Raw genomic sequence first — 223,086 nt, forward strand, 5'->3', positions numbered from 1 at the left:
ATGAGCACCTTCGACCCGGACGCACTGGAGTGTCTGGCCGCCATCGTGGAAGAGGGCGGCTTTGAGCGAGCGGCACAACGCCTGTCGATCACGCAGTCTGCGGTGTCGCAGCGGCTGCGAGCGCTGGAGTCGCAGGTGGGCACAGTGCTGGTGGTGCGGAGCCGGCCGCTGCGCACCACGCCCGCGGGCCAACTGCTGCTCAAGCACGCCAAGATGATGCGCCTGCTCAGGGCCGATCTCGACCGCGACTTGCAAGAGCTTGCTCCTGCCCTGGCCGGCTCGCCGAGGGAGGATGAACGCATTGCGGTGGCGATCAATGCCGACAGCATCGCCACCTGGGCATTGCCTGCTCTGAGCGGGCTGGCCCGCGAAGGCCTGCCGATCGAAGTCATCACCGACGATCAGGAGGTGACCCATGAATGGCTGCGTCAGGGGCAGGTCCTTGGCTGCGTGACCTCGCTGGACCAGGCTTTGCGAGGGTGCCGCATGGAGCCGCTGGGTGTGATGGAGTATGTGGCGGTGGCGGCCCCTGAATACGCACGGTCACATTGCGCCCGGGGCATGACTGCGCACAATTTTCACCAGCTGCCCTTCGTGGCATTCAACCGCAAAGACCATTTGCAGGCCGCATTTGTGCAATCAGCCTTTGGCCTGGCCAGGGTCAGTCTTCGCCAGAACTACGTGCCTTCCACCGAGGGTCAGGTGCGCGCTGTGCTGGCCGGATGGGGTGTGAGTGTGGTGCCGCTGCTGTGTGTGGCCGGGCTGCTCGAGCAAGGCCAGCTGGTCAACATCGCTCCGCGTCACCGCTTGAAGGTGCCGCTGTACTGGCACTGCTGGAACTTGCAGTCGGACGTGCTGGCCAGCTTGTCCGAGACCATTCACGAAGCTGCTGAGCAGGCCTTGCAGTGAAGACCTGGTCAGCAGCGCTCACCCGTGTGAATGCAGATAACGGGTGAGCTGTTGAGAAAACGGCCGGTCGCTCAGTTGGGAATGATGACCTGGTCGATGACGTGGATGACGCCATTGTCGGCCGCAATATCGGTCTTGACGACGGTGGCCTGATCCACCTTCACGCCACCATCGGTGGTGATGGTCATGGTGCTGCCTTGCACCGTCTTGACTTCACCCGGCTTGACGTCTGCGGCCATGACCTTTCCTGGCACCACATGGTAGGTCAGCACGGCTGTGAGTTTCTCCTTGTCGGCGAGCAACGCATCCAGCTGGTCTTTGGGCACCTTGGCAAACGCTTCATCGGTTGGCGCAAAGACGGTGAAGGGACCCGGCCCCTTGAGCGTGTCCACCAGGCCCGCGACCGTCAGGGCCTTGGCCAGGGTGTTGAAGCTGCCGGCAGCTACGGCCGTCTCGACAATGTCTTTTGCCTGTGCCATGCCGATGGAGCTGATGACCAGGGCTGCAGCGATCAGAGTCTTTTTCATGTGAATCTCCGTGGAAGTGTGGGTGTAGGGGGGAAGCGCAGTGATGTGAAATCAGGCTGGCGGCAGAATGACCTTGTCGATCACGTGAATCACGCCATTGCTGGCCATGACGTCTGTGGCGACCAGCATGGCAGTTCGGCCTCGGCCGTCCGTGATGCTGAGGTCGGCATTGACGGTGAAGCTGCTGCCTTGCACGGTGTCGACGGTGGCCGGCTTGGGCAAGGCCTGGACGTCTGCGGCCACGACCTTGGCGCTGAGCACGTGGTAGGTCAGCACCGCGGTCAGCAGATCGGTGTCCGCCAGCAAGGCTTCCTTGGTTGTGCCAAGTTCGCCAAGCAGTGCCGCGAATGCGTCGTTGGTGGGTGCAAACACGGTGAAAGGGCCCGGGCCGCTGAGTGTTTCCACCAGACCAGCGGCTTGAACGGCCTCTACCAGGATTGAAAACTGCGGATCACCCGCAGCGACGTCCACCACCGTGTTGGCGGGTTCATGTGTGTCGTCATCACTGCCGCCGCAAGCGCTGAGCATCGGAACGGCCAAGCCCGCTGCCAGGGCTGCCAATAGATTGCGTCTGTCCATCTTCATCTCTCGGGTCCTTTCGGTTGTTGGTGCATGAGGCCTCTGATGGCGACCGTTTGATCGAAGCGCATGGATCAGTCGTATCAGTGCCGGATCGAATAATATCCTCTTTGGTATAAAAAGTGACTAAGCAGTCACAAAACAATCTTTAAAGTATGGATATGCACTTTAGGGTCAAATTGGTGCACAATCGGATAAGAGTCAAAGCGTCCACACGTCATGGAAACAGCCACCAAACCCGCCCCAGCCAAAACCCCCCGGACTTTTCGCCAGCGAATGCACGCTGCGCGGGAAGACGCCATCGTCGAAGCGGTGACGCAGCTGCTGGCAGAAAAGGGCTTTGAGTCCATGACCCTGGACGAAGTCGCAGCACAGGTCGGCATAGCGAAGGCCAGCCTGTACAAGCACTTTCCCAGCAAGGAGGATCTGGCGGCCGAGGCCATGGCGCGGCTGATGGGCAATGCGCAGCGTTATCTGGCCAAGGTGGCCGAGCAGGACATGAGTCCCATTGACCGCCTCAAAGCGGTGACGCGCTGGACCATGTCCCTCCAGCTGGCGGGCGAAATGCCCAAGTTGCCAAGCGAGAACTCCACACTGCGTGCGACTCTTGTCGGCCACAAGGTCTACATGAATGGCTTGCTGGAAGTGAGCGACCAGCTGGGCGAATGGATTGAAGCTGCTCAGGCCGATGGCAGCCTCAACGCGACATTGCCGCCAGTGGCCGTGCTCTACACCTTGTACGCACGGGCGTGCGACCCGGTGCTGGGCTTCTTGCGTCTGACCGAGCAATACTCAGACGAGCAAATCATCGACATGGTGATGAGCACCTGCTTCGACGGATTGCGCCAGCGCTGAACCGCCAGCTCAAACCAGCGACTGGGCCATCGTCAGCAGCTTCTGCACTGTGTTCCAGTTGCGGGCCGTGCATGGCTCGCCCAGTGCGCGCTCGATGCCGGCGGGCAGACGGGATGTGCCGAATCCACCGGGTGTGTGCAGGTACAGCCAGCTGCACTTGTCCCCGCAATGAAGCTCCCAGGCCTCCCCTTCACGCCTGAGCTTCTCCAGGCGGGGCCAGTCCGGCGCCCCGGGCTGATCCTGAAGAAAGAACGCATGCAGGGTCTTGCCGCCTGCCTCCGGGAACGGGTTGGCTGCCGCGCAAGCAAGCAGGTCATGCAGGGAGACGACCAGCACAGCTGGCCTGAAGCCGTGCGCCGCTTCGATGGCCTCAGTGATGCGCTCAGTGTCCTTCCGACCCAGAGCTTTGCCGCTTTGAAGCACCACATTCCCGCTCTGGATATAGGTGGCCACCGACTCATACCCCAGATCTTCCAGCAAGGCCTTGAGCGCCTTCATTGGCAGCTTGCCTTGGCCACCGACGTTGATGCCTCTGAGCAGGATGATGCTGACGGCTTTCCCGGCGGTCATGGGCGCTGCAACTCTGCCCAAAGTCGGTCGATGTTCTGTTCGTTGGCTGACCCCACGATGGGGCCCAGGCCTTCGGCGGTGCGCGGGTTGTCAAAGCGTTGGTCCCACTGCAGCCGGGTGCCCCCGTTGTCGTCGGGTGTCAGCGTGATGGTCAGGCGGTACAACGGAGCACACACATGGCGCACCACCCACCGATGCGGCGCCTCGAGCACCTCGAACTCGCTGCGGTTGGCGTAGCGCTTGCCATCGGGTCCGATCATGTCGAACACCCACTGGCCGCCTTCACGGAGATCGCAGGTCTCCACATCGTTGGAGAAACCCTCCGGCCCCCACCAGCGCGCCAGCCGTTCGGGTGTGGTCAGCGCAGACCAGATCTGCTCGGGAGAGGCAGACAGTGTGCGAGAAGTTGAAATGAAGTGCGCGGCTTCATCAGGCGTCTGATCATCCATGGTGCGGCTACCTCCGGCTGTGCTGAATTGATGGTGCGCAGGCAGGTCCTGATGTCGCAGCGGACCGCCAACAGGAACTGGCAGGCTTCATTGACGACGAACGGTGCGATTTTGCCTCGACACCGGTCGGCCTGCCTTCGATGAAGGACCCGTCCCGCGAAAGGTCAATGATCAAGGCCAGCGAGGCCAGTTGATCGAGCGCATGAGCTCCGAACACTTTTCTGACGCCGGTGTTCGTTGCAGCACCGGGGCCGTGCAACGCAGTTTGATGTACTTGTCTCCCTCGCGGAAGAGCATGAGTTCCGAGCACACGGGCTGCTGAACGCGAGCAAACCGCTCTCGGTAGCTTAGCGTGCCGCGTTTGCCCTTGCGTTCGCCGCTCGGCGTCGCGAAAGTGACCGCGCTGGTTTCAATCCATTCCGCACCCGGATGGGCTTGCTTGAGTCCGGCTGTTTCTGCGTCGAACTGCTCGTCCAGCGTTGCCTTCCACGGGGCTGCTTCCAGGTGATAAAGCGTGGCCACAACCTGAAGTTGAGGTTGCGAGAAGTGGTAGCCAATGGACAGGTCCTTGTCGCCTGGCCTGTAGCTGTGGGTGTGCCAACGCTGGAATCCGGCTGCCACAGGCGGATAGTGCTCGGTGGATGGCTGCCCGGTGATCTGTTTCGGGTAGCTCTCTTCTCGCGCAATGGGTTGGGCGATGCAGCCTGCGAGCCCCAACAGCGCGACGGCCAGCAAGCCTGCGCTCAGCCATTTGCTCGGGTTCCTTTCTTTGTTCACGGCGTCCTCCTTTGAATGCACTGACATGGCCGGCGAGATGACCGGCTTGCTTTTCGCTCAGCGACGGTAAGGAGCAGTGTACTCACCGGGCACATCCAGTGCGCCAAAGGCGCCGTTCATCCCGGCCACGAAGATGGCGCCCATCAGGGTGCCTGCTGCCATGGAGCCGAAGACCCACCGCTTGCGCGAAGCTTCCGGCGTGGCTTCGGGCAGGTTCCAGTAGATCGCGCAACCGATGTGTGTCAGCAGTGCCAGCACCGCCACGAAATAGTACGGGGCAAAAAACCAGGGCCACGGATCAACGTAGAAGCCTGCAGCGGCGAAATGGAGGTTGGTGTCCAGCCCGTCGGAGACTCGCCCGCTCAGCACCGCCACCACATGATTGACCAGAAACAGGGCCAGGTAAGCGCCAGAGAGCGCTTGCAACCAGGCGATCAGCCCCGAACGTGCGCGCCAGCCGCGGATGAGCATCCACGCACCAGAGCCGGCCTGGAATGCCACGCAGAACAGCAGCAGGCCCTCCACGACAGGCTGTCGGTAGAGCGCACGTGCCACATTCATGAAGCCGATGTGTGCGTCTGCGCCACCGATCATGGCGAGGTGGTTGAGCAGGTGCACCACGGCGAATGCACCGATCACGAAAGCCGAGCTGCGATGCAGCGAACGCCAGTTCATCCGCCTCTCCCTTATGAAGCATGTGATGGCTTCATGTTACGAGAGAGCGCCAGCGGCGAGGTGAAAGGTGCCGTGAATTGCGCCGAATCAGCCTTGAAAAAAATTCGTCGGCTGAACGAATGCTTCAGCGAACCAGCAGCACGGGCACCTTGCAGTGAGCCAGTACCTGGACAGCCACCGAACCCATCACCAGGTTGCCCAGCGAGCTGTGGCCGTGCGAGCCCATCATGACCAGATCGAACTTGCCTGCACTGGCCACCCGGGCAATCATCTCGCCGGCCGAACCGACCTTCTGGGTGACCTTGGGCTCGATCCCGTGGCGTGCGAGAAACTTGACCACCGGGCGCGTGACCTTGTCTGCCTCGTCGGCATAGTACTTCTTTGCCGCTTCAGCACCCACGGCAGCGCGCGCCCGCGGCGGCAGCGCGGACTGCACGTTGAGCAAGGTGAAGTCGTTGTCGGGGGAGAAGACCTCTTCATGTGTGGTCAGGTAGGCCAGCATCTTCTTGGTGTAGGCACTGCCGTCAACGGGAAGCAGAATCTTCATGGTTTGGTATCTCCAGGCGATGTTCTAGGGAAGGGTGGGCGCTCGCAATGAAAGTGAGCACCCATGCAAAGAGTGTATGCCTTTCTGCCGCGCTCGCCGATCCCAGTACCTGCTTCTTTTGCTGGGGAATGCCGGGGCAAACGCCCTCAGGTGCGCACGTTGCAATCGACGGTGAACAAGGGGTCGAACGTCGCCTGCTCGCCTTTGTCGGCATAGCCCAGTGGGTTGGCGACGATCCGGCAGCGGCCGATCTGTACATCGGTCGGACAATGCAGGTGTCCGTGCAGCCACAGGTCGGCCTTGGGCAGCAAATGGGGAAGCGCGTTACAGAAACCTGCGGTGCCAGGCGTGAGGCCATAGCGCGGATCGGCGCTGTCGAGCGTGGGGGCGAAATGGGTGACCACCACCACCGGGCGACCGTCCTGCGCATCGGCAGCCTCGTCGAGCGCCTGCTCCAGCCAATGCTGGCTTTGCAGTCCAAGCTCTCGCATGGCCTCAGCATCGAAGAGCTTGCCGTGGCGCTCGCCGGCCATCTTCTCCAGGTAGAAATTGGCCGCCCGAAATGCCTTCTCGCGCTGCTTGAGGCGTTGCGTCTCTGTGCCTTGAGCGTGCTGGTGAAGCGCGATGGCATCGTAGTCGGACCAAAGCGTGGACCCGATCAGCCGCACATCATTGAAGACGACGGACTCCTTCTCCAGCCAGCCAATGCCGAGGCGGTCGCAGGCATGGCGCAGTTGCGCGTGGGTGACGTCGATGTCCAGCGCATCGTACTCGTGGTTGCCCGGGACGAAGAACACCGGGACGGGCCAGGCGGCGAACTGGGGCAGGGGAGAGAATCGCTGCAACCCCCAGTCGGGTTCGTCCATGATGGAGCCGTCACGGCGCACCTGGTAAGACCCAATGTCACCTGCAAGGATGAGCGCATCGGCGTCGGGGGCGGGTTCGGCCCGGAAATCCGGGTTGGCCTCCAGGTGGAGATCGCTGAGCAATTGAAGCTTCATGCGTCGAGTTTATTAGGGCCGGTTCACACTCGTTCTCCCAGTGCGAAAGAGGAGTGAACAGCTCTTAGTCCAAGCCGGGGTTGAGCACAGTGTCCACGGGCAGCGTCTGCGAGTGCGCACGGATCACGGCGGCGCGCATCCAGCGGTGCGCAGCGTCGTGAGAGACCTGGTAGCGCCACAGGGCGTCGACATGGACGGCGGGGACGCTCAGCGGCAGGTCGGTCAGATGCAGTGCATGCTCCATGCCGGTGGCCCCCACGAAGTGGCGCGGCAGCACGGTGAGCAAGTCGGTGTTGGCGACCACTCGGCCGGCAGTGAAAAACTGGTTGACGGTGAGGACCACACGTCGCTGACGTGAGACGGCGGCCAGAGCCTCGTCGACAAAACCAAACGGCCGGCCTGAGAAGCTCACCAGCAGATGGCGCGCGGAGCAGTACGCATCTAGGTCCAGCGTGTGGCCCGACAGAGGGTGACCTTTGCGCATGACGACCACGTACTCGCCGTCGTAGAGGCGCTGGTGCTCGTACCTGGGCGTGTCTTGCTGAAGGTGTGACGAGGTCAGCTCAGCCAGGACGCCGGGAAAGTGGCCAATGGCCAGGTCCATGGCGCCCGAGTCCAGCAGCTCCCGGGGGTCGCGGGTGGTCAGAGGCAGGACACGCACGCTCACGTGGCGGGCTTCCTTCTCCAGAATGCGCTCGAGGGCGGGAATGATGCGGGCAGCGGTGGCGTCGGCCATGGCCATCACGAAGGACTGACGCGCGGTGGCCGGATCAAAATGATCGGGTGCGAGGGAGTCGCGCAGTTGTTGCAGTGCAACACGCACAGTCGGCCACAACGCTTCTGCCATGGGGGTGGGTTCGACCCCGTAACCCGATCGGCGGACCAGTTCGTCCCCCAGCGACTCTCGCAGGCGGCGCAGGGCATTGCTCACTGCCGGCTGCGTCATGGCGAGGTTTTTTGCGGCTTTCGTGAGGTTGCGCTCAGCCATGACCTCGTCGAACACCCGCAGGAGGTTGAGGTCGAGGTGCCGAAAATTCACATGGTTGAAGCGATCAATCATTTCCATGATGAATATAAGGCATCACAACAATAAAGTGGCATGACATGAGTGAAAACCCTAGGATTGAGTCCAGTCCACAAGACATTTCCTTTTTTTCAAGGAGCCTGCCATGAGCACCTACGCACCTGTCGCTGCTGCCAAACCATTGCCTGCCGCCGCTACCGAGCGCGGCGTCTACACCCCCAAGACCGCCTCCACCGAGGCCCGTGGCCTGGCCACACTGCTGCTCGCTGCGGTGGTCGCTGCTCTTGTCGTCGTAGCAGACCGCCTGATCGATACCTGGGCCGACGGCCATCTGTTGCTGGCCTGGGTCATGCTCTGGGCCGTGGTGTTTGCCGGCACCGCCCTTTTTGCCGGTACCGCTCGCCGCGTGGCGACTCGCACGCTCAAGGGTCTGGATGGCTGGTCGCAAAAAGTGGCCGAGTCTCGCGCCGAAGCCCGTCTGTGGGATCTGGCCAAGCGTGACCCGTCCCTGATGAACGACCTGCTGGCCGCCAAGGCACGCCAGAGCGACGAGCCGGAAGACTACAGTGCAGCGCTCGCGCCTTTGAGTGCCGATGTGCTGGGCCCCGTGGCTGCCGCCTCCAAGGGAGACCGCTGGGAGCGCTACCTGAACCAGCTGGCTGTCTCGCGCACCCGTCACATGCACCTCTACTACGTGTAAGCCAACACCAACGCCAAAACCAAAACCAGTCCGCTACCTGCTTGGGCAGGTCGCGGACAAAAAAAGCCACCGGATCACGGTGGCTTTTTTGATGCCCTGCCTGGGTCACAGGCAGGGTTTCTCTCACAGGCCTTGGGCTGGGGGTGATTCCCGTGGAATCACAGAGCGGCGACGCGCTCTTCCAGCTTGGCCTTGGTCTCCTCGAGTTGTTTGGGCAGCTTGTCCTTGAGTTTGTCGAAGTGCTCGCCGTGCGATTTGAGCTCTTGCTCCCAGGCAGCCTTGTCGATATTGGTCACGGTGGCGAACTGCTCGGCGTTGAAGTCCAGGCCGGTCCAGTTGATCTCGCCGTAGGTCGGTGCCACACCGAACATGGTCTGCTCGCCTTCGGCCTTGCCTTCGAGGCGGTCGATCATCCACTTGAGCACGCGCATGTTGTCGCCAAAACCAGGCCAGACGAACTTGCCTTCGGCGTTCTTGCGGAACCAGTTGACGCAGAAGATCGGGGGCAGGGTGTGGCCCTTGGCCTCGAGCTTGCCTTCCATGTCCAGCCAGTGCTGGAAGTAGTCGGCCATGTTATAGCCGCAGAAGGGCAGCATGGCGAACGGGTCACGGCGAACCACGCCTTGCGCGCCGAAGGCAGCAGCGGTGGTCTCGGAACCCATGGTGGCAGCCATGTACACGCCTTCGGTCCAGTCGCGGGCCTGGGTCACCAGAGGCACGGTGGTGGAGCGGCGGCCGCCAAAGATGAAGGCATCGATGGCCACGCCAGCGGCGTCGTCCCACTGGGCGTCCAGGGCGGGGTTGTTGGTGGCGCCGACGGTGAAGCGGGCGTTCGGATGAGCGGCCTTGGTGCCCTTTTCCTTGGCGATGGCCGGCGTCCAGTCGTTGCCGCGCCAGTCGATCAGGTGATCAGGTTTGACACCGTTGTTGTCCTGCTCCATGCCTTCCCACCAGACGTCACCGTCGTCGGTCAGCGCGACGTTGGTGAAGATGACGCCCTTGTTCAGGCTGGCCATGCAGTTGGGGTTGGAGTGGTAGTTGGTGCCGGGGGCCACACCGAAGTAGCCGGCTTCCGGGTTGATGGCGTAGAGCTTGCCGTCCTCGTGTGGCTTGACCCAGGCGATGTCGTCACCGATGGTGGTGACTTTCCAGCCTTCGAAGCCAGCTGGTGGCACCAGCATGGAGAAGTTGGTCTTGCCGCAGGCACTTGGGAAGGCAGCGGCCACGTGGTACTTCTTGCCTTCGGGGTTGGTCACGCCCAGGATGAGCATGTGCTCGGCCAGCCAGCCCTGATCGCGCCCCATGGTGGACGCGATGCGCAGTGCGAAGCATTTCTTGCCCAGCAGCGCGTTGCCGCCGTAGCCGGAACCGTAAGACCAGATTTCGCGGGTCTCGGGGTAGTGAACGATGTACTTGGTCTCGGGATTGCAAGGCCAGGTGGTCTCGTCCTTCTGACCTTCGGCCAGCGGCGCGCCCACGGTGTGCATGCAGGGAACGAAATCGCCGTCGGTGCCCAGCACGTCGTACACGGCCTTGCCCATGCGGGTCATCAGCTTCTGGTTCACCACCACGTAGGCGGAGTCGCTCAGCTCGATGCCGATGTGGGAGATGTGCGAACCCAGGGGACCCATGGAGAAGGGAATCACGTACATGGTGCGGCCCTTCATGCAACCGTCAAACAGCGGTTGCAGGGTCTTGCGCATCTCGGCCGGGGCCATCCAGTTGTTGGTGGGGCCGGCGTCTTCTTCTTTCTCTGAGCAGATGTAGGTGCGATCTTCCACTCGGGCCACGTCCGACGGGTCGGTGCGGGCCAGGAAGCTGCCGGGGCGCTTGGCTTCGTTGAGCTTCATGAAAGTGCCGGCGTCGACCAGTTCCTGGCACAGGCGGTCGTATTCTTCCTGGCTGCCATCGCACCAGACCACGTTGTCGGGCTTGCACAGGGCGGCCATGTCGGCGACCCAGGCCACCAGCTTGGCGTGTTTGACGTAAGAGGGAGTGTTCAGGTCCAGGCCCTGCATCACGGGTGAGTTCATGGAAGTCGCTCCAGGTAGTTTTGAAAAACGCCAGGCATCAGCTATCTCCAGCCGACCCGATGGACCGGTTGCGAGGCGTCGACGCCGTTGATTCGAGAGAGTTGGGTCTGGCCAGCGCCCGGGGAGGATTGCGTCGCGTGTAGCGGGGCAAAAATGGACGAAAAAGGGGTGGATGAACCCGGTTTTCGGTCCGCGTGCCGGCCAAAAGGGAAATTTTAGGTAAGGGTCAACCCGAGTTACACACCGGGTACATGCAAAACTTGCATAACGTGATGCTGACCCCGGTATGACTGCAGACACGTTCAAGGTATGGCGATTTCGGCGCTGATCGCCATTTGTGTGCCATTTGTGCCGCGTTAGGGGCAGTTGCTGAGATATTGGTGTACTCCGTGGGCCGCAGAACCTGTAACATGCGTACCAAAGCATGCACAGGGCCTGTCGTGGCGTTGTCTGTACGCGGGAGTACCTGGTGCTTGTCCGGCAAGCCTGCGCAGCTTGCTGATCTGTTCAAACTCACAAGGAGAGCGTTTTGGAAGCAATGGCATTGGGTGGCATCGGCTTGGTTGGCGGGCTGATCGTGATGGCGATAGGTATCGCCATTCAGGCAGTTTTCGTATTTTTCTCGGCCAAATGGATTGGTGCCGACAAGCGGACCTTTGGCGCCTGCTTCCTGGCGGTGCTGGTCTCAGCCATCATCAACTTCGTGATGTCCATCGTGGGTGCCTTCATCCTGCCAGGGCTCTTGTCCCTGCTGTTGTTGCCCATCATGCTGTTCGTCACGGGCTTCATCTTCTCCAAGATGCTGGTGACGTCCCTGGGCAAAGGCGTGCTGATTGCGCTGCTCTCCTGGGTGCTGGCCTTCATCGTGCTCTTTGTGCTGTCGCTGGTGTTTGGCGCCATCTTCGGCCTGGGCGCCATGGCCCTGGGCGGCGCGGCCTGATCACCACCATCGGGCGATCCGTCGCCTGAGACCAACCCCGGTAGCCGCTCGCCGCGGCCCCGGGGTTTTTTCATGTCTGCGCCATGGTGTCGCCCCCTGGACAGGTTTGCGTGCTTGCCCCATTGGCAGCCTCGCGCAGCACCGCCCAGAATGGGGCTTCAGCACGAGAGGAGACATTCGCCATGAGCAGCACCGTACGCGCCACCTTCACACGCATGGAAGACAGTACCCGTGAGGACTGGCAAGGCATCATGGGCGATGCCATCAAGATGGCCAAGGCGCTGCCCGATCGGGTGATCGATCACCTCCAGCTGCTCGACGGCGACTTTGGCGGCTTCCCGGTTGACCGCTACACCCATTCACTGCAAAGCGCAACGCTGGCCCTCAAGGACGGGCGGGACGACGAATACGTGGTGTGTGCGTTGCTGCATGACATCGGCGACACGCTGGGCAGCTACAACCACCCCGACATCGCGGCAGCGATTCTCAAACCGTTTGTGAGCGAAGCCAACCTGTGGATGGTGCAACACCACGGCATCTTCCAGGGCTACAACTTCTTCCACCACATCGGACTGGACCGGAACATGCGCGACCAGTTCCAGGGGCACGAGCACTATGACCGGACCCTGGAGTTTGTGGATCTGTACGACAACCGGGCGTTCGACCCCAAGGCAGAGACCTTGCCCATGACCGAGTTCGAACCCATCTTGCGCCGAGTGATGGCAGCGCCCAGGCAGTCGGTTTACAAGAAGGCCGTGGAGAACGCCTGAGCCGCGTCTTGGGCGTGCGCCAGGCGCTGGTGCCGGTCGCTCAGCCCCCGGAAGGCGCGCAGAACGCGCCCTGGCGGGTGTCTGGAAACGCAGGCGTGCGGATTTCGTACGGCACCAGGGCATCGCGCATCACCCCGGTTTCATCCATGATGGTCTTGTCGACCAGCGTGATGGCGCAGCGGCCATCTTCTTCGCTGGCGCGCCAGAACGCCTGGTAAATGCGGTTGGGCTCGGGCGTGAAGGTGGCGTACGACAGGCAGCGTCCCTGGCGCGGGCCCGCACTCATGAAACGACCACCGAAGGAGAATGGCTGCCCGGCGGGCAAGGCCCATTCCAGCACGTCACCGGCCGGCACGCCGTCGGTGCTGACGATTCCCTTGCATTCGGCGGCATCGGCGAAACGCACGACACCCATGCGGTAACGCGATGCATTGAAGATGATCAGCCGGATGCTGGCAGCAGGGTCAGTGGCCGGCGGCTGCAGGTCTGTACCCGGAAGCTCGACGCCCGGTGGCTGGCTGTCCGGCGTGGCTTCGACCTTCGCTTCGCTGGTGGAATCTGTAGCTGCTGGCTCGCCGGTGGGCAGAGGCTCTACAGTGTCTGTCTGCACGGGGCGGGGCGAAACAGGTGCCGCAATCTGCCTTGGCATCTCGGTGGCGCACCCGGCCAGGGTGGCTGCGATGATCAGCCCCAGGCAACTGGCGCTCCACGGATGACGATCGTTCGATCGTTGGTTCATTTGGCTGGTTCTCCCTTGCATGCCAGAGGGGCCATCCCGTTGGCCCGATGGTGCAAGTTTGCCAAACTCTGGGCGCGCGCCCAAACATCCCCCGATGTCCAGACGCGACAAAGCGTGATGCAATGCTTCAGATCGTGGCGCCGCCGTCGCAGACCATGGCTTGCCCGGTCATGAATCGGGAAGCAGGGGCAGCGAGGTAAACCGCCGCGCCAGCGATCTCGTCGGGATCGCCAATGCGTCGCAACGGCACGCCAGCGGTGGCCTTCTCCAGGGTCTTGGGGTCGTCCCACAGGGCTTTGGCGAAGTCGGTCTTGATCAGACCCGGGGCAATGCAGTTCACTCGCACGCCGTGAGGGCCGTACTCATGGGCGAGGTTGCGAGCGAGCTGGAAATCCGCCGCCTTGGAGATGTTGTAGGCGCCGATGGTGGTGTTGCCTCGCAGGCCGCCGATGGAACTGACGATGATGACGGAGCCTTCCTTGCGCTCGATCATCTGCGGCACACACATGTTGATCAACCAGTGGTTGCTGATGATGTTGTTGTCAAGGATCTTGCGGAATTGGTCGTCGCTGATGCCGCCCAAGGGGCCGTAGTACGGGTTGGACGCCGCGTTGCAGACCACGATGTCGATCTGGCCAAATGCCTGGTTGGTGGCAGCCACCAGTTGCTCCAGATCTTCCTTGCGCGAGATGCTGGCGGCCACCGCGATGGCGGTGCCTTTGCCGTGTTTGGCGTTGAGGGCATCGGCGACTTCATCGCAGGCATCCTGTTTGCGCGAAGAAATGACGACTTTGGCGCCATGCTCGGCCAGGCGCTCTGCAATGGCCTTGCCGATGCCGCGGGACGAGCCGGTGATGATGGCGACCTTGCCGGTCAGATCGAACAGTTCCATGGGTGTCTCCTGCTGGTGTCGGAATGGAAGAATAGGAAGAAGCTGAAGAAGTGCTTCTAAGGTCTGCAATGCAGTACAAAAGTCTGAAATTGCAAAAATCAGGAGCTTACACAGCGGTGGCGCAGACCGCGGGCACCAAAGAGACAGGATGGTGAGCCGCTACCGGCAACAAAAAAGCCGACGCGTAGGTCGGCTTTTGAGTCGAACGGGGTGTGTCCCCGTCTGGTGCGGCATCAGGCCATGAACACGGCGATGAAGGCCAGCAGGAAGATCAGGATGCCGCCGGCGATGGGCAGCACGACCGGCATCATGGGGGTGATGGCTTCGACCACGTCTTCAGGATGATCGCTGGCGTGGTTGTCATGAGCGGGCGCGGACATGGCTTGTTCTCCGTTGGAATCTTGGGGTCAGATGTTGTGCAGTGCAAGACCAGCCCTGCGAGGGCTCGGCCTTGAGATTTGTCAATTGTAGGCGCAGACGAGGCCTGCTGCCAAACCCGGCCGGGGGCGCCAGAGGCATTGCCATGAAAAAGGGCCTCCGAAGAGGCCCTTGGGGACGGGGCAAGGGGCCTTCAGGCCCTGGCCCGAACGGCGAGCTTCATCACTTCTTGATGAACTTGCTCAGCCAGTGGTCCATCAGCTTGCCGGCGGCTTCGCGTCCACCCAGACCGAAGGACAGGGCAACAGCGACTGCGATCGCACCCAGCGTCAGGCCAAAGGCGAGATTGACGATGTCATCGGCAATGCCCATGGCACGCAGGCCCATGGCCAGCACCAGCGCCAGGATGGCGTAGCGGGCGATGTTGGCGGCCGTGCTGCTGCCCTCGCTGCCAGCACTCTTGATGGCGTTGTAGGCCACGTTGGAGAGCCAGAAGCCGATGATCAGGATGGCCGAACCCAGCAGGATGTCGCCACCGAAGAGGATGAAGGTGGAGACGATGGCGCTGACCTGGACAAAGCCCAGCACATTGGCGGCCGAGACGGCGGCGAACAGCATGGCAAAGAAGAACACCACGCGACCCACCACGGTGGAGGCCGGCGTCTTCTCGAATGGCTTGGCCATGCCGATGCGCTCGGGGAAGGTGTCAAAGCCGATGGAGGCCAGCAAGGTGGCCAGCAGCTTGCTGACGAAGGAGGCGACGAACCAGGTCACCACCACGATGGCGGTGGCGCCGAAGATGTCCGGAATCGCGGACATGAACTCGTCCAGCATGTTCGTGGCAGGGCCCGAGATGGCTTCGATCTGCAGAGCATCCAGCGCAGAGATCAGTGAGGGCACGAACACCACAATGAAGGCCAGCAGGCCGGCAATGTTGGAGAACTTGACCTTGGGGTCTGCACCAGCCGTGGCGCCGAGCTTGTCGATACCGGCGGTGGCCGACAGATTGGTCACCACATTGCGCAGCACCGTGGCCACGATCCAGCCCACACCGCCAATGACAACAGCTGTCAGGATGTTGGGCAGGAAGCTCAACACTTTGTCGAGCATGGAGGTCAGCGGTGTCAGCAAACCATGCATGCCCAGTGCACCCAGGATGATGGGCAGGAACAGCAGGATGACCAGCCAGAACAAAGCATTCGACAGACCCTGACCCACTGGCTTCATGTCGGCTTCCTTGGCCAGCTTCTCGTCCAGCGAGGTGCTGTCCAGTGCCTTTTTGGAGACCGAGCGGACAATGCTGGCCACCACCCAGGCCACCACAGCCAGGATGAGGCCTGCGCCCAGCTTGGGAGCGTATTCCATGATCTCCGTCATCATGGCCGAGAACGGACCGGAGACCACGGTCAGGTTCAGCTGGTTGAATACCGCCATGAGCGTGAAGAGCAGGATCGCCCAGAAGGCCGCCAGCGCCACTGCACCAGAGATGTTGATCTTGGTACCGGTGATCTTCTCGAACTGTTCGTTGAGGCTGATGGCCCCCAGGCCCTTTCGCACGCCGGCCCGGACGACCACCGCGATGATCCATCCAATGACGAGGATGCCTAATGCGCCCAACAGCGCAGGGAAGTCACCCCCCAGGCTGTTTTGCAGTGAATTCCAAAGTGCGTTGTTGCTCATTTCTCTCTCCAAACTAGATGAGTCATCTGTTCATAATGCAATTGCGTACTTATGGCGTCAACCCGAAGCCGCAGCATTTCCATGTGATTGGAAATGCCTGAGCCACGACCGGCCGCATTTGCGGGACAATCGGGGCCACTCCTGATGTCCGGTTCAACCTTGCGGGTGGGTGAATCGGATTACTTCGCAAGTGTTCACTTCCATTTGGAAGCACGGCTTCGGCATGACACCGCCGAGGCCGGACTCTAGGGCGCATGTACCGCATCGAACCACTCTGTGGTGAGAAAACCGCTCAAGTTGCCGCCTGAACCTGCCGATCGTCGATTGGTTCACACCCTGTGGCAAAAAGCCCCTCAATTCGTGTTTGTTCTCGCCATCAAGCGCTTCCCTGTTCAGGCAAGCTGGGTTATGGTCCGCCCAAGAAGACAAGGGAAAGGCATCGCGGCAGATTTGAACGAATGAGTCAGTACCAGCGATAGCGTCTTCCCCGCCAAGTCTTCAACCACTTTCAGGGTCGCCGCAGGAGGTTCCTGTATGAGCAAACGTCTGACATCGTCCGATACCACCAGCTTGCGAGCTTCGGCCCGCCTGGTCATCGATGCGCGCGATGCCAAGGACGCCAAGGTCTTCATCCCGCCCGGCTTGCGTCAGGCGCCGGTGCTGGACCTGATGTGCTCGCATTTTGTGCTGACCCTTGCTGCACACCAGGGGCCGCGCTTCAATATCCGCCGCGACCTCAACACCTTGCTGGCATTGGCCGGCCGTCACCTCGTGTGGCCGCACACGGTGCTCTCGCGCCTGCGTGAGTTCCTCTCACGCCGCCTCAAGGACAACGAACTGTGGCAAGGCCACGAAAAGCTCAGCGTATCCGCTTTCATGGAACGCTACGGCGTCTGGCGTGGACCGTATGAAGAAGGCACGCTGTTCTTCTATCTGGACGAGTACGCCAAGGAGTCACCGCGCGACTTGCTCTCGGTGCTGGCCGTGACCGGTGAATGGTTGTCGCAGACGCTCAAGAAGCAATCCACGCTGGTGGAGAAGAACATCGACGCGCTGGCAGGGCTGCTCCAGCTCAACCGCGCCGAACGCGCGCTGCTGCTGTACGGCACCCTGGCCCGCTACCAGCGCGATCTGCGTTCCATTCTGGTGGAGTTCAAGGTCAACAACGCTCCGGAGGCCTATGCGGCAATCGCCGAAGTGGCCGGTGTGAAGGCCAGCGAAGTGGGCGAGGCGCTGCGTGCTGGCTCACGCCTGGAGCGCATCGGCATGGTGGAGAACCTGATCTCCGAGCACAACATCACCGACCTGGCCGATCTGATGAAGGTCAGCGAGAAGCTGCCACCGGTGCTCATGCGCGAGTACAGCAACGAAAGCGAGCTGATGGCGGTGTTCACCCGCCCGGCTGCCCGCTCCAAGCTGGCGACGGACGATTTCGAGTTCGTGGGCGACGATGTGCAACTGCTGTGTGGACTGCTGCGCGAAGCGGTGGCCCGCAAGGAGCCTGGCGTCAACATCTTGCTGTACGGCCCGCCCGGGACCGGCAAGACGGAACTGGCGCGCGTGGTCGCTCAGGCGGCAGGCCTGGAATTGTTTGAAGTGGAATACGCCGATCGCGACGGCAATGCGCTCTCGGGCCGCGACCGCTATCGTTCGCTGCAGATTGCCCAGGTGTTCCTCAAGGGCACGGCGCATTCGGCTTTGCTGTTCGACGAAGTAGAAGACGTCTTCCCGCCGATTTCCAGCGAAGCCGCACAGCTCATGGCGCGGGCCGAGCAGGTCAGCATGCCGCACAGTGGCAGCGTCAGCGGCAAGGCCTGGGTGAACCAGATTCTGGAATCGAACGCGGTGCCTACCATCTGGGTGACCAACCGGATCGAGCAGATTGACCCGGCCTTCCGCCGCCGGTTTGCCTACCATCTGGAGCTCAAGAGCCCGCCGCCCGGTGCGCGTGAGCAACTGGTGCGCAAGGCGCTTGAAGATGTGAACGTGACCGATGAGCTGGTGGCCAGGCTCACAGCCCGCAAAGGACTGACGCCTGCGCAGATTCGCACCGCAGTGCGATTCGCCCAGCTGGCCAGTGCGCCGCCAGCGAAATCGCGACGCAAGTCGAATTGCGCCAAGAAGCGAGGTCCGGTGCTGGATGATTTGATCGAGCGCCAGCTCAAGCACGCCGATCAGGCCCTCGGCCGTCGCCCCGATGCCGCGGAGCGGCCAGGCGTGACCGAATACAGCCTGGACATGCTCAACGTGAGCAGTCGCTATGAACTGCCGCGCATCATCGAGGCGCTCAAGGCGCGCGGGCACGGCACGCTGTGTTTTCACGGCGCGCCCGGCACAGGCAAGACAGCACTGGCCGAACACATGGCCAAGCAGCTGGATCGCCCGCTCATGATTCGCCGCGCCAGCGATCTGGTGAGCAAGTTCGTGGGCGAGACGGAGCAGCAGATGGCGGCCATGTTCCGCGAGGCCGAAGCCGAGAAGGCGGTGCTGTTGCTGGATGAAGCCGACAGCTTTTTGCAGGACCGCCGCGGTGCGCAGCGCAACTATGAAGTCACCGAAGTCAATGAGATGCTGCAGGGCATGGAGCGCTTTGCCGGCATTTTCATCTGCACGACCAACCTGCTGGGCAGCATCGATCAGGCGGCCTTGCGTCGCTTTACCTTCAAGATCGAGTTCAACCCGCTGACCAGGGAACAGCGCGAACGCATGTTTGTGGTGGAGGCGCTGGATGGAAAAGACAAGGCGCTGACAGACGAGATGCGCAACCGGCTGCGCAAGCTCGATCAGCTGTGCCCGGGCGACTTTGCCGCCGTCAAACGGCAGGTCGAAATTCTTGCCGAGTCGCTGGATCCGATGGACTTTCTCGATCAGCTCGAAGCCGAGCACCGCATCAAGCCAGAGGTGCGTGAACAGCGAGGCATGGGCTTCGTCTGAAGCACGCCACACAGGCCTGCGGTCTGGCGGTCGCTCCGTGCCAGAGCGACGCAGCAGACGCATAATCCGCACTTTCTCCACAGCGCGAGACCAGGCAGCGGTCTGTGCCTTGCACTGTCTTGCGCTCTTTCCTGCCAAAGGTGCCCCATGCGTCCCGTCGTCATTTCTCTGGCCCTGCTGACGCTGAGCAATGTCTTCATGACGTTCGCCTGGTATGCGCACCTCAAGGAGCTGAGCCACAAGCCATGGGTGGTGGCGGCACTGGTGAGCTGGGGGATTGCGCTGTTCGAGTACTTGCTGCAAGTGCCGGCCAACCGGATCGGTCATCAGGTGCTGTCGGTGCCGCAACTCAAGATTGCGCAGGAAGTCATCACGCTCACGGTGTTCGTGCCGTTCTCGGTGATGTACCTCAAGGAGCCTCTCAAGCTCGACTACCTCTGGGCCGGGCTTTGCCTTCTGGGAGCGGTGTACTTCATTTTTCGCAGCAAGTGGATCGGCGCCTGACCAGCACCGGGCGAAAAAAAGCCACCCTTGGGGTGGCTTCGGATGGTGTGCGTGACAGTCAGTGCAGAAGGGCCATGGGGCCGGATGGCAGGTCGTCGATGACGTATTCTGGGTGATGCTCGCAGAAGAAGCGCATCTTCTGGTCGAGCCTGGCAACACGCTGGTGCGCCTCGTATTCGCAGTGGTGCTTGGAGATCAGGCTGAAAATCTTGCTGCGCAGGAACCAAAGGTCTTTGGGCGTATTGCACACCACGAGGGCAGCGCGAAGGCGGTTGCGCATCGGATCCTCGATGTCGTCCATGGCTTCCTCGAACTCGCTCACGAGGAAATCCATCTCGAGCACTTGCGTGTCGTGGTATTGCGGGCCTTTGTCCTTGAACCAGGGCAACTTGAAAAACATATCGCACTCCAAACCGTCGAGAGCCGGGGGGAATTCCCCTGCGTCTTCCTTTGCTTCGGCGACGGGGAGTCAATATTGAGGGAATTCAATGACTTGCGGGTGACATTTCCGACCACCGGTTGACATATGTCACAGGTTTTTCAGGCCCTGCGCGCAAAGGTACTCATGCGTTTTGTACAAATGAAAACGTTTTACGCAAATCGTCGCACCACAGCCAAAACGTCCTCGCCGTACTCCAGTCGCTTTTTCTCTCCCATACCCGTGATGCCTTCAAGGTCTTGTGCCTGAGTGGGCTGTCGCTCAGCGATTTCCCGCAGGGTGCTGTCGTGGAAGATGACATAGGCGGGTCGGCCGTGGGCCTTGGCCACTTCGGCGCGCCAGGCGCGAAGAGCCTCGAAGCACTCCCGCTCGGCCAGTGTCATCGGCCGTCCATCGGTGTGCACATCGGCGGCGCTGCGGCGGCGACTGCTCTTGCCTCCGCTGCCAGCCGCCGGCTTGCGCAGTCGCACTGCACACTCGCCGCGCAGGATGGGACGCGCACCGTCGGCAAGGGCCAAGGTGTTGAATTGGTCGCTGTCCACGCGAATGGCTTCCCGGGCGATGAGCTGGCGTGTCAGGGCTCGCCATTGGGATTCGCTCAGCGCGTTTCCGATGCCGAAGGTGCTGAGTGCATCGTGGCCGTACTGGGCCACTTTGTCCGTTTGCTTGCCGCGCAACACGTCGATGATGTGGCCGGCGCCAAATGAGAGCCCGCAGGACTGGTGAATCCTGTAGATGCAGGAGAGCAGCATGCGGGCCGATTCGGTGGCGTCTTCCAGCTCGGGCGGGGCGATGCAGTTGTCGCAATTGGCGCAGGTGTAGGCGGTGGCGCCTTCAGATCGCTGCGCCGCAGTGGGTTCGAAACCCTGGCCGAAGTAGGCCAGCAGACGCACGCGCCGGCAATCGGTGGCCTCGGCCAGGCCGAGCAGTGCGTCGAGCTTGCCGCGCAGTACTTGTTTGAAGCTGTCGTCTGCCGGGCTTTCGTCGATCATGCGGCGTTGGTTCACCACATCTTGCAAGCCGTAGGCCATCCAGGCGTTGGCGGCCTCGCCGTCGCGCCCGGCGCGCCCCGTCTCCTGGTAGTAGCCTTCGATGTTTTTGGGCATGTCCAGGTGGGCGACAAAGCGAACATCGGGTTTGTCGATGCCCATGCCGAAGGCAATGGTGGCCACCATGATGACGCCTTCTTCGCGAAGAAACCGGTCCTGGTGACGCTGGCGCTGATCGGTGGGCAGGCCGGCGTGATAGGGCATGGCATCAAAGCCGTGTTCGCACAGCTGGCGCGCCACGTCTTCCACCCGCTTGCGCGACTGGCAGTAGACGATGCCGGCATCGTGCACGCCATCGCTGCTGGTGTGTTCGTCCCGGATGAAGCGCAGCAGGTGTTGGGTGCTGTCTTTCTTCTCGACGATGCGGTAGCGGATGTTGGGCCGGTCAAAGCTGCTGACGAAGGACTGCGCGTTCTGCAGCGCCAGGTGTTCGACCATATCCTGGCGGGTCAGGCGGTCAGCTGTGGCCGTGAGGGCGATGCGTGGCACGCCCGGGTAGCGCTCGTGCAGTTGTGCCAAAGCGCGGTATTCGGGTCGGAAGTCGTGGCCCCACTGGCTCACGCAGTGCGCCTCGTCGATGGCGACCATGCTGAGCAGGCCGCGCTCGTGCAGGGAGTCGAGCAAGGCCAGGAAGCGCGGCGTCATCAGGCGCTCCGGCGCTGCATAGAGCAGGGTGATCTCGCCGCGCAGCAGCTGGCGCTCGATCTGCTGGGCCTGCTCCAGGTCGAGGCTGGAGTTGAGGAAAGCGGCATCGACGCCGGCTTCGAGCAGGGCGCCGACCTGGTCGTGCATGAGCGCGATAAGGGGGGAGACCACAATGGTGACGCCGTGACCGGCGCGCTGGCGCACGATGGCCGGGACCTGGTAGCACAGGGATTTGCCGCCGCCGGTGGGCATGAGCACCAGGGCGTCGCCACCCTCGCTCACATGGGTGACGATTTGCGCCTGCTGGCCGCGAAAGGTGTCGTAGCCGAAGACCTCTTCGAGCACGGCGGCGCACGCTTCGAGCGTCTCGCCCTCGGCGGATATGTCGATCACATCTGTTCCCAGGGCAGACCGTCGAAGCGCCATCCGTTGACGGTGGAGCGTTTGAAGTCGTCGCTGAGCTCGCCTTCGAAGCCATGCACCACATGCTGGACATTGGTGAATCCGGCTGTCTCCAGTGCCTTGCCCGCGTCCAGGGTGCGCTTGCCACTGCGGCAGATCAGCAAGATGGCACGGGCCTTGTTGCCGGCTTCCTGTTCAACCAGTTCGGCGAAGCGTGAGGCGTTGGGGGTGAGATCAGGGTATTCGTACCAGGGGATGTTCTCCACCCCGGGTGGTCGGCCGACATAGAGGGATTCGATCTCCATGCGAACGTCGACGAACAGCGGCGGCTCGTCACCCCGCGACGCGCAGGCACTGTTTTCTGCCTGCAGCCAGGCCCAGGCTTCTTGGGGTGAAAGGTGCTTCATGGGGGTCTATTGTCGCCGATGACCCAGGCGGGCGTGATCACAGAAGGGCCATTGACAGGCGGGTGCGCCGGACAGGCTGCGGTTTTCCTACAATCGGGGCATGACTTCCAACGCCACTACCACCATTTCATCGTCCACCGAGCGCGGCTATACCCGTGGTCAGGCGCTGCCTGCCCTGCTGGCTCAGCGCATCATGATCCTGGACGGTGCCATGGGCACGATGGTGCAGCGCTTCAAACTCGACGAAGCGCAATTCCGTGGTGAGCGTTTCAAAGACCACCACAAGGACCTCAAGGGCAATAACGACCTGCTCAGCCTCACCCGCCCGGACGTGGTGCGTGACATCCACGAAGGCTATCTGGCCGCAGGTGCCGACATCGTCGAGACCAATACCTTCGGCGCGACGTCAGTGGCGCAGGACGACTACGATCTGGCCGAGCTGGCCTATGAGATGAATGTCGAGTCAGCCAGGCTGGCGCGCCAGGCCTGCGACAAGTTCAGCACGCCCGAGCGTCCCCGTTTTGCCGCCGGCGCACTTGGCCCGACCCCCAAGACAGCGAGCATCAGCCCGGACGTGAACGACCCGGGGGCGCGCAACGTGAATTTCGAGCAGCTGCGGGCGGCCTACTACGAGCAGGTCAAAGGCCTGGTCGATGGTGGCGTGGACTTGCTTTTGGTGGAGACAATATTCGACACGCTCAACGCCAAGGCTGCGCTGTTTGCGATTGAGCAGTACTTTGACGACACCGGCGAGTGCCTGCCCATCATCATCAGCGGCACCGTCACCGATGCATCCGGCCGCATTCTGAGCGGGCAGACCGTCTCCGCCTTCTGGGCCAGTGTGCGTCACGTGAAGCCGCTGGCCATCGGCCTGAACTGTGCGCTGGGGGCCACGCTGATGCGCCCTTACATCCAGGAACTGGCCAAGGTGGCGGGCGATACCTTCATCAGCTGCTACCCCAACGCCGGCCTGCCCAATCCGATGAGCGATACCGGTTTTGACGAAACGCCGGACGTGACCAGCCGCCTGGTCAAGGAATTTGCCGACGAAGGCTTGGTGAACATCGTGGGCGGCTGCTGCGGCACCACGCCCGGCCATATTGGCGCGATCCATGATGCGGTGGCACCCGTGGCCCCGCGCTTGCTGGCGCAGCCGGGACGGTTTTATCGGGAAGACGAGGCCCCGGAAGCGGCTGCGGCCTGAACGTGAACTGTCCGGGGCATGCGCGCAGTGGCTTCCGATGAAACACTGCCGCCTGTCGGGGTCATGACGCCGGACCGGGATGTCCTCGGACATTCCTGGGAGAGGGCCTGGGCCTCACTGGAGCTGGCCTCGCCGCCTGAGGCCGTGCGTGAGCAGGTGTTGGCCGCGTATGGCGAACCCCAGCGCGGCTATCACACCCTGCAGCATCTGCAGGAATGCCTGACGCATCTGGGCGATGCACGGAACCTGGCGAAACACCCGGGCGAAGTGGAGATCGCCCTTTGGTTCCATGATGCTGTTTACAACCCACGTGGCAGCGGCAATGAAAAGGCCAGCGCTGAGTGGGCAGCTCGCGTGCTGAACGACGCTGGCGCCTCAGCGACCACGCAGCAAAGCGTGCATGACCTGATCATGGCGACTTGCCATGACGCGCTGCCGACGGATGCTGACCAGCAGTTGCTGGTGGACATCGATCTCTCGATTCTGGGCGCAGCACCTGAGCGGTTTGCGCAGTACGAGCGGCAGGTCCGATTCGAGTATCAGTGGGTGCCGGGTCCGATCTACGGCTTGAAACGCCAGCAGGTGTTGCGCGGGTTCCTCAAACGTGAGCGGATATACGCGACGGACATCTTTCACTCCCGGTGGGAGGCGCAGGCCCGAATCAACCTGGGTCTGGCTGTAAGGGGCGGCTGACTTGTCGCCTGGTGGCGCCCCATTGACCCACTGTGTGACCCACTGTGACCAGAGAAAGCTGTGCTGAAAAGCCGCATGTGGTGGGGTTTGACTGCTACAGTGCCTGGAACAAGATCGACAGGGATGCGGCGCATGCCGTATCAGGCAAAGATGGCAGGCACAGGAGTGGACCATGGTGATGTCTCGCAAGACCCGCTCAAGCAGCAGTAGCAGAAGCAATCAGGCCAAGCTCGCTCAGCTCGGCATGGCCGTACCGCAGGTGATGGCGCACCGTTTGACCCGCATGGCCATGGCAGGGCCGCTGCTCTCTCCGCGTGACCGCAAGGAGTTCACCGGTATGGTGATGGAAAAGCAACTGGCTTTTTCTCAAGCCTGGATGGCGATGGCCATGGAGACCTGGCGCATGCAGCAGGCATGGGCTGCCGCATGGTTCACGGGGCAGGTGCCTTCGTTGACAGCGGCGGTGAATCGCATTGCGGCCAAGGGCTTGGCGCCTGTGCACCGCAAGGCGGTGAGCAATGCGAAGCGGTTGGCGAAGACGCGGATATGACGTTTGAGCAGCCAGTACAAAAAGGCAAACGATCCGGGTGGCAGTTCGCTAGCTGGGGATTGCTCGCTCTTCAGCTGGCACTGGCCATTGCGGCACTGTCGGTGACGGCGGCGTTCGAAGAAGTGTATGTCAACTTTGGGGCTTCGCTGCCGGCTGTGCAAGTTGCGTTGGTGAGCTATCCCCTGGTGTGGTGGTGCTTTCCGTTGGTCGGTCTGGCCCTGGCTGTATGGTGCTCGGTTGGCTTCAGCGCATCGCCTCAGGCAACTCGCAAGCCGATAGTGTGGCAACTGGTCTGGACGGCGCTGATGGTGGCGTCGATGGCCTTCGGATTGATGGCGCTGTACGTACCCATCATGGCATTGGGCCAGTAGGTTCTGTCTTGCCTGTGCCCGGGCGCCAGGCCTGGCCAGATCTGATCAAGGCTGATCCGGCGTGGTGTCACCATGTCGGGTAAACCCTCAATGGAACAAGAGTTGCACCACTAACAGGTTCTGTCTCATAGTTGAGCAACTTGTTATGGGCTTCGCGAATCTTTTGTTTTCCATCTGGCGGAAGGTGCTGGTGTGCCTGTGTCTGGGCCTTTTGGGCATCGGCACCACGGCCCAGGCCACGACCTTGACGCGGGAGGCGCTGGCTGCGTACTTCCCTGAGCCGTTGATCGTTGGAGAGCAAGACCCGGAGTTGCCGGTGTGGCCGCTCTTTCGCCAGGCCCGGACCGACAAAGGCTGGGACAACCCTGCGCCGGTGGGCTATGTGTTCGAGTCGCTCGACTTTGCGCCTGTGCCCGGCTTCTCCGGTACGCCGGTCAACCTGCTGATTGCGCTGGGGCCCAAAGGCGAATTCCTGGAAGTGAAAGTGCTCTCGCAGCGCGAACCGGTGTTCGTGGAAGGCCTGGGGCCGGAGCCGCTGAACAAGTTCGTTGACCAGTACAAGGGCCTGGGCATCACGCAGAACATCAAGATTGGCTCCAACCTGAACAAGGACAGCGAAGCCGGCAGCGCGAATGTGTATGTGGATGGCGTGGCCAAGGCGACCGCCTCGGTGCGCATCGTCAATCAGAGCATGTTGTCCGCTGCGTTGAAGGTGGCGCGGGCGCGCCTGGGTTTTGCGCTGGGCACGGACCCCGACATGGTGGGCCGCATCAAGGGCACCAAGTTTGAGCCCATGGACAATGTGGCCGCCCTGGAAGACGAAGGCCTGGTCACGCGCAGGACGATTCTGAACAAGGACGTGGAAGCCGCCTTCAAGGATACGGTGGGCGAGGGGCAGGACCCGGAGGCATTGGCCGATCCGGATGGCGTGTTCACCGAAATGCTGGTGATGCATCTGAATGTGCCCACGGTGGGGCGCAACGTGCTGCCCGAAAAAGGGTGGAAGCACTTGATGGGCTGGATTGAACCGGGCGACCATGCTTTTCTGGTGGCCACGCGGGGTCGCTACAGTTTCGTGGGCGACGACTACACCCCCGGCGCTGTACCAGACCGTCTCACATTGACACAGGCCGGCTTGCCGATCGAGCTGCGGGACTTTGTCACCGACACCACGCCGAAGCTGCCCGAGGGCTGGGATGTGTATGGCGACGATGTGCATTGGCGCGTTTTCAAGGTGATCAGCCAGGCCAGCCTGGACCCGGCGCAGCCACTGGATTTTGCGCTGAGCGTTACCCGCACCAAGGGGCAGATGTTTCCGGAGAAGGAGCGCAAGTCCTTTGACGTGAACGCGTCGATGCCGTCCGATTACTTTGACCTGCCCGACGGCAACAACAAGACCTGGCATTCGCTGTGGACCGATCGTGCCTGGGAGATCGGCGTATTGGGCGTTGGCTTGCTGGTGCTGTCGGTGCTACTGGCACGGCCGCGCTGGATCACGGTTTCGCCAACGCGCCTGAAGTGGGTTCGCCACGCCTACCTGCTGTACACACTGTTCTTCATCGGCTGGTTTGCGCAGGGGCAGTTGTCGATCGTGAACTTCACGGCGCTGATCCAGGCGCTGCTGGCGGGCCGAAGCCTGGACTTCTTCCTCTACGACCCGATGACGGTGCTGCTCTGGGCGTTCGTGGTGGTGACGCTGTTCGTGTGGGGGCGGGGCACGTTCTGCGGCTGGCTGTGTCCGTTTGGCGCTTTGCAGGAATTCGTGGGCACGGTGGCGCGCTGGGTGAAGCTGCCGCAACTGCGCTTGCATACGCGCACCGATGCGCAGCTCAAGAAGATCAAGTATGTGGTGCTGGCGGTGGTGCTGGCCATGCCGTTTGTCTCGGCGTCCTACACCGACAAGGCGGTGGAGGTGGAGCCCTTCAAGACAGCGATCACACTCGTGTTTGATCGGTCCTGGCCATTTGTTTTGTGGGCGGTGGGCTTGCTGGCGCTCAGCGCCTTTGTCTACAAGGGCTACTGCCGCTACATCTGTCCCTTGGGTGCGGGCGTGGCGGTGCTGGGCAAGGTACGGCTGTTCAAGTGGTTGCCGCGCCGTGCCGAATGTGGCCAGCCGTGCCAGACCTGCCGCCGCAGCTGCGAGTACCAGGCGATCGAGGCGCAAGGCGCCATCGACTACAACGAGTGTTTCCAGTGTCTGGACTGCGTGGTGATTTACGAGAGCAACGACTTGTGCACACCGCTGGTGGTGGAGAAGCGCAAGGGCAAGGTCATTCCTGTGCGTTCCCTGCCGGTGCAGGGCACGGCCAAGGCTTGATGGAGAGGTGGCAACGATGACAATGCAACGCAGACAAATCATTTTGGCCTCGCTGGGCGGGGCAGCCTTGGCAGCGCCATTGCCTTCGATGGTCACCGCCGCTCAGCCGCCTTTGGTCTGGCGCGAGCGGCATATGTTCGGCCTGGGTACGCAGCTGAGCTTGCGTGCGGCGCACACCGATGTGCAAGCAGTGGACGTGGGGCTGGACGCGGCGGTGGCGGCCATCCGGCGGGTGGAAGCCTCCATGAGCCTGTACCGCGAAGACAGCGAACTGGTGCGCCTGAACCAACAAGGATTTCTGGACCAGCCCAGTGCGGACTTTCTGGCGGTGTTGGGCACGGCGCAAATGGTGGCTGAGCGCAGCGGCGGGCAGTTCGATGCGACGGTGCAGCCGGTGTGGCAGGCCTGGGCGGATGCGACACGCCAGGGGCGCTTGCCCTCTGCCGCGGCCCTGGCCGAGGCACGGCAACGCACCGGGTGGCAGCATGTGGTCGTGAGCGACCAGCGTGTGGCCTTTCAGCGCCCTGGCATGGCGATGACTTTCAACGGCATCGCGCAAGGCTACGCGGCCGATGCGGCGCGAAAGGCTTTGCAAGACCATGGCGTGGCCCATGCGCTGATCGACACCGGGGAACACGCCAGCCTGGGGCAAAGCCCACGTGGCACCGCATGGACCTTGGGCGTGGAAGACCCGCGCGACGAACAGCGATTGCTCGCCGCCATTCGAAGCGACGGCCGGGCAGTGGCGACGTCGGCCGACAACCGCAGCAGCTTCAGCGCCGACCACCGCCATCACCACATCTTCGACCCCGCCACGGCGGATTCGCCCTCGGGGTTGAGCAGCGTGACCGTCCTGGCACCTTCGGCCATGCTGGCCGATGCGCTGACCAAGGTGATGTTCGTCAGCGGGCCAGAGCGCATTCCCGCATTGGCCAGGCAATGGCAGGTGGGTGTGCTGTGGGTGGACAAGAAGGGCCACTGGGCGGCGACAAGCGATGTGGCGCTTGTGTGAATGAGGCGCGGGAGCCGATCAGGTAATTGATGGCCTGACCGGCTGATCGCCTGGCCAGCGGGCCGTGGCGTGGTGTGGTCGCGCAGTGGTGAGGTGGCTTTCCTGGCTTTCCTTTTTTCGAGCGATAGCGTCAGCAATCCTCAGGAAAAACAGGAAGAACCTTCACATGGTGGGGAATGGCACTGGCTGGAGACAATCCACCTCAGCCGCAGGACTTTGTTCCTGCTTCGACTGCTTCCAGCCACACGCGCTTCTCTACCCGCCACTCGCCACCCGAGACTCACCATGGATACCATCGCACCTCTTTGGCTCTGGGCCGTCTTTGTGGTCTTTGTGGTGGCCGCCATCTGGGTGGACTTTGTCGTTCTGCGCAAGCAAGGGGCGCACGAAGTGGGCGTGCGCGAAGCGGTGCACTGGTCGTTGGCCTGGGTAGGGGTGAGCTTTGTCTTCAACGCTCTGCTGTGGTGGGGTGTGCGGGATGCGACCGGCTCCACCGCGCTGGCCAACGAAAAGGCTTTGGAGTTCCTCACCGGTTACCTGATCGAGAAGAGCCTGGCCGTCGACAACATCTTTGTCTTTCTGCTGATCTTCAGCTATTTCGCCGTGCCGGCCACTTACCAGAAGCGGGTGCTGATGTACGGCATCCTGGGGGCGATTGCGCTGCGGACGGTGATGATTCTGGTGGGGGGCTGGCTGCTGGCGCAGTTTCACTGGATCCTCTACGTTTTCGGGGCCTTCCTCGTGCTCACGGGCGTGAAGATGTGGTGGGCAGCGGGCAAGGAAGAAAGCCTGGATGACAACCCTGCGCTGACCCTGCTGCGGCGCTGGATGCCGGTGAGCCAGCGGTATGACGGCGAGCGCTTCTTCACGGTGGAGAATGGCCGCAAGATCGCCACGCCATTGCTGATGGTGATTGCCATGGTCGGCCTGACCGACGTCATCTTTGCCGTGGATTCGATTCCGGCCATTTTTGCCATCACACGCGACCCCTTCATCGTTCTGACCAGCAATGTGTTTGCCATCCTCGGCTTGAGGGCGATGTTCTTTCTGCTGCAGGCCGCAGCAGGCCGCTTCCACTTGCTCAACTACGGGCTGGCCGTGATCCTGGTGTTCATTGGCACCAAGATGATGTTGATCGATGTGTTCAAGATTCCGGTGGCGGTGTCGCTGGGGGTGGTGCTGGGGATATTGGCCATCACCATGCTCTGGAGTGCGAAGACGGCGCCCAACACCTGAAGGGTTGGAGAGAAAGGTTGGAGAGAAAGGTGGGAGAGAAAGGGTAGAGTTCGATGTGCTCTGGCATGAGCACTTGTAGATCTAACTCACCGGACGCCTCCCCATGCAAGCACCTGTCGTTTTTCGTTTTCCTGCCTGCTTCGATGAGGTTCGGTTTGACGACGAGCATGCTGGTAGGCTGGCGCTGAGCGTCGGCGGCGAACAGGCACTGCCGAAAGGGTGCGCCAACCTCTGGGCGGAGGTGATGCGGGCCGATCGGCTGGCCGGCGACGATGCCGTGCTGGGCGCCGAGTATGCCCAACGAGCGCGTCGCCTGTTCGAACGGGACAGGGATTCGGGCGATGCGATGGCGGCAACGGTAGGAGGGCGGCGCGTCTTTACCCACGCCTGGGACGACAAGGCGTTTTCTTTCCGCTACTTCTGGGTCGAGCTGCCCGAAGAACGCTGGCTGCAGGTGCTGTGTGTGTTCGACCCTGCGCATGCCGCCTTCTTCAAACGGCACGTGATGATGGCATTCTTCAACACGACGCTGGATGCGACGGCGTTGGTGGCGAAGGCACAGTCAGGGGCGAGTGCGGCTGGCCTGTTCGCCACGGAACCCCTGTCGACGGACGCAAAGTGGATAAACGACGCCTTGCAGTGCGCAGAGGATTTTCGCGCAGAACAGAAGGCCCCCAAGTCGCTCAACGTGGCGGATGAGTGCTTTGCAGAGCTGGCAGCGAAGGCCTTGAACGAGCAGGGTGAGGCGTTGGTCGATGGGGTGTTCTGCCAGGACTGGGCCACCCACTACACCTATGGCGCACACAACTTCTCCAACCCCGACAGCGATATCGAATGGCAGGACAACGATGGCTTGCTGCATGTGCATGAGCCACCCTGGAGCACCAGCGAAGTCGTCGAAGTGACGGCAGGAGATGGCAATGCCCAGGCAGTCGATGTTTCGTGGCTGCCGCATCTGGCTGCCCTCTCTGATTCCGTCGAGCGCCACTTGATCCAGGTGCTGGATCAGTTTGTGTTCGGCGAAGGCGCCGGCTATGCTGATTCCGCCTGCTTTGAATGGGTGAAGCTGGAAGCAGAGCGCCTGGCCGGACAGCCCATGACCCGCGAAGCGTTTCTCAAGCGCAACGTTGCAGTGGGGGACATACAGTTGCTGCCCGGCGCGCCAGCGGGAGATGCCAGCATCCGCGTATGGCTGCGCTGCAGCTGGGACGAGGAACACGGCATGGCGGTTCGCATCGATGCCCATGGCCGATGCTGGCGGGATGACGACGTTTGATCGGTCTGTTGTCGATATGCCGGGCTTTCAATCGTCGGATGTGTTGGAACCAACAGTGTCCGTCTGATCAACCGTGAAGAGGCCAATGCCTCAGGAGCTAGTCATTCATGAAAATTCGAATTGAGACCCGCATCGCAGCGCCCTTGGCAACGGTCTGGAAAGCTTATGTCACCCCTGACGACATCGTGAAGTGGAATGCGGCCTCGGACGATTGGCACACCACGCGCTCGACGGTTGATTTGAAGGTGGGCGGCAATTTCTCCTCCCGCATGGAAGCCAAGGACGGCAGCTTTGGCTTTGACATGGAGGGCACCTACACCGAGGTGGTGCCCGAGCAGCGCCTGGCCTTCGCCATGCCCGATGGTCGGCAGGTGGCAGTGGATTTTGTGCAGGACGGCGATGCGGTGGTGGTGACCACGGTGTTCGACGCCGAAGACCAGAACCCGGCCGAGATGCAGCAGCAAGGCTGGCAGGCGATTCTGGACAACTTTGGCCGGCATGTGTTGACCAAGGCGTGAGACCAGGCGCACAGGCTATCCCCATGGTTGTGGCTTTGTGCCGCCTTCTCCGCTTGAGGTGATGGTGAAAAACCTTGGGCGTGCCAAGGTGTGATTCCGGCGGCGACAATGGTGGCCTGTGGGCGCAAGAGCCCGGAATCAGTCAGCAGAAGCCAGAGCCATGTCGTCGCGAGTCAGAGTGTTTGTCTACGGAACCCTCAAGCAAGGGTTTCCGAATTTTGGCGTCAATGCCGGAGAGCGCATGGGTGATGAGTTCATCACCTGTGAAGCGTTGCCCTTGTACGTGGTGAGTTTGCCCACCGAAAACCGCGCGCCCTGGCTGATGAACCTGCCGGGCGAGGGCATGCGTGTTCGCGGGCAAGTTTACGAAGTCGACGCCGCAGCCCTGGACGCGATGGACACGCTCGAGCTGGTAGGCCACCCGAACGGTTATGTGCGCAGCGAGGTGGAACTGGTGGCGCATGAGGGTGGTGACGAGCGTTTCACGGCGTACGTTTACCTGAAACCACCGGAGCAGCTTGTTCGCTGTCTCACCCGTGAAGGGCCTTTCGAGGCCTATACAGAAGCCTTGGCAGTAGGCTACTGGCTCAATGAGTGAATGAGTCGCCTTTGCAGGGTTTGACGTGAATGTGACCACTCACGCAAACACATGTGGCTGTGGCGGGTAATCAATTTTGGGTTTGCAGTGCGTTCATGCGCTGCTACAACCAGGGCATTCTGTAGTACCAGCTAGTACCGGTCTGACACGTCTTCTGTTGCCTTGACCAAGGTTCTGGCGTCACTTGAAAGAAAGCCTGCGCCCCATGGCCGAGAAGACTCCTACGCCCATTCGCACCGAGCTGTTCAGCTTTGCCACCTTCAAAAGTCCTCAACTGATCGATGTCGAGCGTAAACGTGTGTTCTTCGTCGTGCACCCTGATCCGTCCAAGAGCCACTTCATCAAGGGGCTGGATGAACAGGATCTGCCAGTGGCGAGACAGATCTTGCGCCAGCGCCAGAAAGACTTCAAGGCCTTGCGCCGCCGAGACGACGTGGCGCATCTGAACTTCGCGATGTACCAGTTTTCCCAGCGCCTCTACGAGGAGCGAACGCGGGACTGGACGGTGGCAGAGCTCAACGCCATCCGTGGCAAGCTGGAACCCCTGCCCATGGGCGCGCTGGTGACCCTGTGGGACAACCTGTTCCGGGAAGCGCTTGGCGGAAAGAACGCACCCTTGAGGCAAGCCTGCATCCAGATGCTGGTGGCGGATCATTTTGTCCGGGTGTTCAGCTCCGAGGCGTTTGAGTCTCGTGCACTGGAACTGATCAAGGCGCCGAAAGGCCCGGACGAAACCAGTGACGATGCGCGTATCAGCACCTTTGCCAAGCGCGTCGCTCGCGCCAAAGTGGTCATGCCGCGCGCCTTCTCCATGGGGGCGATGCGAAAAGCCGATGAAGGAGAAGGTGGCAAGCAAGGCCAGCAGAAGAAAGGTGGCAGGGACATCAGCCAATATGAAGTTGAACGTGAGACCACACGTCGCCGTCGCCCGGACCCCGCAGCCATCGACCAGCTGCACCAGGACCACACCGCCGGTGTGACCGGCGAACGCATCAAGTCCTTGCAACGCACCAAGAAAGAACTCCAGGCGGTGAGCCGATCGGACGAAGTCACGCGCAGCGACGTCTCCAGTTTTGCCCGGTTGGAGGAAAAGGCGCCCGGCACCTTCTCCGCCACCACGCGGAAGCTGATCGCGCACCGAAAGGCCAGGGGTGTGAACCTGGGGCGTGTCCAGAACATGCTGGACCAGCGCATTGCCAAAGAGGAGCGTCGAAAGGCTCTGGCGGAGCAGCGGCAACGCCCTGGCGTTGGCGCATCGGCGCGCTCGCCTGTGGCTGTCGACACGTTCATCGTGACGCATGAGCTGGCAGTGGACGACGAGTCGCGCGACATGCACCTGACCTTGCAACTGGCAGACGAGGATGCGTTTGTCCGTAAAGCGGCGATCACGCTCACGACGGGCGACGGACAGGTCTACCAATCGTCAGAAGTGGAAGAGTTGCCGACCTTGCAGCGGCGCCAAGTCTCGGTGGACCTTTTCCCGGGGCAGGTGATCGACTTTGGCAGAGCGCGCAGCTATCAGATCGAAGGCACGCTCGAACTCGATGACGGTACCGAGCTGGAGTTATCGGCGGAGACGACACTGGCCAAAGACCGCGTGGGCGGCGTGGCGCTGCGCAAGGTGATGCCCGGTGGCAGGGACGTGCTGCCGGATCACGACATCCAGGTGTTTGACAAAGATCCGCAAACGGACGCGAAGGGCAGGCTCTTCGGCGTGAACAATGTGGGCGTGGCGGTGTTTCACAAAGTGGAGCAGGAAGTCTGCTGCTATGTGCCGGGCGAAGTCTCGCACATCGAGAACATCCTGGCGCGCGAGTACAAGGAGCGCCAGACGCGCAGCCTGACCAGCACGGAAACCACCACGGAAGACACGACCGCCTGGGAAGCCGAAAACCAGCGCGACACCAGCACAGCCATGCGCAACGAGCTTCAATCGGAAGTGGCCGCCGTGCTGAACCGCGAGACCAACGTGGGCACCAATGCCAGCACTGGCGTCACGGGATCGGTGGCGGGCCAGGAGTTTCGGGCCGATGCGGCATTCGATTTCGGCTACTCCAACGGCAGCACGGCGTCGAATACCGATGCACGGACATATGCGGAAGACGTGACGCGGGCCGCCACCGAACGTGTGCTGCAGAAGACCACTGTCAAGCGCACGTCCAAGATGCTCTCCGAATTCGAGGAGACCAACCGGCACGGCTTTGACAACCGTGAAGGTACCGAACATGTCACAGGTGTCTACCGTTGGCTTGACATCATCTACCGCAACCGGCTGATCAACTACGGCAAGCACCTGATGGTGGAGTTCCTGATCCCGGAGCCTGCCGTGTTCTACCTGAAGGCCCTGAACCGGGCCAACAAACCCACGGACGAAGGGCCGATAGACGAGACAAGCAAACCGCAACCACCGAAGACACTTGAAGCACAAGGCATCTACTCCTCCGCCGATATCCTTCGAGAGGAGAACCCGGAAGACAGCAAAACAGAGGGAAAGGACTACCGGACCTTGGAGGAGCAGTTCGACGCCGTGTTGGAAGACCCACCGTTTGCCGACTCGGAACTGAGCAGCGTGGACTTTGCTGCACCATCATTGCCCAACGGGAAGCCAGACGACAGTGGCAAACTGAAGTCGAAGACATTCTCCATTCAGGTGCCGCACGGCTTCCGTTTGAGCATAGCAGATCTGACCGTGAAGTTCCTGTATCACTACACGGGGTCAGAGCACAAGACCTTCATGCGGGCGAGCATGGGTGGCCGAGTCAAGCTGAGAGATAAGAACACCAAAGCATCGGTCGGCGGTCAGGGCCACCCCCTTCAGAAGACAGACTCTGACAACAGAGCTGACTGGGAATGGACCGACATGAACATGACCTGGGTGTACTCGGGACAACTCGAAGGGGAGGTGAAGCTCAAAGTCGAGATGAAGAATGTCCATGACTACAACATCTCGGGTGACCTGACGTTCGAAATGTTGGAAGCGGAATTCGTAGGTTGGCAAGAACGTTGCTACAGCACCTTGCGCACCGCCTACCAGCGCCAGCTTGAAAACTACGAGCGCGAGTTGGCTGCGTGGGAAGCCGCGCGGGCCCAGGAGGCCGCTGCTGCGGCCAATGAGGAAGAAGAGATTCAATACGGTGCCAGCCCGGCGCAGAACCGCCTGACGGAGCAGCAGGAGCTCAAGCGCATTGCCATCGACATGCTTACCCGGCCCTTCGGCATCGACTTCGGCGTGGATTTTGTGAAGCCCGGTCCATGCAAGGTGCCGATTGTTGATCAAAGCAAGGAATGGGAGGAGTACGCCTCACACGTCAAGTTCTTCGAGCAAGCCTTTCTCTGGCCTACCATGGCCTACCTGTTCTACCCATACTACTGGGGCGATCGGTGCGACTGGGAAGAGAAGATGCTGCTGGATGTGCCGTCCGACCCGCTGTTCGTGAAGTTCCTGCAAAGCGGCATGGCGCGTGTGGTGGTGCCGGTGCGGCGCGGCTTTGAAGACGCGGTGACCTACTTCCTGAACACGGGCGAGATCTGGAACGGTGGCGATCTGGTGCTCGATACCGATGACGACCTGTACCTGTCTGTGGCCGATGAGCTGCAAGAAACCAAGGGCATGGTCGAAGACGAATGGCCGACCCGATTGCCGACCACGCTGACCATTGTGCAGGGTGACTCGGTCTACTTGCGCGACGAAGGCCTGCCGTGTTGTGAACGCATCGGTGACAAAGACGTTCAGACGCTGCTCGAAGGCTCGCAGAACATTCTGGAACGCGACAAGAGCGCCTGAGGCACATGTTTCGTGATGCGCCGTTTCCGGCGCCGACCATCCAAAGCCCTTTGGCGCCCCGCGCCGGTTCCAAAGAAGGCGGCAGTCCGTTTGGCCTGGCGTTGTCAAGCCCGTTCGGCGCCAGTGGGCACGACATCTTCGATGCGCTGAACCAGGTGGGGCTGGCAGAGCACACGCGGCGCCATGGCATGCAGTTTCTGGCCCTGGACAAGCACGTGCAGCGCAGTCAGGCCCGGCTGTTGGGCATGCTCGCCAGCGTGGTCCTCCCCGGCGGACAGTATGCGGAGAATACCACTGGCGCATGGGTGGTACTCACGTCCGACGCTGATCTGGCCGAAGCGCTGCATGCGCAGTGCAAGCCACTTCCTTCCGAATGCTGTGTGTTTGTCGATTGCTCACAGGGAGAAGGTCAGGAGCGCTGCCATTTCAGCATAGGCACCGATTTGCGCCGGCTGGTGAGCGGCAGCGTGCTGTCCAACGCCACTTCGGCGCCGCTGAACGAAGGCTTCGCTCCGGTTCGAAAGAACGTGGCTCAACGCATCCTGTTCCAGATCAAGAGCGAAGGCAGTGCCACCGTCGAAAGCGAAACCGAGACAGCAGGTTTGTTTTCACTGGCCAGTGTGCAGCAAACGGTGTTCCGCGCACTGGACGACTGCCGGCGCATGTTGCCATCGGCGGCCGACTTGCGCAGCTACGAAACGCAATGGTTCGGCAAACTGCAGTCGGCGATGGAAGCGGCAGCCCGCAGCATTCTCGATGCCGGTGAGCAGCAACGCTTGGCCGACGACGATGGCAGCCTCTCTCGCGATGGCTTGCTGGACTTCAACGCACAGGCGTTTGATGTGGGTGCGTATGCCAGCGAGCTGTCCAGCGGCCTGCTTGGCAAGATCGACAAAGCCTTCAAGCTTTTGCCCGACGTGGGTTGGGTATTCGAGCATTTCATGGCCAAGCTGGCCCAATGGTATGCCAGCAGCGACCTGATCGCGCTCATGAAAGCCAATCAGATCTTCAAGCAGGAGGTGGCTGCGACGGTGTTGTCCAAGGACACTTTGGCGGATGTGTTCGGCAGCACCTACGCCACGTTCAACTGTAATCAACAGCAAATCGGTGACCTGGCCGTGGGCGGTGCGGTAGTGGGCGGTACGGCGTTCGTGGTGGGCACGGTCTACGGCATCATCTACGACATCGTCAGCACTTTTGTGATGATCATCAAGTACAGCTTTGCTGGCATCAAGTGGGTGTTCAAGCAAGGCTTGAATGCGGCATCCAGCGCGATGGCACCTCAGGACATGGCGCCGGTCAGCGATGAAACAGTGCAGTCCTGGTTCCCGAGCTTCGATCTCAAGACCTTCTTCCAGCAAGACCTGCCGGAGATGTGCAAGCTGCTGGTGGACCTGGCGCGCAAGGTCATTGACGATTTCAAACTGCACGCTGCCGAGTATGGACAACTGGTGGGGCAATACATGGGCAAGGCGATGGGTGGTGCGCTACAGGGCACGCTCAAGCTCATGTTCGATGCCTACGACGCCAGTGCCAGTTTGCTCGAACGCGTGTGGTACGTCATCAAACAATGGTTTCGCATTGGTTCGGTGCTGGGGCCTTTGGTGGTCGACATCATCCTCATGTTCTGTACAGCCGGTACGGGCACGGTGCTTTCGGCGGCGGCCAAGTTGTCCAAGGTGGAAAAGCTGGGTGACGCGATGCGGTTTCTCAAGCTCTCGCGCAAGGCGGTCGAATCGCTGGGCGTATACAAGCGCATGGCCACAATGATTCCGCAACGCCTGGTCAAATTGGTGCAGACGGTCATTCAGAAAGTGTGGAATGCGGTCGGTGCGGTGAAAGACCAGGTGAGCGACGCCTTGCGTCTGGCGTTTGGTTCAAAGGTGGATGCGCCGGATGGGGACGACGTTCGCTGGTTGCTCGAACTGGTGGACGTCTGGTATCAGCGCTGCTCCACGCTCAACTTCTTCATCGCCGTCATTTTGTTGATCACGGGCGGGAGCACTGTAGACCAGAAAGGGCAGGTCGTGCAACAGCCTTTGCCCTCGTCGCCATGAACCCGCTTGTCACTCAAGCCTTCGCTGACATCCGGCGCGGCTTCATGCTGCTGCTGCGAAATGCCAACGATGCAGCGGAACTGGTGCCGCAACTCAGTCAGATCGAGTTCATGCTCACGCATCACTTCAAGCGCCTGGGCCTGGATGTGGATCGTCTTGCCGCGTTTACTGCGATCATGACACGCAGAGGCTATCAGCGTGAGAACGCGGAGCTGGTGGCGGTCTTCATCAAAGACATGGTGATGTTCAAGGACGTGGCGTTTCGGCAATGGCAGAACAACGGCTACATCAAGACGGCTTCGGGCCTGGAGGTGGGTACCTTCTACCAAGGCTCCCTCAAGGAGATCATGCAAAACATCGCCACTGGCTTGAAGCAGCAGAAGGCAGTGGTGTTCAGGCGCTACGCGCACAACAACCACTTGTTGGCGCAGATTGTTCGCAGCCCTGAGAAGTTTGTGCCGAAGGTGATGCTGGATCTGCCGGTGACCGAGCCGATCAAGAAGGTTCGCGTGCTCATGGAAGAGGGCAGTACCAGCACCACCAGCATCACCGATGCGACGATCAACGTGTTTGTTCACCTGGGCATACGTACCGGCGGTGAGGTCAGGGCGCTGGGAACAGGGCCGTGGATACTGCCCGTCACCATAGACAGCAAAGTGGTGAAATTCGCCAAGAAAGCTGTTGATGAAGCTGCAGACGGTGCTGACGACATTCCAATTCAGCCCATTCGGCAGCCCTTGCGAGGCTACAAGACCCGCATGCAACAGTTCCAGGAGTTCGTGGCCGACCGGTTTTTGACCATGGGCAACATCCTGGCCGAAATCAATGCCATGCGCCCGCCGGTGTCTGCCGCGGAGAAGCGCGAGTTTCTGGAGCAGCTCATACCGGCCATGTTCAATCACCAGGTCTTTACCACCAAGGACTTTGTGGATCATGGAGGCTCGATTCAAGCCTATTACGCCAAGCACCTCAAGCATCTTATCGACGACTTTGGTGCGGTTCAGTACGAAGCGCACAAGAACATGCGCGACAGCGACTACGACTTGTGCATTGAGATTCTGTCGAGACACATTGACAAGCACTTTGGAGGCGGGGAGTTCATCAACCGTCACTCCGACATGAATTACTGGAGTGGTTTTTCAGAACCTTGAAAAGCCCATGCCAATAGCGCCGTCCGCCGATATGATTGGTGCCATGGCGAGCTCCCTTGATACCCGCATCCCTCCCCTGCTGCTGACCTTGCTGGTGGGCATGCTGATGGCCACCTGTGCATGGGCCTTTCCGTCCGCCGGATTCCACTTGCCAGCGCGCTGGTGGATCGGCATGGCGGTGGGGCTGGCAGGCGCCGGCGTCATGGTGGCTGCCGCCCTGCGCTTTCGGCGCCAGGGCACCACGCTGGACCCGCGTGACCCTGGCAAATCGCAGCTCATCGTGAGTGACGGCGTGTTCGCCTTCACGCGCAACCCCATGTATCTGGGCATGGCGCTCATCCTGCTGGGCTGGGCATTGGCTTTGTCGAGCGTGGTCGCGTTGGTGTGGGTGCCGCTGTTTGTGCTGTACATCGACCGCTGGCAGATACAGCCGGAAGAACGGATGTTGTCCGAACGCTTTGGCCAGCCCTACCTGGACTACCTGAGCCGCGTGCGGCGCTGGCTGTGAATCAGCCTGGCGCCGTCGTTCGCCTGTTGCCCATTGGCGAGGCGTCGCTGGCGGACATTGCGCGTTTGCACAACGACCCGCAGGTCAGAACCCACTTGCCTCTGGCGACCATGGCGTTTGACGAAGCCTTGGCGCTGGCGTGGCGAAATGAGAAGGCTCGACTGTGGAGCGAGCATGGCTACGGGCCGTGGGTGGTCGAGCTCAATGGTGCATTCGCTGGCTGGGGTGGCCCGCAGCCCGAGAACGGCGAGGCTGATCTGGCCTTGGTGTTGCTTCCCGAGGCATGGGGTCATGGACTAGCCATTTGCAAGGCGGTGCTCAAGCGCGCATTTGACGAGCTGAAGCTGCCATCGATGACTGCGCTTCTCCCGCCGAGCCGGGTGCGGCAGCGCGGCATGCAACGCATGGGCTTTGTGCCAGATGGCGAGTTTGTGATCGACGGGCAACGCTTTGTGCGTTACCGAATGTTTGCGCAGGCGGCGTGACGGCTCATCGTCACAAGTTGTCGGCACAATGTTCGCATGACCAGAGTCTTGTTGGCAGGTGCGACCGGGTATTTGGGCGGACATATCGCGCACGAGTTGCGTCGCCGTGGCTTGTGGGTGCGGGCGCTTGCGCGGCGACCCGAGGCGCTGGCGTCAGCGGGGGTGCCGGCAGATGACATTGTCAAGGCAGAGGTGACCGAACCGGCTTCCCTGGCCGGATGCTGCGACGGCATCGATGTGGTGATCACCACCGTGGGCATCACGCGGCAAAAGGATGGCTTGAGCTATATGGACGTGGACTATCAGGCCAACATGAACCTGCTGGCTGAAGCGCAACGTGCAGGCGTCAGACGTTTCGTCTACGTGTCTGTGCTGCAGGGTGAGCAGATGCGTGATCTGAAGATTTGCGACGCCAAGGAACGCTTTGTGGACGATTTGCGTGCTTCGGGTATGAATGCTTGCGTGATCCGGCCCAACGGGTTTTTCTCCGACATGGGCGAGATACTCGGCATGGCGCGCCAAGGGCGAGTCTGGCTGTTTGGCGACGGGCAATTGCGCAGCAACCCGATCGATGGCGCAGACCTGGCCGTGGTGTGCGCCGATGCGCTGACCAGCGATGACACCGAGGTGCTCGCGGGCGGGCCGCAGGTGATGACGCAGAACCAGATTGCGCAGGCTGCGTTTGATGTGCTGGGTCAGCGGGCGCGCATCACTCACCTGCCCGATGGCGTGCGTCGGTTGGTGCTGTGGGCAGTGCGGACGTTTGCGCCAGGCACCGTGTCGGGGCCGATCGAGTTCTTTTTGACCGTGATGGCGCGGGAAATGGTGGCGCCGTTATACGGTAGGCGTACCTTGCGCTCGCATTTCGAAGCGCTCAAACGCGATTCCAGCGCCAACTGAGTCATAGTCAGGAAGGCATTCTTCCTGGAGGCGACAGCAGCGTCCCGCAAGCGACCAGCTGGTGCCGTCTCAGGCGTGAACATGCTGCCCACGAGGAGACGTGTCAACCATGGCCATTGCACACATCAACGGGCTTTCCATCCACCATGAGCGAAGAGGTTCAGGCCCGCGCCTGTTGCTGATCAGCGGGACCGGAAGCGACTTGCGGCGCAAGCCCGGGGTGTTCGACATGCCGTTTGTTCATCACTTTGATTTGCTGTCGTATGACCATCGGGGCATGGGACAGTCTGGCCTGCCGGCCGCAGCCGGCAGCATGGCCGATTTTGCGAAGGATGCAGCAGGCTTGCTCGATGCTGTGGGCTGGGACACCTGCAGTGTGGTCGGCATTTCATTTGGTGGCATGGTGGCACAGGAACTGGCCTTGCGACACCCAGCGCGTGTGGAGCGCCTGGTGCTGGCCTGCACCAGCAGTGGTGGTCAGGGCGGGGCGTCCTTTCCTTTGCATGAGTGGCATGGATTGCCTCTGGAGGCGTATGCGCAGCGCATGCTTCGCCAGAGCGATCTTCGCCGGGATGATGACTGGGTGGCAGCGCATCCGGCCGCATGGAACGCGCTGATGAAGCAGACGCTCGACGCCTATCAGGTCGGCGCCGATGAGCCGGGGCGTGAAGAAGGCGCGCGCCAGCAGCTCGAAGCGAGGCGGCAGCACAATACCTATGAACGTTTGCCGCAGCTCGGCATGCCAGTGCTGATTGCAGGGGGACAGTTCGATGGCATTGCGCCGCCACCACGGCTGGAAGCACTGCACGCCCGGATTCCGGATTCGACGCTGCGCATGTACGAGGGCGGACACTTGTTCTTCTACCAGGACAGGCAGGCGTTTCCGGACATGATCGATTTTCTGCAGGCTGTAAGGGAGTGAGGCCGCTTGCTTGGTTCAGAACGAATGGCACAACATGACGGTCGGCCAGCGTTGCTGACAACACAGCGGGTTCGCCTGCGGCAGTGGCGCCAGGCGGACAGGCCACTGTTTGCAGCGATGAACGCGGATGCGGAGGTCATGGCCCATTTCCCTGCACCACTCACGCGTGCGGAGAGCGATACCCTGGTGGATCGGTGCGCCGCAGAAATCGAGGCGCAGGGCTGGGGGTTCTGGGCGGCCGAACACGCCGATTCTGGTGTGTTCATGGGCATGGTGGGCCTGCATGCCGTGCACGCATCGCTGCCGTTTGCGCCCTGCGTGGAAGTGGGCTGGCGCCTGGCCCGACCCTGGTGGGGGCAGGGACTGGCGACCGAAGCGGCCAGTGCGGCGCTGACCTGGGGTTTCGATGCACTGGGTTTGCCGGAAGTGGTGGCCTTCACGGCGCAGTCCAATCAGCGTTCCCGCGGGGTGATGCTTCGGCTGGGTATGCAGGCAGCAGGGACGTTTGAGCATCCGCTGCTGCCGGCAGACAGCCGCTTGCGAGAGCATGTGCTGTTTCGCTTGCCGGCTGCTGCGTGGCGGGAGAGGGCGGAAACCACGCCCCACCCACGCAAAGCTTAGCTTCGATCCATCAGGCGCTGGTGTGAGGCCCGCGTGATCGGGTAGCGCCACAGCAGCGGCAGAGCCAGGCAGAAGCACAGCACAGGTAGAACTGAGGCATTCCAGCGGATGCCTTCAAGGGCGTGCTCTGTCTGGGCGGTGTTGGCCACGTAGCCGGTGCCCGCGAGCACCCAGGGAACGATGGCGGTGCCGATGGTGCGGGCGATCTTGTCAATGAGCCCGTACACGCCGAAATAAATGCCCGTGATGTTGCTCTTGTCGCGGATGTTGCCGTGGTCCACTGCGTCCGGCACCATGGCGTAGGGGGCGATCCAGTGAGCCCCCATGCCAATGCCGAACAGGACCAGGACGGCATACAGGCGCAGCGTGGCGCCTTCGGTGGTGCCGTAGAGCAGCATCAGGCCCGCCGCACTGCAGCACAGGCCGACAACATAGGCCAGGTTTTTCTCCCAGCGCTGCACGACGATCTTCCAGATGGGCAAGGAGATGGCCACCACGAGCAACATGATGCCGAGGTAGCGCGGCATGTCGGCTTTGGTGCCTTGCATCTGGTAGACGACGAAATAGGCCAGCGCGGTCTGGACCAGGGTCAGGCCCAGTCGCACCAGACCCGCGCCAAAGCTGAGCAGCAGAAACGGGCGGTTGCGCGCGACAAGGCGCATGCTTTGCAGAACAGGTGTGTCGGCAGCGCTCTCGCGGTCGGCCGTTTTGCTCTCGGGCGTGTCTTTTGGTCGCTCGCGAATGCGCCATGCCACCACGCCGATGGACAGCCCAGCCACCAGGCCCGCCAGACTGCCGGCCACAATGAAGCCGGTGCGCTCGTCGGTGAACTGTGCAGCCACCTTAGGCAGCAGCACACTGCCCAGCACATAGCCCACCAATGCGCCTGCAGAGGAGTAGCTCACCAGCCGGGTTCGCTCGTCGTAGTCGCTTGTGAGTTCGGCCGACAGCGCGGTGTAGGGCAGTTGCACCACGGTGAGCATGGTGTCGTAGAGCGCGTAACTGAGCATGATCCAGACAAAAGCCCAGAGCGGACTCATGCCGGCGGGCATCCACCAGATGGCCGCGGCCGCCAGCGCCAGAGGCACGGCACCGTAGATGAGGTAGACGCGTCTGCGCCCATGGCGCGATTGCGTGCGGTCTGCGAGCCAGCCAAAAAGTGGGTCGTTGATGGTGTCCCAGATCTTGCCCACCAGCAGCGCAGCGCCGGCAATGGCCGGTGGCACCAGCGCCACATCGGTGTAGAAGATCATGAGGAAAAAGCTCATGCCTGCCACGAGGAACTGAAGGCCGATGTTGCCGGCACCGTATGAAATGCGGGTGCCAACACTCAGGGATTCAGAGGAATGCTGTGTCACGGATGGAGTCAGTCGTTAGAGGAAGAAGGGAAAGAGGAAAAAGAGGCCCGGCACGACTGGCGCACCGGACCCGAGGGGAAGAGACTCAGGTCAGGACAGTGCGCAGTACGGTGGTCTGATCCTGATGGTGGGTGTTGTTGCTGCTACCACTGCTATTCCTGCTGCTGCTGTTTTCATTGTCATGAACGACAGGCGAGAGCATCATGCGCACCTCGCGGCGCAACATCTTGTTAAGGAAGCTGCGCGGGATTTCCGGCACGACTTCGATGTCGTCCGGCACGGCAGATGGCTCAAGTGTGTCGCGCAACTGCTGCATGAGTGCCTGAGCCACTGCCGGAGCGTCTTTCATTTGCCAGTCGCGGCGCAAGCTCACCACCAGCACTGCACGGTCATCGACCTGTACGAAACAGGTCTCCTTGACGGCAGGATGGCCGTGCGCTGCCTCTTCGGTCTGGCGAGGAGCGACGCTCAGGCCATTGCGGGTGATGAGGTCTGCCATGCGGCCCTGCACATGGAGGCGCCCGGCCATGTCGATGTATCCGATGTCGCCCATGACGACCCAGCCATCACGCAAGGTTTCGGCCGTCTTGGCCGTCATGCCGGACCGGCTGGGCCAGTAGCCATTGAACTGGACCGGTGTGCGAACAGTGATCTGACCTTGCTGCCCCGCCGGCAAAGGGTTCCAGTTTGCATCGCGCACCACGACATCCACGCCTGGCGTGATGGAGCCGACAGATGACAGCACTTCATGACTGGCGGGCTTGCCCTGGCTGTCGACATGGTCGGCAGGCATCAGCCAGGTGATGGGCGGCAATGCCTCAAAGCAGCCATAGCCCTGCTGCAGTATGGGGCCCAGCAACTCGATGGCCTCGTGCAGCTTGGGCGCGGGCATCATCTCCGAGCCGTAGGCGATCAGCCGCAGTGATGACAGGTCGTAGTCGCGGACGCCCGGCATGTCGACCAGATCAACCAGACCGGAAGGCGAGAAATAGGCGCGCGTGACCCGATGGGTCTCGATCAGCTGCAGAAGGGTTTCGGCGCGGAAGTCCTCCGGCATGACCATGGCGGCGCCTGCCAGCAAGGTGGGCAAGACCATGCCGGAACCAGGGCCGGTCATGGGCAGGCCGATCATGTTCACGTCGGCACCTTTGGCGGGTTTGCTGAAGTCGAGCGAACGCGCCATCAGGCGGATGCTGTCCAGGTACTTTCGGTGGCTGTAACCGATGGTCTTGGGCAGGCCAGTGGTGCCAGAGGTCATGTGCAGCGAGAACACGTCGTCTTCATTGACGGGCGTTGTGCCCTGGCGCGGCTTGTGCCTTGCCAGGGCCGCTTCGTATTCCTGGCCGATGGCCAGCAAACGCATGTCGGGGAAGCGCTCAATGATGGTCGGAAGAATGTTCGCCGTCAGCGCGGGATCGTGAATGAACACGCCAGGCCGGAGCTCTTCCAGCATGGCGAGCACACCCTGGGCGCTGAGAAACTGGTGGAACATGGCCAGTTTGGCGCCGTTTTCGTAGGTGGCCAGTCGCACTTCGTACTGCTCGCCTGTTTCGGGCAGCCAGGTGAACACAATGTCCCCATGCCGGACGCCCGCCTCGGTTTCCATCCAGGCGTTCAGGCGCAGCACGCGGTCTTGCAGCTGGCGATAGGTCCAGGCGCCCCGGCGGTCTATGAGCGCAGTCCGCTTGCCGTACAGCCGGTAGGCCAGCCGAGCCACCGTTCTGGCAGTGCGCAGCTGGTCGAGCACCCAGCGCAGAATCCGGTTTTGGATGCCTCCAGTGGCCATCACGTCTCCCTTCAGGCCTTCCGGCCTTATGTTTGCCTTCCGATCACACCATCATGGCCCCTTGTGCCTTGGCATGGCTGGGCCGGACTGACCAGCATCCAGTGTGATGGATATCACGCCTTGTACAGGCGCGCCACCCCGCTCGTGCGGCGACTGACGGCCGGAATCGCGGGGTGAGTGGTGGTGGGAGTGTTGCGGCCAGACGACCCTCGGGTCTGGCCAGGGCCGGCCCGGAGGTTTACTCCGGGAGTGCCTTGTCGATCTCGCCCTGCATGGTGTTGACCAGTTGGGCATAGAGGCGCAGCTTCTCGCTGCTGTCGCGCAGCCGTTCGGCCATGCGCTGGGAGAGGGCTGTCATGAGCTTGGCCGCGGCCACTGGGGACTCGCTGATCATTTTCTCCAGCGCGGTGCGGGACAAAGCGGCGCATATGACCCGGCTGGTGGCGAGGCAGGACGCTGAGCGGGCGGCACCGTCGAGCAAGGCCATTTCTCCGATGATGCTGCCCGGTCCGAGCACGGTCACGGTGCGGGCGGCCCTGCGGCTGACCGTGAGTGTTTCCACCGTGACCTCACCTGTGAGGATGAGGAGCATGAAGCCTGTATCGCGCTTCTCGCCTTCGGCGATGAGCGTGTCACCCCGCCGGAAAATCTGGGGCACCATGTAGCTCACGACGGTCAGCGCCTCGTTTTCACCGAGCTGGCCCAGGGCCGACGGGGCACACAGCAGCCGGGCAGCCTCGTGTGCGGCGGATGAATTGCCGACCTGATCCTCGCGCGCACTCGCACTCAGCGCCTCGGGAGGCGGAGAGCCGGTGTGCTTGAAAACGCGGTCGAAGAGGGACATGGGGCGTGCATTGCGCGACCAGAGATTGACCCATTGTTTCCCAGACCAGTGGAAATGTCACGCCACAACCGGGGGACGATGTGGCGTGACCGCCATGCAGCAAGACACTCGTTGGCATTGCCGGGTCTTCTTGGACTCAGGTGTCTGCACGACGTGGCTATGCCAGGAGCTGACCGGCGATGGCGGCGGCTGCGGAGCGCGTTTCAACGCCCAGCTTCTCGAAAATGTGTTCAAGGTGCTTGTTCACGGTCCGTGGACTCATGCCGAGAATATCGGCGATGTCGCGATTGGTTTTGCCCTTGGCCAGCCAGGACAGCACCTCTGACTCGCGCGGCGTCAGCCGCACGTTCTGCAGCCGCTGAAGGCTGGCGTTGGTGGGTGCCATGGTCAGCAGGACGAGGGATTCGCCCGGCCCGCTCTCCCCCAGATATCGCCCCGCGAGCACACCTGCGCCGGGACAAGGGGTGCTCGCTTCTCCCGAACGCAAGACCTCGAGCAGCCAGGGGTGGGCCTGCACGGTGACCGACTCTCTCGGAGCAGCCAGGGCTTGCAACCATTCTTGAGCTTTTGGTGAGCACCATGAAACCCGTCTGTGCGCATCGAGCAGTACCGTGCCGAGCCCGGCCACGTCGACGGCTTGCTGGGCGAGTCGGGCCACACGGGCATTTCGCAAATGTGTGGCAATGCGGGCCATGACTTCCGGCAGCCGCAATGGTTTGACCACATAATCCACGCCGCCGGCACCAAACCCGCGAACCACCTGCTCGGTTTCTGACAGGCCAGTCATGAAGACCACTGGTATGTGGGTCCAGGCGGGCGTCGATTTGATCTGTTCGCACAGAGAGAATCCGTCCCTGCCGGGCATCACGGCATCCAGCAATATGCCGTCTGGCACATTGATCTCGAGCCGCTGGAGCGCTTCTTCACAGTCGCGTGCAGCCAGTACCTCGTAGCCCTCAGCCAGCAAGGCATCGCACAGCAGGCGCAGCGTGTCGAGATCGTCGTCGACCACCAGCAACGTCAGACGTTGCTCGTGAAGCGGGGCGAAGGAATGGGAAGTATTGGGCATTTCAGTCATCGGCGAACTCGGAGGGTTGCAGGCGTTTGACCAGGGTGTCGAAATCGAAGCGTTCTGCATACAGCTGAAGCTCGGCCAGCGTTGCCGACAGTGCAGGAGAGTGGCCCTGCGCCTGCCAAAGTCGTTGACGAAGCGCTGTGGCGCGGCCTTGCCGCGCCAGGCGAAGCAGCTCTTCGCGCATGGCTTCAGGCAAGGGGGCCTGCACAGCGGCCCGGCCAGTCGGATGTGCTGGTTTCAGGACCTCTTCGCCATCGCCTGATCGCAGCCACTGGATGCCCAGCGCCCGCTCGAGAGCCAGATGAAGTTCCGACTCCATGACCGGTTTGGCGACGAAGCCCTGCGCACCCACAGATCCAATGGCATCCGGCTGGTTGTCAAACAGGTTGGCTGAAACAAAAACGATGGGGAGTTGCTCCGGCGTGAGCCGCATGCGCACTGCCCGAGCCGTTTGCCACCCGTCCAGTCCGTCCATCGTGATATCCAGCAACAGCAGGTCGGGGCCGCCCTGCTCAAGGATCTCGAGACACTCTTCGCCGCTGGCGGCTTCCTGGATGTTGAAGCCGAGGGGAACAAGCAGACCAGCCAGCAGCTGTCGGTGCAATGGCTGGTCGTCGACGATGAGCAGATTGAGCCTGCGCCCCCCGTAGCCCGTCACCGGAGAGAGCCGGTCTGGCCGCTGCACGGCCTGATCGGGGATTTCGTCCAGAATTCTGGGCAGGTAAAGCCGCAAGCTGAACGTGCTGCCTTTGCAGGGCACACTGCTCAACGAAAGGTCGCCGCCCATCATGTCGGTCAACAGGTGAACAATGGTCAGGCCCAGACCTGTCCCGGGTTCGGACGATCGGCGGCCTGCGCTGCCCCGCTCGAAGGGCAGGAAGATGCGCTGCTGGTCCTGCTCCGCAATGCCGATGCCGGTGTCGATCACGTCGATGCGGGTGACCTGCTGGCGGAAATTGAGCTTGAGCGTGACGCTGCCATCGGAGGTGAACCGAACGGCATTGCTCAGCAGGTTGATCAGGATCTGGCGAAGGCGCTTCGCGTCTGCCCTGATCCATCCAGGCACGTCGCCGACGACCTCGACAGAGAAATGCAGGCCTTTGGCTTCTGCCTGAGGCCTCACCATGCGTTCGACGTCATCCAGCAGCGTGGGCAGGGGCAGTGGAGCGACATCGAGTTTGAGACGACTGGCTTCGATGCGTGCCAGATCCAGAGAACCATCGATCAGCACATTCATGTGCTGGCTGGCGCGCTGCATGGTCGCCACCTTCTCGCGAACCCAGGGTGTTGGTTCCTCGCTGTTGAGCAAGACCTGTGCGTAGCCCATGATGCTCGTCAGAGGGGTGCGCAACTCGTGCGTCATGCCTGCCACATAGCGGGTCTTGGCCAGACTGGCCGATTCGGCCCGGTCTCGCGCTGTCTGCAACTCCTGGTCGGTGCGGCGGTGGGCATCAATCTCCTGCAGCAGTCTTTGCGTCTGGCGCTCGGACTCGTCTTGCGCCACGCGTCGGCTGTCGGTGGTGAGCACCACCCACCAGGCGGCGACAGCTGCCACCAGAACCAGCAATGAGAAGACCTTGATAAAAGGCAGTTGCAGCGCGAAGTCCTGCCCGGCGTAGAGGCTTTCCTGCACGAACACCACGCCGAACATGAAAGCCATGACGAAGACCATGGAGGCAAAGACCAGGATGTACTGCCCCACCCGGAAGTTCATCTTGGCGGCGACAGACTCCGGCAGCAGCAGCCCCATCCAATGCCGCATCTGATCGGACGCGCGCGCCTGGGTTTTGCAGCGGTCGTGGCACCGGGACTCGAGTGAGCAGCACAGCGAGCAAATGGGCGCCTGATAGGCCGGGCACATGGCCATGTCTTCGGACTCGAACTCGTTTTCGCACACGGCGCACTTCACGTGTGTCGCGGGTGCCCAGGCATGTTGCGGCTGTCGTGCAATGTAGTAGCGCCCTTTGGTGATACAGGCGAGCAAAGGCGAGAGCAACAGCGACAAACCCAAGGCGATGAAGGGCGAGAAGGCGGCGGCCATTTCGCCAAGCAAGCCCACATGGGCGACGACCGCGCATCCGGCACCCACGATCATGGAGACCATGCCCACCGGGTTGAAGTCGTAAAGGTAGGCGCGGCGGAACTCAATGCCCTTGGGACTCAAACCCAGTGGCTTGTTGATGACAAGGTCCGCCACCAATGCGCCCACCCAGGCAATGGCCACGTTGCTGTAGAGGCCCAGCACTTTCTCCAGTGCACCAAACACGCCGAGCAGCATCAGCAGTGTGGCGATGGCCACGTTGAACACCAGCCACACCACGCGGCCAGGGTGGCTGCGGGTGAGGCGCGCAAAGAAGTTGGACCAGGCCAGCGAGCCGGCGTAGGCGTTGGTCACATTGATCTTGACCTGCGAAATGATGACGAACACCACCGTCATGAACACAGCCACACCCGGCACGCCGACCGCCTGGGAGAAGCCGGCGAGGAACATCTGCGTGGGTTCGGCGGTGCGCTCGGGCGGCACTTCGAATTGCATGGCGGCAAAGGCCAGGAACGCGCCGCCGATCATCTTGAGCATGCCCATGAAGATCCAGCCCGGGCCGGCCACCAGCACCGCGCCCCACCAGCGCCAGCGGTTCTCCTGCGTGCGCTCAGGCAGAAAGCGCAGAAAGTCGACCTGTTCGCCGATCTGGACGACAAGAGAAAAGATGACGGTGCAGGCGGCGCCGAACATCAGCGGATGCCACTCACTGCTGCCCGAACGCAGACCTGACAAGCCCGTGAACTGACGGTAGAGGTGGGGCTGGTCCAGCGCGATCCACACAAAAGGCAGGAACAGCAGGAACAGCCACAGCGGTTGGGTCCAGGCCTGCAGGCGTGAGATCAGGGTGATGCCGCGAATGGCCAGTGGCAGCACCACCAGAGACGACAGCAGGTAGCAAATGGGTGTGGACCAGCCGGTGGCGAGCTCCAGCGCCAAGGCCATGATGACCGCCTCCAGCGCGAAGAAGATGAAGGTGAAGATCGCGTAGATGAGCGACGTGATGGTGGAGCCCAGATAGCCAAAGCCGGCGCCGCGCGTGAGCAGATCCATGTCCAGCCCGTGCCGTGCGGCGTAGTAGGCGATGGGCAGGCCTGTGAAAAAGATGATGAGGCCAACGACCAGGATCGCCCATACCGTGTTGGCAAAGCCATAGTTGACCGCAATGGCACCACCGATCGCTTCCAGTGCCAGGAACGAGAGCGAGCCGAAAGCCGTGTTCGCTACCCGCCATTCACTCCACTTGCGAAAGCTGCGCGGCGTGTATCGCAGTGCGTAGTCCTCCATGGTCTCGTCGGCTACCCAGGTGTTGTAGCGGCGACGTGATCCAAAGATCTGCTGCGGCGTGATCGGAATGGTGCGTGCTTCGCTCATGCGCGGGGTCCTGGTGCCTTGCCATGCCCGCGGAAGCTTGTCCACGGGCGAAACAAGGCTCTAGCAAGAAGCGTTCTCACGTGGTCGGCTGTGATGCTTTCCCACGTGCGCCTTCATGGTGCATGCGATCCCACGGCCGGTCCCTACGTTATTTGACGTATGTGATGCGAAGCGGGATTTCCCTAATCTGAGACCCAGTCGGCTCAACGCCGGTCTTCTCCTCTCACCTCTCCCTACCGGAATCGTCCCTTCAGTTCCTTCCCCTTTCGTCTCAGGAGTTCCCCATGAAGAATGTCAATGATCCGAACCACATCCAGATCGAAACCCCTGACGCAGCCCGCCGGCGCGTGTTGCAGATGCTGGGTGTTGCCTCGGTGGCGGGCGCCCTGCCCGCGTTCAGCTTTGCCCAGCCCACCGCCAAGGTGAACACCACCAACCTGGCGATCACCGACACGGAAGTCACGGTGGGCCAGCTGCACTCGTCCACCGGCACCATGGCGATTTCGGAGACGGGTTCCATCCAGGCCGAGCAGCTGGCCATTGACCAGATCAATGCCATGGGCGGCATACTGGGCCGCAAGATCAAGGTGATCAAGGAAGACGGCGCTTCCGACTGGCCAACATTTGCAGAGAAGTCCAAGAAGCTGCTGATCAACGACCGCTGCGCCGCCGTGTTTGGCTGCTGGACCTCTGCTTCCCGCAAAGCCGTGCTGCCGGTGTTCGAGAAAGAGAACGGCTTGTTGTACTACCCCACCTTCTACGAAGGCCTGGAGCAGTCCAAGAACGTGATCTACACCGGACAGGAAGCCACGCAGCAGATTCTGTACAGCCTGGACTGGGCTAAGAAGGAAAAGGGTGCCAAGAGCTTCTTCCTCATCGGCTCCGACTACATCTGGCCACGCACCTCGATGAAGATTGCGCGCAAGCACATCGAGAACTTCCAGAAGGGAAGCGTGGTCGGCGAAGAGTACTACCCGCTGGGCAGCACCAACTTCGGCTCGCTGATGAACAAGATCAAGCTCAAGAAGCCTGATTGCATCTTCGCCGCCGTCGTGGGTGGCTCCAACGTGGCTTTCTACAAGGCGCTCAAGGCCGCCGGCATCATCGGCTCCAAGCAGCTGCTGGTGACCCTGTCGGTGACAGAAGATGAGATGACCGGTGTGGGTGGCGAGAACTTCGCCGGCTTCTACTCGTCGATGAAGTACTTCCAGACCCTGGACAACCCCAACAACAAAAAGTTTGTTGAGGCTTTCAAGGCCAAGTACGGCAAAGACGCCGTGATCGGCGACGTGACGCAGGCGGGTTACCTGGGGCCATGGCTGTGGAAGGCGGCGGTGGAAAAGGCAGGCAGCTTCGACGTGGACAAGGTCGTGGCCGCTTCCGAGACGGGCATCGAGCTGACCACGGCACCGGAAGGCTACGTGAAGCTGGACAAGAACCACCATTTGTGGAGCAAGTCGCGCATTGCCATGGGCATGCCGGACGGCACCTTCAAGGTGGTGTCCGAATCGCCGGAGCTGATCAAACCGGATCCGTTCCCCAAGGGGTATCAGTGATCACCCCCGTGGACTTGGTCCACCCCTGCCACGGCGCGGTAGCGCCGTGACCCCCTCAAGGGGGCGATGCGTGCGGACCGGGGAACCCGGATCCGCCGCATCCTCGGCTTGATGGCGGCTCTTGTTCTCGTTGCACCTCTTCCTGCCTGGAGATTCCCATGGATCTGACCTTTAACGACATGCTCAACATCGGTGTGATGCAGGGCTTTGCGGGCTTGAGCCTGTTTGCCGTTTTGCTGCTCATGGGTCTCGGCCTGGCCATCATCTTTGGCCAGATGGGTGTGATCAACATGGCGCATGGCGAGTTCATGACGATCGGCGCCTACACCATTTACATGGGCTCCCTCTTCGCGGAGCAACTGGGCGGCACCGCGACGTCCTACTACTTTCCGGTCGCGATCATCGCGGCCTTCATCTTTGCGTTCATTGCCGGCTGGTTGCTGGAGTGGGGATTGATTCGCCATCTCTACAAGCGGCCACTGGACACGCTGCTGGCCACCTGGGGTGTCAGCCTGGGCTTGCAGCAAGTCTTCCGTACCTTCATCGGCCCCAAGGAAGTCAGTCCCACCTTGCCCGACTGGTTGATGGGTTCGTGGGCACCTTCCGAAGGCCTGGACATTCCCATCAACGGCATGTTCGTGTTGGCGCTCACCGCAGTGGTCACCATCGTGGTCCTGATTGCGCTGAACAAGAGCCGCTGGGGGTTGCGGGTGCGTGCCACGGTGAGCAATCGCGTGATGGCCAACGCCATCGGCATCGACACCAAGAAGACCGACCGGCTGACTTTCGCCATTGGTTGCGGCATTGCCGGTGTCGCTGGTGCTGCGTTCACCACCATCGGCTCCACCGGCCCGACCTCCGGCTCGCTCTACATCGTCGACTCCTTCCTCGTGGTGACGTTTGGCGGCGCAGCCAGCTTGCTGGGCACGGTGGTCTCTGCCTTCGGCATTGCACAGACCCAGTCCATCACCGAGTTCTTCCTGGCCGGCTCCATGGCCAAGGTGCTCACGCTCTCGCTCATCGTGCTGATCCTGATGGTGCGGCCCCAAGGCCTGTTCGCCAGCAAGGTTCGCCGTTGAGGGCATGCATGAACCCGAGTCGAATTCACATTCTTTGATCTCTCTGGAGCCCTCTCATGAACGCACTCAAGCAATGGATCACCCGCTACCAGCTGGCCAGCTTGTTTCTGCTGACCCTGCTGCTGGCTGTGGTGTTGCCCATGTCCATGGACATCTTCCGCCTCAACCTGGTGGGCAAGTACCTGACTTACGCCTTCGTGGCCATCGGCCTGGTGATGCTGTGGGGCTACGGCGGTGTCCTCAGTCTGGGGCAGGGTGTGTTCTTTGGCCTGGGCGGCTACGCCATGGCCATGTTCCTCAAGCTCGAGGCTTCTGATCCGGAAAGCACCAAGATCCAGTCCACCCCCGGCATCCCCGACTTCATGGACTGGAACCAGATCACGGAGCTGCCCACCTTCTGGCTGCCGTTCAAAAGCTTGCCGTTCTCATTGATTGCCGTGGTGGCGGTGCCCATGCTGCTGGCCTGGATCGTGAGCTTTGCCATGTTCAAGCGTCGGGTGGGCGGTGTGTATTTCGCCATCATCACCCAGGCGGTGGCGCTGATCCTCACGGTGCTCATCATCGGCCAGCAGGGTTACACCGGCGGCGTCAACGGCATCACCGACTTGAAGACCTTGCTCGGCTGGGACACCCGCACCGACAGCGCCAAGTACATCCTGTACTACGTGTGCGTGGCCTTGCTGATCGGCTCCATCGTGCTGTGCCGCTGGATCCAGACCTCCAAGCTGGGCACCCTGCTGCTGGCCATGCGTGACAAGGAAGATCGCGTGCGCTTCTCGGGCTACGACGTCGCCAACTTCCGCACCTTTGCCTTCTGTCTGGCCGCTGCGCTCTCGGGCATTGGCGGCGCCATGTTCACCCTGCAGGTGGGCTTCATGTCGCCCTCCTTCGTTGGCATCGTGCCCTCCATCGAGATGGTGATCTTTGCTGCTGTCGGCGGCCGCATGAGTCTGGTCGGTGCGGTGTACGGCACCTTGCTGGTCAATGCCGGCAAGACGCTGTTCTCCGAGACTTTCCCTGATGCCTGGCTGTTCCTGATGGCGGCGCTGTTCATAGGCGTGACCATGGCTTTCCCGATGGGCCTGGCCGGTCTGTGGGAGAGCAAGGTGGTGCCATGGTGGCGCGGCCGCCAGGTGGCCCTCAAGGAAGCAGCCGAGCGCGATCGTCGGCGCAAGGAGCAAGAGGCGATGCCATTGCCACCTGCGGACGAAGCGGCGAAGAAGCCCGGTGGCGACATGCCCAAAGGCCTGCATGGTCAGGGTGCCTGAACCACTCGCCCTGACGAAGACCCCGCTCGCCACATTGCACCGCCAAAGGACACACCACCATGAGCAACACCGACTTTGCCCTCTCGGTTGAAGACCTGACCGTCAGCTTCGACGGCTTCAAGGCCATCGACGACCTCACGCTCTATGTCGACAAGAACGAGTTGCGCGTGATCATCGGCCCCAACGGCGCTGGCAAGACCACCCTGCTGGATCTGATCTGCGGCAAGACCCGCGCCAGCAAGGGCAGCATCAAGTTCCAGAACGAGGAAATCATCGGCCTGGCCGAACACAAGCGGGTGCGTAAAGGCATCGGGCGCAAGTTTCAGACGCCGTCCATTTACGAGAACCTGTCGGTGTTCCAGAACCTGGAAGTGTCGTATCCGTCAGGCCGGTCGGTGTTTGGTGCCCTGGCCTTCAAGTGCACCGAAGAAGTCAAGACCACGGTGCAGTCGGTGGCGGAGGAAATCGGGCTGGCCGACAAGCTGGAGACGGAAGCAGGCTTGCTCTCGCATGGCCAGAAGCAATGGCTGGAGATCGGCATGTTGCTCATGCAGGAGCCAGAGCTGCTGATGCTTGACGAGCCCATTGCCGGCATGAGCGCCAAGGAGCGCGACCTCACCGCCGAGCTGCTGCACCGCATCTGCAACAACCGTGCAGTGATCGTGATCGAGCACGACATGGAATTCGTCAAGAAGATCGCCCACAAGGTCACCGTCATGCACCAGGGAAAGATCCTTGCCGAGGGTCCCATGGAACAGGTGCAGGCAGACCCCAAAGTGATTGATGTGTATCTCGGCCATTGAAGGAAATCATCATGCTGCAAGTGAAAGATCTGTTTGTCGCCTATGGCCAGAGCGAGGCGCTGCACGGCATTTCGTTCGAAGGCAACAAGAACGAAACCGTGGCCATCATGGGCCGCAACGGCATGGGCAAGACCACGCTGTTCAAGAGCCTGATGGGCATCCTGCCCACCAAGAGCGGTGAGGTCACTGTGGCCGGGCAGGATGTCTCGGGCGACGAGAGCTTTCGTCGTGTGGCCAAGGGCATTGCCTACGTGCCGCAGGGCCGAATGATCTTCCCGACGCTCACCGTGGAAGAAAACATCCAGACCGGCCTGGAGAACGCCAAAGTGCGCAGTGTGCCCGAGGAGATTTACGCACTGTTCCCGGTGTTGTGGGACATGCGTCGGCGCAAGGGCGGCAACCTGTCTGGTGGCCAGCAGCAGCAACTGGCCATCGCCCGAGCGTTGGTCACGGACCCCAAGGTCTTGCTGCTCGATGAGCCTACCGAGGGCATTCAGCCTTCGATCATCAAGGACATCGCCAAGGCGCTCAACGAGATTCGCAAGATGCGCGAGCTGACCATCGTCGTTTCCGAGCAGGTGCTGTCGTTTGCGATGGATGTGGCTGATCGCCTGTTCGTGATCGAAGGTGGCCGCCTCGTGCACGAAACCGCTCGCGAGAACACCGACGAAGCGCGCATCAAGAGCTATCTGTCGGTGTGACGCACCGCTGATCGCCGTCCTGCATCCCTACCACTTCTTCACTCTTTCCACCCGTGCCCTCACAAGGAGAACGTCATGCCTGAAACCCTCATCAAGGTCGACCTGAACCAACCCGCCCCTTCCAATGAAATGGTGCACAACCGCTGGCACCCGGACATCCCCATGGCCTGCTGGGTCAACCCGGGCGATGACTTCGTGCTGGAGACCTACGACTGGACGGGTGGCTTCATCAAGAACAACGACAGTGCCGATGATGTGCGTGACATCGACTTGACGACGGTGCACTACCTCTCTGGCCCGGTGGGTGTCAAAGGTGCCGAGCCTGGTGACCTGCTGGTGGTCGACCTGCTGGACATTGGCGCCAAGGACGACAGCCTCTGGGGCTTCAACGGCTTCTTCAGCAAGCAAAACGGTGGCGGCTTCCTGACCGAGCACTTTCCGCTGGCACAAAAATCCATCTGGGATTTCCATGGCATGTTCACCACCTCGCGCCACGTGCCCGGTGTGAAGTACGCCGGTCTCATCCACCCCGGCCTGATCGGTTGCCTGCCCGACCCCAAGATGCTGGAGATGTGGAACACGCGCGAACAGGCGCTCATCGACTCCGACCCGGCTACCAGTGGCCTGGCCAACCCGCCGTTCGCCGGCACCGCCCACATGGGCAAACTCACGGGTGATGCGAAAGACAAGGCCGCGGCCACTGGCGCCCGCACCGTGCCACCACGCGAGCACGGCGGCAACTGCGACATCAAGGATCTCTCGCGCGGCTCCAAGATCTTCTTCCCGGTCTATGTGGAAGGCGCCGGCCTCTCGGTGGGCGATCTGCACTTCAGCCAGGGCGACGGCGAGATCACCTTCTGCGGCGCCATCGAAATGGCCGGCTGGGTGCACATGAAGGTGCAGCTGATCAAGGGCGGCATGGCCAAGTACGGCATCAAGAACCCGATCTTCAAGCCCAGCCCGATCAAGCCCACGTATGACGACTACGTCATCTTTGAAGGCATCAGCGTTGACGAAAGCGGCAAACAGTACTACCTGGACGTGAACGTGGCCTACCGCCAGGCCTGCCTGAACGCCATCGAGTACCTGAAGAAGTTCGGCTATTCGGGCGCGCAGGCGTATTCCATCCTGGGCACTGCGCCGGTGCAAGGCCACATCAGCGGCGTGGTGGACGTGCCGAACGCCTGCGCGACGCTGTGGTTGCCGACGGCCATCTTCGACTTCGACATCAACCCGAGCGCAGCAGGCCCGGTCAAGCATCTGGACGGCAGCATCGACATGCCGATCTCGCCGGATGTTTGAGGTCCCCCGCAAGAGGGCCACACCGACGGCCCGGCGAAGCCGGCTCCGAGGTGTGTGCTGATGCTCACACCTCGCTCACGCCAAGGGGCGGCTATCGAGCCAAGGCAGACCCCCTTCTTTCAGGAGCTCTCTCATGCCCACCTATGACTACGACTGCCCAAGCTGCGGCGGTTTCGAAGCCATCCGCTCTCTGGCCGACCGCAATGAGCCCTGCCACTGCCCGGCGTGTGGCACAGCAGCGACCCGCGTGTTCGTGAGCGCGCCACGACTGGCGCTCATGAGCGGATCGACGCGCAACGCCATCGCCACCAACGAGCGCGCCAGCCACGAACCGAAGTCGTCGCGCGATTACCAGCGCTTGCGGCACCCGGCGGGATGCGGTTGCTGCAGCGGTGCGGGGCGAAGCGGCAGCAAGAGCACCACGGTGACGGCGGCGAATGGGGCGAAGTCGTTTCCTTCGAAGCGGCCCTGGATGATTTCACATTGACGCCCCCTGCGCCGCTGCGCGGCTTCCCCCACTGGGGGACGGCGCGTGGCGGGCCGGGGGACCCGGACCCGCGGCGCCCTGGGATTTGTCTGCGCCGACTCACTTGAGTCGGCTTTGGGCGAGTGTCTCGGGCTGGCGATATTGAGAAGTTTCTTTTACCGGAGGTGTATCCGGTGGATTCAATAGGAGCATTGCCATGATGCATGGTGACATTTCCAGCAGCGCTGACACCGTGGGTGTGGCGGTCGTCAATTACAAGATGCCGCGCTTGCACACCAAGGCGGAGGTGCTGGACAACGCGCGCAAGATTGCCGACATGGTGGTGGGCATGAAGTCGGGTTTGCCGGGCATGGACCTGGTGATTTTTCCGGAGTACAGCACCCACGGCATCATGTACGACAGCCAGGAGATGTACGACACGGCCTCGACCATTCCCGGTGATGAGACCGATATCTTTGCCGAGGCCTGTCGCAAGGCCAAGGTGTGGGGCGTGTTCTCGCTCACTGGTGAGCGTCACGAGGAACACCCCTACAAGGCACCGTACAACACACTCATCCTGATGAACGACCAGGGCGAGATTGTTCAGAAGTACCGCAAGATCATGCCCTGGGTGCCCATTGAGGGCTGGTATCCCGGCGATTGCACCTATGTGAGCGACGGGCCCAAGGGGCTGAAGATCAGCCTCATCATTTGCGACGACGGCAACTACCCCGAGATCTGGCGCGACTGCGCGATGAAGGGCGCCGAGCTCATTGTGCGTTGCCAGGGCTACATGTACCCGGCCAAGGACCAGCAGGTGCTGATGGCCAAGGCCATGGCCTGGGCCAACAACAGCTATGTGGCGGTGGCCAATGCCTCGGGCTTTGATGGTGTCTACAGCTACTTCGGCCACAGCGCGCTCATCGGCTTCGATGGCCGCACGCTGGGTGAGTGCGGTGAAGAAGACAACGGGGTGCAATACGCCGCCTTGTCCAAAAGCCTGATCCGCGACTTCCGCAAGAACGCGCAGAGTGAGAACCACTTGTTCAAGCTGCTGCACCGCGGTTACACCGGCATGATCAACTCGCGCGATGGCGACAAGGGCGCCGCTGCCTGCCCGTACGAGTTCTATGGCAAATGGGTCAACGACCCTGAGGGCACACAAAAGGCGGTCGAAGCGATCACCCGGCCGATGGTGGGCACAGAAGAGTGTCCGATCGAGGGCATCCCGAATCCGTCAACGGCAGGGTACAAGTAGGATGCGCCGCCGCACTTTTGCCTTGTGCTTTCCGAAAGAACGCTACAGCGGCTGCGTGAGCGCACTCTCATGGTGCGCGCTGGCATGGGCCGGTTGGCGTATTCCTTGCATTGTCTGCATGGGCCATGCTTGGTCCGGCACATTCAATTGTTTGATCAGCTTCGGAGGAGTACACCGTGAACCGTCTGGATGTGACAGAGAAAATCATCAGCGTCAAAGTCGCCAAGGGTATTCAGTGGGCTGATGTGGCCAAGAAGGTCAAGCAGTCGAAAGAGTGGACCACTGCACTGTGCCTGGGTCAGATGACGGCAACAGCTGCACAGGCCAAGGTGGTCGGGAAGATCTTTGGCCTCAATGCTGAAGAGCAGAAGTGGCTGCAGGTGGTGCCGTCCAAAGGTGCGGCTTCTCCCACGCAGCCGGTTGACCCGCTCATCTACCGCTTCTACGAACTGGTCAACGTCTACGGACCTACCATCAAGGAGCTGATTCACGAGGAGTTTGGCGACGGCATCATGAGCGCCATCGACTTCTCCATGGACATCACGCGCGAACCCGACCCCAAAGGTGACCGAGTGCATGTGGTGATGTCAGGCAAGTTCCTGCCCTACAAGACCTACTGATCGAAGGTCTCGCCTTCCCGCTGCTCGTTCGAGGGTCAGCCGGGAGGTGCTTCGGCCGCATGTATCCTGCCCACCATGTCGGCGTTGCGCGGTGCATGGTCGTTCGTCGAACTCGCCAGTGCAACCACGGCGCCACACAGCGCATCGATCTCTGTGCGTCGTCCTGCGGCCAGATCATCGGCCATGCTCGAGCGCGCGTGTTCGTCGATGCGCAGCATGCGCGCTGCGACCAGTCGGAACAGCCAGTTGGGTAGCCGAAGCACCTGCACCAGCCGCCGCCAGGGCAAGGGCGTGAGCTGAGCAGGTGCAATACCGGCCCTGGTCAGCACATCGAGCGCTTCTTCCATCAGGCCGGCGAAGACGAGGCGGTGCTCTCTTTGCAGCAATTGGGCGCGCAGAGGCAAGCCAGAGAGGGCATTGACCGGGTTGTTCAGGTTGAGCAGCAGCTTGCCCCATTGCACAGGTGCCAGATCGGAATGCAAGTCCAGCCCCAGACCCGAACGCTCAAAAATGGGCTGCCATGGCTTCAGCCCTGCCGCGGATTCGGCTGCCAGCCGACCAGTGGTGCCACGATGAAAGTGCGTCGCTGACAAAGCGGCGATGTTGAAGGGAACCATGGCCGGAATCACATGAAGTGAAGGTGCTGCAAGCTGAGCGCGGTCCGCGTTGTCGATACCGTTCTGCAAACTGAGCACGGGTGTCTGCGCGGGCAAGGCATCGGCCAGCTGGCGTGCTGCCTCTTGCGTGGCACCGCTCTTGACGCACAACAGCACCAAATCAAAACGGATGTCCTTTGGCACCTGAGTGTGCAGTACGAGCTCGGACGGTTTCAGGCCAGCGTCCCGCCCGTCCATGTCTGTGATGCGCAAGCCTTGCTCTTGCAGCGCGCGAACCACACGCGGGCGACCCACCCATTGCACGCGAGCACCAGCGGTTTGCAGACAAGCGCCCACATAACAACCCACGCTGCCCGCGCCCATGATGAGGACGGAGGGGGACGACTTGTGGGTGTGGTCGGTTGAGGCCTGCATGCAAATCGAAATGGGGTTGCCGATCGGTGCCACATGGTACCAATGAAGCCGGCGCTTCGGGTGCCTGAGCTCCAGTAATAACTGAAGGCTGCTCCTTAGCCACATTGTGCGAAATCTGACGGGGGTGCGGTTGACCGGCGGTAGTCAATTTGCTAACGCCAGGCCTCAAGCTTTCGGGACTCTCCGCCGATAAGTTTCAGACCGGTGAGTCGGCGCAAAGCCGCAGCCGGACTGGCTTTCAGCTCAATGAGTACCTCTGGCGACCGAGGTGAACTGCTTGGTATGAAAGTCGAATGACCTTCACCTGAATATCGAGCACTTTGGTATGAGTCTGCTACACAACGCAAACGAAAGTCTGGCAAGTCGGCTACCCGCCGGCCTGGCCTCCTGGCTGATGCATCCGCTGGACCGGATGCGGTCTGGTCAGTCACCCGCAGCGGGCGACGACCAGATGCGGGAACTGGCCGAGCGCGTGTCTGAAGCCACTGGCTTGTGGGCCATGCACATTGGTACGGCGCAGGATCAGATGCGTGACGCCACTGAAAGCTTGCTCGCAGGTTTTGCCGGCATTCTGGAAGAGCTGGATCACATTGTGTCGCCCGGCATGGGTGGTACCGATGAGCTGACGTCAGAAGAGGTCGATCAGCGGGCATCGATGCTGGCCCGTTGTGAAAAGCAGTTGCGCACCTTGCTCGACAACTTCGGCAGCTTTGTCGAGTCGCGCGACGGCATGATGAATTCGGTGCGTTCGCTCTCCACCGCATCCGAGAGTCTGGCCAACATGGCCGAAGACGTGAGCAAGCTGGCTCGCCAGACCAATTTGTTGTCCATCAACGCCGCCATTGAAGCTGCGCGTGCCGGAGAAAGTGGCCGAGGCTTCTCGGTTGTGGCGGCAGAGGTGCGCAGGCTGTCGGGCGAATCCGGGTCTACCGGCAAGAGCATCGCCGATCAGGTCACCAAGTTCAGCTCACGCATGGAAAAAGTCATTGGCGACGCCGATGAACATGCGCGCCGTGACGCGGAGGCCGTGCAGTCCTCCGGACAGATCGTCAATGACGTCATCTCGCAGGTCGATGGTGCCGTGTCGGACCTGAATGCGCGTGCGTCCGATCTGCGCGAGCGTGGCTTGAACGTGCGCGCCCAGGTCGAGCAGATGATGATCAATTTCCAGTTTCAGGATCGCGTCCAGCAGATCCTCGATCAGGTACGCAGCTCCATGGAAGAGGCAGCACGTGTACTGATCGCATCGGTCGAGCAGGGTGATGTGCCCGATCCGCAAGTCTGGACCGCCATGCTCAGCGCTGGCTACACCACCGACGAGCAGCGCAATGCATCCACTGGCGCCACAGGCGGAGCCACCGGCTCGACCAGCGAAACCACGTTCTTCTGAAAGGCCCTTGCAGGGAGTTCCCCATGTCCAAAACCATACTGATTGTCGACGACTCAAGCTCATTGCGCACTGTCGTCAAGCTTGCCCTGACGCGATCGGGCTACACAGTGATTGAAGCCGGCGACGGCAAGGAAGGACTTGCCCAGCTTGAGAAGGCCGGCAAGGTCAACCTCATCGTCAGCGACGTGAACATGCCCAACATGGACGGCATCACCTTCGTGACCGAGGTGAAGAAGCACCCAAGGCACAAGTTCACGCCCGTGGTGATGCTCACCACCGAAGGACAGGACGCGAAGAAAGAGCAGGGCCGGGCTGCGGGTGCCAAGGCTTGGATTTGCAAACCGTTCAATCCGCCACAACTGCTCGACGCCGTCTCCAAGCTCATCCTGCCCTGAAAGGCCTGACATGGAAATGCCAAGAACGCTTCCTGATGAAGTGACGATCTACACGGTCGGCGAGCTCAAGCCCTTGTGCCAGGGCTGGCTGACCCAGACCGCCGATGAACCCGGTTCGCAAGATGCGACCTGGGCGCTGGACGCCCATGCGGTGGGTCAGGCCGACGCTGCCGGTGTGCAACTGATGCTGGCGCTGGACAAATCACTGGCCGGCATGCAGCGACGCTTGCAGTTGCTCAATCCCTCAAACGTCCTGTCCGAGGCATGTGCCTCGCTGGGGCTGGCCGACTGGCTGGCCGAGCGAACCGTGAAAGGAGACCCGGCATGAGCCAGGAAGATGCCGATCGCAGCTTCATTCTTGAAGCCTTGCCAGCCTTCATCAGCGAAGCGGGCGAGCAGCTCGAGAGCATTGAACAGCTGTTGCTGGAGCTGGAAGATGACCCGAAAAACAGCGACCTGCTAGGCGCCCTGTTCCGTTGCGCGCACACGGTCAAGGGTTCGGCAGGCATCTTCGGGCTGGACGAGGTGGTGGCTTTCACCCACCACGTCGAGACCTTGCTCGATCGCCTGCGCGACGGGCTGGTCAGCCTCTCCCCGGACATGAGCACCTTGCTGCTGCAATGCAACGACCAGATCCGGGCACTGATCGATCAGGCGCAGAGTGGTAAAGGGCCCAGCGACGATGCCCATGCGCATCGCACGAAGCTGGAACAAAGCCTCATGCGTTTCAGTGGAGACCAAGGCGGCGGGGCAGATGCCGGCACCGATGAGGGGCAGGAAGCCTCTGCAGCGACGACGGCCGAGGCGGTTACCGAAGGGCATGGTCGCTGGCACATCGATGTGCGGTTCCATGCCGACACCTTCCGCAACGGTATGGACCCGATGGCCATCCTCAACTATGTGCGCGGCCTTGGCATCGTGAGCAACATGGTTTGCCGCGTGGACGATGTGCCGGCACTGGAACCGATGGACCCCGAGAGCTGCCACCTGGGCTTCCAGTTTGATCTGGACACCGATGCTGACCAGGCCGCCATCGAATCTGCCTTCACCTTTGTGCAGGAAGACTGCACGCTGGAGATCCAGCCGCCACAGAAGAGCAGCGCACCTGCTGCCACGGCCAACGCCGAGCCTTCTGCGAGTGCCGCTGCTTCAGCAGCAGAAATCTCTGGCGGGGCGACAAAGGCTGCCACGGCGGTCAAGGGCGAGTCAAAGGCCAACCCACCTGCCCAGGCAACAGCGGCCCGCGGCGACGCCAAAGCCTCGTCCCCCGCAGTGGGCGAGCAGCGCTTCATCCGTGTGCAGGCCGACCGGCTTGATGACGTCATCAACCTGCTCGGTGAGCTGGTGATCGCCGGCGCCGGCGCCCAGATGCTGGCGCGTCAGTCGGGCATGGGTACCCTGGTTGAAGCCAATGACCAGATCAACTCGCTGATCGAAGAGATCCGCAATGGCACCTTGCAACTGCGCATGGTTCCGATCGGCGAGACCTTCTCTCGCTTTCGGCGAGTGGTGCGCGACACGGCAGCCGAGCTGGGCAAGGACGTGCAGCTGGAGATTGTCGGCGGCGACACCGAACTCGACAAATCGGTGGTCGAGCGCATCGCCGATCCGCTCATGCACCTGGTGCGCAACGCGCTGGACCATGGGCTGGAAAGCCCGGCACAACGCGAGGCTGTTGGCAAGCCGGCGCAAGGCAAGCTGACCCTGAGTGCCTGCCATGAGTCAGGCAGCATCCATATCCGCATTGTGGATGACGGGCGTGGCATTTCGCGTGAGAAAGTGCTGGCCCGGGCGTGGGATCGAGGGATCGTCGACCGCAATGTCACGCCTGCCGACGCCGACATCCTCAAGCTGATTTTCGAGCCCGGCTTCTCAACCGCCGAACAGGTGACCAACCTCTCTGGCCGTGGTGTGGGCATGGACGTGGTCCGTCGCAACATCGAAGCGCTGCGCGGTCAGGTCCAGATTTCCAGCGTTGAAGGCAAAGGCTCGACCATCGAGATCCGGCTGCCGTTGACGCTGGCGATCATCGACGGCTTCCTCGTTGGCGTGGGTGACTCACGCTTCATCTTCCCGCTCGATGCGGTGGTGGAAGTGATCGAGAACCGTCCGACCACCAGTGAGCTCGACCACCGCGGGCGCGGCGTGGCCGAGCTGCGAGGCCAGGTGCTGCCGCTGGTTTGCCTGCGCTCGCTCTACGGCCTGGAATCCCCGCCGCCGGCGCGAGCGAGTGTGGTCGTCATCCGATCGGGCATGGAGCGCTATGGCGTTCTGGTCGATCAACTCATGGGGCAGCACCAGACGGTCATCAAACCGCTGGGGCGCCTGTTCCAAAGTCTGCGCGGCGTATCCGGTTCGTCCATTCTGGGCAACGGCGATGTGGCGCTCATCTGTGACGTGGCTTCCCTTTGGCAACTGACCACCCACCCGCCGGGTTCAGGTGCCACCGGTGCCCCGCCACCGAAGGCGAGAGCCGCCCAATCCAAGTCCCCAACCATTGCTGAAACCCCTACCTTCTCTTGAGGAGAAACCACATGACAACCCCACAATACTCCTGGACCGCACGCCTCTTCGCTGGAGAAGAACTCAAGCAGCTCGGTGCGCAGCTGGACGAACAGAGCGGCAAGCTCGAAGCGGCCAAGGCCAAGCTGGCCAAGACCGAGCAAGCGCACGAGGAACTGAGCAATCAGGCCACAGGCGTTCTCTCCGCCATTGACACGAGCTATGCTTTCATCGAGTTCGAGCCCGATGGCACCATCATTTCGGCCAACCGGAACTTCTGCAAGACAGTGGGCTACGAGCTCAGCGAGATCAAGGGCAAGCATCACCGCATGTTCGTCGAAAAGGCATACGGTGAGTCGCGTGAGTACAGCGCATTCTGGGAAGCGCTCAATGCCGGTCAGAACCAGGTCGACGAGTTCAAGCGCATCACCAAGAGCGGTAAACCGATCTGGATCCAGGCCACCTATGCGGCCGTCAAGGATGACAGTGGCGCAGTGGTGAAGGTGGTCAAGATTGCCACCGACGTGACGGCGCAGCGCCTGCGCTCAGCCGACTGGGAGGGCCAGCTCAGTGCCATCGGCAAGGCACAGGCCGTGATCGAGTTCGATCTCAAGGGCAACATCCTCACCGCCAACGAGAACTTTTGCCAGGCGCTGGGCTACGCGCTGGAAGAAATCAAGGGCAAGCACCACAGCCTGTTTGTCGATGCTGCCTACCGCGCCAGCCCGGAGTACACCGCTTTCTGGGAAAAGCTGGGCCGTGGTCAGTTCGATGCTGGCCAGTACCGTCGCTTTGGCAAGGGTGGCAAGGAGATCTGGATTCAGGCGAGCTACAACCCGATCTTCGATCTTGACGGCAAGCCGTTCAAAGTCGTCAAGTACGCGTCCGACATCACTGCCCAGAAACTGCAGAGTGCTGACTACGAGGGTCAGCTTGCGGCCATCAGCAAGGCGCAGGCCGTGATCGAGTTCGATCTCAAGGGCAACATCCTGACCGCCAACGAGAATTTCCTGGCCACGCTGGGCTACCGCCTGGAAGAGATCAAGGGCAAGCACCACAGCCTGTTTGTGGACCCGGCGGAGCGCTCGCAACCGGCTTATCGCGAGTTCTGGGAGCGACTGGCACAGGGTACGTTCGATTCGGGTCGCTATCGCCGCATCGACAAGTTCGGCAAAGACATCTGGATCCAGGCCAGCTACAACCCCATCATGGACATGAACGGCAAGCCGTTCAAAGTGGTCAAGTACGCCACCAACGTGACCGAGCAGGTCAAGGCGGCCGACATGCTGGCCCTGGTGGTGGAGCAGGCACAAGCCGTCACCGGTGCGGCCAAGGACGGCGATCTGGATCAGCGCATTCCGCTGGACGGAAAGTCCGGTGCGCCGCGCGAGCTGTGCGTGGGCATCAACTCTTTGCTGGAGACCACCAGCGAAATTTTTGGCGACGTCGGCCGTGTGTTCAGCGGGTTGTCCAACGGCGATCTGAGCCAGCGCATCGAGCGTGATTGCTCAGGCGTGTTCGAAGTTCTCAAGAACGATGCCAATGCCAGCAGCGAGAAGCTGTCCGAGATCATTGAGGAAGTGCGCGGCGCAGCGGATGCGCTCAATGGCGCAGCCAACCAGGTCAGTGCCACGGCTCAAAGCCTGTCGCAGGCAGCGAGTGAGCAGGCTTCGTCAGTGGAAGAAACCACATCGTCGGTGGACCTGATGTCGGCCTCCATCTCCCAGAACAGCGATAACGCCCGCGTCACCGACGGCATGGCCACCAAGGCCAGCAAGGAAGCCAGTGACGGTGGCAAGGCCGTGACCCTGACGGTCGACGCCATGAAGCAGATTGCAGCGAAGATCAGCATCGTCGACGACATTGCCTACCAGACCAACCTGCTGGCCCTGAACGCTGCGATCGAAGCGGCGCGTGCGGGCGAACATGGCAAGGGCTTTGCCGTGGTGGCTGCCGAGGTGCGCAAGCTGGCTGAGCGCAGCCAGGAAGCGGCCAAGGAAATCGGCAATCTGGCTGACAAGAGTGTCTCCACCGCCGAAGGGGCGGGCAAGCTGCTCGACGAAATCGTGCCGTCCATTCAGAAGACCAGCGAGCTGGTGCAGGAAATTGCCGCCGCATCGACCGAGCAGAGTCAGTCGGTCACGCAGATTGGTGGTGCGATGGGTCAGTTGTCCAAGGCCACCCAACAAAACGCCTCGGCTTCGGAAGAGCTGGCAGCCACATCGGAAGAACTCTCCGGTCAGGCCGGGCAGCTGTTGCAGGCGGTCTCCTTCTTCGGCAACGGGCAGGGCAGTGGCCACGCCCGGGACGATGGTCACGGAAGTGCCAAAGGCCGTGGCGCAGCGCCTGCGCGTGCAGCCAAGCGTCTCAACGGCATGGGCACTGCGCCTGCGCCAGAGCTCGCCGCCTCCGGCAACTTCCGCCCTTACTGAAACCAGATCCGGCCCTTCAACAGCCAGAACGGGAGGCTCATTCATGAGCACAGACCAAGTGACCCTGCCTGACGAGCAGGAAACCGACACCACCCAGGTGCTGACCTTTCACCTGGGCCAGGAGACTTTCGCCATGAACATCGGGTCGGTGCGCGAGATCATTCAGTACGGCTCCATCACCTCGGTGCCGCTGATGCCGGAGTTTGTCCGCGGAGTGATCAACCTGCGCGGAGCCGTGGTGCCGGTGATCGACCTGCACTCTCGCTTTGGCCGTTCGCTGGGCCAGGTGGGCAAGAAGACCTGCGTGGTGATCTTCGATGCCTCCCGAAACGGAGAGCGGGCAGAGATCGGCTTGCTGGTCGACTCGGTGAGCGAGGTTGTGGATGTGCCCACCGACAGCATCGAGCCAGCCCCGGGTTTCGGAACGACCGTGCGACGGGACTTCATCTTCGGCATCGGAAAGATCGATGGCGAGTTCGTCACGATTCTGGATCCGGAGAAAGCATTTGATGTGGACGACATGGCGCGGCTTTGCGAAAGCGCGCAGGAAGCGGTGGCCGCATGACCCCGTTGCGTGACACCACCTTCCGCAAGATCGTCAACCTCATGCACGAGATCTGCGGCCTGTCCTTCCCGGACAGCAAAAAGCCATTGATCGCTTCACGCCTGGCCCCGCGCATCCAGCGCCTGGGCATGGAAGACTACGATGAGTACGTGAGCCTGATCGATTCGCCCCAGGCGGGCGGCGAGCTGCAGATGGCCATCGATCTGCTGACCACGAACGAGACCTACTTCTTTCGCGAGCAGCCTCATTTCGACCTGATGGAGCGCGACCTGATCGAGCGCAAGCTGCGCAATGTCTCGGTCTGGAGTGCCGCGTCCTCCTTTGGCGACGAGGCCTACAGCATTGCCATGCTCCTGGGCGACCTGCAACGCAAGGGCACGATCGATCCTCACTGGTCGATTCTGGGCACAGACATCAGCGACCGCGTCTTGCGCGCCGCCACGCAGGCGGTGTTTCCGGAAGACCGCATGCGCGAGGTATCTGACGAAAGGCTCAAGCGCTATTGTCTCAAGGGCGAGGGCGAATCCGAAGGCCTGGTGCAGATCAAGCCCACCTTGCGGGAGAACGTGCACTTCGGGCGCCTGAACCTGACCGAGCCGATTGAGGATCTGGGTCCGTTCGATGTGGTTTTTCTTCGCAATGTGCTCATCTACTTCGATGGGCCGACAAAAGTGGAAGTGGTCGAACGGGTCACGTCCAGGCTCAAGCCGGGAGGGCTGTTCTTCATCGGAACGGCTGAAGGCCGCGTCAAGACAAAAACACGTCTCACCCCGCTCGGCCCCGGCGCGTTCCGCAAAGAGGCCGACGAATGAACGCGCTCGTCTCGAGCTATCGCCGGCGCACTGATCAGGCCATACTGCAGCAGGAGTCGCTTGGCCGGGTGTACGTGGTGCACCCGGGACAGGTGGCCACGGCCATGGCGGGTGAGCGCCTGGAGACTTTGCTGGGCTCTTGTGTGTCGGTCATTCTCACCGACCCTCGCCGCACCATTGGTGCGATGTGCCATATCGTCCATGTGGGCGTGCGAGGGGGCTCCGGCCACCTCAACGCTGCACACGGTTCGGTGGCGCTGCAGACCATGGAAGACATGTTGATGTCCGTGGGTGTCAACCCCGGCATGTGCCATGCCTACGTCTACGGTGGAGGAAACCAGTTTCCTACCTTGTACCGCCGCACCCATGTGGGCGCAAACAATGTTGCATGGGTGATGCACGCCTTGCAGCGCAAGCACATTCACATCGTGCATGCCGACGTCGGCGGTGAAGTCTACCGCCGGGTCCGCTGGATGGTCGGGCACGGTGCGCCTGACGTCAGTGCCACACCCATTCAGGGAGAAGAATGATGAGCATTCAGGTCTATGTGGTGGATGATTCCGCCGTGGTGCGGCAGACCATCATGCACTTGCTCGAGGGCGACCCCGAGCTGGAGCTGATCGGCAGTGCTCCCAACCCGCTGCTGGCCAAGCCAGCCATCGAGAAGCGGCCGCCTGACGTATTGCTGCTCGACATCGAGATGCCTGGCATGGACGGCTTGACGTTCCTGCGGCAGATCATGGACAGCAGCCCGATCCCGACGGTCATCTGCTCAACTCTGACGACCGATGGCAGCCGAATGGCGCTCGATGCGCTCGCTGCCGGTGCGGTGGCCGTGGTGGCAAAGCCCCGAATCGGCCTCAAACAGTTCCTCGAGGAATCCCGGCGCGAGCTGACCCAGACACTCAAGTCCGCCGCGCGGGCACGCCCCAGGCGGGTGAGTGCGCCTGTGGCAGGGCCGGCCAGCACGGCCGCCGCTGCCAAAGCGCCCGCTGCGGTGCTCCACGCGCTGTCGGTGAACAAACCGGTGGTCATCGGAGCATCCACCGGAGGCACCCAGGCCATCGAATCGGTGCTGACGGGATTGCCGGCCGACTGCCCGGGCATGGCCGTTGTGCTCCACATGCCGGAGAAATTCACCGCCATGTATGCCCAGCGCCTGGACACCTTGTGCGCCATGCGGGTCAAGGAGGCGAGAGACGGCGACCGGCTCGAGCGTGGACAGGTGCTCATTGCACCGGGTGGGCGGCACATGCAGCTGCGCAAGGCGGCGGGCCAGTATTTTGTGGCCATCGCTGACGGGCCTCCCGTCAATCGCCACAAGCCTTCGGTGGATGTGCTGTTCCGCTCCGCGGCGGATTGTGCCGGCAGGGATGCGCTGGCCATCATCCTCACCGGCATGGGCGACGACGGCGCACGTGGCATGAAGGCGATGCACGACCTTGGCGCCCGCACCGTGGCGCAGGATGAAACCACCTGTGTGGTGTACGGCATGCCCAAGGAGGCGGTAGCGCTCGGGGCGGTGGACCGCGTGGTGCCGCTGCACCATGTGGCCGAGAACATCGTCGCTTTTGACGCACGCGGCTGAGCGGGTGGTCATTGCCACGCAAGCCGGCTAAAATCATGGTCCCTCAAGGAGCGCTGCAGCGCCCGGCCTGCATGGCCAGGCGTCAGGCTTGAGTGAAGTGGCCTGCCGTTCAGGCGTCAGGCCCGCCGCAACACCCATGGGTGTCATGCGGTTGACCAACGGCGCTCACCAGCTATTGCCGTTCCGTTACTGGTGAGCCCCATGTCCGTTGATCCTGTCGATTCCACCTCTTCTGCCTCTGCGCCTGTCCCGCCGGTCGTCGTGCGCCCCATGCTGCTCTCCGGCCTGGAGCCGCTGAGCATTGGCGAGGACAGCCTGTTCGTCAACGTCGGCGAGCGCACCAACGTCACCGGCTCCAAAGCGTTTGCCCGCATGATCCTGGAGGGGCGCTATGAAGACGCCCTGGCGGTGGCCCGTCAACAGGTGGAAAACGGCGCCCAGATAGTCGACATCAACATGGACGAGGCCATGCTCGACAGCAAGGCCGCCATGGTGCGCTTCCTCAATCTGATCGCCAGCGAACCCGACATCGCCCGCGTGCCGATCATGATCGACTCGTCCAAATGGGAAGTCATTGAAGCCGGCTTGCAGTGCATCCAGGGCAAGGGCGTGGTCAATTCCATCTCCATGAAGGAAGGCGTTGACGAGTTCAAGCGCCAGGCCCGGCTGATCCAGCGCTACGGCGCGGCCACTGTGGTGATGGCTTTTGACGAAAAGGGCCAGGCCGACACCTACGAGCGCAAGATCGAGATCTGCGAGCGTGCCTACCGCATCCTGGTCGATGAAGTCGGCTTTCCGCCCGAAGACATCATCTTCGACCCGAACATCTTCGCCATTGCCACCGGCATTGCCGAGCACGACAACTATGCGGTGGACTTCATCGAGGCCACGCGCTGGATCAAAGAGCACCTGCCCGGCGCCAAGGTCAGTGGTGGCGTGTCCAACGTGTCCTTCAGCTTTCGCGGCAACGAGCCGGTGCGCGAAGCCATTCACACCGTGTTCCTCTACCACGCCATCCAGGCGGGCATGGACATGGGCATCGTCAACGCCGGCATGGTCGGTGTGTACGACGAACTTGAGCCCGAGCTGCGCGAGCGTGTGGAAGACGTGGTGCTCAACCGCCGACCTGATGCCGGCGAGCGCCTGATCGAGATTGCCGAAAGCGCCAAGGGCGCTGCCAAGGACGACACCAAGAAGAATGAATGGCGCGGCCTGCCGATTCGCGAGCGGCTCACCCATGCACTGGTGCGCGGCATCAACGACCACATCACTGAAGACACGGAAGAGATGTGGCAACTCATCAGGGCCGATGGCGGACGCCCGCTGGCCGTGATCGAAGGCCCGCTGATGGACGGCATGAACGTGGTCGGCGACCTGTTCGGTGCCGGCAAGATGTTCCTGCCCCAGGTGGTCAAAAGCGCCCGCGTGATGAAGCAGGCCGTGGCCCACCTGATGCCCTACATCGAGGAAGAAAAGCGCCAGCTCGAAGCCGCCGGTGCCGATGTCCGCTCCAAGGGCAAGATTGTGATCGCCACCGTCAAGGGCGATGTGCACGACATCGGCAAGAACATCGTCACCGTAGTGCTCCAGTGCAACAACTTTGAGGTCGTCAACATGGGCGTGATGGTGCCCTGGCAGGACATCCTGACCAAGGCCAAGGAAGAGGGCGCCGACATCATCGGCCTCTCGGGTCTGATTACCCCCAGCCTCGAAGAAATGCAGGTGGTGGCAACCGAGATGCAGAAGGACCCTTACTTCCGCGACAAGGCGATGCCGCTGCTCATCGGTGGCGCCACCACCAGCCGCGTGCACACCGCGGTGAAGATTTCACCCCACTACACCGGCCCCGTGGTCTATGTGCCTGATGCCTCACGCAGCGTGAGCGTGGCCCAGGGCCTGATCGGCGACGGCCGCGTGCAGTACATCGCCGAGCTCAATGCCGACTACGAACGCGTTCGCCAGCAGCACGCCAACAAGAAAGTCGTGCCGATGTGGCCGCTGGAGAAGGCGCGTGCCAATGCCACGCCGGTGGACTTCTCCGTCGCGCCAGCTGTTCCCAAATTCATCGGTCGCCGCGTGTTCAGGAATTTCGACCTGGCCGAGGCCGCCAGGTACATCGACTGGGGCCCTTTCTTCCAGACCTGGGACCTGGCTGGCCCGTTCCCTGCCATCCTGGATGACGAGGTGGTGGGAGAGCAGGCGCGCAAGGTCTATGCTGACGCCCAGGCCATGCTCAAGAAGATCATCGAAGGGCGCTGGCTCACCGCCAATGCCGTGATTGGCCTGTACCCGGCCAACCGCGTGGATGACGATGACATCGCGATCTACGCCGATGAAACGCGTGCAGAACCCGTGATGACGTGGCACGGCCTGCGTCAGCAAACCGAGAAGCAGGAAATCGACGGCCCGGACGGAAAGCCGGTGATGCGTCCCAGTCGCTGCCTGGCCGACTTCATCGCGCCCAAAGGCGTTGCAGCCGACTACATCGGTCTTTTTGCCGTGACGGCTGGCATTGGTGCCGACAAGCGGGCCCAGGCTTTTGCCGATGCGCACGACGACTACAACGCCATCATGCTCAAGTCGCTGGCGGACCGGCTGGCCGAAGCCATGGCCGAATGCATGCATGAGCGCGTGCGAAAAGACTTGTGGGGCTATGCCGGTGGGGAGTCCCTGAGCAACGAAGAGCTGATCAAGGAAAAATATGTCGGCATCCGCCCGGCACCTGGCTATCCGGCTTGCCCGGATCACAGCGTCAAGGGGGCCATGTTTGACCTGCTGCAGGCGCAGGAAATCGGCATGGCACTGACGGAAAGCCTCGCCATGACACCGGCGGCCAGTGTCAGTGGCTTCTATTTCAGCCACCCGCAAAGCACTTATTTCAATGTGGGCAAGGTGGGCGATGACCAGGTGGCCGATCTGGCGCGGCGCAGCGGCGTCGATGAGTCGGCCTTGCGGACCCGCCTGGCACCGAATCTGTGATGGTTTGGCGCCGTTGGCGCCGAAAGTCTGAATTTGCGACGATGAGCCGGAAGGGTATATGCTGACCCTCGGCCCCTCATCGCGCAAAATGGCGACCTTGAACGTTCCTGCTGCCAAGGCCCATGACCATGACCGAGACCCCGAACGCCGCCCCTGCCACTTCCCCTGCCGCGGCACCTGCGTCCACCAAGCCGCGTTCGCTGGCGCTGGTGACGGGTGCTTCGTCCGGTATTGGTCACGATCTGGCTGAGGTGCTGGCCCGGGAGGGCTACGACCTGGTCATCACGGCGCGCCGGGCCGACGCCCTGGCATCCAATGCAGCCGAATGGGAGGCGCGCTACCGCACGCGTGTCCATGTGGTGGCGGTCGATCTTCAACAGCCGGATGGGCCACAGCAGCTGTTTGATCAGGTGCAGGCGGCTGGTTTGCGCCCCCGGATCCTGGTCAACAACGCCGGTGTGGGCGTGTTTGGCACGTTCAAAGACACCCCGATGGGCCCGGATCTCGGGCTGATGCAGCTCAATATGACCAGCCTGGTGGCTGTGACCAAACTGTTCTTGCCGGGTGTTCTGGCCCAGCGTGGCCGCATTTTGAACGTGGCGTCCACCGCGGCATATCAGCCGGGCCCCGGGATGGCGCTTTACTTTGCATCCAAGGCCTTTGTCCTGCATTTCTCCGAAGCTCTGCATGCCGAGCTTGACCGCGATGGCGTGAGCGTGACGACGCTGTGTCCGGGCCCGACCACCACAGGGTTCAAGGGGGCTGCGGGCATGGACAAATCCGGCCTGTTCAGGACGCCATGGGTGGCCACTCCCATGAAGGTGGCGGAGGCGGGCTATCGGGCCATGATCGAAGGCAAGCGCGAGTGCATTCCAGGCCTGATGAACTGGATGCTGGCCAAGGGTGGCGCCTTCATGCCGCGGGCCATGGTGATCCGGCTGGCCGATGTCATGATGCGCGAGAGCTGACACGAAACACGCCTTTCGGGAGAGGGGTGCCGTCTGGCGGCAAAGACTGCCGTCAGGCAGAGGGTGTTGGCTCAGGGTCACAGAACGGAAAGGTTCGGGCTTTCTGCGAGCAGGGCCTGTGATACAAAATCCGTTCCAAGACAAAGAGACTGCCTGGCAGCCTTCCCTTTCGCATGTCCAATACGTGCCCCTCGTGTGGGGCGGAGAACCGAGACAAAGCCCGTTTCTGCACCCGGTGCGCTGGCCCGCTGGAGCCCGTGTTCCCCGCTGCAGGCGAAGGTGATGCGCAGCGCGAGCGCAGCAAGAAGCGCAGAGCCGGCAGGCGCAGGCGAGGCCATGGCAACGGCAATGGGGCCATGGCCTGGCTGGGTGACCAGCGTGCATGGCTGCCTGTTGCCCTGCTGTTTGCAGGTGCGATTCTGTTGATGACCCTCTGGCTCGGCTGGGGCGGGGGCGAAGACGATGCCGGCGCTGTTCGGCCCGTCATGAATACCTCTTCCCCGCCGACGGATGCCCCCGCACCTTCTGCGGACGTCGACCCGTCGCCGTCGTCCGCCGACGCCTCTGGGCAGGCTTCGGCAATCTCGGCCGCACTGGAAAAAGAAACGGCCGAGGCCGAGCGTCGTCTGCGTGAGTCGGTGGAAAAGCTGCGCCAGGAAGACGAAGTGCGTTCGGCAGAAAAGGCGCGCCGCAGGAACGAAGCACTCGAAGCGCGGGAAGAGCTGCAGCGCAAGGAGCAGGCACGCAAGGTAGCCAGGTCGGATGCAGCGCGGCGCGCTGCCCAGCGCAAGGCGGCGGAAGAAGAAGCGGCGGCGGCCGGCGCCAGCACTGCCCCAGCGGCCCCGGTGGCGGAAGCGGCGCCAACGCCACCGCCTGAGCCGGCGCCCGCCCGTCCCGACGTGCGCGCCGCTTGCGCAGCAGAGACCAATTTCTTCTCGCGGGATCTCTGTCACATCCGCGAGTGCAAAAAGGCCGCCAATCGCCAGGACCCGGTGTGTGTGAAATACCGGGAAATGAACCGGTCCGGGCGCATTGGCAATCTGTAGGTGATGTGCGGTATCGGTCGATTGGGGAGGGGCTGATCGAAAGCGCAGGTTCGTCGGCTCTTTGCGCCAGGCCGGCAACGCTTTGAGATCAGACCCGGCCGGCGCGCGCATGCAATGCCAGTACGCCACCACATTTGGGAATCTGTGGCAGCCACTGGCCTGAGCGGGTGGCGTCCTTTCTTGTTCTCGATAGTGCGAACCGTCAGGATCGCGTGTAGCGCTGCACTGTGGCGCCGCTCACGTTGGGCCGGAGTGTCAGCACATTGCCCTCAATCGTGTAGTTGGCGGTCCCGTTTTCGATGATGCTGATGGGAGTGGATACGCCGCCAGCGGTGATCGCGCCCTCATTGCGCGCATTCGTGATGGTGATCTTCTCGGACGTGGCGGCATAGTTGCCGCTGGAGCGCAGGGTGATGGTGCCCGTGATGCCCTCAGGGAAACGACACGTTCCGTTGAGATCCTGGTTGAAGGTTCCGTCGGCCTTGAACACAAGGTTGACCGGCCCACTGCAACTGCCCCGGACACCGGAAAAGGTGGACGGGTTGTCGGCCATGATTCTGGCGATGTCGGTGGTCCAGTTGCCCACCAGCCCGGTACCGCTGCCTTCTTCTTCAGACGAGTCGTCGCTGGAGCCGCCTCCGCAGGCCGCCACGGATGCACCGAGCACCAGGGCTGCAAGCCAGCGGGTGAATGGAAAGAGTTTCATTTGGTTGCTCCTGTGGATGAGAGTCGTCATACCTTCATCCTAGGATTGACCCCGGCCCTCCTGCCAGTGACATTTGTCATATGGACGGGCCAGCGGCTTCGCTTGCTTCCTCCTTGCAGGGGATCTCAATGGCGAAAACCGAACCATGCGCCGGTGCAGATCGCACGGACAAGGCCCAGCCTTGCGCTTCGCAGACATGGCGGATGGCACTCAGCCCCAGGCCCAGGCCCTGGGGCGAGGCAAAGCCGCTGGGCAGTGTGGCTCGAAAGAAGGGCTGGAACAGTTGTGGCTGGTCAGCCGCGGGGATGCCGACACCGGTGTCCCAGACTTCGATCCTCGCCATGCGCCCCTGCTCGCGCTGGCGTTCCCGTACAGCCACCAGAATGCCGCCATGCTCGGTGAACTTCAGGGCGTTGTCGATCAGGTTGTGCAGCACGCGCTGAATGGTCTGCCTGGGCGCGATGACGGTGATCGCTCTGGCATGGAAGCGCAGATCCAGTTGACGCCGTCGTGCCATGACGCTCCAGACCTGTGCACATTGAAAGAACAGGTCTTCCACGGGGACTGGTTCGGGCGGATCACTGCGCGAGAGGCTCTCGAGGCGGTAGAGGTCCAGAATGGAATCCATGGATCGGCTCAGGGATTCCGTGACTTCCGCCATGCGCATCGCCGACGCTTTGTCCGGCCCGCTCAGGCGGTCTGCCAGCGATTGGGCCTGAATGGAGAGAGATTGGACAGGCTGGCGCAAGTCGTGGCTGGCCGTGGCGAACATGCGGTCGCGTTCACTTTGCAACTGCTCCAACTGCCGGTTTTGCACCTGCAACTGTTCGGCCTGCTGGCCCAGGGTCATGCGCGACCGGATGTTCTCGACCAGCGTGAGATGCTGGCGCCTGAAGAGAATTATCAGCGAGGCCGTGAAGACGCCCATGCTCACGGCCAGCAGGGCATCGAGCCAGGTGCGCTGCCAGAGCATCCAGCCAGCCATGGTGGCGCCGGCGCAAGCCAGAAAGCTCCAGCCGACCTTGAGGGAATAGGCCAGCCCCAGGGCCGAGCCCGACATCGTTCCCACCAGCATCAGCACAATGATGGACAGCTGTGCATGGTCATTGCCCGGCATGAGCAACCAGGGCGCCAGCCCCCAGGCCAGACCGAACACGCCCAGTTGCAGGGCAGCGCGTTGCTCGGCCTTGGGCAGCAGGGACGAAGCACGCTGTGATGCGGGGTGCAAGCGACCGTGGATCAGGCGGAAGGCCTGGTAGACATGGATCATGAATGCCCATGCCAGACAGGTCAGCGAACGGGTCGTTGCGTAGAACCAGACCCACATGACCAGCGCCGGATAGATGGATCCCGGCAAGGCGCGGATGCTGTGCCGAAAGAACAGCCGCAGTCGTTCTTCTTCGACCGGATCAGGCTCGGGGCCGGCTTCACCCATGACAGGCTTGCCGTGGTCTTCTGAAATGGGATGAGAGACCATTTGGCGCCGATTTCCTGTTGTGCGCTGTGTCAGTGTCGTGCAGTCAGCGCTTGAACAAGGCCTGTAGCTGCGCTCGTGAGGTCACCTGAAACTGGGCCAGAAGCACAGAGACGTAGTTTCGGACCGTCCCATGGCTCAAGCCTGTCTGGCGCGCTATGTCCTTGTTGGACAGGCCATTGAGCAGGTGCTCCAGCATCACCGTCTGCTGTGGTGTGAGGCGGTCGCTCAGTGGCGCCATGCTGCGATGAGGTGGCCGCGCAGACGCAAGGTGCATGAGCTGCTCCTGGATGGCCGTGACCAATTCTTCGCGCCGGCCAGACTTCGACACGAATCCATTGGCACCTGTGGCCAGCAGATGAGGCGTGGTGGCAGGGTCGACGGATCCGGACAGCACCACAATGCGGCTGGCAGGGCAGCGCCGCCGGATCTCGGCCAGCGCAGTCACGCCCTTGGCATCATCGAGATGCAGATCGAGCACAACCACTGTGGGCAGATGGTTTTCGACAACGCGACAGGCTTCGCTCAGGCTGCGGGCCTCAAGAAGGCTGGCATGGGGGAATCGCTGCGCCAGATGATCGGCCAGAGACTCTCGCAGCATCGAATGGTCCTCCACCACCAGAATGATCGGCGGATGGTCGGATCCGGCAAGGTGCCGGTCAGGCGACAGGGCGTCCATGGCCCACATTGTGCGTGTGAATGCACGGCCGCAGGCGATTTGATTGTTGTTGCGTTGCGCAATCCGGATGATGCATGCCTGGCGGCGTGGGGCCGGGCCAACAGCTTGGCGCTGGTGCCAGCGATTTACCGCCCCTTGAACACTGCCTGACGCTTTTCCACGAAAGAGCGAACGCCTTCGGCCCAGTCTTCGCTGGCAAAGATGCGGCGGCTGATCTCGGGGAAATCGGCGACGGCAGCGGCCGGGCCTTCTTCCACTGCCTTGATGGTGTTCTGGCGCGTGGCCTGCACGGCCAGAGGCGCCTGCTCGGCAATGCGGCCGGCGATGGCCAGTGCCTCACCCAGCACCTGGTCGTTGGGCACCAGCTTCTGCACGAAGTTCAGGCGATAGGCCGTGGGGGCATCGAATTCGTCGCCTGTGAGCAGGTACAGCATCGCGTTGCCCAGGCCGGCGCGTTCAGCCATGCGAAGCGTGGCGCCGCCGCCGGGCATGAGGCCGCGCGCCACTTCCTTCTGACTGAAGCGACACACCTCGCCAGCCACCACAATGTCGGCGCCCAACATGAGTTCAATGCCGACGGTGAAGCAAATGCCCTTGACGGCGGCCACCACAGGTTTGCTGCGCCGACGGTAGCCCGGTTTGCCAAAGTCGTGCGGTTCGACCATGCCTTCGGGAATGATCTTTTCGCCCTTTTCAAGTGCGGCCTGCACCGACGGCATGTCCAGGCCCGCCGTGAAATGATCTCCAAACGCGTGCAGCACACCCACTCGCAATTCGGGATCGTCTTCGAGCCGTGTGTAGGCTTCGCCGAGTTGCCGGAACATCTGCGGCGTCCAGCCGTTGCGCTTGGCCGGCCGGTTGATGCCGATGAGCAGCACATGGCCTTCCACTTGCGTTTCAATGCAGCCCTCTGGTGGCAGCGGATCGGTGGTGGTGAGGTTCAGTGACATGGTAGGTTGTCTCCGTGATGTTGCGACGCTCGGCTGCGATCAGCGGACGCGTGGTGTTCGTCATGCAGAGTGTCGCAGCGATTGCGTGGGCTGGAAACCGGCGCGTCGTCACGCTCGCGACTGACTCCCAGGCGACTGCGCCAGTCGCTTCTTGCCGCCTATGCTGGCCTGCTATCGCCACCGTCAGGTCTTCCCTTGCCCGCGCCGCCGTGCCGGAAGACCTGAAGAAAAGCACTGCATCGCCAATCCAAGCACATGCCCATGAACACTTCCACATCTGCTGTCACCGCATTTCCTGATTTTCCTGCCGCAGCCTTGTGCGGGCCATTGCGTCAGCCGCGCCAGATGCTGGCGGACCAGACCTACGACGGCCACCTGTCCATTCACGATGACAAGACGGCAGGCGACCTGGGCCTGAAAGCCGGCCCCATCGAAGGCCCGACCCACTTCAGCCAGTTCGACCCGCTCATGGTGCAATTGTTCGGCAATGAATGGTTCCAGACCGGTTGCATCAGCGCGCACTATCAAAACATGGTGGTCGAAGGTGAAGAAGTGCGAGCCTTCGTGCAGCCACCCAAGGGCAGCGAGCGCATCGTGCACATCTGGGCCGAGAAGCGTGACGGCACGCCGGTGCTCAAGGGCACCGCCTCGGTGGGCAGCGACGCATGTGACGATCAGCACGAAATTCCACAACGCATTGCCAAGCTGCGGCCGAACAAAGGCCTGGTCATCAACCGCGATTTGACGGTGGGCCAGAAAGGGGCCGAAGCCGAGACCATCACCATGGGCTTTGATCAGCACATGGGCGACTACTATCCGTTCACGCTGTCACAAAAACTCAAGGCCATCACCGAGCCATCGCCCTGGTACACCCCCGAAGGCGCTGCCAGCAGCCCCTGGGGCAAAGCCATCATTCCGATGGAGATGATCAGCGTGCTGCTGGGCAGCACCATCAAGCGCGCGGGCTTCAGTGGTCGCGGCCCGGCCGTGGGCCTGTTTGCCGGTCAGCAGATTCGCCTGGTCAACGGGCCGCTGTTCGTTGGTCAGGCTTACGAACTGGAGCGCGAGATCATCGCCTTGAGCGAGAGCGCACGCACAGAGTCGTGCTGGGTGCGCACCCGCGTGATCCATGGCGACACCAAGGCGTTGGCGGCAGAGATGATTCTCAACAGCGCCACGCTCAAACATTCCTACGCGGCTTACGAACAAGAAGCCCGCGAACTCGGCCTGATCTGACGGTTATTCCTTTGGCCAGGCCGACCCCCCAACAAGATTCGAGGAGAACCCCTTCATGAAGACCCGCATCACCGAACTGCTCGGCATCGAGCACCCCATCATCCAGGGCGGCATGCACCACGTCGGCCTGGCCGAACTCGCTTCGGCGGTTTCCAACGCCGGCGGCCTGGGCATCATCACCGGCCTCACCCAGCCCTCACCCGAGAAGCTGGCGGCCGAGATCGCGCGCTGCCGCGAGATGACGGACAAGCCTTTCGGCGTGAACCTGACCTTCCTGCCATCAGTCACACCACCGGACTACCCCGGCTACGTCAAAGCCATCATCGAAGGCGGCGTGAAAGTGGTGGAGACGGCGGGCAACAACCCGCAGAAGTACCTGCCTGCGCTCAAGGAGGCGGGCGTGAAGGTGATCCACAAATGCACCTCGGTGCGCCACGCACTCAAGGCCGAAGCGATAGGCTGCGATGCGGTGAGCGTCGACGGTTTCGAATGTGGTGGTCACCCCGGTGAAGACGATGTGCCCAACTTCATTTTGCTGCCGCGTGCAGCCGAAGAACTCAAGATCCCGTTCGTGGCCTCGGGCGGCATGGCCGATGGCCGCTCGCTCGTGGCCGCCATGGCACTTGGCGCAGAAGGCATGAACATGGGCACGCGTTTCATCGCGACGAAAGAGGCGCCGGTGCATGAGAACGTGAAAGCCGCCATCGTGGCCGCCAGCGAGCTCGACACCCGCCTGGTGATGCGCCCGCTGCGCAACACCGAGCGTGTGCTCACCAACGCAGCGGTCGAGCGCCTGCTGGCCAAGGAAAAGGAACTGGGCGCCAGCATCAGGTTCGAGGACATCCTGCCCGAAGTGGCTGGTGTCTACCCGAAGATCATGCAGACCGGCGCCATGGACGCAGGGGCCTGGTCATGTGGCATGGTGGCCGGCCTGATCAAGGATGTGCCCACCGTGCAGGAGTTGATGACCCGCATCATGGGCGAAGCCAACGATATCATCAAGCAACGGCTGAAGGCACTGGCCAGCAACTGAGTCTGGCAAGCGCCAAGCGGTGCACCAGGCATCAATGCGCCTGCTTCAGCGCTCGCCGGTACTGAATGGCTTCGGCCACATGCTCGGCGCTCACCTGTGTGCAGCCAGCCAGATCTGCGATGGTGCGTGCGACGCGCAGGCTGCGGTGGGTGCTGCGGGCACTCCAGCCCATCCGGGTGGCCGCCTTGTTCAGAAATGCGATGGCACTGTCATCGATGGCGGCGGCCTGGTCAAGCTCACGCCCGCTGAGTGACTGGTTGGGTTTGCCCTGTCGTGCGTCGGCGCGTTCGCGTGCGGCGAGGACGCGGCTTCTGACATCGTCACTGCTCTCGCTCGCCGGGGCCTCGCGCTCGAGCAACTCCTCGGGTGGTAGGGCGGGCACTTCGACATGCAGATCGATGCGATCCAGCAGCGGTCCGCTGAGCTTGCCCTGATAGCGGGCCACCTGCTCGGGCGAGCAGCGGCAGGCCCGTCGCGGATGGCCGAGATAGCCGCAAGGGCAGGGATTCATGGCGGCAATCAGCTGGAACTTTGCCGGAAACTCGCTTTGAAAGGCAGCACGTGATATGCGGATCTGTCCCGTCTCCAGTGGCTCGCGCAAGGCTTCGAGGGCGACACGGGGAAACTCCGGCATTTCGTCCAGAAACAGCACGCCGTGATGGGCCAGGGAGATCTCGCCGGGCCGGGGAGGAGAGCCGCCACCCACCAGCGCCACTGCCGAGGCACTGTGGTGCGGCGCAGATGTGGGGCGTTGTCCCCAGCACTCCAGGTCAAAGCGACCCGCCAGAGACGCCACGGCTGCACTCTCCAGGGCTTCGGTAGTGTCCATGGGCGGCAGCAGGCCGGCAAACCGGTGAGCCAGCATGGACTTGCCCGAACCGGGCGGGCCGACCATCAGCAGGCTGTGGCCGCCAGCCGCGGCCACTTCCAGGGCGCGACGAGCGGCGGCCTGACCTTTGACGTCGGCCAGATCGGGGTAGCGAGTCTGGTTGCCGAGGTTGGACGGGGTGCTCAACCGTCCCCAGCCGTCCGCTGACGCCGAGACTTGCGGTTGGTCATCGCAGGGACCGTCCGTGGCGTCTTGTGGTGTATGCAGAAATGGCGCCACGGCGTCGAGCAGGTGGCGTGCCCGGTAAATATGGGCGTCCGGGACCAGCGCGGCTTCTGCTGCGCTCTCGGGCGGCAAGACCAGCCGAACCGGGCTGCCAGGCTCGCACGCGTTGTCAGCGTTGTCCTTGGTGCGATCGGCCGTGTGCTGAAGCTGTTGTTGGTGCAGTGCCAGACTCATGGCGAGGGCGCCGCGAATGGGGCGTAGCTCACCACTGAGTGAGAGTTCGCCAGCAAACTCCCAGCCTTCCAGTTTGGCGGCAGCAATCTGGTCGCTGGCGGCCAGAATGCCCAGTGCGATGGGCAGGTCGAAGCGGCCAGAGTCCTTGGGCAGGTCGGCCGGTGCCAGGTTGACCGTGATGCGTTTGTTGCTGGGAAAGCTCAGGCCAGCGTTGGCGATGGCTGAACGCACCCGCTCACGGGCTTCCTTGACCTCGGTGTCTGCCAGACCCACCAGCGTGAAGCTGGGCAGACCATTGGCCAGGTGGACCTCCACCCGGACGGGGCGTGCTTGCAGGCCCTGCAAGGCGCGGCTGCGCACAAGCGCCAGGCTCATGGTGACTTCTCCCTGTTTTGGTGCGCGCGGCACCGATTTGTTCTGATGCACCGTTCTGTGCGCTTGCACGAACTTGGTGCGATTCATCGGTTTGACGAGTTCGGATGATGCGAATACCGATGCCCGATGCTGGCATGCGTCAGCCGATCAGGCCTCCTCAAAACACGGCATGTCGGCATGTTTCCTCGCCAAATTTGAGGATGTTGCTATCAAAAAGGGTTGTGGCACGGTCCGTGCTAAAGGGTGTAAGCGATTGATTCGACGCGTGGCTCATCCTCCGCGCAGAAGTTGTCATCCAAAGTGGTGAAGGCTCCCGGGCCGACACCAAGCGTTCAAGAACCGCCGCTGACCCTGAGGTCAGACGAGCTTCCCTTCCACAAGAGGAAACACAGCATGAAACTGGTATCCGCCATCATCAAGCCGTTCAAGCTGGACGAGGTGCGTGAAGCACTGTCCACCATGGGCGTGCAAGGTATCACGGTGACCGAAGTCAAAGGCTTTGGTCGTCAGAAAGGCCACACCGAGCTCTACCGGGGCGCCGAGTACGTGGTCGACTTTCTCCCCAAGGTCAAGATCGAGGCCGCCGTCTCCGACGAGCTGGTCGAGCGCGTGATCGAAGCCATTGAAGGCGCTGCCCGCACCGGCAAGATCGGCGACGGCAAGATCTTCGTTGCCGATCTTGAGCAAGTGGTCCGCATCCGCACCGGTGAAACCGGCAAGGAAGCCCTCTGACCCTTTGTCACCAACGACGAGAAAGATCACGAACATGAAAAAGTTTCTAGCTACCCTCTTTCTGGGCCTGGGGCTGTCACTCGGTGGCCTGAACGCCTATGCTCAAGCCACGGAAGAAGCCGCACCAGCGGCAACGACCGAAGTGGCCGTTGAAGTTGCTGCAGAAGCACCTGCAGCTGCCGAAGAAGCCGCACCGGCGCCGACGGTGGACAAGGGCGATACCGCCTGGATGATGGTCTGTACCATCCTGGTTATCCTGATGGTGGTGCCGGGTCTGGCCCTGTTCTATGGCGGTCTGGTCCGCAGCAAGAACATGCTCTCTGTCCTGATGCAGGTGCTGATGGTGTTCTCCCTGATCACCGTGCTGTGGGCCGTCTATGGCTACAGCCTGGCGTTCGGCGGCGAAGGCCTGATCATTGCCGGTCTGGACAAGTTGTTCCTGATGGGTGTGACACCTGAATCACTGGCCGACACCTTCACTGACGGTGTGAAGATCCCCGAGTTTGTCTTCATCGCGTTCCAGGCCACTTTTGCCGGCATCACCTGTGCCCTGATCGTTGGCTCCTTCGCCGAGCGGATCAAGTTCAGCGCCGTCCTGCTGTTCAGTGCACTGTGGTTCACCTTCAGCTACCTGCCTGTTGCGCACATGGTGTGGGGCGCCGGTGGCTACCTGCTCGACAAGGGCGCACTCGACTTCGCTGGCGGTACGGTTGTGCACATCAACGCAGCGATGGCTGGTCTGGTCGGTGCCTACCTGCTGGGCAAGCGCATTGGCTATGGCCGCGAATCCATGGCACCTCACAGCCTGACGCTGACCATGGTCGGTGCATCCCTGCTGTGGGTGGGCTGGTTCGGCTTCAACGCCGGCTCCAACCTGGAAGCCAACACCTTCGTGGGTCTGCCATTCATCAACACGCTGCTCGCCACTGCGGCCGCTGTGCTGGCCTGGTCTGTGGGTGAAGCGCTCTTCAAGGGCAAGGCTTCGATGCTCGGCGGTGCTTCCGGTGCCGTTGCAGGTCTGGTGGCCATTACCCCTGCCTGCGGCTCCGTTGGCCCCATGGGTGCCATCATCATCGGCCTGATCGCTGGTTTCCTCTGCCTGTGGGGCGTGACCGGCCTGAAGAAGATGCTCGGTGCCGACGATTCGCTTGACGTCTTCGGCGTGCACGGCATCGGCGGTATCGTCGGTGCGCTGCTGGTGGGCGTCTTTGGTGCCCCTGGTCTGGGCGGCACTGGCGGCGAAGACTTCTCTATCGGCTCGCAGCTGGTGATTCAGGCTGAAGGCGTGCTGATCACCATGGTGTGGTCCAGCGTCGTGGCCTTCATCTGCTACAAGATTGTGGATGTGGTCATCGGCTTGCGCGTCTCGGAAGAAGCCGAGCGTGAAGGTCTGGACATCACGTCTCACGGCGAGGCAGCGTACAACCGCTGATCTCTGCCGGGCAGGATGAACCAGGTGTCCCGGACGCCCGGTTCATCCGCCAAAGATTTCGTTTGAAAGACTCCTTTGGATGTTCCCCGCGTCGCCGCAAGGCACGCGGGGTTTTTTGTTGGGCGGTCCTCTGTACGCAGGCGGAGCCGAGGGGCGGGGTATCTGGAAGGCTTCCGCGTGCCCAGGCATGGCGTCCCACAAATTGACTCAATCCGTTTGACTCATTCGGTTGGGATGGCAGGGCGGGGCACCGCCTTCTAGCATTTGTCCCGTTCAAGGAGATTTGCACCATGCCCAGACCCGTTTCCCGGCCCAGTCGATGGCCAGCCACGCTTCGAATCCGCGCTATTCTGTGGATGGCCATGTCCGCCTATGCCATTCACCAGATGCCGGCGCATGCGGGCAACCCTGACAGTCAGGGCCACCAGCGCGGCGAAGCAGTCGCTTCCAGGAAAGTGGAGTCAAAGAAGTCCGAGGGCAAACCACGGGTGGGCAGTGTCCGGTTCATTCGCAGCAGCTCAGAGGAGACCAAGGCGCAGCGCACCAAGCGCCTCAAGCGCGAATGCAAGGGGCGTCCCAACGCGGGTGCATGCCTGGGAATGACGGATTGACAGACCGACAGGCAGTCGCCGGATAGCGTCCCGAATGGGGCAAAAAGTACCCGCATGTGGCTGCCTTCACAGGCAGGCACGCAAAAAATTCAATCACCTCAAGGGGTCTGGCCGCTAACATGGCGTCCATGCAACCTTCGGCCCCCCAAGACGCTTCTTCTTTCAGCGCATCCCCGGACGAACTGATCGAAACGGTTCGCTCTGCCGCGACGGCGCGACAGCGCCGCCGCATTGCAGGCGCCGGTACCAAGGCGTTTCTCTTCCCTTCGCAAGCCGACGACCGGCCGGTGCTCGATGCCCGTGCCTGGTCCGGTATTGTCAGCCACGAACCCACTGAGCTGGTGGTGACGGTGAAGGCGGGAACGCCTTTGCACGAGCTGGACGCGGCTTTGTCTGCGCATCAGCAATATCTGCCGTTCGACCCACCCCGGTATGCCGAGGGAGGCACTGTGGGGGGGGGCGTCGCTGCCGGCCTGGCCGGGCCAGCCAGGGCGAGTGTGGGCGGTGCGCGCGACTATGTGCTGGGTGCACAGTTCATCGACGGGCGTGGCCAGTGGATGACGTTTGGGGGCCAGGTCATGAAAAACGTGGCCGGATACGACGTCAGCCGGGCGCTGGTCGGCTCGCGCGGGCAGCTCGGCCTGATCACCGACATTTCCCTCAAGGTGCTGCCACTGCCGCCTGCCGAAACCACTCTGGTGTTTGAACTCGATCAGGCCAGGGCGCTGCAGCAGCTGCATGTCTGGGGCGGTCAGCCCTTGCCCATCAATGCCAGTCGCTGGGAGGGCGGCGAAGTGCCGCGCCTGCATGTGCGGCTTCGGGGGGCGGTCGCAGCCGTGGAGGCGGCCACCCAGCGCATGTGCGGTGACGCAGCCGGCCAGGTCGTGGCGAACGAAGCGGCTCAGCGTGACTGGGCTCAGTGTCGCGATCACCAGCTGGCATTTTTCCGGACTGCAGGCCCCGAGATGAGCCTGTGGCGCCTGTCGGTGCCCCAAACCGCTGCCGCCATGGATCTGCCTTACGCCCAGCTGATCGAGTGGCAGGGTGCGCAGCGCTGGTTGTGGGCGCCTGCTGCGTCATCGGAGGCGATCCGGTCGGCGACCCACGCGGTGCGTGGTCATGCGCAGCTGTTTCGTGCCGGTGTCGGTGGTGACCAGGGCGTGCCGCGCGAAGACGCTGTGCCACCCGCAGTGGCTGCCATCACGCGCCGACTGCGTGAGGCCTTTGATCCCCATGGCATCTTCGCCCCCATGCAAGACTGAATACCGAGCCGGCCACACCGTTCATGCAAACCCATCTCGCCCCCGAATTCGACAACACCGCGCTCGGCCAGGAAGCTGAATCCATTCTGCGCAAGTGCGTGCATTGCGGCTTTTGCACCGCCACTTGCCCCACCTATCAGCTGCTGGGAGACGAACTGGATGGGCCGCGTGGCCGCATCTACCTCATCAAGCAGGTACTGGAGGGGCAGACGCCGACCCGCAAAACCCAGGAGCACCTTGACCGCTGCCTGACCTGCCGCAATTGCGAGAGCACTTGCCCCAGCGGCGTGCAGTACGGTCATCTGGTGGACATTGGTCGACATGTGGTCGAGTCCAAGGTGGAGCGCCCTGCTCGCGAGAAGGTGGTGCGATGGTTGCTCAAGGAAGGTCTGACTTCCCCGGCCTTTGGCCCTGCCATGAAAATGGGGCAGCTCGTGCGCGGCCTCATGCCCGAAACACTCAAGGCCAAGGTGCCCGCGCCGCAAAAAGCTGGTGCCTGGCCCACGCGCAAGCATGACCGCAAAGTGCTCATGCTCGCTGGCTGTGTTCAGCCGGCCATGATGCCCAACATCAACACGGCGACGGCGCGCGTGCTTGATGCGGCAGGCATTGAGACCATGGTGGCCAGCGAAGCCGGTTGTTGTGGCGCCGTGAAGTACCACCTCAACGACCAGTCCGGCGGACTCGCCCACATGCGGCGAAACATCGACGCCTGGTGGCCGCACATCGCCTCAGGCGCGGTCGAGGCCATCGTGATGAATGCCTCCGGCTGCGGTGTCACGGTCAAGGAGTACGGCCATGTATTGCGCGACGACCCGGTCTATGCGGACAAGGCAGCACGCGTCAGTGAGCTGACCAGGGACCTGAGCGAACTCTTGCCCGCGCTGGTGCCGGCCTTGCGCGAGAAGCTGCGTACCGCACCCGACAGCGCCAGGGTGGTGGCATTTCACCCACCCTGTACGCTGCAGCACGGACAGCAGCTCAAAGGCGGGGTGGAAAAGCATCTGGGAGCGCTGGGCTTCACCGTCATGGTGCCCGCCAACGAATCCCATCTGTGTTGTGGCTCGGCAGGCACCTACTCGGTGCTCAACCCCGAGCTGGCCTATCAGCTGCGCGACCGCAAGCTTGGTCATCTCAAGGCCCTCAAGCCAGAGGTGATCACCAGCGCCAACATCGGCTGCATCACGCACCTGCAAAGCGGCACCGATGTGCCAGTTCAGCACTGGATCGAGCTGCTCGACGCGGCGCTGAACTGAACCGGCTCTGGCAGGGCCTGGATGCCAGCTCTTGCGCCTGCACCACTCATGACAAGCTACTGACACGACGCTGTCAGTAGGGGGCGCTCACACTTCAAAACGTGTTCAGTCAACCACTGTTTTGAAGGAGAGAGAAATGACACACGCCATCAACTGGTTCGAGATTCCCGTGACCGACATGGACCGCGCCCAGCGCTTCTACGAAACCCTGACCGGCACCCGGCTCAAGCGTGAGCCGTTTGGCGGACCGGGCAACGAAATGTGCGTCTTTGACCGCGACGGCGCCGACGCCATCAAAGGCGCGCTGTTCAAGGCGCCCATGATGCAGCCATCCGAGGCGGGCTCGGTGGTATACCTCAATGCGGCGCCAGCCATCGACGCCTGGATTGGCCGGGTTGATGCGGCGGGCGGCAAGGTATTGATTCCCAAGGTGACTTTGCCCGACGGCATGGGCTACTTCGCCCATATCCAGGACAGTGAAGGCAATCGCGTCGGTCTTCACGCACTGGCCTGAATCGGGTCTGATCAAGGGCTGGCGGGGGGTGAAAACCCCCTCGTGGGCCATCAAAGGAGGATGACAGATGACAGAGAAGAACCATGATTTCCTTCGCCTCGCTTGCCGCTGTGGTCAGGTGCAAGGCCGCATCGCGGCTAGCCAGTCCGGTCAGGCTCGACGGGCTCTTCAGACGCATCTGGTTTGCTACTGTGGCGACTGCCAGACCTTTGCCGGATGGCTGGGCGCGAGTGGGCATGCGCTGGACCGGAACGCCGGCACCGATCTCGTGCAAATGACGCCCGACCGGCTGAGCTTCGACCAGGGAGTCGAGCAGCTTGCCTGCCTGCAGCTGCGGCCCAAAGGCCTGTTGCGATGGTATGCGCGCTGCTGTCGCACCCCGCTGTGCAATACCATGGCCAGGCCGTTCACCTCTTTTGTGGGGGTGCTGACGACCAATGTACAGGGCATGGACGCGCAAGAGGCGTTTGGCCCCGTGCAGGCGCGGGCGTTCACCGATAGCGCACATGGCCCCAACTCGCCAAAGCGCAACAGCGGTTTGCCCCGCGTCATGTTCAACGTGTTGCGCATGATCCTGGGCAGCCGGCTCAATGGTCGCTACCGAATCACACCGTTCTTCTCCCCCGATGGCGCTCCCGTGGCCAAGCCGCATCTGTTGACGCCGCAGGCGCTGTTGTCAGCCCGTGAGAAGGCCGGCATTGCGTAAGATGCGGTCCATGGCAAATACAGATTCAGCGACCACGCGGCCCCGTTTCAGTGACGAAGAGCGGGCGCGCATGCTGGCACTCAAGGGCGTCGGGCCGACCGTGATCCAGCGACTGGAAGAAATCGGATTCTCGAGCTTGGCGGAGCTGGCCGAGGTGGAGCCAACGGATGTGAACCGGCAGGTGGCCAGCATGCTGGGGGCCACTTGCTGGGCCAACAGCCCGCTGGCCAGGCAAGCCATTGCCGATGTGGTGACGCTGGCGAAGACGTCGTCGATCCGGTAGATTCTCATGCGCCGCGCTGACCGACTCTTCAAGATCGTCCAGCTCATTCGAGGGCGCCGTCTGACCAAGGCGCAGTGGCTGGCCGACCGGCTTGAAGTGTCGGTGCGAACCGTCTACCGCGATGTGGCAGACCTGCAGATGCAAGGTGTGCCCATCGAAGGCGAAGCGGGCGTGGGCTATCGCCTGGGCGCGGGCTACGACTTGCCACCGCTCATGTTCAGCACAGAGGAAGCCAAGGCACTGGCAGCGGCCATGCGCATGGCCTTGCCCTGGCTGGATCCCGGGTTGGCACTCGCCGCCGAAGACGCCATGTCACGGGTGATGTCGGTACTGCCTTCGGACGCGAAGACGGCCGTGGAGGCCATGGCCTTGTGGAGCTATTCATTCGACCGCTACACGCCCGAAATGGGCCGGCACCTGCAACAGCTCAGAGAAGCGGCCGAGCAGTGCAGGGCCGTGAAGATGCACTACGGCGATGCCAACGACAAAGTCACCACGCGCGTCATCCGGCCGCTGGGCTGTTTTTTCTGGGGCAAGGTCTGGACGCTGACCGCCTGGTGCGAACACCGGGCAGCGTTCCGGACCTTTCGCATTGACCGGGTCAGGAAGCTGAGCCTGCTCGAGCGCCGCTTTCCCCACGAGCCGGGCAAAACGCTCAAGGACTTTCTGGCCCAGCTACAGCCACCGAAGGAAGTGCTGGAGAAACTCAACTACCGGGGCTTGACCGGCAAGTACTGACCTTTGTCGCCAAACTTGCGGCCGTTGCGCTCGACGTTGGCACACAGGCTGTCGCCGCAGATGACCACGTCCGAGCGGTTGTAGGCCTCCAGCAATCTGGCGCTGATTTGATTGTTCCGGATGTCTTGCCGATACTGCCAGGACAACCACCCACCGCCGGCCAGTAGCACGCCCAGGGTGCCCAGCAGCAGTGCGCTGAGTTTCCAGGCGATACCGTGGTGGATGCGTTGCAGCGATTGCAGTTGCGCCGTGATGGTATCGGCCGACTGTTGCACCTGAACGCCTGCCGCCTGAAGCCGTTGCTCATACTGTTCCACTGGTGCATCCACGCCTGCCTCCACCTTTGCCGCCACGGCTTCGGGCAGACGCTGCAGCTGCTGCGTGGCCGCATGACTGACCAGGCCGGGAACCTGCTGGGTGAGCTGTTGCAAGGCTTGCGCTGCTTCAGCCTGCTTCTGCTCAAGAGCCTGGCTGCGGCGCTGAAGCTGCTCCATCAGGGCGGCCGTCTTGCTGACGAGGGCGGAGAGGTCTTTCTCTTGCATGGGCGCGTTGGCAGGAGGACGCGCGCCATTCGAATCCTGGTTCGAGCAGGCGATCTCCCCCTTGGCTGATGTTGATGTCCGGGTTCAATATATCAGCTTGACCCGTCGGTCAGATGACGCTGCCCCTCGACGCTCAAAGCGTCGTCAACGCATCGCGCAGTTCGACCAGCTCGCGGCGCACGGCCAGGCGCAGGGCGCCAGCATGGTTGTGATCGCTGGAGACGGCCAGCACCAGATGGGTGGAGGGCATGCGGGTCTGGTACCAGACCTGGGTGTCGTTCCACACCATGAGCTCGGTCGGCGCATTCTCCCCAATGGTCGACAAGGAGGCCTTGGAGTCCAGGGCCAGACTGGCGGCGCACGCGGCGACGGCATCACCTTGCAGGCGGCCATGGGTGGCCAGCACCAGGCCATCTGCAGTGGCCAGCACCGCGCCCTCGAAGCCCGGGCTCTCGGCCATGCGTTTCAACGCGGCTTCGATGCGTTGCAAAGGATCAGGAGTGGTTGCGCTCATGGTCTTCTCGTCTCAGGCCTGCTCCGCAGCAGCGCTCGGCAGGTGTTGCCGGGGACGCAGTGCTTCCAGGCAACGTGCAATCATGACCCAGCCGGTATCCTGGGCCTTGAGCGGCCCCACGCTGGCCAGCCAGAACGGCCGCTCGCCCAGATACAGGGCCACCCGATAAATCGTATCGCGAATGTCCTGCAACGCATGGCCGCTGGCCAGGCGCTGTGACAGCTCGGGATCAGCATTCGCACTGGCCACGCACAGCCCGTCGGGGTCGGCCACAACAATCGCGTTGTCTGCATGCCGCGAGGACATGGCCTTGATGTGCTGGTCCAGTGTGTTCCAGATGCGCTCTTCCGTCTCGATGTCTTCGGCGCGAGCGTCCACCTGGATGCTGCCGTCCCGATTCAAGGCAAACAAGGCCTTGCCCACGCTGGCGCGAGCCAGGCCGGTCGCTTGTGCCAATGCGTCGGGGTCAACGCGTTGCTGACTGGGGCCGAGCAGAATGTACTGAAAGACTTGCCGCTCATTGGCATGGAGCTGTTCAGCCGCCTGTACGCCGGCCACCCAGCGGATCACCCCCTCTGGCAGCGGTCGCAGATAGCGCTCCGATACCTGAGAGGCTTTGGCGTCTGGCGGTGTTTCTGAGGCCATGTGAAATCGCGGCTCTGGTCAGCTGGTCACGTTCAGGGCACCCGAGCATGCGGCGCAACTGACTTTGCCCAGCCGCATGTGGTAGCGAACCACTGTACCCGCATCGATCTCTGCACCGCAATGGTCGCAAACCGTGGCCTCGTCAAGCCTGACGGTGTCGTAGCGCTCGGTGTCCACCACCTGATCGCCAATGCGTCTGGGCCAGGGTGAGTATTTCACGATGTCCGGCCTGAAGTGTTCTTCGAAGGCCGACCACCGTTCAATCAGGTCGTCACTCAGGCCGTGCTCTCGCTGAGCGTCAAGCATGAGCTTCTGCCGGTGATCGAAAATGCTGTCGGGGATCACCATCCAGTGGTGCGAATTGCGCGGGCGCTCGCCCAGATAAACCGCTTCGCCGGTCATGCTCTGCATCAGGAAAGCATACTGCTTGCCAATGACGCGGTCCATGGTCACGCGCTCGAAATAGGGCTGCAGCAGCGGGTCTGCGTAGACCTTGCGGTAGAAGGTCTCCAGCACGGCTCGCACGCGCTTGCCGTCGTCCAGTGCCGCCCATAGCGATGGATCGGGCGCGAGGCCTGGCATTTCACTGGCGGGCTCGGAGGGAAACGGGCCTCGCAGTTCGAACTCGGCGCCAAAAGCTGCGTCCGGGTCGGACATCCATGGCGGGCGGGGGCGACCCTGCAGCATCAGCCGCGCCTGGATCCAGCCTTCGCGCTCGTGATGGCCGAGCAGAACCATCTCCGGTTCGCTCTCGCGTGACTCGCCGACGAGGCGAGCCGGTTGACCTGCATGAAAGTCCAGTTCCGTGCAGGCTTCAAAATTCAGTATGGGGTTGCCGTCTTCCTGCTCGTCAACTTGCATCAGCATGCAGGTGGTGACCATGTCTTCGAGCGATCGGGGTGTCAGCACCATGTCGCTCACAGGCTTGCACTGACACGCCAGCAGATAGCCTGCATCACGCAGACGTTGGGGCAGTTTGGCGGCCGCTGCATCCGGGACTTCGCCCTCAATGCTGCGCATCATGCAGCGGCGGCACACGCCACTCTTGCAGGAGAAAGCGATGTCAAACCCGGCGCGCAGAAAAGCGTCCAGCACGGTTTCGCCGTCTCGGCTTTCCACGCTGTGGCCCTGGTAGTGAAGATGGCTCATCTTGGCAGTCGCACTCAGGCAGTCTCGTCCAGCAGCTTGGCCAGTTCCACCGCCACCTTGCGCGTCTCGAGAATCATGCGGCCGAGGTTGGCCTTGGGGTCGGCTGCCACGGCCAACACCGCGTGGTCGCCTGCCTGGGTCAGCAGCATGGGGCCTTTGGACCCGTCCAGGATGACCTGGCGCAAGCGTCCCCGGTCGACCTCTTTGCCAGCCCTGTCGGCCAGGGCCAGCAAAGAGGCGCACATGGCACCGAAGCGATCCTTGTCCGACGACGCGTCCAGCAGGGAAGCCATGGTGATCCCGTCCCGTGAAACCACCGCTGAGGCTTCCACCTCTGCCAGGGCCGTGTGCAGGCCGCGCAGCAAAGCGCGCATCTTGCTGGCCCTGGGGTCGTTGTTCTGGGGGGCGGACATGGCTGGGTTCCCTTTTGTGTTTTCGTCGGTGACAGTATCGCGCGCTATCGGGTCAGAGGGCCGCTTCGACTTCAGGCATGGCCAAGCGAGCCTTGGTCAGCACCATGCCCAGGTTGGCGCCCTTGCGGCAGACGAAGCACACCACCTGTTGCTGGCGCTTGCCGCGCAGGAAGACGTGAATCAGGTTGTCGCTGTTGACGATGATCTCCTGGAAGTAGTGGTGGTCTTCGCCGTCGGGCAGGCCACGCGACTTCTTGAACACCTTCTCGATGGCCACCACGTTCGGGCCCTGAAACAGGTCGGCGGTGGCAGCGGCCAGCATGTCGAACACTTCGCTGGGATGTGAGTCGACTGTCTTGATGGACAGCACCATGCCGGAAGCCAGATCCACAAAACCTGCTGCCACGCAGTCAGGGATGGAGGTCATGGAACGCTGGAGGGTGTCGTCGAGTTTGCTCATGGTTGTTTTCCTTTGTGTGACGTGCAGGGTGGGTTGGAAAAGTGAATGAAAGAAGAGAGAGGTTGGACCATTGACCCAAGGTCACAGGGGGGGTGTTGCGGCAAGCCGCGAAAGTCGTGCCCGGTTCAGGCGCTCGGCAAACACGGCGAGAAAGCCCACCTGCTCTTGCGACTGAATCATCAGATGGTTGAGTCGGCGGATCTTCTCGATGCTCTCTACCGCATTGCGCTCTCCATCGCCTCGCCAGAGCCAGTAGCAGGCGAGCAATGTGCCGGTCCGGCCCAGACCAGCGCGGCAATGCAGTGCCACCACTTCGCCTTTGGCCAGCCAGGCATCGATATCGCTGCACAGTTTGGCGGCTTCGACCACGGTGGGGGCATGCATGTCCTGAATCACCAGGTTGGTACAGGCGATGCCGAACGATCTGGCGGCACCTGCATCGAAGTCCTGCTCGGTCAGGTTGACCAGACGAGTGACACCGACATGGCGCAAATCGTCGAGGTCTTCGTGGGTCTGACGCATGATGCCCGGCCAGGGTGTGCCCGCGAGCTGGCCCGGCAGCAACCAGACAAATCCTCTTGGACCGCAGGCAGCGCTCCTGACCATGGACGGGCCACCGATATCGAGCGGCGGCAGCCGGTCAAACGCCGATGACGGCTCCATCGCGGATGTGGGGTGACCGCCTTCAGATGGCTGTTGTGCCCCGGTGTCGGCGAAGCTGGTCAGGACGGCCGACTCAAGCATGCGATCCACAGCTTGCACCACGGGCAGGTCGGGCACGGAGACTTGCTCTGCGGCTGCACTGTCTGCTTCTACGGGGTATTCGGGACAGGAGCCGGTGCGCAGAAACTGTCTGGCCGCTTCTGAGGCAGGGCGCTGGAAAAAGTCGTCTGCTGCCGCTGATTCCTGCACCTGGCCACTGGCGATCAGCACCACATGGTTGGCGACAGCGCGTGCTTGCCCCTGGTGATGCAGCACCACCAGGATTGCCTGGTGGCGCGCCACCACCTGAATGAGTTCAATCAGCGGGGCTGCATCGGCGTCCGACATGCCGGTGGTGGGTTCATCCACCATCAGCAGGGCAGGCTTGCCCAGCAGTTCGCGAACAATCGCGACGGCGCGCTGCTGAGACAGGCTCAGGTCGATGACCGGTGTGCTGAGCTTGTCGTTGATCCACTGCTGTCCGAGTTCGTCCGTCAACGCCCGGATGCGCTCAACCTGTTGCGCCACAGTGAACCTGGAACGGTCGGGCATGCCGGCCTGCAGGTTGTCCAGCACGGTAGAGACGAGCAGCTGCGCTTTCTGCATCACCAGCGCCGGATGGTGGTCCGGGGTCAGCGCCTGGCCTGCGTACAAGGCCTCGCCCCAGCGTTGCATGCCGGGGTGGTTGTCATTGAAGCCTGCCAGCGTTCGCACCAGAGAGGACTTGCCAGTGCCCGATGGACCCAGCAGCACGGTGCAGCCTTCTGCCGGAATGTCCAGTGTCAGCGACCTGAGTACTGTGCGTTCATGAAAGCCAAGGCCAAACCCATGCAGGGAAAGCGATGATGGGGTGATTGGCCTGATCATGGATTGGGTTGAAATGGTCGCGCTGTAACGAGCTCGCTTCAGGCCTTGGCAGCGAAGCGGCTTTCCATTTCCAGCATGGCGGCAACGCCGATGACGAGCGCGCGCATGTCATCGGCCTGCCGTGCATCGACCTTGAAAATCGGCGGCACGCCGCGCACGAACGCCGGCATCCGGTCCGCCAGGTAGTCGCGATAGACCGAAGTGGACAAGTCAGGGATCAGGTCGGCATGTGTGACACCGATCGCCAGGGGGAATTTGCGGCCCTGACTGCGCTGGGCGACGTGATCGAGGTAGGCGGACAGGTCCTCGTATCGCGATTCGCGGCTGTGATCGATGAGGATCACCACCGCCTTGGCCTGCTCCAGCAGAATGTCCCACATGAAATCGAACCGGCTCTGTCCAGGCGCACCGATGAGGCGCACCTTGTCGCCGGAACCCAGGTCCAGGACGCCAGCGTCCATGGAGACAGTGGTGAACTCCTTGAGTTCTGCCGTGGCATCAGTGGCCGCCACTTCGGTATCCGCCGTAGCGATGTCCGACAAGGTGTTGACCGCCTGTGTCTTGCCTGCCCCGACCGGGCCCATGAACAGAATGCCCCATTCCACGGCTCAGGCCCTCCCACCGGTGAGCCTGCCCCACAAGCGCCCGATCAGGGACCTGGCCGGCTGCGCGGTTTCATGTGCATCGAAGCCGTCTGGCAACTCCATCAGGGGTTGCGGATTGGTGTTGGCGATCTCCGCCAGGGCGGCTGACGCCTTTTCCATTTCTTCCCGGGTGCGTGGAGCGCCGTCAGCGAGATGTCCGTGCAGATACAACAGCTCGATGATGTGGTTGACGCGTTCGCGCGGAATGTTCAGCAGCCGTGGAATCAGCGTTGCACCCGTCGGCCTAATCGCCAGCAGCGCGCATACCCGCGCCACATCCGGAACGAGTTCGGCCTGTATCTCCGGCAGCTCAGGCCATGAGTAAAGGCGAACCACGCTGTACTGCACCCCGAGCTGGGTGGTGGCGTTCACGGTGGTGGCGATGGATCTGGACATGGGGCGGGCGCCGCAGGCGCTGTTCTTCTAATGAATGGGCAAGTACTCAAATACTGGAGGGATTATGGAAATGGGTAACCCGAATAGGGGATGTTTTTGTGCCGTTGTTCGATCTTTCAACCGGATTGCGTGATGACTTGCACGATCCACGTGAGGCTTCTCCGACACGCTCCTGGCAGAAAAAGTAGCGAGGGCCGACATGAGAGACGCACCGAGGTGCGCCCTTGATGGAGTGGTACCCAGGCGAACCCTGGCTGCTTCGGCAGGCTTTACTCGTCAACACTGTCCAGCCGTTTCTTGAGTTCGGCGGCAATCTTGCGTGTCTCCAGAATCAGCCGCCCGAGGTTGGCGTTGGGGTCGGCCGCAACGGCCAGAACGGTGGCGTCGCTCGCCTGTGTCAGCAGCATCGGCCCCTTGGTTCCATCCAGAATCACCTGCCGCAAACGGCCGCGCTCCACTTCCTTGCCGGCGCGGTCTGCCAGCGCCAGCAAGGAGGCGCACATGGCACCAAAGCGGTCCTTGTCGGCCGCGTCCCCCAGAAGCGATGCAATGGTGATGCCGTCGCGGGTCACCACGGCAGACGCCTCTACCTCTGACAAAGTCGCATGCAGCATGCGAAGGCAGCTTCGCACTTTGCTGGCGCGTGGGTCTTTGTCGCTGCTGTCTGACATCGTTTCCTCCAGTGGGTGACGGCGGCCAGCCATCGCTGGCCATGGGTTCAGAAGAATGGGGGGTGAGCGTCCCTGAGGAGCCGGCCAGGCCGTGTTCTCTGGCCTTGGATGAACGCGCTGGCTACCTGTCTCACCATCGGTGTGAATCGGTGTTGATCGGGGTCGAAGCAGTCAAAGCGCAAAAGGCTTTCACTGCTTGCCGGTTGGGTGTGTCTGGGGGCGCTGGAGATCAGTGACGCACGTGGCGTTCGTGCATCTCGACCATGGCTGCCAGGCTGACCACCATGGCACGCACATCGTCGGCATCACGCGCATCCACGCCCATGACGGCCGGCACCCCGGAAACAAAGTCAGGCATGTGATCGCTCAGGTGGTCCTTGTAGATGCTCAGCGGAACGGTGTGGCGCATGTCCATGTGGGTGGCTCCGATGGCCAGAGGCAAATGGCGTCCCCGCAAGCGTTCGCCAATGTTGTCGAGGTAGTGGTCCAGATCGCTCAGCCGCGAGTCGCGCCGATGGTCGATGAGCAGCGCCACCGCCTTGGCCTGCTCCAGCAGGATGTCCCACATGAAGTCGAAACGGTCCTGACCGGGTGCGCCAATCAGGTGGATGCGATCGCCTTCGCCGAGGTCCAGCACACCGGCGTCCATGGACACGGTGGTGGTGTCCTTGATGATGGCAGTGCTGTCGGTCGCTGCGACGTCTGTGTCGACGACGGCAATCTCCGAGAGAGTCTGCACGGCTTGCGTCTTGCCGGCACCCACCGGACCCATGAAAAGTATGGACCAGTCCATGTCAGTGCCTCCGTGAAGCGCGCAAGCGGGACCAGAGGCGCGTCATGAGGCTGGCTTGCGCAGGTGGTGCCTCGTCGCTCGTGTTGTTTTGCAGGGGCAAGGTGTCCATGGCATCGATGGCCGCAGTGGCGCTGTCGCTTCCCCCGTCCTGCAAGTGGCCGTGCATGTGGAGCATCTCGACAATGTGGGCGACCCGCTGCCTGGGCATGTCGAGCAGTCGCGGAATCAGCTGCGTGCTGGTGGTCCGCACGGCCAGAAGCGCGCAGACACGTGCCACATCCGGAACGAGTTCGGGATCCAGTTTTGGCATGTCGGGCCATGAGTAGAGCCTGACAACGCTGTAATGAATGCCCAGCTGCGTCGTGGCGCTGTAATTGGCTTGAACGGTGGTTTGCACGGCGTACCTCGCGATCTGGCGGCGTGAAATCATCCACGCCAGGGACCAACAAGGTTTCAGAATAGCCCTACATATTTCACGCTCATGCTTTGAATTGCGCGTTTGCGCAACGGCAATTCGTCGGTTTAACGCTAGGGTTCTCGATAGCGGTTTTCAGTGCACTGATTCTGAGTCTTTGGTACTCATTAGTTCCGCTGCAAAAAGGCCACAGGGCACGCGCACATGGACATAGACCCGACTGCTCTTGTGGGCATGTGAATGGGCCGTCAGGCATGAACGGTACCGGCTCGCCGACGGGCGGAGCCGGGCCCGAGATGCGAATCAGCCGGCCAGCGCTGCTTCGATGTCTTTGGCCAGCTTGGCGGGTGCGTCGGTGGGTGCATAGCGCTTGATCACCTCACCGTCGCGGCCGATCAGGAACTTGGTGAAGTTCCATTTGATGGCCTTGCTGCCAAGAATGCCTGGGGCTTGCTCGGTCAGCCATTTGAACAAGGGGTGAGCCTCACCACCGTTGACATCGATCTTGCTCATCATGGGAAAGCTCACGCCGTAGTTGCGCTGGCAAAAGGCGCCGATCTCCTGATTGCTCCCCGGGTCCTGATGCCCGAACTGGTTGCATGGAAAACCCAGCACCACCAGTCCCCGGTCGCCATACTCTTTGTGCAGTTCTTCCAGCCCACCAAACTGGGGCGTGAAGCCACAGGCGCTTGCCGTGTTGACAATGAGCATGACCTGACCACGGTACTGGTCAAGCTTTACGGGATTACCCTCGATCGAGAGGGCTTCAAAGTCGTGAACGTGGCTCATCGATGGCTCCTGGTGGCGTGAATCGAAAAAAGTATCACGAAAAACGGCATTCAACCTGCGGGTATGGCGTAATCCATGACCTGCCGTGGGATACTTCGGCACATCGAATTGAACTAAAAAGAATTAGTCACTGAGGCCTGAGAGGATGGAGAACGCGTACTCACTCGCGCTGGTGGGCTTTTTGCCTGCAGAAGCCGCCACGCTGGAGTCTTTTTTTCGCTTGGCAGCGCGGCGTGCGCCTGCCTATGCGGTTCAGGACGAAGTGATGGACGCGCAAGCCCTGATCGTCAACGCTGACAATGCTGACGCCCTGCGTCTGGTGCGCGAGGCGGCCCTTCCTGCCAAAGTGCTGCTCGTCGGCTACAGCGATGGTGGCACCGGCTGGCCGCTACAGAACAAACCGGTCAAGCTGGTCGGTGTGCTCAACGCGCTGGACAAACTGATGGGTTTCTCGCGCGGCAGCGACAAGGCGGCAACGCCAGCGCCCAGGCCGGCGGCGTCCAAGCCTCCGGCATTCGCTCCGACGCAGCCGTTCACGCGCTCGCAGTTTCAGGCGCTCAACGACAGCATGCGGCCGGCCAACCCTGCGAAGGCGCCTCCGCCGGCCCTGAGCGCGCAACCCGGCGCAGACCGTGTGCCGCGTCGCGACTTTGCACTGACTGAACCGATGTCTGTCGATCAGCTGCCAGGCGGGCGGCATTTGCAAGCCGTGCAGCAAGACGACGAGCCATCGGACATGATGAGCATGTCAGGCTTGATGGGGCTGGACGATGCGCCTGCACTGCGCCCGCTGGATCGCAGCGGGCCCCCTTCAAGCGGGTTGGGGCGGCTCACCAGGCCACCCGTCAAGTCCGCCAGGCTCGCCGGTGTGCAGCGTGGTGATGTGCTGATCATCAGCGAGAACCTCGCCGAAGGCCGCGTGCTGCACCAGCGCCTTGGCCGATATGGCTTGCGCGCAGACTGGTCGCGCCAGGGATCGCAGGCGCTGGTCATGCTCAAGGCGCACCATTACCGTCTGGTGATTGTCGAGCGGGTCACGGGTCAGCCAGACGCTTTCTCGCTTTGTCGCACGGCCAAGGGGCGCAAGACGACGGCCGGAGATGCACCCGTGGTGTTTCTCATGTCGGGCAATGGCGGTGGCATGGACCGGATCAAGGCAGGCTTGGCCGGTTGTGATGCGTTCTTGCCCCGGGCGGTCGACGAAGCCGATTTTTATCGCGCACTCACCCGCAACAACGTACTGGAAGAAGAAGGCTTCGAGACCACAGGCGGCGTGCTCTGACGGCACTCCGGCAGTGCACGATCAGCGTCGGGCTCTCAGCCGTGCAGATCGTCGCGGCGCGCAATCTCCAGCAGGCGCTCGAGCTCGTGCGGGTGCTCGCGTTCATTGTGCTTGTGCCAGCGCATGATCCACCACATGAAGCCGGCCACCATCAGGCCGAAGATCGTGATGGCACCGTAAGCTGAAAGACCGGCACCGGTGGAGAAACTGTAGAGGCCGCCCAGGCCGAGAATGCAGGCCTGCTCGTTGAAGTTCTGTACCGCAATGGAGCGACCAGCACCCATCAGGTTGTGTCCGCGGTGCTGGAGCAAGGCGTTCATGGGGACCACCAGATAACCGCCAATGCCGCCGAGCACCACCAGGAACGGAGCGGCCATCCAGAGGTTGTCGATCACATTCATCAGCATGACCAGCACACCCATCGCAATGCCCAGTGGCATCACGCTGGTGGCCTGGTCCAGCCGCATGCGCACCGAAGCGACCACTGCGCCCACGGCAGTGCCAAGCGCGACCACACCGACCAGTGCCGAGGCCTTGGTGGTGTCGTAGCCCAGTGCCACGGCAGCCCAGGCGAGCACGATGTAGCGCAGGTTGCCCGAGACGCCCCAGAACAGGGTGGTGGTGGCCAGCGAAATCTGGCCCAGCCGGTCCTTCCACAGGCGCGAGTTGCAGCGCCAGAAATCGGGCAGCAGGCTCAACGGATTCTTGGGCATGGGGCGCGCAGCCACACCTGTGCGTGGAATGCGCAGATTGAAGGCAGCCGCCACGGCGTACACCAGCACCAGCAGGGCAACACCAATCTCTGCCGGGTAGGTGGCCCACTGGTCCACGCGCAGAAACTCGACAGCCGAGACCTTGTCGACCAGGTGCGGGCTCACCAGTTGTCCGCCGAGCAGCACACCGAGAATGATGGACGCGATGGTCAGGCCCTCGATCCAGCCGTTGGCCTTGACCAGCTGGGATGGCGGCAGCAACTCGGTCAGGATGCCGTATTTGGCTGGCGAGTAAGCAGCAGCACCCAGGCCCACCAGGGTGTAGGCGAGCAGCGGGTGCACGCCTGTGAGCATCAGCACACAGCCCACCACCTTGATTGCATTGCTGACGAACATGACCCTGCCTTTGGGGTGAGCGTCGGCAATCGCGCCCACAAAGGGAGCCAGTGCAACATAGAACAGTGCAAACAGGGGCACCAGTGCGGCACTCTGCCATTCGGGCGCACCCATGCCCCGCAGCAGCTCGATGGCTGTGACAAACAGCGCGTTGTCAGCCAGAGAGCTGAAAAACTGCGCCGTCATGATGGTGTAGAAGCCGCGCTTCATGGGCGATGGATTAGATTTCTTCTGAGCGCTTGGCTTTGCTGTTCAGTCAACGGAACGCTAAAAAGTGGTGGCATCGGGTGCGTGTCCGCGTTGAAGGTTATAGCACGGGCATCCTAGGGAAAAGACGTAGGGCGAAAGTACGCAGTCAGGCAGACCAAGTGCTGCGAATTCGATAGACGCTGGTGTTGCGACATGAAACACCGTTCCCTTCTGTATCGGCAGGAGTTGTGCCGACTTGCAGCAGACCGTATTTCTGGGGCAGTTGGAGTGTGACATTGTTATCTTGTCACGGGTTGGTACGGTGCTTGCCAGTCTTTTGTCAGGCGTGTCCCCCCACGATGCGGTGCGCCATCCAAGACATATAAAACGGAGACAGGCAAATGATCAGTATCGACAAGGCGCTGCTGCGCCAATTGCTCATGATCGAGCGGCCGTGGGAAGTGCGTGAATACCACCTCGACCTGCGCAAGCGTCGCATCGACATCTGGATCGGCGAAGAAGTGGAGCGCGGCTGGTTCGGACGCGAGAAAAAGCCCGCACGGCCGTCCACGGAACACCATTGGCAGCACGTATCGTTCGGACCACTGAAACTGCAATTGCATGTGTCGGTGCCGCACGGAATGGACACCCGCAACCTGGCCTGGACAGGTGATATCGGCATGCCGTTCACACGGGCACTGGCCAACCGCGTGTTCACCCTGTTCAACGAAGGCCTGTCCCTGGCTGTTGTGTGCAAGTTGCTCGAACTCACGCTGCAAGATGTCTGGCGCTACCGCTATGCACTGGACAACGGCCGCACCACGGTCAGTGCAGCGGAGGCCGAGGCAGCTGCTCCCAAGGAAATGCAGGCCGAGCCGGTCGCAGCCAAACCGCAGGCCGCTGGCGCCGCGGCGGCAGGCAACGCTGCCACCGATGTGCCAGATGTGACCAATCCGGTATGGCAGCGTCTGCTCGAAGGCGATGTCTCGCTCGACATCAAGGTGCTCAGTCTCAAGCTCATGCTCACGCGAACCCGCTCGCAAATGGAGCTGATCACCGATGACGAGGTGCGCATGCTCAAGATGCGCGACCTGCACCGCTACTTCGTGAAGAACCAGCGCGTGCTGGGCCACGAGTTGTCGCAGATCCGCTCGGCCGCGTGATACACAGGGAGAACCAACGCATGAACGCCAGAACCGCACCTGCCCAGATTCCCGGCAGCGGTACCTTGATGACGCTGGACGAGGCCAAAATGGCCATCGGCTCCGGTCTGTACCTTTCGATCGCTGCAGACGAATCGCTGCTGCGCCAACTGCCGGCCGGCAACTGGATGGCCGGCAGCATTCCCTACTTCATGGGACAAACCGGTGGCGCCACATCGCGCGACCGCCTGTTTGTTTCCCAGATGCCGGTCATGGACACAGCACCGACGCTGCGCTGGTACGACGTCAATACGCTCAGGAACGTTGCACTTGACGGGCCGTCCAACGGTCTGAGCGTGCTCATCGTGCCCGCCTTCTCTGACGTGCATTCCTCGTTTGCACGTGAGGCGCCATCCTACGAAGACATGTATCTCAAGCCACTGGTGGGCTGGATCGCCGGCATCCACCTGGACGACCTCGGCTCGGCAGCGCCAGTGCTGGCCAATGGCCAGACCCTGGAATTCTCCACCACCAAGGCACTGGCCATGCATGTGCCCTTGCCAGAGTCCATCTACCCCCGCATCGAAATACTCAACCTGTTTGAACAGGGCGATGGCGATGTCATCCGCTTCCCGTCCACCGGCTTCTCCGCCAAGGAGTGCACCGTCAACGGGCGCATGGCCAACCTGGCGCAGTACCTCACCGAGAACAAGATCGATACGCGGCTACCGCTGGTCGCCGATTACTCGGGCGCCATGATCAACGTGTCTTTCAAGGCGGTGGACGAAGCCAATGGTGTGGTGGACTTCTACGCGCCGGTGTTTGACGACATTGACTACCGCATTGCACGCCCTGTGCCGGACTATGCCAAGGCATTTGCCGGCGCCATGCCACAAGATGCCCAGAACGCGGGCTGGGCCTGCAACTGCATTCTCAACTACCTCTACGGTGAGCTCGAAGGCAAGCGGACCGGCACCGTCACCGGCCCGATGACGTTTGGCGAAATCGCCTATCAGTTGCTCAACCAGACCATGGTCTACGTCTCGCTCGAGACGATCTGACGCTGAGGGAACAGGCGTCTTCTGCGCATTTGGGCCGTGGGAGACGCGCCTTTTCGGGCACACTATGGGGCAAGATGCCACGCCCCATAGTTGCCACCGTTGACCTCCCGGCTCTTCGCCATAACCTGGAACAGGCCCGCCTGAGAGCGCCCGATGCGCGCGTCTGGGCGGTGGTGAAAGCCAATGCCTATGGCCACGGCATCGAGCGGGTGTTCGAATCCTTGCGAGCGGCAGATGGTTTTGCGGTGGTGGATCTGGCAGAGGCCGAGCGACTTCGCGCGCTCGACTGGCGTGGCCCCATCCTGCTACTGGAAGGTGTCTTTGAAGCGCGCGATCTGGAACTGTGCTCGCGTCTGCACTTGTGGCATGCGGTGCACTGCAACGAGCAGATCGACTGGCTGGCGGCGCACAAGACCCTGCATCCACACCGCGTGTTTCTCAAGCTCAACTCCGGCATGAATCGACTGGGCTTTGCGCCCACTGCATTTCGCGCCGCATGGGCACGCCTGAACGCCTTGCCGCAAGTGGACGAAATATCGCTGATGACCCATTTCAGCGACGCTGACGGCGAGCGATTCGGGCAAAACGGCGTGGCCCACCAGGTCAAGGCGTTTGAAGCCGCGACGGCCGACCTGCCGGGGGAGCGCACCCTATGCAACAGCGCCGGTATTCTTCGCCATGCTGGCGACCCATTGCAAGGCCTGGGAGTGAACAACCTGGCCGCCGACTGGGTGCGTGAAGGCATTGCGCTGTATGGCAGTGCGCCAGACTATCCCGGGCACACGGCAGCCGGCTGGGATTTGCGCCCCACCATGCACCTGACCAGCCGCATCATTGGCGAGCAGCGCCTGCAGCCGGGCGATTCAGTGGGCTATGGCTCCACCTTCGTGGCCGACAAGTCCATGCGCATCGGCGTGGTTGCCTGCGGCTATGCCGACGGTTATCCACGACACGCAGGCACCGGTACCCCGATGTTGGTGGCCGGCCAACGCACGCGCACGGTGGGGCGCGTGAGCATGGACATGATCACCGTTGACCTGTCACCACTCGATGACGCAGGTGTGAGTGCTGGCATCGGCAGCGAAGTGGTGCTGTGGGGCGAAAGCCAGGAGAAGCCGGGGGCTGTGTTGCCCGTGGATGAAGTGGCCTTTGCTGCCGGCACCATCTCCTATGAGCTACTGTGCGCGGTGGCGCAGCGGGTGGGGTTTGGCGTCAAGGACCGGGCCTGAGAGGGTTGAGACCGGTCAGTACATGCGCGTGGCAGTGCCTTCGGCGACGTAGGTGCACAGTCGTCGGTCTTCGTCGGCAACGAGTGTGTACTTCACGTTGAACACCTTTTCCTTGGCGGTGGCGGAATAGACCACTTCAATGCTCTTGTAGAAGTCGTTCTTGCCGCCCTGAAAAGAAACAGAGAAGCCCTTGCCGTCGGCAAATGTGGTGCCTGTCAACTCAAGCTTGTCACCTTCCTGAAGGACAACCTTGTTTCCGTACTGTGTCACGACGTCCAAACCGTCAGTTTCTTCCGAGACCCGGGAGTAGCACGTGTCTTGCGTGTAGACCATCTCCAGTGAGTACTTCCCGGCATAGGACCGCCCGGACGTTGCGCCGTCACCTGTGTTGGCATCGGCTCCCTCGTCGGCGCCACCACCACAAGCCACCAAGCTTGCGGTGGCTGCCACAGTCAATGCCAAGCGGCATGTTTTGCCCAAGTCGAGCATCGCGTTTCCTCCCTTGAATGTGCAAAGCCGGGTGTGTCAAAAGCACTGCCCGTCGTGCTGCCATGTCTGTATTTTTCGACCGTCAGTGTATGGAGGCTGACACCCGCTTTCCGTGGCAGTTGATCAATTGCTACTCTGTTTTGGTGAAGGGTCGCTGATGCAGGAGGACGCAAAAAAGCCTGCAGCTTTCGCGCAGGCTTTTTCGGACGGGTGCAGGCAGTCAGGGCTTACAGGCGGGTCGCGGTGCCCTGGTAAATGACCTCGCAGCTCACGCCCTTGTAGTTGGCCACCAGCTTCAGCATGGTGGAGTACTTGCCCTTGGTATCGGTGGTGACGTAGCGCATGGTGGTATCGATCAGAACCCCGCTTTCAACCATCTGCCCCAAGGCGTCGAAGCCGTTGCCTTCGGCGGACACCTTACCCACCATGTTCAGGCCGTCTTCGCGGACCGTGATTTCTTCGCCGTTTTGCTCAACGGTTTGCTGACCCACCAGCGCCGATTGGGTGATGCCGCAGGTGTCAGTCGTCTTGGACATGGACAGGTTGTATTTGCCGGCGAAGGAGTGGGTCTTTCCGGAGTCTCCGTCATCCCCCCCGTCGCCGCACGCCGCAAGAGCGACAACTGCTGCAGACAAAACAATGGCTTTGAGCACGCGCACTGGTGCATTCATGGCTTCTTCTCCCTTGAGTCAAAAACAATCGGTCTGCCGGCTTTGCGGCACAGACCGGCTTCCAGTCAATATGTGACAGACTGAAACTATTGTACGGAAGAACCAACGGGTACCAGTGCAAAAGGCCCCAAATTTCCGCTCTGGCGCGGCCAGCTGTTGGCTTTTGGCTCACATGTGGTGCGCACCCTGGCCATGCTGGCCGGGAACGCATGCCTCCGTGCTCAGCGGAACATCTGGAAGTAGGCCGTGGTGACGGCCACCTGGTCTTCATCGCGGGTGTTGGCCACCACGGTGCCAAAGGTCATGCGGTCGTCCACAGGCCAGATCTGCCCGGCCACCACGGCCACGGCGTTGGCTTGCGCGATGTCCCGAAAGCGCCCGAACCGGGCATCGCTCTTGCCATCGATCTGCTGGTCCAGCATGCCGGCCAGCGAGCCGGTGACGTTGCGCATGACCATGACGTTGCGCGGACGCGTGACGTATGCCCCCACCGCTGCGCCGGCTTCGGCCCAGTTCACGCTCTGGAAGCACACTTGCACCTCCTGCGGGTTGCCGTTGCTGTCGAGGTAGACATAGCGGTCAGGCTGGCCTTCCGTCCGACCTTCCGGCAGGCGAATGCCGGCAGCGAGGAAGGTGTTGATCATGCCGTTGCCACACAACACGGTGCCGGCTGGTGCCACATTGCCATTGACGCGGCCGGTGGGTGCGGCCGGGTTGTCGCCCGGCGGGTAGCCCACGCCGTTGACATAGCCCTCGTAGGCCAGCTGCCATCCCTGGACAAAGTCGGTGGAGAGGCGCTGATTGGCCGCCGAGCGTTGCAGGTCGCGACCGATGGCCACGGCGCCCAGCAGCAAACCGATGACGAGCAGCACCACGCCCAGTTCCAGCAGCGAGAAGCCGTGCTGGCGGCGTCGTGAAGACGATGGGTGTTGGAGAGGTCGTGCGTTCATGGTTTCGCTCAGAGGCTTGAGTGCTCAGAAGCCGATGGCGTCGGCTCGCAGAGTGTTTTCGTTGATCGATGCCGCCAGCGTGGTCATGGCGGTGGTGTTGGCAGCAAAGTCCGAGTGGTCTTGCTCGGCCGACTCGCGCGAGGCCACGGCGTCGATAAGAGTGGTCACCGATGCCGCTGTCGCCACCGCGGCCGCGGCGACACCGACGGCGGCCAGACCAATCTGGAATGCCCGTGCGCCTACGCTCATGGTGGTGTCGGCGATGGCAGATCCGAGCGCCTGCGCAGCGTCGACCACACCCGCCGCTGCAGAGGCGACGCTGGCAATGGCCGCAAACTCATCGGCAATCGCCAGGGCCACAGCCACATCCAGCTGGTCGCGGTAGTCGTAGAACGCGCGTTCGAGCACGAAGGCGCCGGTGGCGGTCGCGAAGTGACTGTGCAGTGCGGTCGACAGGCCGGCGCCGCAGCTCAACTCGGCGAACAGCTCGGTGTGGCTCACGGCCAGCACTTTGTCGTCATAAGCGACCGTTTGGGGGACTTCCCGGCCTTCGAAGGTGGGGTTAGCGTCCGTGGCGGTCGCGTTGGCGCCATCGAAGAAATTCCCGTTGCCGTCCGCGTCGAGCAGCCCGGGCGCCACGATGGCAAAGGCCACTGAGCGGCGGTTGCCGGCATCGGTCAGACCCAGCTGCGCAGCAGGTGAAGTGACCGCAAACGATGAAGTGTTGAGCGCCAGACACAGGTCCACCACATTGACAGATTGCGCTCCACCGAGCGGACAAGGCTGCGAAGCGGTGGCATCGCAGGCGGCATTCAGGGGGTTGGCATCGTTGCCCGACTGGGTAGCGCCCAGCAGGCCCGCAGAAGGCGCCACCAATGTGGGCGCATTGGGGTTGGGGGCATCATTGTTGCTCGGCGTGGGGCTGGGCGTGGGCCGCCACAGAGGGTTCATGCGGTCGGTCGCCACCGCCAGATCGCGGTCCTGTGGCGTGGAGACGTTCGCCTCGCGATAGACGCCATAGCGCAGGCGGCCGGCTTCGGGCCGGGGCAGGCCGAGCGTGCGCCATGGCACAAAGCCCACCTGCCGCAGGCCGCCTCCGGCCGCGCATGACTCCACGCCGTTGGCATCCGCTGCCGGGCAGGGCAGCCGGTACTGCGCGTAGGCAAACCCGACCACGGCTTCGCGCGCCTGCAGCTGCACGTCCTGCTGCTGGGCCGATACGCGCTCGCGTGCGGACTGCTGCCAGAACACCACTGCGCCCAGCAGGATGATGCCCAGCGCCACCAGCGTGATGGCAATTTCCACCAGGGTGAAGCCGCGCGAACCTGCGAGCGGGCGAGAGGTGTTGCGCATGGACATCGCCATGTTCATGTTCGTGTTCATGGGTTCAGCCCCTTGATGTCCAGGTCGATGGCGCGGCGCAGGCTGTCACCGAACTCCGTGTACACACGCGCAGCGTAGGCGTCCATGGCGCCGAGCTTGGCTTCGGCAAAATCCAGGCGGTCTTCGGCGTCGGCCAGCGACTCTGCTGCGAGTGCGGCGGCGGCGATGGACGACGCCAGGTTGGCCGCGGCGATGATCACCATGGGGGCGGTGATGCCTTCGGTATTGGCGGCCGAAGCCAGCGAAACGGCCTGACTCGCGATGGCAATCAGGACTTCCAGATCAGCCATGTCCTTGCCGAACTGGGCACTTTGCACGTCGGACTCGGAGGCTTGGACATCGATGACACGGAAAGCCCAGTACTCCTGGATGACGCGCGCGTTGTCGTACTGGGCGTACGCGCCCTGGGCGGCGGCCTGCGCGGCACTCAGTGCACGGGTGCAGCCGATGCGGCTGGCCAGATCGGTCGGGCCGGCGGCCAGGCTCAGGTCGTCGAAGGTGGCATCCTGTGCGCGGCCGGGAAAGTCATACCGGTACGCACCAACGCCGCCGGCTTGATTGCTGCCGTCGTACTGACCGTTCAGGCCCGGATGCACGAGGATGAACGCCACCGACATGTTGTTGGCTGGGTTGCCGACACGCAAGGTGTTGGCTGCCATCGGATTGTTGCCGAAGCGGCGCAGCACCCGGCACCAGTCCAGCCCGTTGGCCGTGGCGCGCCGCGCCTGTGCTTCCGCGATCAGGTTGTTGACACGCGTGGCGGCGGTATTGGCGGTGGGTGCCGTGGCCGCGTCTTGCGCCGGATTGGCCACACCGGAGAAGTCGATGTTCAGGTCCGGTGCGATGGTGGCTGCCGGTGCCACTGCCAGGTCTGCTCCACCGCCACGGTTCACGCCGTAGCGGAGCTGGCCGAGGTCACTGCGTGCGCGCAAGGTGCGCCAGGGGAACTGGACTGCTGCGGCATTGCCGCACGCCTCGTTGCCGCCGGTGTCTGCTGCCGGGCAAGGCATGCGGCCGTTCGCCAGCACAAAGCCTTCCAGTGCCGACTGTGCTTCGTTGAGCTCACGCTGCATGTCTTCCACCACCAGCGGAGCCTGTGAAGCGGCTACCCAGCGCCAGACCAGCACGCCGATGATGCCGACGATGATCAGCGAAATGCCGAGTTCGATCAGCGAAAAGCCGGACTGCCGGCCTGGATGCCTTGCGTGTGGCGAGCGCTTGAACCAGCGCATGCTCATCGGGTACCTCCCTTGAGGTCCGTGTTGATCAGCAGGGAGTTGATCGTCGTGGGCGAGAGCGGATCGACGCCGCTGCCCGTGATGTTGCAAGGGTCGGGGCTGTCGTTTTTCTCCTTGAGCCGGTCATAGTTGAGCTTGGCCTTGTCGCGCAGCTCCCTGGCCTCTTCCAGCTCTTCTTCCTTGGCGTCGATCTGCTGCTGGATCTTCTCCGGGAAGAGGTAGACGCTGTCGGTGCCAGGCTGGCCGGCGCCGTTGTCGACGCGCTGGTAGAAGACGAAGGGCGGAAAGTCCTGGCGAGTGCCGAACAGCTCGGCCAGCCAATAGGCCACGTTGCCCGAACTCTGCGCGCTGCCAGTGGGGCATGCGGGCTGACCAATGACCGGTGTGCAGGCCACGATGGTGCCGCTGCTGTGGGTGGTGTTGTACGGGCCGTAGCTCTGGGCGATCAGCGTCGAATACGCAGTCGCGTAGCCGGTCCGGGCATTGTTGTTGGCCGTGAGCGCTGCGGCTTCAGCGGTCTGGGCGGCGGCCAGGCCCGCCTCAAACTCGGTCACTTTCTTCTCGGCCTCAGCCAGACCGGCTTCGAGCGTTTCAACGTCCTGCAGCTCCTGGATTTCGCCTTCGAGGATGAATTGCTCTTGCTCGAGATCATCCTGGAGGTCGTCGCAGCCGAGGCCCAGCGGAAGGGTACAGACGAAGGGGTCGAGCAGAGCGTTGACCTGGGCCAGGCGGGCCTCTTTGGCCGCCAGCGTCGCCTCGCGGTTGGCGATCTTGTATTCGTAGTCGGAGACCGTGTCGCGCCAGTTCTGAAGCGACTCGGAGTTGTATTGTGTCTCCAGCCGGGCGGCTTCGTAGGCGGCCGATGCATCGCTGTATCCACCTGCGGCGGCGATCACCGCCGTCACGTAGCCATCAATGGCCGACGAGGTGCCACCCAGGCGCGCTGCGGCGTAGATGGAGTTGATGTTGCTGGTGCGTCGGGCGTTGGCGTTGTTGTACTGGGTGATCAGCGCGGCCAGTTCGCCCTCCACTTTGGCCACGTTGGCAATCTGTTTGTCCCAGTCTTCCTTTGCCGCGTTCATGGCGTCGGTGACGTCAGCCGGGTCGCACGGTATCTCGCCTGGCGTGACACTGTTGTTGGCCAGCGCCAGCGCTTCTCCGGCCTTGATCGCCGCCGTGATGTTCAGCGCGATCGAGGCGATCTGAAGATAGGCGGAGGCACCAGCGGCGATGGCCGTGGCGACGTGCTGAGGGGCCGCGGCACAGGCGTTGACGGCCAGGCCCAGCGAGGCTGCACAGGTGGCGAACTCGGCGGCGGCATTGCCGCTGTCGGACGCCGCCTCGGCAATGGCGGCGGCCAGCTCCATGGCTGTGATGGCCGCACCGATGGCTGCGAAGATGATGGCTTGCTCCGCGTCGCCGATGTGGCGCTCGCGAATGTCGTCCACCTGGCTGACCACATCGAGGCCCAGGGCCACGGTGTCGATGGAGTTGGTCAAGGTGTCGCAGCGGAAGTGGCTGCGCAGGCTGGCGTAGGAGCGCTCGAAAACTATGTCGTCGTAGCTGGCCAGCGTGTGGCTTCGTTGCGGGTCTTCGAAGCGGGCATTGACATTGCCATTGGTGCCGTCGAAGAGGTCGCCGTTGCCATCGTCGTCCTCCACGCCCGGGTGTGCCAGCGCATAGGCCACGGGCCGAACCGGTGCAGAGAGCACGCTGGCCATGGCTGCGGTCGCGACCTGGCTTTCGCCCGTGCGCAGGCGCTGACACAGATCGGTCAGGGTGAGGATGTTGGCCTGATAAGTGCCGCCACCGGCCGTGGTGGACAGCATGTTGTCAAACGTGCCGGTGGTGCCGTTGTATTCCACCGGGCGCCAGCTGTCAGTGAGCACCGTCAGGTCAAATGCGCCGCCGCCGCGTTGCACGAGGTAGCGCAACTGCCCGATGCCCACGCCCGAATCGGCACCGGCCAGGCGCAGGCTCACGCTGGGCAGCCAGCCCTTCTGGTCGGTCGCGGCGCAGTCTTCGAGTCCGTCACGGTTCACATCCGGGCAGGGCAGACGGTGCATCACCGTGGCAAAGGTCTTGATGGCTGTATCGGCCTGTGTGAGCGAGCGCACTTCCTGCGTCGAGGTCTGCTCGGCCTGACGGGTGAGCCACTGCATGTAGCCCACCGCCGCCAGGCCAGCGAGCACCATGACGAACAGCATGACCTGAAGCAGGCTGAGGCCAAGCTCACCACGGCGCAGTGCCGCCGGTGGCCGATGACGAGGCCTGTGCTTCAGGATGGTGCTGTTCTGGTGTGTCATGCTCAACCCCCTCCGAGCGAGTGACTGACCGACTGGCGAACCAGGTCGTAGATCGGCAGCAGCAGTGCCACGATCAGGAAGATGAACAAACCGCCGGCCACGAGGATCAGGGCGGGTTTGATGATCTCGCCCAGTGACTTGACCACCACGTCGAGCCGCTTGCGGAACTCGGCGGCGAGCCGGTCCAGCTGGTCGCCCAGTGAGCCCGATTCCTCACCCACGGAGATCATGCGCACTGCCATGGCCGGGAAACCGCCCACACGTCGCATGGAGGCACCGATGCCCTCGCCGCGTGCCACGCCTTCGCGCACCTTGATCAGGCGTTCGCGGTAGTAGTGGTCTGTGGTGGCGCGGGCCAGCACATCCAGGCTGGTCATGAAGTCCAGGCCGGCACGCACCAGCAGTGCCAGGTGCTCGCTGATGAAGGCCATGCCAGACGAAGTGGAGAGCGTGCGCAGAATCGGCAGGCGGTGCATCCAGTGGTGTGTCTTGCTGCGGAACCTGCCCCAGGAACGGTAGAGCCAGATCAGGAAGATGATGAGCAGCACCACCACCACGACAAAGATGATCAGGTAATGCACCAGCGCATCGGAGACGGCGATCACCCATTGCGTCAACGGTGGCAGTTTGGCGTGCAGCTGCTTGAACAGCTGGGCCAGATTGGGCACCACGTAGTACAGCCAGAAGAAGCCCACGGCGATCACGGTGGCGAACACCATGGCCGGGTAGATCATGGCGGTGCGGATGTCGCGCTTGATGTCGATCAGGCGCTCGACGTGCGAGGCCGACTCCAGCAGCATCTTGGCCAGCGTACCGGACTGGTCACCGATCTCGGCGAGGTTGCGCACGGTCTCGGGAAAGATGTCCGGATGTCGCTCGAAGGACTGCGGCATGCGCATGCCGGCGGTGAGGTCGCTTTGCACACGACGGGCGATCTCGGCCACGCCGCGGTCTCCGGCTTCATCTTCGACCAGTGTCTTGAGCGCCTCCATCATGGGCACGCCTGCTTCGAGCATGATGCCCATGTCGCGCAAAAATCCGGCCAGGTCGTGTGGCCGCACCTGGTGCCGTGCGATACCGGAGCGCAGGTCGGACAAAGCCGCCACCCAGCGCGGCATGCGCTTGAGTGTGAGGACCGTGCCATCAAACTGGGCTTCCAGGCGGAGCCTGACCGAATGGTCACGCTCCACCAGCTGTCGGATGAAGCCGGACTTGACCTTGCCGTGAGGCAGCAGGACCCGGTAGTAATAGGTGCGAAATTCGGCGCTCATGCGTCAGTCCAGTCCTGTGGCACGCTGGATTTCTTCCATCGTGGTCTCGCCGTTGAGCACGCGGTGTCTGGACATGCGGGACAAGGGCTTGAGGCCGCTGGCAGTGGCCAGCTCGCGCAACCGCGCGCGCGGCGCGTCGCTGACGATGGCGTCGGCCAGCTCGCGCTGGATGGTCAGCATCTCGTAGACCGGAATCCGGCCACGGTAGCCGGTGCCGCGGCAATGTGTGCAGCCCGCTCCGTGCCAGAGCGTGGCCACGCTCTCGCCCAGCCACGCGCGCTCTGCGTCAGTGGCGGCGTGTTCGGTCTTGCAGTGCGGGCAGATGCAGCGCACCAGTCGCTGGTTGATGATGGCGACCAGGTTTTCTGCCACGGTCTCCGAGTCCACTCCCAGAAGGCGCAGGCGTGGCACCACGCCAAAGATGCCGCCCACGTGCAGCGTGGAGAGCACCAGGTGACCGGTGGAAGCCGCATCCAGTGCCGCGCGCGCGGTCTCCGAGTCGCGAATCTCGCCCAGCAGGATGATGTCGGGGTCATGCCGCAGGAAATGGCGCATGGCGCTGGCGAAGTCGTAGCCGGCGCGGCGGTTCACTTCTGTCTGTCCGGCCACAGGCACGCGGTATTCCACCGGGTCTTCCACGGTCAGCACGTTGCGCTCCACCAGTGGCTGCACACGCAGGGCAGCATGCAAAGTGGTGCTCTTGCCGGAACCGGTCGGACCGGTGATGAGAATCATGCCGTGCGGGCGGGCAAAGGCCTGCTCCATCTCGGCCACGTCTTCGGGCAGAAAGCCCAGGTCTTGCAGGCGATCCAGATCGCTGCGTTCGGCCAGCAGGCGCAAGGCCATCCGCTCGCCGAACTCGGTGATCACGGTCGAGACACGCACCGTATAGGCTGCGTTCATCAGGTCGATGGTGAAGCTGCCGTCCTGAGGCAGGCGCTGCTCGCTGGCATCCATGTCGGCCTTGAGCTTGATGTAGGCCACCAGGCGGTCCAGAGACGGTGGCATGGCAAACATCGGGCGCAGCACGCCATCGACGCGCATCAGCACGGTGCGGCTGTGGGCTGTGGGCGCCAGGTGCACATCCGTGGCGCGCTCGCGCACTGCGGTGTGCAGGATCAGGTTCATCAGCCTGTCCGGGCTGTAGGCGTGATCGCGGTCATCGCTCAGGCGCCTCACTTCCGAATCGATCAGCGACTCGACAGGGTTTTCCTGGAAGTAGTAGTGCTGGTGGATGGCATCCACCACTGCGAAAAACTCGCCTTGCCAGAACACCACCGCCTGGCCGACACGCCGCTGCACGACCGCCGCGACGGCTTCGGGCTCTGCGTCACCGAGCAGGACGCGAATCTTGTCGCCTTCCCGGCCGACGGGCAGAAAATTGTGCGTCAGGCAAAGACTGCGATTGAAGGCTGCAGCGACGGCGGGGTCCACCGCAGGCACTTCGCGAAACTCGATGCCGCGCTGAACGGCGAGCTGGCGTGCCAGATCCTTGGCGCTGATGAAACCCAACTCGACCAGCATCCGGCCCAGCTTTTGTCCCTCGACCTGCTGCTTTTGTCGCGCATAGTCGATCACCACCTGACTGACCAGACCACTTTGAATCAGCATCTCGCTGAAACTGGCTTTGGGTGCGTTGGCGCCGGCGGTGGCGTCCATGTCTTCAAGGCTGTTTTGTGTTGACATAAAACTTCTCAAGCAACAGTCCGCTGATCGGGTCCATCTCGCCCGTGGGCGCGATGCCAAGGCTGGACTGGAACTGCATCAATCCGGCACGGCTTCGGCTGCCCCAGACGCCATCAACGTCGGAGGGCAACAGGCTGCCGTAATGTGTCAGTGCAATCTGGAGGCGGGCGGCCGTGATGCGGTCAGTCAGCGCATAGCCGGCAGTGGGTGTGCTCCAGGTCATCCAGGTCTGTCCGTTGCGCTCGCTCATGCAAGCGTCGTCGAGCTGGGCCAGTCGTTCGCCCATGAGGGACAACGTGGTCTCGCCCAGAGGTTGGCTCACGACCATGTGCCCCTCAGGCCACACGTGGCTGGCGTCGTCGCACGAGTCCATGCGGGCAGGCGCTTCGGTCGCTGTTGTTGCTGTCGCGCTGTCAGCACCTTCGGCTGCTGCTGCGCCGCTGCTGCTCTCTTGTGCGTTGTCGGGGGCGCTGGGCGCTGTGGCCTGTCCGTTCGTCTGTACTTTGGCCGGTGGCGCCACCGCCGCTGCATGGGCCTGGCCCGGCAGGTTGAGCTTTTGCCAGACAGCGAAACCGGTCATGGCCAGAAAGGCACCCGCGGCCACCCATGCCCATGGCGAGCCGTTGGCTGCAGGCTTGCCGGCATTCGTGACGGGCGGGGTGTCGACCGGTGCGGGCCCCGTGAGCGTGACCCGGCTGTCCTCGATGGCGGCCTGCATCAGCGTGTCGTCGATGACACGGGTGTTGCGGGCGACCAGCCCGTAAAGGCAGCGGTCCATGATCTGGTGCACACGCCGCGGCACACCTTGTGTCTCCCGCCACAGGCGTTGGCACGCGTCGGTGTTGACGGCAATGGTGTTGTCGTCGCCGGCAGAAGAGAGCCGGAAACGCACATAGTCGGCCAACTCTGTGCTGCCCAGCACCTGCAGCCGAGAATGCATCACCAGGCGGCTGCGCAACTGGCGCAAGCTGTGCTTGGCCAGGGAATCCTCCAGTTCCGGCTGACCCACCAGCAGAATCTGCAGCAGCTTCTCTACATCGGTTTCCAGGTTGCACAGCAAGCGGATGAGCTCGAGAGAGTCGTCCGAGAGATTTTGTGCGTCGTCGATGATCAACAGGCAGGTCTTGCCGTCGCGGTGGTTGGCCAGCAGGAACTCGTTGAGCGTCCCGATGTCGGTCGCCATGGTGCCGGTGCTCTCCAGCCCGAAATCCTGCAGCACGGCGGCCAGCAGCTCCGGTCCCTGCAGGAAGGTGTTGAACACCATGGCGGAGACCACGTTGGCGCTCTCAAGGTTGGCCATGAGGCGGCGCACCAGCGTGCTCTTGCCCATGCCCACCTCGGCCGTGAGCAGCAGGAAGCCCTTGCGCGACTCGATGCAGTGCACGAGCTCGGTGACCTGCTCTTCCAGGTGTGGCGTCCAGTAATAGCACTGGGCGTCGGGTGTGTATGGGAAGGGGTTGCGCGAGAGGCCCAGCGCATCCAGTTGGCTGTTGCGCGTACTCATCGCAAGCCTCCCGTGCCCTTGATCTGGCTCAGGGCGGTGCGGATGGTCTCGGCGTTCGGATTGTGTCGCAGCGCTTGTTGCAGCACTTCCTGCGCCTGCTGCGGACGCTGTGCCTGACGCTCCAGTGCCGCCAGGTTGAGGCTGGCCTGCTCATCGCCTGGCAGCTTCTCCAGCAGGCTTTGGTAGTGGTCGCGAGCGGTCGGCAGGTCATTGGTCTGGAACGCATACCAGGCCTCGGCACGCAAGCGTGCCACCGACGTCGCAGGCAGGCTGGCGCGAATGGTCGCCAGTGCCTCGCCAGCATGCTTGGCGTTGTTCAGTGCCAGGGCATTGTTCAGGTCACGGAAGACAGTGGCCAGGTCAGCCGCTGGCCGCACCGATGGATCGGCGTCCGCAGCCGCCTTCACTTGCGGCAAGCTGGTGGACATCTTCAGCGTTGGCGTGGGAGTCACTGCCGGCGCCGGTGCTGGTGATGGCTGTGCCACCGGCGCAGCGGACTTGACCGCGACTTGCGGTGCAGGTGATTCTGCCGGCACTGGTGCCAGTGTGGCCGTGGGCTTCTCGGCGGCCGGCGAGGCTACAGTGCTCGGCGGTGCCGTGCGGGTGGTGTTGTCGCTTTCCGTTGGCGAGGCCGGCAATGGTTTGCGCTGTGCGGCAGGCAGCTGCACTGGCGCACTGGCTTTTGGCAGCGCTTGCGCTGCCGGGGTAGGAGGTGTCGCCGGAGCCGGAGCAGCAGGCGTGGCAGCTGCGGGCGTGGCCACAGCGGGCGCGGGCGATGTTGACGTTGCAGTGTTGGCGGCCGTCGCCTCGGCGCTCGTGTCCTGCCCCCATTGGGCGATGACGACCCCACTGGCTACGCCAACGCCGGCAAGGGCCACGCCCGCCCACACCAGCCCCCAGCGCCGAGGGGCGGAGGCGCCAGGAACCGTGTTGGTGTGGGCGGTGGGGCGAACAGGGTCTGCAGTACGGGCAGGCGCAGCGGCGGCAGGGGCGCGCTGTTGCTCCTGTGTCTGCTTGAGCGCCTGGTAGACGAGGCTCATAGCAGGTGCACGCGCAGCACGATGATCAGTTCACGGGACAGGCTGCTCTGGCCTTCATGGTCGACCAGCTTGCCGAAGAAGGGGATGTCAGCCAGGTAAGGCACGCCGCTGTTGTTGCGGCTGCTGGTCTGGTCGATCAGGCCACCGATCACCACCACGTCACCGTTGTTGACGTTGAGTGTGGTGGTCAGACCCTTGTAGTCCACCTTGGGCAGCGTGACGCTGTTGGTTTCATTTACGTTGACCAGTGCCAGGCTCTCCGGGTCCACTTCACTTTGCACCGGGTTGATCAGCAGCTCGATGCGGCCGTCGTCGCGCATCATGGGCAGCACACCGACCATCACGCCTGAGAACACCGAATCGGTTTGCACTTCGGAAGAGGTGGTGGTGGCACCGCCGCCCACGTTGTTCTCGGCAGAGCTGGAGCGCGCCACATAGCGTTGGCTGGTACCGACCGAGAGCATCGCCGGCGTGCCGTTGCGCACCTGGATGTTGGGGTTGGACAGTACGCGCAGGTCACCAAAACTGCGCAGTGCGTTGATGATGGTGGAGCCGCGGCTGTCCTGGTAGGCCAGACCGCCACCAACCAGCCCGTCGCTCGTGCCGACGGCGCGTGCGGGAATGGTCAGGCTCGAAGCAGGGTAGGGGCGGCCGGACTCCGGCAGGGTGACCTGGTTGCCCAGCAGCTGCATCGCTTCAGAACCGAAGTTGAGCGCCAGACGGCTGCGCAACTGGCTCCAGTTGATGCCCCACTTGTAGCCGTCGGCCAGCTGGACATCGATCAGCTGCGCCTCGATGTAGACCTGCTTGGTCAGCATGTCCTGCGTGCGCTTGATCATGCTCTCCACCGCACGCATCTGCGAAGGGCGGGCGCGGACAAACAAGGTGCCCGAAGTGCGGTTGAGCGTGAAGGATCGCGTCAGACGTGCGCTTTCCTCTTCGTTGGCTGCAGCGCCCGATTTGGGGGCAACACCTGCACCATCGCCCAGCATGGACTTGAGGTTGTTCTCCATCTCGGTGTACGGGTCCGAGCGCTGTGCTGCCGATGCGTTCATCGACAGGCTGCCTGCGATGGCGGAGTTGCCACCATCGGAGTTGGAGCCGAAGACGTTGCCACCGGAGTTGAGCGACATCTGCGCGTTGATGTTCAGGAAATTCAGCGAGAAGAACTTTTCTTCATTGGCCTTGATCCGGATGGTCTGGTTGCGGATCTCGCCCGAGACGTCAAACGTCTGCATCAGTTCGTTGAAGGCTTCGCGCAAGGACACGTCCTTGAGGTACATGTTGGTCAGTTCGTCGCGGCGGCTCACCTCGGGATCGACGATCAGGTTCATCTTGGCCGAGTCGGCAAACGCGGTCAGGATCTGGCTGATGGTGCCGTTGGAGATGGCCATGCTGATCGTCTTGCCTTCGAGCGGGTCGTAGGCTGGCGCAGCCGGTGCCAGGGCCTTGACCTCACCACGCTGACGCACGGCCTCCAGCAGGGCTTTCTGCTGGGCCAGCAGCTTGGCCGACTCTGCCGCGGCCACTTCCTGCATGCGCTGGAGCTTGGCCGTCTCCGGGTCCTGCAGGTTCTTGGCGCTCTGGTGTGGAGGCGCGACGCAGCCGGCCAGCAAGGTCGTCGCCACAAGGGCAGTACCGGTCAGGCCGGACAGACCCGACAGTCGCGAAATTCTGTTTTTCTGATGCATGGCTTTGCTCGATGCGGTGGAGGGCAGTGAAGGTTGGGACATGAATTCAGGGCAGCTGGCTTCTCAGCCAGCCCGCCAGTTCGGTGGATGTTTCGGCCAGGACGACATCGTCCGAGACGTTTCGTGAGGGTGCGGCCGGGCTGGTGGCACACAGGCTTGCCGTGGCGTGCGGGGCGTCCAGACGATTCCCGTTGCCATCGAGGTCGAGCCCCGGGACTACCACCCAGTAAGCGACGTTCATCACCACATTGCCGGCACAGTCGAGAGCGCCGGCAGCGCCTGCGTCTCCTGTGACGTAAGCGCGGGCATTGGAGGTGGCTTGACCGGAGGCATTGCGCAAAGCGGTGATCAGGTCGGACACGTCGGCCTGTCGGCCTTCTCCCGTGGTGTCGGCTGTGCGTTCGGTGCTGACCGCCAGATCGGCGTCGAGCCTGGCCGTGGCATTGGCCTGGCGGTAGACGGCGTAGCGGGCGCGCACGGATTCTTCAGGCAGGGGCAGGCCAACGCTGGTGTAGGGGAACCAGCCGAGTGTGGTGCCGGCAGGGCATGTGCCGGCGGCCAGGTTCTCATAGCCGTCGGCCGCTGCATCGCTGTCGGGGCAGGGCAGGCGTCCCTGGCGCATCGCAAAGGCGCGCAAGCTGGACTGGAGGCTGTAGGCAACGGCCTTGGCCTGCTGGCGGTCCTGCCCGCGTGAAGCGGTCTCAAACGCACTGAAGGTGGCCCACGACATCAGGCTGACGATGGCCACCACCACGGCGACTTCCACCATGGAAAAGCCGAGCGTCGCATGGCGTTTGCGCTGGACTGCACGCATCACTGCGTGGCCTCCTGTGCGGCTTTGGCCGCTTCGGCTTGCGCGGCCTCGCGCTTGGCACGTCGCTCGGCAATTTCGGCTCGGCGTGAAGCCAGGCGCTGGCGGCTGATGGCCTGCATGGCCACCGTGTCGAGGCGAATCTGCTCGGAGAGCGCATCGATTTCCCTGAGGATTTCGCGCTGGCGTTTCTTGTCTTCCGGTGCCTGGCTGTCCGCGAGAGACTGCAGCTGCTTGCTCAGCTGGTTGACCTGCTCGGTTCGCTCGAACATCTGTCCCATGCGTTTGAGAAATTCGGGCTCGAGCTCACCCTGGGAGATCGCCTCCAGATCCTTGACTAGCTTGCGCAGGTCTTCAATCGACATGTCCGACTTGCGGGCCATCAGCTCTCTGAGCTTGGCCCGGATGGTCGAGCGGATCTTCTTGCGCTCTTCGTCTGAGAGTTCTTCATTGCGTCCTTGCACCGTGACCGGGGCGACGTCTGTTTCGTCGGTGGCGCTCGCGTTGCTCTCCGGAGCTGGCGCGGGCGGAGAGCTTGCAGGCAAGGCCGGTTCGGCTGCGGAGGTGCCCGCACTGCTGGCGGGCGCAGGGGCTGGCACCACGGATGGCGCATGGCTCATGTCGTCCGTCGTCGCCAGCCAGTAGCCGCCCAGAAAGGCGAGCACGAGCAGGCCGGCGCCGGCGCCGACAAGAACGCCCTTGTTCATCACTGCGCGCCTTTCGCCGCAGGGTAGGCCCCCATGACACGCAGACGCTCAAGCGGAACCGACACCAGCATGTCCTCGCGGCCATTGGTGAAGGTCACGGTATCGAGTGCAATGGCCTTGATGCGCAGACCGCGCCGAACCGTGTCGCCGACCTTGCGCATGCGGCCGTCGACCATGGCGCTGGCGCTGTCACCATCGGCGACGACCACGCTGACCCGTGGCAGCGCCTGAGGACGGGGCTTGGGCAGATTGTCGAAGCCAGCCGTGGGCTCAAGCTCGGGCAGTGGCCCGGCAATGGCAAAGATGCTGCTGAACGGGCCTTCCAGGCTGCTGCCGGAAGCCTGCCAGTCGGCCAGCCCGCGCGCACCGCTGCTGCCCAGGGTGGCGCTGCGTTCGGCCGACGCCGTGAGCAAGGCCTGCAGGGCCTGCTTGACGTCTGCCTGATCGTTGAGCTGTTGCGGGCTGATCGGGCTCAGGCTGGTTTGCAGCGGCAGCATGGAACGGCCAGGCTTGCTGATACCTTGTGCAATCCCGATCAGTGCCAGCACGAGCAGGACCGTGGCTGCGGCGCTGAGGGTCAAAGCGACGTATTTCATGAAAACGTGTGCTCCTCGGAAGACAGCGGGACCAATCGGTCAGCTGCCTTGTTGTCCGTTCGCAGGAAGGGGTTGAAGAATGTAGGCAAATGCGCCGATCGAGCTGTCGTTCGGTGCGATCGACTCTGCCGACCAGCCGTGGGAGCGAAGCGCGCCCAAGAAGCGGCTGAGCTCCTGATTGGAGCCACCGGCGACCACGCCATCGACGCGGAACTGCGGCTTGGACAAGTGGTTGGCCTTGAACAGCTGAAGGCGCTGGATGCGGATGGACCGGCCAGCGGCCTGGCGCACAGAACCGAGCATGCGAACCGGGTCGTAGATGGCGGCATAGCCCAGCTGCCGGGCGAACTCGACAGGCTGGTTGTCGAGGCTGGCGTTGGCGTTGAGCGATGCCGCGCGGTTCGCGCGTTCACGCAGTTGTTCTATCTCGCCCTGCAGGCTTTGCGCTGCCTGTCGCTCGCTGGAAATGGATTGCTGTGACAGCATGGCAAATCCGGCCAGACCCAGCGCCACCACCCCGATGGTTGCGGCCAGCGGCACCACATAGCGCTCACTCAGCCAGGCCAGTCGGGCCGGCGTGGACGCTGCCAATGCCTGGGTCTTGATGTTCTCAAGCAGAGAAGGCAGCGCGCTCGAGACGGTGTTGCCGGCGGTGTTGCGCAAGCTCTCATGCGGCAGCAGGCGGGCATTGAGGTCTCCCCCCTGGGACTTGTCACCCAGGCCGAGCAGCGTGCGCTCGCGATCGAGCGAATCGGTTAGGGCGCAGCCCCACCGGAACCCGATGGCGTTGCCTTTCCACCCGGCTGCCTTCAGTTGCGAGATCAGGTTGCGCAACTGGGCCTGCAGGTCGTGCTCGTCCTGACCCAGCGCCATCGCATTGGCGTACAGCATGCGGCCTTCGTCGCGCGTGAATGCATGGAGCTGCCCACCGACGCGCAGCACTTGCACATGCTCTGGCAGGGTGTTGCTGTCCAGCAAGGCAGCCACCGGTACGACCAGACAGTGGTCCTCCTGGCGGCCCGACCAGGCTTCGATCTCCTGCCACTGGTCCAGAGGAACCGCGGTATAGAACGTCTGGGTGCTGTCGGCGAGCTTTTCCTGCGCGTGCACGAACACTTGCAGCGGCCCTTCGACAGAGCCTTCGTCTCGAACCGATTTCTCGATCAGCGCTGAAGCGTACTCGGCTTTGCCCTGGCTGGGTTGCACGCCCGTCTGGGAGTCGGCAAAGTCCACCACGGCCATGGCCGTGCCGCGGGTCTCGCTCCAGGGCTCTACCGGCCGGCACTGGCCGTTGCTCAGGTCAAACCAGCCCTGGGCAGTGATCAGGAAAATTTGGTCAGGCTTCATCGGCTCACCATGGGGAAATACACGACGCCGGTCATCTCAAGGCTGAATCCGCGATCGTCTTTCTGTGCGGGAGAGAACAGCCCGGCCGTGGGGGTGATGACCGCCACGTCGAAATGATCGGCAGCAAACCACTGGTAGGCGCTGACGCCGATTTGCTGTTGCAGCAAGGCTTCAGCTTCGGCGCGAGGCACGATGGAGGCCGGACGCTGCACCTTGCGGTTGGTCCAGCTGGCCGGGTCGAACCCGGATTGCTCCACCATCTGGGCAATCTTGGCTTGCTCCTGCGCGTAACGCTCGTGCTGTTCCACGGTTGGCATCAGGGCACGCAAATTGGAAAGCTCGGAACGCGCAGCCGCATGGCTGGCCCGAGCATTCTTGAGCTGAGTGACCGAGTGAAAGGCGTACCAGGAGGCCACCACCATGCAGGCAGTGGCCACGCCCAGCATCACCAGTCGGTTGCGGCGGGCGCTGTTCATTTACTGGTCCATCACCCAATGGGCGGTCAGCAGGGTCACGCGGTCTTCGTCGTACTGACGGCCGGTGGCGGTGGCGCCGTTGGGGTTGTCAGCACCGATGGCGGTCGCGTCGTTGCCGCTCTGACCATTTCCGCCAATGTTGCTGGCGATGGTGTTGTTCGCTTCCCATGCGGTGCCGGGGCCGTTGGCGTCCGTCACCTGTGTGTGGGCGGCGCGGTCCTGGATGCGGAAGCGCCCCTCGCGGGAGTCGGCCTTGCCATCGACCACCTGGTCCAGGTAGCGTGCCAGGTCGGGTGTCAGGCCGCGGACCACCATCACATTGCCAGCGCCGCTGGTGGTGCCAGCAGGGTTCCACTGGAAGCACACCTGGATTTCGGTCGAGTTGCCGTTGGTGTCCTGGTAGACGTAGCGGTCCTCATGGCCCTCACCACGTCCGGGCGGCATGCGCACGCCATGGCGGGTCATCAGGTCGCGCAGTCCCTGGTTGGCCAGCTGCGCATCACCACCACCGGTCTGACCGGCGGCATAGCCCTGGCCCGAGCAGATCTTGAACCCGGTGTTGTTGAAGTTCTCCGGAATGCCAGCCACCGCCTGGCCACCGGCTCGCTGGCAGGACGCCGCGCCACCGATGGAGGTCTCCAGGCCGTTGACCATGAAGGTCGGCGCCTGCTGGCAGTCGCCCACCACCGTACCCGTGCGCTGGTAGTACTGGTCGTAAGCCATCTTCCACTGGTCGAGGAACTTGTTGGAGATCTTGGTGTACTCGGCGTTTCGCTGGACATCCTTGCCGATGGCGATCGCGCCGATGATCAGGCCGATCACGGCCAGCACCAGAGTCAGTTCAATCAGGGTGAAGCCGGCCTGGCTGGCGCGGCGCAGTTGGGTGGTCTTTTTCATGTCTTCCATTCCAAAAAGGGCGCTGATACAGGCCTTACTGGTTCATCTTGTAGATGGCGACAACAGTGGCGACCTGCTGCTCGTCGAGCTGCAGGTTGTCGCCCGCGGCACCGGCACCGCCGTTAATGGAGTCGTCGTTCGTTCGGTTCCACTGCACGCCGGGGCCGTTGGCCACGCCATTGCCGATGCCTTGCAGGCGGAAGCGGCCTTCCTGCGCGTCGGGCTTGCCGTCGACCATCTGGTCCAGCATGCGGGCCAGGTCAGGCGTCAGGCCGGAGAGGATCATCACGTTGCCCGAACCGTCTGCAGCACCGGGGTTGTTCCACTGGAAGCACACCTGCACTTCTTGCGGGTTGCCGTTGGAGTCGAGGTAGACGTAGCGGTCTTCAAAACCTTCGGCACGGCCTGGGGGCATGCGCACACCGGCCTGGGTCATTTGCGTGCGCAGGTTGATGGCGGCGGCACCGCGAGCGGCCATGCCGAGGCCATCGGCTTTGTCGCACACGCGGCTGGGGCCGACGACGCCAGTCATGTTGCCGCCGGAAATAAGGCCACCTGCCGGCACAGCGTAGGCCGCGCCATTGACCATCAACCGGGGAGCGACCTGGTTGTCACCCACCACCACGCCGGTGCGCTGGTAGTACTGGTTGTACGACTGCTCCCATTGATCAACGAACTTGTTCTTGATCTTGGTGTACTCGGCGTTTCGCTGGACATCCTTGCCGATGGCCATGGCGCCGATGATCAGACCGATCACTGCCAACACCACGGACAGCTCCACCAGCGTGAAGCCCGATTGCCGTTGCCGGCCCTTGCCTGCCGCTGCGCGGCCCAATCCTCGTTCCATGTGACCTCTCACTTCCTCGTTGAATACGAATCAATACGTGCAAAAGGCACGAACGTTCGTGCAATTGCTTCCTGAACAGAAAAGGGACAGCCCGCGAGGTTGGTGTTCACCTCTTTGCGTACTGCCCCTCCCGCTTAGACGTCTCCTGAGATGTGAATCGCTCCATCTCTTTGTTACGTCAGTTACATCTTCTTACTACCAAACTGACCTTTTTGTACCCAAGGCCGTGAATAGCTTTGGTGAGAGCAAATGGTATCGCGTTGTTTTTGAAACACCAATACCCCTTTGTCGAAAACCGCGAAAAAATGCCTCAATACCAGTATTTACGCGGCCTCCGGGAGTATCAGCAAGTACTCCACCAGGCGCAGACCGTGAACTATTTGGCACAGCTCCCTGCCAGAAAAATCCGCAAGCCAACCTGTAACAACTTCTATTACGAAGCCCAGGCTGAAAACCGCAGCGTACCTTTCCGCCCGCAATTAGGTATGGATTGCGGCAGGGCTGAGTGTCAGTTCGGCGCCAACAAAATGCGGGAAACATTCACCCAAAAACTGTCCCGCAAAGAAAAATCTTGTACCCCTGGGGGTATAAAGATATACTGTGGCAGGTATAGGAGAAACATCATGACCCAACGCCTTTCCTCCCCCGCAGTTCAGACAGCCGTCTCGCAGGCCCGCATGGCCGTGCTGGCAGCTTCAGCCATCTCCGCGCTGTGGCTGGTCACGACCCATGCACATGCCCAGACCGCCGATGCCAGCGCAGCCGTCCCGGCCGTCAATGTGATGTCCGTCGGGGGCCAGGATGTGGGCGCAGCCTTCAGCATTGACGGCGCCCTGCAGGCGGTTCAGCAGACCGTGGTATCTGCTCAGGCCAGTGGCCGGGTCACAGAGCTGAAAGTCAAAGCCGGAGACAAGGTCAAGACAGGCCAGCTGCTGGCCACCATCGACGACCGCACCACCCGCGCAGGCATGGCCCAGGCCACAGCCGGCGTCGCACAGGCACAGGCCAACTACGCCAATGCCAAAGCCAGCCACGACCGCACCAAAGAGCTCAAATCTCAGGGATTCGTCGCTCAGGCAGCGCTGGACTCAGCCGTGGCACAGCTGCGCGCTGCAGAGGCGGGTCTGCAAGCCGCACGAGCGGGTCAGACCCAGTCGGGCCTGGCACAAGGTTTCACGCAGGTCACCGCACCATACGACGGCTGGGTACTGCAGACCCACATCGAAGCCGGCACCCTCGCCATGCCAGGCACCCCGTTGGTCACGGTCTATGCGCCTGAGCCGATGCGCGCCGTTGTTCATGTGCCCGCTTCCCAGCAAGCGGCTGCCGAAAGTGCCACCCGCATTGAAGTGAAGCTCCCAGGGGCAGAGGCCAAGTGGGTGAAGCCCGCCAGCGTGAGCAGCGTGCCCGCAGCCGACCCGGTCTCCCAGACCCTGGAGTGGCGCCTGAACCTCGCGGCAGACGATGCCACCGGGCAAGTCCCCGGCCGTCAGGTACAGGTCCGTTTCATCGGCGGACCCGCCAAGCGAATGGTCGTGCCTGCCGCCGCCGTCGTTCATCGTGGCGAGCTCACGGCTGTGTATGCCGTGGTTCAGCGCGGCGACCAGAAAGCCTTTGCTCTGCGCACCGTCCGCCTTGGCGCCGAGCACGATGGTGAGATGGTGGAAGTGCTGGCCGGTCTCAAAGCCGGTGATGAAGTCGCGCTGGACCCCGTCCGCGCCGGCCTCAGCGGCGCTAAACCCGCAGGCCGGAACTGACCCGTCTTGCAACCCTGACCCGGACAGCACTGCACGAACAACACTGACAAAGCAAACCGCGCAAGCAACACCAGCCCAGAGGACGCCATGAGCGAGAACCACACCCATCCAGTCGATGCCACCGCAGGAGCCGAAGAAAAACTCGGCTTCTCGGGCGCCATCGCCCGCATGTTCCAGGGCAACGCCATCACTCCGTTGCTGGCATTGGTGGCCATGCTGCTTGGCCTGTTCGCCGTCCTGGTGACGCCGCGAGAGGAAGAGCCGCAGATCAACGTCACCATGGCCAACGTCATCATTCCCTTCCCGGGCGCCTCCAGCGCCGACGTGGAAAGCATGGTGGCCTTGCCTGCAGAGCACGTGCTGTCACAAATCCAGGGCATCGAGCACACTTACTCAGTGGCCCGCCCGGGCGTGGCCGTCCTCACGGTTCAGTTCAAGGTCGGCGTGCCGCGCACCGAAGCACTGGTCCGACTGTACGACGTGCTCAACGCCAACCAGGACTGGTTGCCTGACGGCCTGGGCGTGCTCACCCCCATCGTCAAACCCAAAGGCATTGACGATGTGCCGGTGCTCGCCGCCACACTGTGGACCAAGGATGCCACCAGCGCGGCAACCCTGGAGCGCGTGGCCCATTCAGTCGAGAGCGAACTCAAACGCGTGCCCGGCACCCGCGAAGTCGAAACCATTGGCGGACCTGGCCGCGCCGTTCACGTGTGGCTTGATCCCGCCCGCCTGCGCGAGCGCAATATCAGTGTGCAAGCGCTCTATGGCGCCATCAACGCTGCCAACCAGGCCCTGCCATCCGGCAAAGTCATCAACCCGTCCCCGGCTGCGGACGAGCCTGCCATGCTCACCGTGGAGACTGGGGAGTTCATGCGCAGTGCCGAAGACGTCGGCCAGATTGTGGTGGGCGTCAGCAATGGCCATCCCATCTACCTGAGCGAAGTCGCCAGGGTCGAAGTCGGTGCACAGCAGCCTGCACGCTATGTCTGGTACACGCCAGGCGCTGCCGACGCCGACCATGCCGAGCAGCAGGGCCAGAACCACCCGGCTGTCACCATCACCGTCACCAAAAAGCCCGGCGAGAACGCGGTCGACGTGGCCGAAGGCGCGCGCCTGCGCCTGGAGCAGCTGCACAACACCGTCATTCCCGCCGACGTGCAGGTCTCCATCACGCGGGACTACGGCGACACCGCTGCCGCCAAGGCCAACAAGCTCATCCAGAAGCTCATCTTCGCCACCGGTAGCGTGATCATTCTGGTGGGCCTGGCCCTGGGCCGTCGTGAAGCCGTCATCGTCGGTGCCGCCGTGATCCTCACGCTCACTGCCACGCTGTTCGCATCATGGGCGTGGGGCTTCACGCTCAACCGCGTGTCCCTGTTCGCCCTGATCTTCTCCATCGGCATTCTGGTGGACGACGCCATCGTGGTGGTGGAGAACATCCACCGTCACCGCCAGCTCACACCGGGCGAGCCGCTGTCCGTCATCATCCCTCGCGCCGTGGACGAAGTGGGTGGCCCCACCATCCTCGCTACCTTCACCGTGATCGCAGCCTTGCTGCCCATGGCGTTCGTCAGCGGCCTGATGGGCCCTTACATGAGCCCGATCCCGATCAACGCCTCCATGGGCATGGCCATCTCTCTGGCCATCGCTTTCACGGTCACGCCCTGGCTGGCCCTCAAGCTCACCAAGACCGACGGCCACGCCGATCACGGCCCGTCCAGGCTCACCTCGGTACTGCAAACCACCTTCACGCGCATCCTCACGCCTTTCCTGGAAAGCGCTCGCAAACGCTGGCTGCTGCTGTTTGGCATCCTGGCGGCGCTCGTGCTGTCCGTGGGTCTGGCCCTGGTGCAGTGGGTGGTGCTGAAAATGCTGCCCTTCGACAACAAGAGCGAATACCAGGTCGTCATTGACATGCCCGCCGGCACGCCGCTGGAAGACACGGCTGCCACGCTGCAAGACCTGACCGCATGGCTGTCGGCGCAGCCTGAAGTGGCCAACATCCAGGGCTATGCCGGCACCGCCAGCCCCATCACCTTCAACGGCCTGGTGCGCCAGTACTATCTTCGCGCCGATGCCGAGCAGGGGGATCTGCAGATCAATCTGGTGGACTCGCATCACCGCAGCGAAAAGAGCCACGCCATTGCCCAGCGTCACCGCCCGGCACTGGAAGAGATTGCGGCACGCCATGGCGCCAACATCAAAGTCGTGGAAGTGCCTCCGGGCCCGCCCGTGATGTCGCCCATCGTGGCCGAAGTCTATGGCCCGGATCTGGCCGGTCGCTCCGAGCTGGCCCAGCGCATTGCGAAGGCCTTTGCCGGCACGCCGGACATCGTGGGCGTGGACACCACGGTGGAAGAGAACGCACCCAAAGTGTTCTTGCGCCTGCAACGCCAGCGCGCTGAATCGCTGGGCATCCCGACGCAGGTGGTGGCGCAAACCGTCTACACCGCGCTGTCCGGATCTGATGCCGCCTACCTGCACGACGGCCATTCGCGCTACCCTGTGCCGGTGAAGCTGCGCCTGCCGCTGGACCGGCAGGTCGGTCTCGAAGGCTTGCTCGCCATGCCGGTGCAGGCTGCCAACGGCACCATGGTGCCGCTGTCCGAGCTGGTCACGGTGGAGCAGGGCGTGATCGACCAGCCCCGCTACACCAAAGACCTGATGCCCGTCTCCTATGTGTTTGGCGACATGGCCGGTGAGCTCGATTCGCCCTTGTACGGCCTGTTCGGCATCCGCGGTGGGCTCAAGGAGGCTGCCCTGCCCAACGCTGGAGAACTGGGTGAGTACTGGATCAATCAGCCATCCGACCCCTACCGCGAATACGCCATCAAATGGGACGGCGAATGGCAGATCACCTATGAAACCTTCCGCGACATGGGCGCTGCCTATGGCGTGGGCCTCATCCTGATCTACCTGCTGGTGGTGGCACAGTTCCGCAGCTACCTCACGCCGCTGATCATCATGGCGCCCATCCCGCTGACCATCATCGGCGTGATGCCCGGTCATGCATTGCTCGGTTCGCAATTCACGGCCACCTCCATGATCGGCATGATCGCGCTGGCTGGCATCATCGTGCGCAACTCCATCCTGCTGGTGGACTTCATCGAGCTGGAGACTCGCCGAGGCGTGCCGTTCGCACAAGCCGTGGTGCAGTCCGCGTCGGTCCGTGCCCAGCCGATCGCGCTGACCGGTCTGGCCGCCATGATGGGTGCCTTCTTCATTCTGGACGACCCCATCTTCAACGGTCTGGCCATCTCGCTGATCTTCGGTATCGCGGTGTCCACGATGCTGACCCTGGTGGTCATTCCGGTTCTGTACTACGCGATGTACAGAAAAAGCCATGAGGGATTGAACGCATGACCCCCTTGCGCCGCTTCGCGTCTTCCCCCATCAAGAGGGGGGACCGCACCAGTGGCCCGGCAAAGCCGGTTCCACGGTGTGTGCTTGGTTCTGCATGTGTGGCGACCGGGAAGTGCTGGTGTTTCTATCGGATGCCCGTGGTGCCGATCTGACCTTTGACATCTGAGTTCTGATTTTTGCCTTTTTGTTTTTGATTTCTTTTTCGGGCCCCTGGCCCTTGTTCCAAGGAGAACGTTATGACCGTTGAACGCTATATCCGCATCATGGCCGGCTTTGTTGTCATGCTCTCGCTTGCCCTCGGCTACGATGGCAGCCCCATCTTCGTCAGTGAATGGTTCCTGGCGTTGACCGCTTTTGCCGGCTTCAACCTGTTCCAGTCCGGCATCACCGGCTTCTGCCCACCTGCCTTCCTTTTCAGGGCGCTGGGTGTGCCGGACGGCAACGGTGCGTGCAGCGTTCCAGCCAAGAAAGCCAAAGCCAACTGATTGACCGGGCAGCCTGAGATGGGGCAAGCGCCCCAGCCCATTCCCACCACAAGGACAAGGGAGACACACCCATGAGCAGTCCAACGCCTTTGAAGTTCCTGATGCCCGGCTGGTTCGCGCCCGTCATGGGCCTGAGCGGGCTGGCGCTGGCCTGGCACCGGGCCGCCCCAGTGCTCGGTGACATGGCCAATGGCATCGCCCTGGTCGTGGGCGTGGTGGCAGCCGTGGCTTTTCTGGCCGTGCTGGCGGGCTCGGTGGTGCGCGCCATGCGCTACCCGGCTGCCTTGGCCGAAGACTTGCGCCACCCCATCCGCCACGCCTTTGTGGCGGCGCTGCCTGTGTCCCTGCTTTTGCTGGCCACGGTGGGCGTGGCGCTGGCGGGTGCAGAAGGCCCGCTGCGCTTCGTGTGGGACCTGATGTGGTGGGCCGGCAGCATTGGCCAGGTGGCCGTCACCATCTGGGTGCTCAGCCGCTGGATCGCCCATGCCCCTGCATCGCCTGCTACGGCCACCCCCGGCATGCCGGCGCCCGCTGGCTTGTGGCCGGCGGTCACGCCTGTGCTGCTCATCCCCGTGGTGGGCAATGTGGTGGCGCCGCTGGCCGGCCTGCCGCTTGGCCATGGCACATGGTCGTCCATGCAGTTCGGCATAGGCGTGTTCTTCTGGCCCATCGTCTTTGCGCTGATTCTGGTTCGCCGCATGGCGCACAGTCCGGTGCCTGAGCGCATTGTTGCCTCCTGGTTCATTACCATTGCGCCGCCCGCCGTCATTGGCCTGGTGCTCATGCAGATGAAAGCGCCCATGCTCATGGTGCAAGCCGTGTGGGGCATCGCGCTGTTCTTCCTGCTGTGGCTGATTCCGGTGGCGCGCCGCGTGGCCGCCCAGCCTTTTGGCGTGCCCTTCTGGGCCATGTCCTTCCCGCTGGCCGCGCTGGCATCGTTCACGCTCAACCTCTCCGGCTCCTTGCGCGGAAGCGTCGCCGGCAACTGGACGCAGACGCTGGCTGTGCTCATGCTCGCTGCCGCATCCGTCGTCATCCTCTGGTTGTGCTTTGCCACCGTGCGCGGTCTGCGCGATGGCAGCCTGCTCGCACCCGAGCCGGTGGCCAATATTGTCCCGGCAGCGGCTTGAGCGCACTGCCCACACCAGGCGACGCCAGACTGGATCCAGGAAGGAGCACCCCCGTGGCATCGACTTCCCCGAACGCACCGGCACAAGCGGCACAAGCGGCTGTACCACCGCCAGCATCTGAGTCAGCACATTTGTCAGCGCCTGTCCCCGCTCCAGAGACGGCGCCACCGCCGGTCCTGGCCGACACGCCTTCTTCAGTGCAGGGTGAACGCAAGAAAGAGCTGCTGCATCGACTGCGCCGCGCCGAAGGCCAGGTGCGTGGTTTGCAGAAGCTGCTGGAGGACGGCGCCGACTGCACCAAGATTGCACAGCAGTTGCTCGCCGTGCGGCGTGCGCTCGACAGCACCTATGTGAAACTGAATCTGTCAGTTGCCGAGCAGGAGCTGGCCCGCCAGGGAGTGGATGCCACCACGACAGGGCTCGATGGCGTGCTCGACCGCCTGCAGAAGCGGCTTGGCCGCGGCGCCTGAAGCTGGCGCTCATCCGCCGGTCGAACCGCCTGGCGCTGTTGCACTTCGAAAAACCTCTGAGGCCGCGAGGCGATCAGGGCTTTGGTATGCTGAGGTCTCACACACTATTCGTTCACCGTTAGAAGAGCACTGCCCATGAAATTCGTTCTTGCCCTGTGTGCCGCACTGGCGCTCACCGCTTGCGCATCCTCCAAGCCCTACTGGGCCAAGCCTGGCGTGAGCTCTGACACCACGTACAACGAGCTGTCCCAATGCCGTTACGAAGTGGGTCTGCGTGGCATCGACGGCGACGAAGCCGACCTGCTGATTGCCCACTGCATGCGCGGCAAGGGCTATCGCTTGCTGGCCAACCAGGACGAAATCTGATCGACCTGATGACTGGTCAGTGCCGTCGGTCTGCCTGATCTGACGGCGCTGACTTTTCCCGCCTTTCCATGGACTGGCCGGCCGCCTGGCCATTGCTCCTGATTGCTGCCTTCGCCGCGGGCGTCCTCAACGCCGTCGCCGGCGGCGGCAGCTTTCTCACTTTTCCCGCACTCGTCTACGCTGGCGTGCCGCCCATCGTGGCCAATGCCACCAGCGCGCTCGCCGTCAGCCCTGGCTACCTGGGCAGCACCCTCGGCTTCAGGCCCGAGCTGCGTGCGCTGCCCAGCCGGCGTCTCATTCGCGAAGCCATCATCGCCGCCATCGGCGGCGTGGGCGGTGCGCTCCTGCTCTTGCTCACACCGGCGCCGCTGTTTGCCGGCATCGTGCCCTGGCTGCTCTTGCTGGCCACCGTGCTGTTCGCCGTGGGGCCCTGGCTGGCGCGCAAGGCGGCGGTGCAAAAGCCTGCCGGCGAAGGCCAAGCTTCTCATTGGCTGCGTGACGCTGGCCTCTTCATCGTGGCGGTCTACGGCGGCTACTTCAACGGTGGGCTCGGCATCTTGCTCATGGCGCTCTACACCCTGGCAGGTGAGTCGCGCATCACCACCGTCAACGCACTCAAGAACCTGAACTCACTGGTCTTGTCCTGGCTGTCGGTGGCGGCATTTGTCGTGGCGGGGGCGGTGGCCTGGGCGCCCGGCCTGCTCATGATGGTGGGTGCCACGGCGGGCGGGTACTTCGGCGCCAAATGGTCGCGCCGCCTGCCGGTGGTTGCCGTGCGGGCGGTGGTCATCATCACCGGCGTGGTGATGACGGTGGTGTTCTTCGCGCGCCGCTGAGGCGTTGGAAACCCCCTGACGTTCAGGGGACGCAGTCCTTCAGGTCTTCAGGCCTGAATGTCGAGCAGATTGCCCATCATCTCCTGCTCGGTCTTCACCGTCTGCAGGTTGGCCAGGTAGGTGTTCTTGGCCATCTTCTGCTCCACCATGTCCTCCACCAACGCATCCACGTTCTGGCCCGTGGCAGATTCGGGCTGTGTCACGCGCGCGGTGACGCCGCCGGTCTCGGCGTTCGCCGTCTGCTCCACACGTTGGCGCTGAAAGCCCTCGGTCTGGACATTGGCCACATTGTGCGCCGTCACATTCAGGCGCGTCTGGGCCGCCTGCATGCCACTGAGGCCGATACGGGTCGCAGAAGAAGCCAGAATCATGGGCGCACCTTTGTGTGTTGGCTGGTGAAGTGAGGAATGGGTGGACAGGTGCTTGGGTAGACGGGTGAACCAGTGGTTCGCCAGACAAGAGCCAAGAAAAGAACCGGGAAAGCAGTCCTTATCCGGTGTTATCGGCAGCCAGTCCCAAAGCTTGAACCCCTGCCCGCGCCCCGGGTGTGGCACGGACCCTGCTTGAGCCTGTCTGCCCGCCAGCAGAAAAGACAAAGAGACGCCAAAGACAAGCGACGAAAAGAAAGGAACAGGACGCCCATCATGGAACTGCCCGCCCACCAACTGAGCATGACCGTGCTCATGACGCCAGACACCGCCAACTTCTCCGGCAACGTCCACGGCGGCAACCTGCTCAAGCTGCTCGACCAGGTGGCCTACGCCTGCGCCAGCCGTTATGCCGGCACCTACGCCGTCACGCTCAGCGTCGACCAGGTCATGTTTCGCCAGCCCATCCACGTGGGCGAGCTGGTCACCTTTCTGGCCTCGGTCAACGCCACCGGCACCTCTTCCATGGAGGTGGGCATCAAGGTCATTGCCGAGAACATCCGCACCCAGGAAAAGCGCCACGTCAACAGCTGCTTCTTCACCATGGTCGCCATCGATGAAAACGGCGCCACCACGCCCGTGCCACCGCTGCGTCCCTTCACGCCCGACGAGCGCCGGCGACATGCGGCCGCGCAGGTGCGCAAATCGATGCGGCGCGAAATGGAGGAGCGCTTTGCCGCCACGCGACAGGACAGCGGTACCGCATCGGATGCGTCGGCCTGAACGCCAGCCACAGGTACAAAAAAAAGGGCACGCCTCCTGACCGGTAGCGTGCCCACAAGAGGCGTCTTCGATGACTTTCGAAGAACCTGAGCCGCTGGCATGAAGGTCAGCCGCTCAAGTTGGTGTCTGGGCCGGCAAGCTCGCCGGAAACGCGGAGGAGATGGGTGACTTGCCCCCGACGCGCGTTGCCGGCCCAAAACCCGGTAAGCCAGAAGACCTTGCTTTCATCAAGTGAGACCACCGATGCAGGCCAAGGTTCCTGGTGAATGTCCGTCCAATGTGTATGGTGGGGGTGATTCGGGGCACCCCCTACCCCATGAAGGCCAGTGAGAGTGTGAATGCTTCTGGCCGTCAGTCCGAAGAGGCAAAGCCAAACAGGTGCAGCAGGCTCGTGAACAGATTGAACAGCGAGACAAACAGGCCCACCGTGGCCATCACGTAGTTGGTCTCACCGCCGTTGACGATGCGGCTGGTCTCGAACAGGATCAAACCCACCGAGAGCAGTGCCACCACGGCCGAGACACCCAGGGCCAGCGCCGGCATGGAGAACACATAGGCCACGATGCCCATGATGATCGCCACGATCATGCCGGCGAACAGAAAGCCGCCCATGAAGCTCATGTCCTTGCGCGTCACCAGCACATAGCCTGACAGCGCCAGGAAGGTCGCGCCCGTGGCGCCCAGCGCAGCGGCAATGGTGCCGGCGCCGCCGGGGAGGGCCAGCGTGTAGCTCAGGATGGGGCCGAGCGTGTAGCCCATGAAGCCTGTCAGCGCAAACACCGCTGGAATCGCCCAGCCCGAGTTGCGCAGTTTGGTCACTGCAAACAGCAAGCCAAAGTAGCCCACCAGGGTGATGATCAGGCCCGGCGCAGGCAGCGCAAACGCCACAGCCGCACTGGCCGTCGCTGCTGCGAACAACAAGGTGAGCGAGAGCAGAGCGTACGTGTTGCGCAGCACGCGCGCTGCTTCCGGCCGGTCCACGGCCAGAGAGGAATAGCCACCGGCGCCCCGGCTTGGCTGCCGGTCACCGACGGGATAAATGCGATCGGTTTGTGCCATGTCGAGTTCTCCTGAGGGAAGCCTGTTGAAACAGAGAAAAAGAAAGAGAGAAAGTGAAAAAGAGAGAGCTAAAAAACTGTGACGCCTCTGCTGCGGGTCAATCCGGACGGGTTGGCGAGAGAAGAAGCGTCACCTGAATGTTGAATCTACCGGTCAAAGGTGTGAGGAAAAAGCAGAAAATAAAGAAGCATTCATCCTAAAAAACCGAATTGAATTCGGCAGATTAAACCTCATTCATGCCGGCGCAGCATCGTCAAACGACAGCCGCAAAGTCTCGCGCCCGTAGCGCTTCTGCTTCTGCCACTGCTTCACCAGCGAATCCGTCACCCGCTTGAGTGCGGCTTCCAGCGCCGGCCCAAAGCTCAGCCGCGTGGCCTGGCCCACCAGCGTGCCGTGCCCGTCCGTCAGCACCGAAACCTGGCAACGCATGTCGCGCCCACCGCGCGGGCCGTTGATGTCATCCAGCCGGACATGCACCCGCTGCACCTGGCCGCGCAAACGGCGCAAGGCAAAACGCACGCGCTGCTCCACATGGGTGCGCCATTGCTCGGACTGCTGGGGGCTGCGGGACTCAATGCGAACTTGCATGGTGGTGATCTCCTTCTTGCTTCGTTCAAAACAAAACCAAAACCGCTGAAGGCTTTCATGGTGGAGAAGAAATGCAAAGAGAGCCTTCTTCGGTCCATCAAAGCGTCCAACACGGTTTCACCTTAGGTCTGCACTCCAATCGGAAAAAGCAGAGAATGACGAAATCATCTTCAGAGAAAACCAGGGAACTTCTACATCCCGCCCACCGCCATGAACACACCCTTCAACTACAAGCACCTCTATTACTTCTGGGTGGCCGCCAAGGAAGGCGGTATGTCGCACGCTGCCGCCCGGCTCGACATGGCGGTGCAAACCATCAGCGCACAGGTGCGCCAGCTCGAGCACGACCTCGGCCACGCCTTGTTCAAACCCGTGGGCCGTGGCCTGGCACTGACCGAAGCCGGTGAAGCCGCGCTGCAACTGGCCGAGCAAATCTTTCAGATCGGCGAGCAGTTGCCCTCCGCCGTGCGCGACGCCGCCAGCCAGGGCGGCCTCATGCGCCTGACGGTGGGCATTTCCGACGGCCTGCCCAAGCTCGCCGTGCGCGACCTGCTCGCCCCCGTGGTGGCCGAGCCGGGCTTGCGGCTTCAATGCCAGGAAGGCGAGTTCGACGACTTGCTGGCCGACCTGGCCCTGCACCGCATGGACGTCGTGCTGGCCGACAGGCCCGCCCCGGCCAACCCCAATCTGCGCCTGTACAGTCACGCCCTGGGCTCATGGGCCATGGGCTGGTTCGCACCCGCGGCACTGGCCAAGGCGGCCCGCAAGAATTTTCCGCATTCACTGAGCGAAGTGCCCGTGCTGCTCCCCACCAGCCACTCCACCATCCGCCTGCGGCTGGACCAATGGTTCGAACGCCATGGCGTGAACCCGAATCTGGCGGGTGAGTTCGAAGACAGCGCCTTGCTCACCACCTTTGCCGCGTCCGGCATGGGCCTGCTGCCCGCGCCCGTGCGCATGCGCGAGCAGATCAAACAGTCTTATGGGCTGGTGTGGGTGGGCGAGTGCGACGGGGTGGAAGAGCACTTCTTTGCGATTGGCACGGCAAGGCGGGTGCAGCATCCGTTGGTACAGCGGATGTTGACGGTGGAGGTGGGGTGAGGGTGTGTTGGGGCCCGCTCTGGTGCGATCTGCTGTTGCGTAGGAGGCTCACATGGCGTGAATCTGAAGCGGTACGCGGGGGTATTGGGGTGAAGTGGCTTAGAGTGGGGGAGTCACACCACTCAAGTTGGCGGTGTATTGGGATTGCCGACTTGTACATTTGATTGGCGCCGTCGGATGGCTGCGCTACTCGGGCCTAGGCCTTGGTCGAATTGTCAGCGTTTAGGGAGGAAGCGATGACCATGTTATCCAGCCGCGCCCATGTTATCGGGCACTTGGGTGCCATGTCTTTCTAGTTGGGCACCATGAAGGACGTATCAGTGGGCAGCGAGCTTAGCAAAAAGCTCCACAAAGAATTCCTAGCTGAGTCTGATCGCGGCTGCGCGGTGCTCACCGTATGCCTGATCGAAGAAACCTTAGGGGCCTTGTTTGAAAAGGTGGTACCGACTAAGGATGTAAGCGCCCGCCACTTCATGCCACCTGGTCGGCTGCGCCAAGGACTCGAAAGCGCTATTGCCCTTGGCTTAGTAACCGACCCCACAGCTTCGAATATTCGCCTAATCCTTAGAGTTCGCAACACCTTTGCGCACAAGCTTCTCGCTGGTCTCACATTCGAGAGTCCGGAGGTGCGGGCTCACGTCATGAAGATGCAACTTCCTAATCTTGATGGCATGTCTGAGATTTCAAGAAAGGAGATTCAAGACGTCTCAAGACAGCGCTACATGCACATACTCAGTCACGCACTGGCAGATATGAATCGAGTAAGTCACATTGCAAAGCCATTTCCAATCTACCCAGCCTTACCCGCCTACTCGGTCGAAGTCTAGTTGTCACATGATGCTGAACCACACCTTCCAGGCGACGTGCCCGCCTCCGCTTCGCTCCGGCAGGTATGCGGGAGAAGTTTGGCGTTAGGCCGTTGAGCCTCCTAGATCACACTCAGATATGCTCAGCAAATGGAAACGGTAGACGCAATCGGTTTGCTGCTAGGGGTAGTTGGCTTGGTCATAACCTTGCGGCAGCTGCATAAAACGAGAGAAGCCGCCGAAGCCGCCAAAGATGCCGCCTCGCAGGCGGTATCTTCAATCCAGCGCTTTGAAGCTGCAACCAAGATGCACGAGGTTTGTTCCAGATCTCGAGAGCTGTTGCGAGTACTTCATGGAAGAACTCTCGCTCCAGCGGCGCATGCAGCTTTTGAGCTTCGAGATGCTATGGCGCGGTACGGACATGACCCGCATAGCCAAGCCATAGCTAGTACGGTGGCTTGGGAACAAGCTCATCGTGAAGCAAGAGAGGTCCATGAGCGACTTGAAACCGCCGCCCTGGTGAACAGAATTGCTTCTGAAGAGCGAGCCGCACTTTTACATTCTGTCGCTCGCTTGCATACTGAATTCACATCTTTGGCAGCGAAAGCTGCTGCCAGCGGAGCCAACAATGCCAATTCCTAACGACTACAAAGACATAGTCACCACATTGCTAGAGAAAACCAACAGTGGACGTGTTCATTGGAAGAGGACGCGCTTCGGCATTGAAGTTCAAGTTGATAAAAGCGGATTCAAACTTTGGAGCGGGACTGACGAGCATACGGATGAAGCCTTTGTGGCCTTTGCTTTAAATGACATGACGGGGACCACAATTGACTCTTGGTATGTCGATGCAGGCGACTCAGACTTCGATCGAATGAATCTGTTGTTTATCGCAGCGAAGCGCTATGCACAAGGAATTCCTCAGAAGTTGAGAGAGTTGAAAGAAGCTATGTCTAACCAAGATTATCTGGGGGCACCAGAGAAGGACGACGTATAAGCTGCCACCGAAAGTCATGAGAAACCATGAGAAGTCATGAGGGCCAGGTCGTGTCTTTTGCTTCTGCCGCAACGTGACGCAGCAAGAGGCGAACGCTGAGGCCAGAGCTTGCAGATGGGCGTGAGGGTCAGGTCTTGTCTTTTGCCTCAGCACCAACGTCAAGTGGAAAAACACAAGACCGGATCCTGAATTCTGCAGGACCTTTATGTCGCTCACTGCTCGTATTCTGATCGCATGCCTCGCCGCACTGTGCGGAGCTGTCATGGTTGCAGTTGCACCGCCGAGCGTCAAGGCGACATTTTTTCACGGCTTCGCTGGTCTTCGTCGTGAGGGTCAGGTCTTGTCTTTTGCTTCGGCCCCAGACCCAACGTCAAGAGGCAAAGCACAAAACTGGCCCCCACGATTCCCGGGGCGGTTCACTGTTGCCTGCAAGAGCGTGTCGAATGACAAGTGCCGGCCCCCTGAGCCTTCTTTGCGTGAAGTGATCGCTTGGGCTGGGCCGTCGATAAGGGAGGAAATCATGTCGGAACCCATGAAAGATCTGCTCGAAAAAGTGGATGCAGAACTGCAAGTCCACTTCCCCGAGGTGCACGCTTCCTTGCAGCCGTCAGTAACGGAGGAGCGGCTTCAGGCGCTTGAGTCGCTGCTCGAATGCCAGGCCTTGCCCGAAGACCTGGCGATGCTCTACCGGTGGCATGACGGGCAGGGCGGCGGCTACTCGCTCAATCAGAACGACAACCGAAGCTTCCTCTCGGTTGAGGAAGTGTTGGACGCCTGGGATTTCCTCAATGACCCGGAGGAGGATGTCAAGCCTCCGATCTCGCCGACATGGCTGCCCATCTTCTACAACGGCGCCGGAGACTACCTGATGTACGAAACCGCGGAAGCTGACCGTGGCAGACTCATCGCCTACTGGCACGACGCTGATGATCGATCCGTGGAGCACGAAAGCCTGGAATCGTTGGTAATGGCGGTGTGGGAATCCGCCCGAAAGAAGAAGGAGTGAGCTTTGAGGGCGAGGACGCAATATCCACAGTTGCAAACTGATGTTGTGTGCTGTTTGGATCTGACCCCAAGAATCCCAGAAGGCCCAACGTCCTTTGCCGGTTGTCACGATGTCTAGGGCAATGTTCCGGCAAACTGACCAACTTGCAGTGAACGGTAGGGACCCCAAGGGAGAAGAAAATGACAACGACAGGAACCGCCGCGGCCGTGCGGACAATTCAGATTGAAAAGGATGACCCCGCCCGGGCTGATGTGCTTGGGCTGCTGGATGAGCACATGCGACATATGCATGAACTCTCGCCGCCAGAGAGCGTGCACGCGCTCGATGTAGGGGCACTGAAAGCGCCCGGCATCACCTTCTGGTCAGCCCGGGAAGAGGGCGTGCTGATCGGATGCGGTGCGCTCAAGGCGATTGGCCCTGATCACGGCGAGATCAAGTCCATGCGCACACCGGCAGCATTGCGCGGAAGAGGCGCTGGACGCGCGTTGCTGGAGTGCATTCTGGAAGAAGCCCGCAGCCGGGGGTACAAGCGCGTCAGCCTTGAGACGGGCCCCGCGCAGACATTCCAGGCAGCCCACCGGCTCTATGAGAGCGCGGGGTTCCAAGAGTGCGGACCCTTCGGAGAATACAGGCTTGATCCCTATAGCGTCTTCATGACCCTTGAGCTTCAAAGCGCCCCCATCAAAGAGTTCTGAGAGCCACGTCTTGTCGTTTGTCGAAGCCTCAACCTCAAACCCACTGAGAAAAGAGCACGACCTGTTTCTGAAGACACAGAGGGAGAACAACATGCCGCCATTTCTTGTCTACATCAAACTATTGGGAATGACTCGAGTTGCCGCTTCGCTGGTCGCCTTGCCACTGGCGCTCGTGTACAGCATGGTCAAGTCAGATAGCCCGATTTCCGCTTTCGGCACCGAGCTTGTCGGCGCGCTCTATTTCATGCTGTTTCTGACGATCTTGCTGGTGGCTGCCGGCTTGCTGGCATACCTGCCATTGCGGCACCTGTGCAAAATGGGTGTTCTCACGTTTGAACAGTGGGGATGTGAGGGTGACGTTGCGAGTCCAGCTGGCTTCTCAAAAAGCGCGATGGCATCACTGATATCGGCATATCAAGACAAGACAAGACGGGAGCGATGGATGAGCAGCACAACTGAAACCACACCACGGTTTGCACGCACGTGCGGTGACCGTGGCGCACCACTGACGCACGCCGTGCAGCACAGGGACTGAAGCCATGGGGTATCCAGCCTGGATTCTTCTGTTCGCGGCGGACTGTCTGTTCTGTCTCTGGGTGCTTCGCTGGGGCGGGGCCGAGTGGATGGAAGGATGGCGCTCCCTGTTTTTCATTGACTGGTTGATGTCCATTGAATGGACTGCCGAGCAAATCAAGTTCTACGTGCTGTTTTGCTGGATCGGTCACGCCATCTGGTTTCTTGTCGGTTTGTTTTTTCCCGGGCTTCGCTTTCATGGCTAGTGGGCTTGCGCACAACACAGCGGACCCGGTCAGAGTGTCATGAAGATCATGAGGGTTAGATCTCAAATGCCACAGGCTGGCCTCTTCTATGCAAGCTGAATACAGATTCGAGTTCTCTGAGGATCATCTGCTCACCTCTCTTCTCCGCTATCGGCAGCAGATTTGGTGGCGTCGTCTCTTTCTCGCGCTGAAGTGGGTATTGGCGGCAGCTTTTGCCATCCCAATGCTCGTTGCGATCTATATGGGTGTTCCGGCCCTTGCAGGACTCTTCGGAGCAGTGCTGTTCGCCCTTGTGCTTGGTTGGCCAATTGACGCTTGGCTCATTCGCAGGCGATTTCGAAATTCCCCGTATCACGGCGACAACATTGTTCTCTCGCTTTCGGATGGTGGCGTGCGCATCGTTGGAAGAAGCAGCGATTCACAGATCGCATGGTCAGCTTTCACAAAAGCCCGTCGCTTTCGTGACGGCGTGCTTCTCTTCCAAGGCCCGGGTATGTTCAACTGGCTGCCAGATTCGGCGGCCCTTGAGCCAACAACGCTTGAGGTTGCACAGAAGCTGGTGCGCTCCAATGTGGGTGATTATCGTGATGCTTGACGCATTCTCTTTGCCAGCGTCTTGCGTCTTCTTGCTGTTTGGAGGAACTCTACGTGCTCACTTTCTTCAGCAGGGCTCTAAGAGATGTTCAAGCGAATGAACCCGTTGCACACCTGTCGAAAGGCCGAGGGATTTGCCGAAAGAGTCCTCAAGGTCAACCACGCTGGCGAACATGGCGCAGTGAACATCTACGCTGGGCAACTTCTGGTGGCCAGACTCATCGCGCGGGACCTGATCCCGGAGTTGACCGAATTCCAGTCGCACGAACGCCGTCACCGGTCGATATTTGAGTCGGAGCTCCTTCGACGCGGAGTGCGCAGGTGCCGTAGCTTTCACTTATGCGGAATCGGAGGGTTTGCGCTCGGATTCATCAGTGCGCTGCTCGGTCGCAGTGCCATTGCAGTCACAACTGTCGCGGTGGAGCGGGTGATGCTCAGGCACTTGGAGCACCAGCTCAAAGAGTTGCACCCCACTGATGAGGCGGCAGCGCGTGCTGTGATGGCGATTGTCGACGATGAACAGCAGCACCATGACCTTTCAGCGGCGCATGTGCGGAAGGGACGGCTCTTGGATCGCATTCTCTCGCCCGTGGTTGAGGCGTCGACAGAGACTGTCATTTGGTTGGGAATGCGCTTGTGAAGTGCAGGGCGTCGCCGGCTTCACTTCGTGCTCAAGAAATAGAGTGATTTCCTGATGCCAGAATGTAGTGAGCGAGAAAGAAAGTGCATGACCGAGGAGGAGTTTGTGCAACTCATGCGGTACCCCGAAGAGTGGGTGCTCTGGGGCATGCTGCCTGAAGAGGTGATACATGTTCAGATGGGCGAGTATGAGCCTGGGAGCGAGGCAGCCTCCGAGCACTATAGAAACGGCGCATTTCATTACTGGCTGCGGCAAGAACCCGACAAGGGTGTTTTGATTCAGCTGGTTCGGCTCAGCTTTCTGGATCCGGATCAGCGTATGGCTGAGTGGTTGCGCCAGGACAACATTGCGAAGGCCATGCATTGCGATGAAGAAGTTCTTTCCCTGCTTCGAGGCGCCGGAGGATGATGTTCATGAAAGTAGCAGCTGCAGGCTTTAAGAGGTTCTCCTGTCGTGGTCAAGCCAACGGGTCCCTGGAGATCGAATTGGTCCCCGCAATGGGTGAACTCGTCATCTGGGACGGCGCCCATGTCAACGGAGATGAGGCACGCACTCGTGTTTGTCTGGAGATAGGGGCGAGGTCTGCATTGGACGCCTTCGGCAAGGACGGGCAATACAGTGTTCGCGTCATTTCCATTGAAGATCATGATGGTCGGAGTCCGCCCTTTACCTTCCAGGAGTGCATGAGGCTGGCCATAGGAAAGGCGCTGGGAGAAAGCAATGAGAGCATCCCCTGAAAAAGGGTCGAGCTTGTGCTTTGAGCCCTCCCAGATCCGATGCCTTTCTGGCCTGGATCGGGCATGCCATCTGGTTCCTCGCTGGCCAGTAGATTCCGGAACTTCGGTTCCACACTTAGGAGGTTTGACTTGCTGAAAGTCGCTCGTCTTGTTGACGGAAAAGCGGTGCCATTGGAAACGCCCGCTGTGTTCTGCCGCGAGACCACCGCTGCGAGTACCGAACGACTGACGTCGTGTGTTCCCGGTGGCGATGTGGGTCTGTTGCTGGCACTGATGAAGGTGTTGGAGCCGCCGTTTTTCCTGCTCTACATCTTGCACACGCCGCGAGGTGAGGGCGAGCCAGGCCGGTATCAGAGCCCATCAGTGTCGGCAGAGGTTGCGGAAGACTTCGTGTCCCGGTTCGGAGACTACCTGGGCGCGGATGCGCGATTCGATTTTTGGGTGCACTCACCGTCGTCTCAGGCCACGATCGTCTGGGACCGCCACAACCAACTTTTTGCCTACGGGCCGCTGGAACGCTTCGAGGCTGTGTTCCTCTCCAGGGGCTTCTCCGAGGGGCTATTGCCCGCGCTGGGCACCCATGTGCATGAATACCGCAGCGAGTTCGACACGCAAGCCAAGTCTGTTCTGGATGCATTTGAGTGGATACGCACGCCGCTGCGCCCAGAAGATGAGCAGTGAGGCGCGAGCCTGAGCGCGGCCATGTTCATACGGTTCAGCATTCTGGCGAGAGACACGGATTCCGGGTCCAGAACGGGAATTTTGGTCGCGGCTCATCAGCTTCGCGACGAAGGCGATTTGTCAGTTGAAGAGCATGAGGAACTGCGTACTTGCCTGGTGTGGTTCAATGAGAATTTGGCAATTCCCCAGGTGTTGAAGAAGGCGGAGAGCCGCAGGGCGATCAGTTGGTTCAAACCGAATGCGGTCGATGCTATTTCCAAGATGTGGGGCCTCAAGCGCATTCTGGAACTGCATGGTCTGCACGTCGAGGTACTCAAGTCCACCCATTTGGGTACCGTTCTCTATGAAGATGATTGGCAGGTGGTGGCTATTCCGCCGAAGGGGCACGGCTACTGAACGACTCGGCACTGAGGTACAGACGTCGCCCCTTGTTCCTTGCCATCGCAGATTCAAACTTCAGGAGACAACATGAAAGTGACAGGTCAATGCCATTGCGGTGCGGTGTCTTTCACTGCGCTGATCGATCCGGCGCGCGTGATCGCTTGCCACTGCGCGGACTGCCAGGTGTTCTCCGGGGCGCCGTACCGGGCGGTGTTGCCCACGCCTTCGGAGAACGTGGACATCACAGGCGAGTACAGCACTTACGTCAAGACGGCGGCGAGCGGTACGCGGCGCGCGCAGACCTTTTGCAGCACTTGTGGCACCCAGCTGTATGCGGCTGATGCCAATGATGCGCCCGAGGTGTTGAACCTGCGGGTTGGGTGTATCAATGAGCGCGTGCAGCTCTCGCCAAAGGTGCAGATTTGGGGGCATTCGGCCATGCCCTGGCTGGGTGACATCGACGCTGTGCCCATGCACGAAGAAGGGCTCGCCAGCCCAGTGATGGCCCCACCGGGTGACGCGCCCTGACCCAGCGTCAAAGGGTGAAGGGTGAAGAGTGAAGGGCTTTAACCCGGCATTCAGTGCAGCTTCACATGCGGCTCGGTTCGCCTTGTGATCAGGCGGGCCAGGGTGTCGAGTGCGACCTTGGTGAAGCCGTGCAGCGCCAGTTCGTGCATCTTGTAGAGAGAGACATACATCAGGCGCGCGAACAGGCCTTCTACCCACAGATTGCCACCGACCACGCCACCCATCAGATTGCCCACGGTGGAGTACTTGCCCAGCGAAACCAGTGAGCCGAAATCCCGGTAGTGCCAGGGCTTGAGCGGCTTGCCTTCCAGGCGGGCAACGATCTGGCGGTACATGTGCGAGGCCTGCTGGTGGGCGGCCTGGGCGCGGGGTGGCACATTCACGCCTTTGTCTTTGCCCAACCAGGCGCAGGCCGCGCAATCGCCCAAGGCAAAAACGTTCGGGTCGCGCGTGGTTTGCAGCGTAGGCTCCACCACCAGCTGGTTGATGCGGTTGGATTCCAGCCCGCCAAAGTCCTTGAGCATTTCCGGCGCCTTCACGCCGGCTGCCCAGACCACCAGCTCTGCCGGCATGACCTCGCCGCTGGCAAAGCGCAGGCCGTCAGGCAAGACCTCAGCCACCGGTGCACCACAGCGCACTTCCACACCAATGTCGCCGAGCAGGCGCATGGCGGAGTCAGACACCCGCTCGGGCACGGCGGGCAGGATGCGCGGCGCGGCTTCGATGAGCACGATCCGGATGTCTTGCCCGGGGTCGATGCGGTCCAGGCCGTAGGACACCAGCGTGCGTGTAGTCTTGTGCAGTTCGGCGGCCAGCTCCACACCGGTGGCGCCGGCACCGATGATCGCCACAGTGAGCTGACCGGGCCGCAGCGGCGCATCTTGCGCATGGGCGCGAATGCAGGCGTTGACCAGGCGGCGGTGAAAACGCGCAGCCTGCTTGGGCGTTTCCAGTGCAATGGCGTGTTCTTTGACGCCAGGTGTACCGAAATCATTGGTCAGGCTGCCGATGCCGATGATGAGCGTGTCGTATCGGAAAACGCGCGGGGCAATCACTTGCTCGCCGCTCTCGTCGATGTAGGGCGCGGTGGTGACGGTTTGCTTCTCGCGGTCGATGGCGACGACTTCGCCGTAGCGGTAGCGGTAGCCATGCCAGAACGACTGGGCCAGGTGGTTGATCTCGTAAGTGCCCAGGTCCATGCTGCCGGCCGCGATCTCATGCAGGTGCGGCTTCCAGAAATGACTTTGGGATTTTTCGATCAGCGTGATGGCTGCCTTGCGCTTCTTGCCGAGCTTGTCACCTGCGCGGGTCGCCAGTTCCAGTCCGCCTGCGCCCCCTCCAACGATGACGACCTGGTGCAGGCCAGCATCGGGTCCCTCCACGTTGAACGGATCGGTGGCGGAGATGTTGTCTGATGATGATGATGATGAGGGGGTGGGGGTGGTTGGTGTGGTGCTGTCCACGGCGACTCCTGTGGCTCGGTGTTGGCCTGAGCCACAAGATAACGGAACTGCACTGTCCGCGAAGCAGCATCAGGCCGCACCAGGTGCAGTATTCGCAAAACGAGCCAGTCGGCTGCGGAAAGCAAGCGGTGTTCGGTGGCACATGACGGCGCACTCCGCACATCCCTGACTGTCAGAAGCTGCACTCGAATACAGCACCCGTCACGAGGGTGTGCTACGGTCGCTCAGGAGCTTCGATGCTGCGAAACTTAAACCTCTACTCTTGAAAGGCAGACAAATGAATCGTTGTGATGTGGTGCGTTGGACTTTGACCATTGCAGTGGGACTGTCTTGCAGCCTGGCAAGCGCTGCAGGCGACAAGTGTGTGGTGGTGACCCAATCCGAGTATGGAAACACCAAGACCTGCATCGAGAACAAGAGCCTGTCTGCATCAGCTTTCAAAGAGGTGTGCGAACCACCGGCAGACGACATGCTGAAAGCCAGCACGGAGTACGTTGCTGCCTGCCCGGCGGATTTCAAGGCTGTTTGTCGTGGACTGAAAACCCCATCGGGCGGCCCGATGCCATACGTCTCGTACCTCTACGAGAACGACATGGCGTTCATGAAGAAGACGTGCGAAAGAGGCGGCGGCCAGTGGGAGCTGGGCAAGAAGGGTTGACGCACCCGGCCGGCGGCTCAGATCGCCGGCGCATCATCCGCCAGCGGAATGGTGTAAGTGATCCTTGATTCCGGCGAGCCGGGCTGGAAGTCGGGGCCGTACTCTTCGACGTCGGCATCGAGGCTGTGCCGGAAGGGCGCGCTCAGCAGCCAGCTGGAATAGATGTAGTTGACGGTGTTGTTGAGCAAGGTGGTCTCGCCCCTGTGCTCGAAGCGGGCGTACCGCCTGGCGGGCAGGCGCCACAGCTGCATCCCCGGTGGCAGCGCTTTGACGCTGTCCTCTGGAACCTCGCATGCCGCCAGGTAGCGGAGCTTGTCGGTTTTGGCCTCCGATTGCGCAATGATTCCAAAGGCCCATTGCGGCACGGCGCCTTCAATCTCTCCCATGCGCGGGACGAAAGCATCCCAGAGTGGCGGGAGTTTCTCTGCGATGTTGTCCCGCTCGGAGTCGATGCTGAAGAAGGTGGTCTCCATGCCCACGAAACAACGGGCTGGCATGGCGATGATTTGAGGCTCGTGCGAAGCAATGTGCCGATGCAGGTGTTGCAGGTAGTCGGCATCGATGCGCAGCTTGCGGTAGAGAAAGGTTCGGGCATCGCGCTTGCGGGCTTCACCCGGCGTCATGTCAAACGCCTTCTTGAAGGCGCGCGAGAAGCTTTCCTGGCTCTCGAACCCGGCGGCCAGCGCGATCTCCAGCACTCGCTCGTTGCTGGAAACAAGCTTGTGCATGGCATTGGAGAGGCGCCGCGAGCGAATGTAGGACTTGAGCGTCTCATTGCTCAAGGCCCTGAAGATGCGCTGAAAATGCCACTGGCTCAGGCCAGCCTGCCGGGCAACCAGGCCCGGCTCCAGCGCCAGCTCTTCTTCGATGTGGCGCTCGATGTAGTCGATGGCCGCTTGAACTTGGTCCAGGTAGTGCATGTCTGGTCAGGTTGGCATGTCGGGAGTCGGGAGTGGGGCGTCGAGTGTCGATATGAGCGGCGGTGCAGGTTACGCCATCCAGTCCAGGGCATCGGCGGCGTCTGTCACGGCTTTCTCAAGGATTGTCCCGGATTGTCCCGGGTAGACATCCATGCCCATCGCCGACACAGCCCGGCTCTCCACACCCAGAAGCGAAAAGCAGTTCTGTACCAGCGGTGTGGCCAGGTTCATGGCCTCTGTCGCGGGTTGTCCATAGTCGCCGCCGCTGGTCATGAGGATCAAGGCTTTTTTGCCGTGGCAAAGACCTTCAAACTGTCCGTTCCCGGAGATGTCAAACGTCTTGCCCTTTTGGATCACCGCATCCAGCCAGGCCTTGACCGCCGCCGGGACAGAGAAGTTGTAGAAGGGAAATGCGAGCACGATCCGGTCTGCATGGAGCAGGCGCTGCATGACGCTGTCCGGTGCGTTGACGACGGCTTGTTCGGCAGCGCTCAGTGTCTGGCCGCCGAAATTGCGCTTGAGCAAGGCGTTGATGGTCGCCGATGAGTGTTGCTGCACGGGTGTGGCCACCAGATCGAGTACATCCGGCTGGTGCTGGCTGCCCAGCCTGGCCATGACGGCGCTCAAGAGCTTGGCGGTGTTTGAGTGCTCGCGAGGTGTGTAGCGTACGACGAGTGTCTGGGACATGAGATGGACTCCATTCGGGTTCATTGATGGAGTCCGACTGTGCGACAGGATGCGTCAGCCGTTTTGACATTTTGTGCGGTGATGGGGTCATGGCGTGACGGGGCAATGTGCCGATGCGCCGGTATGCCGGTGTGTTGGGCGGGAGAAGGATGACACCGGTTTGGCTACTCAATGGGGTGGACGTGTCTTCGCGCAAACAGCCGCCTGTCCCTGTTGGCCAGAAAGGAAAAGGGGTAGAAGTCGAGGGTCGTCTCCGGGCGGCACGCGACGTGATCGCATCCACTTCTTTTCACCATTGACTCGAAGGAGAAGACCATGGGCATTGCCAGATCAGACTTCAACCTCATCATGATCAACGAGCATCTGGGGGACAACGAGGCCGACCTGAACACTGATTTTCCCTTTATGGGCAGCCACAGCACCAAGAAGCGGTTTCGGATCGAAGGGCGGCCGGTCGATGATGCGTATGTGCTGTTCAACCACACGCAGGTGAACTCGCTGAGCCACACCATTCTCATCAACGATACGGAGCTGCCGTTCCTGCCCATCATGGACGCAGACGACAAGCCGGTCACCCAGATGGCTCGCATCAATCCTGGTACGCTGGTGCAGGGCACCAACACCTTTCAGGTGGTGCGACGCGGCGGGGATAATTTCATCTTCTACTTTGCCGTGGTGAATTGGCGGGAGAGCACGCAGCATGAGTGATGCCTGAGGCGCTGCTCTTCATTCATCAGATGAACGAAAGCAATTGAATGCTGGAGCTGTTTCAGGATTTTCTGGGGACCGTCATCGGGAGGCTGATCGTCTTTGGTGTACTGGCGCTTCCGTTCATGGCATTGTTCGGGTACTGGGGTCTGCTTCCGGCGAGGCGAAGGCGCCGGCCGGATGCACGCCAGCCTGATTCGCACCCGGATGACGACTGATACCTGAAGACGGCAAGACGCCGCATCCTCTCATGACTGACATTCACCTTCTTCAGCCCGACGATGTCGACCTGATGAATGCCTTGCTGCAGATGTTTGGCGAGGTGTTCGACGATGAGCAGACCTACACCGCCAGGCGTCCCGGTCAGGCCTATCTTCGCCAACTGCTCAGCGGGGACTCGTTCATGGCCCTGGTGGCCATGGATGGCGAAGCGGTGGTGGGGGGGCTTGCTGCCTATGAGCTGAAGAAGTTCGAGCAGGAGCGCAGCGAGGTCTACATCTACGATCTGGCCGTCAGGTCTTCGCACCGGAGGCAGGGCGTGGCGACGGCCCTGATCGGTCGTCTTGGTGCGATCGCCGCCGAGCGCGGCGCATGGGTGATGTTTGTCCAGGCCGACACTCAGCCTGAAGACGAGCCTGCCATTGCCCTGTACACCAAGCTGGGTGTGCGGGAGGATGTGCTGCATTTTGATATTGGCGTCGGTAAGGACGATTGACACCATGCGTATCTTTGTCAACGGGACGCATGCGGTGCATGCTGGCCAGCAGGAGATGTACCGGGGGCGGCTGGTGCCATGCCACGAGGTGCCGCAGCGGCTCGACCACGTGCTGGCAGAACTGGAGCGGCGGCCTCTGGCGGCGCTGGAAGCTGCGCCTCCGCCATCGCGGGCGGTGCTCGAGAAGGTGCACAGTCCGGCGTATCTGCGGTTTCTTGAATCGGCCTGGGCCGAATGGTTGGCGCTGGACCCGGCCAACCAGGCCAGAGATGCCTTTCCATCGGTCTGGCCGGTGCGCGGGTTTCGCCATGACCGGGAGCCGCTGAACTTCGCTGCACGCATGGGCTTGTACTCCTTCGACACCGGAACCCCGCTGACGGCAGGCACTTGGCAGGCGGCCTGGGAGGGTGCCGGCTGTGCCATGGCCGCCGCCAGGGCCGTTGGCACCGGCGGTGATGCGGCGCGTGCAGGTGTGGCCCTGACCCGGCCGCCCGGGCATCACGCAGGCCACGATTTCTTTGGGGGCTATTGCTTCATCAACAACGCTGCAGTGGCGGCGCAAACACTGCGCGAGCTTGGCGCAAAACGGGTGGCGGTGCTCGATGTCGACTACCACCACGGCAACGGCACCCAGAGCATCTTTTATGGACGCAGCGATGTGCTCACCGTTTCCATCCACGGAGACCCGGTGACCGAATACCCGTTTTTTCTCGGTCATGCCGACGAAACCGGAGAGGGCGACGGGGTGGGGTGCAACATCAATCTGCCCCTGCCCGTGGGGACCGGCACGGCAGACTGGATGCATGCACTCGAGGCAGGCGTGCAGCACATTCGCTCGCACGGTGCGGAGGCGCTGGTGGTGGCCCTTGGCGTGGACACCTTCGAAGGAGACCCGATATCGAGCTTCACGCTGGCCAGCGACGACTACCTGGCCATCGGCCGCAGGCTGGAGGCCATGAAGCTGCCAACAGTGTTCACACTGGAAGGTGGGTATGCGGTTGAAGATTTCGGCGTCAATGTGGTCAATGTGCTGGATGGTTTCCGGGCTGCTGCGGTTGCACGGGCGACGTGATGGTGTCGCGGCGCGCCGACGCGGTTGCGCGCGGATACACGAATGGGGCAAGCCTTGGCCATCATGTAGTACGAGATCATCTAGACTGACGCCTTTGTGCACCACCTGCGCGCCGGTCTTGACGGCTGCCGTGCAGTTCGATCATTCATATGCAAATCCAAACTCGCTTACGCGTCACCTCAGGCGGTGCAGGTGCAGACTTTCTGGGCCGGCTTGCACGACGTCTGCAGCGGTGCTTCCACGAACGCTGACGAACCGCATCGTTGACAGCGGTGTCCGAAGCACCGGCAACACACATGAAGCCCCGGCACCTGCTGACCTTTGCCGTCCTGGTCATGGCCGCCATTTGCGCGAGCCTGGGCTGGATCGGCATCGTCGACCAGCATCTCACCACCGGCGGGAGGGGTGGCATCAAAACCCAAGAAGGCTTGAGCGCTGTGATCTCCGGGTGGTTGTGGATGGCGGCCGCTTTGGGGTTTGTAGGCATATCAGTATCGGCATCGGCCTGGCGCAATCTGTTGTGGCTCGGCCTGGTACTGCTGTACCTGGTGGGGCAGGGGGTCTACTGGATGTCGCCTTATGCGCCGCCACTGTGATTTGAAAGCGGCATGATGAGGGCGCCCAGAGTGACTGAGCAGGCCGCGGCGACAGTGCCGGGGTGCGCGGGCGTGACAGGCGTCACACACCTGCAAACGGCTTCGTTGGTGAAAGACCACGAAATGCTTGTCCCCTGGCAAGTCTGGCAGTGCAGTGACTGCCCAATGGGCCGCCGTGCACCTAAACTTCTCGGCGGTAGCAATTTGCTACATCACACTCATCTACTAACAACACACGGATAAACAAAGGGGGAATTCCATGAACCGTCTGTTCCGTCTGGGCGCGCTGTTGACCGTGGCCGCCAGTGCCTTGCTCGCCGGTTGCGCGACGCGCCTGCCCATGGCTTTGTCGGAAGGCAAAGCCCCCAAAGAAGACAAAGTGACCGTGCTGATGCACGTGTCTCTGGCCAACAACTACAAAACCCGTTACCAACCGAAGTTGATCGTGGCCCATTTCGAAGTGCCGAACGCGGATTCCAAGGAGCAGCGCTTCAACTTCCAGCCCGATGAGGCAGCCACACAGATTCCTCCCGAGACCGATGATGAGAAAGTCATGCCTCACCAGTACTTCCTATCCATGGAGCTGGACCCGGGCGAATATCTGTTTGGTGGCATGTCGTCCATGGCGCAAGCTTTCCCTTTCATCGGGCATTTCCACACGCCAATCATGCAAACCTTGTCCTTCAAGTCGCCTGGCGTGTTCTACATCGGTCACGTCAATGCGGCTGTGCGCGAACGCAAGGATGACGAGCCGCGTGCCGGTGGCGTGATTCCGGTGCTGGACCAGGCGGTGACAGGTGCCAGTGGTGGTGCGTTTGACGTGGAAGTTTCGGACGACTGGGATACCGTACGCAACAAATTCGTGATGGTTTACCCGTCACTGGAAAAGGCAGAGGTGCAAAAGCAAATCTTGCCCGCATGGGACCGCAAGCAGGCGTACCCTGAATAAAGAACATATCGCCTCAGAGCGATGCGTCAGGCCCCCGCACGATGTGCTGGGGCTTTTTTTTGTTTGGGTGCTTAGACATTTCCATGTGATCGCCGGCGAGCGGCAAACGATGCGCATCGCGGCGTCGCACGGAAGCCATGCCCCCAAAGAAGGGGCATACGCACCGGCCAGATTGCATCAGAATGGTCCGGTTGCCGGAATCGACAGGAGACTGCCATGAGCTTCAAAGCCTTTCTCGACGCCGCCAAAGCCATCATCTCGCTGGGTGCCTCCACCAATGCCGCCGCGCGGCATGAGATACGCGAAGTGGTAGGCAAGCTGGGCGACGAGCTGGACCGTGCCCTGGTCCTCACCGATTCCTACCTGGTCGGCGCCAAGTTCTCGGAGAACGATGGAGAGCTGGCCAAGTACCTGGCCGACGTCGATGGCAAGCTGATGGGCAGCTACCACGAGCACCACATCTGTGCCGGCCTCTATCAGTTGGCGGACAAATTCGACCAGGTGTTTGATCCCACGCGCTTCAGTGTGTCGATCACCCACTACGCCGAAGTGCCGCGGCTCATCAACGAGCTGAAGAATGGCGAAAGCGTGGTGCTGGACGACCTGCGGGACATCGCTGATCTGCTGCGATCGTATTCCTCCCATTTGCTGTCCGGCACCATGTCACGAGATGAGGTGCTCGCCGCTGTCGAGACGCATCGGGTGGACATCTCGCGCTACCGCAAATCGATCCGAAGCAAGAAACGGACGTTGCTGAACAAACTGTGAGCGATGGTGGTGGTGGTGGTGGTGTTGGAGCCACGGACAGTGGCCGCGTCACCGCTGTGCAGACGGTAATATGGTGATTCGCGCTTGCGCACGAGCAGCTTGGCTCGTTGGGAAGCTGTCATCAGAATGCACAGGGGAGTCGAAGACGCATGTCGATGCACGAGATAGAGGATTTGGTGGAGGACTCGGTACGGCTGGTGGATCGTTCGGATCTGAGCCGTCAGGACAAGATCTCCCTGCTCAACGCCTTGTACCGCTACCAGGAGTTGTTCGATACCAGTTACACCCATTTCAGGGTGATGGACATGTTGCTGGCGTCCGGCTATGTCAAACGCATGGCGCTGGCCGACCATCCTGACTACTCCACGCATGCGGCTGAACTCGAAGCCTTGATGGAAGGCGAAGAGGAAGGCGACTGGATTCCCGCGAGCATGGAAGCGCCAGATGCAGGCGGCGTGTACGCGCAAAGAGAGTCCGGGCAGGTGTTTGTCTATTGCGAAGCGGGAGATACGTGCTGGAGGCGCCTGAAGGCGGCGGGTCAGACCGGCGATGTGCCTGCGCCGATGCCCATGACGGTGCCACAACTGGTGCGGCAGATGACAGCCTTGTCTGAAAGCCTTGGTGAGACGTCGTTGCTGCTGACGTGGTGCTCGGCTTTCGCGGTCCAGGTGCTGGAGGGCGATCTGGGTGCCGAGCAAGGGGTCAAGCCGGCGTTGTCGGCGTGGCTGAACGACGGGGATCTTCTGGCCATACGTGAGCGCATGACGGCGCATGACTGGCCCAAAGCGGCGCGCAAAAACAAGTCGTTTCCCGTACCGGCGCTGTCCAGCGAGCTGCGCTACGCCAACTCTCTCGAGCAGGCCTTCAAGGCGAGACTCGTCCTGGAATCTGGCCGGTCGCCAGACGACTTGCGACAGGCCTATGAAAAAGAGCTGAAGAAAGAAAGCGCGCTGGTCGACCGGCTGCAGAGCGTGAGTGACATCCTGGGTGACCACTTCAAGGCAGAAGACTGGCAGCTGGCCTGGGCGGAGGTGGATGCCGAAGGCGACGAATCGCGCTGGCTGTGGTTCACAGATGAAGCCGCTGATGAAGCCACTGATGACGGCGCGCCAGGCGGCGGGGCGCAGCATCGCTACCTGGCGCTGGCGTCCTACAGCAAGCGGGACAAATGGCTGGACATCACATTGGCTGTGCAGCATGCGAAGATCTTGAAATGGCAGCAACGCTCGCCCGACACGAGCATGAAAGGCGTGCATTTCTACAGCCAGCTGCCCATGCTGCTCGACACCGATTGGGTGGATGCCAACAAGAGCATCAATGGCCTGTGTACCTGGGACCTGAAGCCGGGCGCCAGCCAGAAAGTCTGGACCCAGCGGCTCAAGGAAGTGGTCAGTGTCCTGCCCGAAGGCGTGGCGGCCTTGAAGGCGTTAGTCCATGGCGAGTTTCCCCGGGCCACACTCGCGCGAGGCTTCGATGCCATTCTGGATGCGCTGGACACGGACGGTGCCATTCCCGACCACATCATCTTCCAAAGCTCCTTTTCCTATGGCCTGGTGTTCTATTTCGACGCGCTGGACAAGAAGCAGCCGGCTCAGGCCGAGCACTATCTCCAATGGATAGAAGAAAAGGTCACGCCCCGGATGCGGGAGCGCAATGACTGGTGCCGCAACGAGCTGGGGCCGTTCCTGGACGCTGTGAAGAACGGGGCGTCGCCACCCATGCCTTTGCTGGCTCACCCCAAGTACAGTCTTTTCTGAGGGCGCCTGATTCGGCGCGGACATTTCCCTTCTCAAGCGGAGAGCCTTCTTGATCGCAACAGAATTCAACGGCAAGTACTTCGGCACGGAAGTCGAAGGCAAATGGTGGAAGCGCTGTACCCGCCACGGCCTTCTGGCCCGTGGCAATGGAAAACTCAGCATCGACGATGAATCGATCTGCTTTCACCGCCTGCTCACGCGCGAGCCAGTCCGCATCCGGTTTGACGAAGTCGTTGGGGTTGAGGAGGACCGCTGGCATGCCGGCCAGTGGGGCGCCAGAAGTCGGGTGTTGAAAGTCATCTGGCAACGCGATGGCAAGACACTGACGTCAGGGTTCTCCGTCTCCAGCGGGTTCAGTGCGCTGATGTTCAATATCCAGTGCCGGCTGGCCCAGGCGTCGGAATGAACGTGCGACTGTGACCGCGTTGATCTGTCGTTGATTCGCTTGCAGAATGTCCTTGCCGGTGAACGAAGCTGAAGGCCTCGATCACCGCGCAAGGCAGATGACGGAGCACCGAACATGAAAACCATGACATGCAGACAGCTTGGCGGCGCATGCGACGAAGCGTTTCAGGCCAATACCTTTGACGAGATGGCCGAGCTGAGCAAGCAGCACGGCATCGCCATGCTCAAGCAACAGGACGCTGCACACCTGCAGGCCATGGGTGAGATGCAGTCGCTCATGAAAGACCCTGCCGCCATGCAAGCGTGGTTTGAACAACGCAAGGCCGAGTTCGAAGCACTGCCGGAGGACGCTTGAACATGTTGCGAACAGCTCTGTTGGCCTTGCTGGTACTGGTGCTGGCCTTGCCGCTGGCGCTGGTCACCACCATCGCGCTGATGCCGGCCTGGTCGTGGCTGGAAGCGAGCGCCGGCATCGAATCGGTGGGGCACTCCGGACCCGCTGGCTGGTGCTACGTGGCGGTGTATCTGCTGTTTTCGGCGATCGGGGTCGCGACGGTCATTTGGCAACAGAAACAGCGGCGACGCCTTTCGGGCGCATGAGTGTCGCAAGGTGACATTGCAGTGCGTTACGGTGCATGCCATGTGACGCGACCCAAACGAACAAGGGGCGCCTGCTGGAGACGCCCCTTGTTGATGGAAATGGTTCGAGCTTTCGGGGATCAGTTTGGCTGCTGAATCCCGGCCAGCATCCATCCGGCGGCACCACTCACAGGCTTGGTCAGGTGCCAAATCTCGTCAATGCCGGCGGTGGCACCGTCTTCACGCAACTGGCCGGTGAAGCGGACGCTGGCGATGTACAAGGCACCTTCTTCGACGACTTCGAATACCTGGGCATTGAGGTCGAGTACTTCGGTCGATTGCGTGACGCCCTGGCGGTCTCGGATGTCCATTTCGAATTCGGCGTACATCTCGGGCGTGGTGAAGGCCTTGAGGTCCTGCAGGTTGCCAGCATCGTTGGCGGCTTGCAGGCGGATGAAGTTGACCTTGGCCTGGCGTTCAAAGGCAGCCGTGTCAAAGTCGGCGGGAATGTTGACCGCCGTTCCTGTGGACGCTGCTGCGGCTGAGCCGGTCAGCCCCGATCCGATACCTTGAAACCCGCCCGCTGCGCCAGTGCTGCCGGTGCCGGAAGGTGCCTGGCCAGGTGTGGCCGACTGGCGGAAGGCGTCCAGTGGTGAGCCGGCTGACTGGCCGCCAAAGCCCTGGCCCATTCCCTGGCCTGCGCCTTGGCCGGCCATGGCCATGCCGCTGCGTTGGCGGGCAAACATGCGGAACAGCATGATGGCGCCGCCAACCAGAAGCATGATCAGCAGCACAGAGCCAAATCCTTCACCCAGGCCGAGCGAGGACGCCAGGGCCGCCAGGCCAAGGCCTGCTGCCAGGCCCGCCAGAGGGCCGAGCCATCGACTCTTGCTGGATGCGGCCGCCGCTGCGCCGGTGGCCGGGCTGTTGGCGTTGGTCGTCGGAGGCGTCTGCTTGGGAGTGGTCGGCGGTGGTGTGGCCTGACGCTTCATGCCCAGCGAGCGGCTGCCGCCCAGGCGTTTGGCTTCGGCATCAAAGGGTACGGCCGTCAAACCCACGGACAGGGCGATCATCAACACTGACAACAGTTTCTTCATTCTTTGGAATCTCCAGGTGCATTCATGGCGCCGGGAACCAGGCGAAAGCCAGGGACCCAGGGCAGGGGGGAGAGGTTAACAAACTTGAGATATCGAAAAAACATGAATAAATATGATGATTAATCCAATAAATTCGAAGTATCTGCCGGGCTACGCCGAGTTATTCCGAGCACGAGGGCTGGCGGCAGGGTGCGCGTAGAGTCTTGCCCTCTTTCGCTGAACGTGCACACGGGTGTAGGCTGGGCAAACGACAACCTCGGCCCAGGAAGCTCTCGTGACTGGTATCAGGATGCAGGATGCAACGGGCCGCCGATCAGGAGCGAGTGATATGGGGCAAGGAGACAAGCCGTGGTGGGCAGGCTTGGGTGGTCAGTGGCGCGGCGTGACGCTGGCGCTGGTGGCGGCAACGGCCGGATTGTGGGTCATGCCAGCGTACGCTGCCTTCGAGTTCGAAGGCAGGAAGACGGTGTATGCCGTCGCTGCCGATGGCACCCGAACGCCAGTGGCGGCGCTCCATTTTGAGAAAACCGGCCAGGCAGGACAAGCGACGTTCAAGCTGGACCTGGAGGTTGAGAAGTTCACCGACTTCTTCCTCTCCATGCGCGAATTCAAGTGCCTGCCCAATGACAAGGAAATCACCTGCTACGTGCCCTATCCCTATGAGCAGCCGGGCACGGTGCGGGCAGATGACCTGCGCTGGCTGGAGCACAGCTTGCTGTTCTTCTACAAGACGCCGGCCGAGTTCGGTGCCAACCTCTGGAACGGCCTTTACTTTGAATTCAAGGCCGACGGCAACGCGCTGGTGGGCGCACCGGCCGCGGTCGACTTGAACGAGATTTCCGCACCGCCTGAGGACTTGACGGTGCCGCCTTACAGTGAGGATCTCAGGCACGAGATGCCGGCCGATGCGCGCTGGATCAGGCAACTGGTGATCGAATAAAGGTGTGGGCTTCCGGCTGGATGGTTGTCATGAACCCGTCATGACGACTTCATGGAACCGTCATGAAGGCTCCGCATGATCGGGGGTTGCAACTGTTTATGACTGTTCAACCTTTTCAAAGCACCCATGAAGCCATCGCACCAGACGTCCGAAGTCGATTTCAACATTGAAAATTCCAACCCCACTGACAACCCCAGCATTGCCGAGGTACTGCAAGCCCGCCTGAGCCGGCGCGGTCTCCTGCGCAGCGCTGTGGGCGCGGCGGGCCTTGGCTCGCTGGCCGCCACAGGGCTGGCAGGTTGCGCCACGCAAGGCAGCGGACCAATGGCTCCCGCGGACAAGCTGGGATTCAATCCTGTTGCCAAGAGTCTGGCCGATGCGGTGGTGGTGCCGGAAGGCTATACCGCCGAGGTCGTGTACGCGCTGGGCGATCCGCTGACGGCCTCCACTGCGGCGTTCAAGAACGATGGCACCGATACCGCTTTCGAGCAACGCGCAGGCGATCACCATGACGGCATGGAATGGTTTGGTCTGGACGCACAAGGGCGACCTTCGGATGCCGCTGTGGCCCGCGGCCTGATTGCCATGAACCATGAGGCGACCACCGACGAAGAACTGACCTCATTCTTCCTGCACAGCGATGGCGGCACGGCCAAGCTGCCCCGACCGCCCGCCGAGGTGGACAAGGAACTCATGATCCATGGCCTGAGCGTGGTGGAGATGCAGACCGATGGCCAGCGCTGGGCATACCAGCAGGCCTCGCCATTCAACCGCCGCATCACGACCATGTCCGAGGCGGAGATCCATGGCGCAGCCCGTGGCAGCGAACACCTGGTCACCCGTTATGACACCACCGGCACAAAGGCCCGCGGCACGCTCAACAATTGCGGCGCAGGGCGCACGCCCTGGGGCACCTTCGTCAGTGGTGAAGAGAACTGGTTCGGCTATTTTCACCGAGACGAAAAGGACGACGCTGCCCGCAGCAACGACAAGCAGGTCACCGGACTGAACCGCTATGGGCGCAAGGCTGGAAAGGCCAGCCGCCATGGCTGGGAGAGCGCCGGAAAAGAAGACCGCTTTGCCCGCTGGAACAACAGTGCCAGCGGCGCGAGTGCCAGGGAAGACTACCGCAACGAGATGAACACGTTCGGCTATGTGGTGGAAATTGATCCTTACGACAGCAAGGCAGCGCTGCGCAAGCGCACCAGCCTCGGCCGACTGGGGCATGAGAACATCACCTTCGCCCGCCCCAGTGCTGGCAAGCCGGTCGTTGCGTACATGGGTGATGACGCCCGTGGTGAGTACATCTACAAATTCGTCTCCGACGCCAGGTGGAACCCGGCCGATGCCAGCGGCGCCAACCGCCTGGCGGCGGGAGACAAGTATCTGAACAAGGGAGTGCTCTACGTCGCGCGGTTCAACGATGACGGCACGGGTGCCTGGGTAGAGCTGTCACTGAAGAACCCAGCCGTCGCAGGCGATCAGTCGTTCGGGTTCAAGAGCGACGCCGATATTGCCGTGTTCACGCGATTGGCCGCTGATGCCGTCGGGGCCACCAAGATGGACCGGCCGGAGTGGGCGGGCGTGAACCCGAAGAATGGAGAGGTCTACATCACGCTGACCAACAACAGCAAGCGCACCGCCGAAGCCACGGACAGCGCCAATCCCCGCTTTTACACCGACATGAAGGGCGGCAAGGAACAGCAGGGCAACGTCAATGGACACATCATTCGCCTGGCCGAGGCGCAGCCGCATGACAGTGCGTTCCGCTGGGACATCTTCCTGTTTGCGTCCGAAGCCGGGGCCGATCGCGGCAGCGTCAACCTGTCGGGTCTGACGGAAGAGAACGACCTTTCTTCACCGGACGGGCTGGTGTTCAGCAAGGCCAGCGGCATTTGCTGGATCGAAACCGATGACGGTGCGTACACCGACAAGACCAACTGCATGCTGCTGGCGGCGCTGCCCGGACAAGTTGGTGACGGTGCGGAGAAAGTGCTGACCCATGGCGACAGGCAGGTGCGTACCCATGTAGGCAAGGCGCAGACGACGGCGACATTCCGTCGATTCCTGGTCGGGCCAAAAGGCTCGGAGATCACGGGCATCACCGAGACGCCCGATGGCAGGGCCTTGTTCATCAATATTCAGCATCCGGGTGAAAAAACCAGGATGGCCGATGTTGGCGACCCTGCCAAATATCAGAGCCAATGGCCGGCCAACGCCGGCTATGGCGCAGGACAGAGGCCACGCTCGGCCACCATTGTGATCACGCGAAAAGATGGTGGCGTCGTGGGGGCCTGAGCCTGAACGATCCGCGACCCGGTGCGGCGCAAGCAAGCGCCCCGGCATGACCGGGGCGCTTTTTGTTGGGAGCCTCCATCTTGGCAGGTGGGACACCACCGACTTGCTTTTGCTGTCTTTCGCCGCCATAGTCTTGAGGCGCGTGGTGCGCGGGAGCTGTGGCATGGCAATGATCAAGCGTGTGGATGAATTCTTTGCCCGGGGCTGCGGGCGGTGCGAGCGTTTTGACACGTCGGACTGCTCCGCCCGGCAATGGGAAAGCGGGCTCGCTGTGCTGAGGCAGCTGTGCCTCGATGCGGGGCTGGAAGAGACGGCCAAATGGGGGCACCCCACTTATGTGCATGCAGGGCGCAACATTGCGATTCTTGGCGCGTTCCGCGCGGACTTTCGCCTGAACTTCATGGATGCGGCACTGCTGAAGGACCCGAAAGCCGTGCTGCGCAAGCAGGGCGAGAACTCGCAGCATGCGAGCATGTTGTCATTTGCCTCGGCAGATGAAGCCAGGGCGATGGCGGCGACCATCCGGGCCTACCTGGCCGAAGCCATGGGCTACGCCGAGGCAGGCTTGAAGCCGCCGAAGTCTGAGCCCGAGATGCAGTGGCCTGTAGAGCTGACGGATGCCCTGGATGCGGACCCGGACATGGCGCAAGCGTTTCACCGCCTCACGCCTGGCCGGCAGCGAAGCTATGTGATCAACTTGTCCACTGCGAAGAAGCCGGAGACCCGCCTGGCACGGATGGGCAAGTTTCGCGACCGCATTCTGGCAGGCAAGGGCGCCAACGAACTGTGAGCGTGGCATTCACAGAGGCTTTTCCATCACCGGTCCTTGGGGGCGACATGACATCGAAAGCGACGACGGAACATCATCTGGGCGCTTGCCTTTGCGGCGGGGTGCGCTATCGGGTGCTGGGCGCGCTTGCAGCCGTTCAGGTTTGCCATTGCGCACAATGCAGGCGGGCACAGGGGAGCGCGTTTGCCACGAACATCCCGGTGGCCAAGCGTGACCTGGAGTTTCTCTGTGGCGAAGACCTGCTGCGCAGTTTTGAATCGTCGCCGGGCAAGGAACGGGTGTTTTGCAGCCGGTGCGGATCGCCGGTGCTGAGCAGACGGACGTCCAGACCGGACGTGGTGCGTCTTCGAGCCGGGTTGCTGGAAGAGCCGTTGGAATTGAAAGTGGATTTTCATTTCCACGTCGACAACGCCGCTTCGTGGTGGCCGATTGAGGATGATGGCCTGCCCAGGTATGGCGGATCGCTCACCTGAGCCGGCGAGCTGCCCGCAAGCTTCGGCTGAAACGTTTCGAGAAGAATCGATGCGCAGGCGCTGCCCGAAGATCGGCTGTTGCATCTAGGATGCGAGCGTAGTTCCTGTCCTCGCTGTCCTGTTCCTGTTCCTGTTCCATGTCTGACACGTCATTGAAAACCCCTCCGTCCACGGGCGCAGCCTCCGGTGGCGTCAAACTGGTGCTTCGGCTCGAAGGTCTGGCCATTCTGGTGGCTGCTCTGGTGGCATACCAGCACGCCGGTTTTGCCTGGAGCACGTTCGCCTGGTTCGTCCTGCTGCCGGATGTGTCCTTCCTGGGCTATCTGGCCGGTCCCCGCATTGGCGCGCTGAGCTACAACCTGGCCCATTCCTATGTCGGGCCGGTGTTGTGTCTGGCTGCCAGTGTGTGGCTGTCGGCACCGGTGCTGATGTGCGCTGCCCTGATCTGGCTGGCCCACATCGGTGTTGACCGTCTGTTCGGCTACGGGTTGAAATACACGCGCGGATTCGGGTTCACGCACCTTGGGCGTTTGGGCAAAACCACCTTGTGACCAGGGGGGGAAGGTCTTGTGCATGCTTGTCGATTCCGGTGCAGCTGCTTCGTCGACATCACGTGTACACCTTCAGGCCGGGAGCTATTTTCATGAAACGACTCACCTTCGAAATCACCATCGCTGCATCTCGCCAGGCGGTATGGGCTGCCATGATCGGTCCCGAAACCTACCAGGTCTGGACGGCGCCTTTTTGCGATGGGTCCCGCTTTGAGGGATCGTGGGAGCCGGGCGATCGCATCCGGTTTCTGGGGCCCGACAACATGGGCATGCTCTCGGAAGTGGCAGAGCACCTGCCGGCCGAGCGAATTTCTCTGCACCATCTGGGCATGGTGGACAACGGTGTGCCGGATACCAGCAGCGACATGGCGCGTGACTGGGCCGGTGCCTACGAAAACTGGCACTACGCGGATGTGCCGGGCGGCTGCCAGCTGACGGCCGAGGTGGATGTCTCGCCCAATTTCGAAGGGTTTGTCCTGGAGAAGTACCCCATGGCATTGAGTGCGCTCAAGGCCTTGTGCGAAGAGGGCGGGGCGCTCTAGGCGATCACGAGCTGGGGTGGGACGGCTCCCTTGAACTTGGCGTCGCACTCGACCAGTTGCCGTGTGTCAGTCCGACAAACGCCGCGATGGTCTCCGGCGTGCCGCCAAAGCCTGCGCGTTCGAGCCAGTGTGCGCAAGGGCTGGCGCTATGGCGTTTGCTTCAGCGCGGCCTCGATCGCCCGGGTCAGCTCGAGGCTCATGGGTTCGACCTGGCTGGCGTAGCTTATGACGCTCTTGCCGTCCCGGGCAATGAGGTACTTGTGAAAATTCCAGCCAGGCGCCACGCCGGTGGCCTCGGCGAGCTGTGCGTACAGGGGGTTGCGGCCAGGCCCTTTGACAACGCTTTTGTCGAACATGGGGAACTTGACGCCATAGGTGTTGAAGCAAAGATCGGCAATCTGCTCGGCATTGCCAGGCTCCTGCTTGCCGAAGTCGTTGGACGGAAACCCCAGGATCACCAGGCCTTGCGCTTCGTACTGGGCGTGTAGCGCTTCCAGTCCCTTGTACTGTGGTGTGAAGCCGCAATAGCTGGCCGTGTTCACCACCAGAATGACCTTGCCCGTGTATTGGCAGAGGTCCTGCGGCGCGTCGTCTTGCAGACGCGGGAAACGATGCGAGAGCAGCGCAGGGCAGCGGTCTGCGGCGAAGGCCCGGGGAAACCGGGTGCCTGCCGCGAGCGTGACAGAGCTGGTGAGCAGGTGGCGGCGCGTGAGATTCATGTTTGAATTGTCTGCCACTGACAAAGCCCATTTGAGTGCCATGGGCTGTGCACGGCTCAGGGCTTGGAAGCGGTCTGGTCCCCCGCGAAGCGAATCCGAACCGTGAGGCCGCCGCCGGGCGTGTCTTCGAGAGAAAGGGCGCCGCCAATCTGCTTCACGATAGAGTCCACGATCGCCAGGCCCAGTCCGCTGCCCGAAGAGTCTTCCGGCTCCAGGCGTGCAAAGCGCTGCAGCACCCGTGGCCGGTCGGCTGGCGAAATACCTGGACCTTCATCGATGACGCACAGTTCGGGTGGCCCCTCTTCATCGCGTCGCATCAGTACGTCAATTCGGCTGCCGCGCGGCGCATAGCGCAGTGCATTGCCGATCAGGTTGTCGATGAGTACCTGCAAGCCATGGGGGTCTGCCAGGACTGAATAGTCAGCCTGCACTTGCAGGCCCAGATCCACACCTTGCTGCTCGGCCTGTGCGGAGAACTGCGCCACGCATTGGCCTGCCAGCCTGGCCAAGGCAACCGGCTCCATGTCGGGCGCTGCCATGTCGGGCTCCAGCCGGGCCAGCAGGAGCAACTGGCGTGCAAGGTGTGAAACGCGGTCGATGCCGTGCTCAAGCTGAACAAGGGCGTCGAGCCGGTCTGCCTCGTCCCGCGCACGTCTGGCCAGCTGTGCGTGCAGTTTGATGGCCGCCAATGGTGTGTTGAGTTCGTGGGCAGCGTCGGCGACGAACTGTCGTTGGCTGGTCAGTGTGCGTTCGACTTTGCGCATCAGTTCGTTGAACGCCTGGCCCACTGGCGCCACTTCGTCAGGAAGCCTGTCGGTACGCAGGGGCATCAGGTCGTTGACTTCCCGTGCGGCGATCTCGGCCCGCATGTCGTTGAGAGGGACCAGTGCGTTGACGACGGCAGAGCGCAGCATCAGCGCCAGCACCAGCACGATGCCAATGGGCAGAAAGAGGCTGGGCAGCAATTCCACGAAGTCTTCCCGGCGCTTGCCCTCGGCCATCGCGACCTGGACCAGCTCCTGCTTTTCCCGCAGCGTGAAGACACGCCATTCTTCGTTGCGCCAAATGACGTGGTGGATGCCTGGCGTCTGCAACGGGGGGCCGATGTCGGCCAGGGATGAGTAGCTGAGTTGCCCGTCCAGCCGCCAGACCTGACTGACGAACTCGCCGAGGTCCGGGCGGTTTTCGTTGTCCAGACGCGGTGCTTCAATGGTGCCATGACGGGCAACCGACTGGGCAATCTCCTCAAGCCCGTGATCGCGCACCCGGTTGAAGCCTTTCCAGGCTGCGAAGTAGGCCACGCCAGCGGCGATGGCAGCTGTGACCAGCAAGGCGCCGAACTGCCACCGAAGCAGCCTGGAGCGGATGGACCGGACCTTGGGCGCTGTCATGCCGAATCCGGCGGTACGAGTTTGTAGCCGACGCCGCGAACGTTTCGGATCCAGTTGCCGCCGAGCTTTCGCCGGAGGTTGTGAAGATGAACTTCCACCGCGTTGCTGCCGATGTCCTTTTCCCAGCTGTACATGCGTTCCTCCATCTCCTCCCGGGAACGCACGGTGCCTGGCGTCTCCATCAGAATGTGCAGCAGGTCAAATTCCTTTTGGGAGAGTTGCAGGGGCTCGCCGTCGAGGGTGACATCGCGGGACTGCGGCTGCATCGTCAGGCTGCCGGCCTTGAGGTCCGGGGTGGCACGGCCCCCTCGCCGACGGACCAGCGCGTGCATGCGGGCAATCAGTTCATCCAGGTCGAAGGGTTTGGTCAGGTAGTCGTCGGCGCCCAGGTTCAGCGCGCCTACACGGTCTTTGATGGCGTCTCGCGCGGAAACCACCAGAACGGGCAAAGGGTTCTCTGCCTGCCGCATGCGCTGCAGCAACTTGAGCCCGTTCTGGCGCGGCAGGCCGAGGTCGAGCAGGAGCAGATCGTAGGTGTGCGTGGACAGCGCCGTCTCTGCAGACTCGCCATTGCGGACCCAGTCGATACGCATGCCGGCCTGCTGGAGTGCGCGCTCTACGCCAGATCCGAGGAGCTGGTCGTCTTCCGCAAGAAGCACCTTCATCATGGGCGCAAGTGTAGGCCTGTTTTGCCTTGACAGATACGGCCTGTGGCGGCGGGCTGACATCGGCCATACTCAGCATTTGGGTAGAGAATAGGCGGTGGTTCGGTGGCGAGCCACTTCGCAATGGCGGGCGGGTGAAAACCCCGGCCGCAAGGAGCCTCGAATGCGCTGGTTCTTGCTGATTCTGGTGGTGGTGGCCCTGGTCGCCGCGGGACTGACATGGCGGCGCTGGGCAGACCAGCGTCTGGCCACACGAACCTGGACAGGGCTGACAGGTCGTTCGGGCCTGTGGCGTGCAGGCGAAGTCTATGAGCCCTCCATGGTGGACGGGTTGCCGGCGCCGGCGCGGCGGTACTTCCAATACGTGATCCAGCCGGGTGCACGCCTGACTTCGACGGCATTGCTCACGATGGAGGGCACTTTGGATCTGGGCGACAAGCGGAACCCGAAGCCCCTGTCCATGACCGCCACACAGGTCCTGTCGTGTCCGCACGGCTTGGTCTGGCAGCTGCGCGGAGGCGACGGGGCCATGAGCATTTCTGGCTCTGACGGAATGGGCGACGAAGGCTCCTGGACGCGTTTCTGGCTGGGCGCATTGGTGCCGGTTGCGCGCGTCGGTCCGGACCCTGACCACCTTCGTGCCGCGTTTGGCCGTGTGGTGGTAGAAGCCGCCATCTGGACGCCTGCTGCCTTGCTGCCGCAAGCAGGGGTCCGCTGGGAGCGGGTTGACAACGACACGGCGCGTGCGCATGTCACACACCGCGGCATGACGCAGGCCGTGGATATCCATGTCGACGAGGATGGGCAACCACAATGGGTGCGGATCCAGCGCTGGACGAACGCCAACCCGCAGAAGGTGTACCAGTTGCAGCCGTTTGGCGGCTTTGTTTCGGATTTTCGGGAGGTGGACGGCTACCGGCTGCCGTTTGCTGCCGAGGCCGGCAACTTCTTCATGACCGACGACTACTTCCCGTTCTTCCAGGTGCGCCTGCACGCGATCCGTCTGCTGACGGCTCAGTCTCGCTGAAGCTGCTCTTCGATGGATCGGGTCTTGTCCGTGGACTCGCGGCCGGTGTGCAAAGTGGATTTGCGCTCGAACAGCATGATCAGGCATTCGTTTTCCGCCACCGGGTTGTGCCGCACCCCTTTGGGCACGACGTACATGTCACCAGCGTTCAGCTCGACCGCGTCCATGCCTTCGAGTTCGATCCGCAAATGCCCCTTGAGGACGAGGAACAGCTCGTCTTCGTCGTCATGGGCGTGCCAGGCCAGCGTGCCATGGACTTTGGCCACTTTGACATAGGCGTCATCGACGGCGCCCACCACGCGTGGCGACCAGGTGTCCGTGAGTTGACTGGCAGCGGAGATGAGTGAAACGACCGGGTTGTTCATGTCTGTCTTTCGGCTGGATGTGGCTCGGGTGGCTTCGGTGCAGTCCTCAGAAGAGGAACACGACCAGTGGCAGCAGCGCACCAAATGCATAGAACACCGCATGAAACCAGTATTCGGCGGGTGATTCCTGGCGCGTGATTTTGTGTGCATTCCATGCAGCACCTGGCTCGCCTTCCCGACCGCCTTTGGCCCAGATGCCGCCAGTGCGGCACGCGTCGACCAGGAGACCGAGACACACGAGACTGACAAAGCCGATGAAGAGGGCCTGGTAAAGATTGAGTTCCATGGCTGATCGTGGGGCTGATTCCGATTGGCGGTGGATTGTCGCGTGAAGAATGCCTCAAGAGTCCGGGCCGCGGGTCGATAACACTTTATACCCAGTACTCGCCAGCTGGTGCTGCCGCATGCCGCCTCCGGTGTGACCTGTGTCGCGGCCACGGCCAGTGATTGCATCGGGCGCTTGGCGTACCAAGGGTTTCGCACTAAGCTGGATTTTTGCGTTTGGGGCGACCGAGACGCAGTGAACACCAAACTTTTGATGGACTGACATGGCGAGTGATCTGGATACGGTGCGCGTGATGCGCGCGCTCTACAACGACATGCCGAGGCCGCCGCAGGGGCTTTCGCCTGCGGAGCACATGGCCTGGGTCCAGCGCACCATGAAGGATTTCGAGGGTGGCGAGATGGCCTACACCCTCGAGTGCATCATGCGCGACTCTACGCTGGACATCGTTCTGCGGCTGCGCGAAGACGGCTACCTCAAGGATGACAAGGCCTTTGAGGAAACCCTCACGCAGATCTCCACCCCTGAGGGGCGCAAGCAGTTTCAGGAGTGGGTCATCAATGCGCAGAAGAGTGTGGATGCGACGTCTCGCCTGCTCAAGCGCGCCAAACGCTCATGGTCAGAACCCGCGCCGCTGTTTGTGGCCAGGCGGGACGAGGTGGACCGTTTCGTCAAGGGGCAGGCCACCGGGCCCGGCGAGCTCATGGGCCAGTATCTGGCCCGCGAAGACGTCTCCGCCATTGGCATGCTCGACCCTCAGGACCTGCCGGAAAAAGTGTTCGAGTTTGAATGGGGATTCATTGTCGAGACGCCGGGGACCTGGGATGTGTATGTGGCCGATATCTGGGACCGCGGCACGGTCGGCTATTTCGACCGCATGCTCTGTGCCTGGCGCATGGAAGCACAGCCGGCCGGTGGTGTGGCGCCGCACGTGCCGCTGGGTCTGTCAGTCGATGCCGGCATCGGCTCCTTCTGCGGCGTGACCCTGCACTGGGACAACAACCCACCGGACCCGTCGACGCGGCGTTGGGTTGGCGAGGTGTTCATTACCCACTGGTTGCCGGTCATGGCCGCCAGGTCGATTGACCCGGATTACGACTTTCCTGCCGAGGTGCTGGAAGCAGTCTGAGCGGTCGCTAAAGGGCACTATCGCCAGACCGCATCCAGCGCTCGCCAGGCGCTCTCCACGACCGGGTCGCCTGCGCGCTCCTGCAGGCAGATGAAACACAGGTCGCATTCGAGTGAAACGGCTTCGGCAATGACGAGGCCGCGGGCCTGAGCTTCGCGGATGGCAATGGCGTCACGCGCGAGGCTGAGGCCGACACCGCTTCGCACGAGGTCGAGCATGGAGGCCTCCTGATCGACCAACGCCACACGGCGTGGCTCCAGACCGGTCAGAGAACCGGGGCCGAACAGGCGCTTTTGCAGGCGGTGGTGTGCACTGGCTGGCGGGGTGGCCAGCCAGGGCAGGGCGGCCAGGGCTTTCCAGTCCTTGCCGCGCACCTGAGGGCCCCAGCCGGCAGGTGCCAGGACGCGATAGGTGAACCGGGTCAGCTGCCGCACTTGCCAGGGCGCGCCCACCGGGTCTTGCGGCAGATCGAGGAAGAAGCCCACATCAACGTCGCCGCGCTCAAGCCGCGCCATCACATCACCACTCATGCCCTGGCTCAGCTCGGTGCCTACCTGCGGGCTGGTTTCGGCGAGCTGTTTCAGAAACGCGCCGAGCCGGATGAACTCGGGGTCGAGGATGGTGCCAATGCGCAAGCTGCCACGCAAGGTGTCCTGCATGGCAGCAGCGGCCTGACCGAAATCGTTCAGGGCGGCCAGGGCGCGGTCTGCCAGTGACAGCAGCGCGGCGCCATCCTGGGTCAGTGCCATGCCTCTCGGGGTGCGCGAGAACAACTGCAGGCCGGTCTGCTCCGCCAGCGCCTTGAGTTGCAGGCTCACAGCGGGCTGGCTCAGGTGCAGGCGCTCGGCCGCGCGCGAGACGTTGCCCTCCCGGGCCACGGCCACAAATGCCCGGAGCATGACCGGATCGAAGTGGCTGGGCCGCGGGGTGGGTTGGGGCGCACTATGACGCATGGAAAAGCAGTTGAGCAGCGAGACAGATATTTGAAAGTCTTATATCAGATGTTTGCCGATTTCATTGGATTTTTCAACCCGAACTGCGCAAACTCATGCGATTCACTGGAGTCAATCGCATGAGTATTGCAAATATCGATCACTGGATCGGCGGTCAGCGCACCGCGGGTGACAGCAGCCGCCACCAGAAGGTGACCAATCCCGCCACCGGCGAAGTGACCGGTCAGGTTTCGCTGGCGACGGCAGCAGATGTGGGCGCTGCTGTTGCAGCTGCGCAGGCTGCGTTTCCGGATTGGGCCGAGACGCCGCCCATTCGCCGCGCTCGCGTGATGTTCAAGTTCCTGGAGCTGGTCAATCAGCACAAGGACGATCTGGCCCGGGCCATCACCGTCGAGCATGGCAAGGTGTTCACCGATGCGCAGGGCGAAGTGGCCCGTGGCATCGACATCATCGAATTCGCCTGCGGCATTCCCCAGCTCCTCAAAGGCGACTTCACCGATCAGGTGTCCACCGGCATGGACAACTGGACGATCCGCCAGCCGCTGGGTGTGGTGGCCGGCATCACGCCGTTCAATTTTCCGGTCATGGTGCCCATGTGGATGTTCCCGCTGGCCATTGCCGCCGGCAATACCTTCATCCTCAAGCCCAGCCCCATCGACCCGACCCCCAGCCTGCTGATCGCCGACCTGCTCAAGCAGGCTGGCCTGCCCGATGGCGTATTCAACGTGGTCCAGGGCGACAAGGAGGCGGTGGATGCGCTGCTGTTGCACCCGGATGTGAAGGCCATCAGCTTTGTGGGCTCCACTCCGATCGCCAACTACATCTACGAGACCGGCGCCCACCACGGCAAGCGTGTGCAGGCTCTGGGTGGCGCCAAGAACCACATGGTGGTCATGCCCGATGCCGATCTGGATCAGGCGGTCGATGCCCTGATCGGCTCCGCCTACGGCTCGGCCGGTGAGCGCTGCATGGCCATCTCGGTGGCCGTGCTGGTGGGCGGCGTGGGCGAGAAGATCATGCCCAAGCTGATCGAGCGCACCAAGGCGCTCAAGGTGCTTGACGGCCTGAACCTGGCTGCCGAAATGGGTCCCATCGTCACCGAAGCCGCCCGTTCGCGCATCACCGGCTACATCGAGTCGGGTGCTGCCGAAGGCGCACAGTTGCTGGTCGATGGCCGTGGGTTTGACGGCAAGGCCGCTGGCGAGGGCTGCAACGATGGCTTCTGGCTGGGCGGCACGCTGTTCGACCACGTGACGCCCGAGATGAAGATCTACAAGGAAGAGATTTTTGGCCCTGTGCTGTCCTGCGTGCGCGTGCCGGATTTTTCCACTGCCGTGCAGTTGATCAACGACCATGAATTCGGCAACGGTACCTCCTGCTTCACCCGTGATGGCAATGTTGCTCGGGAGTTTGCACGCCGCATTCAGGTGGGCATGGTCGGCATCAATGTTCCCATTCCTGTCCCTATGGCCTGGCAAGGTTTTGGCGGCTGGAAGAAGAGCCTGTTTGGCGACATGCATGCGTATGGCGAGGAAGGCGTGCGCTTCTACACCAAGCAGAAGTCCATCATGCAGCGCTGGCCCGAGAGCATTGGCAAGGGGGCTGAGTTTGTGATGCCTACGGCGAAGTAACGATGCCCCCACGCTCCGCCGCTGCGCGGATCGCTGCCCCCCAAGGGGGCGGACCTTGCTCGGGGCGGCCCGTCGCGGCGGTCGTAACCCCCCCTGCGCGCCTTCGGCGCTTCCCCCCGGAGGGGGGACGGCGCGATGCAGGCCGGGAAACCCGGACCTGCCGCGCCCTTGGTTTTTGCTCGCCACCTCACTGGAGGTGGCTTTGGGTGCGCCCCTGGGTCTGCGACTTGGCAGACCGTTCGGCGAACGAGCCCACCAATTGCACATGGGTAGAGGAGCCAGAACAATGAACGAGAACATCGCGTTTGACTATGTCGTCGTTGGGGCAGGCACGGCCGGTTGTTTGCTGGCGAATCGGCTGAGTGCGGATGCATCCAAGCGTGTGCTGCTCATTGAAGCAGGGCGCAAGGATGACTATCACTGGATCCATATTCCGGTCGGTTACCTGTATTGCATTGGCAATCCGCGAACTGACTGGCTGTACCAGACCGAGCCGGATGCCGGACTCAATGGCCGGACCTTGCGTTATCCGCGGGGCAAGACGCTGGGCGGATGCTCGAGCATCAACGGCATGATCTACATGCGTGGACAGAGCCGTGACTACGACCAGTGGGCAGAAACCACGGGCGATGACGCCTGGCGCTGGGACAACTGTCTCCCGGACTTTCGCGCGCATGAAGACCATTACAAGCTCGATGCGACCCAGCAGGGCATGAGCGATCCGGCCTTTGCGGCTTTGCATGGCAATGGCCAGCAGGGCAGTACCGGTGAATGGCGGGTGGACAAGCAGCGTCTGCAGTGGGATGTGCTGGATGCCTTTGCACGGGCAGCGCAAGAAGCCGGCATTCCGGCCACGGACGACTTCAACACGGGCAACAACGAAGGTGTGGGTTATTTCGAAGTCAACCAGAAAGCGGGTTGGCGATGGAACGCGTCCAAGGCATTCTTGCGGCCTGTGCTGCAACGGCCGAACCTGGAAGTCTGGACCGAGTCGCAAGTGCAGCGCCTGCTTCTCTCCGCCGGCACGGACGGCGCCCGCCCCCGATGCACGGGCATTGAGTTGCTGCGTGGCGGGCAGCGCGTGACCGTCAACGCCAACCGCGAGGTGGTGCTCAGCTCAGGCAGCATTGGCTCCGTTCAGATTCTGCAGCTCTCAGGCATCGGGCCGGCGGCCTATCTGCAGTCCCTGGGGGTGGCAGTGCAGCATGACCTGCCCGGCGTCGGCGAGAACCTGCAAGACCATTTGCAGATCCGGACGGTGTTCAAGGTCAGGGGTGCGCGAACCCTCAATCAGCTGGCGTCATCGATGTGGGGCAAAGCCATGATGGGGCTGGAATATGCGCTGCGCCGCAGTGGGCCACTGTCCATGTCGCCCAGTCAGATGGGTGCGTTCACGCGCAGCGATCCGTCGCAGAAGTGGCCCAATCTCGAGTACCACGTGCAGCCGCTCTCGCTCGATGCCTTTGGCGAGCCGCTGCATACTTTCCCGGCCATCACGGCCAGCGTGTGCAACCTCAATCCCACCAGTCGGGGTCATGTGCGCATCAGGACGGCGAGCGCAGAAGATGCGCCGGCCATTGCGCCGCACTACCTGAGCACCGAAGCAGACAGGCAGGTCGCGGCCGACAGCTTGCGCGTGACGCGAAACATCCTGGCGCAGCCGGCCATGGCGCGTTATGCACCGCAGGAGTACAAACCGGGCGCCCAGTTCCAGACCGACGAGGAACTCGCACGCCTGGCCGGTGACATCGCCAGCACCATCTTTCATCCGGTGGGCACCACGCGTATGGGCAAGGCGGACGATCCGATGGCGGTGGTCGACAGTCACCTTCGCGTGCGCGGGGTGGATGGCCTGCGTGTGGTGGATGCAGGCGTCATGCCCACCATCACCAGTGGCAATACCAACAGTCCGACACTCATGATCGCGGAGAAGGCGGCGCGCTGGATCAACGCCGGGCAGTAGCGAGGCGGCGGCAGGTCACGCGAGTCGGCCGCAGGTTGCAACTCAACGCAGGCGACCGACGTAGCGGTGGCTGAGCGAATCCCTGGCCTGCGCCGCCATCGAGGCAGATGCAGGAGCGGGGGCGGTGCGGCTTGTGACCGGGCGGCTGTGTCTGAGTTGTGCATCGAGTCGGTTGGCCAGCGCCAACAGGTCTTCATCTCCTTCCTCATGCGCTTTGCTGCGGGCGTAGTCAACCATGGCACGCGCGTATTCGTCGTTGCAAACCATCCACTCGGTGTCGATGATGCGGCCTGTCTTGCGGCGCAGGGCCACGTGCAGGTGGGCGGCAGCCGCCATGCGATCGTTTTGCGACATATTTCTCCGGCTCTCCTGGTGCTGGATGGCGCGGCCTGAATGGTGCGCACATGGGTGGCCAGCGTAGGCTGGGGTGAGCAGCCTGAGTGCAATCGGCGTGCCAGGCAGGGTGTGTCCGTTCGCTTAAAACCAAAGCGTGCAAATGCGCATGGCCGCTGTGCGAGCGGGTCCTGTGCATGCACGGTAAAGATTCATGTCGCGTGAGACAGTACCCATAACGGTGCGTAAACTGATGTGCACGATGTCATCGCCCGCACCCAACGCTTTTTCTTCCGCAACCAATCAACTCGACAGTCCGCCAACGGCCGGGCCAGTGCACTGCCTGCTGGTCGACGACGACCCGGAGATCCGGCAACTGCTGCTGGGTTATCTGGCGCCTTTCGGCTATGAGGTGGAAGCGGTGGCCGATGGTGCGGCGTTGCGCTCGGCCATGCGTGGTGACCGGATGCCCGAGCTGGTGTTGCTCGATCTGATGTTGCCGGACGAAAGCGGGCTGGATCTTTGTCAGTGGCTCAAGCTTGAATGGCCGGGCCTGCCGGTGATCATGCTCACCGCGCAAGGCGATACGCCGTCCAGGGTACTGGGGCTGGAGCTGGGGGCTGATGACTATCTGCCCAAGCCGTTCGAGCCACGCGAACTGGTGGCTCGAATGAAGGCGGTGCTCCGGCGTTCGGGCGAGCCAGTGGCCGGGCCCACGGCAGGCTGGCCCCCGGCCCAGGTCAGGTTCAATGGCTGGACCTTTGATCGGGTGGCACGCCAGCTCAAAACCCCGGACGGCATGATGATGGCGCTCTCGGCAGCCGAGTACCGGCTGTTGTGCGCCATGGTGGATCATCCTCAGCAGGTCCTCAGTCGCGACCGCCTGCTGGACCTGACGCGTGCGCCTGGTGTGGAAGTGAGTGAGCGCAGTGTGGATCTGTCCGTCTCACGGCTGCGCGCCAAACTGGGAGATCGCCGGCACCAGTCACAGGGCGAGCTCATTCGCACGCTTCGTGGCGCCGGGTATATCTTCACGGGCAAGGTGCAGGCATGATGCGGCCGGCAGCCAGCGAGCACTCAACGGACGCCCCGCAGGTCAAAGCCAGAGGTGCCCGGCGTGCATGGGACAGCCTTTTCCTGCGAATCTTCCTGATCATGTGGGTGGTGCTGTTCGTCAGCCACCTCACCGCTTTCTCTTTGGCGGTGCCATGGGCCACGGGGCGGGACGACGCGGCGCGCCGTCTTCAGGACATCGACAAGGTCCCGGTGCCGTCATTGCCGCTGGGTGGCTTGTTGCCGGGGCCAGGCGCCGGTCGGCCAGATCCGGCGAACGGCGACGAGCCGCCGCCCGGGCGTCGGCGAGGCCTGCCAGCACGTGCGCTCTGGCTGGATTACGCCTTGCGTTTCTCGATCATGGCAATGGGTGCCTACATCGCAGCGCGCTGGCTCTCCGGACCGATTCGTCGCCTGGGCAAAGCCTCGGTTGAACTCAATCAGGCGTTGGCCCAGGGCAAACCCATGCCCTCCATGGACGAGGCTGCGGGAACGGTGGAAGTGCGTGAAGCGGCTGGCGCGTTCAACCAGATGGCCAAAGGCCTGCAGCACCAGTTCAATCAGCGCAGCCTCCACATGGCAGCTGTTTCCCACGACTTGCGCACACCGCTGACGCGCCTGCGGCTGCGCATCGAACAGCTGCCAGACGAGGCGGCGCAGGCGGCTTCTCGCGATATTGCCGAAATGGACGAGCTCATCGACGCGTCGCTGGCAGTCATGCGCGAGCAAGCCGGGAACGTGGAGTCGCAACGCCTGGACCTGGCTGCGCTGGTGATCTCCATGGTGGATGACAGAGTCGAGCAAGGGCAGGACGTGGAATGTGAGACGGCGCCCGAAGACCTGTGCTTGCCGGTGCGCGTTCACGCAGCGTCCGTGCGCCGGATCATCGACAATCTGGTGAGCAACGCGCTTCGTTATGGACACCGCGCCCGGCTGCACCTGCACCAGACGGAGCACTGGGCCGAACTGAGCATTGACGACGATGGGCCAGGCATCGCGCCAGCCTTGCGCGAGCAGGCGTTTCAGCCCTGGGTGCGGTTGGGCGAAGGTGGCGACCAGAGTGCCACCAGTGGCAGTGGTCTGGGTCTGGCCATTGCGCGCGACCTGGCAGAGCGCGAAGGTGGCTCACTCGATCTGCTCAACCGCGAAGAAGGCGGCCTGCGGGTCACCCTGCGGCTGCCGGTGGCATGAGCCGCAGCATTCGCGTTCTCGCTTCTCTTCCTCGTTTCGCTTCCCTCCCCGTTTCTCCCAGTTTGTCGGCTTTGATACAAAGCCGCGACACAGGCTTCACCTGAGGTGATGAAGATCGGGGACATGCTGACCCGATCTCCCCATCCCTCGCTGAACCAGACCCGTACACCCCGCGCTGCAAACAGCATGGCCGAGTATCTTGGTGCGCCGGCCTCTGTTTCAGCTTCCCATGTGCGCTCACCCGTGCTGCAACTGGTGTCCCATCGGCTGTCGATGCCCGTGGCCACTGCCGATCTGCTGCGATCGTCTCCTGCGGTGCAGCTCAACATTTGCGGCGGACGACCCGGTGTGTCGCTATCGCTGTCCATGCAGCTGGTTGACGAAAGACAGTCGCCTGTCGCCGGTGCATGGGTGTACATCTGGCACGACGACCCCAGTGGCTGGAGTGTGCCTGCACAAATGGATGCACGCTCCGCTGTTTGCTTCATGCATGGCGTCCAGGTCACGGACGCGACCGGCCGTGTGCAGTTCGTGATGCCATACCCTGCCGCCCGCGACGCCACCTCACCTCGCATATACGTGCGCGCCTACTGGCCATGGGGTCAACATCTGGTGGCCTACGGGCATGGACTGCTGCGCCTGTCCCAGGACCTGACGCCAGAGCACATGCTGCCGGTATGCACCCGCGCTGAACCTGCCGAGGCGACCGAGTGCAAGCCGTTGCCCGATCTGGGCTTGCCTGTGCATCAGCTCGATCGTCTCAACCTGGATCTGGACAAGGCGCAAATACAGACGCATGCCCTGATTCAGATGAGCACACCCATCCTGCCGGCGCGCAAGCCCGGCAAGTGTGAAGAAAAGAAAACCAGGAAGACCAGGAAAGCCTTGAAAGGAAATCCCGATGACGAAACCCTCTGAACATTCTGAATTCCCTCCATCTTCCAGGCGATGGACAGGCGCACTGCACCATGACCTGCATGCATTGTCCGAACAGGCCAGCCAACGCCGGCAGGCCATGCGCTGGATGGGCGCGGGGGCGCTGGCCGCCGCAACGCCTCTGGGCTTGTTCGCCTGTGGTGGCACGGAGGAGGATGACAGCACCACCTACGCCAGCAGCTCCAGCGCAAGCGGTAGTTGCAGCGTCATCCCCACCGAGACAGCTGGCCCCTATCCGGCCGACGGAGCCAATGGGCAGAACCGCAGCCTCAACGCGCTGGCACTCTCCGGCATCGTGCGACGAGACATTCGCAGCAGCATTGCCGGGGCCAGTGGAACCGCCTCCGGCGTGCCCCTGAGCATTACCCTGACCCTGGTGGACGCCAGTGCTTCATGTGGCACCCTCTCGGGACTGGCTGTCTATCTGTGGCATTGTGATGCGCAAGGGCGGTACTCCCTCTACAGCAGTGGTGTGACAGGGCAGAACTACCTGCGGGGCGTGCAGGTCAGTGACAGCAACGGCCAGGTGCAATTCAACAGCATTTTCCCCGGCTGCTATGACGGCCGGTGGCCACACATCCATTTCGAGATATACGGCAGTCTCGAGGAGGCCACGGGCAACTCGGCCACGGGCGACTATGTGAAGGTCACGCAGCTGGCACTGCCGTACTGGGCTTGCAGCGAGGTTTATGGCACCAGTCTTTACAACGGCAGCGCTTCCAACCTGGGACGGATCTCCCTCTCGAGCGACAACGTCTTTGCCGACGATGGTGCCTCCATGCAAATGGCATCTGTGTCGGGCTCTGTGTCTGCAGGCATGACAGCTGCGCTGACGGTGGCCATCTGAGGCATGCGCCGCGCAGCGTTGCCGTTTCCAAGGGAAACCCCGGATACACGATCGTGGTTTGAGCGGTTACATTCTCTTCACTCGCTGACGGGGCCCCAGGTCTCGCGACCGCGGGGGGACCGAGGAGACACCCGTCCGACAGAATCAGAACAACAGACACATATCAATGAGCGCCCATCAGAGGTGCCATGGAATGAGACAACCGACCCGGATGGGTCGGTTTTTTTTTGTTTCGTTGTCATGTGGGGGCTGCGGTCAGCTTCGCCGCGGCCGCCAGCGACTGGGGGACATGAGCCCCAAAAAAAAGGGCCACCGGTGAAGAGTGGCCCTTGGTCCGCGCACCTTGAGCGACCCAGGGGTCAGTGGCGGTGAATGCTGGCGGTAGCGGGTTCATCGGCAACAGGTCTGTGCCGGAGCCGCCGCGTCGCCAGTGAATGCAAAGATTTGCGATGTGACAGCAATGTGTCGAATTGTCACCTAAAAAGCTGATGCTTGCAAACCAAACCCGACAAAAATGAAAACCAAAGAATCAATTTTCCAAGTTTGATAGCACTCGAGCGAGGTTTTTCCATGCCCTGAGAAGGGGCTTATGCAGGGGGCACTGCGGGGAGCAGCACGACAAACCGGGCGCCACCACCGTTTCTGTCCTCGCACTGCACCTGGCCCCCATGGCGTTCCACGAGTCGTTTGACCAAGGACAGGCCCAGACCCACGCCGCCGACGCTCTCGCTCGCGCCGGGCAGCCGGTAAAACGGCTCGAAGATCTTTTCGCGCAATGCGACCGGGACACCAGGTCCGCGGTCTTCGACACTGATCTGAACCTGCCGGTTCGCGGTGCCTGCACCCTTGCTCGCCTGGGGCTCGATGACGTCCAGGCTCAACAGAATGCCGTCTGCAGCGCTGCTGCCGTCTCCTTTGGCAGAGCGGCCATAGCGGCGCGCATTCTCCAGCAGGTTGCGCACGACGCGGCGCAGAAGCTTGGCGCTGCCATTGACGATGGCGGGGTCGGTGCCACTGAGGATATCCAGCTCGGCGGAGACGCGTGCGCATTCTTCAGCCACCAGCCCGACCATGTCGACATCTTCCCGGGCGCCCAGTGCGCTGGCATCGTCGGCGGCTTTGGCGTCCAGCCGGCTGGCCAGCAGGATCTCATCGATCAGCTGGTCGAGCTCTTCGATGTTGCGCCGAATCTCGGTCCGCTGGGCAGGGCTCAGGGCCCGGTCACCACTGAGCTCCAGGCCCATGCGAATGCGCGTCAGCGGAGACCGCAGTTCGTGAGACGCGTTGGCCAGCATGGTTTTGTGCGATGCCAGCAGGGTCTCCACGCGCTCGGCGGCCACGTTGAAACGCTGGGCGAGAAAAGCCACCTCGTCCTGGCCGTCTTCAGGCATGCGGGCGCTGAGATCGCCCTGGCCCCAGCGTTCAACACCTTTTTGCAGGCCCTCCAGCCGTTTGGTCAGCCGGCGCACGATCGGGTAGGCACCCAGGGCAACGGCCACGGCCACGGACCCCAGAACCCATGCAAATCCGGAAGGCGACTGCAGCCAGGCCTGCGTGCGGCGACCTGGGCGGGGTGTGCGGCTGCGTTCACGGCGGGGCAGCTGTACGTACAGGGTGTCGCCTTCCTTGGTCTCGACCTGAAACTCCAGACCCTGGCCGGGCACCCTGATCGCCATGGCGGGCGACTGCCCGACGATGTCGCCGGCGCTGTTGCGAATGATGATCTCGCGTTCGGTGCGGTTGCTCAAACGGTCGCGCTCATTGTCGAGCGCGATCTGCCACAGGCTGCCGACGACCACCGTGAGCAAGGCCACGGCCGCCACCACGGCGACCCAGATGCGCACGTAGAGGCGTTGTCCGAAGAGTGATCGAAGGGCCATGTTGCTCAGCGATTTTCAGCGCAGGAGAGGGGCATCTGCAGCCTCAGTCCTGCTCCTTGGCAAAGACGTAGCCCACGCCACGAACGGTGAGGATGCGCTTGGGGTTCTTGCTGTCAGCCTCGATGGCGTTGCGGATGCGGCCAATGTGCACGTCGATGGAGCGATCGAAAGCTTCCAGTTCGCGGCCGCGCACGGCTTCCATGATCTGGTCGCGCGAGAGCACGCGGCCCGCCCGTTCGGCCATGGCCACCAGCAGGTCAAACTGGTAGGAGGTCAGGTCGGCGAGTTCACCGTTGACGGCCAGGGTGCGGGCATCGCGGTCGATCTCCAGGCTGCCAAAGCGCAGCAGCGGCGTGGCCCGCTCGGTGGGTGCTGAAGCCGACTTGCCTTTGCGGCGCATGACGGCTCGTACCCGGGCCAGCAACTCGCGGGGTTCAAACGGCTTGGGCAGGTAGTCATCGGCGCCCAGTTCCAGCCCGATGATGCGGTCCATCGGGTCGCCCTTGGCGGTGAGCATCAGCACCGGTGTCTGGGCCAGTTCGTCCGACATCGAGCGAATGCGGCGGCACACCTCCAGGCCGTCGATGCCGGGCATCATCAGGTCCAGAATGACCAGTGACGGGTGGAGCAAAGGCAACTGCTCGAGCCCCGATTCACCGTCGGCGGCGTGCGCCACGGCAAAGCCTGACTGACCCAGGTACTCGGACACCATCTGGGCCAGTCGGTCGTCGTCATCGATCATCAGCAATTGGGTTTGACTCATGCGCTTGTGCTCTTCGGCTGGGTGTTTGGATGGCGGACTGATCGGTTGAAAACGGAATGGTCCGGAGGCTCATGGTGCATCGGTCACGTCAACCGATATTGAAAGCCGTGTAAAGAAAAGTGTCCTGACTCACTCTGGCCGTGTCCTGTCTTGTCTTGTTTTGCCTAGGCGTCTGTGGCGGGTCAATCACCGGGCGGCGTACTCGCATTTTGCGGTGCGATGCCCAGATGCCGCCCAGCCAGCACCACCAGCACCAGCACCGGGATGCCCAGGCAGGCGGTCAGGAGGAAGAAACCGGGGTAGCCCAGTGTGTCGACCATGCCACCTGAATACCCCCCCAGTGTTTTGGGCAACAGTGTCATGAGCGAGCTGAAAATGGCGTACTGCACCGCCGTGAACGACACATTGGTCAGGCTGGAGAGAAAGGCCACAAATGCGGCGCTGGCAAATCCGGCGGCCAGATTGTCTGCCGCGACGATGCCATACATCAAGGGCACATTGTGGCCGGCCATGGCCAGACCGATGAAAGCGACGTTGGTCAGCGACGACAGCAGGGCGCCCCAGAACAAGGAGCGCATCACGCCCAGCCGCGTGGCCAGAATGCCGCCGAGGAATCCTCCGGCGATGCCGACGATGACGCCAAAGCTTTTGACGGCAAAGGCGATTTCGGATTTGCTGAAGCCAAGATTCTCGTAGAAGATATTGGAAATGGCGCCCAGCACAATGTCGGAGATGCGGTAGAGACCGATCAGGGCCAGCAGCAGCCATGCAGTGCGCACTCCGTAGCGAGTGAAGAAGTCTTGAATCGGAACAATCCAAGTCTCGCGCGTTTGTGCGGTATCGGCCACGCCCAGTTTCAGCAGTAGCCAGCCGGTCACGAATGCTGCAGACAGTGAAGTTCCGAGGCGCGCGGTAGCGGCGAAAAGTGATAACAACGGGCCAAAACTGCTGCTGTCCACCAAGGTTGACCAGTAGGAAAATGCGGCCACGAAAGCCGCCACCCCGCCAACAAACACCAGCACCATTCGGGCGTGGTCATTGGATCGTTGTGGACCTCCATCGTGTTGGGGTTCGCGCATTAGAAGGGTAGTGAAAATGCCAATCGACATGGCAGCGGCCATCACAAAGTAGGCCGATTGCCACGCACTGTGGCTATAGGCGCCACTTGATGACCCCCAGAGCTCTGCCCAATACAATGCTCCGGCACCAGCCAAAATCAGGCCGATCCGGTAGCCAGTGGTATAGGCCGAAGCGAGAATGGCCTGTTGCTCTGGCGGCGAGATTTCGATGCGATAGGCGTCAATAACGATGTCCTGGGTGGCCCCAGTAAATCCCAGCATGACGGCAAACACCGCCATCATCGTGAGGCTGGACTGACCCTGCGCCGGGTCGGTCATGGCCATGCCGATGATGGCGCAAACCACCCCTGCCTGGGCCAGCAAGAGATAAGAGCGGCGACGGCCCAGCCAACGGGTCAGGCCCGGCAATGGCAGCCGGTCCACCAGCGGTGCCCAGATGAACTTGAATGAGTAGCCCAAAGCCGCCCAGCTGAAATAGGTCACGGCCTTTCGCTCTACGCCCGCTTCCACCAGCCAAAGTGAAAGGGAGGAAAAGATGAGCAAATAGGGCAGGCCGGAAGAAAAACCCAGTGCCAGCATGACGGCCACGCGACGGTCCCAGATGGCCCTCAGTGACGTGGACCAGGACGCGCGGGGGGATGCGGAGGAAGGAGAGGAAGTCGAGGGTGTGGGCATTGAACAGCTTGGCCACGCAATGTGCGCAGCATCCCTATTATTGACGCATGTGCTTTCTGTGCGATCTCAAAACGCAACCGGTGGCTGCCCCTGAGGCAGCGCCGTCGTCCCGGCGTGCCTTTCTCGGCGCCGGAGCCTCCTTTGCCGCCCTGGTGGCTGCGCCGGCACTTGCCCAGGTGCAAGTGGGTGAGCCTTCGACCATGCGCAAGCTGGTGCCAGCAGATTTGCTCGAAGAGGCGGCAGCCAAGCAATACGACGCCACCTTGATGGCGGCTCAGGTCGATCGCGCGCTGCTGCCGGCGACGGACGCACGGGTGCAGCGCCTGAGAACGATTGCTGACCGCCTGATCCCGTTCACGCCTCCGTGGAACGAGAGAGCCAGCCAGTGGCAATGGCAGGTGAGTGCCATTCAGAGCGAGGACATCAATGCCTTTTGCATGCCGGGTGGAAAAATCGTTTTCTTCACCGGCATCTTGGAAAAGCTGGACCTGACCGAGGACGAGGTTGCCATGATCATGGGGCATGAAATGGCCCATGCCCTGCGCGAGCACAGCCGGGAGCAGATCGCCAAGGGCATGGCCACCAGCCTGACCCTGCGCATCGGAGCTGAGCTGATCGGCCTGGGCGACTGGGGTGGTGTGGCTGCCGACATCGGCTCGGACCTGCTCACGCTCAAATTCAGCCGGGACAACGAAACCGAAGCGGATCTGGTGGGCCTTGAGCTGGCCGCGCGCGCGGGTTACCGGCCGGATGCAGGCGTCAGCCTGTGGCAGAAGATGGAAAAAGCCAAAGAAGGCGCGTCGCTGGCGTTTCTATCCACGCATCCAAGCGGTTCAAACCGCATCCGCACGCTTGAGCGCAACGCGCCCAAGGTTCAAGGGCTTTACGAGAGGGCGACGGCTGGCCGAGGCTAGTGCAGCATCAAGCGCCTTCGCCCACATACGGGTTGAAGCGGCGCTCTTCGCCAAACGTGCTCTCCGGGCCGTGGCCTGGAATGAACACGGTGTCGTCACCCATGGGCCACAGGCGCTCGCGAATGCTGTCGAGCAGTTGCTGGTGGTTGCCCTGCGGAAAATCTGTGCGACCAATGCTGCCGGCAAACAGCACATCCCCCACGAAGGCGCGTTTGATGTCGGGCGAATGGAACACCACATGGCCGGGGGTGTGGCCGGGGCAATGGCGCACGTTCAGTGTGGCGTTGCCAATCTTGACCGTATCGCCGTCCTTGAGCCACTGCGTGGGCGTGAAAGGCTCGGATGGCGGGAAGCCGAAGCGCTGGCTTTGCTCTGCCAGGCCGTCAATCCAGAACTGGTCGCCCGGATGCGGGCCAATGATGGGCAGCGACAGGCGCCTGGCAAGCTCGGCCGTGCCGCCGGCGTGGTCGATGTGGGCGTGCGTGAGCCAGATGGCCTTGATGGTCACGCCCAGTTCACGGGCCACCTCTTCGAGGTGGTCCAGCTCGCCACCGGGATCGATGACGGCTGCGTCCATGGTTTCGTCACACCAGACGATGGAGCAGTTCTGGGCAAAGGGTGTGACGGGAACGGTACGGTATTCAAGCATGGGGAATGTCGTCTGGAGTCAGGGCGGCGCGGTGTGCCGTGTCGGGATTCAACCCACCAGCTTGCGCTCGCGCAATTGGGCAATGTCGTCTTCGCTGCGGCCCAGGGCACGCAGGATCTCGTCGGTATTTTCGCCCAGATGGGGGGCTGCGCGCCGAACGCTGCCGGGAGTCCCTGACAGCTTGGGGACGATGCCGGGCACTTCCACCTCGTAGCCGTCGCGCGTTTGCTGGGTGAGGATCATGTCGCGGGCACGATAGTGCGGGTCTTCGGCGATGTCCTTGGCCGTATAGATGCGACCCACTGGCACCTCGGCTGCCGACAACACCTGCAACACCTCATCCACCGTCCGCGCCGATGTCCATTCGCCGATGGCACCGTCCACCTCCACGATGTTGGCCACACGGCCGGTGTTGGTGGCCAGGTCTTCGCGTTCGGCCATGTCGGGCCGGTCAATCGCCACCATCAGGCGCTTGAAGATGCTGTCGCCGTTGCCAGCCACCAGCACCTGTCCGTCGGTGCAGCGGTAAGCGTTCGATGGCGCGATGCCCGGCAGGGCGCTGCCAGCCGGTTGGCGCACTTCGCCAAAGGCGCTGTATTCGGGCAGCAGACTTTCCATCACGTTGAACACCGCCTCATGCAAGGCGACGTCGATGACCTGGCCCTTTCCGCTCACATGGCGGTGCTGCAAGGCGGCCAGCACGCCGATGACGCCGTGCAGCGAGGCGAGCGTGTCGCCAATGGAAATACCGCATCGCACCGGCACACGCCCGGGTTCGCCGCTGAGGTGGCGCAGTCCGCCCATGGCTTCACCCACCACGCCAAAGCCCGGCTTGTCGCGGTAAGGGCCGGTCTGCCCGTAGCCCGAGACGCGCAGCATGATCAGGCCAGGGTTGGCGGCCGACAGACTGTCGTAGTCCATGCCCCAGTTTTCCAGCGTGCCGGGGCGAAAGTTCTCCACCAGAATGTCGGCCTGGTCGATCAGTTCGCGTGCGATGGCCTGACCTTCAGCTTGTCGCAAATCCAGCGCAATCGACTGCTTGTTGCGCGACTGGACTTGCCACCACACAGACGTGCCGTCCTTGATCAGCCGCCATTGGCGCAATGGGTCGCCCTTGCCGGGTGGTTCGATCTTGATGACCTCGGCGCCAAAGTCGCCCAGGGTCTTGGCCGCGAAAGGGCCTGCGATAAGCTGGCCCATCTCGACGACTTTGAGGCCGGAGAGTGGGCCGGAGGTGTGGGAAGTTGTCATTGGCTCTGGCATGGACAAGCCCCTTTTCGATTCCCGCTTGCTGGGCGCGGTTTACAGCTGCGTGTCGTACTCAATGGTCAGCGGGGCGTGGTCGCTGAACTTCTCGCCTTTGTAGATGGCTTCTGTGCGCGCCAGGTCCGCCATGCCCGCGGTGGCCAGGTGATAGTCCAGCCGCCAGCCCACGTTCTTCGCATAGGCCTGTCCACGGTTGCTCCACCACGTGTAGCACTCGTCTGTGGCCTCGGGCTTGAGGCGTCGATAGACATCGTGCAAGCCACCTTTGGTCAGCAGCTTGGTCATCCACTCGCGCTCTTCCGGCAGGAAACCGCTGTTCTTCTGGTTGGATTTCCAGTTTTTCAGGTCCATGTTCTGGTGGGCGATGTTGATGTCGCCACAGAGCACGAATTCGCGCTGCTTCTTGAGCTTCTGCAGGTGGGGGTAGACCAGATCGAGGAAGCGGTATTTCGCCTCCTGGCGCTCTTCGCCAGAGGAGCCACTGGGAAAGTAGGAGCTGATGATGGAAAGCTTTCGCGCAGGGGTGTCGAAACGCAGCTCGACGTAACGGCCTTCGGCATCGAACTCGCCCTGGTCAAAGCCGATGCGGACATCGCTGGGTTCCAGACGGGAGTAGACACCCACCCCCGAGTAACCCTTGCGCGTCTGGGCAAACTGGAAATACCCCTTGAGGCCGGCCAGTTCTTCGAACTTGCCCTCCACGTCGGGCGCCTGTGCCTTGACTTCCTGCACGCAAATACAATCAGGTTGGTGTTTTTCCAGCCAGGGGACGAGCCCCTTGTTGGTGGCCGAACGGATGCCGTTGAGGTTGAGGCTGGTAAGTTTGAACAAGGATTTCCCCATGGTTTCGCAAGCAGCGCAGAGTCAGGATGGCGCATTGGCGCAGGATTTCGTCCAGTTTTGTGTGGACGCAGGTGTCCTGCGGTTTGGTGAGTTCAAGACCAAGGCTGGTCGGATGTCGCCCTATTTCTTCAATGCCGGCCTGTTCGATGACGGGGCCAAGCTCGGGCGTCTTGCCCAATTTTATGCACAAGCCTTGCTCGCCAGTGGCATCGAATTCGACATGATCTTCGGCCCGGCCTACAAGGGCATTCCGCTGGCCGCAGCCGTGTCTGTCGAGCTGGCCAGGGTGGGGCACAACAAACCTTTTGCCTACAACAGAAAAGAAGCGAAAGACCATGGCGAAGGCGGAACCATGGTGGGCGCCAAGCTCGCTGGCCGTGTACTGATCGTCGATGACGTGATGAGTGCTGGCACGGCAGCGCGGGAGTCCATTGCCTTGATCAAGGCAGCGGGCGCTACCCCTTACGCCATGGCCATCGCGCTGGATCGGCAGGAGAAAGCCACCGAAGTGGGGGCAGATGGCGATATTCGTGATTTGAACCACAGTGCAGTGCAGTATGTACGCGACGAGCTGGGCCTGAAGGTCTGCACCATTGCGACCTTGGCCGATTTGTTGCAGTATCTGGAATCAAAAGACGTACCTGCGCTTGCGGAGCATCGTGCTCGCGTGCTTGCCTATCGGGAGCGCTACGGCGTCAGCTAAAGGAGTTTGTTCTGTCTTTGCTCTCGACATCCTTCTGGGAACACCGACTGCGTGGCCTGCCATTGACGGGGCTCATGGCTGCCTGGCTGGTGGTGCCTGCAGCGGATGCATGGGCTCAGAAGTCGACCCTCAACGGAGGCATCTACACCTGTGTGGATGACAGCGGCCGGCGCCTGACCTCTGACCGTCCGATCAGGGCCTGTCTGGACAGGGAGCAAAAGGTTCTGGGCAGCAATGGCGCCGTGATTCGCGTGGTGCCTCCGAGCTACACAGGCGCCGAGCGGGACGCGATCAAGGCAGAGAAGCGGGCGCTGCGTGAAGAACGCGCCCGACTGGAAGAAGAAAAACGCCAGAACAGGGCCCTGCTTTCCCGTTACCCCAACAAGGCGCTTCACGACAAGGCGCGCAGCGACGCACTCGTCCAGATCGATGAGGTGATCGGCGCCGTGGTCAAGCGCGGCACGGATCTGGAGGGCGAGCACAAAGAAATCAAGACTGAGCTGGAGTTCTACCAGGGGGACGCCACCAAGGCGCCGCCATGGCTGCAACGCAAGCTGGAAGACAATTTGCAGCAGCAGAAGATCCAGCAGCAGTTCATGATGGACCAGGTGGCGGAGAAGTCGCGCATCAATGTCCGGTTTGACGAAGAGCTGGCGCGCCTGCGCAAGTTGTGGATCCAGTACGGCTACAAGAACGCGGAGAGTACCGTTGCCCAGCCGGAAAAGAACGGGGCAGGCACCGCTTCGGCCAACTGAAGGCCGGTTCAGCCGAGATCCACGAACACAAACACAAACGCAAAAAGGGGCGCCTCAAGCGCCCCTTTTTCATTTTCACCTTGTTTTTGTTGCCTGCTGAGTCGGCGGCGCAGCGGCTTCCTCAGCCCTGTTCGAGCTTTTGGCGCAAGGTCTCATTGACGGCCTGCGGGTTGGCCTTGCCTCGACTGGCCTTCATCACCTGCCCGACCAGTGCGTTGAACGCCTTGTCCTTGCCGGCGCGGAACTGCTCGACCATCGGGGCGTTGGCGGCCATGACTTCCTCGATGATCTTCTCGAGCTCGCCGCTGTCGTTCATCTGCTTGAGGCCCTTGGCTTCGATCAAGGCGTCCACGTCGTCGCCTTCACCCTTCCACAGCGCATCAAACACCTGCTTGCCCGCGTTGTTGGAAATGGTGCCGTCGGCGATACGTCCCACCATGGTGGCCAGCTTCGCGGCCTTGACCGGCACCGCTTCCATCGCGATCTCGTCGATGTTCAGGCGGCGTGAGACCTCGCCCATGATCCAGTTGCTCACCAGTTTGGCCTGCCCACTGGTCTTGGCCGCTTCTTCGAAGTAGCTGGCCATGGCAGGGCTCTGGGTCAGGGTGGTGGCGTCGTACTCGGGCAGCCCGTAGTCGGCCACCAGGCGTTCGGCCATGGCGCGGGGCAGCTCAGGCATGGCGGCCTTGACCTCGTCCACCCAGCTGCGCTCGATGGCCAGGGGGGGCAGATCCGGGTCGGGGAAGTAGCGGTAGTCGGCCGCGTCTTCCTTGGTGCGCATGGCGCGGGTCTCGCCGGTGTCCGGGTCGAACAGCACCGTGGCCTGCTCGATCTCGTAGCCGTCCTCGATACGGTCGATCTGCCAGCGGATTTCGAAGTCGATCGCCTGCTGCATGAACTTGAACGAGTTCAGGTTCTTGATTTCGCGGCGGGTGCCCAGCGGGTCGCCCGGTTTGCGCACCGAGACGTTGGCGTCGCAACGGAACGAGCCTTCCTGCATGTTGCCGTCGCAGATGCCGATCCAGGTGACGATTTTGTGCAGTTCTTTGGCATAAGCCACCGCTTCGGCACTCGAGCGGATGTCCGGCTCGGTCACGATTTCCAGCAGCGGTGTGCCGGCGCGGTTCAGGTCGATGCCTGACAGACCATGGAAGTCTTCGTGCAGCGATTTGCCGGCGTCTTCCTCCAGGTGGGCGCGCACCAGGCGCACGGTCTTCTTTTCTTCGCCGAGGTAGAACGATACCTCGCCGCCTTGGACCACCGGAATTTCGAACTGGCTGATCTGGTAGCCCTTGGGCAGATCGGGGTAAAAGTAGTTCTTGCGGGCAAACACGCTTTCTTCGGCCACGTGCGAGCCCACGGCCAGACCGAATCGGATGGCACAGGCCACGGCTTCACGGTTCATCACCGGCAGCGTGCCGGGCAAGGCCAGGTCAACCGCACAGGCCTGGGTGTTGGGCTCGGCGCCGAAGGCGGTGGACGCGCGGCTGAAGATCTTGCTCTGGGTGGCCAGCTGCGCATGGGTCTCAAAGCCGATCACGACTTCATAACCCTGGACCAGCAGCGTGGCTTCTTTTTTGACTTTCTGGTTCATCTTGATTCCTCTCAATACCCTGCTGGCGTTTTCAGATGCCAGTCGGTTGCCTGCTGGAAGGCATGGGCCGTCTGCAGCAAAGAGGCTTCCTGGAAGTAATTGCCCACCAGTTGAAGGCCTACGGGCATGTTGCCTTCGCCGAAACCGGCGGGCACGCTCATGCCGGGCAGGCCGGCCAGAGAGGTTGGCAGGGTGAAGATGTCGGCCAGGTAGTTGGCCACCGGGTCGTCGCTGTTCTCACCAATTTTCCAGGCCACCGAAGGCGCCACGGGGCCGGCGATGACGTCGCACTGGGTGAAGGCTTGCTGGAAATCCTGGGCGATCAGGCGGCGGATCTGCTGGGCCTTGATGTAGTAGGCGTCGTAGTAGCCGTGTGAGAGCACATAGGTGCCGATCATGATGCGGCGCTGAACTTCCTCACCAAACGCTTCGCTGCGGGACTTTTTGTACATGTCGAGCAGGTCGTCGTAGTCCTTGGCGCGGTGGCCGAACTTCACGCCGTCAAAGCGGCTGAGGTTGGAGCTGGCCTCGGCCGGGGCAATGATGTAGTACACGGGAATCGACAGCTCGGTGCGGGGCAGGGAGATGTCCACCAGGGTGGCGCCCAGCTTTTCGTATTCGGCCAGGGCTGCACGCACGGCAGTGTCGACGTCGGCCTTGAGGCCTTCACCGAAGAACTCTTTGGGCAGACCGATGCGCAGGCCCTTGAGCGGTTGTGCGGCGTCGGCGCCTTCCCGTGGCTGTCCCAGCAGGCGGCTGTAGTCCTCGGCGGGGTGGTCCAGGCTGGTGGAATCGCGGTCGAGGTCGGGGCCGGCCATGGCCGAGAGCAGCAGGGCACAGTCAGCGGCCGAGCGGGCCATGGGGCCGGCCTGGTCGAGGCTGGAGGCGAAGGCCACCATGCCGTAACGTGAGCAACGACCGTAGGTGGGCTTGATGCCGGTGATGCCACAGAATGCAGCTGGCTGACGAATCGAGCCGCCGGTGTCGGTGCCGGTCACGGCCGGTGCCAGTCCTGCGGCCACGGCCACGGCTGAGCCACCAGAGGAGCCGCCGGGCACGCGGCTCGTGTCCCAGGGGTTGTGGGCCGGCGCGTAGGCCGAGTTGTCGTTGCCCGAACCCATGGCGAACTCGTCGCAGTTGAGTTTGCCCAGGCTCACGGCGCCAGCCCCGGCCAGCTTGTCCACCACGGTGGCATCGAACGGGCTCTGGTAGCCCTCCAGCATCTTTGAGCCGGCAGTGGTGGGGAAATCCTTGGTGACGAAGATGTCCTTGTGCGCGAGGGGCACGCCCAGCAAGGGGGCGGTTTCGCCGGCGTCGCGGCGGGCGTCGGCGGCTTTGGCCTGGGCCAGGGTCACCTCCGGATTGAGGTGCAGAAAAGCACCCAGGGGTTCGTGGGCTTTGGCGCGGGCCAGGAAATGCTCGGCCGCTTCGGTGGCGGAGGTTTGCTTGGCGGCGATGGCGGCGGCCAGTTCGGCCACTCCCATGTCATGCAGTTGTTTGTCGCTCATTGACGGGTTTCCTTGTGCCGGGCGGTGTTGGACAGGCCAGGCATGGGGGAGACGTGAAACGGGATCGATTCAGCAGGAATGGTGCTTACTCGATGACCTTGGGCACCAGGAACAGGCCGCGCTCGACGGACGGCGCGCTTTTCTGGTTGGCCTCGCGGTTGTCGGGCTCGCTGGCCAAGTCCGGCCGCAGGCGCAGCGTCACATGGTCGATGACCGCTGTGGGGTGGGCCAGAGGGGCGACATCGGTGGTGTCGACCGCTTTCATCTGTTCAACGATGTCAAAGAAGCCGTTGAGCTGGCTGAGCATGCGCTCGCTGTGCTCTTCGGTGAGTTCGAGGCGGGCCAGATGGGCGATCCGCCCGATGTCGGAGGACGTCAGGGACATGGGGAGAAAAGGCTCCGTTGGGATGGGGGTGGTGCGGCGGCAGGCCTGATCGGGCTGAAACCGTGTGTAAACCCGCGGTTTCCGACGCCAATCCCCTCATTGGTGCACAAGTGATACGTTATTATCCAAGGTTTCATGGCCGAGTCTGCCAAGGGGCAGCCATGCGCCATTGGATCTTCGTCCAAATCAGAACAATTTTGTCTTGCTCTGGACCCCTGCTGGCCCTTTGAGGCCAGTGTGTCCATTTTCGGATTCTCGACATGTTTGAAGCGTTCCGTCGGCAGTTTTCGTCCGACCTGGCCATCGACCTCGGTACGGCCAATACCCTGATCTACGTCCGCGGCAAGGGCATTGTGCTGGACGAGCCATCGGTGGTGTCCATTCGTCACGAGGGTGGCCCGCAAGGCAAGAAAACCATTCAGGCAGTTGGCCATGAGGCCAAGGCCATGCTGGGCAAGGTGCCGGGCAACATCGAGGCCATTCGCCCGATGAAAGACGGCGTGATCGCCGACTTCACCGTCACCGAGCAGATGCTCAAGCAGTTCATCAAGATGGTCCACCCCCGCTCGATGTTCAAGCCGAGCCCCCGGATCATCATTTGTGTGCCTTGTGGCTCCACTCAGGTCGAGCGACGCGCCATTCGCGAATCGGCGCTGGGTGCCGGCGCTTCTGAGGTCTACCTGATCGAGGAACCCATGGCTGCGGCCATCGGTGCCGGCCTGCCCGTCTCCGACGCGTCCGGCTCCATGGTGGTCGACATCGGTGGTGGCACCACCGAGGTGGGCGTGATTTCCCTGGGCGGCATGGTCTACAAGGGCAGTGTGCGCGTTGGGGGTGACCGTTTCGACGAAGCCATCATTGCCTACATCCGCCGCAACTACGGCATGCTCATCGGTGACCCGACGGCTGAAGCCATCAAGAAGGAAATCGGCTCTGCTTTCCCGGGCAGCGAAGTCAAGGAAATCGAAGTCAAGGGTCGCAACCTGTCTGAAGGTGTGCCACGCAGCTTCACCATTTCCAGCAACGAAATTCTCGAAGCCCTGACCGATCCGCTCAACAACATCGTCTCGGCCGTCAAGGACGCGCTGGAGCACACCCCGCCCGAGCTGGGTGCCGACATTGCCGAGCGCGGCATGATGCTCACCGGTGGTGGTGCATTGCTGCGTGACCTGGACCGCCTGCTGGCCGAGGAAACCGGCCTGCCGGTGCTGGTGGCTGAAGAACCCCTGACCTGTGTGGTGCGTGGTTGCGGCATGGCCCTGGAGCGCATGGAGCGCCTGGGCACCATCTTCACCAACGAGTAATGTTCCATGGCGGCGTGCTCCTGACGCCGCCAGCCTGTCCAGCCGCACAGCCAGCAGATCAATCAGACGCGATCGACGGATACACCAACGAAACATGCCACTGGGCACCCTGGACCGAACGCCACCCCCCTTCTTCAAGCAGGGTCCGTCGGCGCTGTCCAAACTGGTGGTTTTCAGCGCGTTGGCCCTGTTTCTGATGGTGGCTGACCAGCGCCTCAAGGTGGCCACCCCGATTCGCAGCGCGCTGGCCACCGTGCTCTACCCCCTGCAGTGGGTCGTGCTCAAGCCCGTGCAGGCGGTGACAGGCGCAGCCGATTACGTCACGTCATTGCACAGCGCCCAGCGCAACGAGTCAGAAGCTCTGGAGCGTCTGGCGCGGCAGGCAGACAGGGCTCAGCAAGTCGAACAGCTTTCGGAGGAAAACAGGCGCCTGCGCGCATTGCTGGGCATGCGTGAACGCATCCAGACGCCCACACGCGGCGCACAGGTGCTCTACGACTCCGCCGATCCATACGCCCGACGGGTGGTGGTCGACCGGGGGCAGAAAGACGGTGTGTTCGCTGGCTCCCCTGTGGTGGACGAGGCTGGCGTACTGGGGCAGGTGACGCGTGTCTACCCTTTGGTCTCCGAAATCACGTTGCTGACAGATCGTGAGCAGGCCATTCCCGTGGTCAATGTCCGCACCGGTGTCCGCGATGTGTTGTATGGCAGCTCAGGCGTGGCGGGAGATCACCTGGAGCTGAGGTATTCGCTGGCCACGGCCGACGTGGCGGTGGGGGATTTGCTGACCACCAGCGGCGTTGACGGGGTGTATCCGCCCGGCTTGCCTGTTGCCCGGGTGACGACGGTGGAGCGCACGCCACAGTCGCCTTTTTCCCGCATCGTCTGCAAGCCTGAGGCGGCCTTGCAAGGCACACTGCATGTCATGATCCTCAAGCCGGTGAATCCGGAAGTGCTGACAGAGCCGGCGGTGGCCAGAGAGCTGGGCATCGATGGCGCTACCACGGGAGGCACGCCATGATCATGCGCCCTGGTCAGCAGCTGCTGCTGCCCGCCAACCCGGTGTTCATCTGGACCAGCCTGGTGGTGGCATTGATGCTCAACATGCTGATGAACATCGGCCCCTTCGGTCGTGCGGCGTGGGTACCCGACCTGCTCGCCGTGGTGCTGGTGTTCTGGAGCGTGCACCAGTCGCTGCGCATTGGCGTTGGCGTGGCGTTCATCTTCGGGCTGTTCATGGATGTTCACCAGGGAGCGCTTCTCGGACAGCATGCGCTGTCCTATTCGGTGCTTTCGTTTCTGAGCATCACCATGCATCGGCGTCTGGTTTTCTTCGATGTGTTCAACCAGGCTGTGCAGATCCTGCCCTTGTTCGTGGTGGCCCAGTTGCTCGATTTGCTGGTGCGTTTTCTGGCTGGGGACGGATTCCCCGGGTGGGTGTCCATGCTCTCACCCGTGATCGAATCGGTCATCTGGCCCGTGGCGAGCCTGATGCTGCTGGCACCGCAACGCCGAGCCCCGGACCCGGACAACGACCGTCCGCTGTGAACGGGTGATTCACCGTGACTGAGATTCGCAACGCCGACGCCGACCTGGCCCAGTTTCGCACCAGGGTGCTGGTGGCGGGCGTTGCCGTGGTGTTTGCCTTTTGTCTCATTGCTGCGCGCATGGTGTATCTGCAGGTCATGCGCCATGAGGCCTTGCTGGCCCAGGCAGAGAGCAACCGGACAGCGGTGCTGCCCATCGTGCCGATTCGCGGCCAGATCGTCGATCGCAATGGCCAGGTGCTGGCGTCGAATTACTCCGCATACACACTGGAGATCTCACCCTCTGAAGTGGGCGATCTGGACGAGACGATCGAGCGTCTGGGCGAGGTGGTGAAGATCGGCAAGCGCGACAAGCGCCGCTTCTTCAAGCAACTGCGCGAGTCCAAACAGTTTTACTCTCTGCCTATCCGCACGCGTCTGACGGACGAAGAGGTGGCGCGATTCACGGTGCGCCGCTACCAGTTCCCGGGTGTGGAAGTGAGGGCGCGACTCTTCCGGCATTACCCCAATGGTGATACCGCCAGCCACGTGATCGGCTACATCGGCCGCATCAATCAGCGCGAGAAGGAGATCATCGAAGACTGGCCGGATGAAGATCAAGGCAACTACCGGGGCACGGAGTACATCGGCAAGCTCGGCGCAGAGCAGAGCTTTGAGAGTACCCTGCATGGAAATACCGGTTTCGAGCGCATCGAGACATCCGCGGGTGGCCGCGCCGTGCGCTCTCTGGCGCATACGCCTGCGCAGCCCGGTGACCGGACGGTGCTGTCGATCGATATCAAGCTGCAGCGCCTGATCGAAGACATGTTCGGCGAGCGGCGCGGGGCGCTGGTGGCCATCGATCCTCGCAATGGCGAGGTGCTGGCTTTTGTCAGCAAGCCCACGTTCGATCCCAACCTTTTCGTCGAAGGCATTGACGTCGAGAGCTGGACGGCGCTGAACGAATCCGTGGACAAGCCGTTGCTCAACCGGGCGCTGCGAGGGACTTATCCGCCAGGCTCCACCTACAAGCCATTCATGGGCCTGGCCGCGCTGGAGCTGGGCCTTCGCACACCTTCGTCGGTGACCAATGATCCGGGATACTGGATGCTGGGCAATCACCGGTTTCGCAGCCATGGCGATCACGCCCTGGGGCCGGTGGACCTGCGCAAGAGCATCATCAAGTCCAGCAACGTTTACTACTACGCCCTGGCCAACGACATGGGTGTGGATGCCATGCACGATTTCATGGCGCCGCTGGGTTTCGGGCAGATCACGGGCATCGACTTGCGCGGGGAGTTGCGCGGCGTGTTGCCAAGCCGGGACTGGAAGCTCAAGGCGTACCGGCGGCCGGAGCATCAGCGCTGGTATCCGGGCGAGACGATTTCGCTGGGCATCGGTCAGGGCTACAACAACTTCACCATGTTGCAGCTGGCCCATGCCATGTCTACCCTGGCCAACGGGGGCACCAAGTATCAGCCCCGGCTGTTGCTGGCCACGGAGGACACGACGACGGGACAGCGCATCGCCACAGCCAATGAGCCGCCTGTTTCGATGGGCTACCGTCCGGAGAATGTTCGCACCGTGCTGGAAGCGATGCGAGACGTGACACTTGAGGGGACGTCGCGCTACGTGTTCAAGGGGGCCCCATACCTCAGCGGTGGCAAGACCGGGACGGCGCAAGCAGTGACCATCGGGCAGAAGGACCGCTACGATGCGCGCAAGCTCGAAGAACACCAGCGGGACCATTCTCTTTACGTCGCTTTTGCGCCGCTGGAGGCGCCTCGTGTGGCGCTGGCGGTGGTGGTCGAGAACGCCGGCTTCGGAGCGGCGCATGCAGCCCCGATCGCGCGTCGGGTGTTCGATTACATCCTGCTGGGCCAGTACCCCAATCCGGAAGACATGAAGGCCGTTCAGGAAGGCAAGGCTTCGGCACCCATTGGTGAACCGCTCAAGGCGGAAGACCAGCCCTGGCCACCGCCAACTGTCAGGGAAGAAGAGGACAACCCGGCCTGACTTCGCTCCTGCGGCCGAACTTTTCCCAGCCGTCGAACGCTTCCGTCAAAGCCAGGCGTCTGAGCCTGTCTTGAGAATCAGCGCACTGACCACCAGGATGAACATGATGCGGATGAAGCCTGCACCGTGCTTGATGGCCATGCGTGAGCCGATGGCGCTGCCAATCACATTGGCCACGGCGATGGGCAGGACCATGTGCCACCAGATGTGCCCGGTGCTCACGAACAGCACCAGCGCAGCAAAGTTCGATGAAACATTCAGCAGCTTCGCGCTGGCGCTGGCATGCAGGAAGTCGTAACCCAACCAGCGCACGAACAGGAACACGAAGAAGCTGCCGGTGCCTGGCCCGAAGAAGCCGTCGTATGCCCCGATGACGAGACCCACTGCCGACATGGCCACCGTTTCGCTGCGCCCGCTGAAGCGGGGCTGATGCTCATGGCCCAGCTGCTTGCGCCAGAGCGTGTAGCCGAGCACGCCCAGGAGGATCACGGGGAGGAGCTTGCGCAAGAAGTCGGGCGATATCTGGGTGACCAGCCAGGCGCCGGCAAAAGAGCCGATGCAGGTCACGACGGCTGAAGGCAAAAGGGCTCGCCAAGGCATTTGCACACGGCGAGCAAACTGCACAGTGGCGGCTGCCGTGCCCCAGATCGATGCGCTCTTGTTCACCCCGAACAGGGTTGCGGGAGGCGTGCCGGGAAACACGGCGAACAGGGCTGGCACGAGGATGAGACCGCCTCCGCCGACCACAGCATCGACAAAGCCGGCCAACAGTGACGACAGGGTGACGAGGACCAGTTCCATGAAGGCAGCGACGGAGGCAAGGCAGCAGGTGGGAGGGCTGCGAGGCGGTCGCGCAGGCCGTGATGGTCAGGCCGCAGGAAAGACGGGCAGCGTCAGGGTGAACTCGGCGCCCAAAGGGTCCTTGACGTTCTGGGCACTGAGTGTACCGCCGTGTTGCTCTGCAATGCCATAGCTGATGGACAATCCCAGGCCGGTGCCCTTGCCGACAGGCTTGGTGGTGAAGAACGGGTCGAACAGGCGCATCAGGTGCTCGGCAGGAATGCCGGGCCCGTTGTCACGAACTTTGACCGCCACATGCTTCCCGTCGCAGTGCATGGTGACCCACACATGCCGGTTTTTCTCGTTGTTGGCCGTGACGGCGTCGAAGGCGTTCTGCAGCAGGTTCATCATGACCTGCTGCAACTGACCGGCGTTGCCGCGCGTGGTGCAGGCCTGGTCCGGCTCCCAGTGCACCTGTACTCCATGGGTGCGACCCTTCTGAACCCAGTGGATGGACCGCTCCACCACTGATGCCAGCGCCACCGCATCGTGCTCTTCCGCGTCCATGGCCGAGAAACGCTTGAGGCCATGCACGATGTCGGCAGTGCGCTGGGCGCCTTCAAGCGTGCCGTCGATCAGTGAGGGCAGGTCTGCCATCAGGTGATCGATGCGCAGCTTGCCCTTGAGGTGTGCAATTTCCTGGTCGGGCGCCTGTCCGGCCAGCGCGCCCATGTAGGTCTGCAAACGATCGCAGTATCTGCGCAGGGCATGGACATTGCCCAGTACAAAACTGATGGGGTTGTTGAGCTCATGGGCCACGCCGGCCGTGAGCTGGCCGAGTGAGGCCATCTTCTCGGAGTGCAGCAGTTGCTGCTGCGTGCGCTTGAGGGCGTCGTGCGCGGTCTGAAGCTCACGGTAGGCGCGCTTGATTTCGCCCATGGGCCGGCCGACCCATACGGTGCCCAGTCGTTTGCCGTTGCTGCCGAGGCGGGGAGTGCAACTGGCGTCGACCGGCACGGGCTGGCCGTCAGGGCCCAGCAGGTTGAGCTCGATGGATTCCGAGGAACGGTCTCCGCTGTTGCCGGCGCCTTGCAGGGCGGCCTCGGCACGGTCAATGCTGTCTCCGTCGGTGAGAATGTCTTGCAGGCGCTGCGTGCGCAAGTGCGCCTCGTCCTGTCCGAGCAGCTCGCACAGGGCGGCATTGGCCTGCTCGATCTGGCCGCTGTCGTCGCAGACCAGCAGCACGTCGGACATGGAGCTGAGGACACTCACAATGAACTGCTGCGACTGCTCGAGCTGGGCGTTTTTCTTCTCCAGCTCGATCTCGTCATCGATGAGCTGGGAGTAGACCTCGTCCATCTTGTGAATCACGTCCAGCCAGGCGTTCTCATCCATGCCCTCGAGCCCACCGCCCGTGGCTGGTGTTTCGGCGGGCACATCGCTGAGCAAAGGCGGACGTTGGGAAGGACTGCGTTTGGTGGACACGGTGATCTTCGGTGGACAGGTCAGTGGACAGTACAGACCATACACGGATCGAAGGAGCGAACGATGTGCTGAACAGCGACCGGCGTGGTTTCGCCCTCGCGCACGGGAGCGCCGACCAGCGCCTGCTCCAGGGCACCCGGCTGCCCTTGCGCGTCGCGTGGTGAAAAGTTCCAGCTGGTCGGGGCAATGATCTGGTAGTTGGCGATACGGCCATCGTGCACCACCAGCCAGTGGCCCAGTGCACCGCGCGCGGCCTCCGAAAGCCCCTGACCAGAGCCTTCGTCAGGGAGTCTCAAGGACTCGCAAAAGCTCTCGCCGGGCACGATGGCTGCCAGCCATTGCTCCATCATGGGTACGACCACAGCCAGCTCCAGCACGCGGGCGACCACGCGGGAGTAGACAGATCCGCCATGGCGACCGACCAGATCGCGGATGAGCGGCTGGCCGCTGACCAGCTGCCGGGCGATGGCACCTGTCTCCACCACCTGGCCGTCCAGACGCGGCGCCTTGTTCCAGGTATAGGCCTCTGCCTTGTCCATTTCGGGTCGGGTCAGACCCTGGTAGGGGTGTAGCGGCTCGCGCGCCTGTGCCAGCCATGTGCAGGTGGCGTCTTCGCGGATCTGGTGGGTGTTGACCCGGGCAGGTGCATCGCTGCCGGCCAGCCAGAGTCCGTTGCCCAGGGCAGAGCTCCCGTCCGGCTGGAGGTAGGCGCCATAGCTGAGGTAGCGGCCAGGGCCGGGGCCCATGCGCTGCAGCTGCTGGTCGCGCACGATGGAGAGGAACAGGCGCAGGTCGCCACGGTTTGGCGCTTCGTCGTGCCATGCCCACAACGCTTCTTCGCTGGCGAGTGACGTGACCACTTCCAGAGGAGCCGCGAACAGTTCGCGCTCGAGGAAGGCTCGGAACTCGCGGACGCGGGAGAGCAGGCGGGTGCGCTCGGCGACGTCGATGGCGCGGGTGCTGCCGCCGGGCTCGATGGACTGGGTGTGCGGCCATTTGCCGCCAAGGGTGCCCAGCAGGTTGAACCAGCGTTGCCGGGCGGCCAGCGATGCACGAACCTGCTCGCCATACTCCGACCGAAAGCGGCGCGTGGCTTCTGCATGCCAGGGGCGGTCGGCATAGACCTCGCGGGTGAAGTCGGGCATGAAGAAGACGTAGAAATGCGTGAGGTGGTCGGCCATGTTCTCCACCGCCAGCATCAGGTTGGTCGCGTGCAGGCCATTGGCGGGCGGGGTGATGCCGGCCAGGTCGCTCAAGGCGCGGGCGGCGGCCACCGATTGCGAGACCGAGCAGATGCCGCAGATGCGGGGCACGAAGACGAGCGAATCGTGAGGTGCCTTGCCGGTGAGGATTTGCTCGAAGCCTCGGTACATGGGCGCGTTGACGTGTGCAGACTGCACTGCGCCTTGCTGTATGTCGAGCGAGACTTCGAGGTCGCCTTCGACACGGTTGAACGGCCCGACGAGCAGACGCGTGGGAAGAGGCTTGGCTTGGCTCATTTCAGACGGGTCTTGCGAATGGCAGGTTTGACCACGAGGTGGTCGGCCACAGCGTTTTGTTTGACGCGCTTGGGCGTGGCGCTCTTGGACAGCGAGGCCAGCGCCACGAACCAGGCCTTGGGCATGTCAGTGGGCAGACCGATGGGAATGCCGGCGAGTTTGGGTGTTTCATGGAATGGATGCCCGGGCTCCTGAAAGCCTGGCTCGGTGCAGGCGATGCAGGCGTAGCCGCCGCGTGTGCAACTGCCCTCGCCATTCCAGAGCCGGATGTTGCAGTCTGCGTGCACCTGGGTGCCCTTGCATCCCATGTGCTCCATCATGCAGCCAAGGTCGGATGGCTTTTCTGCACTGGCCTTGAACTCGTAGTATTCGTTGCGGGTGCAGCCATGGTGCACCAGCTGATCGGCATAGGCACGTGGGCGACCGAGCGCGTCCAGTGCATCGGCGTCGAACTGCCCTGCGGCCAAGGCCATGAGGGCGTCGAGCACCCAGTTGGGGTGCGTGGGGCAGCCGGCAATATTGATCACCGGCAGGCCAGAGCGGGAGGTGAATCCTTCACCGAGCAGGCCACCGGCGCGATCATCGTCGTACTGCATGCCGCAGGCATCGGTGGGGTTGTCGCCACCAGCGGTGATGCCGCCCCAGGCCGCACAGCTTCCCACGGCCACCACATGGTGGCTGACGCGGGCGAGCTTTTCCACCCAGTCGATCATCGGCACGCCGGTGCCGGCGAGCACATGAAAACGTCCGGTGCCATTGGGGCCGCGCAGCAGAGCACCTTCCACGCACAGGATATCGAGTGCTTGCTCGCCGCTGAGGATGCGTTCGAGCAAATCGATGGTGTCCCGCCCACTCTCGAGCGAGAGCGAAGGGTGCCACAGCAGGTCGATGCCGGCATCGCGCAGATGGGCATGAAAGTCGTGCGTGTCGGCATTGAGCAGCGACATGCTGCATCCGCCGCATCCGCCCGATTGCAGCCAGAGAAGATTCATGTATGCGACTCCACAGCGAGCCCCAGCACAGCGGGCAGCCATTGGTGTACCCATTGCTCGGCCAGGTTCAGATTGTCTTGGGCTTGGAGACTCATTGCAGCACCAAGTTCATAGCTTTTACCCTGCACGGCCAGCACTGTGCAAGCGGGTGGCGATGCATCGTGTACGCGCTGATACACGGCGAGTAACCCTGCTGGTGACAGTGCATGGCTGCTGGGCGTGAAATCTTCGGCCGCTGTGACGTCTGAGGTGACGAATGGCGCGTGCGCTGCCGTGCTGGCATCGATGAACAGCACATGTTTGCGGTGCTGCAGATCCATGCAGTGTTCGATCTGCAGCTGGTAATCCTCCAGACATTCAACCTGATCGTGCCAGGCTTGTGCCTGGACATGTGCTGCGATGCGTCGCACCAGTAAGGGACCGATGGCATCGTCGCCGCGGCTGTCGTTGCCCCAGCCGAGGATGAGCACGGGCGGGGTGCTCATGCGGTGTCGGCGGCGTTGGCGGTCAGACCGCGCAACAGGCGTCCATCGCTGCCGCGGCCGACGTGGTCAAGCAGATCACCTTGCATGGTTCGAAGTGAAACCGTCAACGGCATCTGTCCCAAGGCATGCGTGGCGCAGGACAGGCAGGGATCGTAGGCCCGGATCGCAATCTCGATGTGATTGAGCAGAGGCTCGGTGATTTCGTGGCCATCGAGGAACTGCTCGGCGACTTTCCGGACCGCTTCGTTCATGGCCGTGTTGTTATGGGTGGTGGCGACGATGAGGTTGCAGTAGCTGATCAGGTCGTCGTTGCCCACTTCGTACTCGTGAATCAAGGTGCCTCGCGGAGCCTCGATGATGCCGACACCGCGGGTGCCGCGCTGGCCCTCTGCCATTCGCTCGCCACTGAGAATGTCCGGGTCCTGCAGGAGGAGCCCGGCCATTTCGGTGGCATGCAGCATCTCGATCATGCGGGCCCAGTGAAATGCGAGAGAGGCATGAACTACCTGCCCACCATGCCAGTCGACAAACCGTTGTCGTGCGGCCTCTGCCAGCGGGGTAGAGATGTGGTCGCAGTTTTGCAGGCGCGCCAGCGGCCCGACGCGATACCAGCCATCGGCTTCTCCATAGTCACGCAGGTAGGGGAACTTCATGTAGCTCCACGGCTTGACGGCTTCTTCGATGAGCGCGCTGTAGGCCTGATCTTCATGCTGGTCGACCATGATGCGGCCTTCGGCATCGCGCACGCGCAAAGCGCCGTCGTAGAGCTCCATCGCACCGTCCGGAGCGACCAGGCTGAGCATGGCGGCCGGGGTGGCGCCGAAGGCTTCGTACATGGGGCGCTGCGCTTCATGCAGGCGGGCGATCAGGTCAACCGCAGCCTGCGCCCATTCCAGCATGGTCGACCATTGGGCAAGCAACTGCTTTTGCTGGCCAACTTCAACGTGCCGGTTGACGCCGCCCGGCACTGCGCCGGTGCCGTGTATGCGTTTGCCAGCTGTCGCTGCAATGATCTCTTGCCCGAACTTGCGCAGCATCACGCCTTGCCGGGCGACATCGGGAAAGGCGTCGATGACGCCGACGATGTTGCGCGCCGCCGGGTCTGCGCCAAAGCCGAGCAGCAGGTCGGGTGAGGCGAGGTGAAAAAAGTGCAGTGCGTGGCTTTGCAGCACCTGCCCGTAGTGCATGAGGCGCCGGATCTTGTCAGCCGTGGGGGTGGGCGCGTGAACGCCCAGCGCACGATCAAGCGCCTTGACGGCGGCGAGGTGATGCGAGACCGGGCAGATGCCGCACAGGCGCTGCACCAGCACAGGCACCTCCCAATATGGCCGGCCTTCGATGAATTTCTCGAAGCCACGGAATTCGACGATGTGCAGTCGTGCTTGCTGCACCTTGTGGTGTTCGTCCACCAGCAAGGTCACCTTGCCATGACCTTCGACGCGCGAGACCGGATCGATGGCGATGCGTCGCAGTCCGTCTGGCGCTGCAGGGCTGTTGTGCTCAGTCATAGCGGATGGCCCCCGGTGAAAGCTGTGGTTCGCGTCCGTCCAGCACGGCGGTGATCAATTGCCAGAACGCGTCGGCTGGCGGCGGGCAGCCCGGCAGCGAAAAGTCCACCTTGACCACTTCGTGGATGGGGTGCACCTGGTTGAGCACCAGCGGCAACTCCGGGTCATTGGGGACATCGCCGTGGTAGACGTCGCTGAGCAGTTGCGCGGTGTCCAGATGGTTGCGCATGGCGGGCAGTCCTCCCGTGATGGCGCACGCGCCGACGGCGACCAGAATCTTGCATTGCGCGCGAAAGGCTCTGAGTACCTCGATGTTCTCGGCATTGCACAAGCCACCCTCGATCAGGCCAATGTCGCAGGGACCGACACCCTTGATGTCGGTCAGGGGTGAGCGGTCGAACTCGACGCGTTCGACCAGTTCAAGCAGGCGTTCGTCAATGTCAAGAAACGACATGTGGCAGCCAAAGCAACCCGCCAGCGACACGGTGGCAATGCGGGGTTTGCGCGTCATGACGGCGTGTCCTCGCTGTCAAAGCTGCGCTCGCCGATCGGGACGGAAAACCCGCGGCGCTTGGGCAGCAACGCACCCACGGGGCATACCTGTGCCGCCTTGTCTTGGATGTCCAGGTGGCTGTCGCCGAGCTTGCCGGTGGGGCTGTTGATCATGAGGCGCGTTTCGCTGCCATGACCGCCAATGGCAAACACATGCTTGCCGTCGATATCTCCACTGGCATGAACGCACAGTTGGCACAGGATGCAGCGGTTGGTGTCGAGCAGTACATCGGGGTGCGAAGCGTCCACAGGCCGTTGCGGGGTCAGGGCTTCGTAGTGCAGATCGAGCATGCCCGCCTCGGCTGCCTGGTGTTGCAGCTGGCAATGGCCGCTCTTCTCGCAGCCTGGACAGAAGTGGTTGCCCTCGACAAACAGCATTTGCAAGAGCCGCAGGCGCTGGGCCTGCAATGCCGGCGTGTGGCACTCGACCTGGGTTCCTGCTTCGGCTGGCGTGCTGCACGCGGCCACAGGGCGTCCGTTGACATGTACCGTGCACAGGCGGCAGGCGGCTACCGGCCGGATGCCCTCGTGCCAGCACAGGCGAGGCACGGTGTGCCCGGCCCGCATGGCAGCCGTCATGATGGTTTCGCCCGGCGCAAACGGAATGCACTCTCCGTCGAAGGTGAGCGTGGCCTCTGCAGAAGGGGCATCTGATGGGGCATTCACGGGCGTTCGTCCTGGTTTGACAAGTGGGCCAGTGGGTCATCGCGACCAGTGGCCTGGCGGGCCATGGACAGCTCGGCATCGAGATCGAAGTCGGGCTCGAAGCGGGGCGCCTGGACATGCAAGGCATAGTCGTGACCGAAGTGTTTCAGCGTATCACGCAGCGGATTGCATGAGGAGACCCCAAGCCCGCAGTGGGTGCCGGCATGCAGCAGATCACTCAATTCCTGCAGGCGCGCAATGTCATCGGCCGATCCGCGGCTGGCGCCCTGGGTCTCTTGCGCCAGCTTGTCCATGCGCCGCACCACCAGCCGCGTGCCCACACGACAGGGCGTGCACAGGCCACAGCTCTCGTGAGCGAAAAAGTGGGCGAAGTGGCGCGCCACCTCGAACAGGTCGCGTGTCTGGTCGAACACCATGAAGGCGCCGGCGCTGGGCAAATCTTCGAACGCGATGGTGCGATCGAATTCGTCAGCACCGATGCAGCGGCCGGACGGACCGCCCACTTGCACGGCTTTGGCGCTTTTGGCGCCGCAGTCCTGCAGCATGGTGCGGATCGATGTGCCAAACGGGTACTCGTAAATGCCAGGACGCGCGCAGTCGCCCGAGATGGAGTGCAGCTTGGTGCCCGTGGAGGCATCGGTGCCAATGCGTGCCCATGCCTCACCTCCATGAGCGGCGATCTGCGCGGCGGCGCAAAACGTCTCGACGTTGTTGACGATGGTGGGCATACCCAGGTAGCCGCTTTGCACCGGGTAGGGCGGCCGGATGCGAGGCGTGCCACGTTTGCCTTCCAGCGATTCGAGCAGCGCCGATTCTTCGCCGCACACGTAGGCGCCGGCGCCAAGGTGAATCTGGACGTCGAAATCAAAAACGTTCTCGGGACTGGCCTGCCAGCGTCTGCCGATCTGCTGGCCCAGCCATCCGGACTTGCGACGTTGGTTGATGGCAGCCTGCAGCTCGGGCAGGAGGAAGTCGTATTCGCCGCGCAGGTAGATCATGCCCACGGACGCGCCGACGGTGCGGGCAGCGACGGTCATGCCGTCGAGCATCAGGTGAGCGTGTCGGCGCAGCAGCAGGCGGTCCTTGAAGGTGCCGGGCTCGCCTTCGTCCGCGTTGCACACGACGCAGCGATCCAGGCCAGCGGTGTCGCGGCAGAGTGTCCACTTGCGCGCGGCCGGAAAGCCTGCGCCGCCTCTGCCCCTGAGCCCTGAGCGTTGCAGCTCGTCCATCCAGTGTGCAGGCGGGCGTTCAGTGAGTGCGCGCATGAGCGCTGCGCTGTCCACCGGGCGGCCAAGCAGCACATCGGCGCGGTGAACGGTCTCATCCACGCGGGACCATTCGGCTGGCCATTGACCGGGCTCGTCGTCGGCCAGCAAACGCTCTGCCAGGGCATGCACCCGCTCCGGGGTCAGGCGGGTAATCACCGTCCGGTGGTTGACCAGCAAGGCTGGCCCCTGGTCGCACAAGCCAGTGCACGAGGCAAAGTCGATGCCAAAGCGTCCATCGGTCGAGACGCCGCCCGGACCCGGAACGTCCAGCCGATCGCACAGCTGGCGCAGCAGGGCTGCGTTGCCCAGCATGCGGTCAGTGATGTTGTCGCTGAAGAGAATGCGGGTGCGCCCGGCAGGCTCGAGGTGCAGGAAGCGGTAGAAGCTGGCGACGCCCCGCACCTGCGAGAGGGGGATGGCCAGGGATTGCGCGATGTGCATCAGCACCGGCGTGGGCAGCCACCCGGCTGATGCCTGGGTTTCTCGCAGGACCTGAAGCAATGCGTGGGGCGAATGGTGCCAGGCAGCCAGGGCCTGATCGGCGGCGGCCAGATGTTGAGCCGGAGCCGACGAGGCTGTCATGACTTGCTTGCTCCTTCAAGCCCGAAGCGTTGCATCTTGCTGCGCAAGCCGACGCGTGAAAGGCCCAGTTCGGCAGCTGCCCGGGTCTTGTTCCAGCGGTGGCGCAAGAGCGTCTCCTTGAGCAGCATGGCCTCGATCACGTCCAGCCGTTCTGCCAGGGTGCCGGTCTTGGGCACGGCAGCGGACAAGTCTTCCGAATCGGCACCGCCGGTGGAGCGACCCTGAAGCACGCGCGGTGAGAAGCCGTCTGGCTGCAGACTGTTGCTGTCACTGAGCGCCAGGGCACGCGCGATTTCGTTGCGCAGCTCACGTATGTTGCCGGGCCATGGGTAAGCCGTCAGGCAGGCCAGTGTGTCTTCGCTGAGGCTGGCGCCAGGGCGGCCCAGTTCGCGGGCCACGTCAGTGACAATGTGCCTGGCTATGGGAGGAATGTCCGCCAGACGTTCGCGCAAGGGCGGCACCGTGAAAGTGATGCCGGCGATCCGGTAGTAAAGGTCTTCACGGAACAGTCCCTCGCGAACACGGGTCTCCAGATTCCGGTGCGTGGCCGCGATGACGCGCACATCCACCGGTATGGGTCTCGTCGCGCCGACGGGCCGCACTTCGCCCTCTTGCAGCACACGCAAGAGCTTGACCTGGAAGGCGGCCGAGGTTTCGCCGATCTCGTCAAGGAATATGGTGCCGCCGTTGGCGCGCTGAAAAAGGCCTGTGTGATCTTCGTACGCACCGGTGAAGGCGCCTCGCTTGTGGCCAAAGAGCTCGGATTCCAGCAAGGTGTCTGCGATGGCTGCGCAGTTTTCCACCACGAAAGGGCCACTCATGCGGGGCGATGCATAGTGGATGGCGCGGGCGAGCAGTTCCTTGCCAGTGCCCGACTCGCCCAGGATCAGCACCGAGAGGTCGTAGCGGGCGGCACGCGCGGCCAGATCGCACACGGCATTGAGCGGACTTCCCTCTGCCCGAACAATGCGCCCGAAGTCGAATTCTGAGCGGGCTTTCTGTACCTGCGTTGCCGTGCGCTGCCGCAATACCGTGTTGCTGGTGCGCAGCTCCAGATCCAGTCGGCTGGTCTGCTGCTGAAGTTGCTGAGCTTCCACGGCGTCCTTGACCGAACCGAGCAGGTGATCGGGCGCCCAGGGCTTGAGGATGTACTGATAGATGCCGGCGTCATTGATGCCAGCAATGATGTCCTCGCTGTCGGTGTAGCCAGAGATGACGATTCGCACCGTGTCGGGCCAGCGGTCCCGAACCTCTTTGAGGAAATTCACGCCGGTCATGCCAGGCATGCGTTGATCGCAAAGAATGACGCTGATCGTCTGCCGCTCGAGCAACTGCCGGGCCTCGTCCGCACCGCTGGCGGTGAAGACCTCGAAGTCCTCGTCCAGTGTGCGGCGCATGGCATCCTGCGAGCGCACTTCATCGTCAACCACGAGTATGGTGGGCAGGGCGTCGATGTAGGCTGGAGGGGTCAAACGGGCGTCTTCCTCAATGGCGAAGCCGGGTGGTCCATTGCCCGGATTGTAGGAGGCGCAAGTGGGCTGTGCGGTTTATCCCAGTGCAGCGAAGGGTTCCCGGGTCGAGTGCGGACAGTCGATCTGGAAGTGCCGTTCAGATCTTGGCCTTGAGTTCGGCAATCTGCTCGGCTGCCTTCTTGCGGCCCAGATAGATGGCCAGTTTGGCTTCCACCTCGTCGAGTGCGGCATTGAAGTCGACCAGGGTGTCGGCCAGCAACACCTTCTCGGCAATGGTGGCCGTGTCAGGTCCGAAATGATGAACCAGTTTGGTGCCTGCCTGCCGCTGCAGTGCGCGAACAATGGCTTCTTCGTTCTCGATGCCCGAGGTTTTGGCCGGGGTGGCGGCTGGCGCTGGCGCCGCCGGCGTGTTGGTGGCCTTGGCCAGCATGGGCGCCGGCGCGCTGCCACTGACCACCTCGATCAGTCCGAGGTCGAGCAGCTTTTGCAAATGCCGGCTGGCGTCGGCCAGTCCGGCCAGTGCCGAGGTGCTGCCGGCACCATTGACAACGATCAGGACCTGACGCTCTGCCGGTGTCAGGCCCGCTTTTCTTCCGGAAACTTCGTCTCGCCCTGCTTGGGTCTTCTTGAACACAGGTGCGGGCATGAGAACCTCCAGTCGTGAATGCTCGCGTCGATTGCCTAGCAGATTCTCGGTAGCTGCTCGCCACTGAGCCAATCCACTACGCGCCTCCCTCCAAAGCGGGTACGCATCTGGACGAAATGATGTTCATCCTGCGTCACGCAGCCAATGACGGAAGCCTCCTTGCCCAGCGAATGCGCTCGCATGGTGGCAAGGACTTTTTCGGCCGCCTCTGGCGCACAGATGACGACCAGCTTGCCTTCATTGGCTACATAGAGTGGATCGAGTCCGAGCAACTCACAGGCCGCATCCACCTCTGGCTTGACCGGGATGTCAGCTTCTTGCAGCTGGATGCCCACTGCGGACTGACTGGCGATCTCGTTGAGTGTGGTGGCCAGTCCGCCACGGGTCGGGTCTCGCAATACATGAATGGCGCCAGGCGCGGCGGCCATGATGTCTGCAACCAGCGTGTGCAAGGCTGCCGTGTCACTTTCAATCGTGGTTTCGAAGGCCAGTGACTCGCGCTGTGACAGCACAGCCACTCCATGATCACCAATGGTACCTGACACGAGTACCGTGTCACCTTTTTTCGCCATTGATCCGCTGATCGTGACGCCCTTGGGCAACAGGCCTACACCTGTGGTCGATATGAAGACACCATCGCCTTTTCCTTTTTCCACCACTTTGGTGTCGCCGGTCACGATGGGGACCCCGGCTTCGCGAGAGGCTGCAGCCATGGAGGCAACGATGCGTTTGAGGTCTGCCAGCGGATAGCCTTCTTCGATGATGAAGCTGGCACTCAGGTAGAGCACCCTGGCACCGGACATGGCCACGTCGTTGATGGTGCCGTGAACACTGAGGCAACCCAGATCGCCACCCGGGAAAAAGATGGGTGAGACCACATGGCCGTCGGTGGCCATGACCAGTTGCTCTTCGCCCGGGTTGAACGACGGCAGCGGCAAGACTGCTCCGTCGTCGCCTTGCCGGAGAAACGCGTTGTCGAGTTCTGCGAGAAAAAGCTCTTCGATCAATTGCGCTGCGGCCTTGCCGCCGGCGCCATGGCCCATGTCGATGCGCCCACGCTTGATGTCGAGTGGGCGGGTGTAACTCTTCTTCTTCACGGACGATTTCGGCGTGTTGCCGCTGGCAGTGTCTTGGTCAATCTTCATGCGGCGGCCTCCGATGCCTCAGCGGTGTTGCCCGTGTTCTCTGCGACAACGGGAATGTCGCGGAAGCGCCCGTAGGTGTAGTGTGCTGCGCAAGCGCCTTCGCTCGAGACCATGCAGGAGCCGATCGGATTCTCCGGTGTGCAGACGGTGCCGAAGATCTTGCAGTCGCGCGGCTCTTTCACGCCGCGCAGAATGGCACCGCATTCACAGGCCTTGTTGTCCTGCACTGCCTTGTAGCGCAGGTCAAAGCGGTGCTCGGCATCGAACTCCCGGTAGGCCTCGCGAATCTGCAAGGCAGATTTGGGCATGCTGCCCAGGCCACGCCATTCGAAGCTGTCGCGCAATTCGAAGATCTCGTCCATGAGTGCCTGGGCGCGCTGGTTGCCTGCTGGCGTCACCGCGCGAATGAACTCGTTCTCTACTTCAGCGCGACCTTCGTTGACCTGGCGCACCAGCATGAGAATGGCTTGCAGCACGTCGAGCGGCTCGAACCCTGCAATCACCACAGGCTTTTTGTATTCCTCGGCAAAGCGGGCGTAAGGGTCGGAGCCGATGACCACGCTCACATGGGCAGGTCCGACAAAGCCTTCGATCTCGGCAGTCTTGAGCTCTTCCTCGCTGGCGCCGTCGAGAATGGCGCGAATGGCAGGGGGCGTGAGCACGTGGCTGCACATGACGCTGAAATTCTTGATGTGCCGGGTGGCCGCTTCCTTGATCACCAGTGCCGTCGGTGGCGTGGTGGTTTCAAATCCGATGGCGAAAAACACCACTTCGCGGTCAGGATTCTCCTGCGCCAGCTTGAGTGCGTCGGCCGCCGAGTACACCATGCGAATGTCTGCGCCCTGGGCCTTGGCCTTGATGAGCGAGAGGTTGTCCGAGGCAGGCACGCGCATGGTGTCGCCGTAGGTGCAAAGAATGACTTCGTGCTTGAGCGCCAGTTCAATGGCCAGGTCCACTCGGCCAATGGGCAACACGCACACCGGGCAGCCCGGGCCGTGGATCATGCGCAGGTTTTTCGGCAGCAACTCCAGCACGCCGTAGCGGGAAATTGCATGGGTGTGGCCGCCACAAAACTCCATGAACCGGTACTGATGGTCGGGGCGAACTTCTGCTGCAATGCGTTCGGCAATGTGTCTGGCGGTTTCGCCGTTGCGGAATTCGTCGATGTACTTCATGCCGCTGCTCCTTGCTCACCCGTCTGTGGTTGAGATTGCGTTTGCTCCAGCTCGGCAAACATGGCCAGGGTTTTCTGGGCTTCTTCCGGATCAAGAAGACCGATGGCATGGCCCACGTGAACAATCACGTAGTCGCCTGCCCGCGCCTCGGGCACGAGCGCCAGCGAAATGGTTTTGCGAATGCCGCCAAGATTGACGATGGCTTCGTCACCGTCAAGGCGCTCGATCACCTCGGTAGGGATGGCTAGACACATGAGTGGGGTTCCTTTCTTGTGGTGACGACTGCATCAGGCTGGCCGGTCATCTGTTGGGCGGCCACCCAGGCCTGGCCGATGGCCAGACCTGCATCGCCGAATCCCTGTTCGGTTTGAAGATAGACGCGCAGGCCGCATGAGCTCAGCTGTGCGTGCAGGCGTTCGCGCAGGATGCGATTGAAGAAGCATCCCCCGGCCAGCGCAACGGCTTTGACCTGGCGCATACGTGCTGCCTGAATGGCCCAGTCCGCCAGTCCTTCGGCGAGTGCCAGATGAAAGCCTGCGGCCAGTCGGCCAATGTCCCGGGTGGGGGCATCGAGCAGTTGCGCCCACATATGGCGAAGGTCGAGCACGCCGTCCTGGGCTGTCGTGACGCCGTCGATGGCCAGAATGTCCGGGTCTTCTTCCAGGGCCATCGCAGCAGCCTTCTCCAGCGCAATGGCGGCTTCGGCCTCGTCTTGCTGATGCTGGCAAATTCGCAGTGCAGATGCGGCGGCGTCGAACCAGCGGCCGGCGCTGCTGGTTGGCGGGCAGTTGAGCCCTTTGTCCAGCATCTGGCTGACCGTGCGTGCGGCTGCCGGGCTGGAGACCGTGGCCAAGCGCTCTGCGATCTCGTCGCCACGGCCCAGAGCGTGGAGTGCGGAGGCTGCCACGCGCCAGGGTTCGCGCGCTGCCTTGTCGCCACCGGGCAAAGCCAGGTGGCTCAGGTGGCCCAGGCGCTCCCACCGGTGGCCGTCGACATACAGCATTTCGCCGCCCCAGGCCGTGCCGTCGGTACCCAGGCCAACGCCGTCGAGTGCCAGACCGATCACGGGCTCGTTGAGCCGGTGGGTGGCCATGGCCGCACCGATATGGGCATGGTGGTGTTGTACGCCAATGGCCGGAACCCCGAGCTGATCGGCGGTTTCCAGTGCCAGGCGGGTGCTGAAGAAATCGGGATGCAGATCGTGGGCGATGGCGTCGGGTCGACGGCCTTTGGCCATGAGGTCGCCGACCATGTGCGCCACCGAATGACGCAGGGCCTCGCAGGCCTGAGGGTCGCTCAGATCACCATGGATGGCCGACCAGTGCGCTGGCTGGCCTGGCTGCCAGAGGCAGGCCGCGTTTTTCAGCCAGGCGCCGAAAGCCAGGATGGTGGGAGGCACTGTGTTCATGGTGGCCGTTGGCTTCGGATCAGGCGGTTGCGTTGTTGCCCAGTGCCTCACGCGCCTTGGCCAACTCGGCTTCCAGTTGCGCCACCCGGTCTTGCAAGGCTTTTTCCACCGCGGATGGTTCGTGGTGGGCATGACCGTGGGCCATGTCCATGCGATGCTCGATCCAGTGCAGCCAGTCGTCCATGCCTTCGCCAGTGGTGGCAGAGAGCTGGATGATCCGGATGGAAGGGTTCACGCGGCGCGCGAGTTCGATACAGCGGTCCACATTGAACTTGACGTGCGGGAGCAGGTCGATCTTGTTCAGGATCATGAGTTCGGAAGCCGCAAACATGTCGGGGTACTTCAGGGGCTTGTCTTCACCTTCGGTCACGGACAGGATGGATACCTTGGCCTTCTCGCCCAGGTCCCACATGGCGGGGCAGACCAGATTGCCCACGTTCTCGATCAGCAACAGACTGCGTGCCTGATGGTGGTGATGGCCGTGATCATGGTCATGGCTGTGCAGACGAGAGAACGCCTCGGCCACCATGGGTGCATCCAGGTGGCAGCCCTTGCCGGTATTGACCTGGATGGCAGGTGCACCGGTGGCCCGGATACGGTCGGCATCAAAGCTGGTCTGCTGGTCGCCCTCGATCACGGAAACTGGCAGATCAGGATGTCGCTCGCGCATGGCGGTGATGGTCTCGCACAGCAGCGTGGTCTTGCCGGAGCCGGGACTGGAGACGAAGTTCAGCGCCGTTACGCCGTGTGAAGCAAAGTGCGCGCGGTTTTGCTGCGCGATGCGGTTGTTGGCTCCGAGGATGTCGGTTTCGATCTTGACTGCGCGCGCCTGGCTCATGCCGGGAACCGATACCTTGGCAGAGCCAGCGCCATAGTGCAGGTCGCCATTGGCGGGGTTCACCGCCAGATGGTTCTCGCCGCCGGCATGGCTGTGGGTGTGGCCATGGTGGTGGTCATGAACCTGACCATGATCATGGTCATGGTCGTGCGCGCCTTGGGGGGCGCCATTGTCACTGCATCCACAAACTACACACATGTGTTTCTCCTGTCGTTGGCATCGGTGCCGGAGGGGCGTCGATGCCGGGGTTGTCCTGATCGGCTATCCGGTTGTTCAAGCAATGGGGCCAACGCGCGTCATGCCGGCACATCGCTGACCTGCATGTCCACCACCCGCAACTCGGTGCCGCCGGTGGGTTGCAACTGGTAGCTGCCGCAACTGGGGCAGGCGTCGCCCCGTTGGGCAATCTCCACCGACTGGCTGCAGCCCAGACACCAGGCCTGGCCCGGCGGTTCCTCAATGTCGATTTTGGCGCCATCGAGCAATGTGCCGGGTGCAATCGATTCCAGCGCGAATCGCAATGCGCGGATGTCAACGCCGGCAAGTTGACCGGCTTCCAGTCGCAAGGACAGCAGGCGGGAAAAGGCCTCCCGGCGCGCCGTGTCTTCCACCAGTTGCAGCACGCCGGCTGCGAGGCTGGCTTCATGCATGTTGAGTCTCCTCGCCGGAATTGACCTGATAGGGAACGCAAGGATCGAGCGCTGCCATGATCAGGGCAATCTGTCCGGCGGTTTCGCTGGCTTGGGGCGACAGCCTCTCAATGGCCTGTGCCGCAATGCCTTCGGTGTGAAAATTCCATTCGGTCGGCGCCAGCACCTGGCACGCCAGAACATGATCAGGCCGGGCCGGATCGAGCGAGACCTGGTGGATCAACAGACCTCTGGCCATTTCGACCCATGCTACGCCTTGCTGCGCGCCAGTTGGCATTTGACCCCAGCTTAGCCATTGTCTCCCGGTCTTGCCCGATTCGGCGGCGGATTCAAGGCACAGGCAGGCCAGTTCTGCCAGCCGACTTCCCAGCAGGCCCAGTGCGGTCCCGGGGGGGGCTGCCTGGTCGTGCAGCCTGCTCCAGCTGCCACTGTGAGCGCACTGGCCGTGCCATTGCGGATGCAGCGTGAAGTCCGGCTTGATGGCCATGGCAGCGGCCAGGGTCTGCATGTGGCGCTCCTGACGGTGAGGCTGGAGCGCCGCCGTCCCGCTGGTATTCAGAGGGACGTCGTGAGCGGCCACGGTGCGCAGCAGCCGCGTGAGCCAGTTGGTTGTGGAGGCGGACCATTCTTTCAGCCATGCAAGGCTATGCAAACGCCACTGCTCCAGCCAGGCGGCAGGCGACACGTTCAACCAGTGACTCTGCAACCACTGCTGTACCTGCCCCCAGTCGATGCCCTGACCCTGGGCCGTCCTGAGCAACGGGCAGGCCTTGAGGCTGGTCAGGGCGCTGGCCTGATCACCGGTCTGACTGCCCAGCAGGTCAAGCTGGCGGGGCCAGTCGAGTCCGATACGGCGCACATGCTCGGTCGCAGTCTCGCGCCGTAGCGCCTCGGCAGCGCTGGCTTCACCCAGGGCAGGATCGGCGCCTTGGCGGGCGGCCGAGATGGCCATTTCGCTGCACAAACGGTGTGAGTTGCCGCAGAGACTGAAGACGCTGGAAAGCAGCACGGGCAGGCGGTCGGCGACCTGGCCCGCAGCGATGCGCGCGGCCAGGTTCTGGCGCGAACTGCGCAAGGCTTGGGGCGCCGCAGCGCCCGGGCGCAACCAGAGCGCGCCGGCCAGTGTGGAGCTTCCCGTGGCGGCGGTCACGCAGCACCTCCGCCAGGCCGCCTGGCCAGGAAGAAAGAGCGTCGGGAAGGCACGGGCTCTGCTGACGCCTGAGCGCGTTCGGCGGGCTTTGCCGCAGGCCTTGCCAGCTGGACCACCTGCATGGCGGTTTCAATTGCCACGGCATGCTGATCGAAATCGTTCATGGGCGAGAACAGGCTGCACGTCTCGTGGTAGCCAATGCCTTCATCATGCGAGCCGAGAAAGTCATAGGCATCTGTGCCCCAGAGTCTGCGAAAGCGCTTGCCGACGCGACCCTTGTGCGCCTGTACGTTGGCAGGCAGCCTGACCAGACTCATGAACCACGGGGTGACCAGCACGCCTTCCGCCATGGGTTCAATGGGCTGGCGACTTGGGTAGGCTTCTCCCTCATCCTCATCCTCATCCTCATCCTCACCCTCACCCTCACCCTCACCTTCGGGCACTACCCAGATGAAACCGACAGCTTCGACGCGAAGGACGGGGTTGACCACTGGCAAGCCGGTCATGCGCTCGCGGTGAACCATCTCGTAGTGCGCCACGAGATGGTCGACACGTGCCTGCAGGCTGGCGTCCTGGTGAAAGGGTGTGGCAGTGGTCATGGATGGAGGGCGTTTGGCGGGTGGTGGCTGTTGACCCGGTGGCTCAGGCACTTTCTTCCGGCAGCAACAGGAACTGGTCCGGATCGCAGTCGCAATTGGGGCAGCGCCAATGTGGAGGGAGCTCCGAGAAGGGCGTGCCGGACGGAATCTGCCAGACAGGGTCGCCCTCGGCCGGGTCGTATACCCACCAGCAGATTTTGCATTCCAGGCGGGAGGCCGGCTTGAGGACACCTCGCTTGCCGAGGTAAGAGCCCTCAAAGCCCTCGAAGCCTCCGGTCGGGTTCTGCCCGTCCATCTCAGGCCACCTCCAGCCAGTTGAGAACATCGGCCATGCGCTCGTGCGAATCGCGAAGATCCTCTGGCGCCGCCAAGGCCACTTCGGGCATGTCCACCACCTCCACGGTATTGAGAATCACCTTGTCCATGGAGTTGTAGTACACGACACGCCAGCAATTGGGCAGCAGCGTGTTGGTGATGCGGCAATTGCCGTAGCCGCGAGAGAGAAGCAACACGCGACCCGTGCCCAGCTGATGATCGAGGAAGGCAATGTCCTCGGGCGTGACGGGCAGCAGCGTCAGGTTCACCACATGGGGTGCCTTGCCCGGCTGCCAGCGTCTGACCTGGTCGCGCACTTCGTCAACCAGCAGCGGGGCGTTCTGCACGTTCAGTGGCACGGCGCCTTTCCATGCGGGCGGCGAAGTCTGGGCATCTTCCTTGGCGAGTGCCCGCAGCAACTGGGGCACGGGGCCTACTTCAATCACGTCGTCGACCAGCTCACCGGATCGCCAGGTCATGATGCGCCATACGCCTGCAAAAATGGCTTCCTGTACACGGATCTCAAGCTGATTGGGTTCGTCCTGGACCAGTGCGCTGGCTTCGCCTTCGCCCAGTACCTGGTTCACCAGCTGGCGGTCTGCGGGGGACAGGCCTGCCAGCGATACCTGGGATCCGGCGGCCGAGCCGTCGCCGGTACCTGCCTGCTCAAGCATGGCGAGCACTTCCTGCAAGGCCAGACGTGCCTTCACGCTGGCCGCCATTTGCTCGGGTTCGGGAAGGACCGGAGGCTGGTAGGTGTCCATGTCCTTGGGCATGGGCAGATAGTCCAGCGTCTCATCTTCAGTCTGGGCGCCAGGGCCGAGGCCAATGACGGGAATCGGGAAGGGTTTCATGTGTCTTCTCTCCTGAGGTGTGTGGTTCAACGGCAGCCTTGCGCTTCGCCGCTCTGGCTCACGACGGGAATGCCGATGGTGGGCGCGCGCGAGACAGGCATGTTCAGCGCGGCTTCGACGCCATTGAGGTAGACATCCCAGTCCTGCATGCCGGCGAGAGCGGTCACGTAACCGCCGTCGCGGAAGAACAGCAGGGTGGGCCAGCGCTGGGAGCCGTACTTGCGCGCCACGGTGTCCTCGTCATCGCGAGCCACCACGGCCACCTTGAAGCGGCCCTTGAAGGCGCTCATCAGCTCTGGCAGCACAGCGGCCACGTCCTGGCCTTCGGGAAAGCGCACCGGATCACCGGCGAGCAGGACGACACGGTCGCCGCCTTCCGCGCTCCAGTCGGCCACGGTCTCGGGTGTGACCCAGTCGGCAGCGAAATCATCGGCCAGGCGCATGATCAAAGGCGGCGCTTTGCCTGGGGTGGCGGTGTTGGGGTCGAACAAAGTGGTCATGGTGTCTCCAGCGAGGGTGTTTGTTTGGCGAAGGTGTTTGACAGGTGTTCCGTTCGGGGCGAGGTTTGGCAGCGACGACACAAGTCGATTCGCCGCCAGGCCGCCCTAAGGCGACTCAGCCCCCTCGGGGGGCAGCGACACGTGCAACGGCGGAGCGTGGGGGCTGGTCAGTGCTTTCATCTGCTCGGCGCTCATCTGTGAAGGCAGCGCGAAGCCGGTGTCGTCCTGAGCATTTGCGGGGGACAGCAGCCCACTCATGGCGCCTTCCACCAGGTCCAGTGCGGCGTTGACTTCTGCCGCGCGGTCAGCGGTGATGGCTTCGCGTGCGTCGTCCATGAAGATCAGCAGCCAGTCACCGGGACGGACCTCGCCAACGAGCGCCGTGTTGACCTTGCGCTGCTGACCGCGGCCTTCGCAGACGGCATGTCTGCTGCCTTCGATCGAGCGCACTTGCATGGGGGTGCCGATGCACATCTCAGACGCTCTCTTTCTTGGGCATGAAACGGTCGTCACCGATGCGGCAGGCTTCTTCTGCGGCAGGGCGCTGAGCTTCATAGGCCGTGAGGGCCAGCTCGTCCACGGTGACGGATTCGCGCACGCCCAGAGGCTCCTGGCGTTCCACGGGCACCGCACCCCAGGCATGCAGCTCTTCCAGGCCCAGCTTGAGCGCGTCTTCCATGGCGGCCTTCACCACAGGGCGCAGACTGCCGCCGTAGTCTTCCAGTTCTTCGGGCTGGCAGCCGACGAGCAGAACGCGTCTGGGAAATTTGTCGGTCAGCTGAGCGAGCGACAGCACTTCCTGAAAGCCGGTCTGGTGCAGGCTCATTTTCTTGGCGCCCATGAAGCGCGGCACGTCGTCATCGCGGACCACCTTGATGGTGCCCGGCTCAAGACCGTAGTCGATGGCGTCGAAGATCAGCAGGGCATCGGCGGATTGAACATGCTGCACCAGATACAGGCCCTGGGTCCCGCCATCGATCAGATCGACGTGCTCGGCAAATGCGTAACGCTGTTGCAGCGCTTCAACGCAGCGGACGCCAAAGCCCTCATCTGCCCACAGGATGTTGCCAATGCCCAGAACAACAATGTGCTTGAAATCCTGGACGTCGGAATTGCCACCCTTGGGGTGACAGTCGGTTGGAGTGGCAATAGTGCTCATCGTCGGATGTCTCCGGAAAAATCAGGCGTTCAGTGAGGGAGCCACCAGCGCGGAACGGACAACTGTGGTGTTGTCGGACGCGGAGGCTTCAGTCGAGTCGTTGGCGGCAGCCTGCTCGGCTGCCTCAAGGCGCTTCCAGGCCTGGAAGCTGTCCCAGGCGGCTTGCTGGCGAAGCAGGAACCCGGCATCGATGCCGAACTGGCGTGCGCAGCGGATAGCGGTATCGGGTGACATGGCCCGCTGACCATGCACGAGCTCGTGCAGGCGGCGACGCGAAAGACCCAGCTGTCGAGCCGCCTCGCTCTGGTTGAGCGAGAGGGGCTTGAGGCACAGCTGTGCCAGCAGTTTGCCCGGGTGCTTTGGCGCGCGCAGGGGGACGCCCTTCGGTGGCAGCACCGATGGCGTGGCTGGTTTGCGATACAAAGACTGGGCAGACATGGTGGAGGACCAGGTTGTCGACGAAAAGGTCGATGGAATAACAGACGGGCGTTGAGTGAGGGGGCCTTCAGCGTCAGGGTGCGGAGGAACCGGCTTTGCCGGGCCTCACGCACCGCCCCTGGATGGGGTGACGCCGAAGGCGGCGCGGAGGTCAGTCTTTGAACGTGCGACGGCCGGAGACCATCGTGCTCACCACGCTCTGGCGGCCCATGATGTCTTCACGAATCGCTGCGTAGATGTGCAGCATGACGAAGCAGATCATGGCCCACATGCCCAGGCGGTGCCAGGTGTGAACGTCCTGGCTTTGACCGAACAGCGGGATCACCCAGCCAAACATCTGCTCTTGCCAGGAACCCATCTGGGCGCCCTCGCCGTACAGTGCGAAGCCGGTCACGATCATGAACAGCGTGATCAGGAAGAAGCCGAAGAACATCGCTGCGCGGGCCAGCGGGTTGTGACCGACGAAACGGCCGGGCCTGGCAGACACGAAGCCGTACCACTTGAGCATGCTGAACACTTCCTGCCAGTAGGCCTTCTGGAAGATGGGCAGCCAGAACAGCTCGCGGGCGTGGTGGTTGCCCACGATCGCCCAGTAGATGCGACCCATCAGGCCGACGGCCAGGATATAGCCGGCAGCGAAGTGTGCGAACCGGATGTAGCCCATCAGATAGTTCGCGCTGGCTTCGCCAGGCATGGTGGGCAGTGGTTGACCGATGAAGTACCCGGTCAGGGCCAGAACGGTGATGGCTGCAGCATTGATCCAGTGCCAGAGGCGCACCGGTGCTTCGTAGACATAGACCGACTTGATGGTGTTGCCGTGTTGAACAGCAGTTTCATCGACGCCGGTGATGTCGGCCAGCCTTTGCTGAGCCAGCTTTTGTTGGGGAGTCAGGGCCGCCATAACTTGTCTCCAGTTAAGTGGCCGGTGCGCCGAGAGTGTGCACCGGCCGATTCTCAGGCTGCCGGATCAGGCTGCCAATTGGCCGAACAGGTAAAGACCGGCTGCGCCGAGGCCACCGCCCAGAGCCGCCATGGCGGTCTGACGGCGCTCGCCGAGCCAGCGGCGGACCGCCAGGCCGATGCCGACACCACTCAGGTGCAGTGCGGCCGTGGTCAGCATGAAGCCAATGGCATAGGTGGCAAAACCCGTGACAGGAGCTTCAGCGCCGTGAGCCAGGCCGTGCAGGGAGGCCGACGCAGCCACCAGTGCAAGACCGGCGCCCGCGGGCATCTGCTGGCGTGAAACCACCAGCAACAGACCAAAAAGCACAACGCTCAGTGCGATGGCTTGCTCACCGAATGGCATGGCGAGGCCTTGGGCACCCAGCATGGCTGCACCGACGAGAGCCGCCATGAAAGTGGCAGGACCCATCCAGGCTTTGCGCTGGGGCAGGGCGGCGGTGGACCAGACGCCCACAGCCACCATGGCCAGCAGGTGATCCAGGCCAAACGGGTGAGCCAGGCCCTGGCTCAGGGTGGCCACACCATGGCCGGTGTGCGCTTGTGCTGCACCGGTCAGGCCGGCCAGCAGCGCGGTGGCTGCCAAGCGGCGGATGTGTTTCGATTGCATGTGTATCTCCGTGTATAGGTTCACTTCTGTTCAGACGGGGGAGGCGTCCTGCGTGCTTCGGTCCTGGGTGCCCGTGGGGGAAGAAGCGAAGCAACGCAGGGGCATCTCACCTCACCTTGACGCGGCTCATTTCCTGGCCGTCTTCGCTCATCACGTGAGTGGAGCAGGCGAGGCAAGGGTCGAAGCTGTGCAGCGTGCGCAGGATCTCCACTGGCTGTTCCGGGTTGACCATCGGGGTGTTCATCAAAGACGCCTCGAAAGCACCGATCTGGCCTTTGGCGTCGCGAGGCGAGCCGTTCCAGGTGGTGGGCACCACGCACTGGTAGTTTTCGATCTTGCCGTCCTTGATCTTGATCCAGTGGCCCAGCATGCCGCGGGGAGCGGCAACGGTGCCGACGCCCTTGGCTTCCTTGGGCCAGGTGGAAGGATCCCACTTGGACGTGTCAGCCGTGGAGGTGTCGCCCGCCTTGATGTTCTCGATCATTTCCTTGAAATCGTCGTACATCATCTCGGCTGCGTACTGGCTCTCCAGTGCACGTGCCAGCGTGCGGCCGATGGTGGTCGGCAGCAGCTGCTTGGCGCTGTAGCTGGTCTCTGGCAGGCCCAGTGCCTTTGGAATGGCGCTGTTGATGGCGACCGCCGAGCTGTCCACTTGCTCCTTGACGCGCTGGCACCATTTGTTGCCTTGCATGGCGTGTGCATAGCCGAGGATGTAGCGCGAGAGCGGGCCCACTTCCACAGCGTGGCCACGCCAGCGTGGCGCCTTGATCCAGGAGTATTTGGCTGACTCGTCGAGCTGCTCGATGTTGGTGCGGGTACCTTTGGCAGAGCCGATGTCGAAGTTGGGCTCGGTGACGCCATCCCATGGGTGCAGACCCTTGGTTTCGTCGCCATAGCGGTACCAGCTGTGCGTGACGAACTCTTGCACTTGCTCGGGATCGCGCGGATCGATCTCGTAGATGTTGTTCCAGTCGCCATTGAGAATGACGCCGCCTGGCAGCTGGTGGGTGCTGAAGTCGTACGGCACCTTCTCGTAGGTACCGTAGTCGGCCACGTTGGTGGCAGACAGGCCGCCACCGTAGAGCCAGCCAGCTTGCTTGTAGATCGTGCCGATGGCCAGAACGTCCGGGATGTAGACGTTGTTGTTGAACTCGATCATCTCCTTGATGCGCGCTTCAACAAAGTTCAGGCGCTCCATGGTGATCGGTGCGCCGGCAGCGCCGTCGCCGTCGAGATTGATCGCGCAAGGCACACCGCCGACCATGTAGTTCGGGTGCGGATTCTTGCCGCCGAAGATGGTGTGGACCTTGACCCACTCCTTCTGCAGATCCAGCGCTTCCAGGTAGTGAGCCACGGCCATCAGGTTGGCTTCTGCCGGCAGCACATAGGCTTTGGAGCCCCAATAGCCGTTGGAGAACGGGCCGAGCTGGCCGCTGTCCACGAACTTCTTCAGACGGTTCTGGATGTCGCGGAAGTAGCCGGGCGAGGACAGCGGATGCGCCGGGGAAACCAGCTGCTGCAGTGCCGAGGTCTGCTTCGGGTCGGCGTTGAGGGCCGAGACGACGTCCACCCAGTCCAGGGCGTGCAGGTGATAGAAGTGAACGGCGTGGTCGTGCACCTGGAGCGTCTTGGCCATCATCTCGCGGATGAGGTAGGCGTTCTTTGGCACCTTGATGCCCAGGGCATCTTCCACTGCACGGACGCTGGTCAGGGCGTGGCAGCCCGTGCAGACGCCGCAGATCCGTTCAACGAAGGCCCATGCGTCACGGGGGTCGCGGCCTTTGAGGATCACCTCAAGACCACGCCACATCGTGCCGGTGGACACAGCGTTGCGAATCACGTTGTCGCTGTCGAGGTTGACCTCGCAGCGCATGTGTCCCTCAATTCGGGTCACGGGATCGACCACCACGCGGCGGCCGGAGTCATCGAGCTTGAAGCCCTGAGTTTCGTATGCACCCATTTTGTAAATTCCTTGTGCTCGTCTGATCCGCTATCAGGCGGGGGTCTTGTCGTTGCTCTTGAGCTTGGTGTCGGTCACACGCTTGACCACCGAGAGGGCAGCATGGGCGGCGACAGCAGCACCGACGGCGGTGACGGCGGCAGTACCCACCTTGTCGGCGTTCTCTTCAATGCCGAATTGGTGGATATTGGTCAGGCGGTCGTAGAAGGAGCCCTTGTCCCAGAACCCGTCTTCCGAGCAGCCGATACAACCGTGGCCGGCCTTGATCGGGAAGCTCGTGCCTTCGTTCCACATGGTCGTGGAGCAGGCGTTGTAGGTGGTTGGGCCCTTGCAGCCGACCTTGTAGAGGCAATAGCCCTTGCGCGCGGACTCGTCATCGAAGGCTTCGACGAACTGGCCGGCGTCGAAGTGGGGGCGGCGATAGCACTTGTCGTGGATGCGCTGGCTGTAGAACATCTTCGGACGACCCTGGCGATCCAGCTCGGGGATGCGGTCAAACGTGAGCATGTAGGTGATCACGCCCGTCATGACCTCGGCGATCGGCGGGCAGCCTGGCACCTTGATGATCGGCTTGTCGGTGATGACCTTGTGGATTGGCGTGGCTTGCGTCGGGTTGGGCTTGGCGGCCTGAACGCAACCCCATGAAGCGCAGGAACCCCAGGCGATGATGGCCTTGGCGTCCTTGGCAACATGCTTGAGCTTCTCGACGAAGGGCTTGCCCGACTGGATGCAGAACATGCCGTCTTCGTTGAGCGGCGGGTTGCCCTCGACGGCGAGGATGTACTGACCCTTGTACTTGGTCATGATCTCTTCGAGGATGGCTTCAGCCTGGTGACCGGCAGCGGCCATCAGGGTGTCG

The 223,086-nt window shown here is 62.3% G+C and carries 229 protein-coding genes, 1 pseudogene and 1 riboswitch (1 of these 231 only partly in view); of the genes and pseudogenes, 118 read left to right on the top strand and 112 right to left on the bottom strand.

Annotation, left to right across the window (positions count from 1 at the left end; genetic code table 11):
• Positions 1-909, top strand: a complete 909-nt coding sequence (locus tag ABWV89_RS11670; protein ID WP_353396829.1) for a LysR family transcriptional regulator ArgP — start codon at positions 1-3, stop codon at positions 907-909.
• 71 nt (positions 910-980) lie between these two features.
• On the opposite strand, the gene ABWV89_RS11675 is transcribed toward ABWV89_RS11670, so the two are convergent.
• Together ABWV89_RS11675 and ABWV89_RS11680 are read right to left on the bottom strand one after the other, a co-directional pair.
• Entirely contained in the window at positions 981-1,436 is a 456-nt protein-coding gene (locus ABWV89_RS11675; RefSeq protein WP_353396832.1) for a fasciclin domain-containing protein, read from the bottom strand.
• A gap of 51 nt (positions 1,437-1,487) precedes the next feature.
• Positions 1,488-2,021 carry a fasciclin domain-containing protein gene (locus ABWV89_RS11680; RefSeq protein WP_353396835.1) on the bottom strand — a complete coding sequence of 178 codons (534 nt, stop codon included), beginning with the start codon at positions 2,019-2,021 and terminating at the stop codon, positions 1,488-1,490.
• A gap of 213 nt (positions 2,022-2,234) precedes the next feature.
• Between ABWV89_RS11680 and ABWV89_RS11685 the strand changes: the two genes are divergently transcribed.
• Positions 2,235-2,870, top strand: coding sequence for a TetR/AcrR family transcriptional regulator (locus tag ABWV89_RS11685; RefSeq protein WP_353396838.1), 636 nt, complete (start codon positions 2,235-2,237; stop codon positions 2,868-2,870).
• A gap of 9 nt (positions 2,871-2,879) precedes the next feature.
• Here ABWV89_RS11685 and ABWV89_RS11690 read toward each other — a convergent pair whose 3' ends face one another.
• The 7 genes from ABWV89_RS11690 to ABWV89_RS11720 all read right to left on the bottom strand — a co-directional run bounded on the left by ABWV89_RS11690 (position 2,880) and on the right by ABWV89_RS11720 (position 7,955).
• Positions 2,880-3,440, bottom strand: a complete 561-nt coding sequence (locus tag ABWV89_RS11690) for a DUF1697 domain-containing protein (RefSeq protein ID WP_353396840.1) — start codon at positions 3,438-3,440, stop codon at positions 2,880-2,882.
• Entirely contained in the window at positions 3,437-3,889 is a 453-nt protein-coding gene (locus ABWV89_RS11695) for an SRPBCC domain-containing protein (protein WP_353396843.1), read from the bottom strand. Before ABWV89_RS11695 ends, ABWV89_RS11690 begins: the two co-directional genes overlap by 4 nt.
• Positions 3,890-4,060: 171 nt before the next feature.
• The gene (locus ABWV89_RS11700; RefSeq protein WP_353396846.1) at positions 4,061-4,666 is read right to left on the bottom strand and encodes a hypothetical protein; all 606 of its coding nucleotides are present in this window, start codon (positions 4,664-4,666) and stop codon (positions 4,061-4,063) included.
• A 57-nt stretch (positions 4,667-4,723) separates the two neighbouring features.
• Positions 4,724-5,341 carry a hypothetical protein gene (locus ABWV89_RS11705; protein WP_353396849.1) on the bottom strand — a complete coding sequence of 206 codons (618 nt, stop codon included), beginning with the start codon at positions 5,339-5,341 and terminating at the stop codon, positions 4,724-4,726.
• A 124-nt stretch (positions 5,342-5,465) separates the two neighbouring features.
• Positions 5,466-5,888 (bottom strand): universal stress protein, encoded by a 423-nt coding sequence (locus ABWV89_RS11710; protein ID WP_353396851.1) that lies wholly within the window; start codon positions 5,886-5,888, stop codon positions 5,466-5,468.
• 146 nt (positions 5,889-6,034) lie between these two features.
• Entirely contained in the window at positions 6,035-6,889 is an 855-nt protein-coding gene (locus ABWV89_RS11715; RefSeq protein ID WP_353396854.1) for a metallophosphoesterase, read from the bottom strand.
• Between the two features lie 64 nt (positions 6,890-6,953).
• Positions 6,954-7,955, bottom strand: a complete 1,002-nt coding sequence (locus tag ABWV89_RS11720; protein WP_353396857.1) for a LysR family transcriptional regulator — start codon at positions 7,953-7,955, stop codon at positions 6,954-6,956.
• A gap of 103 nt (positions 7,956-8,058) precedes the next feature.
• On the opposite strand from ABWV89_RS11720, the gene ABWV89_RS11725 reads away from it, so the two are divergent.
• Positions 8,059-8,613, top strand: coding sequence for a hypothetical protein (locus tag ABWV89_RS11725; RefSeq protein ID WP_353396860.1), 555 nt, complete (start codon positions 8,059-8,061; stop codon positions 8,611-8,613).
• A gap of 158 nt (positions 8,614-8,771) precedes the next feature.
• On the opposite strand, the gene ABWV89_RS11730 is transcribed toward ABWV89_RS11725, so the two are convergent.
• On the bottom strand, positions 8,772-10,646 hold the full coding sequence (locus tag ABWV89_RS11730; protein WP_353396862.1) for a phosphoenolpyruvate carboxykinase (GTP): 1,875 nt from the start codon (positions 10,644-10,646) through the stop codon (positions 8,772-8,774).
• 529 nt (positions 10,647-11,175) lie between these two features.
• Between ABWV89_RS11730 and ABWV89_RS11735 the strand changes: the two genes are divergently transcribed.
• Together ABWV89_RS11735 and ABWV89_RS11740 are read left to right on the top strand one after the other, a co-directional pair.
• Positions 11,176-11,586: a hypothetical protein gene (locus ABWV89_RS11735; protein ID WP_353396864.1), complete on the top strand. Its 411-nt coding sequence runs from the start codon at positions 11,176-11,178 to the stop codon at positions 11,584-11,586.
• 182 nt (positions 11,587-11,768) lie between these two features.
• A complete protein-coding gene (locus ABWV89_RS11740; protein ID WP_353396867.1) occupies positions 11,769-12,356 on the top strand; it encodes an HD domain-containing protein in 588 nt (195 codons plus the stop codon).
• A 40-nt stretch (positions 12,357-12,396) separates the two neighbouring features.
• On the opposite strand, the gene ABWV89_RS11745 is transcribed toward ABWV89_RS11740, so the two are convergent.
• From ABWV89_RS11745 to ABWV89_RS11760, 4 genes are all read right to left on the bottom strand, one after another.
• Positions 12,397-13,095 carry a hypothetical protein gene (locus tag ABWV89_RS11745; protein ID WP_353396870.1) on the bottom strand — a complete coding sequence of 233 codons (699 nt, stop codon included), beginning with the start codon at positions 13,093-13,095 and terminating at the stop codon, positions 12,397-12,399.
• Between the two features lie 127 nt (positions 13,096-13,222).
• Entirely contained in the window at positions 13,223-13,987 is a 765-nt protein-coding gene (locus ABWV89_RS11750) for an SDR family NAD(P)-dependent oxidoreductase (RefSeq protein WP_353396873.1), read from the bottom strand.
• 233 nt (positions 13,988-14,220) lie between these two features.
• Complete coding sequence (locus tag ABWV89_RS11755) at positions 14,221-14,367, bottom strand: hypothetical protein (protein ID WP_353396876.1); 147 nt, start codon at positions 14,365-14,367, stop codon at positions 14,221-14,223.
• Between the two features lie 220 nt (positions 14,368-14,587).
• A complete protein-coding gene (locus ABWV89_RS11760; protein ID WP_353396878.1) occupies positions 14,588-16,045 on the bottom strand; it encodes a mechanosensitive ion channel in 1,458 nt (485 codons plus the stop codon).
• Between the two features lie 669 nt (positions 16,046-16,714).
• Here ABWV89_RS11760 and ABWV89_RS11765 point away from each other — a divergent pair.
• Positions 16,715-18,979 carry an ATP-binding protein gene (locus tag ABWV89_RS11765; protein WP_502903208.1) on the top strand — a complete coding sequence of 755 codons (2,265 nt, stop codon included), beginning with the start codon at positions 16,715-16,717 and terminating at the stop codon, positions 18,977-18,979.
• A 147-nt stretch (positions 18,980-19,126) separates the two neighbouring features.
• Complete coding sequence (locus ABWV89_RS11770) at positions 19,127-19,483, top strand: DMT family protein (protein WP_353396884.1); 357 nt, start codon at positions 19,127-19,129, stop codon at positions 19,481-19,483.
• Positions 19,484-19,541: 58 nt separating this feature from the next.
• Here ABWV89_RS11770 and ABWV89_RS11775 read toward each other — a convergent pair whose 3' ends face one another.
• The 3 genes from ABWV89_RS11775 to ABWV89_RS11785 form a co-directional block, all read right to left on the bottom strand.
• Positions 19,542-19,883 (bottom strand): hypothetical protein, encoded by a 342-nt coding sequence (locus tag ABWV89_RS11775; RefSeq protein ID WP_353396886.1) that lies wholly within the window; start codon positions 19,881-19,883, stop codon positions 19,542-19,544.
• 191 nt (positions 19,884-20,074) lie between these two features.
• Positions 20,075-22,042 carry a DNA helicase RecQ gene (gene recQ / locus ABWV89_RS11780; RefSeq protein ID WP_502903199.1) on the bottom strand — a complete coding sequence of 656 codons (1,968 nt, stop codon included), beginning with the start codon at positions 22,040-22,042 and terminating at the stop codon, positions 20,075-20,077.
• Complete coding sequence (locus ABWV89_RS11785; RefSeq protein ID WP_353396891.1) at positions 22,006-22,425, bottom strand: rhodanese-like domain-containing protein; 420 nt, start codon at positions 22,423-22,425, stop codon at positions 22,006-22,008. Before ABWV89_RS11785 ends, recQ begins: the two co-directional genes overlap by 37 nt.
• A gap of 100 nt (positions 22,426-22,525) precedes the next feature.
• On the opposite strand from ABWV89_RS11785, the gene ABWV89_RS11790 reads away from it, so the two are divergent.
• From ABWV89_RS11790 to ABWV89_RS11875, 18 genes are all read left to right on the top strand, one after another.
• Positions 22,526-23,629 (top strand): homocysteine S-methyltransferase family protein, encoded by a 1,104-nt coding sequence (locus ABWV89_RS11790; protein WP_353396894.1) that lies wholly within the window; start codon positions 22,526-22,528, stop codon positions 23,627-23,629.
• 18 nt (positions 23,630-23,647) lie between these two features.
• Positions 23,648-24,322, top strand: a complete 675-nt coding sequence (locus ABWV89_RS11795; RefSeq protein ID WP_353396896.1) for an HD domain-containing protein — start codon at positions 23,648-23,650, stop codon at positions 24,320-24,322.
• A 172-nt stretch (positions 24,323-24,494) separates the two neighbouring features.
• Positions 24,495-24,872, top strand: a complete 378-nt coding sequence (locus ABWV89_RS11800) for a hypothetical protein (protein ID WP_353396899.1) — start codon at positions 24,495-24,497, stop codon at positions 24,870-24,872.
• The gene (locus ABWV89_RS11805; RefSeq protein ID WP_353396902.1) at positions 24,869-25,243 is read left to right on the top strand and encodes a hypothetical protein; all 375 of its coding nucleotides are present in this window, start codon (positions 24,869-24,871) and stop codon (positions 25,241-25,243) included. Before ABWV89_RS11800 ends, ABWV89_RS11805 begins: the two co-directional genes overlap by 4 nt.
• Before the next feature lie 145 nt (positions 25,244-25,388).
• The gene (locus tag ABWV89_RS11810) at positions 25,389-27,560 is read left to right on the top strand and encodes a 4Fe-4S binding protein (RefSeq protein ID WP_353396905.1); all 2,172 of its coding nucleotides are present in this window, start codon (positions 25,389-25,391) and stop codon (positions 27,558-27,560) included.
• Positions 27,561-27,576: 16 nt separating this feature from the next.
• Entirely contained in the window at positions 27,577-28,572 is a 996-nt protein-coding gene (locus ABWV89_RS11815; protein WP_353396908.1) for an FAD:protein FMN transferase, read from the top strand.
• Positions 28,573-28,857: 285 nt separating this feature from the next.
• Complete coding sequence (locus tag ABWV89_RS11820; protein ID WP_353396910.1) at positions 28,858-29,808, top strand: TerC family protein; 951 nt, start codon at positions 28,858-28,860, stop codon at positions 29,806-29,808.
• Positions 29,809-29,911: 103 nt separating this feature from the next.
• Positions 29,912-31,084, top strand: coding sequence for a hypothetical protein (locus ABWV89_RS11825; protein ID WP_353396913.1), 1,173 nt, complete (start codon positions 29,912-29,914; stop codon positions 31,082-31,084).
• Between the two features lie 107 nt (positions 31,085-31,191).
• The gene (locus tag ABWV89_RS11830; protein WP_353396916.1) at positions 31,192-31,602 is read left to right on the top strand and encodes an SRPBCC family protein; all 411 of its coding nucleotides are present in this window, start codon (positions 31,192-31,194) and stop codon (positions 31,600-31,602) included.
• 160 nt (positions 31,603-31,762) lie between these two features.
• Positions 31,763-32,200, top strand: a complete 438-nt coding sequence (locus ABWV89_RS11835) for a gamma-glutamylcyclotransferase family protein (protein WP_353396919.1) — start codon at positions 31,763-31,765, stop codon at positions 32,198-32,200.
• A gap of 205 nt (positions 32,201-32,405) precedes the next feature.
• A complete protein-coding gene (locus ABWV89_RS11840; RefSeq protein WP_353396922.1) occupies positions 32,406-35,984 on the top strand; it encodes a hypothetical protein in 3,579 nt (1,192 codons plus the stop codon).
• Positions 35,985-35,989: 5 nt separating this feature from the next.
• Positions 35,990-38,041 (top strand): hypothetical protein, encoded by a 2,052-nt coding sequence (locus ABWV89_RS11845; protein ID WP_353396924.1) that lies wholly within the window; start codon positions 35,990-35,992, stop codon positions 38,039-38,041.
• Complete coding sequence (locus tag ABWV89_RS11850) at positions 38,038-39,192, top strand: hypothetical protein (RefSeq protein ID WP_353396927.1); 1,155 nt, start codon at positions 38,038-38,040, stop codon at positions 39,190-39,192. Before ABWV89_RS11845 ends, ABWV89_RS11850 begins: the two co-directional genes overlap by 4 nt.
• A 43-nt stretch (positions 39,193-39,235) precedes the next feature.
• Positions 39,236-39,700 (top strand): methyltransferase family protein, encoded by a 465-nt coding sequence (locus ABWV89_RS11855; protein WP_353396930.1) that lies wholly within the window; start codon positions 39,236-39,238, stop codon positions 39,698-39,700.
• The gene (locus ABWV89_RS11860; RefSeq protein WP_353396933.1) at positions 39,697-40,185 is read left to right on the top strand and encodes a GNAT family N-acetyltransferase; all 489 of its coding nucleotides are present in this window, start codon (positions 39,697-39,699) and stop codon (positions 40,183-40,185) included. The genes ABWV89_RS11855 and ABWV89_RS11860 overlap by 4 nt, the downstream gene beginning before the upstream one ends.
• Positions 40,186-40,221: 36 nt before the next feature.
• Positions 40,222-41,085 (top strand): SDR family oxidoreductase, encoded by an 864-nt coding sequence (locus ABWV89_RS11865; RefSeq protein WP_353396936.1) that lies wholly within the window; start codon positions 40,222-40,224, stop codon positions 41,083-41,085.
• Positions 41,086-41,194: 109 nt separating this feature from the next.
• The gene (locus ABWV89_RS11870) at positions 41,195-42,007 is read left to right on the top strand and encodes an alpha/beta fold hydrolase (protein ID WP_353396939.1); all 813 of its coding nucleotides are present in this window, start codon (positions 41,195-41,197) and stop codon (positions 42,005-42,007) included.
• Positions 42,008-42,031: 24 nt separating this feature from the next.
• Positions 42,032-42,628 (top strand): GNAT family N-acetyltransferase, encoded by a 597-nt coding sequence (locus ABWV89_RS11875; protein ID WP_353396942.1) that lies wholly within the window; start codon positions 42,032-42,034, stop codon positions 42,626-42,628.
• On the opposite strand, the gene ABWV89_RS11880 is transcribed toward ABWV89_RS11875, so the two are convergent.
• From ABWV89_RS11880 to ABWV89_RS11900, 5 genes are all read right to left on the bottom strand, one after another.
• Complete coding sequence (locus ABWV89_RS11880) at positions 42,625-43,986, bottom strand: MFS transporter (RefSeq protein ID WP_353396945.1); 1,362 nt, start codon at positions 43,984-43,986, stop codon at positions 42,625-42,627. The genes ABWV89_RS11875 and ABWV89_RS11880 overlap by 4 nt on opposite strands.
• 85 nt (positions 43,987-44,071) lie before the next feature.
• Positions 44,072-45,772 (bottom strand): class I adenylate-forming enzyme family protein, encoded by a 1,701-nt coding sequence (locus ABWV89_RS11885; protein ID WP_353396948.1) that lies wholly within the window; start codon positions 45,770-45,772, stop codon positions 44,072-44,074.
• A 238-nt stretch (positions 45,773-46,010) separates the two neighbouring features.
• The gene (locus ABWV89_RS11890) at positions 46,011-46,616 is read right to left on the bottom strand and encodes a cyclic nucleotide-binding domain-containing protein (RefSeq protein ID WP_353396951.1); all 606 of its coding nucleotides are present in this window, start codon (positions 46,614-46,616) and stop codon (positions 46,011-46,013) included.
• Between the two features lie 157 nt (positions 46,617-46,773).
• Positions 46,774-47,694 (bottom strand): response regulator, encoded by a 921-nt coding sequence (locus tag ABWV89_RS11895; protein ID WP_353396953.1) that lies wholly within the window; start codon positions 47,692-47,694, stop codon positions 46,774-46,776.
• A complete protein-coding gene (locus ABWV89_RS11900; RefSeq protein WP_353396955.1) occupies positions 47,687-51,106 on the bottom strand; it encodes a hybrid sensor histidine kinase/response regulator in 3,420 nt (1,139 codons plus the stop codon). Before ABWV89_RS11900 ends, ABWV89_RS11895 begins: the two co-directional genes overlap by 8 nt.
• 284 nt (positions 51,107-51,390) lie before the next feature.
• Between ABWV89_RS11900 and urtA the strand changes: the two genes are divergently transcribed.
• The 9 genes from urtA to cynS all read left to right on the top strand — a co-directional run bounded on the left by urtA (position 51,391) and on the right by cynS (position 60,159).
• Positions 51,391-52,662, top strand: a complete 1,272-nt coding sequence (gene urtA, locus ABWV89_RS11905) for an urea ABC transporter substrate-binding protein (protein ID WP_353396957.1) — start codon at positions 51,391-51,393, stop codon at positions 52,660-52,662.
• 164 nt (positions 52,663-52,826) lie between these two features.
• A complete protein-coding gene (urtB, locus tag ABWV89_RS11910; protein WP_353397529.1) occupies positions 52,827-53,741 on the top strand; it encodes an urea ABC transporter permease subunit UrtB in 915 nt (304 codons plus the stop codon).
• A 56-nt stretch (positions 53,742-53,797) separates the two neighbouring features.
• Positions 53,798-55,009 (top strand): urea ABC transporter permease subunit UrtC, encoded by a 1,212-nt coding sequence (gene urtC / locus ABWV89_RS11915; RefSeq protein WP_353396959.1) that lies wholly within the window; start codon positions 53,798-53,800, stop codon positions 55,007-55,009.
• A 59-nt stretch (positions 55,010-55,068) separates the two neighbouring features.
• Positions 55,069-55,812 carry an urea ABC transporter ATP-binding protein UrtD gene (gene urtD / locus ABWV89_RS11920; protein WP_353396961.1) on the top strand — a complete coding sequence of 248 codons (744 nt, stop codon included), beginning with the start codon at positions 55,069-55,071 and terminating at the stop codon, positions 55,810-55,812.
• An 11-nt stretch (positions 55,813-55,823) separates the two neighbouring features.
• Positions 55,824-56,513 (top strand): urea ABC transporter ATP-binding subunit UrtE, encoded by a 690-nt coding sequence (gene urtE / locus ABWV89_RS11925; protein WP_353396963.1) that lies wholly within the window; start codon positions 55,824-55,826, stop codon positions 56,511-56,513.
• Positions 56,514-56,588: 75 nt separating this feature from the next.
• Positions 56,589-57,815 (top strand): formamidase, encoded by a 1,227-nt coding sequence (fmdA, locus tag ABWV89_RS11930; protein WP_353396965.1) that lies wholly within the window; start codon positions 56,589-56,591, stop codon positions 57,813-57,815.
• A gap of 133 nt (positions 57,816-57,948) precedes the next feature.
• Positions 57,949-58,302 carry an FmdB family zinc ribbon protein gene (locus ABWV89_RS11935; RefSeq protein WP_353396967.1) on the top strand — a complete coding sequence of 118 codons (354 nt, stop codon included), beginning with the start codon at positions 57,949-57,951 and terminating at the stop codon, positions 58,300-58,302.
• A 196-nt stretch (positions 58,303-58,498) separates the two neighbouring features.
• Entirely contained in the window at positions 58,499-59,539 is a 1,041-nt protein-coding gene (locus ABWV89_RS11940; protein ID WP_353396969.1) for an aliphatic amidase, read from the top strand.
• A gap of 176 nt (positions 59,540-59,715) precedes the next feature.
• Positions 59,716-60,159, top strand: coding sequence for a cyanase (gene cynS / locus ABWV89_RS11945; RefSeq protein WP_353396971.1), 444 nt, complete (start codon positions 59,716-59,718; stop codon positions 60,157-60,159).
• Positions 60,160-60,194: 35 nt separating this feature from the next.
• Here the strand turns inward: cynS and ABWV89_RS11950 are convergent, their stop codons facing one another.
• Positions 60,195-61,190 carry a 2-dehydropantoate 2-reductase gene (locus ABWV89_RS11950; protein ID WP_353396973.1) on the bottom strand — a complete coding sequence of 332 codons (996 nt, stop codon included), beginning with the start codon at positions 61,188-61,190 and terminating at the stop codon, positions 60,195-60,197.
• A gap of 325 nt (positions 61,191-61,515) precedes the next feature.
• Here ABWV89_RS11950 and ABWV89_RS11955 point away from each other — a divergent pair, with 325 nt between their 5' ends.
• The 13 genes and pseudogenes from ABWV89_RS11955 (at position 61,516) to ABWV89_RS12015 (ending at position 75,867) form a co-directional block, all read left to right on the top strand.
• Positions 61,516-62,580, top strand: coding sequence for a methyl-accepting chemotaxis protein (locus tag ABWV89_RS11955; protein WP_353396975.1), 1,065 nt, complete (start codon positions 61,516-61,518; stop codon positions 62,578-62,580).
• Positions 62,581-62,603: 23 nt separating this feature from the next.
• Positions 62,604-62,975 (top strand): response regulator, encoded by a 372-nt coding sequence (locus ABWV89_RS11960; protein WP_353396976.1) that lies wholly within the window; start codon positions 62,604-62,606, stop codon positions 62,973-62,975.
• A 10-nt stretch (positions 62,976-62,985) separates the two neighbouring features.
• On the top strand, positions 62,986-63,303 hold the full coding sequence (locus tag ABWV89_RS11965; RefSeq protein WP_353396978.1) for an STAS domain-containing protein: 318 nt from the start codon (positions 62,986-62,988) through the stop codon (positions 63,301-63,303).
• A complete protein-coding gene (locus ABWV89_RS11970) occupies positions 63,300-65,498 on the top strand; it encodes a chemotaxis protein CheA (protein WP_353396980.1) in 2,199 nt (732 codons plus the stop codon). The genes ABWV89_RS11965 and ABWV89_RS11970 overlap by 4 nt, the downstream gene beginning before the upstream one ends.
• Before the next feature lie 11 nt (positions 65,499-65,509).
• Positions 65,510-67,909 (top strand): methyl-accepting chemotaxis protein, encoded by a 2,400-nt coding sequence (locus ABWV89_RS11975; RefSeq protein WP_353396982.1) that lies wholly within the window; start codon positions 65,510-65,512, stop codon positions 67,907-67,909.
• 43 nt (positions 67,910-67,952) lie between these two features.
• The gene (locus ABWV89_RS11980) at positions 67,953-68,474 is read left to right on the top strand and encodes a chemotaxis protein CheW (RefSeq protein WP_353396984.1); all 522 of its coding nucleotides are present in this window, start codon (positions 67,953-67,955) and stop codon (positions 68,472-68,474) included.
• A complete protein-coding gene (locus ABWV89_RS11985; protein ID WP_353396986.1) occupies positions 68,471-69,286 on the top strand; it encodes a CheR family methyltransferase in 816 nt (271 codons plus the stop codon). The genes ABWV89_RS11980 and ABWV89_RS11985 overlap by 4 nt, the downstream gene beginning before the upstream one ends.
• On the top strand, positions 69,283-69,816 hold the full coding sequence (locus tag ABWV89_RS11990; RefSeq protein ID WP_353396988.1) for a chemotaxis protein CheD: 534 nt from the start codon (positions 69,283-69,285) through the stop codon (positions 69,814-69,816). The genes ABWV89_RS11985 and ABWV89_RS11990 overlap by 4 nt, the downstream gene beginning before the upstream one ends.
• Complete coding sequence (locus ABWV89_RS11995; protein WP_353396990.1) at positions 69,813-70,874, top strand: protein-glutamate methylesterase/protein-glutamine glutaminase; 1,062 nt, start codon at positions 69,813-69,815, stop codon at positions 70,872-70,874. Before ABWV89_RS11990 ends, ABWV89_RS11995 begins: the two co-directional genes overlap by 4 nt.
• A 39-nt stretch (positions 70,875-70,913) precedes the next feature.
• Positions 70,914-71,048: riboswitch (S-adenosyl-L-homocysteine riboswitch) on the top strand.
• A 27-nt stretch (positions 71,049-71,075) separates the two neighbouring features.
• A complete protein-coding gene (metH, locus tag ABWV89_RS12000; protein ID WP_353396992.1) occupies positions 71,076-73,853 on the top strand; it encodes a methionine synthase in 2,778 nt (925 codons plus the stop codon).
• Between the two features lie 128 nt (positions 73,854-73,981).
• The gene (locus tag ABWV89_RS12005) at positions 73,982-74,821 is read left to right on the top strand and encodes an SDR family NAD(P)-dependent oxidoreductase (RefSeq protein WP_353396994.1); all 840 of its coding nucleotides are present in this window, start codon (positions 73,982-73,984) and stop codon (positions 74,819-74,821) included.
• A gap of 173 nt (positions 74,822-74,994) precedes the next feature.
• A pseudogene (locus tag ABWV89_RS12010) lies at positions 74,995-75,063 on the top strand (zinc-ribbon domain-containing protein); the annotation flags it as partial.
• 15 nt (positions 75,064-75,078) lie between these two features.
• Positions 75,079-75,867, top strand: coding sequence for a tropomyosin (locus ABWV89_RS12015; RefSeq protein ID WP_353397543.1), 789 nt, complete (start codon positions 75,079-75,081; stop codon positions 75,865-75,867).
• A 202-nt stretch (positions 75,868-76,069) separates the two neighbouring features.
• Here ABWV89_RS12015 and ABWV89_RS12020 read toward each other — a convergent pair whose 3' ends face one another.
• The 4 genes from ABWV89_RS12020 to ABWV89_RS12035 all read right to left on the bottom strand — a co-directional run bounded on the left by ABWV89_RS12020 (position 76,070) and on the right by ABWV89_RS12035 (position 79,676).
• The gene (locus tag ABWV89_RS12020) at positions 76,070-76,573 is read right to left on the bottom strand and encodes a hypothetical protein (protein WP_353396996.1); all 504 of its coding nucleotides are present in this window, start codon (positions 76,571-76,573) and stop codon (positions 76,070-76,072) included.
• Positions 76,574-76,649: 76 nt separating this feature from the next.
• Positions 76,650-78,050 carry a sensor histidine kinase gene (locus ABWV89_RS12025; protein WP_353396997.1) on the bottom strand — a complete coding sequence of 467 codons (1,401 nt, stop codon included), beginning with the start codon at positions 78,048-78,050 and terminating at the stop codon, positions 76,650-76,652.
• A gap of 43 nt (positions 78,051-78,093) precedes the next feature.
• Positions 78,094-78,726, bottom strand: coding sequence for a response regulator transcription factor (locus tag ABWV89_RS12030; RefSeq protein WP_353396999.1), 633 nt, complete (start codon positions 78,724-78,726; stop codon positions 78,094-78,096).
• 125 nt (positions 78,727-78,851) lie between these two features.
• Entirely contained in the window at positions 78,852-79,676 is an 825-nt protein-coding gene (locus tag ABWV89_RS12035) for a crotonase/enoyl-CoA hydratase family protein (RefSeq protein WP_353397001.1), read from the bottom strand.
• Between the two features lie 261 nt (positions 79,677-79,937).
• Here ABWV89_RS12035 and ABWV89_RS12040 point away from each other — a divergent pair, with 261 nt between their 5' ends.
• Positions 79,938-80,912: a hypothetical protein gene (locus tag ABWV89_RS12040; protein WP_353397003.1), complete on the top strand. Its 975-nt coding sequence runs from the start codon at positions 79,938-79,940 to the stop codon at positions 80,910-80,912.
• Between the two features lie 55 nt (positions 80,913-80,967).
• A complete protein-coding gene (locus ABWV89_RS12045; RefSeq protein ID WP_353397005.1) occupies positions 80,968-81,945 on the top strand; it encodes an NAD(P)H-dependent flavin oxidoreductase in 978 nt (325 codons plus the stop codon).
• 31 nt (positions 81,946-81,976) lie between these two features.
• Here the strand turns inward: ABWV89_RS12045 and ABWV89_RS12050 are convergent, their stop codons facing one another.
• The gene (locus tag ABWV89_RS12050) at positions 81,977-83,608 is read right to left on the bottom strand and encodes a YifB family Mg chelatase-like AAA ATPase (RefSeq protein ID WP_353397007.1); all 1,632 of its coding nucleotides are present in this window, start codon (positions 83,606-83,608) and stop codon (positions 81,977-81,979) included.
• Positions 83,609-84,001: 393 nt separating this feature from the next.
• Between ABWV89_RS12050 and glnK the strand changes: the two genes are divergently transcribed.
• From glnK to ABWV89_RS12095, 9 genes are all read left to right on the top strand, one after another.
• The gene (gene glnK, locus ABWV89_RS12055) at positions 84,002-84,340 is read left to right on the top strand and encodes a P-II family nitrogen regulator (RefSeq protein ID WP_353397009.1); all 339 of its coding nucleotides are present in this window, start codon (positions 84,002-84,004) and stop codon (positions 84,338-84,340) included.
• A gap of 34 nt (positions 84,341-84,374) precedes the next feature.
• Positions 84,375-85,772, top strand: coding sequence for an ammonium transporter (locus ABWV89_RS12060; RefSeq protein ID WP_353397010.1), 1,398 nt, complete (start codon positions 84,375-84,377; stop codon positions 85,770-85,772).
• A gap of 290 nt (positions 85,773-86,062) precedes the next feature.
• On the top strand, positions 86,063-86,383 hold the full coding sequence (locus tag ABWV89_RS12065) for a hypothetical protein (RefSeq protein WP_353397012.1): 321 nt from the start codon (positions 86,063-86,065) through the stop codon (positions 86,381-86,383).
• A 128-nt stretch (positions 86,384-86,511) separates the two neighbouring features.
• Positions 86,512-87,645: a glycolate oxidase subunit GlcE gene (glcE, locus tag ABWV89_RS12070; protein ID WP_353397014.1), complete on the top strand. Its 1,134-nt coding sequence runs from the start codon at positions 86,512-86,514 to the stop codon at positions 87,643-87,645.
• A 23-nt stretch (positions 87,646-87,668) separates the two neighbouring features.
• Complete coding sequence (glcF, locus tag ABWV89_RS12075; protein ID WP_353397016.1) at positions 87,669-88,901, top strand: glycolate oxidase subunit GlcF; 1,233 nt, start codon at positions 87,669-87,671, stop codon at positions 88,899-88,901.
• Between the two features lie 136 nt (positions 88,902-89,037).
• Positions 89,038-89,415 carry a VOC family protein gene (locus ABWV89_RS12080; RefSeq protein ID WP_353397018.1) on the top strand — a complete coding sequence of 126 codons (378 nt, stop codon included), beginning with the start codon at positions 89,038-89,040 and terminating at the stop codon, positions 89,413-89,415.
• A 67-nt stretch (positions 89,416-89,482) separates the two neighbouring features.
• Positions 89,483-90,121: a DUF6151 family protein gene (locus ABWV89_RS12085; RefSeq protein ID WP_353397020.1), complete on the top strand. Its 639-nt coding sequence runs from the start codon at positions 89,483-89,485 to the stop codon at positions 90,119-90,121.
• Between the two features lie 10 nt (positions 90,122-90,131).
• A complete protein-coding gene (locus tag ABWV89_RS12090) occupies positions 90,132-90,404 on the top strand; it encodes a helix-hairpin-helix domain-containing protein (protein WP_353397022.1) in 273 nt (90 codons plus the stop codon).
• A 6-nt stretch (positions 90,405-90,410) separates the two neighbouring features.
• Entirely contained in the window at positions 90,411-91,142 is a 732-nt protein-coding gene (locus ABWV89_RS12095) for a helix-turn-helix transcriptional regulator (RefSeq protein ID WP_353397023.1), read from the top strand.
• On the opposite strand, the gene ABWV89_RS12100 is transcribed toward ABWV89_RS12095, so the two are convergent.
• From ABWV89_RS12100 to ABWV89_RS12160, 13 genes are all read right to left on the bottom strand, one after another.
• The gene (locus ABWV89_RS12100; protein WP_353397025.1) at positions 91,115-91,684 is read right to left on the bottom strand and encodes a hypothetical protein; all 570 of its coding nucleotides are present in this window, start codon (positions 91,682-91,684) and stop codon (positions 91,115-91,117) included. The genes ABWV89_RS12095 and ABWV89_RS12100 overlap by 28 nt on opposite strands.
• A gap of 133 nt (positions 91,685-91,817) precedes the next feature.
• A complete protein-coding gene (locus ABWV89_RS12105; protein WP_353397026.1) occupies positions 91,818-92,198 on the bottom strand; it encodes a roadblock/LC7 domain-containing protein in 381 nt (126 codons plus the stop codon).
• Positions 92,199-92,210: 12 nt separating this feature from the next.
• Positions 92,211-92,843, bottom strand: coding sequence for a hypothetical protein (locus ABWV89_RS12110; RefSeq protein ID WP_353397028.1), 633 nt, complete (start codon positions 92,841-92,843; stop codon positions 92,211-92,213).
• Between the two features lie 18 nt (positions 92,844-92,861).
• A complete protein-coding gene (locus ABWV89_RS12115; RefSeq protein ID WP_353397029.1) occupies positions 92,862-93,992 on the bottom strand; it encodes a 2Fe-2S iron-sulfur cluster-binding protein in 1,131 nt (376 codons plus the stop codon).
• Between the two features lie 14 nt (positions 93,993-94,006).
• Complete coding sequence (locus ABWV89_RS12120) at positions 94,007-94,405, bottom strand: roadblock/LC7 domain-containing protein (RefSeq protein ID WP_353397030.1); 399 nt, start codon at positions 94,403-94,405, stop codon at positions 94,007-94,009.
• Between the two features lie 52 nt (positions 94,406-94,457).
• Positions 94,458-94,865, bottom strand: a complete 408-nt coding sequence (locus tag ABWV89_RS12125) for a roadblock/LC7 domain-containing protein (RefSeq protein WP_353397031.1) — start codon at positions 94,863-94,865, stop codon at positions 94,458-94,460.
• A gap of 81 nt (positions 94,866-94,946) precedes the next feature.
• Positions 94,947-96,434: a phosphatase domain-containing putative toxin gene (locus ABWV89_RS12130; RefSeq protein WP_353397033.1), complete on the bottom strand. Its 1,488-nt coding sequence runs from the start codon at positions 96,432-96,434 to the stop codon at positions 94,947-94,949.
• 38 nt (positions 96,435-96,472) lie between these two features.
• Complete coding sequence (locus ABWV89_RS12135) at positions 96,473-97,039, bottom strand: GTP-binding protein (RefSeq protein WP_353397034.1); 567 nt, start codon at positions 97,037-97,039, stop codon at positions 96,473-96,475.
• A 3-nt stretch (positions 97,040-97,042) separates the two neighbouring features.
• Positions 97,043-97,474 carry a hypothetical protein gene (locus ABWV89_RS12140; protein WP_353397036.1) on the bottom strand — a complete coding sequence of 144 codons (432 nt, stop codon included), beginning with the start codon at positions 97,472-97,474 and terminating at the stop codon, positions 97,043-97,045.
• Between the two features lie 269 nt (positions 97,475-97,743).
• A complete protein-coding gene (locus ABWV89_RS12145) occupies positions 97,744-98,145 on the bottom strand; it encodes a roadblock/LC7 domain-containing protein (protein WP_353397038.1) in 402 nt (133 codons plus the stop codon).
• Between the two features lie 229 nt (positions 98,146-98,374).
• On the bottom strand, positions 98,375-98,938 hold the full coding sequence (locus tag ABWV89_RS12150; protein ID WP_353397039.1) for a GTP-binding protein: 564 nt from the start codon (positions 98,936-98,938) through the stop codon (positions 98,375-98,377).
• 1 nt (position 98,939) lies between these two features.
• Positions 98,940-99,368 (bottom strand): hypothetical protein, encoded by a 429-nt coding sequence (locus ABWV89_RS12155; RefSeq protein ID WP_353397041.1) that lies wholly within the window; start codon positions 99,366-99,368, stop codon positions 98,940-98,942.
• A 288-nt stretch (positions 99,369-99,656) separates the two neighbouring features.
• Entirely contained in the window at positions 99,657-100,142 is a 486-nt protein-coding gene (locus ABWV89_RS12160; RefSeq protein WP_353397043.1) for a glutathione peroxidase, read from the bottom strand.
• A gap of 145 nt (positions 100,143-100,287) precedes the next feature.
• On the opposite strand from ABWV89_RS12160, the gene ABWV89_RS12165 reads away from it, so the two are divergent.
• Positions 100,288-101,424 (top strand): PleD family two-component system response regulator, encoded by a 1,137-nt coding sequence (locus ABWV89_RS12165; protein ID WP_353397044.1) that lies wholly within the window; start codon positions 100,288-100,290, stop codon positions 101,422-101,424.
• A 35-nt stretch (positions 101,425-101,459) separates the two neighbouring features.
• Here ABWV89_RS12165 and lplT read toward each other — a convergent pair whose 3' ends face one another.
• Positions 101,460-102,743 carry a lysophospholipid transporter LplT gene (lplT, locus tag ABWV89_RS12170; protein ID WP_353397046.1) on the bottom strand — a complete coding sequence of 428 codons (1,284 nt, stop codon included), beginning with the start codon at positions 102,741-102,743 and terminating at the stop codon, positions 101,460-101,462.
• 380 nt (positions 102,744-103,123) lie between these two features.
• Between lplT and ABWV89_RS12175 the strand changes: the two genes are divergently transcribed.
• From ABWV89_RS12175 to alr, 3 genes are all read left to right on the top strand, one after another.
• Positions 103,124-103,885 carry a hypothetical protein gene (locus ABWV89_RS12175; protein WP_353397047.1) on the top strand — a complete coding sequence of 254 codons (762 nt, stop codon included), beginning with the start codon at positions 103,124-103,126 and terminating at the stop codon, positions 103,883-103,885.
• Positions 103,886-103,905: 20 nt separating this feature from the next.
• Positions 103,906-104,925: a DUF6976 family protein gene (locus tag ABWV89_RS12180; protein ID WP_353397049.1), complete on the top strand. Its 1,020-nt coding sequence runs from the start codon at positions 103,906-103,908 to the stop codon at positions 104,923-104,925.
• Between the two features lie 74 nt (positions 104,926-104,999).
• Entirely contained in the window at positions 105,000-106,154 is a 1,155-nt protein-coding gene (alr, locus tag ABWV89_RS12185) for an alanine racemase (protein WP_353397051.1), read from the top strand.
• A 15-nt stretch (positions 106,155-106,169) separates the two neighbouring features.
• Here alr and ABWV89_RS12190 read toward each other — a convergent pair whose 3' ends face one another.
• From ABWV89_RS12190 to ABWV89_RS12275, 18 genes are all read right to left on the bottom strand, one after another.
• Positions 106,170-106,604, bottom strand: coding sequence for a hypothetical protein (locus tag ABWV89_RS12190; RefSeq protein ID WP_353397053.1), 435 nt, complete (start codon positions 106,602-106,604; stop codon positions 106,170-106,172).
• 266 nt (positions 106,605-106,870) lie between these two features.
• A complete protein-coding gene (locus ABWV89_RS12195) occupies positions 106,871-107,314 on the bottom strand; it encodes a hypothetical protein (RefSeq protein ID WP_353397055.1) in 444 nt (147 codons plus the stop codon).
• 221 nt (positions 107,315-107,535) lie between these two features.
• Positions 107,536-108,264 carry a prepilin-type N-terminal cleavage/methylation domain-containing protein gene (locus ABWV89_RS12200; RefSeq protein WP_353397057.1) on the bottom strand — a complete coding sequence of 243 codons (729 nt, stop codon included), beginning with the start codon at positions 108,262-108,264 and terminating at the stop codon, positions 107,536-107,538.
• 24 nt (positions 108,265-108,288) lie between these two features.
• Entirely contained in the window at positions 108,289-109,647 is a 1,359-nt protein-coding gene (locus ABWV89_RS12205; protein ID WP_353397059.1) for a type II secretion system protein, read from the bottom strand.
• Positions 109,644-110,885, bottom strand: a complete 1,242-nt coding sequence (locus ABWV89_RS12210) for a type II secretion system protein (protein WP_353397060.1) — start codon at positions 110,883-110,885, stop codon at positions 109,644-109,646. The genes ABWV89_RS12205 and ABWV89_RS12210 overlap by 4 nt, the downstream gene beginning before the upstream one ends.
• Complete coding sequence (locus tag ABWV89_RS12215; RefSeq protein ID WP_353397061.1) at positions 110,882-113,191, bottom strand: DNA repair protein RecN; 2,310 nt, start codon at positions 113,189-113,191, stop codon at positions 110,882-110,884. The genes ABWV89_RS12210 and ABWV89_RS12215 overlap by 4 nt, the downstream gene beginning before the upstream one ends.
• A 2-nt stretch (positions 113,192-113,193) precedes the next feature.
• Complete coding sequence (locus tag ABWV89_RS12220; protein WP_353397062.1) at positions 113,194-114,462, bottom strand: type II secretion system F family protein; 1,269 nt, start codon at positions 114,460-114,462, stop codon at positions 113,194-113,196.
• A gap of 3 nt (positions 114,463-114,465) precedes the next feature.
• Positions 114,466-116,148: a GspE/PulE family protein gene (locus ABWV89_RS12225; RefSeq protein ID WP_353397063.1), complete on the bottom strand. Its 1,683-nt coding sequence runs from the start codon at positions 116,146-116,148 to the stop codon at positions 114,466-114,468.
• The gene (locus ABWV89_RS12230; RefSeq protein WP_353397064.1) at positions 116,126-117,652 is read right to left on the bottom strand and encodes an ExeA family protein; all 1,527 of its coding nucleotides are present in this window, start codon (positions 117,650-117,652) and stop codon (positions 116,126-116,128) included. Before ABWV89_RS12230 ends, ABWV89_RS12225 begins: the two co-directional genes overlap by 23 nt.
• Positions 117,649-118,692: a tetratricopeptide repeat protein gene (locus tag ABWV89_RS12235; protein WP_353397065.1), complete on the bottom strand. Its 1,044-nt coding sequence runs from the start codon at positions 118,690-118,692 to the stop codon at positions 117,649-117,651. Before ABWV89_RS12235 ends, ABWV89_RS12230 begins: the two co-directional genes overlap by 4 nt.
• Entirely contained in the window at positions 118,689-120,425 is a 1,737-nt protein-coding gene (mshL, locus tag ABWV89_RS12240; protein ID WP_353397066.1) for a pilus (MSHA type) biogenesis protein MshL, read from the bottom strand. The genes ABWV89_RS12235 and mshL overlap by 4 nt, the downstream gene beginning before the upstream one ends.
• Positions 120,426-120,429: 4 nt before the next feature.
• A complete protein-coding gene (locus ABWV89_RS12245) occupies positions 120,430-121,197 on the bottom strand; it encodes a prepilin-type N-terminal cleavage/methylation domain-containing protein (protein WP_353397067.1) in 768 nt (255 codons plus the stop codon).
• A complete protein-coding gene (locus tag ABWV89_RS12250; RefSeq protein ID WP_353397068.1) occupies positions 121,197-121,901 on the bottom strand; it encodes a hypothetical protein in 705 nt (234 codons plus the stop codon). Before ABWV89_RS12250 ends, ABWV89_RS12245 begins: the two co-directional genes overlap by 1 nt.
• Positions 121,901-122,497, bottom strand: coding sequence for a hypothetical protein (locus ABWV89_RS12255; RefSeq protein ID WP_353397070.1), 597 nt, complete (start codon positions 122,495-122,497; stop codon positions 121,901-121,903). Before ABWV89_RS12255 ends, ABWV89_RS12250 begins: the two co-directional genes overlap by 1 nt.
• A gap of 39 nt (positions 122,498-122,536) precedes the next feature.
• The gene (locus ABWV89_RS12260) at positions 122,537-123,844 is read right to left on the bottom strand and encodes a hypothetical protein (RefSeq protein ID WP_353397071.1); all 1,308 of its coding nucleotides are present in this window, start codon (positions 123,842-123,844) and stop codon (positions 122,537-122,539) included.
• Positions 123,841-124,320, bottom strand: a complete 480-nt coding sequence (locus ABWV89_RS12265) for a hypothetical protein (RefSeq protein ID WP_353397073.1) — start codon at positions 124,318-124,320, stop codon at positions 123,841-123,843. The genes ABWV89_RS12260 and ABWV89_RS12265 overlap by 4 nt, the downstream gene beginning before the upstream one ends.
• Positions 124,321-125,217, bottom strand: coding sequence for a pilus assembly FimT family protein (locus tag ABWV89_RS12270; protein ID WP_353397075.1), 897 nt, complete (start codon positions 125,215-125,217; stop codon positions 124,321-124,323).
• 34 nt (positions 125,218-125,251) lie between these two features.
• Complete coding sequence (locus ABWV89_RS12275) at positions 125,252-126,064, bottom strand: type II secretion system protein (protein WP_353397077.1); 813 nt, start codon at positions 126,062-126,064, stop codon at positions 125,252-125,254.
• Positions 126,065-126,687: 623 nt separating this feature from the next.
• On the opposite strand from ABWV89_RS12275, the gene ABWV89_RS12280 reads away from it, so the two are divergent.
• The 7 genes from ABWV89_RS12280 (at position 126,688) to ABWV89_RS12310 (ending at position 134,474) form a co-directional block, all read left to right on the top strand.
• A complete protein-coding gene (locus tag ABWV89_RS12280) occupies positions 126,688-127,821 on the top strand; it encodes an efflux RND transporter periplasmic adaptor subunit (protein ID WP_353397079.1) in 1,134 nt (377 codons plus the stop codon).
• Positions 127,822-127,908: 87 nt separating this feature from the next.
• Positions 127,909-131,187: an efflux RND transporter permease subunit gene (locus ABWV89_RS12285; protein ID WP_353397081.1), complete on the top strand. Its 3,279-nt coding sequence runs from the start codon at positions 127,909-127,911 to the stop codon at positions 131,185-131,187.
• A gap of 236 nt (positions 131,188-131,423) precedes the next feature.
• Complete coding sequence (locus ABWV89_RS12290; RefSeq protein WP_353397082.1) at positions 131,424-131,672, top strand: YgaP family membrane protein; 249 nt, start codon at positions 131,424-131,426, stop codon at positions 131,670-131,672.
• A 71-nt stretch (positions 131,673-131,743) separates the two neighbouring features.
• Positions 131,744-132,802 (top strand): SLAC1 family transporter, encoded by a 1,059-nt coding sequence (locus ABWV89_RS12295; RefSeq protein WP_353397084.1) that lies wholly within the window; start codon positions 131,744-131,746, stop codon positions 132,800-132,802.
• Between the two features lie 53 nt (positions 132,803-132,855).
• Positions 132,856-133,272, top strand: a complete 417-nt coding sequence (locus ABWV89_RS12300; RefSeq protein ID WP_353397086.1) for a metal-sensitive transcriptional regulator — start codon at positions 132,856-132,858, stop codon at positions 133,270-133,272.
• A 135-nt stretch (positions 133,273-133,407) separates the two neighbouring features.
• Positions 133,408-133,638, top strand: a complete 231-nt coding sequence (locus ABWV89_RS12305) for a hypothetical protein (RefSeq protein ID WP_353397088.1) — start codon at positions 133,408-133,410, stop codon at positions 133,636-133,638.
• Positions 133,639-133,706: 68 nt separating this feature from the next.
• Complete coding sequence (locus ABWV89_RS12310; protein WP_353397090.1) at positions 133,707-134,474, top strand: sulfite exporter TauE/SafE family protein; 768 nt, start codon at positions 133,707-133,709, stop codon at positions 134,472-134,474.
• Between the two features lie 47 nt (positions 134,475-134,521).
• On the opposite strand, the gene ABWV89_RS12315 is transcribed toward ABWV89_RS12310, so the two are convergent.
• A complete protein-coding gene (locus ABWV89_RS12315) occupies positions 134,522-134,845 on the bottom strand; it encodes a flagellar basal body protein (RefSeq protein ID WP_353397091.1) in 324 nt (107 codons plus the stop codon).
• Between the two features lie 273 nt (positions 134,846-135,118).
• Here ABWV89_RS12315 and ABWV89_RS12320 point away from each other — a divergent pair, with 273 nt between their 5' ends.
• Positions 135,119-135,625, top strand: a complete 507-nt coding sequence (locus ABWV89_RS12320; RefSeq protein WP_353397093.1) for an acyl-CoA thioesterase — start codon at positions 135,119-135,121, stop codon at positions 135,623-135,625.
• A 351-nt stretch (positions 135,626-135,976) separates the two neighbouring features.
• Here the strand turns inward: ABWV89_RS12320 and ABWV89_RS12325 are convergent, their stop codons facing one another.
• A complete protein-coding gene (locus tag ABWV89_RS12325; protein WP_353397095.1) occupies positions 135,977-136,684 on the bottom strand; it encodes a Bax inhibitor-1/YccA family protein in 708 nt (235 codons plus the stop codon).
• Between the two features lie 234 nt (positions 136,685-136,918).
• Entirely contained in the window at positions 136,919-137,272 is a 354-nt protein-coding gene (locus ABWV89_RS12330; protein ID WP_353397097.1) for an HPF/RaiA family ribosome-associated protein, read from the bottom strand.
• Between the two features lie 210 nt (positions 137,273-137,482).
• Here ABWV89_RS12330 and ABWV89_RS12335 point away from each other — a divergent pair, with 210 nt between their 5' ends.
• From ABWV89_RS12335 to ABWV89_RS12405, 15 genes are all read left to right on the top strand, one after another.
• Positions 137,483-138,373, top strand: a complete 891-nt coding sequence (locus tag ABWV89_RS12335; protein WP_353397099.1) for a LysR family transcriptional regulator — start codon at positions 137,483-137,485, stop codon at positions 138,371-138,373.
• Positions 138,374-138,678: 305 nt separating this feature from the next.
• Entirely contained in the window at positions 138,679-139,200 is a 522-nt protein-coding gene (locus tag ABWV89_RS12340) for a hypothetical protein (protein WP_353397101.1), read from the top strand.
• Between the two features lie 129 nt (positions 139,201-139,329).
• A complete protein-coding gene (locus ABWV89_RS12345) occupies positions 139,330-139,821 on the top strand; it encodes a hypothetical protein (protein WP_353397103.1) in 492 nt (163 codons plus the stop codon).
• The gene (locus ABWV89_RS12350) at positions 139,808-140,176 is read left to right on the top strand and encodes a hypothetical protein (protein ID WP_353397105.1); all 369 of its coding nucleotides are present in this window, start codon (positions 139,808-139,810) and stop codon (positions 140,174-140,176) included. The genes ABWV89_RS12345 and ABWV89_RS12350 overlap by 14 nt, the downstream gene beginning before the upstream one ends.
• 520 nt (positions 140,177-140,696) lie before the next feature.
• Entirely contained in the window at positions 140,697-141,182 is a 486-nt protein-coding gene (locus tag ABWV89_RS12355; RefSeq protein WP_353397107.1) for an SMI1/KNR4 family protein, read from the top strand.
• A gap of 179 nt (positions 141,183-141,361) precedes the next feature.
• The gene (locus ABWV89_RS12360; RefSeq protein WP_353397109.1) at positions 141,362-141,877 is read left to right on the top strand and encodes a GNAT family N-acetyltransferase; all 516 of its coding nucleotides are present in this window, start codon (positions 141,362-141,364) and stop codon (positions 141,875-141,877) included.
• A 91-nt stretch (positions 141,878-141,968) separates the two neighbouring features.
• Positions 141,969-142,412, top strand: coding sequence for a hypothetical protein (locus ABWV89_RS12365; protein WP_353397111.1), 444 nt, complete (start codon positions 141,969-141,971; stop codon positions 142,410-142,412).
• 4 nt (positions 142,413-142,416) lie between these two features.
• The gene (locus ABWV89_RS12370; RefSeq protein WP_353397113.1) at positions 142,417-142,656 is read left to right on the top strand and encodes a hypothetical protein; all 240 of its coding nucleotides are present in this window, start codon (positions 142,417-142,419) and stop codon (positions 142,654-142,656) included.
• An 88-nt stretch (positions 142,657-142,744) separates the two neighbouring features.
• Positions 142,745-143,251 carry a YcxB family protein gene (locus tag ABWV89_RS12375; protein WP_353397115.1) on the top strand — a complete coding sequence of 169 codons (507 nt, stop codon included), beginning with the start codon at positions 142,745-142,747 and terminating at the stop codon, positions 143,249-143,251.
• Between the two features lie 96 nt (positions 143,252-143,347).
• Positions 143,348-143,890: a demethoxyubiquinone hydroxylase family protein gene (locus tag ABWV89_RS12380; protein ID WP_353397116.1), complete on the top strand. Its 543-nt coding sequence runs from the start codon at positions 143,348-143,350 to the stop codon at positions 143,888-143,890.
• Positions 143,891-143,977: 87 nt separating this feature from the next.
• The gene (locus tag ABWV89_RS12385; protein ID WP_353397118.1) at positions 143,978-144,298 is read left to right on the top strand and encodes a hypothetical protein; all 321 of its coding nucleotides are present in this window, start codon (positions 143,978-143,980) and stop codon (positions 144,296-144,298) included.
• Between the two features lie 5 nt (positions 144,299-144,303).
• The gene (locus tag ABWV89_RS12390) at positions 144,304-144,627 is read left to right on the top strand and encodes a hypothetical protein (protein ID WP_353397119.1); all 324 of its coding nucleotides are present in this window, start codon (positions 144,304-144,306) and stop codon (positions 144,625-144,627) included.
• 129 nt (positions 144,628-144,756) lie between these two features.
• Positions 144,757-145,308, top strand: a complete 552-nt coding sequence (locus tag ABWV89_RS12395; protein ID WP_353397121.1) for a hypothetical protein — start codon at positions 144,757-144,759, stop codon at positions 145,306-145,308.
• 21 nt (positions 145,309-145,329) lie between these two features.
• A complete protein-coding gene (locus ABWV89_RS12400; RefSeq protein ID WP_353397123.1) occupies positions 145,330-145,704 on the top strand; it encodes a hypothetical protein in 375 nt (124 codons plus the stop codon).
• A 72-nt stretch (positions 145,705-145,776) separates the two neighbouring features.
• Complete coding sequence (locus ABWV89_RS12405) at positions 145,777-146,217, top strand: GFA family protein (RefSeq protein ID WP_353397125.1); 441 nt, start codon at positions 145,777-145,779, stop codon at positions 146,215-146,217.
• 50 nt (positions 146,218-146,267) lie between these two features.
• Here the strand turns inward: ABWV89_RS12405 and ABWV89_RS12410 are convergent, their stop codons facing one another.
• On the bottom strand, positions 146,268-147,578 hold the full coding sequence (locus ABWV89_RS12410; RefSeq protein ID WP_353397532.1) for an NAD(P)/FAD-dependent oxidoreductase: 1,311 nt from the start codon (positions 147,576-147,578) through the stop codon (positions 146,268-146,270).
• 379 nt (positions 147,579-147,957) lie between these two features.
• On the opposite strand from ABWV89_RS12410, the gene ABWV89_RS12415 reads away from it, so the two are divergent.
• Positions 147,958-148,338, top strand: a complete 381-nt coding sequence (locus ABWV89_RS12415) for a hypothetical protein (RefSeq protein WP_353397127.1) — start codon at positions 147,958-147,960, stop codon at positions 148,336-148,338.
• A gap of 17 nt (positions 148,339-148,355) precedes the next feature.
• On the opposite strand, the gene ABWV89_RS12420 is transcribed toward ABWV89_RS12415, so the two are convergent.
• Both ABWV89_RS12420 and ABWV89_RS12425 read right to left on the bottom strand, forming a co-directional pair.
• Positions 148,356-149,258 carry an AraC family transcriptional regulator gene (locus tag ABWV89_RS12420; protein ID WP_353397129.1) on the bottom strand — a complete coding sequence of 301 codons (903 nt, stop codon included), beginning with the start codon at positions 149,256-149,258 and terminating at the stop codon, positions 148,356-148,358.
• A 69-nt stretch (positions 149,259-149,327) separates the two neighbouring features.
• On the bottom strand, positions 149,328-149,945 hold the full coding sequence (locus tag ABWV89_RS12425; protein ID WP_353397131.1) for an FMN-dependent NADH-azoreductase: 618 nt from the start codon (positions 149,943-149,945) through the stop codon (positions 149,328-149,330).
• 315 nt (positions 149,946-150,260) lie between these two features.
• On the opposite strand from ABWV89_RS12425, the gene ABWV89_RS12430 reads away from it, so the two are divergent.
• The 11 genes from ABWV89_RS12430 to ABWV89_RS12480 all read left to right on the top strand — a co-directional run bounded on the left by ABWV89_RS12430 (position 150,261) and on the right by ABWV89_RS12480 (position 157,515).
• Positions 150,261-150,653 (top strand): DUF7383 domain-containing protein, encoded by a 393-nt coding sequence (locus tag ABWV89_RS12430; RefSeq protein ID WP_353397133.1) that lies wholly within the window; start codon positions 150,261-150,263, stop codon positions 150,651-150,653.
• Between the two features lie 47 nt (positions 150,654-150,700).
• Positions 150,701-150,871: a hypothetical protein gene (locus ABWV89_RS12435; protein WP_353397135.1), complete on the top strand. Its 171-nt coding sequence runs from the start codon at positions 150,701-150,703 to the stop codon at positions 150,869-150,871.
• A 32-nt stretch (positions 150,872-150,903) separates the two neighbouring features.
• A complete protein-coding gene (locus ABWV89_RS12440) occupies positions 150,904-151,368 on the top strand; it encodes an AAC(3)-I family aminoglycoside N-acetyltransferase (RefSeq protein WP_353397137.1) in 465 nt (154 codons plus the stop codon).
• 4 nt (positions 151,369-151,372) lie between these two features.
• Complete coding sequence (locus tag ABWV89_RS12445; protein WP_353397139.1) at positions 151,373-152,440, top strand: histone deacetylase family protein; 1,068 nt, start codon at positions 151,373-151,375, stop codon at positions 152,438-152,440.
• A gap of 296 nt (positions 152,441-152,736) precedes the next feature.
• Positions 152,737-153,036, top strand: coding sequence for a hypothetical protein (locus ABWV89_RS12450; protein WP_353397141.1), 300 nt, complete (start codon positions 152,737-152,739; stop codon positions 153,034-153,036).
• Between the two features lie 259 nt (positions 153,037-153,295).
• Positions 153,296-153,985, top strand: a complete 690-nt coding sequence (locus tag ABWV89_RS12455; protein WP_353397142.1) for a hypothetical protein — start codon at positions 153,296-153,298, stop codon at positions 153,983-153,985.
• Positions 153,986-154,201: 216 nt separating this feature from the next.
• The gene (locus ABWV89_RS12460) at positions 154,202-154,753 is read left to right on the top strand and encodes a hypothetical protein (RefSeq protein ID WP_353397143.1); all 552 of its coding nucleotides are present in this window, start codon (positions 154,202-154,204) and stop codon (positions 154,751-154,753) included.
• A gap of 149 nt (positions 154,754-154,902) precedes the next feature.
• Entirely contained in the window at positions 154,903-156,510 is a 1,608-nt protein-coding gene (locus ABWV89_RS12465) for a hypothetical protein (RefSeq protein WP_353397144.1), read from the top strand.
• Positions 156,511-156,559: 49 nt separating this feature from the next.
• Complete coding sequence (locus ABWV89_RS12470; protein WP_353397146.1) at positions 156,560-156,916, top strand: PH-like domain-containing protein; 357 nt, start codon at positions 156,560-156,562, stop codon at positions 156,914-156,916.
• A gap of 114 nt (positions 156,917-157,030) precedes the next feature.
• The gene (locus ABWV89_RS12475) at positions 157,031-157,270 is read left to right on the top strand and encodes a hypothetical protein (protein WP_353397148.1); all 240 of its coding nucleotides are present in this window, start codon (positions 157,031-157,033) and stop codon (positions 157,268-157,270) included.
• A 2-nt stretch (positions 157,271-157,272) separates the two neighbouring features.
• A complete protein-coding gene (locus ABWV89_RS12480) occupies positions 157,273-157,515 on the top strand; it encodes a hypothetical protein (RefSeq protein WP_353397150.1) in 243 nt (80 codons plus the stop codon).
• Between the two features lie 119 nt (positions 157,516-157,634).
• Here ABWV89_RS12480 and ABWV89_RS12485 read toward each other — a convergent pair whose 3' ends face one another.
• A complete protein-coding gene (locus ABWV89_RS12485; protein WP_353397152.1) occupies positions 157,635-158,591 on the bottom strand; it encodes a Tim44 domain-containing protein in 957 nt (318 codons plus the stop codon).
• Between the two features lie 328 nt (positions 158,592-158,919).
• Between ABWV89_RS12485 and ABWV89_RS12490 the strand changes: the two genes are divergently transcribed.
• The 6 genes from ABWV89_RS12490 to ABWV89_RS12515 all read left to right on the top strand — a co-directional run bounded on the left by ABWV89_RS12490 (position 158,920) and on the right by ABWV89_RS12515 (position 164,185).
• Positions 158,920-159,531: a hypothetical protein gene (locus tag ABWV89_RS12490; protein WP_353397154.1), complete on the top strand. Its 612-nt coding sequence runs from the start codon at positions 158,920-158,922 to the stop codon at positions 159,529-159,531.
• A gap of 126 nt (positions 159,532-159,657) precedes the next feature.
• On the top strand, positions 159,658-161,829 hold the full coding sequence (locus ABWV89_RS12495; RefSeq protein ID WP_353397156.1) for a PhoX family protein: 2,172 nt from the start codon (positions 159,658-159,660) through the stop codon (positions 161,827-161,829).
• A gap of 163 nt (positions 161,830-161,992) precedes the next feature.
• Entirely contained in the window at positions 161,993-162,619 is a 627-nt protein-coding gene (locus tag ABWV89_RS12500) for a YdeI/OmpD-associated family protein (protein ID WP_353397158.1), read from the top strand.
• Between the two features lie 47 nt (positions 162,620-162,666).
• The gene (locus ABWV89_RS12505) at positions 162,667-163,092 is read left to right on the top strand and encodes a GFA family protein (protein WP_353397159.1); all 426 of its coding nucleotides are present in this window, start codon (positions 162,667-162,669) and stop codon (positions 163,090-163,092) included.
• Positions 163,093-163,229: 137 nt separating this feature from the next.
• Positions 163,230-163,643: a DUF4260 domain-containing protein gene (locus ABWV89_RS12510; RefSeq protein ID WP_353397161.1), complete on the top strand. Its 414-nt coding sequence runs from the start codon at positions 163,230-163,232 to the stop codon at positions 163,641-163,643.
• Positions 163,644-163,735: 92 nt separating this feature from the next.
• Entirely contained in the window at positions 163,736-164,185 is a 450-nt protein-coding gene (locus ABWV89_RS12515; RefSeq protein ID WP_353397163.1) for an SRPBCC family protein, read from the top strand.
• Positions 164,186-164,331: 146 nt separating this feature from the next.
• Here ABWV89_RS12515 and ABWV89_RS12520 read toward each other — a convergent pair whose 3' ends face one another.
• From ABWV89_RS12520 to ABWV89_RS12530, 3 genes are read right to left on the bottom strand one after another with little or no spacing between them, the layout of a single operon-like run.
• Positions 164,332-164,904: a glutathione peroxidase gene (locus tag ABWV89_RS12520; protein WP_353397165.1), complete on the bottom strand. Its 573-nt coding sequence runs from the start codon at positions 164,902-164,904 to the stop codon at positions 164,332-164,334.
• A 56-nt stretch (positions 164,905-164,960) separates the two neighbouring features.
• Positions 164,961-166,295, bottom strand: a complete 1,335-nt coding sequence (locus ABWV89_RS12525) for a sensor histidine kinase (protein ID WP_353397166.1) — start codon at positions 166,293-166,295, stop codon at positions 164,961-164,963.
• Complete coding sequence (locus ABWV89_RS12530; RefSeq protein ID WP_353397535.1) at positions 166,292-166,960, bottom strand: response regulator; 669 nt, start codon at positions 166,958-166,960, stop codon at positions 166,292-166,294. The genes ABWV89_RS12525 and ABWV89_RS12530 overlap by 4 nt, the downstream gene beginning before the upstream one ends.
• A 163-nt stretch (positions 166,961-167,123) precedes the next feature.
• Here ABWV89_RS12530 and ABWV89_RS12535 point away from each other — a divergent pair, with 163 nt between their 5' ends.
• Complete coding sequence (locus ABWV89_RS12535; protein WP_353397167.1) at positions 167,124-167,987, top strand: DUF6544 family protein; 864 nt, start codon at positions 167,124-167,126, stop codon at positions 167,985-167,987.
• Here ABWV89_RS12535 and ABWV89_RS12540 read toward each other — a convergent pair.
• Positions 167,975-168,352 carry a cupin domain-containing protein gene (locus tag ABWV89_RS12540; RefSeq protein ID WP_353397169.1) on the bottom strand — a complete coding sequence of 126 codons (378 nt, stop codon included), beginning with the start codon at positions 168,350-168,352 and terminating at the stop codon, positions 167,975-167,977. The two genes, ABWV89_RS12535 and ABWV89_RS12540, sit on opposite strands and share 13 nt — an antisense overlap.
• A gap of 46 nt (positions 168,353-168,398) precedes the next feature.
• Positions 168,399-168,638 carry a hypothetical protein gene (locus tag ABWV89_RS12545; RefSeq protein WP_353397170.1) on the bottom strand — a complete coding sequence of 80 codons (240 nt, stop codon included), beginning with the start codon at positions 168,636-168,638 and terminating at the stop codon, positions 168,399-168,401.
• A gap of 262 nt (positions 168,639-168,900) precedes the next feature.
• On the opposite strand from ABWV89_RS12545, the gene ABWV89_RS12550 reads away from it, so the two are divergent.
• Complete coding sequence (locus ABWV89_RS12550) at positions 168,901-169,764, top strand: hypothetical protein (RefSeq protein ID WP_353397172.1); 864 nt, start codon at positions 168,901-168,903, stop codon at positions 169,762-169,764.
• A gap of 17 nt (positions 169,765-169,781) precedes the next feature.
• Here the strand turns inward: ABWV89_RS12550 and ABWV89_RS12555 are convergent, their stop codons facing one another.
• Complete coding sequence (locus ABWV89_RS12555) at positions 169,782-170,717, bottom strand: LysR family transcriptional regulator (RefSeq protein WP_353397173.1); 936 nt, start codon at positions 170,715-170,717, stop codon at positions 169,782-169,784.
• A 119-nt stretch (positions 170,718-170,836) separates the two neighbouring features.
• On the opposite strand from ABWV89_RS12555, the gene ABWV89_RS12560 reads away from it, so the two are divergent.
• On the top strand, positions 170,837-172,348 hold the full coding sequence (locus ABWV89_RS12560; protein ID WP_353397175.1) for a CoA-acylating methylmalonate-semialdehyde dehydrogenase: 1,512 nt from the start codon (positions 170,837-170,839) through the stop codon (positions 172,346-172,348).
• Positions 172,349-172,634: 286 nt separating this feature from the next.
• Positions 172,635-174,311, top strand: coding sequence for a GMC family oxidoreductase (locus ABWV89_RS12565; RefSeq protein WP_353397177.1), 1,677 nt, complete (start codon positions 172,635-172,637; stop codon positions 174,309-174,311).
• 42 nt (positions 174,312-174,353) lie between these two features.
• On the opposite strand, the gene ABWV89_RS12570 is transcribed toward ABWV89_RS12565, so the two are convergent.
• Complete coding sequence (locus ABWV89_RS12570; protein ID WP_353397179.1) at positions 174,354-174,665, bottom strand: hypothetical protein; 312 nt, start codon at positions 174,663-174,665, stop codon at positions 174,354-174,356.
• Positions 174,666-174,906: 241 nt separating this feature from the next.
• Between ABWV89_RS12570 and ABWV89_RS12575 the strand changes: the two genes are divergently transcribed.
• The 4 genes from ABWV89_RS12575 to ABWV89_RS12590 all read left to right on the top strand — a co-directional run bounded on the left by ABWV89_RS12575 (position 174,907) and on the right by ABWV89_RS12590 (position 178,671).
• Positions 174,907-175,698 carry a response regulator gene (locus tag ABWV89_RS12575; protein ID WP_353397180.1) on the top strand — a complete coding sequence of 264 codons (792 nt, stop codon included), beginning with the start codon at positions 174,907-174,909 and terminating at the stop codon, positions 175,696-175,698.
• Positions 175,695-176,888, top strand: a complete 1,194-nt coding sequence (locus ABWV89_RS12580) for an ATP-binding protein (RefSeq protein ID WP_353397182.1) — start codon at positions 175,695-175,697, stop codon at positions 176,886-176,888. Before ABWV89_RS12575 ends, ABWV89_RS12580 begins: the two co-directional genes overlap by 4 nt.
• Positions 176,889-177,011: 123 nt before the next feature.
• Positions 177,012-177,806: a peptidase associated/transthyretin-like domain-containing protein gene (locus ABWV89_RS12585; RefSeq protein ID WP_353397184.1), complete on the top strand. Its 795-nt coding sequence runs from the start codon at positions 177,012-177,014 to the stop codon at positions 177,804-177,806.
• Positions 177,790-178,671 carry a dioxygenase family protein gene (locus tag ABWV89_RS12590; RefSeq protein ID WP_353397185.1) on the top strand — a complete coding sequence of 294 codons (882 nt, stop codon included), beginning with the start codon at positions 177,790-177,792 and terminating at the stop codon, positions 178,669-178,671. The genes ABWV89_RS12585 and ABWV89_RS12590 overlap by 17 nt, the downstream gene beginning before the upstream one ends.
• A 587-nt stretch (positions 178,672-179,258) precedes the next feature.
• On the opposite strand, the gene ABWV89_RS12595 is transcribed toward ABWV89_RS12590, so the two are convergent.
• From ABWV89_RS12595 to ABWV89_RS12605, 3 genes are all read right to left on the bottom strand, one after another.
• Complete coding sequence (locus tag ABWV89_RS12595) at positions 179,259-180,551, bottom strand: HAMP domain-containing sensor histidine kinase (protein WP_353397187.1); 1,293 nt, start codon at positions 180,549-180,551, stop codon at positions 179,259-179,261.
• Positions 180,552-180,594: 43 nt separating this feature from the next.
• A complete protein-coding gene (locus ABWV89_RS12600; RefSeq protein WP_353397189.1) occupies positions 180,595-181,314 on the bottom strand; it encodes a response regulator in 720 nt (239 codons plus the stop codon).
• Between the two features lie 182 nt (positions 181,315-181,496).
• Positions 181,497-183,068: an AmpG family muropeptide MFS transporter gene (locus tag ABWV89_RS12605; RefSeq protein ID WP_353397191.1), complete on the bottom strand. Its 1,572-nt coding sequence runs from the start codon at positions 183,066-183,068 to the stop codon at positions 181,497-181,499.
• Between the two features lie 47 nt (positions 183,069-183,115).
• Between ABWV89_RS12605 and ABWV89_RS12610 the strand changes: the two genes are divergently transcribed.
• Positions 183,116-183,982 (top strand): M48 family metallopeptidase, encoded by an 867-nt coding sequence (locus tag ABWV89_RS12610; protein ID WP_353397193.1) that lies wholly within the window; start codon positions 183,116-183,118, stop codon positions 183,980-183,982.
• Positions 183,983-183,989: 7 nt separating this feature from the next.
• Here ABWV89_RS12610 and ABWV89_RS12615 read toward each other — a convergent pair whose 3' ends face one another.
• Genes ABWV89_RS12615 through ABWV89_RS12625 form a run of 3 tightly spaced genes read right to left on the bottom strand, consistent with a single transcriptional unit; the run spans position 183,990 to position 186,728 of the window.
• The gene (locus ABWV89_RS12615; protein ID WP_353397195.1) at positions 183,990-184,631 is read right to left on the bottom strand and encodes an MBL fold metallo-hydrolase; all 642 of its coding nucleotides are present in this window, start codon (positions 184,629-184,631) and stop codon (positions 183,990-183,992) included.
• A 48-nt stretch (positions 184,632-184,679) separates the two neighbouring features.
• Entirely contained in the window at positions 184,680-185,882 is a 1,203-nt protein-coding gene (locus ABWV89_RS12620) for a CaiB/BaiF CoA transferase family protein (RefSeq protein WP_353397196.1), read from the bottom strand.
• Between the two features lie 51 nt (positions 185,883-185,933).
• Positions 185,934-186,728, bottom strand: a complete 795-nt coding sequence (locus tag ABWV89_RS12625; protein WP_353397197.1) for an exodeoxyribonuclease III — start codon at positions 186,726-186,728, stop codon at positions 185,934-185,936.
• A 10-nt stretch (positions 186,729-186,738) separates the two neighbouring features.
• Between ABWV89_RS12625 and pyrE the strand changes: the two genes are divergently transcribed.
• Complete coding sequence (pyrE, locus tag ABWV89_RS12630; protein ID WP_353397199.1) at positions 186,739-187,443, top strand: orotate phosphoribosyltransferase; 705 nt, start codon at positions 186,739-186,741, stop codon at positions 187,441-187,443.
• A gap of 17 nt (positions 187,444-187,460) precedes the next feature.
• Positions 187,461-188,198 (top strand): DUF4124 domain-containing protein, encoded by a 738-nt coding sequence (locus tag ABWV89_RS12635; protein ID WP_353397201.1) that lies wholly within the window; start codon positions 187,461-187,463, stop codon positions 188,196-188,198.
• A 121-nt stretch (positions 188,199-188,319) separates the two neighbouring features.
• Here the strand turns inward: ABWV89_RS12635 and gatB are convergent, their stop codons facing one another.
• The 3 genes from gatB to gatC form a co-directional block, all read right to left on the bottom strand.
• Positions 188,320-189,792: an Asp-tRNA(Asn)/Glu-tRNA(Gln) amidotransferase subunit GatB gene (gene gatB, locus ABWV89_RS12640; RefSeq protein WP_353397203.1), complete on the bottom strand. Its 1,473-nt coding sequence runs from the start codon at positions 189,790-189,792 to the stop codon at positions 188,320-188,322.
• Positions 189,793-189,803: 11 nt separating this feature from the next.
• On the bottom strand, positions 189,804-191,300 hold the full coding sequence (gene gatA / locus ABWV89_RS12645; protein WP_353397204.1) for an Asp-tRNA(Asn)/Glu-tRNA(Gln) amidotransferase subunit GatA: 1,497 nt from the start codon (positions 191,298-191,300) through the stop codon (positions 189,804-189,806).
• 85 nt (positions 191,301-191,385) lie between these two features.
• Positions 191,386-191,685 carry an Asp-tRNA(Asn)/Glu-tRNA(Gln) amidotransferase subunit GatC gene (gene gatC / locus ABWV89_RS12650; RefSeq protein ID WP_353397206.1) on the bottom strand — a complete coding sequence of 100 codons (300 nt, stop codon included), beginning with the start codon at positions 191,683-191,685 and terminating at the stop codon, positions 191,386-191,388.
• 260 nt (positions 191,686-191,945) lie between these two features.
• On the opposite strand from gatC, the gene ABWV89_RS12655 reads away from it, so the two are divergent.
• The 4 genes from ABWV89_RS12655 (at position 191,946) to mrdA (ending at position 196,531) form a co-directional block, all read left to right on the top strand.
• Complete coding sequence (locus tag ABWV89_RS12655) at positions 191,946-192,989, top strand: rod shape-determining protein (RefSeq protein ID WP_353397208.1); 1,044 nt, start codon at positions 191,946-191,948, stop codon at positions 192,987-192,989.
• Positions 192,990-193,083: 94 nt separating this feature from the next.
• Positions 193,084-194,010 (top strand): rod shape-determining protein MreC, encoded by a 927-nt coding sequence (gene mreC / locus ABWV89_RS12660; RefSeq protein ID WP_353397210.1) that lies wholly within the window; start codon positions 193,084-193,086, stop codon positions 194,008-194,010.
• Positions 194,007-194,537, top strand: a complete 531-nt coding sequence (mreD, locus tag ABWV89_RS12665) for a rod shape-determining protein MreD (RefSeq protein ID WP_353397211.1) — start codon at positions 194,007-194,009, stop codon at positions 194,535-194,537. The genes mreC and mreD overlap by 4 nt, the downstream gene beginning before the upstream one ends.
• Before the next feature lie 14 nt (positions 194,538-194,551).
• Positions 194,552-196,531 (top strand): penicillin-binding protein 2, encoded by a 1,980-nt coding sequence (gene mrdA / locus ABWV89_RS12670; RefSeq protein ID WP_353397213.1) that lies wholly within the window; start codon positions 194,552-194,554, stop codon positions 196,529-196,531.
• Between the two features lie 45 nt (positions 196,532-196,576).
• Here the strand turns inward: mrdA and ABWV89_RS12675 are convergent, their stop codons facing one another.
• From ABWV89_RS12675 to ABWV89_RS12815, 29 genes are all read right to left on the bottom strand, one after another.
• Positions 196,577-197,332 (bottom strand): TSUP family transporter, encoded by a 756-nt coding sequence (locus ABWV89_RS12675; RefSeq protein WP_353397215.1) that lies wholly within the window; start codon positions 197,330-197,332, stop codon positions 196,577-196,579.
• Positions 197,333-197,398: 66 nt separating this feature from the next.
• Entirely contained in the window at positions 197,399-198,796 is a 1,398-nt protein-coding gene (locus ABWV89_RS12680; protein ID WP_353397217.1) for a sensor histidine kinase, read from the bottom strand.
• 20 nt (positions 198,797-198,816) lie between these two features.
• Positions 198,817-200,295, bottom strand: a complete 1,479-nt coding sequence (locus tag ABWV89_RS12685; RefSeq protein ID WP_353397218.1) for a nickel-dependent hydrogenase large subunit — start codon at positions 200,293-200,295, stop codon at positions 198,817-198,819.
• Complete coding sequence (locus ABWV89_RS12690; protein ID WP_353397220.1) at positions 200,292-201,287, bottom strand: NADH-quinone oxidoreductase subunit B family protein; 996 nt, start codon at positions 201,285-201,287, stop codon at positions 200,292-200,294. Before ABWV89_RS12690 ends, ABWV89_RS12685 begins: the two co-directional genes overlap by 4 nt.
• A complete protein-coding gene (locus ABWV89_RS12695; protein WP_353397221.1) occupies positions 201,284-201,772 on the bottom strand; it encodes a hydrogenase maturation protease in 489 nt (162 codons plus the stop codon). The genes ABWV89_RS12690 and ABWV89_RS12695 overlap by 4 nt, the downstream gene beginning before the upstream one ends.
• Positions 201,769-203,280 carry a Ni/Fe hydrogenase subunit alpha gene (locus ABWV89_RS12700; RefSeq protein WP_353397223.1) on the bottom strand — a complete coding sequence of 504 codons (1,512 nt, stop codon included), beginning with the start codon at positions 203,278-203,280 and terminating at the stop codon, positions 201,769-201,771. The genes ABWV89_RS12695 and ABWV89_RS12700 overlap by 4 nt, the downstream gene beginning before the upstream one ends.
• On the bottom strand, positions 203,273-203,791 hold the full coding sequence (locus ABWV89_RS12705; protein ID WP_353397225.1) for an NADH-quinone oxidoreductase subunit B family protein: 519 nt from the start codon (positions 203,789-203,791) through the stop codon (positions 203,273-203,275). Before ABWV89_RS12705 ends, ABWV89_RS12700 begins: the two co-directional genes overlap by 8 nt.
• Entirely contained in the window at positions 203,788-204,498 is a 711-nt protein-coding gene (locus ABWV89_RS12710) for a 2Fe-2S iron-sulfur cluster-binding protein (RefSeq protein ID WP_353397227.1), read from the bottom strand. The genes ABWV89_RS12705 and ABWV89_RS12710 overlap by 4 nt, the downstream gene beginning before the upstream one ends.
• A complete protein-coding gene (locus ABWV89_RS12715) occupies positions 204,495-206,348 on the bottom strand; it encodes an NAD(P)H-dependent oxidoreductase subunit E (protein ID WP_353397229.1) in 1,854 nt (617 codons plus the stop codon). The genes ABWV89_RS12710 and ABWV89_RS12715 overlap by 4 nt, the downstream gene beginning before the upstream one ends.
• The gene (locus tag ABWV89_RS12720; protein ID WP_353397231.1) at positions 206,345-207,820 is read right to left on the bottom strand and encodes a sigma-54-dependent transcriptional regulator; all 1,476 of its coding nucleotides are present in this window, start codon (positions 207,818-207,820) and stop codon (positions 206,345-206,347) included. Before ABWV89_RS12720 ends, ABWV89_RS12715 begins: the two co-directional genes overlap by 4 nt.
• Positions 207,821-207,956: 136 nt before the next feature.
• The gene (locus ABWV89_RS12725; RefSeq protein ID WP_353397232.1) at positions 207,957-208,466 is read right to left on the bottom strand and encodes a hypothetical protein; all 510 of its coding nucleotides are present in this window, start codon (positions 208,464-208,466) and stop codon (positions 207,957-207,959) included.
• A gap of 35 nt (positions 208,467-208,501) precedes the next feature.
• Positions 208,502-209,611 carry a hydrogenase expression/formation protein HypE gene (gene hypE, locus ABWV89_RS12730; RefSeq protein WP_353397233.1) on the bottom strand — a complete coding sequence of 370 codons (1,110 nt, stop codon included), beginning with the start codon at positions 209,609-209,611 and terminating at the stop codon, positions 208,502-208,504.
• On the bottom strand, positions 209,608-210,786 hold the full coding sequence (gene hypD, locus ABWV89_RS12735) for a hydrogenase formation protein HypD (protein ID WP_353397235.1): 1,179 nt from the start codon (positions 210,784-210,786) through the stop codon (positions 209,608-209,610). Before hypD ends, hypE begins: the two co-directional genes overlap by 4 nt.
• Positions 210,783-211,040, bottom strand: coding sequence for a HypC/HybG/HupF family hydrogenase formation chaperone (locus ABWV89_RS12740; protein ID WP_353397237.1), 258 nt, complete (start codon positions 211,038-211,040; stop codon positions 210,783-210,785). The genes hypD and ABWV89_RS12740 overlap by 4 nt, the downstream gene beginning before the upstream one ends.
• The gene (locus tag ABWV89_RS12745; RefSeq protein ID WP_353397239.1) at positions 211,031-212,194 is read right to left on the bottom strand and encodes a Kae1-like domain-containing protein; all 1,164 of its coding nucleotides are present in this window, start codon (positions 212,192-212,194) and stop codon (positions 211,031-211,033) included. Before ABWV89_RS12745 ends, ABWV89_RS12740 begins: the two co-directional genes overlap by 10 nt.
• Before the next feature lie 19 nt (positions 212,195-212,213).
• Positions 212,214-213,230, bottom strand: coding sequence for a hydrogenase nickel incorporation protein HypB (gene hypB / locus ABWV89_RS12750; protein WP_353397241.1), 1,017 nt, complete (start codon positions 213,228-213,230; stop codon positions 212,214-212,216).
• Positions 213,231-213,328: 98 nt separating this feature from the next.
• Positions 213,329-213,682: a hydrogenase maturation nickel metallochaperone HypA/HybF gene (locus ABWV89_RS12755; protein WP_353397243.1), complete on the bottom strand. Its 354-nt coding sequence runs from the start codon at positions 213,680-213,682 to the stop codon at positions 213,329-213,331.
• On the bottom strand, positions 213,675-214,832 hold the full coding sequence (locus ABWV89_RS12760; RefSeq protein ID WP_353397245.1) for a hypothetical protein: 1,158 nt from the start codon (positions 214,830-214,832) through the stop codon (positions 213,675-213,677). Before ABWV89_RS12760 ends, ABWV89_RS12755 begins: the two co-directional genes overlap by 8 nt.
• Complete coding sequence (hybE, locus tag ABWV89_RS12765; RefSeq protein WP_353397247.1) at positions 214,829-215,431, bottom strand: [NiFe]-hydrogenase assembly chaperone HybE; 603 nt, start codon at positions 215,429-215,431, stop codon at positions 214,829-214,831. Before hybE ends, ABWV89_RS12760 begins: the two co-directional genes overlap by 4 nt.
• Before the next feature lie 43 nt (positions 215,432-215,474).
• Positions 215,475-215,726 carry a rubredoxin gene (locus tag ABWV89_RS12770; protein ID WP_353397249.1) on the bottom strand — a complete coding sequence of 84 codons (252 nt, stop codon included), beginning with the start codon at positions 215,724-215,726 and terminating at the stop codon, positions 215,475-215,477.
• Position 215,727: 1 nt separating this feature from the next.
• On the bottom strand, positions 215,728-216,600 hold the full coding sequence (locus ABWV89_RS12775; protein WP_353397251.1) for a hydrogenase expression/formation protein: 873 nt from the start codon (positions 216,598-216,600) through the stop codon (positions 215,728-215,730).
• A 26-nt stretch (positions 216,601-216,626) separates the two neighbouring features.
• Positions 216,627-217,100, bottom strand: coding sequence for a thioredoxin domain-containing protein (locus tag ABWV89_RS12780; RefSeq protein WP_353397252.1), 474 nt, complete (start codon positions 217,098-217,100; stop codon positions 216,627-216,629).
• Between the two features lie 105 nt (positions 217,101-217,205).
• Complete coding sequence (locus ABWV89_RS12785; RefSeq protein WP_353397254.1) at positions 217,206-217,574, bottom strand: HypC/HybG/HupF family hydrogenase formation chaperone; 369 nt, start codon at positions 217,572-217,574, stop codon at positions 217,206-217,208.
• A 1-nt stretch (position 217,575) separates the two neighbouring features.
• The gene (locus ABWV89_RS12790; protein WP_353397255.1) at positions 217,576-218,259 is read right to left on the bottom strand and encodes a HyaD/HybD family hydrogenase maturation endopeptidase; all 684 of its coding nucleotides are present in this window, start codon (positions 218,257-218,259) and stop codon (positions 217,576-217,578) included.
• A gap of 21 nt (positions 218,260-218,280) precedes the next feature.
• Positions 218,281-218,697 (bottom strand): HigA family addiction module antitoxin, encoded by a 417-nt coding sequence (locus ABWV89_RS12795; RefSeq protein ID WP_353397257.1) that lies wholly within the window; start codon positions 218,695-218,697, stop codon positions 218,281-218,283.
• Positions 218,698-218,848: 151 nt separating this feature from the next.
• Positions 218,849-219,598 carry a Ni/Fe-hydrogenase, b-type cytochrome subunit gene (gene cybH, locus ABWV89_RS12800; RefSeq protein WP_353397259.1) on the bottom strand — a complete coding sequence of 250 codons (750 nt, stop codon included), beginning with the start codon at positions 219,596-219,598 and terminating at the stop codon, positions 218,849-218,851.
• Between the two features lie 66 nt (positions 219,599-219,664).
• Positions 219,665-220,267: a HupE/UreJ family protein gene (locus ABWV89_RS12805; protein ID WP_353397261.1), complete on the bottom strand. Its 603-nt coding sequence runs from the start codon at positions 220,265-220,267 to the stop codon at positions 219,665-219,667.
• A gap of 106 nt (positions 220,268-220,373) precedes the next feature.
• Positions 220,374-222,227 (bottom strand): nickel-dependent hydrogenase large subunit, encoded by a 1,854-nt coding sequence (locus ABWV89_RS12810; protein WP_353397263.1) that lies wholly within the window; start codon positions 222,225-222,227, stop codon positions 220,374-220,376.
• A gap of 33 nt (positions 222,228-222,260) precedes the next feature.
• Positions 222,261-223,086, bottom strand: the 3' portion of a protein-coding gene (locus ABWV89_RS12815; protein WP_353397265.1) for a hydrogenase small subunit. The gene runs 260 nt beyond the window's last position; the window shows 826 of its 1,086 coding nt (coding positions 261-1,086); its start codon lies beyond the right edge, outside the window — the gene reads right to left on this strand; it ends in the stop codon at positions 222,261-222,263.

The sequence above is a fragment of the Hydrogenophaga sp. 5NK40-0174 genome, from assembly GCF_040372165.1.
Lineage (GTDB): Bacteria > Pseudomonadota > Gammaproteobacteria > Burkholderiales > Burkholderiaceae_C > Hydrogenophaga.

Bases quoted from the DNA above. Each gene is read 5' to 3' on its own strand.
- ABWV89_RS12310 (WP_353397090.1), top strand. From the start codon at position 133,707: ATGGACTGGCCGGCCGCCTGGCCATTGCTCCTGATTGCTGCCTTCGCC.
- ABWV89_RS12305 (WP_353397088.1), top strand. From the start codon at position 133,408: ATGAAATTCGTTCTTGCCCTGTGTGCCGCACTGGCGCTCACCGCTTGC.
- hybE (WP_353397247.1), bottom strand. From the start codon at position 215,431: ATGACCACTGCCACACCCTTTCACCAGGACGCCAGCCTGCAGGCACGT.
- ABWV89_RS12500 (WP_353397158.1), top strand. From the start codon at position 161,993: ATGGCAATGATCAAGCGTGTGGATGAATTCTTTGCCCGGGGCTGCGGG.
- ABWV89_RS11800 (WP_353396899.1), top strand. From the start codon at position 24,495: ATGGTGATGTCTCGCAAGACCCGCTCAAGCAGCAGTAGCAGAAGCAAT.
- ABWV89_RS12535 (WP_353397167.1), top strand. From the start codon at position 167,124: ATGCGCTGGTTCTTGCTGATTCTGGTGGTGGTGGCCCTGGTCGCCGCG.
- ABWV89_RS12040 (WP_353397003.1), top strand. From the start codon at position 79,938: ATGAACACTTCCACATCTGCTGTCACCGCATTTCCTGATTTTCCTGCC.
- cybH (WP_353397259.1), bottom strand. From the start codon at position 219,598: ATGGCGGCCCTGACTCCCCAACAAAAGCTGGCTCAGCAAAGGCTGGCC.
- ABWV89_RS12505 (WP_353397159.1), top strand. From the start codon at position 162,667: ATGACATCGAAAGCGACGACGGAACATCATCTGGGCGCTTGCCTTTGC.
- ABWV89_RS12140 (WP_353397036.1), bottom strand. From the start codon at position 97,474: ATGTCCAGATCCATCGCCACCACCGTGAACGCCACCACCCAGCTCGGG.
- ABWV89_RS12415 (WP_353397127.1), top strand. From the start codon at position 147,958: ATGAATCGTTGTGATGTGGTGCGTTGGACTTTGACCATTGCAGTGGGA.
- ABWV89_RS11840 (WP_353396922.1), top strand. From the start codon at position 32,406: ATGGCCGAGAAGACTCCTACGCCCATTCGCACCGAGCTGTTCAGCTTT.
- ABWV89_RS12295 (WP_353397084.1), top strand. From the start codon at position 131,744: ATGAGCAGTCCAACGCCTTTGAAGTTCCTGATGCCCGGCTGGTTCGCG.
- ABWV89_RS12655 (WP_353397208.1), top strand. From the start codon at position 191,946: ATGTTTGAAGCGTTCCGTCGGCAGTTTTCGTCCGACCTGGCCATCGAC.
- ABWV89_RS11810 (WP_353396905.1), top strand. From the start codon at position 25,389: ATGGGCTTCGCGAATCTTTTGTTTTCCATCTGGCGGAAGGTGCTGGTG.
- ABWV89_RS12385 (WP_353397118.1), top strand. From the start codon at position 143,978: ATGACCGAGGAGGAGTTTGTGCAACTCATGCGGTACCCCGAAGAGTGG.
- ABWV89_RS11855 (WP_353396930.1), top strand. From the start codon at position 39,236: ATGGCGAGCTCCCTTGATACCCGCATCCCTCCCCTGCTGCTGACCTTG.
- ABWV89_RS12090 (WP_353397022.1), top strand. From the start codon at position 90,132: ATGGCAAATACAGATTCAGCGACCACGCGGCCCCGTTTCAGTGACGAA.
- ABWV89_RS12570 (WP_353397179.1), bottom strand. From the start codon at position 174,665: ATGTCGCAAAACGATCGCATGGCGGCTGCCGCCCACCTGCACGTGGCC.
- ABWV89_RS12775 (WP_353397251.1), bottom strand. From the start codon at position 216,600: ATGAAACCCTTCCCGATTCCCGTCATTGGCCTCGGCCCTGGCGCCCAG.
- ABWV89_RS12095 (WP_353397023.1), top strand. From the start codon at position 90,411: ATGCGCCGCGCTGACCGACTCTTCAAGATCGTCCAGCTCATTCGAGGG.
- glnK (WP_353397009.1), top strand. From the start codon at position 84,002: ATGAAACTGGTATCCGCCATCATCAAGCCGTTCAAGCTGGACGAGGTG.
- ABWV89_RS12350 (WP_353397105.1), top strand. From the start codon at position 139,808: ATGCCAATTCCTAACGACTACAAAGACATAGTCACCACATTGCTAGAG.
- ABWV89_RS12475 (WP_353397148.1), top strand. From the start codon at position 157,031: ATGAAAACCATGACATGCAGACAGCTTGGCGGCGCATGCGACGAAGCG.
- ABWV89_RS12405 (WP_353397125.1), top strand. From the start codon at position 145,777: ATGAAAGTGACAGGTCAATGCCATTGCGGTGCGGTGTCTTTCACTGCG.
- ABWV89_RS12545 (WP_353397170.1), bottom strand. From the start codon at position 168,638: ATGGAACTCAATCTTTACCAGGCCCTCTTCATCGGCTTTGTCAGTCTC.
- hypD (WP_353397235.1), bottom strand. From the start codon at position 210,786: ATGAAGTACATCGACGAATTCCGCAACGGCGAAACCGCCAGACACATT.
- ABWV89_RS12790 (WP_353397255.1), bottom strand. From the start codon at position 218,259: ATGAGCACTATTGCCACTCCAACCGACTGTCACCCCAAGGGTGGCAAT.
- ABWV89_RS12580 (WP_353397182.1), top strand. From the start codon at position 175,695: ATGATGCGGCCGGCAGCCAGCGAGCACTCAACGGACGCCCCGCAGGTC.
- ABWV89_RS12235 (WP_353397065.1), bottom strand. From the start codon at position 118,692: ATGAGCCTCGTCTACCAGGCGCTCAAGCAGACACAGGAGCAACAGCGC.
- ABWV89_RS12530 (WP_353397535.1), bottom strand. From the start codon at position 166,960: ATGAAGGTGCTTCTTGCGGAAGACGACCAGCTCCTCGGATCTGGCGTA.
- ABWV89_RS11890 (WP_353396951.1), bottom strand. From the start codon at position 46,616: ATGTCCCTCTTCGACCGCGTTTTCAAGCACACCGGCTCTCCGCCTCCC.
- ABWV89_RS12460 (WP_353397143.1), top strand. From the start codon at position 154,202: ATGAGCTTCAAAGCCTTTCTCGACGCCGCCAAAGCCATCATCTCGCTG.
- ABWV89_RS11730 (WP_353396862.1), bottom strand. From the start codon at position 10,646: ATGAACTCACCCGTGATGCAGGGCCTGGACCTGAACACTCCCTCTTAC.
- urtD (WP_353396961.1), top strand. From the start codon at position 55,069: ATGAGCAACACCGACTTTGCCCTCTCGGTTGAAGACCTGACCGTCAGC.
- ABWV89_RS11960 (WP_353396976.1), top strand. From the start codon at position 62,604: ATGTCCAAAACCATACTGATTGTCGACGACTCAAGCTCATTGCGCACT.
- ABWV89_RS12805 (WP_353397261.1), bottom strand. From the start codon at position 220,267: ATGCAATCGAAACACATCCGCCGCTTGGCAGCCACCGCGCTGCTGGCC.
- ABWV89_RS12330 (WP_353397097.1), bottom strand. From the start codon at position 137,272: ATGCAAGTTCGCATTGAGTCCCGCAGCCCCCAGCAGTCCGAGCAATGG.
- gatB (WP_353397203.1), bottom strand. From the start codon at position 189,792: ATGAACCAGAAAGTCAAAAAAGAAGCCACGCTGCTGGTCCAGGGTTAT.
- ABWV89_RS12390 (WP_353397119.1), top strand. From the start codon at position 144,304: ATGAAAGTAGCAGCTGCAGGCTTTAAGAGGTTCTCCTGTCGTGGTCAA.
- ABWV89_RS12100 (WP_353397025.1), bottom strand. From the start codon at position 91,684: ATGCAAGAGAAAGACCTCTCCGCCCTCGTCAGCAAGACGGCCGCCCTG.
- ABWV89_RS11765 (WP_502903208.1), top strand. From the start codon at position 16,715: ATGTGCTCGCATTTTGTGCTGACCCTTGCTGCACACCAGGGGCCGCGC.
- ABWV89_RS12795 (WP_353397257.1), bottom strand. From the start codon at position 218,697: ATGTCTGCCCAGTCTTTGTATCGCAAACCAGCCACGCCATCGGTGCTG.
- ABWV89_RS11935 (WP_353396967.1), top strand. From the start codon at position 57,949: ATGCCCACCTATGACTACGACTGCCCAAGCTGCGGCGGTTTCGAAGCC.
- ABWV89_RS12225 (WP_353397063.1), bottom strand. From the start codon at position 116,148: ATGTCAACACAAAACAGCCTTGAAGACATGGACGCCACCGCCGGCGCC.
- ABWV89_RS11790 (WP_353396894.1), top strand. From the start codon at position 22,526: ATGACTTCCAACGCCACTACCACCATTTCATCGTCCACCGAGCGCGGC.
- ABWV89_RS12425 (WP_353397131.1), bottom strand. From the start codon at position 149,945: ATGTCCCAGACACTCGTCGTACGCTACACACCTCGCGAGCACTCAAAC.
- ABWV89_RS12275 (WP_353397077.1), bottom strand. From the start codon at position 126,064: ATGGAACGAGGATTGGGCCGCGCAGCGGCAGGCAAGGGCCGGCAACGG.
- ABWV89_RS12335 (WP_353397099.1), top strand. From the start codon at position 137,483: ATGAACACACCCTTCAACTACAAGCACCTCTATTACTTCTGGGTGGCC.
- ABWV89_RS11720 (WP_353396857.1), bottom strand. From the start codon at position 7,955: ATGGAAATGATTGATCGCTTCAACCATGTGAATTTTCGGCACCTCGAC.
- ABWV89_RS12725 (WP_353397232.1), bottom strand. From the start codon at position 208,466: ATGCCCGCACCTGTGTTCAAGAAGACCCAAGCAGGGCGAGACGAAGTT.
- ABWV89_RS12400 (WP_353397123.1), top strand. From the start codon at position 145,330: ATGTTCATACGGTTCAGCATTCTGGCGAGAGACACGGATTCCGGGTCC.
- ABWV89_RS11770 (WP_353396884.1), top strand. From the start codon at position 19,127: ATGCGTCCCGTCGTCATTTCTCTGGCCCTGCTGACGCTGAGCAATGTC.
- ABWV89_RS12340 (WP_353397101.1), top strand. From the start codon at position 138,679: ATGAAGGACGTATCAGTGGGCAGCGAGCTTAGCAAAAAGCTCCACAAA.
- ABWV89_RS12745 (WP_353397239.1), bottom strand. From the start codon at position 212,194: ATGAACACAGTGCCTCCCACCATCCTGGCTTTCGGCGCCTGGCTGAAA.
- ABWV89_RS12110 (WP_353397028.1), bottom strand. From the start codon at position 92,843: ATGGCCTCAGAAACACCGCCAGACGCCAAAGCCTCTCAGGTATCGGAG.
- ABWV89_RS12325 (WP_353397095.1), bottom strand. From the start codon at position 136,684: ATGGCACAAACCGATCGCATTTATCCCGTCGGTGACCGGCAGCCAAGC.
- glcF (WP_353397016.1), top strand. From the start codon at position 87,669: ATGCAAACCCATCTCGCCCCCGAATTCGACAACACCGCGCTCGGCCAG.
- ABWV89_RS12065 (WP_353397012.1), top strand. From the start codon at position 86,063: ATGCCCAGACCCGTTTCCCGGCCCAGTCGATGGCCAGCCACGCTTCGA.
- ABWV89_RS12365 (WP_353397111.1), top strand. From the start codon at position 141,969: ATGCCGCCATTTCTTGTCTACATCAAACTATTGGGAATGACTCGAGTT.
- recQ (WP_502903199.1), bottom strand. From the start codon at position 22,042: ATGGCGCTTCGACGGTCTGCCCTGGGAACAGATGTGATCGACATATCC.
- ABWV89_RS11865 (WP_353396936.1), top strand. From the start codon at position 40,222: ATGACCAGAGTCTTGTTGGCAGGTGCGACCGGGTATTTGGGCGGACAT.
- ABWV89_RS11950 (WP_353396973.1), bottom strand. From the start codon at position 61,190: ATGCAGGCCTCAACCGACCACACCCACAAGTCGTCCCCCTCCGTCCTC.
- ABWV89_RS11825 (WP_353396913.1), top strand. From the start codon at position 29,912: ATGCAAGCACCTGTCGTTTTTCGTTTTCCTGCCTGCTTCGATGAGGTT.
- ABWV89_RS12290 (WP_353397082.1), top strand. From the start codon at position 131,424: ATGACCGTTGAACGCTATATCCGCATCATGGCCGGCTTTGTTGTCATG.
- ABWV89_RS12615 (WP_353397195.1), bottom strand. From the start codon at position 184,631: ATGCTTGAATACCGTACCGTTCCCGTCACACCCTTTGCCCAGAACTGC.
- ABWV89_RS12450 (WP_353397141.1), top strand. From the start codon at position 152,737: ATGAAGCCCCGGCACCTGCTGACCTTTGCCGTCCTGGTCATGGCCGCC.
- ABWV89_RS12525 (WP_353397166.1), bottom strand. From the start codon at position 166,295: ATGACAGCGCCCAAGGTCCGGTCCATCCGCTCCAGGCTGCTTCGGTGG.
- ABWV89_RS11980 (WP_353396984.1), top strand. From the start codon at position 67,953: ATGAGCACAGACCAAGTGACCCTGCCTGACGAGCAGGAAACCGACACC.
- ABWV89_RS12285 (WP_353397081.1), top strand. From the start codon at position 127,909: ATGAGCGAGAACCACACCCATCCAGTCGATGCCACCGCAGGAGCCGAA.
- ABWV89_RS12050 (WP_353397007.1), bottom strand. From the start codon at position 83,608: ATGAGCCTGGCGCTTGTGCGCAGCCGCGCCTTGCAGGGCCTGCAAGCA.
- ABWV89_RS12480 (WP_353397150.1), top strand. From the start codon at position 157,273: ATGTTGCGAACAGCTCTGTTGGCCTTGCTGGTACTGGTGCTGGCCTTG.
- ABWV89_RS12575 (WP_353397180.1), top strand. From the start codon at position 174,907: ATGTCATCGCCCGCACCCAACGCTTTTTCTTCCGCAACCAATCAACTC.
- ABWV89_RS12210 (WP_353397060.1), bottom strand. From the start codon at position 110,885: ATGAGCATGCGCTGGTTCAAGCGCTCGCCACACGCAAGGCATCCAGGC.
- ABWV89_RS11985 (WP_353396986.1), top strand. From the start codon at position 68,471: ATGACCCCGTTGCGTGACACCACCTTCCGCAAGATCGTCAACCTCATG.
- ABWV89_RS12245 (WP_353397067.1), bottom strand. From the start codon at position 121,197: ATGCGTGCAGTCCAGCGCAAACGCCATGCGACGCTCGGCTTTTCCATG.
- ABWV89_RS11760 (WP_353396878.1), bottom strand. From the start codon at position 16,045: ATGAGCAACAACGCACTTTGGAATTCACTGCAAAACAGCCTGGGGGGT.
- ABWV89_RS12005 (WP_353396994.1), top strand. From the start codon at position 73,982: ATGACCGAGACCCCGAACGCCGCCCCTGCCACTTCCCCTGCCGCGGCA.
- ABWV89_RS12220 (WP_353397062.1), bottom strand. From the start codon at position 114,462: ATGAGCGCCGAATTTCGCACCTATTACTACCGGGTCCTGCTGCCTCAC.
- ABWV89_RS12230 (WP_353397064.1), bottom strand. From the start codon at position 117,652: ATGAGTACGCGCAACAGCCAACTGGATGCGCTGGGCCTCTCGCGCAAC.
- metH (WP_353396992.1), top strand. From the start codon at position 71,076: ATGTCCGTTGATCCTGTCGATTCCACCTCTTCTGCCTCTGCGCCTGTC.
- ABWV89_RS11975 (WP_353396982.1), top strand. From the start codon at position 65,510: ATGACAACCCCACAATACTCCTGGACCGCACGCCTCTTCGCTGGAGAA.
- ABWV89_RS12440 (WP_353397137.1), top strand. From the start codon at position 150,904: ATGACTGACATTCACCTTCTTCAGCCCGACGATGTCGACCTGATGAAT.
- ABWV89_RS11835 (WP_353396919.1), top strand. From the start codon at position 31,763: ATGTCGTCGCGAGTCAGAGTGTTTGTCTACGGAACCCTCAAGCAAGGG.
- lplT (WP_353397046.1), bottom strand. From the start codon at position 102,743: ATGAAGCGCGGCTTCTACACCATCATGACGGCGCAGTTTTTCAGCTCT.
- ABWV89_RS12740 (WP_353397237.1), bottom strand. From the start codon at position 211,040: ATGTGTCTAGCCATCCCTACCGAGGTGATCGAGCGCCTTGACGGTGAC.
- ABWV89_RS12605 (WP_353397191.1), bottom strand. From the start codon at position 183,068: ATGCCCACACCCTCGACTTCCTCTCCTTCCTCCGCATCCCCCCGCGCG.
- ABWV89_RS12600 (WP_353397189.1), bottom strand. From the start codon at position 181,314: ATGAGTCAAACCCAATTGCTGATGATCGATGACGACGACCGACTGGCC.
- mreD (WP_353397211.1), top strand. From the start codon at position 194,007: ATGATCATGCGCCCTGGTCAGCAGCTGCTGCTGCCCGCCAACCCGGTG.
- ABWV89_RS11795 (WP_353396896.1), top strand. From the start codon at position 23,648: ATGCGCGCAGTGGCTTCCGATGAAACACTGCCGCCTGTCGGGGTCATG.
- ABWV89_RS11675 (WP_353396832.1), bottom strand. From the start codon at position 1,436: ATGAAAAAGACTCTGATCGCTGCAGCCCTGGTCATCAGCTCCATCGGC.
- ABWV89_RS11820 (WP_353396910.1), top strand. From the start codon at position 28,858: ATGGATACCATCGCACCTCTTTGGCTCTGGGCCGTCTTTGTGGTCTTT.
- ABWV89_RS12250 (WP_353397068.1), bottom strand. From the start codon at position 121,901: ATGAACAAGGGCGTTCTTGTCGGCGCCGGCGCCGGCCTGCTCGTGCTC.
- ABWV89_RS12705 (WP_353397225.1), bottom strand. From the start codon at position 203,791: ATGACGCGCAAACCCCGCATTGCCACCGTGTCGCTGGCGGGTTGCTTT.
- ABWV89_RS11705 (WP_353396849.1), bottom strand. From the start codon at position 5,341: ATGAACTGGCGTTCGCTGCATCGCAGCTCGGCTTTCGTGATCGGTGCA.
- ABWV89_RS11900 (WP_353396955.1), bottom strand. From the start codon at position 51,106: ATGAGCGAAGCACGCACCATTCCGATCACGCCGCAGCAGATCTTTGGA.
- ABWV89_RS12370 (WP_353397113.1), top strand. From the start codon at position 142,417: ATGGGGTATCCAGCCTGGATTCTTCTGTTCGCGGCGGACTGTCTGTTC.
- ABWV89_RS12255 (WP_353397070.1), bottom strand. From the start codon at position 122,497: ATGAAATACGTCGCTTTGACCCTCAGCGCCGCAGCCACGGTCCTGCTC.
- ABWV89_RS11990 (WP_353396988.1), top strand. From the start codon at position 69,283: ATGAACGCGCTCGTCTCGAGCTATCGCCGGCGCACTGATCAGGCCATA.
- glcE (WP_353397014.1), top strand. From the start codon at position 86,512: ATGCAACCTTCGGCCCCCCAAGACGCTTCTTCTTTCAGCGCATCCCCG.
- ABWV89_RS12520 (WP_353397165.1), bottom strand. From the start codon at position 164,904: ATGAATCTCACGCGCCGCCACCTGCTCACCAGCTCTGTCACGCTCGCG.
- ABWV89_RS12345 (WP_353397103.1), top strand. From the start codon at position 139,330: ATGGAAACGGTAGACGCAATCGGTTTGCTGCTAGGGGTAGTTGGCTTG.
- ABWV89_RS12270 (WP_353397075.1), bottom strand. From the start codon at position 125,217: ATGAAAAAGACCACCCAACTGCGCCGCGCCAGCCAGGCCGGCTTCACC.
- ABWV89_RS11670 (WP_353396829.1), top strand. From the start codon at position 1: ATGAGCACCTTCGACCCGGACGCACTGGAGTGTCTGGCCGCCATCGTG.
- ABWV89_RS11745 (WP_353396870.1), bottom strand. From the start codon at position 13,095: ATGAACCAACGATCGAACGATCGTCATCCGTGGAGCGCCAGTTGCCTG.
- mshL (WP_353397066.1), bottom strand. From the start codon at position 120,425: ATGTCCCAACCTTCACTGCCCTCCACCGCATCGAGCAAAGCCATGCAT.
- ABWV89_RS12755 (WP_353397243.1), bottom strand. From the start codon at position 213,682: ATGCATGAAGCCAGCCTCGCAGCCGGCGTGCTGCAACTGGTGGAAGAC.
- urtA (WP_353396957.1), top strand. From the start codon at position 51,391: ATGAAGAATGTCAATGATCCGAACCACATCCAGATCGAAACCCCTGAC.
- ABWV89_RS12060 (WP_353397010.1), top strand. From the start codon at position 84,375: ATGAAAAAGTTTCTAGCTACCCTCTTTCTGGGCCTGGGGCTGTCACTC.
- ABWV89_RS12260 (WP_353397071.1), bottom strand. From the start codon at position 123,844: ATGAAGCCTGACCAAATTTTCCTGATCACTGCCCAGGGCTGGTTTGAC.
- ABWV89_RS12145 (WP_353397038.1), bottom strand. From the start codon at position 98,145: ATGTCAGACAGCAGCGACAAAGACCCACGCGCCAGCAAAGTGCGAAGC.
- ABWV89_RS12180 (WP_353397049.1), top strand. From the start codon at position 103,906: ATGAACGCCAGAACCGCACCTGCCCAGATTCCCGGCAGCGGTACCTTG.
- ABWV89_RS12550 (WP_353397172.1), top strand. From the start codon at position 168,901: ATGGCGAGTGATCTGGATACGGTGCGCGTGATGCGCGCGCTCTACAAC.
- ABWV89_RS12695 (WP_353397221.1), bottom strand. From the start codon at position 201,772: ATGAGCACCCCGCCCGTGCTCATCCTCGGCTGGGGCAACGACAGCCGC.
- ABWV89_RS12435 (WP_353397135.1), top strand. From the start codon at position 150,701: ATGCTGGAGCTGTTTCAGGATTTTCTGGGGACCGTCATCGGGAGGCTG.
- ABWV89_RS12200 (WP_353397057.1), bottom strand. From the start codon at position 108,264: ATGAACGCACGACCTCTCCAACACCCATCGTCTTCACGACGCCGCCAG.
- ABWV89_RS12115 (WP_353397029.1), bottom strand. From the start codon at position 93,992: ATGAGCCATCTTCACTACCAGGGCCACAGCGTGGAAAGCCGAGACGGC.
- ABWV89_RS11955 (WP_353396975.1), top strand. From the start codon at position 61,516: ATGAGTCTGCTACACAACGCAAACGAAAGTCTGGCAAGTCGGCTACCC.
- gatC (WP_353397206.1), bottom strand. From the start codon at position 191,685: ATGTCCCTGACGTCCTCCGACATCGGGCGGATCGCCCATCTGGCCCGC.
- ABWV89_RS11805 (WP_353396902.1), top strand. From the start codon at position 24,869: ATGACGTTTGAGCAGCCAGTACAAAAAGGCAAACGATCCGGGTGGCAG.
- ABWV89_RS11680 (WP_353396835.1), bottom strand. From the start codon at position 2,021: ATGAAGATGGACAGACGCAATCTATTGGCAGCCCTGGCAGCGGGCTTG.
- ABWV89_RS11775 (WP_353396886.1), bottom strand. From the start codon at position 19,883: ATGTTTTTCAAGTTGCCCTGGTTCAAGGACAAAGGCCCGCAATACCAC.
- ABWV89_RS12380 (WP_353397116.1), top strand. From the start codon at position 143,348: ATGAACCCGTTGCACACCTGTCGAAAGGCCGAGGGATTTGCCGAAAGA.
- ABWV89_RS11850 (WP_353396927.1), top strand. From the start codon at position 38,038: ATGAACCCGCTTGTCACTCAAGCCTTCGCTGACATCCGGCGCGGCTTC.
- ABWV89_RS12515 (WP_353397163.1), top strand. From the start codon at position 163,736: ATGAAACGACTCACCTTCGAAATCACCATCGCTGCATCTCGCCAGGCG.
- ABWV89_RS12045 (WP_353397005.1), top strand. From the start codon at position 80,968: ATGAAGACCCGCATCACCGAACTGCTCGGCATCGAGCACCCCATCATC.
- ABWV89_RS12080 (WP_353397018.1), top strand. From the start codon at position 89,038: ATGACACACGCCATCAACTGGTTCGAGATTCCCGTGACCGACATGGAC.
- ABWV89_RS11875 (WP_353396942.1), top strand. From the start codon at position 42,032: ATGGCACAACATGACGGTCGGCCAGCGTTGCTGACAACACAGCGGGTT.
- pyrE (WP_353397199.1), top strand. From the start codon at position 186,739: ATGGTTTCGCAAGCAGCGCAGAGTCAGGATGGCGCATTGGCGCAGGAT.
- ABWV89_RS11885 (WP_353396948.1), bottom strand. From the start codon at position 45,772: ATGGCCACTGGAGGCATCCAAAACCGGATTCTGCGCTGGGTGCTCGAC.
- alr (WP_353397051.1), top strand. From the start codon at position 105,000: ATGCCACGCCCCATAGTTGCCACCGTTGACCTCCCGGCTCTTCGCCAT.
- ABWV89_RS12215 (WP_353397061.1), bottom strand. From the start codon at position 113,191: ATGACACACCAGAACAGCACCATCCTGAAGCACAGGCCTCGTCATCGG.
- ABWV89_RS12770 (WP_353397249.1), bottom strand. From the start codon at position 215,726: ATGGACGGGCAGAACCCGACCGGAGGCTTCGAGGGCTTTGAGGGCTCT.
- ABWV89_RS12315 (WP_353397091.1), bottom strand. From the start codon at position 134,845: ATGATTCTGGCTTCTTCTGCGACCCGTATCGGCCTCAGTGGCATGCAG.
- ABWV89_RS12700 (WP_353397223.1), bottom strand. From the start codon at position 203,280: ATGACTGAGCACAACAGCCCTGCAGCGCCAGACGGACTGCGACGCATC.
- ABWV89_RS12675 (WP_353397215.1), bottom strand. From the start codon at position 197,332: ATGGAACTGGTCCTCGTCACCCTGTCGTCACTGTTGGCCGGCTTTGTC.
- ABWV89_RS12430 (WP_353397133.1), top strand. From the start codon at position 150,261: ATGGGCATTGCCAGATCAGACTTCAACCTCATCATGATCAACGAGCAT.
- ABWV89_RS12590 (WP_353397185.1), top strand. From the start codon at position 177,790: ATGACGAAACCCTCTGAACATTCTGAATTCCCTCCATCTTCCAGGCGA.
- ABWV89_RS11740 (WP_353396867.1), top strand. From the start codon at position 11,769: ATGAGCAGCACCGTACGCGCCACCTTCACACGCATGGAAGACAGTACC.
- hypB (WP_353397241.1), bottom strand. From the start codon at position 213,230: ATGTGTGTAGTTTGTGGATGCAGTGACAATGGCGCCCCCCAAGGCGCG.
- ABWV89_RS12540 (WP_353397169.1), bottom strand. From the start codon at position 168,352: ATGAACAACCCGGTCGTTTCACTCATCTCCGCTGCCAGTCAACTCACG.
- ABWV89_RS12175 (WP_353397047.1), top strand. From the start codon at position 103,124: ATGATCAGTATCGACAAGGCGCTGCTGCGCCAATTGCTCATGATCGAG.
- ABWV89_RS11715 (WP_353396854.1), bottom strand. From the start codon at position 6,889: ATGAAGCTTCAATTGCTCAGCGATCTCCACCTGGAGGCCAACCCGGAT.
- ABWV89_RS12585 (WP_353397184.1), top strand. From the start codon at position 177,012: ATGCTGACCCGATCTCCCCATCCCTCGCTGAACCAGACCCGTACACCC.
- ABWV89_RS11830 (WP_353396916.1), top strand. From the start codon at position 31,192: ATGAAAATTCGAATTGAGACCCGCATCGCAGCGCCCTTGGCAACGGTC.
- gatA (WP_353397204.1), bottom strand. From the start codon at position 191,300: ATGAGCGACAAACAACTGCATGACATGGGAGTGGCCGAACTGGCCGCC.
- ABWV89_RS12485 (WP_353397152.1), bottom strand. From the start codon at position 158,591: ATGAAGAAACTGTTGTCAGTGTTGATGATCGCCCTGTCCGTGGGTTTG.
- ABWV89_RS12125 (WP_353397031.1), bottom strand. From the start codon at position 94,865: ATGAGCAAACTCGACGACACCCTCCAGCGTTCCATGACCTCCATCCCT.
- ABWV89_RS12420 (WP_353397129.1), bottom strand. From the start codon at position 149,258: ATGCACTACCTGGACCAAGTTCAAGCGGCCATCGACTACATCGAGCGC.
- ABWV89_RS11995 (WP_353396990.1), top strand. From the start codon at position 69,813: ATGATGAGCATTCAGGTCTATGTGGTGGATGATTCCGCCGTGGTGCGG.
- ABWV89_RS12085 (WP_353397020.1), top strand. From the start codon at position 89,483: ATGACAGAGAAGAACCATGATTTCCTTCGCCTCGCTTGCCGCTGTGGT.
- ABWV89_RS12620 (WP_353397196.1), bottom strand. From the start codon at position 185,882: ATGACAACTTCCCACACCTCCGGCCCACTCTCCGGCCTCAAAGTCGTC.
- fmdA (WP_353396965.1), top strand. From the start codon at position 56,589: ATGCCTGAAACCCTCATCAAGGTCGACCTGAACCAACCCGCCCCTTCC.
- ABWV89_RS12160 (WP_353397043.1), bottom strand. From the start codon at position 100,142: ATGAGCCACGTTCACGACTTTGAAGCCCTCTCGATCGAGGGTAATCCC.
- ABWV89_RS12495 (WP_353397156.1), top strand. From the start codon at position 159,658: ATGAAGCCATCGCACCAGACGTCCGAAGTCGATTTCAACATTGAAAAT.
- ABWV89_RS12490 (WP_353397154.1), top strand. From the start codon at position 158,920: ATGGGGCAAGGAGACAAGCCGTGGTGGGCAGGCTTGGGTGGTCAGTGG.
- ABWV89_RS11895 (WP_353396953.1), bottom strand. From the start codon at position 47,694: ATGACTGAAATGCCCAATACTTCCCATTCCTTCGCCCCGCTTCACGAG.
- ABWV89_RS11685 (WP_353396838.1), top strand. From the start codon at position 2,235: ATGGAAACAGCCACCAAACCCGCCCCAGCCAAAACCCCCCGGACTTTT.
- ABWV89_RS12030 (WP_353396999.1), bottom strand. From the start codon at position 78,726: ATGGACGCCCTGTCGCCTGACCGGCACCTTGCCGGATCCGACCATCCG.
- ABWV89_RS12165 (WP_353397044.1), top strand. From the start codon at position 100,288: ATGGAGAACGCGTACTCACTCGCGCTGGTGGGCTTTTTGCCTGCAGAA.
- ABWV89_RS12445 (WP_353397139.1), top strand. From the start codon at position 151,373: ATGCGTATCTTTGTCAACGGGACGCATGCGGTGCATGCTGGCCAGCAG.
- ABWV89_RS11940 (WP_353396969.1), top strand. From the start codon at position 58,499: ATGATGCATGGTGACATTTCCAGCAGCGCTGACACCGTGGGTGTGGCG.
- ABWV89_RS11870 (WP_353396939.1), top strand. From the start codon at position 41,195: ATGGCCATTGCACACATCAACGGGCTTTCCATCCACCATGAGCGAAGA.
- ABWV89_RS12280 (WP_353397079.1), top strand. From the start codon at position 126,688: ATGACCCAACGCCTTTCCTCCCCCGCAGTTCAGACAGCCGTCTCGCAG.
- ABWV89_RS12360 (WP_353397109.1), top strand. From the start codon at position 141,362: ATGACAACGACAGGAACCGCCGCGGCCGTGCGGACAATTCAGATTGAA.
- ABWV89_RS11695 (WP_353396843.1), bottom strand. From the start codon at position 3,889: ATGGATGATCAGACGCCTGATGAAGCCGCGCACTTCATTTCAACTTCT.
- ABWV89_RS12465 (WP_353397144.1), top strand. From the start codon at position 154,903: ATGTCGATGCACGAGATAGAGGATTTGGTGGAGGACTCGGTACGGCTG.
- ABWV89_RS12810 (WP_353397263.1), bottom strand. From the start codon at position 222,227: ATGGGTGCATACGAAACTCAGGGCTTCAAGCTCGATGACTCCGGCCGC.
- ABWV89_RS12610 (WP_353397193.1), top strand. From the start codon at position 183,116: ATGTGCTTTCTGTGCGATCTCAAAACGCAACCGGTGGCTGCCCCTGAG.
- ABWV89_RS12595 (WP_353397187.1), bottom strand. From the start codon at position 180,551: ATGGCCCTTCGATCACTCTTCGGACAACGCCTCTACGTGCGCATCTGG.
- ABWV89_RS11965 (WP_353396978.1), top strand. From the start codon at position 62,986: ATGGAAATGCCAAGAACGCTTCCTGATGAAGTGACGATCTACACGGTC.
- ABWV89_RS11845 (WP_353396924.1), top strand. From the start codon at position 35,990: ATGTTTCGTGATGCGCCGTTTCCGGCGCCGACCATCCAAAGCCCTTTG.
- mreC (WP_353397210.1), top strand. From the start codon at position 193,084: ATGCCACTGGGCACCCTGGACCGAACGCCACCCCCCTTCTTCAAGCAG.
- ABWV89_RS12020 (WP_353396996.1), bottom strand. From the start codon at position 76,573: ATGAAACTCTTTCCATTCACCCGCTGGCTTGCAGCCCTGGTGCTCGGT.
- ABWV89_RS12195 (WP_353397055.1), bottom strand. From the start codon at position 107,314: ATGAATGCACCAGTGCGCGTGCTCAAAGCCATTGTTTTGTCTGCAGCA.
- ABWV89_RS11725 (WP_353396860.1), top strand. From the start codon at position 8,059: ATGAGCACCTACGCACCTGTCGCTGCTGCCAAACCATTGCCTGCCGCC.
- ABWV89_RS12205 (WP_353397059.1), bottom strand. From the start codon at position 109,647: ATGAACACGAACATGAACATGGCGATGTCCATGCGCAACACCTCTCGC.
- ABWV89_RS12355 (WP_353397107.1), top strand. From the start codon at position 140,697: ATGTCGGAACCCATGAAAGATCTGCTCGAAAAAGTGGATGCAGAACTG.
- ABWV89_RS12690 (WP_353397220.1), bottom strand. From the start codon at position 201,287: ATGAATCTTCTCTGGCTGCAATCGGGCGGATGCGGCGGATGCAGCATG.
- ABWV89_RS11970 (WP_353396980.1), top strand. From the start codon at position 63,300: ATGAGCCAGGAAGATGCCGATCGCAGCTTCATTCTTGAAGCCTTGCCA.
- ABWV89_RS12130 (WP_353397033.1), bottom strand. From the start codon at position 96,434: ATGATCAGGCCAATCACCCCATCATCGCTTTCCCTGCATGGGTTTGGC.
- ABWV89_RS12510 (WP_353397161.1), top strand. From the start codon at position 163,230: ATGTCTGACACGTCATTGAAAACCCCTCCGTCCACGGGCGCAGCCTCC.
- hypE (WP_353397233.1), bottom strand. From the start codon at position 209,611: ATGAAGATTGACCAAGACACTGCCAGCGGCAACACGCCGAAATCGTCC.
- ABWV89_RS12560 (WP_353397175.1), top strand. From the start codon at position 170,837: ATGAGTATTGCAAATATCGATCACTGGATCGGCGGTCAGCGCACCGCG.
- ABWV89_RS12155 (WP_353397041.1), bottom strand. From the start codon at position 99,368: ATGATTTCACGCCGCCAGATCGCGAGGTACGCCGTGCAAACCACCGTT.
- ABWV89_RS12555 (WP_353397173.1), bottom strand. From the start codon at position 170,717: ATGCGTCATAGTGCGCCCCAACCCACCCCGCGGCCCAGCCACTTCGAT.
- ABWV89_RS11710 (WP_353396851.1), bottom strand. From the start codon at position 5,888: ATGAAGATTCTGCTTCCCGTTGACGGCAGTGCCTACACCAAGAAGATG.
- ABWV89_RS11750 (WP_353396873.1), bottom strand. From the start codon at position 13,987: ATGGAACTGTTCGATCTGACCGGCAAGGTCGCCATCATCACCGGCTCG.
- ABWV89_RS12785 (WP_353397254.1), bottom strand. From the start codon at position 217,574: ATGTGCATCGGCACCCCCATGCAAGTGCGCTCGATCGAAGGCAGCAGA.
- ABWV89_RS11785 (WP_353396891.1), bottom strand. From the start codon at position 22,425: ATGAAGCACCTTTCACCCCAAGAAGCCTGGGCCTGGCTGCAGGCAGAA.
- ABWV89_RS12565 (WP_353397177.1), top strand. From the start codon at position 172,635: ATGAACGAGAACATCGCGTTTGACTATGTCGTCGTTGGGGCAGGCACG.
- ABWV89_RS12025 (WP_353396997.1), bottom strand. From the start codon at position 78,050: ATGGTCTCTCATCCCATTTCAGAAGACCACGGCAAGCCTGTCATGGGT.
- urtC (WP_353396959.1), top strand. From the start codon at position 53,798: ATGAACGCACTCAAGCAATGGATCACCCGCTACCAGCTGGCCAGCTTG.
- ABWV89_RS12035 (WP_353397001.1), bottom strand. From the start codon at position 79,676: ATGTCACTGAACCTCACCACCACCGATCCGCTGCCACCAGAGGGCTGC.
- ABWV89_RS12120 (WP_353397030.1), bottom strand. From the start codon at position 94,405: ATGTCCGCCCCCCAGAACAACGACCCCAGGGCCAGCAAGATGCGCGCT.
- ABWV89_RS11815 (WP_353396908.1), top strand. From the start codon at position 27,577: ATGACAATGCAACGCAGACAAATCATTTTGGCCTCGCTGGGCGGGGCA.
- ABWV89_RS12150 (WP_353397039.1), bottom strand. From the start codon at position 98,938: ATGGACTGGTCCATACTTTTCATGGGTCCGGTGGGTGCCGGCAAGACG.
- ABWV89_RS12105 (WP_353397026.1), bottom strand. From the start codon at position 92,198: ATGAGCGCAACCACTCCTGATCCTTTGCAACGCATCGAAGCCGCGTTG.
- ABWV89_RS12715 (WP_353397229.1), bottom strand. From the start codon at position 206,348: ATGACAGCCTCGTCGGCTCCGGCTCAACATCTGGCCGCCGCCGATCAG.
- ABWV89_RS12685 (WP_353397218.1), bottom strand. From the start codon at position 200,295: ATGAGCCAAGCCAAGCCTCTTCCCACGCGTCTGCTCGTCGGGCCGTTC.
- ABWV89_RS12320 (WP_353397093.1), top strand. From the start codon at position 135,119: ATGGAACTGCCCGCCCACCAACTGAGCATGACCGTGCTCATGACGCCA.
- ABWV89_RS11690 (WP_353396840.1), bottom strand. From the start codon at position 3,440: ATGACCGCCGGGAAAGCCGTCAGCATCATCCTGCTCAGAGGCATCAAC.
- ABWV89_RS12780 (WP_353397252.1), bottom strand. From the start codon at position 217,100: ATGACCACTTTGTTCGACCCCAACACCGCCACCCCAGGCAAAGCGCCG.
- urtE (WP_353396963.1), top strand. From the start codon at position 55,824: ATGCTGCAAGTGAAAGATCTGTTTGTCGCCTATGGCCAGAGCGAGGCG.
- ABWV89_RS12265 (WP_353397073.1), bottom strand. From the start codon at position 124,320: ATGAACAGCGCCCGCCGCAACCGACTGGTGATGCTGGGCGTGGCCACT.
- ABWV89_RS12455 (WP_353397142.1), top strand. From the start codon at position 153,296: ATGAACCGTCTGTTCCGTCTGGGCGCGCTGTTGACCGTGGCCGCCAGT.
- ABWV89_RS12375 (WP_353397115.1), top strand. From the start codon at position 142,745: ATGCAAGCTGAATACAGATTCGAGTTCTCTGAGGATCATCTGCTCACC.
- ABWV89_RS11755 (WP_353396876.1), bottom strand. From the start codon at position 14,367: ATGTCCGCGCCCGCTCATGACAACCACGCCAGCGATCATCCTGAAGAC.